General features: G+C 38.3%; 214 protein-coding genes, 3 tRNA genes, 1 other RNA gene, 3 pseudogenes, 1 CRISPR repeat array and 1 riboswitch (2 of these 223 cut by a window edge). Of the genes and pseudogenes, 121 read left to right on the forward strand and 100 right to left on the reverse strand.

Going from position 1 to position 230,686, the window contains the following annotated elements:
• Positions 1-540, reverse strand: partial view of a TonB-dependent siderophore receptor gene (locus tag IAE20_RS06705; protein WP_200481708.1) — the start only. Its footprint begins 1,623 nt before the window's first position; the window shows 540 of its 2,163 coding nt (coding positions 1-540); the start codon lies at positions 538-540; its stop codon lies off the left edge, out of view.
• A gap of 226 nt (positions 541-766) precedes the next feature.
• Here IAE20_RS06705 and lpxB point away from each other — a divergent pair, with 226 nt between their 5' ends.
• On the forward strand, positions 767-1,966 hold the full coding sequence (gene lpxB / locus IAE20_RS06710; RefSeq protein ID WP_200481707.1) for a lipid-A-disaccharide synthase: 1,200 nt from the start codon (positions 767-769) through the stop codon (positions 1,964-1,966).
• 32 nt (positions 1,967-1,998) lie between these two features.
• Here the strand turns inward: lpxB and IAE20_RS06715 are convergent, their stop codons facing one another.
• Complete coding sequence (locus tag IAE20_RS06715) at positions 1,999-2,868, reverse strand: DUF2797 domain-containing protein (RefSeq protein ID WP_200481819.1); 870 nt, start codon at positions 2,866-2,868, stop codon at positions 1,999-2,001.
• Between the two features lie 32 nt (positions 2,869-2,900).
• Here IAE20_RS06715 and IAE20_RS06720 point away from each other — a divergent pair, with 32 nt between their 5' ends.
• Both IAE20_RS06720 and IAE20_RS06725 read left to right on the forward strand, forming a co-directional pair.
• Positions 2,901-3,362, forward strand: coding sequence for a DUF6231 family protein (locus IAE20_RS06720; protein ID WP_200481706.1), 462 nt, complete (start codon positions 2,901-2,903; stop codon positions 3,360-3,362).
• A gap of 109 nt (positions 3,363-3,471) precedes the next feature.
• Positions 3,472-4,098 carry a YidB family protein gene (locus tag IAE20_RS06725; protein ID WP_200481705.1) on the forward strand — a complete coding sequence of 209 codons (627 nt, stop codon included), beginning with the start codon at positions 3,472-3,474 and terminating at the stop codon, positions 4,096-4,098.
• 84 nt (positions 4,099-4,182) lie between these two features.
• Here the strand turns inward: IAE20_RS06725 and IAE20_RS06730 are convergent, their stop codons facing one another.
• Both IAE20_RS06730 and IAE20_RS06735 read right to left on the reverse strand, forming a co-directional pair.
• Positions 4,183-5,910 carry an amidohydrolase gene (locus tag IAE20_RS06730; RefSeq protein ID WP_200481704.1) on the reverse strand — a complete coding sequence of 576 codons (1,728 nt, stop codon included), beginning with the start codon at positions 5,908-5,910 and terminating at the stop codon, positions 4,183-4,185.
• Positions 5,911-6,195: 285 nt separating this feature from the next.
• Positions 6,196-7,074 (reverse strand): ATP-binding protein, encoded by an 879-nt coding sequence (locus IAE20_RS06735; protein WP_200481703.1) that lies wholly within the window; start codon positions 7,072-7,074, stop codon positions 6,196-6,198.
• 160 nt (positions 7,075-7,234) lie between these two features.
• On the opposite strand from IAE20_RS06735, the gene IAE20_RS06740 reads away from it, so the two are divergent.
• The 5 genes from IAE20_RS06740 (at position 7,235) to IAE20_RS06760 (ending at position 11,069) form a co-directional block, all read left to right on the forward strand.
• The gene (locus IAE20_RS06740; RefSeq protein ID WP_200460062.1) at positions 7,235-8,734 is read left to right on the forward strand and encodes a DUF3336 domain-containing protein; all 1,500 of its coding nucleotides are present in this window, start codon (positions 7,235-7,237) and stop codon (positions 8,732-8,734) included.
• Positions 8,735-8,740: 6 nt separating this feature from the next.
• A complete protein-coding gene (locus IAE20_RS06745; protein WP_200481702.1) occupies positions 8,741-9,535 on the forward strand; it encodes a protein kinase domain-containing protein in 795 nt (264 codons plus the stop codon).
• A gap of 103 nt (positions 9,536-9,638) precedes the next feature.
• A tRNA-Leu gene (locus IAE20_RS06750) sits at positions 9,639-9,723 on the forward strand.
• Between the two features lie 63 nt (positions 9,724-9,786).
• Positions 9,787-9,860: transfer RNA gene (locus IAE20_RS06755), tRNA-Trp, on the forward strand.
• A 993-nt stretch (positions 9,861-10,853) separates the two neighbouring features.
• Positions 10,854-11,069: a transposase gene (locus IAE20_RS06760; RefSeq protein WP_200481701.1), complete on the forward strand. Its 216-nt coding sequence runs from the start codon at positions 10,854-10,856 to the stop codon at positions 11,067-11,069.
• Between the two features lie 384 nt (positions 11,070-11,453).
• On the opposite strand, the gene IAE20_RS06765 is transcribed toward IAE20_RS06760, so the two are convergent.
• Entirely contained in the window at positions 11,454-11,729 is a 276-nt protein-coding gene (locus IAE20_RS06765) for a hypothetical protein (protein WP_200460065.1), read from the reverse strand.
• A 500-nt stretch (positions 11,730-12,229) separates the two neighbouring features.
• Here IAE20_RS06765 and IAE20_RS06770 point away from each other — a divergent pair, with 500 nt between their 5' ends.
• The 3 genes from IAE20_RS06770 (at position 12,230) to IAE20_RS06780 (ending at position 14,620) form a co-directional block, all read left to right on the forward strand.
• Positions 12,230-12,439, forward strand: a complete 210-nt coding sequence (locus tag IAE20_RS06770) for a cold-shock protein (protein ID WP_200460066.1) — start codon at positions 12,230-12,232, stop codon at positions 12,437-12,439.
• A 255-nt stretch (positions 12,440-12,694) separates the two neighbouring features.
• Positions 12,695-12,779, forward strand: a tRNA-Leu gene (locus IAE20_RS06775).
• Positions 12,780-13,321: 542 nt separating this feature from the next.
• Positions 13,322-14,620: a dicarboxylate/amino acid:cation symporter gene (locus IAE20_RS06780; protein WP_200481700.1), complete on the forward strand. Its 1,299-nt coding sequence runs from the start codon at positions 13,322-13,324 to the stop codon at positions 14,618-14,620.
• Between the two features lie 435 nt (positions 14,621-15,055).
• On the opposite strand, the gene IAE20_RS06785 is transcribed toward IAE20_RS06780, so the two are convergent.
• On the reverse strand, positions 15,056-15,259 hold the full coding sequence (locus tag IAE20_RS06785; RefSeq protein ID WP_120369011.1) for a hypothetical protein: 204 nt from the start codon (positions 15,257-15,259) through the stop codon (positions 15,056-15,058).
• 390 nt (positions 15,260-15,649) lie between these two features.
• A complete protein-coding gene (gene gloB / locus IAE20_RS06790; protein WP_200481699.1) occupies positions 15,650-16,381 on the reverse strand; it encodes a hydroxyacylglutathione hydrolase in 732 nt (243 codons plus the stop codon).
• Between the two features lie 321 nt (positions 16,382-16,702).
• On the opposite strand from gloB, the gene IAE20_RS06795 reads away from it, so the two are divergent.
• Together IAE20_RS06795 and IAE20_RS06800 are read left to right on the forward strand one after the other, a co-directional pair.
• Positions 16,703-17,671: a hypothetical protein gene (locus IAE20_RS06795; protein WP_200481698.1), complete on the forward strand. Its 969-nt coding sequence runs from the start codon at positions 16,703-16,705 to the stop codon at positions 17,669-17,671.
• 15 nt (positions 17,672-17,686) lie between these two features.
• Complete coding sequence (locus tag IAE20_RS06800) at positions 17,687-18,559, forward strand: histone deacetylase (RefSeq protein ID WP_200481697.1); 873 nt, start codon at positions 17,687-17,689, stop codon at positions 18,557-18,559.
• Positions 18,560-18,623: 64 nt separating this feature from the next.
• On the opposite strand, the gene IAE20_RS06805 is transcribed toward IAE20_RS06800, so the two are convergent.
• The 10 genes from IAE20_RS06805 to IAE20_RS06850 form a co-directional block, all read right to left on the reverse strand.
• Positions 18,624-19,319, reverse strand: a complete 696-nt coding sequence (locus IAE20_RS06805; protein ID WP_200460071.1) for a methionine ABC transporter permease — start codon at positions 19,317-19,319, stop codon at positions 18,624-18,626.
• The gene (locus IAE20_RS06810) at positions 19,316-20,341 is read right to left on the reverse strand and encodes a methionine ABC transporter ATP-binding protein (protein WP_200481696.1); all 1,026 of its coding nucleotides are present in this window, start codon (positions 20,339-20,341) and stop codon (positions 19,316-19,318) included. Before IAE20_RS06810 ends, IAE20_RS06805 begins: the two co-directional genes overlap by 4 nt.
• 68 nt (positions 20,342-20,409) lie before the next feature.
• On the reverse strand, positions 20,410-21,279 hold the full coding sequence (locus tag IAE20_RS06815) for a MetQ/NlpA family ABC transporter substrate-binding protein (protein ID WP_200481695.1): 870 nt from the start codon (positions 21,277-21,279) through the stop codon (positions 20,410-20,412).
• 305 nt (positions 21,280-21,584) lie between these two features.
• Positions 21,585-22,874, reverse strand: a complete 1,290-nt coding sequence (purD, locus tag IAE20_RS06820) for a phosphoribosylamine--glycine ligase (RefSeq protein WP_200481694.1) — start codon at positions 22,872-22,874, stop codon at positions 21,585-21,587.
• Positions 22,875-23,010: 136 nt separating this feature from the next.
• Entirely contained in the window at positions 23,011-24,585 is a 1,575-nt protein-coding gene (gene purH / locus IAE20_RS06825; protein WP_200460075.1) for a bifunctional phosphoribosylaminoimidazolecarboxamide formyltransferase/IMP cyclohydrolase, read from the reverse strand.
• Between the two features lie 79 nt (positions 24,586-24,664).
• Positions 24,665-24,934: a DNA-binding transcriptional regulator Fis gene (fis, locus tag IAE20_RS06830; protein ID WP_001086304.1), complete on the reverse strand. Its 270-nt coding sequence runs from the start codon at positions 24,932-24,934 to the stop codon at positions 24,665-24,667.
• Between the two features lie 372 nt (positions 24,935-25,306).
• Positions 25,307-26,167, reverse strand: coding sequence for a DUF3426 domain-containing protein (locus IAE20_RS06835; protein WP_200481693.1), 861 nt, complete (start codon positions 26,165-26,167; stop codon positions 25,307-25,309).
• A 24-nt stretch (positions 26,168-26,191) separates the two neighbouring features.
• Positions 26,192-27,088, reverse strand: a complete 897-nt coding sequence (prmA, locus tag IAE20_RS06840; RefSeq protein WP_200460077.1) for a 50S ribosomal protein L11 methyltransferase — start codon at positions 27,086-27,088, stop codon at positions 26,192-26,194.
• 102 nt (positions 27,089-27,190) lie between these two features.
• Complete coding sequence (locus IAE20_RS06845) at positions 27,191-28,081, reverse strand: bile acid:sodium symporter family protein (RefSeq protein ID WP_200460078.1); 891 nt, start codon at positions 28,079-28,081, stop codon at positions 27,191-27,193.
• 167 nt (positions 28,082-28,248) lie between these two features.
• Complete coding sequence (locus tag IAE20_RS06850) at positions 28,249-28,485, reverse strand: hypothetical protein (protein ID WP_200460079.1); 237 nt, start codon at positions 28,483-28,485, stop codon at positions 28,249-28,251.
• 234 nt (positions 28,486-28,719) lie between these two features.
• On the opposite strand from IAE20_RS06850, the gene mnmG reads away from it, so the two are divergent.
• Complete coding sequence (gene mnmG, locus IAE20_RS06855; RefSeq protein WP_200481692.1) at positions 28,720-30,600, forward strand: tRNA uridine-5-carboxymethylaminomethyl(34) synthesis enzyme MnmG; 1,881 nt, start codon at positions 28,720-28,722, stop codon at positions 30,598-30,600.
• Between the two features lie 395 nt (positions 30,601-30,995).
• On the opposite strand, the gene IAE20_RS06860 is transcribed toward mnmG, so the two are convergent.
• Positions 30,996-31,997: a helix-turn-helix transcriptional regulator gene (locus IAE20_RS06860; protein ID WP_200460081.1), complete on the reverse strand. Its 1,002-nt coding sequence runs from the start codon at positions 31,995-31,997 to the stop codon at positions 30,996-30,998.
• A 274-nt stretch (positions 31,998-32,271) separates the two neighbouring features.
• On the opposite strand from IAE20_RS06860, the gene IAE20_RS06865 reads away from it, so the two are divergent.
• From IAE20_RS06865 to IAE20_RS06880, 4 genes are read left to right on the forward strand one after another with little or no spacing between them, the layout of a single operon-like run.
• Positions 32,272-33,777: a circularly permuted type 2 ATP-grasp protein gene (locus IAE20_RS06865; RefSeq protein WP_413784487.1), complete on the forward strand. Its 1,506-nt coding sequence runs from the start codon at positions 32,272-32,274 to the stop codon at positions 33,775-33,777.
• 29 nt (positions 33,778-33,806) lie between these two features.
• Complete coding sequence (locus IAE20_RS06870) at positions 33,807-34,412, forward strand: alpha-E domain-containing protein (RefSeq protein WP_200481691.1); 606 nt, start codon at positions 33,807-33,809, stop codon at positions 34,410-34,412.
• A complete protein-coding gene (locus IAE20_RS06875; protein ID WP_200460084.1) occupies positions 34,409-35,188 on the forward strand; it encodes a transglutaminase family protein in 780 nt (259 codons plus the stop codon). The genes IAE20_RS06870 and IAE20_RS06875 overlap by 4 nt, the downstream gene beginning before the upstream one ends.
• Positions 35,189-35,202: 14 nt before the next feature.
• Positions 35,203-35,937 carry a proteasome-type protease gene (locus tag IAE20_RS06880; protein ID WP_200460085.1) on the forward strand — a complete coding sequence of 245 codons (735 nt, stop codon included), beginning with the start codon at positions 35,203-35,205 and terminating at the stop codon, positions 35,935-35,937.
• A gap of 225 nt (positions 35,938-36,162) precedes the next feature.
• Here IAE20_RS06880 and alr read toward each other — a convergent pair whose 3' ends face one another.
• From alr to ppsA, 12 genes are all read right to left on the reverse strand, one after another.
• On the reverse strand, positions 36,163-37,242 hold the full coding sequence (alr, locus tag IAE20_RS06885; protein ID WP_200460086.1) for an alanine racemase: 1,080 nt from the start codon (positions 37,240-37,242) through the stop codon (positions 36,163-36,165).
• Positions 37,243-37,329: 87 nt separating this feature from the next.
• Complete coding sequence (gene dnaB, locus IAE20_RS06890) at positions 37,330-38,775, reverse strand: replicative DNA helicase (protein ID WP_200460087.1); 1,446 nt, start codon at positions 38,773-38,775, stop codon at positions 37,330-37,332.
• 207 nt (positions 38,776-38,982) lie between these two features.
• Positions 38,983-39,429 (reverse strand): 50S ribosomal protein L9, encoded by a 447-nt coding sequence (gene rplI, locus IAE20_RS06895; protein ID WP_200460088.1) that lies wholly within the window; start codon positions 39,427-39,429, stop codon positions 38,983-38,985.
• An 8-nt stretch (positions 39,430-39,437) separates the two neighbouring features.
• Entirely contained in the window at positions 39,438-39,665 is a 228-nt protein-coding gene (gene rpsR, locus IAE20_RS06900) for a 30S ribosomal protein S18 (protein ID WP_004988197.1), read from the reverse strand.
• Positions 39,666-39,676: 11 nt separating this feature from the next.
• A complete protein-coding gene (gene rpsF, locus IAE20_RS06905) occupies positions 39,677-40,066 on the reverse strand; it encodes a 30S ribosomal protein S6 (RefSeq protein ID WP_004988194.1) in 390 nt (129 codons plus the stop codon).
• 176 nt (positions 40,067-40,242) lie between these two features.
• Positions 40,243-41,121: a heme o synthase gene (gene cyoE, locus IAE20_RS06910; protein ID WP_200460089.1), complete on the reverse strand. Its 879-nt coding sequence runs from the start codon at positions 41,119-41,121 to the stop codon at positions 40,243-40,245.
• A 10-nt stretch (positions 41,122-41,131) separates the two neighbouring features.
• Complete coding sequence (cyoD, locus tag IAE20_RS06915; RefSeq protein ID WP_200460090.1) at positions 41,132-41,461, reverse strand: cytochrome o ubiquinol oxidase subunit IV; 330 nt, start codon at positions 41,459-41,461, stop codon at positions 41,132-41,134.
• On the reverse strand, positions 41,461-42,081 hold the full coding sequence (gene cyoC, locus IAE20_RS06920) for a cytochrome o ubiquinol oxidase subunit III (protein ID WP_200460091.1): 621 nt from the start codon (positions 42,079-42,081) through the stop codon (positions 41,461-41,463). Before cyoC ends, cyoD begins: the two co-directional genes overlap by 1 nt.
• 4 nt (positions 42,082-42,085) lie before the next feature.
• Complete coding sequence (cyoB, locus tag IAE20_RS06925) at positions 42,086-44,074, reverse strand: cytochrome o ubiquinol oxidase subunit I (protein ID WP_200460092.1); 1,989 nt, start codon at positions 44,072-44,074, stop codon at positions 42,086-42,088.
• 3 nt (positions 44,075-44,077) lie between these two features.
• A complete protein-coding gene (gene cyoA, locus IAE20_RS06930) occupies positions 44,078-45,139 on the reverse strand; it encodes a ubiquinol oxidase subunit II (protein ID WP_200460093.1) in 1,062 nt (353 codons plus the stop codon).
• A gap of 294 nt (positions 45,140-45,433) precedes the next feature.
• Positions 45,434-46,201, reverse strand: coding sequence for an RDD family protein (locus tag IAE20_RS06935; protein ID WP_200460094.1), 768 nt, complete (start codon positions 46,199-46,201; stop codon positions 45,434-45,436).
• Between the two features lie 67 nt (positions 46,202-46,268).
• Positions 46,269-48,656 carry a phosphoenolpyruvate synthase gene (gene ppsA / locus IAE20_RS06940; protein ID WP_200460095.1) on the reverse strand — a complete coding sequence of 796 codons (2,388 nt, stop codon included), beginning with the start codon at positions 48,654-48,656 and terminating at the stop codon, positions 46,269-46,271.
• Positions 48,657-48,805: 149 nt separating this feature from the next.
• On the opposite strand from ppsA, the gene IAE20_RS06945 reads away from it, so the two are divergent.
• On the forward strand, positions 48,806-49,642 hold the full coding sequence (locus tag IAE20_RS06945) for a pyruvate, water dikinase regulatory protein (RefSeq protein WP_200460096.1): 837 nt from the start codon (positions 48,806-48,808) through the stop codon (positions 49,640-49,642).
• A 111-nt stretch (positions 49,643-49,753) separates the two neighbouring features.
• On the opposite strand, the gene IAE20_RS06950 is transcribed toward IAE20_RS06945, so the two are convergent.
• A complete protein-coding gene (locus IAE20_RS06950; RefSeq protein ID WP_200481690.1) occupies positions 49,754-50,764 on the reverse strand; it encodes an LLM class flavin-dependent oxidoreductase in 1,011 nt (336 codons plus the stop codon).
• 150 nt (positions 50,765-50,914) lie between these two features.
• Entirely contained in the window at positions 50,915-51,358 is a 444-nt protein-coding gene (locus IAE20_RS06955; protein WP_200460098.1) for a glycine zipper domain-containing protein, read from the reverse strand.
• A 365-nt stretch (positions 51,359-51,723) separates the two neighbouring features.
• On the opposite strand from IAE20_RS06955, the gene prfA reads away from it, so the two are divergent.
• The gene (prfA, locus tag IAE20_RS06960; protein WP_200481689.1) at positions 51,724-52,812 is read left to right on the forward strand and encodes a peptide chain release factor 1; all 1,089 of its coding nucleotides are present in this window, start codon (positions 51,724-51,726) and stop codon (positions 52,810-52,812) included.
• On the forward strand, positions 52,812-53,663 hold the full coding sequence (gene prmC / locus IAE20_RS06965; RefSeq protein WP_200481688.1) for a peptide chain release factor N(5)-glutamine methyltransferase: 852 nt from the start codon (positions 52,812-52,814) through the stop codon (positions 53,661-53,663). Before prfA ends, prmC begins: the two co-directional genes overlap by 1 nt.
• Here the strand turns inward: prmC and IAE20_RS06970 are convergent.
• The 3 genes from IAE20_RS06970 to IAE20_RS06980 form a co-directional block, all read right to left on the reverse strand.
• Entirely contained in the window at positions 53,634-54,473 is an 840-nt protein-coding gene (locus IAE20_RS06970) for an ABC transporter permease (RefSeq protein ID WP_200460101.1), read from the reverse strand. The genes prmC and IAE20_RS06970 overlap by 30 nt on opposite strands.
• 3 nt (positions 54,474-54,476) lie before the next feature.
• Positions 54,477-55,448 (reverse strand): aliphatic sulfonate ABC transporter substrate-binding protein, encoded by a 972-nt coding sequence (locus IAE20_RS06975; RefSeq protein WP_200481687.1) that lies wholly within the window; start codon positions 55,446-55,448, stop codon positions 54,477-54,479.
• Positions 55,449-55,680: 232 nt separating this feature from the next.
• A complete protein-coding gene (locus tag IAE20_RS06980; RefSeq protein ID WP_200481686.1) occupies positions 55,681-56,718 on the reverse strand; it encodes an AraC family transcriptional regulator in 1,038 nt (345 codons plus the stop codon).
• Between the two features lie 152 nt (positions 56,719-56,870).
• Between IAE20_RS06980 and IAE20_RS06985 the strand changes: the two genes are divergently transcribed.
• The 3 genes from IAE20_RS06985 (at position 56,871) to IAE20_RS06995 (ending at position 60,666) form a co-directional block, all read left to right on the forward strand.
• On the forward strand, positions 56,871-57,641 hold the full coding sequence (locus IAE20_RS06985) for a 3-hydroxyacyl-CoA dehydrogenase (RefSeq protein ID WP_200481685.1): 771 nt from the start codon (positions 56,871-56,873) through the stop codon (positions 57,639-57,641).
• Between the two features lie 41 nt (positions 57,642-57,682).
• On the forward strand, positions 57,683-58,819 hold the full coding sequence (locus tag IAE20_RS06990) for an acyl-CoA dehydrogenase family protein (protein WP_200481684.1): 1,137 nt from the start codon (positions 57,683-57,685) through the stop codon (positions 58,817-58,819).
• A gap of 206 nt (positions 58,820-59,025) precedes the next feature.
• Positions 59,026-60,666 (forward strand): AMP-binding protein, encoded by a 1,641-nt coding sequence (locus IAE20_RS06995; RefSeq protein WP_200481683.1) that lies wholly within the window; start codon positions 59,026-59,028, stop codon positions 60,664-60,666.
• Positions 60,667-60,752: 86 nt separating this feature from the next.
• On the opposite strand, the gene IAE20_RS07000 is transcribed toward IAE20_RS06995, so the two are convergent.
• Positions 60,753-61,328 (reverse strand): flavin reductase family protein, encoded by a 576-nt coding sequence (locus IAE20_RS07000; protein ID WP_200481682.1) that lies wholly within the window; start codon positions 61,326-61,328, stop codon positions 60,753-60,755.
• Positions 61,329-61,737: 409 nt separating this feature from the next.
• Positions 61,738-62,424: a CRISPR direct-repeat array (repeat unit 28 nt; unit sequence TTTCTAAACTATCTATGCGATAGGAATC).
• A 252-nt stretch (positions 62,425-62,676) separates the two neighbouring features.
• On the opposite strand from IAE20_RS07000, the gene prmB reads away from it, so the two are divergent.
• Complete coding sequence (gene prmB, locus IAE20_RS07005; protein WP_200460107.1) at positions 62,677-63,687, forward strand: 50S ribosomal protein L3 N(5)-glutamine methyltransferase; 1,011 nt, start codon at positions 62,677-62,679, stop codon at positions 63,685-63,687.
• 12 nt (positions 63,688-63,699) lie between these two features.
• A complete protein-coding gene (aroC, locus tag IAE20_RS07010; protein ID WP_200481681.1) occupies positions 63,700-64,791 on the forward strand; it encodes a chorismate synthase in 1,092 nt (363 codons plus the stop codon).
• Positions 64,792-64,860: 69 nt separating this feature from the next.
• Here aroC and IAE20_RS07015 read toward each other — a convergent pair whose 3' ends face one another.
• Both IAE20_RS07015 and IAE20_RS07020 read right to left on the reverse strand, forming a co-directional pair.
• Entirely contained in the window at positions 64,861-65,346 is a 486-nt protein-coding gene (locus IAE20_RS07015; protein ID WP_200481680.1) for a hypothetical protein, read from the reverse strand.
• A gap of 38 nt (positions 65,347-65,384) precedes the next feature.
• A complete protein-coding gene (locus tag IAE20_RS07020; RefSeq protein WP_200481679.1) occupies positions 65,385-66,440 on the reverse strand; it encodes a linear amide C-N hydrolase in 1,056 nt (351 codons plus the stop codon).
• A gap of 527 nt (positions 66,441-66,967) precedes the next feature.
• Here IAE20_RS07020 and IAE20_RS07025 point away from each other — a divergent pair.
• The gene (locus tag IAE20_RS07025) at positions 66,968-67,204 is read left to right on the forward strand and encodes a hypothetical protein (protein ID WP_200460111.1); all 237 of its coding nucleotides are present in this window, start codon (positions 66,968-66,970) and stop codon (positions 67,202-67,204) included.
• Positions 67,205-67,207: 3 nt separating this feature from the next.
• Here IAE20_RS07025 and IAE20_RS07030 read toward each other — a convergent pair whose 3' ends face one another.
• Positions 67,208-67,921, reverse strand: a complete 714-nt coding sequence (locus IAE20_RS07030; RefSeq protein WP_200481678.1) for a Crp/Fnr family transcriptional regulator — start codon at positions 67,919-67,921, stop codon at positions 67,208-67,210.
• 94 nt (positions 67,922-68,015) lie between these two features.
• Here IAE20_RS07030 and IAE20_RS07035 point away from each other — a divergent pair, with 94 nt between their 5' ends.
• The 3 genes from IAE20_RS07035 to IAE20_RS07045 all read left to right on the forward strand — a co-directional run bounded on the left by IAE20_RS07035 (position 68,016) and on the right by IAE20_RS07045 (position 69,324).
• On the forward strand, positions 68,016-68,558 hold the full coding sequence (locus IAE20_RS07035; protein ID WP_200481677.1) for a DUF962 domain-containing protein: 543 nt from the start codon (positions 68,016-68,018) through the stop codon (positions 68,556-68,558).
• Positions 68,559-68,762: 204 nt separating this feature from the next.
• Positions 68,763-69,005, forward strand: a complete 243-nt coding sequence (locus tag IAE20_RS07040; protein WP_413784486.1) for a hypothetical protein — start codon at positions 68,763-68,765, stop codon at positions 69,003-69,005.
• 70 nt (positions 69,006-69,075) lie between these two features.
• Positions 69,076-69,324 carry a DUF333 domain-containing protein gene (locus IAE20_RS07045; protein ID WP_200481676.1) on the forward strand — a complete coding sequence of 83 codons (249 nt, stop codon included), beginning with the start codon at positions 69,076-69,078 and terminating at the stop codon, positions 69,322-69,324.
• 49 nt (positions 69,325-69,373) lie between these two features.
• Here IAE20_RS07045 and IAE20_RS07050 read toward each other — a convergent pair whose 3' ends face one another.
• From IAE20_RS07050 to IAE20_RS07060, 3 genes are all read right to left on the reverse strand, one after another.
• Positions 69,374-70,174: an undecaprenyl-diphosphate phosphatase gene (locus tag IAE20_RS07050; protein WP_200460115.1), complete on the reverse strand. Its 801-nt coding sequence runs from the start codon at positions 70,172-70,174 to the stop codon at positions 69,374-69,376.
• Between the two features lie 1,034 nt (positions 70,175-71,208).
• Complete coding sequence (locus IAE20_RS07055; RefSeq protein WP_200481675.1) at positions 71,209-72,078, reverse strand: VOC family protein; 870 nt, start codon at positions 72,076-72,078, stop codon at positions 71,209-71,211.
• A gap of 163 nt (positions 72,079-72,241) precedes the next feature.
• Entirely contained in the window at positions 72,242-72,460 is a 219-nt protein-coding gene (locus IAE20_RS07060) for a hypothetical protein (protein ID WP_200481674.1), read from the reverse strand.
• A 583-nt stretch (positions 72,461-73,043) separates the two neighbouring features.
• Between IAE20_RS07060 and IAE20_RS16770 the strand changes: the two genes are divergently transcribed.
• A complete protein-coding gene (locus IAE20_RS16770; protein WP_227610903.1) occupies positions 73,044-73,379 on the forward strand; it encodes a hypothetical protein in 336 nt (111 codons plus the stop codon).
• Positions 73,380-73,946: 567 nt separating this feature from the next.
• Complete coding sequence (locus IAE20_RS07070) at positions 73,947-74,255, forward strand: hypothetical protein (protein ID WP_200460118.1); 309 nt, start codon at positions 73,947-73,949, stop codon at positions 74,253-74,255.
• A 2-nt stretch (positions 74,256-74,257) separates the two neighbouring features.
• Here the strand turns inward: IAE20_RS07070 and IAE20_RS07075 are convergent, their stop codons facing one another.
• Positions 74,258-75,193, reverse strand: a complete 936-nt coding sequence (locus IAE20_RS07075; protein ID WP_200481945.1) for an AraC family transcriptional regulator — start codon at positions 75,191-75,193, stop codon at positions 74,258-74,260.
• Positions 75,194-75,379: 186 nt separating this feature from the next.
• On the opposite strand from IAE20_RS07075, the gene IAE20_RS07080 reads away from it, so the two are divergent.
• Complete coding sequence (locus IAE20_RS07080) at positions 75,380-76,603, forward strand: alkane 1-monooxygenase (RefSeq protein ID WP_200481944.1); 1,224 nt, start codon at positions 75,380-75,382, stop codon at positions 76,601-76,603.
• A gap of 82 nt (positions 76,604-76,685) precedes the next feature.
• Here IAE20_RS07080 and IAE20_RS07085 read toward each other — a convergent pair whose 3' ends face one another.
• From IAE20_RS07085 to IAE20_RS07105, 5 genes are all read right to left on the reverse strand, one after another.
• Complete coding sequence (locus tag IAE20_RS07085) at positions 76,686-77,171, reverse strand: GNAT family N-acetyltransferase (RefSeq protein ID WP_200460284.1); 486 nt, start codon at positions 77,169-77,171, stop codon at positions 76,686-76,688.
• A 94-nt stretch (positions 77,172-77,265) separates the two neighbouring features.
• Complete coding sequence (locus tag IAE20_RS07090) at positions 77,266-78,471, reverse strand: acyl-CoA dehydrogenase family protein (protein ID WP_200481943.1); 1,206 nt, start codon at positions 78,469-78,471, stop codon at positions 77,266-77,268.
• 15 nt (positions 78,472-78,486) lie between these two features.
• Positions 78,487-79,770, reverse strand: a complete 1,284-nt coding sequence (locus IAE20_RS07095; RefSeq protein ID WP_200460285.1) for an acyl-CoA dehydrogenase family protein — start codon at positions 79,768-79,770, stop codon at positions 78,487-78,489.
• Positions 79,771-80,014: 244 nt separating this feature from the next.
• The gene (locus IAE20_RS07100; RefSeq protein ID WP_200460122.1) at positions 80,015-81,388 is read right to left on the reverse strand and encodes an ABC1 kinase family protein; all 1,374 of its coding nucleotides are present in this window, start codon (positions 81,386-81,388) and stop codon (positions 80,015-80,017) included.
• 246 nt (positions 81,389-81,634) lie between these two features.
• A complete protein-coding gene (locus IAE20_RS07105; RefSeq protein ID WP_200460123.1) occupies positions 81,635-81,940 on the reverse strand; it encodes a hypothetical protein in 306 nt (101 codons plus the stop codon).
• Positions 81,941-82,114: 174 nt separating this feature from the next.
• Positions 82,115-82,181: riboswitch (Fluoride riboswitch) on the forward strand.
• A 188-nt stretch (positions 82,182-82,369) separates the two neighbouring features.
• Between IAE20_RS07105 and IAE20_RS07110 the strand changes: the two genes are divergently transcribed.
• The 12 genes from IAE20_RS07110 (at position 82,370) to IAE20_RS07165 (ending at position 95,006) form a co-directional block, all read left to right on the forward strand.
• A complete protein-coding gene (locus IAE20_RS07110; RefSeq protein ID WP_200481942.1) occupies positions 82,370-82,690 on the forward strand; it encodes a DUF190 domain-containing protein in 321 nt (106 codons plus the stop codon).
• 1 nt (position 82,691) lies between these two features.
• Complete coding sequence (gene ppa, locus IAE20_RS07115; RefSeq protein ID WP_200481941.1) at positions 82,692-83,231, forward strand: inorganic diphosphatase; 540 nt, start codon at positions 82,692-82,694, stop codon at positions 83,229-83,231.
• 188 nt (positions 83,232-83,419) lie between these two features.
• A complete protein-coding gene (locus IAE20_RS07120; RefSeq protein WP_200460286.1) occupies positions 83,420-84,160 on the forward strand; it encodes a HesA/MoeB/ThiF family protein in 741 nt (246 codons plus the stop codon).
• 47 nt (positions 84,161-84,207) lie between these two features.
• The gene (locus IAE20_RS07125) at positions 84,208-85,506 is read left to right on the forward strand and encodes an ABC1 kinase family protein (RefSeq protein ID WP_200481940.1); all 1,299 of its coding nucleotides are present in this window, start codon (positions 84,208-84,210) and stop codon (positions 85,504-85,506) included.
• Positions 85,507-85,523: 17 nt separating this feature from the next.
• Positions 85,524-85,904, forward strand: coding sequence for a dihydroneopterin aldolase (folB, locus tag IAE20_RS07130; protein ID WP_200460127.1), 381 nt, complete (start codon positions 85,524-85,526; stop codon positions 85,902-85,904).
• Entirely contained in the window at positions 85,861-86,316 is a 456-nt protein-coding gene (locus IAE20_RS07135) for a 2-amino-4-hydroxy-6-hydroxymethyldihydropteridine diphosphokinase (RefSeq protein ID WP_200481939.1), read from the forward strand. Before folB ends, IAE20_RS07135 begins: the two co-directional genes overlap by 44 nt.
• Before the next feature lie 282 nt (positions 86,317-86,598).
• Positions 86,599-88,296, forward strand: a complete 1,698-nt coding sequence (kdpA, locus tag IAE20_RS07140; protein WP_200481938.1) for a potassium-transporting ATPase subunit KdpA — start codon at positions 86,599-86,601, stop codon at positions 88,294-88,296.
• Positions 88,297-88,309: 13 nt separating this feature from the next.
• Complete coding sequence (gene kdpB, locus IAE20_RS07145; protein WP_200481937.1) at positions 88,310-90,331, forward strand: potassium-transporting ATPase subunit KdpB; 2,022 nt, start codon at positions 88,310-88,312, stop codon at positions 90,329-90,331.
• Positions 90,332-90,341: 10 nt separating this feature from the next.
• Positions 90,342-90,938, forward strand: a complete 597-nt coding sequence (gene kdpC, locus IAE20_RS07150) for a potassium-transporting ATPase subunit KdpC (protein ID WP_200481936.1) — start codon at positions 90,342-90,344, stop codon at positions 90,936-90,938.
• Positions 90,939-90,995: 57 nt separating this feature from the next.
• On the forward strand, positions 90,996-93,653 hold the full coding sequence (locus tag IAE20_RS07155; protein WP_200481950.1) for a sensor histidine kinase: 2,658 nt from the start codon (positions 90,996-90,998) through the stop codon (positions 93,651-93,653).
• A gap of 8 nt (positions 93,654-93,661) precedes the next feature.
• The gene (locus IAE20_RS07160) at positions 93,662-94,366 is read left to right on the forward strand and encodes a response regulator (protein ID WP_200481935.1); all 705 of its coding nucleotides are present in this window, start codon (positions 93,662-93,664) and stop codon (positions 94,364-94,366) included.
• A gap of 82 nt (positions 94,367-94,448) precedes the next feature.
• Positions 94,449-95,006 (forward strand): DUF2799 domain-containing protein, encoded by a 558-nt coding sequence (locus tag IAE20_RS07165; RefSeq protein WP_200481934.1) that lies wholly within the window; start codon positions 94,449-94,451, stop codon positions 95,004-95,006.
• Positions 95,007-95,039: 33 nt separating this feature from the next.
• Here the strand turns inward: IAE20_RS07165 and coq7 are convergent, their stop codons facing one another.
• Both coq7 and IAE20_RS07175 read right to left on the reverse strand, forming a co-directional pair.
• On the reverse strand, positions 95,040-95,675 hold the full coding sequence (coq7, locus tag IAE20_RS07170) for a 2-polyprenyl-3-methyl-6-methoxy-1,4-benzoquinone monooxygenase (RefSeq protein WP_200460134.1): 636 nt from the start codon (positions 95,673-95,675) through the stop codon (positions 95,040-95,042).
• A gap of 4 nt (positions 95,676-95,679) precedes the next feature.
• Positions 95,680-96,999, reverse strand: coding sequence for an MFS transporter (locus IAE20_RS07175; protein WP_200460135.1), 1,320 nt, complete (start codon positions 96,997-96,999; stop codon positions 95,680-95,682).
• Between the two features lie 166 nt (positions 97,000-97,165).
• Here IAE20_RS07175 and IAE20_RS07180 point away from each other — a divergent pair, with 166 nt between their 5' ends.
• The 7 genes from IAE20_RS07180 to IAE20_RS07210 all read left to right on the forward strand — a co-directional run bounded on the left by IAE20_RS07180 (position 97,166) and on the right by IAE20_RS07210 (position 110,329).
• Complete coding sequence (locus tag IAE20_RS07180) at positions 97,166-99,913, forward strand: autotransporter assembly complex protein TamA (RefSeq protein ID WP_200460136.1); 2,748 nt, start codon at positions 97,166-97,168, stop codon at positions 99,911-99,913.
• A gap of 23 nt (positions 99,914-99,936) precedes the next feature.
• Positions 99,937-104,442, forward strand: coding sequence for a translocation/assembly module TamB domain-containing protein (locus IAE20_RS07185; protein ID WP_200481933.1), 4,506 nt, complete (start codon positions 99,937-99,939; stop codon positions 104,440-104,442).
• A gap of 605 nt (positions 104,443-105,047) precedes the next feature.
• The gene (locus IAE20_RS07190; RefSeq protein WP_200481932.1) at positions 105,048-105,569 is read left to right on the forward strand and encodes a DUF4124 domain-containing protein; all 522 of its coding nucleotides are present in this window, start codon (positions 105,048-105,050) and stop codon (positions 105,567-105,569) included.
• Positions 105,570-105,664: 95 nt separating this feature from the next.
• Positions 105,665-106,024 carry a hypothetical protein gene (locus tag IAE20_RS07195; RefSeq protein ID WP_200460288.1) on the forward strand — a complete coding sequence of 120 codons (360 nt, stop codon included), beginning with the start codon at positions 105,665-105,667 and terminating at the stop codon, positions 106,022-106,024.
• Between the two features lie 134 nt (positions 106,025-106,158).
• Positions 106,159-106,428, forward strand: coding sequence for a hypothetical protein (locus IAE20_RS07200; RefSeq protein ID WP_200460139.1), 270 nt, complete (start codon positions 106,159-106,161; stop codon positions 106,426-106,428).
• Positions 106,429-106,713: 285 nt separating this feature from the next.
• On the forward strand, positions 106,714-109,353 hold the full coding sequence (locus IAE20_RS07205) for a bifunctional aconitate hydratase 2/2-methylisocitrate dehydratase (RefSeq protein ID WP_200460140.1): 2,640 nt from the start codon (positions 106,714-106,716) through the stop codon (positions 109,351-109,353).
• A gap of 643 nt (positions 109,354-109,996) precedes the next feature.
• Positions 109,997-110,329 (forward strand): helix-turn-helix domain-containing protein, encoded by a 333-nt coding sequence (locus IAE20_RS07210; RefSeq protein ID WP_200460141.1) that lies wholly within the window; start codon positions 109,997-109,999, stop codon positions 110,327-110,329.
• 184 nt (positions 110,330-110,513) lie between these two features.
• Here IAE20_RS07210 and IAE20_RS07215 read toward each other — a convergent pair whose 3' ends face one another.
• On the reverse strand, positions 110,514-110,999 hold the full coding sequence (locus IAE20_RS07215) for an Lrp/AsnC family transcriptional regulator (RefSeq protein ID WP_200460142.1): 486 nt from the start codon (positions 110,997-110,999) through the stop codon (positions 110,514-110,516).
• Between the two features lie 395 nt (positions 111,000-111,394).
• On the opposite strand from IAE20_RS07215, the gene IAE20_RS07220 reads away from it, so the two are divergent.
• Genes IAE20_RS07220 through IAE20_RS07235 form a run of 4 tightly spaced genes read left to right on the forward strand, consistent with a single transcriptional unit; the run spans position 111,395 to position 115,024 of the window.
• Complete coding sequence (locus IAE20_RS07220) at positions 111,395-112,348, forward strand: ABC transporter permease (RefSeq protein WP_200481931.1); 954 nt, start codon at positions 111,395-111,397, stop codon at positions 112,346-112,348.
• Positions 112,341-113,303, forward strand: a complete 963-nt coding sequence (locus IAE20_RS07225; protein ID WP_200481930.1) for an iron chelate uptake ABC transporter family permease subunit — start codon at positions 112,341-112,343, stop codon at positions 113,301-113,303. Before IAE20_RS07220 ends, IAE20_RS07225 begins: the two co-directional genes overlap by 8 nt.
• Positions 113,288-114,052, forward strand: coding sequence for an ABC transporter ATP-binding protein (locus IAE20_RS07230; protein ID WP_200481929.1), 765 nt, complete (start codon positions 113,288-113,290; stop codon positions 114,050-114,052). Before IAE20_RS07225 ends, IAE20_RS07230 begins: the two co-directional genes overlap by 16 nt.
• A 9-nt stretch (positions 114,053-114,061) precedes the next feature.
• A complete protein-coding gene (locus IAE20_RS07235; protein ID WP_200481928.1) occupies positions 114,062-115,024 on the forward strand; it encodes a siderophore ABC transporter substrate-binding protein in 963 nt (320 codons plus the stop codon).
• An 805-nt stretch (positions 115,025-115,829) separates the two neighbouring features.
• On the opposite strand, the gene rbsK is transcribed toward IAE20_RS07235, so the two are convergent.
• A complete protein-coding gene (rbsK, locus tag IAE20_RS07240; protein WP_200481927.1) occupies positions 115,830-116,768 on the reverse strand; it encodes a ribokinase in 939 nt (312 codons plus the stop codon).
• A 261-nt stretch (positions 116,769-117,029) separates the two neighbouring features.
• On the opposite strand from rbsK, the gene IAE20_RS07245 reads away from it, so the two are divergent.
• Positions 117,030-117,377, forward strand: a complete 348-nt coding sequence (locus IAE20_RS07245) for a hypothetical protein (RefSeq protein WP_200460148.1) — start codon at positions 117,030-117,032, stop codon at positions 117,375-117,377.
• Positions 117,378-117,445: 68 nt separating this feature from the next.
• Here the strand turns inward: IAE20_RS07245 and glnG are convergent, their stop codons facing one another.
• Positions 117,446-118,921: a nitrogen regulation protein NR(I) gene (gene glnG, locus IAE20_RS07250; RefSeq protein WP_200481926.1), complete on the reverse strand. Its 1,476-nt coding sequence runs from the start codon at positions 118,919-118,921 to the stop codon at positions 117,446-117,448.
• Positions 118,908-120,017 (reverse strand): nitrogen regulation protein NR(II), encoded by a 1,110-nt coding sequence (gene glnL, locus IAE20_RS07255; RefSeq protein WP_200460150.1) that lies wholly within the window; start codon positions 120,015-120,017, stop codon positions 118,908-118,910. The genes glnG and glnL overlap by 14 nt, the downstream gene beginning before the upstream one ends.
• A gap of 340 nt (positions 120,018-120,357) precedes the next feature.
• On the opposite strand from glnL, the gene rimO reads away from it, so the two are divergent.
• The 12 genes from rimO (at position 120,358) to lpxA (ending at position 132,711) form a co-directional block, all read left to right on the forward strand.
• Positions 120,358-121,701 (forward strand): 30S ribosomal protein S12 methylthiotransferase RimO, encoded by a 1,344-nt coding sequence (gene rimO / locus IAE20_RS07260; protein WP_200460151.1) that lies wholly within the window; start codon positions 120,358-120,360, stop codon positions 121,699-121,701.
• Positions 121,702-121,760: 59 nt separating this feature from the next.
• A complete protein-coding gene (pyrH, locus tag IAE20_RS07265; RefSeq protein ID WP_200460152.1) occupies positions 121,761-122,489 on the forward strand; it encodes a UMP kinase in 729 nt (242 codons plus the stop codon).
• Positions 122,490-122,569: 80 nt separating this feature from the next.
• Positions 122,570-123,124, forward strand: a complete 555-nt coding sequence (frr, locus tag IAE20_RS07270; RefSeq protein WP_200460153.1) for a ribosome recycling factor — start codon at positions 122,570-122,572, stop codon at positions 123,122-123,124.
• A gap of 4 nt (positions 123,125-123,128) precedes the next feature.
• Positions 123,129-123,878, forward strand: coding sequence for a polyprenyl diphosphate synthase (uppS, locus tag IAE20_RS07275; protein WP_200460154.1), 750 nt, complete (start codon positions 123,129-123,131; stop codon positions 123,876-123,878).
• 3 nt (positions 123,879-123,881) lie between these two features.
• Positions 123,882-124,703, forward strand: coding sequence for a phosphatidate cytidylyltransferase (locus tag IAE20_RS07280; protein WP_200460155.1), 822 nt, complete (start codon positions 123,882-123,884; stop codon positions 124,701-124,703).
• Positions 124,704-125,900, forward strand: coding sequence for a 1-deoxy-D-xylulose-5-phosphate reductoisomerase (gene ispC / locus IAE20_RS07285; RefSeq protein WP_200481925.1), 1,197 nt, complete (start codon positions 124,704-124,706; stop codon positions 125,898-125,900).
• A gap of 2 nt (positions 125,901-125,902) precedes the next feature.
• Complete coding sequence (rseP, locus tag IAE20_RS07290) at positions 125,903-127,258, forward strand: RIP metalloprotease RseP (RefSeq protein ID WP_200481924.1); 1,356 nt, start codon at positions 125,903-125,905, stop codon at positions 127,256-127,258.
• Between the two features lie 39 nt (positions 127,259-127,297).
• Positions 127,298-129,802, forward strand: coding sequence for an outer membrane protein assembly factor BamA (gene bamA / locus IAE20_RS07295; protein WP_200460158.1), 2,505 nt, complete (start codon positions 127,298-127,300; stop codon positions 129,800-129,802).
• A gap of 56 nt (positions 129,803-129,858) precedes the next feature.
• A complete protein-coding gene (locus IAE20_RS07300) occupies positions 129,859-130,359 on the forward strand; it encodes an OmpH family outer membrane protein (protein WP_200460159.1) in 501 nt (166 codons plus the stop codon).
• 3 nt (positions 130,360-130,362) lie between these two features.
• Positions 130,363-131,433 carry a UDP-3-O-(3-hydroxymyristoyl)glucosamine N-acyltransferase gene (gene lpxD / locus IAE20_RS07305; protein ID WP_200460160.1) on the forward strand — a complete coding sequence of 357 codons (1,071 nt, stop codon included), beginning with the start codon at positions 130,363-130,365 and terminating at the stop codon, positions 131,431-131,433.
• A 7-nt stretch (positions 131,434-131,440) separates the two neighbouring features.
• Positions 131,441-131,926 carry a 3-hydroxyacyl-ACP dehydratase FabZ gene (fabZ, locus tag IAE20_RS07310; protein ID WP_200460161.1) on the forward strand — a complete coding sequence of 162 codons (486 nt, stop codon included), beginning with the start codon at positions 131,441-131,443 and terminating at the stop codon, positions 131,924-131,926.
• Entirely contained in the window at positions 131,923-132,711 is a 789-nt protein-coding gene (gene lpxA, locus IAE20_RS07315; protein ID WP_200481923.1) for an acyl-ACP--UDP-N-acetylglucosamine O-acyltransferase, read from the forward strand. Before fabZ ends, lpxA begins: the two co-directional genes overlap by 4 nt.
• A gap of 67 nt (positions 132,712-132,778) precedes the next feature.
• On the opposite strand, the gene IAE20_RS07320 is transcribed toward lpxA, so the two are convergent.
• Positions 132,779-133,645: a YbgF trimerization domain-containing protein gene (locus tag IAE20_RS07320; RefSeq protein ID WP_200481922.1), complete on the reverse strand. Its 867-nt coding sequence runs from the start codon at positions 133,643-133,645 to the stop codon at positions 132,779-132,781.
• Between the two features lie 397 nt (positions 133,646-134,042).
• Between IAE20_RS07320 and ffs the strand changes: the two genes are divergently transcribed.
• An RNA gene (ffs, locus tag IAE20_RS07325) (signal recognition particle sRNA small type) lies at positions 134,043-134,139 on the forward strand.
• Between the two features lie 10 nt (positions 134,140-134,149).
• On the opposite strand, the gene IAE20_RS07330 is transcribed toward ffs, so the two are convergent.
• The 4 genes from IAE20_RS07330 to IAE20_RS07345 all read right to left on the reverse strand — a co-directional run bounded on the left by IAE20_RS07330 (position 134,150) and on the right by IAE20_RS07345 (position 137,025).
• Positions 134,150-134,635 (reverse strand): regulatory protein RecX, encoded by a 486-nt coding sequence (locus IAE20_RS07330; RefSeq protein WP_200481921.1) that lies wholly within the window; start codon positions 134,633-134,635, stop codon positions 134,150-134,152.
• A gap of 50 nt (positions 134,636-134,685) precedes the next feature.
• Positions 134,686-135,735, reverse strand: a complete 1,050-nt coding sequence (recA, locus tag IAE20_RS07335; RefSeq protein WP_200460165.1) for a recombinase RecA — start codon at positions 135,733-135,735, stop codon at positions 134,686-134,688.
• A gap of 158 nt (positions 135,736-135,893) precedes the next feature.
• Positions 135,894-136,334 carry an RNA-binding S4 domain-containing protein gene (locus IAE20_RS07340; RefSeq protein ID WP_200460166.1) on the reverse strand — a complete coding sequence of 147 codons (441 nt, stop codon included), beginning with the start codon at positions 136,332-136,334 and terminating at the stop codon, positions 135,894-135,896.
• On the reverse strand, positions 136,318-137,025 hold the full coding sequence (locus tag IAE20_RS07345) for an HAD-IA family hydrolase (RefSeq protein WP_200481920.1): 708 nt from the start codon (positions 137,023-137,025) through the stop codon (positions 136,318-136,320). Before IAE20_RS07345 ends, IAE20_RS07340 begins: the two co-directional genes overlap by 17 nt.
• 13 nt (positions 137,026-137,038) lie before the next feature.
• Here IAE20_RS07345 and IAE20_RS07350 point away from each other — a divergent pair, with 13 nt between their 5' ends.
• Complete coding sequence (locus tag IAE20_RS07350) at positions 137,039-137,896, forward strand: 3'(2'),5'-bisphosphate nucleotidase CysQ (RefSeq protein ID WP_200481919.1); 858 nt, start codon at positions 137,039-137,041, stop codon at positions 137,894-137,896.
• A gap of 59 nt (positions 137,897-137,955) precedes the next feature.
• Complete coding sequence (locus IAE20_RS07355; RefSeq protein WP_200460169.1) at positions 137,956-138,699, forward strand: phosphoglycerate mutase family protein; 744 nt, start codon at positions 137,956-137,958, stop codon at positions 138,697-138,699.
• A 97-nt stretch (positions 138,700-138,796) separates the two neighbouring features.
• Here IAE20_RS07355 and rpsT read toward each other — a convergent pair whose 3' ends face one another.
• Positions 138,797-139,066, reverse strand: a complete 270-nt coding sequence (gene rpsT, locus IAE20_RS07360) for a 30S ribosomal protein S20 (protein WP_004987979.1) — start codon at positions 139,064-139,066, stop codon at positions 138,797-138,799.
• Positions 139,067-139,275: 209 nt separating this feature from the next.
• Between rpsT and IAE20_RS07365 the strand changes: the two genes are divergently transcribed.
• The 4 genes from IAE20_RS07365 to IAE20_RS07380 all read left to right on the forward strand — a co-directional run bounded on the left by IAE20_RS07365 (position 139,276) and on the right by IAE20_RS07380 (position 142,364).
• Positions 139,276-139,941 carry a nucleoside-diphosphate sugar epimerase gene (locus IAE20_RS07365; RefSeq protein WP_200460170.1) on the forward strand — a complete coding sequence of 222 codons (666 nt, stop codon included), beginning with the start codon at positions 139,276-139,278 and terminating at the stop codon, positions 139,939-139,941.
• Positions 139,942-139,952: 11 nt separating this feature from the next.
• A complete protein-coding gene (gene rraA, locus IAE20_RS07370; RefSeq protein ID WP_200460171.1) occupies positions 139,953-140,465 on the forward strand; it encodes a ribonuclease E activity regulator RraA in 513 nt (170 codons plus the stop codon).
• A 15-nt stretch (positions 140,466-140,480) separates the two neighbouring features.
• Entirely contained in the window at positions 140,481-141,263 is a 783-nt protein-coding gene (locus tag IAE20_RS07375) for a glutathione S-transferase N-terminal domain-containing protein (RefSeq protein WP_200481918.1), read from the forward strand.
• A gap of 159 nt (positions 141,264-141,422) precedes the next feature.
• Positions 141,423-142,364, forward strand: a complete 942-nt coding sequence (locus tag IAE20_RS07380; protein ID WP_200481917.1) for a Dyp-type peroxidase — start codon at positions 141,423-141,425, stop codon at positions 142,362-142,364.
• A gap of 93 nt (positions 142,365-142,457) precedes the next feature.
• Here IAE20_RS07380 and IAE20_RS07385 read toward each other — a convergent pair whose 3' ends face one another.
• The 4 genes from IAE20_RS07385 to IAE20_RS07400 form a co-directional block, all read right to left on the reverse strand.
• On the reverse strand, positions 142,458-144,128 hold the full coding sequence (locus IAE20_RS07385) for an FMN-binding glutamate synthase family protein (protein WP_200481916.1): 1,671 nt from the start codon (positions 144,126-144,128) through the stop codon (positions 142,458-142,460).
• A gap of 113 nt (positions 144,129-144,241) precedes the next feature.
• Positions 144,242-145,414, reverse strand: coding sequence for a cupin domain-containing protein (locus IAE20_RS07390; protein ID WP_200481915.1), 1,173 nt, complete (start codon positions 145,412-145,414; stop codon positions 144,242-144,244).
• Between the two features lie 56 nt (positions 145,415-145,470).
• Positions 145,471-146,064, reverse strand: coding sequence for a Maf family protein (locus IAE20_RS07395; RefSeq protein WP_200481914.1), 594 nt, complete (start codon positions 146,062-146,064; stop codon positions 145,471-145,473).
• Positions 146,064-146,447 (reverse strand): DUF2237 family protein, encoded by a 384-nt coding sequence (locus tag IAE20_RS07400; protein WP_200460177.1) that lies wholly within the window; start codon positions 146,445-146,447, stop codon positions 146,064-146,066. The genes IAE20_RS07395 and IAE20_RS07400 overlap by 1 nt, the downstream gene beginning before the upstream one ends.
• A 138-nt stretch (positions 146,448-146,585) precedes the next feature.
• On the opposite strand from IAE20_RS07400, the gene IAE20_RS07405 reads away from it, so the two are divergent.
• The 4 genes from IAE20_RS07405 to IAE20_RS07420 all read left to right on the forward strand — a co-directional run bounded on the left by IAE20_RS07405 (position 146,586) and on the right by IAE20_RS07420 (position 150,299).
• The gene (locus IAE20_RS07405; protein WP_200481913.1) at positions 146,586-147,773 is read left to right on the forward strand and encodes a phosphoglycerate kinase; all 1,188 of its coding nucleotides are present in this window, start codon (positions 146,586-146,588) and stop codon (positions 147,771-147,773) included.
• A 137-nt stretch (positions 147,774-147,910) separates the two neighbouring features.
• Positions 147,911-148,198, forward strand: coding sequence for a hypothetical protein (locus IAE20_RS07410; protein WP_200460289.1), 288 nt, complete (start codon positions 147,911-147,913; stop codon positions 148,196-148,198).
• A 122-nt stretch (positions 148,199-148,320) separates the two neighbouring features.
• Positions 148,321-149,358: a class II fructose-bisphosphate aldolase gene (fba, locus tag IAE20_RS07415; RefSeq protein ID WP_200460179.1), complete on the forward strand. Its 1,038-nt coding sequence runs from the start codon at positions 148,321-148,323 to the stop codon at positions 149,356-149,358.
• An 86-nt stretch (positions 149,359-149,444) separates the two neighbouring features.
• Positions 149,445-150,299 carry a DMT family transporter gene (locus IAE20_RS07420; protein ID WP_200460180.1) on the forward strand — a complete coding sequence of 285 codons (855 nt, stop codon included), beginning with the start codon at positions 149,445-149,447 and terminating at the stop codon, positions 150,297-150,299.
• 165 nt (positions 150,300-150,464) lie between these two features.
• Here the strand turns inward: IAE20_RS07420 and nfsB are convergent, their stop codons facing one another.
• The 3 genes from nfsB to IAE20_RS07435 form a co-directional block, all read right to left on the reverse strand.
• Positions 150,465-151,118, reverse strand: a complete 654-nt coding sequence (gene nfsB, locus IAE20_RS07425) for an oxygen-insensitive NAD(P)H nitroreductase (RefSeq protein ID WP_200460181.1) — start codon at positions 151,116-151,118, stop codon at positions 150,465-150,467.
• A gap of 114 nt (positions 151,119-151,232) precedes the next feature.
• On the reverse strand, positions 151,233-151,952 hold the full coding sequence (locus tag IAE20_RS07430) for a UDP-2,3-diacylglucosamine diphosphatase (protein ID WP_200481912.1): 720 nt from the start codon (positions 151,950-151,952) through the stop codon (positions 151,233-151,235).
• Between the two features lie 18 nt (positions 151,953-151,970).
• Positions 151,971-152,480: a peptidylprolyl isomerase gene (locus tag IAE20_RS07435; protein WP_200460183.1), complete on the reverse strand. Its 510-nt coding sequence runs from the start codon at positions 152,478-152,480 to the stop codon at positions 151,971-151,973.
• 168 nt (positions 152,481-152,648) lie between these two features.
• On the opposite strand from IAE20_RS07435, the gene IAE20_RS07440 reads away from it, so the two are divergent.
• On the forward strand, positions 152,649-154,376 hold the full coding sequence (locus tag IAE20_RS07440) for a glutamine--tRNA ligase/YqeY domain fusion protein (protein WP_200460184.1): 1,728 nt from the start codon (positions 152,649-152,651) through the stop codon (positions 154,374-154,376).
• Between the two features lie 349 nt (positions 154,377-154,725).
• On the opposite strand, the gene IAE20_RS07445 is transcribed toward IAE20_RS07440, so the two are convergent.
• On the reverse strand, positions 154,726-155,256 hold the full coding sequence (locus IAE20_RS07445; protein ID WP_200460185.1) for a lecithin retinol acyltransferase family protein: 531 nt from the start codon (positions 155,254-155,256) through the stop codon (positions 154,726-154,728).
• A gap of 169 nt (positions 155,257-155,425) precedes the next feature.
• Here IAE20_RS07445 and IAE20_RS07450 point away from each other — a divergent pair, with 169 nt between their 5' ends.
• Positions 155,426-156,196 (forward strand): phosphodiester glycosidase family protein, encoded by a 771-nt coding sequence (locus IAE20_RS07450; protein ID WP_200481911.1) that lies wholly within the window; start codon positions 155,426-155,428, stop codon positions 156,194-156,196.
• Between the two features lie 30 nt (positions 156,197-156,226).
• Here IAE20_RS07450 and IAE20_RS07455 read toward each other — a convergent pair whose 3' ends face one another.
• The 4 genes and pseudogenes from IAE20_RS07455 to putA form a co-directional block, all read right to left on the reverse strand.
• Complete coding sequence (locus IAE20_RS07455; protein ID WP_200460187.1) at positions 156,227-156,457, reverse strand: hypothetical protein; 231 nt, start codon at positions 156,455-156,457, stop codon at positions 156,227-156,229.
• A gap of 251 nt (positions 156,458-156,708) precedes the next feature.
• Positions 156,709-157,794, reverse strand: a complete 1,086-nt coding sequence (gene trmA / locus IAE20_RS07460; RefSeq protein ID WP_200481910.1) for a tRNA (uridine(54)-C5)-methyltransferase TrmA — start codon at positions 157,792-157,794, stop codon at positions 156,709-156,711.
• Positions 157,795-157,870: 76 nt separating this feature from the next.
• Positions 157,871-158,348, reverse strand: a pseudogene (locus tag IAE20_RS07465) (GrpB family protein).
• Between the two features lie 91 nt (positions 158,349-158,439).
• Positions 158,440-162,210: a trifunctional transcriptional regulator/proline dehydrogenase/L-glutamate gamma-semialdehyde dehydrogenase gene (gene putA, locus IAE20_RS07470; protein WP_200481909.1), complete on the reverse strand. Its 3,771-nt coding sequence runs from the start codon at positions 162,208-162,210 to the stop codon at positions 158,440-158,442.
• 134 nt (positions 162,211-162,344) lie between these two features.
• On the opposite strand from putA, the gene IAE20_RS07475 reads away from it, so the two are divergent.
• Positions 162,345-162,833 (forward strand): Lrp/AsnC ligand binding domain-containing protein, encoded by a 489-nt coding sequence (locus tag IAE20_RS07475; RefSeq protein WP_200481908.1) that lies wholly within the window; start codon positions 162,345-162,347, stop codon positions 162,831-162,833.
• Positions 162,834-162,866: 33 nt separating this feature from the next.
• Here the strand turns inward: IAE20_RS07475 and putP are convergent, their stop codons facing one another.
• The 5 genes from putP to IAE20_RS07500 all read right to left on the reverse strand — a co-directional run bounded on the left by putP (position 162,867) and on the right by IAE20_RS07500 (position 168,677).
• Complete coding sequence (gene putP / locus IAE20_RS07480; protein ID WP_200460192.1) at positions 162,867-164,360, reverse strand: sodium/proline symporter PutP; 1,494 nt, start codon at positions 164,358-164,360, stop codon at positions 162,867-162,869.
• 339 nt (positions 164,361-164,699) lie between these two features.
• Positions 164,700-165,404: an SIR2 family NAD-dependent protein deacylase gene (locus IAE20_RS07485; RefSeq protein ID WP_200481907.1), complete on the reverse strand. Its 705-nt coding sequence runs from the start codon at positions 165,402-165,404 to the stop codon at positions 164,700-164,702.
• 132 nt (positions 165,405-165,536) lie between these two features.
• Positions 165,537-166,832 (reverse strand): MFS transporter, encoded by a 1,296-nt coding sequence (locus IAE20_RS07490; RefSeq protein ID WP_200460194.1) that lies wholly within the window; start codon positions 166,830-166,832, stop codon positions 165,537-165,539.
• A gap of 355 nt (positions 166,833-167,187) precedes the next feature.
• Positions 167,188-168,105, reverse strand: coding sequence for an alpha/beta fold hydrolase (locus IAE20_RS07495; protein ID WP_200481906.1), 918 nt, complete (start codon positions 168,103-168,105; stop codon positions 167,188-167,190).
• 29 nt (positions 168,106-168,134) lie between these two features.
• Positions 168,135-168,677, reverse strand: coding sequence for a PadR family transcriptional regulator (locus tag IAE20_RS07500; protein WP_200460196.1), 543 nt, complete (start codon positions 168,675-168,677; stop codon positions 168,135-168,137).
• 123 nt (positions 168,678-168,800) lie between these two features.
• Here IAE20_RS07500 and IAE20_RS07505 point away from each other — a divergent pair, with 123 nt between their 5' ends.
• The 3 genes from IAE20_RS07505 (at position 168,801) to IAE20_RS07515 (ending at position 172,603) form a co-directional block, all read left to right on the forward strand.
• Entirely contained in the window at positions 168,801-170,825 is a 2,025-nt protein-coding gene (locus IAE20_RS07505; RefSeq protein ID WP_200481905.1) for an NADPH-dependent 2,4-dienoyl-CoA reductase, read from the forward strand.
• Between the two features lie 68 nt (positions 170,826-170,893).
• Complete coding sequence (locus tag IAE20_RS07510) at positions 170,894-171,301, forward strand: nuclear transport factor 2 family protein (RefSeq protein WP_200460198.1); 408 nt, start codon at positions 170,894-170,896, stop codon at positions 171,299-171,301.
• A 201-nt stretch (positions 171,302-171,502) separates the two neighbouring features.
• Positions 171,503-172,603 carry a YheT family hydrolase gene (locus IAE20_RS07515; RefSeq protein WP_200460199.1) on the forward strand — a complete coding sequence of 367 codons (1,101 nt, stop codon included), beginning with the start codon at positions 171,503-171,505 and terminating at the stop codon, positions 172,601-172,603.
• 55 nt (positions 172,604-172,658) lie between these two features.
• Here the strand turns inward: IAE20_RS07515 and IAE20_RS07520 are convergent.
• Together IAE20_RS07520 and IAE20_RS07525 are read right to left on the reverse strand one after the other, a co-directional pair.
• A pseudogene (locus IAE20_RS07520) lies at positions 172,659-172,928 on the reverse strand (metal-dependent hydrolase); the annotation flags it as partial.
• Positions 172,929-173,187: 259 nt separating this feature from the next.
• Positions 173,188-173,622, reverse strand: a complete 435-nt coding sequence (locus tag IAE20_RS07525; protein WP_200460201.1) for an internalin — start codon at positions 173,620-173,622, stop codon at positions 173,188-173,190.
• A gap of 226 nt (positions 173,623-173,848) precedes the next feature.
• Here IAE20_RS07525 and IAE20_RS07530 point away from each other — a divergent pair, with 226 nt between their 5' ends.
• The 8 genes from IAE20_RS07530 (at position 173,849) to IAE20_RS07565 (ending at position 183,254) form a co-directional block, all read left to right on the forward strand.
• Positions 173,849-175,486 carry a CTP synthase gene (locus IAE20_RS07530; protein ID WP_200460202.1) on the forward strand — a complete coding sequence of 546 codons (1,638 nt, stop codon included), beginning with the start codon at positions 173,849-173,851 and terminating at the stop codon, positions 175,484-175,486.
• A gap of 25 nt (positions 175,487-175,511) precedes the next feature.
• The gene (gene kdsA, locus IAE20_RS07535; RefSeq protein WP_200460203.1) at positions 175,512-176,369 is read left to right on the forward strand and encodes a 3-deoxy-8-phosphooctulonate synthase; all 858 of its coding nucleotides are present in this window, start codon (positions 175,512-175,514) and stop codon (positions 176,367-176,369) included.
• Between the two features lie 99 nt (positions 176,370-176,468).
• Positions 176,469-177,758, forward strand: coding sequence for a phosphopyruvate hydratase (eno, locus tag IAE20_RS07540; protein WP_200460204.1), 1,290 nt, complete (start codon positions 176,469-176,471; stop codon positions 177,756-177,758).
• A gap of 12 nt (positions 177,759-177,770) precedes the next feature.
• Complete coding sequence (ftsB, locus tag IAE20_RS07545) at positions 177,771-178,160, forward strand: cell division protein FtsB (protein ID WP_200460205.1); 390 nt, start codon at positions 177,771-177,773, stop codon at positions 178,158-178,160.
• Positions 178,126-178,845: a 2-C-methyl-D-erythritol 4-phosphate cytidylyltransferase gene (gene ispD / locus IAE20_RS07550; protein WP_200481903.1), complete on the forward strand. Its 720-nt coding sequence runs from the start codon at positions 178,126-178,128 to the stop codon at positions 178,843-178,845. Before ftsB ends, ispD begins: the two co-directional genes overlap by 35 nt.
• A gap of 193 nt (positions 178,846-179,038) precedes the next feature.
• Positions 179,039-180,310 carry a D-amino acid dehydrogenase gene (locus tag IAE20_RS07555; RefSeq protein ID WP_200481902.1) on the forward strand — a complete coding sequence of 424 codons (1,272 nt, stop codon included), beginning with the start codon at positions 179,039-179,041 and terminating at the stop codon, positions 180,308-180,310.
• A gap of 145 nt (positions 180,311-180,455) precedes the next feature.
• Positions 180,456-182,390, forward strand: a complete 1,935-nt coding sequence (locus IAE20_RS07560; protein WP_200481901.1) for an esterase/lipase family protein — start codon at positions 180,456-180,458, stop codon at positions 182,388-182,390.
• A gap of 240 nt (positions 182,391-182,630) precedes the next feature.
• Positions 182,631-183,254, forward strand: a complete 624-nt coding sequence (locus tag IAE20_RS07565; RefSeq protein ID WP_200460209.1) for a hydrolase — start codon at positions 182,631-182,633, stop codon at positions 183,252-183,254.
• 74 nt (positions 183,255-183,328) lie between these two features.
• Here IAE20_RS07565 and IAE20_RS07570 read toward each other — a convergent pair whose 3' ends face one another.
• Both IAE20_RS07570 and IAE20_RS07575 read right to left on the reverse strand, forming a co-directional pair.
• Complete coding sequence (locus IAE20_RS07570) at positions 183,329-184,348, reverse strand: ABC transporter substrate-binding protein (protein WP_200460210.1); 1,020 nt, start codon at positions 184,346-184,348, stop codon at positions 183,329-183,331.
• Entirely contained in the window at positions 184,349-184,939 is a 591-nt protein-coding gene (locus tag IAE20_RS07575) for an ANTAR domain-containing response regulator (RefSeq protein WP_200460211.1), read from the reverse strand.
• A gap of 445 nt (positions 184,940-185,384) precedes the next feature.
• On the opposite strand from IAE20_RS07575, the gene IAE20_RS07580 reads away from it, so the two are divergent.
• From IAE20_RS07580 to IAE20_RS07635, 12 genes are all read left to right on the forward strand, one after another.
• Complete coding sequence (locus IAE20_RS07580; protein WP_200481900.1) at positions 185,385-186,731, forward strand: MFS transporter; 1,347 nt, start codon at positions 185,385-185,387, stop codon at positions 186,729-186,731.
• A gap of 32 nt (positions 186,732-186,763) precedes the next feature.
• The gene (gene nirB / locus IAE20_RS07585; RefSeq protein WP_200481899.1) at positions 186,764-189,310 is read left to right on the forward strand and encodes a nitrite reductase large subunit NirB; all 2,547 of its coding nucleotides are present in this window, start codon (positions 186,764-186,766) and stop codon (positions 189,308-189,310) included.
• A 10-nt stretch (positions 189,311-189,320) separates the two neighbouring features.
• The gene (gene nirD / locus IAE20_RS07590; protein WP_200481898.1) at positions 189,321-190,955 is read left to right on the forward strand and encodes a nitrite reductase small subunit NirD; all 1,635 of its coding nucleotides are present in this window, start codon (positions 189,321-189,323) and stop codon (positions 190,953-190,955) included.
• A 99-nt stretch (positions 190,956-191,054) separates the two neighbouring features.
• A complete protein-coding gene (locus tag IAE20_RS07595; protein ID WP_200481897.1) occupies positions 191,055-193,835 on the forward strand; it encodes a nitrate reductase in 2,781 nt (926 codons plus the stop codon).
• Positions 193,832-194,440 (forward strand): NTP transferase domain-containing protein, encoded by a 609-nt coding sequence (locus IAE20_RS07600; RefSeq protein WP_200481896.1) that lies wholly within the window; start codon positions 193,832-193,834, stop codon positions 194,438-194,440. The genes IAE20_RS07595 and IAE20_RS07600 overlap by 4 nt, the downstream gene beginning before the upstream one ends.
• 43 nt (positions 194,441-194,483) lie before the next feature.
• Positions 194,484-195,509, forward strand: a complete 1,026-nt coding sequence (gene moaA, locus IAE20_RS07605; RefSeq protein WP_200481895.1) for a GTP 3',8-cyclase MoaA — start codon at positions 194,484-194,486, stop codon at positions 195,507-195,509.
• 2 nt (positions 195,510-195,511) lie between these two features.
• Positions 195,512-195,763, forward strand: coding sequence for a MoaD/ThiS family protein (locus IAE20_RS07610; RefSeq protein ID WP_200460218.1), 252 nt, complete (start codon positions 195,512-195,514; stop codon positions 195,761-195,763).
• Position 195,764: 1 nt separating this feature from the next.
• A complete protein-coding gene (locus tag IAE20_RS07615; protein WP_200481894.1) occupies positions 195,765-196,244 on the forward strand; it encodes a molybdenum cofactor biosynthesis protein MoaE in 480 nt (159 codons plus the stop codon).
• Positions 196,245-196,264: 20 nt separating this feature from the next.
• Positions 196,265-197,188, forward strand: a complete 924-nt coding sequence (gene moaCB / locus IAE20_RS07620) for a bifunctional molybdenum cofactor biosynthesis protein MoaC/MoaB (protein WP_200481893.1) — start codon at positions 196,265-196,267, stop codon at positions 197,186-197,188.
• Complete coding sequence (locus IAE20_RS07625; RefSeq protein ID WP_200481892.1) at positions 197,188-198,411, forward strand: molybdopterin molybdotransferase MoeA; 1,224 nt, start codon at positions 197,188-197,190, stop codon at positions 198,409-198,411. Before moaCB ends, IAE20_RS07625 begins: the two co-directional genes overlap by 1 nt.
• Before the next feature lie 16 nt (positions 198,412-198,427).
• Entirely contained in the window at positions 198,428-199,189 is a 762-nt protein-coding gene (modA, locus tag IAE20_RS07630; protein ID WP_200481891.1) for a molybdate ABC transporter substrate-binding protein, read from the forward strand.
• A gap of 94 nt (positions 199,190-199,283) precedes the next feature.
• The gene (locus tag IAE20_RS07635) at positions 199,284-199,769 is read left to right on the forward strand and encodes a winged helix-turn-helix transcriptional regulator (protein WP_200481890.1); all 486 of its coding nucleotides are present in this window, start codon (positions 199,284-199,286) and stop codon (positions 199,767-199,769) included.
• An 8-nt stretch (positions 199,770-199,777) separates the two neighbouring features.
• On the opposite strand, the gene IAE20_RS07640 is transcribed toward IAE20_RS07635, so the two are convergent.
• Positions 199,778-201,160 (reverse strand): PLP-dependent aminotransferase family protein, encoded by a 1,383-nt coding sequence (locus IAE20_RS07640; RefSeq protein WP_200481889.1) that lies wholly within the window; start codon positions 201,158-201,160, stop codon positions 199,778-199,780.
• A gap of 126 nt (positions 201,161-201,286) precedes the next feature.
• Here IAE20_RS07640 and IAE20_RS07645 point away from each other — a divergent pair, with 126 nt between their 5' ends.
• Positions 201,287-202,156, forward strand: coding sequence for a DMT family transporter (locus IAE20_RS07645; RefSeq protein WP_200481888.1), 870 nt, complete (start codon positions 201,287-201,289; stop codon positions 202,154-202,156).
• 2 nt (positions 202,157-202,158) lie between these two features.
• Here IAE20_RS07645 and IAE20_RS07650 read toward each other — a convergent pair whose 3' ends face one another.
• From IAE20_RS07650 to tusD, 4 genes are read right to left on the reverse strand one after another with little or no spacing between them, the layout of a single operon-like run.
• Positions 202,159-202,470 (reverse strand): TusE/DsrC/DsvC family sulfur relay protein, encoded by a 312-nt coding sequence (locus tag IAE20_RS07650; RefSeq protein WP_200481887.1) that lies wholly within the window; start codon positions 202,468-202,470, stop codon positions 202,159-202,161.
• A 26-nt stretch (positions 202,471-202,496) separates the two neighbouring features.
• Complete coding sequence (locus IAE20_RS07655; protein WP_200481886.1) at positions 202,497-202,778, reverse strand: hypothetical protein; 282 nt, start codon at positions 202,776-202,778, stop codon at positions 202,497-202,499.
• A 12-nt stretch (positions 202,779-202,790) separates the two neighbouring features.
• Complete coding sequence (locus IAE20_RS07660; protein ID WP_200481885.1) at positions 202,791-203,141, reverse strand: hypothetical protein; 351 nt, start codon at positions 203,139-203,141, stop codon at positions 202,791-202,793.
• A 45-nt stretch (positions 203,142-203,186) separates the two neighbouring features.
• Entirely contained in the window at positions 203,187-203,555 is a 369-nt protein-coding gene (gene tusD, locus IAE20_RS07665; RefSeq protein ID WP_200460229.1) for a sulfurtransferase complex subunit TusD, read from the reverse strand.
• Positions 203,556-203,627: 72 nt separating this feature from the next.
• Between tusD and galE the strand changes: the two genes are divergently transcribed.
• From galE to IAE20_RS07685, 4 genes are all read left to right on the forward strand, one after another.
• A complete protein-coding gene (galE, locus tag IAE20_RS07670; protein WP_200481884.1) occupies positions 203,628-204,635 on the forward strand; it encodes a UDP-glucose 4-epimerase GalE in 1,008 nt (335 codons plus the stop codon).
• 112 nt (positions 204,636-204,747) lie between these two features.
• Entirely contained in the window at positions 204,748-206,142 is a 1,395-nt protein-coding gene (gene fumC / locus IAE20_RS07675; RefSeq protein ID WP_200481883.1) for a class II fumarate hydratase, read from the forward strand.
• Positions 206,143-206,230: 88 nt separating this feature from the next.
• On the forward strand, positions 206,231-206,722 hold the full coding sequence (locus IAE20_RS07680) for a hypothetical protein (protein ID WP_200481882.1): 492 nt from the start codon (positions 206,231-206,233) through the stop codon (positions 206,720-206,722).
• A 142-nt stretch (positions 206,723-206,864) separates the two neighbouring features.
• Positions 206,865-207,467, forward strand: coding sequence for a nitroreductase family protein (locus IAE20_RS07685; protein WP_200481881.1), 603 nt, complete (start codon positions 206,865-206,867; stop codon positions 207,465-207,467).
• A gap of 60 nt (positions 207,468-207,527) precedes the next feature.
• On the opposite strand, the gene IAE20_RS07690 is transcribed toward IAE20_RS07685, so the two are convergent.
• Both IAE20_RS07690 and IAE20_RS07695 read right to left on the reverse strand, forming a co-directional pair.
• On the reverse strand, positions 207,528-209,192 hold the full coding sequence (locus tag IAE20_RS07690) for a phosphoethanolamine transferase (RefSeq protein ID WP_200481880.1): 1,665 nt from the start codon (positions 209,190-209,192) through the stop codon (positions 207,528-207,530).
• 115 nt (positions 209,193-209,307) lie between these two features.
• Complete coding sequence (locus IAE20_RS07695; protein WP_200460235.1) at positions 209,308-210,237, reverse strand: LysR family transcriptional regulator; 930 nt, start codon at positions 210,235-210,237, stop codon at positions 209,308-209,310.
• 91 nt (positions 210,238-210,328) lie between these two features.
• Here IAE20_RS07695 and IAE20_RS07700 point away from each other — a divergent pair, with 91 nt between their 5' ends.
• Genes IAE20_RS07700 through IAE20_RS07715 form a run of 4 tightly spaced genes read left to right on the forward strand, consistent with a single transcriptional unit; the run spans position 210,329 to position 214,173 of the window.
• On the forward strand, positions 210,329-211,570 hold the full coding sequence (locus tag IAE20_RS07700; RefSeq protein ID WP_200481879.1) for an acyl-CoA dehydrogenase family protein: 1,242 nt from the start codon (positions 210,329-210,331) through the stop codon (positions 211,568-211,570).
• A 30-nt stretch (positions 211,571-211,600) separates the two neighbouring features.
• Positions 211,601-212,722 carry a phosphotransferase family protein gene (locus IAE20_RS07705; protein WP_200481878.1) on the forward strand — a complete coding sequence of 374 codons (1,122 nt, stop codon included), beginning with the start codon at positions 211,601-211,603 and terminating at the stop codon, positions 212,720-212,722.
• Positions 212,719-213,417, forward strand: coding sequence for a histidine phosphatase family protein (locus IAE20_RS07710; RefSeq protein ID WP_200481877.1), 699 nt, complete (start codon positions 212,719-212,721; stop codon positions 213,415-213,417). Before IAE20_RS07705 ends, IAE20_RS07710 begins: the two co-directional genes overlap by 4 nt.
• A 12-nt stretch (positions 213,418-213,429) precedes the next feature.
• Positions 213,430-214,173, forward strand: coding sequence for an SDR family oxidoreductase (locus IAE20_RS07715; protein WP_200481876.1), 744 nt, complete (start codon positions 213,430-213,432; stop codon positions 214,171-214,173).
• A gap of 52 nt (positions 214,174-214,225) precedes the next feature.
• Here the strand turns inward: IAE20_RS07715 and IAE20_RS07720 are convergent.
• A pseudogene (locus tag IAE20_RS07720) lies at positions 214,226-214,531 on the reverse strand (GNAT family N-acetyltransferase); the annotation flags it as partial.
• Between the two features lie 269 nt (positions 214,532-214,800).
• Here IAE20_RS07720 and IAE20_RS16775 point away from each other — a divergent pair.
• Entirely contained in the window at positions 214,801-214,998 is a 198-nt protein-coding gene (locus tag IAE20_RS16775; RefSeq protein ID WP_227610895.1) for a hypothetical protein, read from the forward strand.
• A gap of 141 nt (positions 214,999-215,139) precedes the next feature.
• On the forward strand, positions 215,140-215,736 hold the full coding sequence (locus IAE20_RS07725; protein WP_200481875.1) for a uracil-DNA glycosylase family protein: 597 nt from the start codon (positions 215,140-215,142) through the stop codon (positions 215,734-215,736).
• A 71-nt stretch (positions 215,737-215,807) separates the two neighbouring features.
• Here IAE20_RS07725 and IAE20_RS07730 read toward each other — a convergent pair whose 3' ends face one another.
• Positions 215,808-217,304 carry a phospholipase D family protein gene (locus IAE20_RS07730; RefSeq protein WP_227610893.1) on the reverse strand — a complete coding sequence of 499 codons (1,497 nt, stop codon included), beginning with the start codon at positions 217,302-217,304 and terminating at the stop codon, positions 215,808-215,810.
• A gap of 299 nt (positions 217,305-217,603) precedes the next feature.
• On the opposite strand from IAE20_RS07730, the gene IAE20_RS07735 reads away from it, so the two are divergent.
• The 3 genes from IAE20_RS07735 (at position 217,604) to IAE20_RS07745 (ending at position 220,742) form a co-directional block, all read left to right on the forward strand.
• Positions 217,604-217,879: a metal/formaldehyde-sensitive transcriptional repressor gene (locus tag IAE20_RS07735; RefSeq protein WP_200460242.1), complete on the forward strand. Its 276-nt coding sequence runs from the start codon at positions 217,604-217,606 to the stop codon at positions 217,877-217,879.
• 20 nt (positions 217,880-217,899) lie between these two features.
• Positions 217,900-219,009, forward strand: a complete 1,110-nt coding sequence (locus IAE20_RS07740) for an S-(hydroxymethyl)glutathione dehydrogenase/class III alcohol dehydrogenase (protein WP_200460243.1) — start codon at positions 217,900-217,902, stop codon at positions 219,007-219,009.
• A gap of 674 nt (positions 219,010-219,683) precedes the next feature.
• Positions 219,684-220,742 (forward strand): 3-deoxy-7-phosphoheptulonate synthase, encoded by a 1,059-nt coding sequence (locus tag IAE20_RS07745; protein ID WP_200481873.1) that lies wholly within the window; start codon positions 219,684-219,686, stop codon positions 220,740-220,742.
• Positions 220,743-220,786: 44 nt separating this feature from the next.
• Here IAE20_RS07745 and gcvH read toward each other — a convergent pair whose 3' ends face one another.
• The 10 genes from gcvH to IAE20_RS07795 all read right to left on the reverse strand — a co-directional run bounded on the left by gcvH (position 220,787) and on the right by IAE20_RS07795 (position 230,038).
• Positions 220,787-221,161 (reverse strand): glycine cleavage system protein GcvH, encoded by a 375-nt coding sequence (gene gcvH, locus IAE20_RS07750; protein WP_200460245.1) that lies wholly within the window; start codon positions 221,159-221,161, stop codon positions 220,787-220,789.
• A 72-nt stretch (positions 221,162-221,233) separates the two neighbouring features.
• Positions 221,234-222,259 (reverse strand): helix-turn-helix transcriptional regulator, encoded by a 1,026-nt coding sequence (locus tag IAE20_RS07755; protein ID WP_200460246.1) that lies wholly within the window; start codon positions 222,257-222,259, stop codon positions 221,234-221,236.
• A gap of 105 nt (positions 222,260-222,364) precedes the next feature.
• On the reverse strand, positions 222,365-222,805 hold the full coding sequence (locus IAE20_RS07760) for a MaoC family dehydratase (RefSeq protein ID WP_200481872.1): 441 nt from the start codon (positions 222,803-222,805) through the stop codon (positions 222,365-222,367).
• Positions 222,805-224,652: an ABC transporter ATP-binding protein gene (locus IAE20_RS07765; protein ID WP_200481948.1), complete on the reverse strand. Its 1,848-nt coding sequence runs from the start codon at positions 224,650-224,652 to the stop codon at positions 222,805-222,807. The genes IAE20_RS07760 and IAE20_RS07765 overlap by 1 nt, the downstream gene beginning before the upstream one ends.
• A gap of 12 nt (positions 224,653-224,664) precedes the next feature.
• Positions 224,665-225,930, reverse strand: a complete 1,266-nt coding sequence (locus IAE20_RS07770) for a mechanosensitive ion channel family protein (RefSeq protein WP_200460248.1) — start codon at positions 225,928-225,930, stop codon at positions 224,665-224,667.
• A 140-nt stretch (positions 225,931-226,070) separates the two neighbouring features.
• The gene (locus IAE20_RS07775; RefSeq protein WP_200460249.1) at positions 226,071-226,607 is read right to left on the reverse strand and encodes a DUF2058 domain-containing protein; all 537 of its coding nucleotides are present in this window, start codon (positions 226,605-226,607) and stop codon (positions 226,071-226,073) included.
• 13 nt (positions 226,608-226,620) lie between these two features.
• Positions 226,621-227,295: a YoaK family protein gene (locus tag IAE20_RS07780; RefSeq protein ID WP_200481871.1), complete on the reverse strand. Its 675-nt coding sequence runs from the start codon at positions 227,293-227,295 to the stop codon at positions 226,621-226,623.
• A gap of 22 nt (positions 227,296-227,317) precedes the next feature.
• The gene (gene sstT, locus IAE20_RS07785; RefSeq protein ID WP_200481870.1) at positions 227,318-228,514 is read right to left on the reverse strand and encodes a serine/threonine transporter SstT; all 1,197 of its coding nucleotides are present in this window, start codon (positions 228,512-228,514) and stop codon (positions 227,318-227,320) included.
• A gap of 139 nt (positions 228,515-228,653) precedes the next feature.
• On the reverse strand, positions 228,654-228,968 hold the full coding sequence (locus tag IAE20_RS07790; protein WP_200460252.1) for an ArsR/SmtB family transcription factor: 315 nt from the start codon (positions 228,966-228,968) through the stop codon (positions 228,654-228,656).
• 506 nt (positions 228,969-229,474) lie between these two features.
• Positions 229,475-230,038, reverse strand: a complete 564-nt coding sequence (locus tag IAE20_RS07795) for a TetR/AcrR family transcriptional regulator (RefSeq protein ID WP_200460253.1) — start codon at positions 230,036-230,038, stop codon at positions 229,475-229,477.
• 317 nt (positions 230,039-230,355) lie between these two features.
• Between IAE20_RS07795 and IAE20_RS07800 the strand changes: the two genes are divergently transcribed.
• On the forward strand, positions 230,356-230,686 hold the 5' end (the start) of the coding sequence (locus IAE20_RS07800) for a hypothetical protein (protein WP_200481869.1). The gene runs 521 nt beyond the window's last position; the window shows 331 of its 852 coding nt (coding positions 1-331); it begins with the start codon at positions 230,356-230,358; its stop codon lies beyond the right edge, outside the window.

The following is a 230,686-nucleotide window of genomic DNA, read 5'->3' on the forward strand; positions in this document are numbered from 1 at the left end:
AAATTCTTTAGTTGGACGTTTACGAATATTGTTAATGGTGGCACTAGGATCACCAAAAGCATTGGTTAGAGCATCTGCACCTTTTACGACATCTACTCGATCATAAAAATAAGTATCTGGATTAGTATTATTATAATTGTAGTTTGAAAGTGGGAAACCCACCCCATCAGTTAGAATATTTGATATTTCAAAACCTCGAGACATATATGTAGTACGTTCAGTTTCTTGATTTAAAACAGTTACACCTGGAGTATTCTCAAGAACTTTGCGTGTTGAATTTAAATTAAAGTCATCCATTTGCTGACGAGTGACGACATTCACGGTCTGTGGCGTTTCCTGAGCATCAATATTGAGCTTGGTTGCGCTGCTACTTTTTTTGATAATATAGGATTTGGTTTGTTCTGAGCTTTGATTATCAGAAGCATCCGCCTGAAGTTCAATCACGGGTAAGGTTGTTTCTTCAGCATATGCAAGATGCGCCTGAAAAATTGCCAGCGTGATCAGTGATAACTTAAACAAAGATGGGTTGGATGGTTTCATGAGATAAAGTAATGTGAATAATTCTCATTTATTTTATTATTTAGCAGAACTCGCTACAATCTAATTGTCATCGTTAATTATGATGGTAATGATATTTCTGAATGTAATTTTAGATACGCTTATGTAACAAAAAAAGAAAACTCCAGATAACTTATGGAATTTCTTGATTATAAAACCAGTATGTTAAGATGATATTAGTTAGGAATTTTATGCAGGACGTTTGCAATTGTCTACACGAAAATTAAAAATTGGCATTGTGGTCGGGGAAGTCTCAGGAGATACACTGGGTGTAAAACTTATGCGAAGTTTTCGTGAGCAAGGCATTGATGCTGAATTTGAGGGCATTGGTGGACCGCAAATGATTGCTGAAGGTTTTAAAAGCTATTATCCGATGGAAATATTGTCGGTGATGGGCATTATTGAAGTCTTAAAAGATCTCAAAAAATTATTTGCAGTACGAGATGGTTTGGTTGAAGTCTGGACTGAGCAGCCTGTTGATGTGTTTATTGGAATCGATGCGCCAGATTTTAATTTAAGACTTTCAAAAACCCTAAAAGAAAAAAATTTACCTATTAAAACCATACAATATGTAAGTCCTTCAGTTTGGGCCTGGCGTCAAGGGCGGGTTTATGGCATTAAGAAAACAATTGATCTGGTGCTGTGCCTCTTTCCTTTTGAAAAGAATTTTTATGAACAACATGGTGTAGCCGCGGTTTTTGTCGGACATCCCTTGGCAAAACAACTCCCGTTAAATAATCCTATTCAGGATGCAAAGCGAGATTTAGGACTTGATCCTGTGAAAACCTATGTTGCTCTATTGCCAGGAAGTCGTAGAGGGGAGGTCGAACGCCTTTTGCCTCTGTTATTAGGTTCCGCCAAACTTTTATCCACTAAATATCCAGATATTGAATATTTGATTCCTGCAATTAATGATGCACGTAAGACGCAAATAGAGTTAAGTGTCGAGCAAAGCGATCCAGCGCTTATTCCCAAATTACATATTCTTGAACATACCGATACAGAATCAAAAATTGGTCGAATGGTTATGAACGCCAGTGATATTGTAGCCTTGGCTTCAGGTACGGCAACATTAGAAGCCATGCTGTTGCATCGGCCAATGGTGACATTTTATAAGCTCAATGCTTTGACTTATTTTATTGCCAAGTTGTTGGTCAAAATTCCCTATTATTCTTTACCGAATATTATTGCGGGTAAAAAAGTGATTGAAGAGTTAATTCAGAAACAAGCCACACCTGAACGTTTAGCGCAGGAAATTGAATCGCTAATGGATATAGAAAAGTCTAAGATTCAGTCCATGCAGCATCTTTCGATGCATAAGCGTCTCATTTCTGGTGATACGCAAGATCCTGTTCAAGCGATTTTAACTTTGCTTGAGCAGCCAGTTCAAAATGAGAAAAAGGAGTGATTCACACTCCCTTTTTCCTCAGCTAGATCTTTTTAAGCTCTTAAAATAAGCTCATAACCTGTGTATTTACGAACGTTAATTACACCGATATCAAAAATCAGATATTGTCCCTTAATCCCGTGTAATACACCACGAATCTTGGGCGTTTTATCTAAGTTTAATGATTTAATTTTTTCTGGATACTGTTCTACAGGATATACAAACTCACGAGGTTGTTCATTTTCCAATAGTTCAACTGATTCATTAAATTCAATATGCTGTCCAAATTCTTCACGAATGGTCTGAATTTTGGGTGCAAATTCTTCAATAATTTTATCACGCTGTTCGAGCAAATTTAGTGGTTCAGCTTCACCTTTTAACAGTTTTCGCCAATCAGTTTTATCTGCGATTTGTGTACCAAACAAAATTTCGAGTTGACCTGAGAGACGCCGTGAACCCACTTTTAAAATTGGCAGGGCTTGTGTCGCACCTTGATCTAGCCAGCGCCCAGGCATATGGTTCACACGGGTGATCCCGACTTTAAGCGCACTGGAATTTGCCAAATAAACAATATGTGGCTGAAAACAGACATTGTGAGCAAAATCATCTTCACGGCAAGTGCCCAGATGATAATGGCAAGTTTCTGGTTTCATAATGCACAAATCACAAGACGCTTTGGTTTTAAAGCATTTAAAGCAATGTCCCTGAGAATAAGATTTTGGTGTTTTGGCACCACAAGACGTACAGTAAATATTGCCTGTCCATTCTATTTCAAGGTCTTGACCTGGAACGAATGGTAGATCAATTTCTGAACGGTCTAATATAAATTTGTATTCAACATTTGCCTTGCTTACGTGCTGATCAGTTACACTACAGTCTTTGAGCGCTGCGTGCATTTTATGACAAATGCCTTGTAGTTCCATCAATTTAACTCACATCAAAAAAGGTTGCAGTTATGGCTGAATTAAATGTCATCACTTCTATGCTAGACGATTTATCAAGTGAACAGCCCATACATACTGCACTCTGTATAGGTCAAAATATTGACCAAAATAGCGCAATCCAATGGCACTATTTTAACGTAAATGAGTTTTTAAATCTGCCTTTTAGTCAGCGTTATGACCTCGGTTTTGTAGTTTTTGATACGCCATTAATGATTACAATATCAGAAATCGAAAAGTCCCAACTTTTGGTAAAACTGCGTGACCTGATGGCAAAAAGAATCGTGGTGGTGAGTAAGCGCCAAGATGAAAAATTGCTTCGTGCTTTGGGTTTCACTCAACTCATTGATAAAACCTCTCATGAAGCAGACTTTGCCTTGTGGCAATTTAATATTTTGACTTATAAGCACGTACCTGACTGGTTTAATTCTAAATTTTGGGCAAATCCTGAGAATTGGGATAAGTTTCGCTGGTAATATTTGAGGGGCAGTTTATCTTGCAAAAATAAACAATTTGTCTTTTGGAAAGCTGCTCTGATCTAGTCTATGCTGAAGAAGGAACTCATATCTTCAGGATAAACATAATATGACGGATTTAACCAATATTGTTGAGATGCTGGCAAAACAGGCATTAGGTGGTCAACAATCTTCTCAAGGCGGTTTGGGTGGTATTTTGGGTTCGGTTTTGGGCCAGTTAGGTACGAATCAACAATCCCAAAATCAGACCAATTCTCAAAATCAAAATACTGATAGTGGACTGGGTGGTATTTTAGGCTCGGTGCTGAATCAATTTGGCGTGGGAAACAATACGCAAAGCTCGACGAATACCTCAGGCGGTTCTACACAGGCTTTACTAATTGCAGTGGTCCCCTTGATTTTGGCATGGATTCAAAAACAGGGAGGTTTACAAGGCGCACTAGATAAACTCAGAAACGTAGGTCTAGGATCTCAAGTACAAAGCTGGGTAGATCCTGAGCAAACGAATAATAATGTTCCTGCTGCAAATGTTCAGCAATTATTTGATGATCAGGATGTAGAACAAGTGGCAGAACAGACTCAAGTACCTAAACAGGATATTTATGGTGCGATTTCATCGGTTTTACCGCAAATTATTAATTCATTGACACCACAGGGTGATCAGACCAGTCACCAAGAAGCCAATCAAGACATACAAAATGTACTCAATATGGTTGGAAGTTTTTTAAAGAAATAAAAACTGTCTTTAGTTATCATTTTGAGGTATTGCTGATCAATCCCAGAAATACCTCAATCTCATTGAAAAAATAGATATAAAATACTATTTCGTGTACACCACGTTCCCTTCTTTAATGGTTTCTAAGACCTGAATGTCTTTAATTTCAGTAGGTTTAATCTTGAGTGGGTTTTGGTCAAGGATCACTAGATCAGCAAGCTTTCCTTGTTCTAGCGTTCCTTTTTGATTTTCCTCAAAGTATTGATAGGCGGCCCATGTTGTGATTGAACGTAAAGCATTGTAAGGGCTAATTCTTTCTTCTGGTCCAATGATATCTCCAGAACGGCTCGTACGATTTACCGCGGTAAATACAATCATCATGCTATTAGGCAATGCAACTGGGGCGTCATGATGTTCTGTAAAAATCATACCTTTATTTAAAGCTGTTTGTGCAGGAGATATCTTATATGCACGGTCTTTACCAAGAGTTACATCGCGATGCCAGTCACCCCAATAATAGGTGTGCATAGAAAAAAAAGATGGGATGATATGTAAAGTTTTCATTTGATCAAGTTGGTCGAATCTAGCAGTCTGAGCATGAATTGCAACACTTCTACGGTCTTTTAAACCATATTTTTTAACCGCCTTATCTACAGCAGTGATGTATTCATCCAGTGCTGCGTCACCATTGACATGCGTCAAAATTTGCCAGTTATTTTTATATGCTGTATCTACAAGTTTATCGACTTCACTTTCATTTGGAATAGCTGGATAACCCACATAGTTTTTGTTTTGTCCTTCAGGTGGATGAGTATATGGTTTAGTCAACCACGCAGTACGTCCTTGAGGAGAACCGTCCAGAGATAATTTTACCCCAGCCACTCGAAAGTGATGATCATATATTTTCTGAACCCCTGTTTTTTCCATATATGGAAGTTGTGCTTGAATATCTGGATAACACGCGACATCTACTTTCAGTTCGTTCTTTTGACCTAATTCTCGCCAAGTATTACAGGCTTCAGCTGTGGCACGACCTTCTTGTAATGTAGTAAAACCGAATTTGAGGTAGGAGTTCATGCCTGCTAAAGCAATTTTGTCATTGGCATCTTGATCTAACTTTGCCATAGTGGCAAATAATGGACCAAAAAATGCCATTTCCTCTAAAACACCATTCGGTTGAGTTGAATTTTTTTCTCTACGGATGATGCCGCCTTGAGGATCAGGCGTTTGTGCATTATATCCAACCAGTTCCAAGGCCTTATGATTCATTACGCCCAAGTGTCCGGATTGGTGAACAATAAGAACAGGATAGTCGGTGGAAACTTTATCCAGATCATCAGCCGTCGGGTGTCGTTGCTCTTTTAATTGAGAGTCATCATAACCAAAGCCAATAATCCATTTATATTTACCCACCAAATTTTGATTCTTATCTTTCCATTGATTTAATTGAGAAATAATGGATTCGATATCGGTTACTGAACCATCTGGCGGAGCCAGAAGATTAGCTGAAATAGCTTGAATCCCCGCATTATAGGCATGACCATGCGCATCAATAAAACCAGGTAATAATGTTTTTCCTTTCAAATCGATAGGCGTGATGATGCTTGCTTGTTGTTTTGCCTGATTGAGTGGTCCTACAAATTTAATTTTTCCATCCTGAACCAGAACTGCTTCCGCATACTGGGGTTGATCACCAGTCATTGTAATAATGTCACCATTAAAATACAGTTGGCTTGGATGTAAATGGACTTGATTTTTGGGTGGAGAGCTTGAGCAACCAATGAGCAAAGGTAGAAATAAACACATAGAAAACATGCGTTGATCAATTTTCATATTTTAGCACCCTTGGCATTTTTGTGATGATTTATATTGAATTTATAAGGATTAGTTATACTTATATTCCTCGGAATATACTTATTTTTATAGTGGATTTTATTTAAAATTGATAGATGTGATAAGGATAAGTTGAGCTATTTTTGTTGTATGCTCTAAATATTATTGCTGATTATACGCCTGTCTAGTGATTCGTTATAAGATTTTGTATTTTTGACAAATATCACTTTCAATGACAGGCAATTTATATCTGAACATCCGTTTTTTGTATGTGTGTAAATAAGTCTAAAATAACTTTTGCTGTAACAACTGTGCTCCAATCCAGTGTTTGGAAAATTGATAAGCAGCGCGACCTGAGCGTTGTCCTCTTAACTGACACCATCTCAAGCTTTCTGCACGCACGTCATCATTAAAATCCAAGCCTGATTTTTTAATGTAATGTTCAACAATTTCAAGATATAAAACCTGATTCATAGGATAAAATGAAAGCCATAAACCAAAGCGATCTGATAGGGAAATTTTTTCTTCAATTGCTTCTTGTGGGTGTAGTTCAGTATGTTGAGGAACATCTACCTTGAGAACAGGCGTATTTTCATGCATAAATTCTGGTAAAAGATGACGACGGTTGCTTGTCGCATAAATGATAAAGTTACTGGAACCAGATTGTAGAGAACCATCTAACACACTTTTGAGACTACGATAATTTTCATCTTCTGCATTAAATGCTAAATCATCACAATAAACGATATATTTTTCAGATCGATTTTGAATAATTTTTTGAATAAGGGGTAAGTCAGAAAGATCATCACGCTCAATCTCGATTAGACGCAACCCACGATCTGCGTATTGAGTCAGAAGCGCTCTCACAATGGAGGATTTACCCGTGCCTCTCGAGCCTGTCAGTAAGACATCATTGGCTGGCAAACCTTCAAGAAACTGTAATGTATTTTGGATAATCTTTTGTTTTTGCAGATCAATACCGAGTAAGTCCTCCAAAAAAACCTGTTTTGGTTGATAAATGGGGATGAGCTGTTTGTTTTGCCATTTAAAGGCTGGCGCGTCGAAATCTGGCTCCTGATGAACGTCTGGCAAGGTTTGATGCAACTGCTTTAACACCAGAGAAAGTGTCTGAATCAGATGATCAGGGAGTTCAAAATTTGCCATGTTGATTCCTTTATAGTCATTGCAACATGATCATACAATTTCTTTTATAAGGTTTCAAAATAAACCTGCGTATAGATGAACCGAACATTTTGGCAATTGACCCTGCGTTGATCCGCTTGCATAGTGCATAGAATTATCCAGAATCAGGATTTGACTTGGTATGTTGGGAAAACTTAAACAGGATATGAACTCACATCAGCTACATCGTATAAAAAAGCTGAAATATCAATTAAAAAATGCTGAATCTTATGATGAGTGGAAATCTATCGCTTTAAAGCTCGACGAAGAAACGGGATCGCAAGAGTGGAAATATGATAATAGTTCGCCTTATTTTAACGCTGAAGTTATTTCTTATCGTCTCAATCTATTACGTAAATATCGCAATCAAAAAAGAGTATTAGACGCACTTTATCTTTTGCAAGAAGGTTTGACTCATGATATTGCGAATATTGGTCATCCCATGTTATTCACTGTGAGCTATGTGGGAACCAAACAGTTAATTGAAGACTATGTCGAAGAAGTGAGCCATTGTTTAACTTTTATAGCAATAAGCACCTGTCAGACATTATCAATTCCACAAAAAATTCATTTTTTTGAAACCTGTCAAAAGGCTTATGGACAGCCTGCGCTTATGTTTTCAGGCGGGGCAACATTAGGGCTGTTTCATACGGGTGTATGTAAAGCATTAATGGAACAGGATTTAATGCCCAAAGTACTTTCAGGGTCGAGTGCTGGCGCTATCATGGCGGGTATGCTTGGAACCTCTCGACTCGCAGATATTCCAGATATTCTAAAAGGTGAGCAGTTCTTTTCAGAAGCGTTTCACTTTAGAAGGCTATCTGACATTTTAAAAGGCGATGGGGGGCTTGCGGATGTCAAATATTTAAAAAATTTCTTGATTGAAAATTTAGGGGATTTGACCTTTGCCGAAGCTTATAAAAAATCTGGATTGCATACCAATGTGGCAGTTGCTCCGTATGATGCATCACAAAATCCACGTATTATGAATGCTTATACTGCACCTAATCTCATGGTCTGGAGTGCGGTTTTAGCTTCTTGTGCGGTTCCTGTATTATTTCCTCCCGTTCGATTGACCAGCAAACGTTACGATGGAATATATACGCCGTATATGGCCAATGCAAAATGGGTAGATGGCAGCGTACGCAGTGATTTTCCACAGGAAAAAATGGCACGGTTATACAATTTAAACTACACCATTGCCAGCCAGGTCAATCCGCATGTGGTTCCATTTATGCAAAGTGATCAATCTAGATATCGTAAAGACCTGTTAAGCTGGCCTCAGCGGATTTTACGCCGTCAGGGCAAAGTAGTAGCAATGGGACTTATGGACTTTACTCGTGAAAGACTCGGACGTGTGCCACCTGTACGACGTTTGCTGGATCATGGATATGGTATTGTCGGACAGCGCTATTATGGCGATGTAAACATTATTGGGGGTTTTAACCTGCGGAATTATGGTTATATGCTACAGAATCCACGTCCTCAGCTCTTTAAGCTCCTACAGCAAGAAGGAGAACGCGCCACGTGGCCGAAAATTTCTTCTATTGAGATTCATGCGCGTATTGGTAAAACTATTCAGCATTGTCTGGAAATGTTGCAATATCAGGAACAACAACATTTGACCAAAACAACTGTTTAATTAGCAATGTTTGAACATTTTAAAGATTTAAATTTACAGACTAAATCCAAAAGTTTAGTGCTAGGTCGTAGACTATATACTGTTGAATATCGACAGCAAAACTTTTGGTTAAAGCTACAATTACAAGACTCTCATTCTATGGGCAGTAGAGTTGGTTTTGAACAAGAGCTAAATTTCTACCGCAAAATGAAAGGTTCTGCTGATTTCGTATTACCTGTTCAGTTAATTGAGGTAAAGGATTCTTTTACAGAAAAGCTCTATCCTTGGGGAATATTATTACCTCATGCTGATTTATATTTTAATCATTCGGTCTCTGGTCTGACGCTGAACAAAATTAAGCAATATATAGCAAGCGCGTTACTTACACTTGGCAAACTTCATGCATCAGGCTTGATACATGGAGATTTAAAAACTGAACATTTCGTGCAATATCAAAACAATGTCTATCTTATTGATTTTGAACAATGTCAGGAAGTAAACAGTATGGATTCTACTGAAATGACAGCGACACCTCATTATATGGCACCTGAGTTATTTCATGGCGAACAAAAGACGATCCAAAGTGATTTATATGCGTTGGGGGTTATATTGTTTGAATGGCTCACTCAGCAGCGACTTAGCGCCAGTAATTATACGCAATGGGCTATTCTACATTGTCAGCAATTCCAAATAGAGCTGCCTACAGATTTACAATATTTTTCTCCTTTATTAAAGGGTTTACTAAGCAAGCACAGAAATGCGCGGTTTAATGATGTAAATCAGGCATTAAACGTACTTAACTCCACAAAACTGTCGATATAATAAACATAAGTTTTTGATTTGTTTTTTATTTAATCAACCAATTGGTTTTTTTATAAAAAATACTTGTCACGATCCTACCTTCTCTATAATATACACAGCCATCGGGGGCGTGGCGAAATTGGTAGACGCACTGGATTTAGGTTCCAGCGCCGCAAGGTGTAAGAGTTCGAGTCTCTTCGCCCCCACCATATTAAGTAAGAAAATATCTTGCTTATTTATAATGAGAAGAAGATCTTCAAGTTATAAGTTGTAGAGGATTGGTGTAATGGTAGCATGACGGTCTCCAAAACCGTTCGTCAAGGTTCGAGTCCTTGATCCTCTGCCAGAATTTAGTTGTAAAATTAGGTGCTTATATAAAGCACCTTTTTTATTGCCACATTTTTCATGATCGGCGCTCCTCAAATTACTCGCGTAATAACATTATAAAAATGACATTCAGAAAATAAAAAAATACGCATAAAAGGCGGGGGTTTAAAATTTTTGGTCGCTGACCAGATAAAGTGGTCATATTACTTGAAGAAACAGATGAAAAAATAGTTGAGATTTTTTGAGACTCCACTTAACTACAAGGCGTGTTTAACATGTATATACAGTAAAAACTCAGAACAAATCCTAATGACACCTTTAAACAGCATTAATATCATTAGGGACAAGGCTTATCATATAAATCTGTATCAAATCAAATAAATAACTGGGTTTATGTTTTCTATGGCTTTGGAGAGTGTAAATTGTCCTTAAAAATCGAATTCTTATCGGTAATGTTCAACTTACTGAATAACTTAAAGAAAGCAGCGCAAATTTATATTTATGATAATGATATAAGACATTTTAGTTTTTTAATTTTGTGATTTTAATGGAAAAAGATAAGTAGGGGATTAAGGCAGTGTGATTGATTCAAAGAAACACGGAATAAATATTCACGTGGTTTTTTATCAAATTTTTAAAAAATTTAAAATTAGTAAATATACATGATTGATGTTAAGATATAGCTGACCGAAATTGTTCAGATACAGTAGGTTTGAGTTGTTAATGGGCATGTGTTCCTAGACATAATAAAAGTAACCGATATTTTTTATTCAAATTCAAATCCCTATGCACATCGCATGATTAAACATATTGGTCATAATAACAATCCCATATATTTCAGATTGTTATTTAGCATTAATCTTATGATTAAAATCGACACACATGTGTCTCACTAGCTGATGTAACTGTTTTAGATCTTAGGCGAGCAGCCTTTAACTTATCGCTATCCTTCTGGATAAATGTAATTTAATTCTTTTTCTGATTACAAAAGCTCATATTTATGGGTTTTATAATGAATATTATGAATGGCTGGACTACAGCCAAAGCAGTAAATGGTGATGTTATTCGAGTGAATATCATTCCTTTTGAGATGGTTCAAAATACCTTGAACGGCCAGATCTTAGTTGAAGTCTCTAAACAGGTCGAACTTGAATCTGGAGCCAAGATGAAATTAAATCTAGATGGGAAATCGTTCTATATTGAATTAAATAAACTCTACAAATTGTAAGTTATTTTGGGTCAATAGAATTAATTAGAGCAACCATTCATGTTAATGAAACATATTAATCACACTACTTCAAGGTTTAAGCTTGTCTATTATGCTGACAATGTTTTGCAAACCTTTGAAGTAGACATAGAAAAAGTCATGACTTATGGCCTTTTAGAATAGAGCAAAGGCGTTGTGGATAGCTCTAAATAATCACAGGCCTGGCACGGCTGTAAAATTATCTTTAAATTTTTCTCAATCTCAAGAGTAACTTTATTTATTCACGTTATAGTCATTTAATCTGATCTAATGGGGTGTTTTAAGTTGATTAAAAATTTCCAAAATGTACATTTATATTCAGAATCATTTTCCTAAATAAAAATTAATTGTACCAGTTAGCTTAATTTATGAATATCGTAAGGTGCTCATTTTAAAGACCTCTATAACTTTGTAAATAATATGATTGAAGATCAAGCCGTCATTAACTTTTAATTGGTTCATAAATTCCCATAATTCAAATGGACAAAACTCTTGAGTGTCTTCAAAAATCCATAACCACTCATTAGTTTCAGACAGCGTAAACTTATCAAAGCTTATCTCTTTAATTTTTATAACTTTTCTTATATTTTCTTTGTCGTCTTGAATAATAAGTAAATAGTTTACTATTATGGAGTTAGACATTATTTTATCCTTTTTAAATATAAATTGATAAATTAAGTATTTAAAAAATAGAAAATAAATTTTAATGTCTAATTTTAAAAATTTAATCGGTCAGTAGGCTAGTCATGAAAAAGTATGGAATTAATAGGCGGGTTGTATTTAATAAATTATATCATGAATCCCTTTATTTCTTATAAATTATTAAGTATTATGTAAAATAAAATATATTTTACAATATGTGAAAATATTAATTTTAGATTATATTTTATATGCCGTATTCAACTCCTAATTATTCATTAGGAAAGTCCGATAAATTAAATTGAAAAAATGTATACATCTTAGATGAATTGATGTATCATATGAAGTGACTAGAAAAATGGCATATTAGTTAAATTTTTCTTTAAGTATCGCAGTGTTATTCATAATCCTTCGTTTTTTAGATTCTTCAGCTCAATTTGTTACATTTTCCATGTTAAATCTGTCATTATGACGCTAAATTATTAAAATTTGTAGGTAAGATTATGTCTAATACCGTAACTGGCACAGTAAAATGGTTTAATGAAACTAAAGGCTTTGGCTTTATTCAGCAAGATTCTGGTCCAGATGTTTTTGCTCATTTTAAAGAAATCGCTAGCTCTGGCTTCAAAACATTGCATGAAGGTCAACGTGTTTCATTCAGTATCGTTAATGGTCAAAAAGGCCCAAGCGCTGTGAATATCATTGCTCAATAAGATTTGATTCAAATAAAAGCACCTTCGGGTGCTTTTATTGTTATGAAAGTCCTAAAAATACAATTTTTATAGAACTGATAATTTTTTGAACATTTGTCATTTTTTTTGCTATATAAGCCTAAAATCTAATCAAATACTATAAAATTGGGATTGCATAGCATATGGATTACGACTAGAATTCGTTTCGTAGCGTGATATAGCGCAATTAGCAAAAAATGTTTTTTTGCAAAATTTAGATTGAAAAATCCCAGTTTTGGGGGCGTGGCGAAATTGGTAGACGCACTGGATTTAGGTTCCAGCGCCGCAAGGTGTAAGAGTTCGAGTCTCTTCGCCCCCACCATATTAATTCATTGAGTTTGTAAATAAATTACTTCGGCTTGATGAGTTTTAAAATTAGATTGAATCTAATTAAAAAGAACCTGCTTAATTGCAGGTTTTTTTATATATAGAGAAATGTAAATTAAATTGATCGATCAGGCAAATCTAATGCTTGAAATCATTAGAATAATTTCACATTTCAATTATTGCAATTTAATTTAATCTTAATAAAGAAAATCATTAAAGGTGCCTCATATTAAATCTCTTCATCCTTATTTTGATGCACAATAAAATTACATTGCACCAATTTAAATCATTAAAATATATAGAATTATTGAATATTCATGTTATGCATTTTTTGCATAGTGAATTCATTTTTTGCATTGTTATTTCTTTTAAAAACAGTAGAAACTTTTTCAAATTGATTAAATCTTGAATAGTTTGTGATAAACGAGAATTTTATTTAAAAGCGAAGTTTTTTGTTTATAAATTTAAGTTAATCAATATTAAAAAAGTTATAGGGCTGTACGTTAGTTTTACTAACGGAAATAAGGGAATAATTTTATGAATCAAAAAAAACTACTGAAATATATTTTGATTGCTATGGCATCGGGTGTATTCGTAGGATGGGCTTGTCATAGTAGTATGGATTCTGCACAGGCGGGCCAAGCAGCATCATATTTTAAAATTCTGACCGATGTTTTTCTCAGATTGATTAAAATGATTGTTGCTCCTTTGGTGTTTGCCACTATTGTCTCAGGTTTGATTTCAATGGGAAAATCATCTTCATTGGGTTCAATTACCTTAAAAGCCATGACATGGTTTGTAAGTGCATCATTTATTTCGCTATTACTTGGGATGGGATTGGCCAATCTTTTCCAACCCGGTGCTGGTATGAATCTGACTATACCGGTTGAACACGTGGATGTGAGTGTAACTGCAACCAATTTGAGTCTGCAAAATTTTATTACGCATATCTTTCCGCGCAGCTTTGCTGAAGCAATGGCAAATAATGAAATTCTTCAAATTCTTGTTTTTTCAATATTTTTTGGATCCGCTTTGGCATATGTACATCATCAGAGTAAAGAGGGCACAATCATTGCAAAACTCATTGATGAACTTTGTCGAATCATGTTTCGTATCACAGATTATGTTATGTCATTTGCGCCTGTCGCGGTCTTTGCTGCGATCGCTTCAGCAATTACCTTACAAGGGCCTAAGTTACTGATTGATTATAGTATTTTTATTGGTGAATTTTACATCGGTTTAATGTTGCTTTGGACGTGTTTGATTGGTTTGGGTTATGTTTTCCTTAAAAAAGATGTTTTCCGTTTACTTAGAGACGTACGTGAGCCAACAGTTCTGGCTTTTGCAACGGCAAGCAGTGAATCTGCATATCCAAAGACCATGACTGCATTGGAAAAGTTTGGCGTGCCCAAGCGGGTTGCTAGCTTCGTATTACCGTTAGGTTATTCATTCAATCTGGATGGTTCCATGATGTACATGGCTTTTGCTGTTCTTTTTATCGCGCAAGCTTACAATATTGACCTAAGTTTTTCGCAGCAGGCACTTATTCTTCTAACTTTAATGATTACGAGTAAAGGAATTGCTGGGGTTTCACGTGCCTCCATTGTAGTTATTGCTGCGACTTTAGCCATGTTTAAGCTCCCTGAAGCAGGCATTTTACTTATTTTGGCCATCGACCATTTTCTAGATATGGGACGTACAGCAACAAATGTGATTGGAAACAGCATCGCAACTGCTGTAATCGCAAAATCAGAGGCAATGGAGGAATTGCAGGAAGAGGAACAGACAGATGCTGTTATTGATTCTCTTATGTTGGTTAATAATCCTAAAGATTAAGTGCTGTATAAAAATGAAAAGACCTAAACTTAACGTTTAGGTCTGATTTTTATCATTATAGATGAAAGAGCAACTTATCTATCGATAAGCCAATTGTCCAAATAAATAAACCATGATCATAAGTGTGAAAATGGTTGAGGAAACCAGAACAACTTCTACAGTTTTCATAACCCCACCTTTTTATAATTGTTGAATTTTTGTTATACAGTAAAAATTTAAGCAATGCAATGAGAATTATTCTCAATATTATATATGTATAGCAAAATTTAAGCTTTAAGCGCGATATCAGTACGATTTAAATAGAAAAAAATCGATAAAAATAAAAAATAGCACCAATAAAGATGCTATTTAAACAGTTTTCTTTTATTCAATTTTAAAGTTTTTCACTTAGTTTATTTTTAAATTTTTTATCGCGAAAAATAAATCGTATCCAGCCTAAGCTTTCAAATGATCTTCAAACTCTTCACCTAGTTGTATCGCTAAATTATTACCCGCAAGATCACAGGTGACCAAACCGTATTCTTTTTTAAAACTAAAGGTAAAGCCTTTGCCATCCGCCAAGTTTTTAACAGAATATCCAAGCTTTTCCAACCAAATACGAAATGCAATTAAATTTTTAGCTTTGACCACTTTTTTCATTAGGATGTTCTCCATATCATCTACATCAATAGTTTATTAATAAGGGTGAGTTCAAATTTTTTAAAGGGGCAAACTGTGTAATAATTTTTCAATTTATTTAATCCTAATCAAATTATTCAAATGAATGATCATTTTTTGTGTTCTATAGAATTTTCTAAATCCCATTTACAAGATGTCAAATTTCATCATTTTTTAATTTATTGATTATTAATATAATATTTAGATTATAAAAAAATGATTTAAATTTCTTTTTTGAATGTTTCCAAATATTTCTTTTAGAATAGATGTAAAAATATATTTCGTATGCAATAAAATTAAACTATAAATTGCTTGGACTAAAAAAAATTTACCAAGCAATGCAAGCTATAAATACTTTTTAAAATTATTAACTCAGAAATGGTCTTTTAATGTACGTATTCTAGCGAATTCTTCTGAACTATCTGTACGTAAAAAGGGATTGGTTTCGAGCTCTAACTGAATAGTGCTAGGCAATGTAATTTGATGATTTTCACTGAGCTTCTGAACTTTTTCTGCGCGATCCTGTAAGGCAAGATTATGTGGTTCAACTGTTAATGCAAATTGGGCATTTGCAAGCGTATATTCATGGGTGCAGTAAACCTTTGTGCGAGGCGGTAGCGCCGCTAAACGATTCAAAGAATGATACATTTGTTCAAATGTGCCTTCAAAAACTCGACCACAACCCATTGAAAATAAAGTATCTCCACAAAAAAGACAGTCGATTTCATCTATAAAATAAACAATATGGCCTAAGGTATGGCCCGGTGTGGCAATAATTTCGATATTTAATTGATTAAATTTAAATTGATCTTCATGTTGGAGAGCGTGTGTAATAAAAGGAATTTTACTTAATTCTTCACGAGGGCCATAAACTGGGATAGGCTGCTTGGCAATCAGGGCGGGAACGCCTCCAATATGATCTTTATGCCAATGAGTCAACCAAATTTGAGTCAGTTTTAATTGATGTCGATCACAAAAATCCAGCACCAGCTTTGATTCGGTTGGATCAATTGAGATAACTTCTTGCGTTTCTGTGTCTTCAAGCATCCATATATAATTTTTTAAATCATTCTGGACATCAATAAAGTGAACCTGATAACGCATTTTTTTATCCTAAATTAAATAACAGTTTATGTGTCGAAGATCTATTTTTCAGAATTATCATAGCAGATATTTAGAACAAACTTTGCTTAGCTTTTGATGTTTAAATTTTTAATAGTGATGAATTTATCATTCTCATCTAAAATAATAATCTGGTTAGAATTTTGGTTTTAATTTTATGATTTTATTATAGATTTAAAAATTTTATAACTCTATGATGTGCTATATGGAAATGAGTAATCAATGTATCGAAAGATCTATTTCATCATAAAATACGTCATTCTAATAATAATCTACCCAATACAGTAAGAAATGGAGAGCTGCATGTCAGGGGTGCAAGATCATGAAATTGTCGAAATATTCAAGACTTATCTATATCCTCTTTCTGAGAAACTGACAGAAATGCTCAATGAGCATTATAGCCATCAGACCGAACGGCGAGGTTGTGGTTATACTCAGGCAACACGTGTGATTGCAGAAATTGTCAATCAAGCTCGCGATCATCAAAACTTTCAGGATTTGCGAATTTTTTCGGAATATGAGACTAAGCTGTTAAGAATACTTCTCAATCAAAGTTCTTCCTATCAAATAGCGCTTCACTCTTGGCGTAACTTGGACCAGAATGATGGATTGCAAAACTGTCTAAATATTCAAGGTGTAGGGGAGCAGTTTCATCAGGCCGTATTACAGGAAAGTGGTTTTCAGGCGAAACTTAGAGAGTTGCATCAACACATGCAACTTGAAGAAAGTGTCCTGATTTGTAAGTTGATTGAAGATATTATTTTACCTAAATCGGCTGAACAAAATGGTTGGATTGAACTTAAAACACTAAATGAAAAACCTAAAGTTGGTTCATGTCCTTTAGCTGAAAAGTTCTTTCTAAAAGTGGCCCATCGGCGTTTACTGCGACAGGGTGAGATTAATATTTTTATAGATTCTCATGAACAGCCTATCATGATTGAAAAATTAAACATGGGTGATAATCATTCATGCATTAGTTTGCAACCCCTGATTATGAATGGCGTTCGTTTACCTGCGGGTTGTCTTTTTTCAGTTAGTTATGATGCACAATGCATTCCTAAACGAGCCAATAAAAACTATAAGGGCAATATCATGTCAATTACAGACGTTGAGGGGTTTTGGTTTTTGCGGCTAACTACCTTGGCTATTTCTCCTGAAAATCGGGCAAGAGCATTTAGCCATCATTTTAAACAGCAGGTTCAAAATGGTTTGTTTCGACCAGAAAGTACTGAATTAAGCCAATTAAAGGCGGTTGCTCAGGAACAAATCTAAAAAGGGTTGCCGTTTATGCTTAAAGCTTGCTATTCACCCCGTTATTATGCACGCACACATACGAATAGTATGGAAAAACTGAGTGCAGTTGCCGAAGCTCTAGAACAAAAACAATTAGTGAGTTGCGTTGATCCCGGAATGATTGATGTGGAATTACTTAAATTATTACATTGTCCTGAATATGTAGATGCATTCATCAGTGGCAAACAGCCCGAAGCGTCAATACAGGGTTTTCGTGAATGGAATTCGCAATTACGTGATGCAATATTGTCGATTCAGGCTGGTCAATTAGTGGCTGCAGAAATTGCTTTTAAAGAAGGTATTGCAGCCAATATTGCGCAGGGGTTTCATCATGCAAGTTATGAATCTGGTGCAGCATATTGTACTTTTAATGGATTGGCACTTATTGCTAGACATTACCCGAAGAAGAATATTTTTGTGTTGGACTGCGATCAACATGGGGGAGATGGAACAGCACAATTTACCACAAAGTTAGCAAATCTCATTAATTTTGGAATTTTTGGTATTCGCTTTGGTTGTCGTGCCAATAGTCGAAATTTTACCCGTTACATTCATCCAAGGCATGGAGATTTTGAGCAATACTTAGAAGCTTTAAATGAAAGTTTTGAGTTAATTGAACGTTATCAGACAGATTTAATCGTGTATCAGGCGGGCATGGATTGTCATCAAAAAGACAAATATGGCTCAAAATGGTTAACGACAGAATTGCTCTATCAGCGAGATCAATATGTATTCGAGATGGCAAAAAAGAAGAGAATTCCTCTTTTATTTGTATTGGCGGGCGGCTACCAACCTCTAAAAGATTTAGTGCCCTTACATGTTAATACATTTATTGCTGCAAATAAGGTCTATTTTTCAGATTTCTAAACACGTATTGTTTATAAATAAAAAGGAGCTTATAAAGCTCCTTTGTACTAAATTTTAAGCTTATTTAGCGAATTTTTGAGAGCCAATTGCCGAGCGATTGCACAATTTGTACTAATACCAGTAATACAATGACAGTGAGTAGCATAACACTGCTATCAAAACGTTGATAACCATATGAATATGCCAAGTCCCCAATCCCGCCAGCGCCCACAGCGCCTGCCATGGCAGTTGCTCCGATCAAGCTGATGGTCGCTGTGGTCATATTTAAAATGAGCGAACTACGCGCTTCGGGTAGGATAAACTTAAATACAATTTGCCAAGGTGTAGCGCCCATGGCTTGTGCAGATTCGATAATGCCATCATTGACTTCAAGCAATGAGGTTTCAATCAAACGCCCCATATATGGGCCGATAAAAATTGTTAATGGCACGATTGCTGCCCATGTTCCAATTGATGATCCGACGATCCATTTGGTTAATGGAATCACAGCAATGGCTAAAATAAAAAAGGGTAAAGAGCGTAAAGCATTAATAATAGGATTTAAGCCATGATAAAGAGTTTTATTGGGTAAAATACCTTTGTCACGTGTTACCACCAGAGTGACGCCTTGGATCAACCCCCAGATACCACCAAATATAAATGACAGCAAAACCATTTGAATGGTTTCCTGCATGGCATCAACAAATTGATCCATACCAAGTGGGCTTGTCCAGAAGGGTTGTGTGATCACGGTTAGCCAATGAACAATTAAATCTTTCATAGTTCATTCTCCGCTTGGTTGATCAGGACATCATGCTTTTTCATGTAGTCGACTGCTTTAGCCACCGTTTCCACATTCCCTAATATTTGTACAAACATTTGTCCAATCACGGTGCCATTAATTTCAGTCATATTTGAAAACAGAATATTAAAATCGATATCGAATTCACGGATTACAGTTTGGATGACTGGCTGATGTGCTGATTTTCCCAAAAATTGTAATCGATAAATGGTATCAATACCTTGATTAGGCAAATTATCTAGAATTTTACGTGGTAATTGTTGCTGAAATACGGTTTGTATAAAGGTTTTTGTGGTCGGATGTTGAGGATGACTAAAAATCTGTACCGTCTGACCATGTTCAATAACTTTACCTGCTTCCATGACTGCTACTTGATCACAAATGCGTTCGATGACATCCATTTCATGGGTTACAACAACAATCGTAATTCCCTGTTCTTCATTAATTTTTTTAAGCAAATCTAATACTGATTTTGTGGTCTGTGGATCAAGTGCAGAAGTTGCTTCATCACATAATAGGATTTTTGGATGATTCGCTAAAGCACGTGCAATACCAACTCGTTGCTTCTGACCGCCCGAAAGTTCATCAGGAAAAGCATTTCGTTTATGTTTTAAGTCAATAAAATCCAGTAGTTCTTCCAGACGTGCTTGACGTTTGGTTTTATCTACACCCAAAAGTAGCAGGGGCATTTCAATATTTTCTGCGACTGTCTTGGTTTGTAATAAATTGAAATGCTGAAAAATCATACCAATGTGAGTACGTTCATTACGCAAATCTTTAGCACTCAGTGCTGTCATCTCTTTTTGATTGACGATGACCTGGCCTTCACTTGGACGTTCCAGTAAATTGATTAATCGTACAAGAGTACTTTTACCTGCACCACTATAACCGATGATGCCGAAAATACTGCCAGCGGGAATGGTCAGGTTAATCTGATCTAACGCTGGAATAGTTTGCCCATTTTGTGTGTAGAACTTGGAAATATTCTTAAATTCAATCATATGATCTAGAGTGCTAAAAAAAGAAAAACAGGCAACACAGTGTGCCTGTTTGTGAAGGAGGTATTATATTACTGTTTTTCGCCAGTCAGGTAGCTGATTGGTTCATTCACATCAACTTTTGTACCCTGAAATTTTTCCTGAATGAATTGCTTCACAGGTTCAGAATGATAAAGGTCTTTAAGTTTTAATAGCTCAGGATCATTTTGGCGATCTTCAGCTACAGCAAGTACATTCACATTCATTTTGGTCGATTGATCTACAGGCTCATGGAAAATTGAGTCTTTTAGTACATTTAGACCACCTTCCATTGCGAGGACATTTCCTAACACAATAGCATCCACTTCGCTTTTTACGCGTACAGAAGTCGCCATTGGAATTTCTTTAATCACTAATTTTTTAGGATTCTCGATAATATCAGCGGGAGAGCCTTTAGCCACATCAAAATCAGGTTTTAACTTAATCAAACCAGCAGTTTGAAGTAATAATAATGCACGGGCTTCATTGGCAGGGTCGTTTGGAACGGCAATGGTTGCACCATTAGTAAAATCTTCAAGCTTTTTGATTTTATCAGAATAAATACCCATCGGTTCTAAATAAGTAGTCGCCAACGGTGCAATTTTAGATTTATTACCCGCATTGAATGCTACTAGATATGCATAAGATTGAAACGCATTAACATCGATTTCTTTATTTGCAACGGCTGTGTTCATCGAAACATAGTCGGTAAAATTTTTCACATCAAGTTCGATGCCAGCTTGCTTGGTTTCTGGAAGTTTTGCAATAAAACGCCAGATATCTGTATCTGAACCGCTAGAGGCAAGCGTAATTTTATGCAAAGCACTTGCAGGTGCAGCAGCTTTGTTGTCTTCAGGCTGTTTTGAGCAAGCTGCGAGAACAACGACTGCAATACTTAAAAAAACACTAAATAGTTTTTTCATTGCTTGAGTTCCTGGATTTAGTCAGGCTAAATCAATCTAAGAGTGAAAGCCAAATAGAGAATTGCTATGCTTGAAATTTAAGCACAAAAAATGCTTTTAAATCAAAAAAAGTGAGTATAAAGATATCTTGTTATATGTCAAAAAGAAAAAGGGTGATTGGTTAATAATTTCTGATATGGTTATTAAGTTAGAGTATAAGATTGAAGTGTTTGATTAAAATATTTAATATTTTTCATTAAGTAGCTGTACATTTATAAAATAAAACTTCCTTTCGATCCGTGAATCAAAAGGAAGTCTAAAAATACTTAGTGATCTGCTTTTTCACGTGCAATGGCACGATATCCAATATCACTACGATATTGCATGCCAGCAAAAGTTACTTGACCACAAACTTCCAGTGCATTTACCTGTGCTTCTAATACTGTATCGCCTAATGCTGTAACGCAGAGTACACGACCACCCGCAGTAATAACATGACCATCATCTTTTACAGCGGTGCCAGCATGGAAAATTTTGGTGCCTTCAGGAGATTGACCCAGACCAGAGATGACATCGCCTTTACGTACAGTTTCAGGATAACCTTCAGCAGCAAGTACCACCCCAATCGATTTACGTTCATCCCATTCAGCCTGCGTTGGGAGTTTACCTTCGATACCCGCTTCAACCAGCTCCACCAGAGAAGATTTTAAACGCATCATGATTGGTTGTGTTTCTGGATCACCAAAACGACAGTTAAATTCAATAACACGCGGTTGACCCTGATCATCGATCATTAAACCTGCATATAGGAAACCCGTATAAGTGTGACCGTCACGAGCCATACCTTCAACCGTCGGGCGCATGATCTCAGTCATAACACGATCAAAGACTTCCGAAGTGACTACAGGAGCAGGGGAGTAAGCGCCCATGCCACCCGTATTTGGACCTTGATCACCTTCAAAAATACGCTTGTGATCTTGTGAGGTAGCCATTGGTAAAATATTTTGGCCATCGATCATGCAGATAAAGGAAGCCTCTTCACCTGCAAGAAATTGCTCAATGACTACACGTGAGCCTGCATCGCCAAATTTATTGTCAGCTAGCATGTCATCAATCGCAGCAAATGCTTCGTCTTCAGTCATTGCGACAATTACACCTTTGCCCGCAGCGAGGCCATCTGCTTTGATTACGATAGGCGCACCATGTTTTTTAATGTAATCTTTAGCAGCTTCGACTTCGGTAAATACGTCATAAAAGGCAGTTGGAATGTTGTGTTTTTTAAGAAAGTCTTTAGCAAATGCTTTTGAACCTTCAAGTTGCGCTGCGTACTGAGTCGGCCCCCAGATTTTTAAATCTGCCAAGCGCGCCGCATCGACGATACCGTTGACCAAAGGTGCTTCAGGGCCAACAATAATTAAATCAATATGGTTGTGTTTTGCAAAATTTATAATTTCTGGATTATTTAAAATATCGATTTGAACATTTTCACATTTGTCTTCGGTTGCTGTACCTGCATTACCAGGGGCAACGAAAACTTTGGAGACTTTAGCATCTTGCGCTATTTTCCAAGCAAGAGCATGTTCACGACCACCACTACCTAAAACAAGAATATTCATTGGGTTCATACTCCATGAATCCACAAACTGATCCGGACTTTTACACGATTCTTATGTAGAAGACCCTCTTCAATAGAAGAGGGCGATCAGCTTAAAGTCAAAGAAATTTCTTATACTTTAAGAATAATAAAGCAAATTAATGACGGAAATGACGCATACCCGTAAATACCATGGCAATACCATGTTCATTCGCTGCTGCGATCACTTCTTCATCACGCATTGAGCCGCCAGGTTGAATAATACATTTGATACCTGCTTTGGCTGCATTATCGATACCGTCACGGAATGGGAAGAATGCGTCCGATGCCATGACCGCACCTTCAACTACCAGTCCAGCGTGTTCGGCTTTAATCGCTGCAATACGTGCAGAGTTTACACGACTCATTTGTCCTGCACCTACACCAATGGTTTGACGATTTTTTGCATAAACAATGGCATTTGATTTCACGTATTTTGCAACTTTCCAAGCAAAAATTAGATCATCAATCTCTTGTTCAGTGGGTGCACGTTCCGTTACAACTTTCAGGTCAGTGGCTTTGATCATGCCTAAATCTTGATCTTGCACCAATAAACCGCCATGGACACGTTTATAGTCTAACTGCGGAGTGCGTTCATCAATAGCAGGAAGCTCACCACAAACCATAACGCGAACATTCTTTTTCGCACCAGTCACTTCGAGTACACCATCTGCAATACTTGGTGCAATAATGACTTCGACAAATTGACGATCTACGATTGCCTGAGCAGTTTCTACATCCAACTCTCGGTTAAAGGCAATGATGCCGCCAAAAGCAGATTCTGTATCTGTTGCATATGCTAAATCATATGCTGCTTTAATACCGTCTAATGAAACAGCAACGCCACAAGGGTTAGCATGTTTAACAATTACACAAGCAGGCTTGGCAAATGATTTAACACATTCAAGTGCTGCATCTGTATCGGCGATATTGTTATAAGACAACTCTTTGCCTTGTAATTGTTTTGCAGTTGACACAGATGCTTCTTTAGCAGCAGGATCAACATAAAACGCAGCAGATTGATGTGGATTTTCACCGTAACGTAAATCTTGGGCTTTAACCAGTTGAGTATTAAACGTACGTGGGAATAAATCTGCTTCACCTTCTATTTTGCCCACACGTGCACCTAAATAAGAGGCAATCATGCCATCATACTGTGCAGTGTGTTCAAAGGCTTTTACAGCAAGATCAAAACGAGTGTTATAAGATAATGCACCCGTGTTTTTAAGCTCTGCAATTACAGTAGCATAATCATTCGCATTAACTACGATACCAACTGAAGCATGGTTTTTCGCCGCAGCGCGAACCATAGTTGGACCACCGATATCAATATTTTCAATGGCATCTGCCAAAGAACAATCTGGTTTAGCAACAGTTGCTGCAAATGGGTAAAGATTTACCACCACTAAATCGATTGGATCGATGCTGTGTTCCTGCATGACTGCTTCGTCCAGACCACGACGAGCCAAAATACCGCCATGAATTTTAGGGTGTAACGTTTTTACACGACCATCCATCATTTCAGGGAAGCCCGTGTGTTCAGAAACTTCTACAACAGCGATATTGTTGTCTTTAAGCAACTTATATGTACCGCCAGTAGATAAAATTTCTACCCCTAAAGCTGCAAGATTTTGAGCAAATTCTACAATTCCTGTTTTATCAGAAACAGAAATTAAAGCACGTTTAATAGTCATGATTAAGTCAACGGTTTAAGTTTACAGATTAAAACAAATAGGCATAAAAAATGCCCACAGGACGTGAGCATTTTATCATTTATTCACTCATTAAGCCGTGAGCTTTTAACTTTTTGCGTAAAGTTCCACGGTTTAGCCCTAGAATCTCCGCAGCACGAGTTTGGTTGCCACGGGTATATTCTAAAACGACAGATAAAAGAGGTTTCTCCATTTCTGCTAGCACCATGTCATAAACTTGTGATGGCTGCTCACCTTGCAGTTGTGCAAAATAATGACGAACTGCGCGATCCACGTGGATGCGTAGAGCAACATCAGATTGTGCAGTAAAAATAGGAGATTTGCTATTCATGCGAATTAATCCGAAATCATATACCGCTTGGGTAAAGCAGTATGTAAATGTGGTCTAAAATAATGAACCCTGTTTTAGATCCTAAAACAGGTGTTCTAAAACATTGAAACAACAGCTTGCCACAACTCTGTATATTGTGCGAAAAATAAGCGTAACAATAGTTTAATATTTGTTACAGCCCAGATTCAAAAACAAAAAAGCCACGCAATGCGCTATCACTCGATAAAGCACACATGACGACAGTAATTGTTGTGGATAAATCCGAAGATGTTGTAGGGTCAAGCTTTCGTGGCGCGTATAATACCATTGTCTAGGAAAAAGTGAGCAAATTAACTGCATTTTTTTCACTTTTTTTTATGTTTTTTTTAGTGATTAGGGGTGGACTATTTCCAAAGTATAATCATTGAAGCTTTTTCTGGACTGATTAATCGTAAACTCGAACTTATAAGGCAGGTTTTTAGGAATACGTTGAATACCGCTTAGACTTTCCGATAAGTAATCCTGAGGTTTTAAAATGATACTACTATTCTCATGTTTGTCTTTTAAAGTAAGTTTGAGCAAAGGAAGTGGGAGACTTTTATCATGATAATTGACTAAAACACCTGAAAAGCGAGTTTTGTGATGTTCAACGGCTACGACTTTAACTTTATTAATTGTAAGTAAAGTGTATTTTTCTTCCAGTTTTTTACAACTAAATACACTACATAACTGGTTAAACATAGCGCCCAGAACAGGGCTGTTATGCATGATTCTTGGGTTAAACCATACGATTTGAAAAAGTAAAATACCTAACAAAATGAGATTAATAAAACTCCACATCACATAGTATTGCAAACTACGTTTTTTAGATTGATTGGGGTGAGTATCTAGTGCCAGATCGCCTTCAGCAAGATTGAGTTGTGGAAAGCTACCAATTTCTTCATTTTGAAAATAATTTAGATTGTTCAAATAGGTTAATAAATCAATATTTGAATTTTCAATTCTACGATTAAAAATATCCAGAATATTATAGCTACTATATTGGAAAGAAGAGGCCGAAACAGCACTCTGCTGTAAAGAGGAATGTTGAATCGAACTGGGTGAATGTTCTTCCGTGCTGACAAGATTAGTCAGTGCATTAAAACTCAAATTACATTTAGGGCAACAAACCATACCCTGAGCAACTGTCAATTGTGTCAGTGAGACTTTATATATCGTCAGACATTTCGGGCAGCGGGTTTGTTTTTCACTCATGGAGCTTTCATCTACTATTATTTGTTATTGGCGCGTCCCTGATATACGACACCAGTTCTCTTCACGCTTCTCGATCTCTACTATATCAAAAAATTCAGAATAAACACCAGTAACATCAGCAACTTGCTCTTCAATCACACCTGCAAGTGCGAACTCTCCCTCAGATTTGAGTAAAGTTGCAAACTCTGGCGCAAGTGCCATAAGGGGCGCTGCTAAAATATTGGCAACTAAAATATCGGCTTTTTGTAATTTAAATTCAGCATTGAACTCTTCTGGTAAACCCACAAATAAACGATCAAGTACGTTATTGAGTTCGGCATTCTGTTTGGTTGCTAAAACTGCTTGTGGATCAATATCAGTTGCATAAACTTTTTTTGCACCGAGTAATAGTGCAGCAACACCTAAAATGCCTGAACCACAGCCATAGTCGATCACAATCTTATCTTTTACATCTGTTTTACCTAACCATTGTAAGCATAGAAACGTACTGGCATGGTTACCTGTACCAAATGCAAGACCTGGGTCTAATTTAATGTTAATCGCATCTGCATCTGGCGCTTCAAGCCACTCAGGAACGATCCAGAACTTCTCAGCAATTTGAATCGGTTCATAATAATCCATCCATGCGCGTTCCCAGACTTGATCTTCAAGTTGTTCATGATGTATAGGCGTATTTGGAAGCTGTTCCTTTAAAAAAGCTTCCAGTTTCTCAACATCGATCGGTTCCTGTTCATCTTCCTGATAAATCCCAGTAACAATGACTTTATTCCACAACGGAGTTTCTCCTGGAAGTGGTTCAAGCAATGCCTGATCTTCAGCATCATCCAGAGTTACACTTACTGCACCTAAGGACATAAGCAATGTTTCTGTAAAATCCACTTGCGCTTGATCAACAGTAATGTGTATTTGTAACCACTTCACGAGAATAAGACCTAAATTTTATTTGAAAAAAACTATTGTAACGGATAAATGGATCACTCGAGTAATAATTTCAACAAGTGATTGCCTGGCTAGAGTTGGAAATTAATCATTTTCTGCCAGCAAAGGTGTATCTATGCGCTGAGTATCATAACGATTTAATAAAGTGCCAAAAATAGCAGCAAATATATACATAAATATCGAATAAACGGCCGCAGGCATTGCAATTGTTGTACTTGCGAGAATTGTGAGAGCAATTGTCATTGCCAACGTACTATTATGTATCCCAATTTCAAAAGCACAGGCTCGAGCTTGAGGGCGATTAATACCAAATAAACGAGGTACAAAATATCCAAGCAGCAGACTAGCAATACAAAATAAAGAGGTTGCCAGCCCAATTTGCATAATATATTGCAGTATATTCGTTCGTTCTTTTATTACAGCACCAATAATAATCAGGATCAGAAAAACGACTGCAAATGTACGAACGGGTTTATGTAGTTTGTCCGCTATATGTGGTGAGAAGTACCGAACCAACATCCCCAAACAAACAGGCACAATGATAATAAGAAAAACTTGAATTACTTTTGAGAACTGAAGCCCGATTTGTTGACCATCCTCAATGAAATGTTGGATTGCCAGATTGACAATAAAAGGTAAAGTAAATGCTGCAATTACGGAATTAATTGCGGTTAAAGTAATGTTTAGGGCGATGTCACCTTTATACAGATAACTGAACAAATTTGCAGTTGGTCCACCTGGTGATGCTGCTAAGAGCATGAGTCCAACAGCCAAGAGGGGTGGAAGCACAAATAATTTACAAATCGCAAATGCAATACTGACCAATATCACCAGTTGGCAAAATAAAGCCAGAAACACTGCTTTAGGATGTTTGGCAACTCGACCAAAGTCCTGAAGGCGGAGTTCCAAACCTAGTCCAGCCATAATAATGGCTAGAGCCAAAGGTAAAAATATTGTAATAATGCCTGAATCCATAGCATCTATCCTTCTAATTATTTTATGGAAATGTATTGGTTTAAGTTCAATCAATACAATATAGGTAAAACTTCAAATAGAAAACTTTTCTTAATTTTTAACAGCAAATAAAAAACACAGGTCATATGAACCTGTGTTTTTTAATAAAACAAAAACAGTTTATAAAATTATGGCGCAGGCGCTTTAAACTGAAGCTTACCATCTGCATTTGGCTGACAAACGCCATTAAACGTAACGCCTTTGTAGCCATACGTTGCCCAGTCACCTTGTTTTTTCTTGGCACATGCCTTGATTTGGGCATTGGTTTCAGCTTTGCTCATCGTTGCCTCTTCAGCATTTGCTAGCGTCATACCACCAAGAAATAAAGCAGATACCGCGATTGTTTTTAACATGATGTTTTTCATTTCAATACCTTTTTTAAAGTTGATTTTACGTTTTTAACTATAAAGCACTGACACAGTCTTATTCTAAGAGTCGGTTTTTAAAAAGTTAATTCCTTTTATGCTGAAATACTTATATAAAATGTCACATCTTGTATATTGGTGTAAATTTTGTGTCTTTATTTTTGTAAAAAAACCATATTGCAAGAGGGTTTTTTGCTATAATTTTTCGTCATTTTTTTCTGATGTTCTTTGCTCATGCATTACCCTAAAGTTTATGATGTTATTGTTATTGGTGGCGGTCACGCGGGTACGGAAGCGGCACTTGCTGCTGCGCGTATGGGCCGACAGACCTTACTTTTGACGCATAACATTGAAACGCTCGGGCAAATGAGCTGTAATCCTGCGATCGGGGGGATTGGTAAATCGCATTTGGTACGTGAAATTGACGCTTTAGGTGGCGCAATGGCATTAGCTGCCGATAAAGGCGGTATTCAGTTCCGTATTTTAAATTCACGTAAAGGTGCAGCGGTTCGTGCGACACGTGCGCAGGCTGATCGAGTTCGTTATAAAGCTGCGATACGTTACACGCTTGAGAATCAGTCAAATCTGGATATTTTCCAGCAAGCAGCAGATGATCTTGTGGTTGAAGGCGATACAGTTAAGGGTGTAATTACCCAAATGGGCGTACACTTTCAAACTAAAACCGTTGTTTTAACCACAGGAACTTTCTTGGGCGGTGTAATTCATATTGGATTAGAAAAATCCAGTGGTGGTCGTGCGGGTGATCCACCTTCAATTGCATTGGCACATCGTTTGCGTGAGTTAAATCTTCCAGTGGGCCGTTTAAAGACAGGCACACCACCACGTATTGATGCGCGTTCAGTTGATTTCTCTGTAATGACGCCACAGCCAGGTGATTTTCCGTCGCCAGTGATGTCTTTTATGGGGAATGTTTCAATGCATCCAGATCAAGTCAATTGTTACATTACTCATACCAATCAAAAAACCCATGACATTATCCGTGGGGGACTCGATCGTTCTCCAATGTACACAGGTGTGATTGAAGGTGTTGGGCCGCGCTATTGTCCATCTATTGAAGATAAAATTCATCGTTTTGCAGATAAAGAATCACATCAGGTATTTTTAGAACCTGAAGGCCTAGATACCCATGAGCTTTATCCAAATGGGATCTCCACTTCTTTGCCGTTTGATGTGCAGTTTGAATTGGTTCGTTCGATTCGTGGTATGGAAAATGCCCATATTTTACGTCCAGGTTATGCTATTGAGTATGATTATTTCAATCCACAGGCATTGAAATTTACTCTTGAAACCAAAGCAATTAATAACCTGTATTTTGCTGGTCAAATCAATGGTACTACAGGCTATGAAGAAGCCGGTGCACAAGGTTTGCTTGCAGGTCTGAATGCAGCGCGTCGAGCATGGGATCAAGAGCAGTGGACACCAAAACGTGACCAAGCGTATATGGGAGTTCTAGTTGACGACTTAATCACGTTGGGAACCAAAGAACCCTACCGTATGTTTACCTCACGTGCAGAATATCGCTTGATGTTGCGTGAAGACAATGCAGATCAGCGCTTAACCCCTGTTGGCCGTGAAATGGGCTTGGTCGATGATACACGTTGGGCTGCCTATTGTGAAAAAATGGAAGCCGTTGAAACTGAAACTGCTCGTTTAGCGCATCTTTGGGCTGCACCAAATAACCCAATGGGTAAAAAGTTTGTAGAAATGACAAGAGCAGATTTGAGTAAAGAATCTAGTGCGATTGATTTACTTAAACGTCCAAATGTGAATTTTACTCAGATTGCTGAATTAACGAATTCTCAAGTGTCACAACACGTTGGCGAGCAGATTGAGATTGCGGTAAAGTATGAAGGTTATATTCATCGTCAGCATGAAGATGTTGCACAGATGAAGCGCTTGGAAGAAACTAAAATCCCCGCAGATTTTGATTATGATGTGGTTTCGGGGTTATCTCGTGAAATTACTCAAAAGTTAAAAACTGTTCGCCCTGAAACCTTGGCACAAGCGAATCGTATTCCAGGAGTAACACCTGCGGCGGTGCAATTGGTCATGATCACGATTCGTAAGAACAATCAGACTAAAAAGATTGCTTGATTAATTTCTTGAATAAAATTAATTGAAAAGATCATACGCCCAGTTGAAACTGGGCTTTTTTATGTCGCATAAAATTATATATAAAAAAATCTTAAGAATTTAAACATATTTGACTTGCCGATTTTATTATTTCTCATGGATTAAAATTTTTTCTATAGTTATTTTACATTCAAAACAAAGAGGTGATCATAATGACCATGAAATCGATTCGTTATAATGGTTATGATTTAGCATGCTTATGTTAAATCAACGTTCTCAGTACGAATTGGTATCCATTTTCTTTAGTGTCGGGGCTTGGGAGGATGGATACCAGTGTTTTTTAATCTATAACAATAACAGTATATTGTTTTAAATATAAAGATAAGAATTCTCAGAGAGCAATATGCTCTCTTTTTTTATTCACCATCAATTTCTTTTACTGCATTGTGAACAGCCACAGGTTCAATATGTAGAATTTTTTTACCAAAACTACGAAGCCACCAAACCAATTGGGAAGTAAATGGAATGGTCGCACTAATTTCTACAATATTTTCTTCAATCGGAAGAATTTTCTGGTCTTTACTGAGCTGACTTTCATAAAAACTCTGAGCAGTATTTTCAGTCATGGTGAGCTTTAACTCAACAATTTCAGTGGGTTTATTATAATCAACGCGAAAACCCAAAGCACCTGAGTCGATATATTGATCAATATCGAAATTTACTGGATGCAAAGCGCGTGAATTTAGCACATTTGCTGATTTAAAACGGTGCAGAGCAAAGGTTTGGACATCAGATTTATCATGTCGAGTACAAATCAAGTAAATAATCGCACCTTTTTGTACCAGAGCCAGTGGATTTAAAATATAGCTTTTTTCTTCTGCATTGATGCTACGCGGTCGATAAATACATTCAATTTGTTTGTCTTGAAGTAATCCTTCATAAATGGCTTGTTGAGCATGTTTATCGACTAGAGGTGGAATCAAAGGTTGACTGGCAGGCACAATCCGAACCCGATTAATCCATTGTCGCACATTGTTTTGAGTTGACAGACTGCGCCGTGCTAAATCGAACCATGGATTCATTTCCTCAATCAAACTATGCGGTAATAAGTGTTTTAAATGCTCTTCAACCATCATAAATGTTACTGCTTGGGAGCTGGTCATATGTGGCAAACTTTGAATGGGAGCATCGGAGCGCCAGCGCCAACCTTGAGGCACGGTTTTATTGCTCTCAATAGGAAAACGCTGTGCAATTTGGTTTAAGTCGCGTTGAATAGTGCGTAGGCTAATATCGACACCCTCACGTTCCAACATTTCCTGTAATTCACGTGTACCCATCCATTTGCCTGTCGATAAGCGCGATAAAATTTGCCATTGTCGATGCAAACTATTGGAGGTTTCTTTTTCTTGTAAGGACATAAGGGATCGTTGAATTCGTCAATAATGTTTTGAATAGCAACACAATAAAAAAACTTGGCTGTTTTGGCAAGAATGTAACAGAAATATTGCTTATATCCCGATACAACTTACTACAAGAACCGCATTGAATACATCTCACATTATTTTCATAAATAAAGAAAGCATTTGCATAAATGGCATCGTATTTGCTTGTTAGGATAATGAGTCAACAAGAAAAAGGCAGGTCAATATGTTAGAAGAAGATAAAGAGATGCATGCCGTAGGTGAGCACTATATGAAAGATAAAGCGAGCGGAGTATTCAATAGCCAGTCTTTGTACATTGACCAGTTAAGCGTGAGTAGCAATTTATTTGAGCAGCTAAAATCAAAATTTTTTAATGAAATGTTAGATGATGTAACGTCAAGTGGTGAAGTTTCTCAAAAGATAGAGCAATGGCTATCGGTTCATAGTCTTGAACAACTAAAACAGCTTAACACCGAAGCTAAACAGCATTTTCTATACGAAGGAATTACCTTTACGGTATATGGTGATGCAGAAGGCGAGCAAAGAACGATTCCATATGATCTTATTCCGCGAGTCATCGAAAAAAAGCAATGGGAGAAAATTTCTCAAGGTTGCGCTCAGCGTGTGAAAGCACTCAACTTATTTTTAGATGATATTTATCATGATCAGCATATTTTGAAAGAGCAAATTGTGCCGCATATGCAAGTTATGACGCATGAAGCTTTTCAACCCCATATGTTGAATCATGATTTGAAAGGGAAAATTTATTCACAAATTAGTGGTATTGATATTATTCGTGATGGGAACGGTGATTTTTTTGTTCTGGAAGATAATTTGAGAACTCCTTCAGGTGTTTCTTACATGATTGAAAGTCGAAAAATAAGTAAAAAACTGATGCCAGAATTATGTGCCGCAAACCCGTTACAAGAAATCGAACAATATCCAACATTACTTCGTGCGATTTTGGAGGAAAATGCTTACGTTGATCATCCTTTTATTGTGGTATTAACCCCAGGACGTTTCAATAGTGCCTATTATGAACATGCTTTTTTAGCACGTGAAATGGGTGTGCCGCTGGTCAGTAGTCGTGATCTTTTTGTAGAAAATGATCATGTCTATGTCAAAACCATTCGAGGTCGTCAACGTGTTGATGTAATTTATCGCCGTGTTGACGATGCTTTTCTTGATCCACTTACCTTTAGACCTGATAGTACTTTGGGTGTAGCAGGTTTGATGTCTGCTTATTTACAGCACAATGTTGTGATTGCAAATGCACCAGGTACAGGTGTTGCGGATGATAAATCAATTTATCCTTATGTAGATAATATGATTAATTTTTATCTGAATGAAACACCCATTCTTAAAAATGTACCTACCTATCAATGTCGCCGTGAAGATGAACTGGATTATGTGATGACAAATCTAGAGAAATTGGTGGTTAAAGAGGCGCAGGGTTCTGGTGGATATGGAATGCTGATCGGACCACAAGCAACTACAAGTGAAATTGCGGAATTCAGGAAGAAAATTCTTGAACATCCGCATTTATATATTGCCCAGCCAACGCTCGAATTATCGGTTGCACCCACTCTGACACAGGATGGTATTGCAGAACGTCACATTGATTTACGTCCTTTTGTGTTGTCATCACCGTATCGAACTGAAATTGTACCGGGTGGTTTGACGCGTGTTGCTATGAAAGCTGGTTCACTTGTGGTGAACTCCTCACAAGGTGGTGGTATTAAAGATACATGGGTTGTTGAAGCACTACATTCTTGATCAATGTCCATTTAAACAAGGAAGAAATTATGATTTTACTGAGTTCAAATGCACAACATATTTATTGGTTAGGGCGTTATTTGATGCGCATTAACTTTTTTTGCAGTCGTATCCCATTTACACAAGATCAGGCTGCAATTGAATTTAGTCACGCTTTTTGTTTACCTGCTTACGATGCAGCATCACTCAATGAGTTGGCCCTAGATCCGGAACAACCTTATTCATTGGTGAAACAATTTAGTTGTGCAAGTGACAATATTCATGAATTACGCGCAGTTTTGCCTGCAAAAGCTTATGCAGAGCTTAATGCACTGATACGTAATGCGGGTGAACAATCTGGTTATATCTGTAATGTCGTACAAGAATGTAATGAGATTTTGGAAGCTGAAACAAATACCGATATTTTATTATTTTTCGGTCTTGGTCAGAAAATTGAACAATTAGATGCTATTTTACGTTTTAAACAAAATCCTGAAAACGTGCTGCATGAACTTGATAAAACAGTCGCAGCTCTAAAAAACTACGGTTGGTTAGCCCTCGAAACCGCTTGGTTAGATTTGAAACAGCAGCCTGATTTGATGTCTTTTTATCATTTTCATGATCAACTTCAGTTTATGTTTGAGGCTCCAGTATGAAACTCATGGTGAATCATCAAACACATTATACTTATAGTGAAACTGCCTGTAATAGTATTCAATACATTAAGATGATTCCACAAAGTTCACAGCATCAATATGTTCATTACTGGGATATCAGTGTCCCAGGTGAACGAATGCTTAAGAAAGATGCGTTTAATAATCTATGGATTACATCTTCACAGCGTTTTGAATATCAGCACCTAACCATCATGGCACAGGGGATTGTTGAATTACATCAAGGTGGAAATGGCAGTTATCAAGAAAATTTGCCTATATCACTTTTTTTACAGCCCACACACGCGACTTTGTGGGATGCTAATATGCTTGAATTTGCAAAGCAGCATGTATCGATGTGTTCTCTGAAAGAATTGATTGTTTTAGCAGAACAAATCTTATTAAAAGTTGCTTACTGTCCAGATGCAACAACGGTGCAATCGACCGCAAAAGAGGCATTTTATGCTGGTCTGGGTGTTTGTCAGGATCATGCCCATTTAATGATTGCCATGTGTCGGGCGTTAAACTTACCTGCACGTTACGTTTCCGGCTATTTATATGATAAAAATGCACCTCATCTATCCAGTCATGCTTGGGCTGAAGTATTTCTGGATAAACAATGGTATTGTTTCGATGTGAGTAATCAACTGTTTGAGCCTTCTTCACATATTTATGTTGCCATTGGACGTGATTATTTTGATGTTGCGCCTATACGTGGTATGCGTGAAAAGGGTGGTGTAGAAAAAATGCGATCAACAGTGCAGGTACTGGCTTGTTGAATGGAATGAAAACGATGACTTATTGTTGTGCTTTACGGTTAAAAGATGGTTTGGTATTTATTAGTGATACCCGTACCAATGCGGGTGTGGACCAGATCTCTGTATTTAGAAAACTTTATACTTTTGGAAAATTAAAGGATCGCTTTATTGCGATTCAAACAGCTGGAAATCTTGCGACGACGCAGGCAGTTATTGGGTATCTGCGAAATCAGCTTGAATTGCAGGAACAACCCAACTTATATACCGTAAACACAATGTTTGAAGTGGCTCAATTGGTAGGGCGAACTTTGCGTAAAGTGATAGAAGATGTCACCGAAGACACACTTGAACAAAGTAATTATTATTGTAGCTTAACTGTGGGCGGTCAAATTGGGGAAAGTGAACACCAGCTTTATAATATTTATCCACAAGGCAATTTTATTTGTGCGACCAAAGATACACCCTTTTTCCAAATTGGTGAAAGTAAATACGGTAAACCAATTCTAGATCGCGCTTTAACTTATGATATGCCTTTGGATGAGGCCTTACGTTGTAGTTTACTCTCATTCGATTCAACCTTACGTTCCAATGTATCGGTTGGTTTACCGCTCGATGTGCTGGTTTATCATGTCGACAGTTTGGAAATGCCAAGAGGTAAGCGTGTGACACAGGATGACGAGTATTTTCAGAAAATCAGCCGACAATGGTCAGAAATCCTTCGTGCAGGTCTACATGAAATTCCAAAACCATCCGAGGATTATTTGGAATAATGGAAGAGACGAGGCATCATGAGTTTTTACGATACAAAAGAAAAATGAATATCATGAACTATTAAATCTGGTATGCCAGTCAAACGAAGTTTTTACCTGATTTTAACTTTACTCCAGAATAAAAAAATTTACGCTTTTACTGGATAAGAATTTGTTTGGAAAGTTTTTAAAAACTTTAAAAGATGCAGATGCGAATAACCCATGCCTAAGCATGGGTTATTTGATTTAAACTTCAATTTTTCGGCGAATTGGTCGATTACTTAAGCGACAAAGTAGCTCATATCCGATTGTACCGTTTGCATCAGCCACGTCATCAACTAAACGATGTTGTCCCCAGAGCTCTATTTCGCTATCCAATGACACATCGAAATCAGTCACATCAATGGCAATCATATCCATACTGACCCGTCCGATGACGTTCGTAAGCTTGCCATCGATTGCAACATAATTTTGCTTAATATAAGCACGTGGATAACCATCGCCATAGCCAATAGAAACAATAGCAATCTTCATTGCTTTATCCGCTGTAAATAGTGAGCCATAACCGACAGAATCACCCGCTTGAATATGATTAAGCGCAATAATGCGGGCCGTAAATGTCATTACAGGTTTCAAATCCAGTGCATACACATTTTTGTCTGCAAATGGACTTGCGCCATAGAGCATAATACCCGGACGTACATAATCAAAATGCAATTCTGGCCAGTTAAAAATTGCAGCTGAATTACAACATGAAACTTCAATTGGGGCACAGGTTTGTTTTATGTGTAAAAGCTGTTGAATCTGTTGCTGATTCATTGGATGTTCTGGAACATCAGCATTAGCAAAATGCATGGCTAAAACACAATGGAAACCTTCATTTTTTAAAGATGTGATGACATCGATAATTTCATCAATTTTAAAACCTAAACGATTCATTCCACTATTAAGTTTGATCCAGACTTTTAAGCCTTGTTGAATATACTCATCTTTATATTTTAATAACCATTCGACTTGTTGCTGATGATGTACGACACATTCAAGTTGATGACGCAAAACAGCCAGCATTTCATCCGGATTAAAAATGCCTTCAATCAGAGTAATAGGATGATTTGAACCTTGTGTACGAAGTTCTAGCGCTTCTTCTAGAGTGGCAACACCGAAAGCATCGGTAGCATTTAAGGCTGCTAAACAGTCTTTGACTCCATGTCCATAGGCATTGGCTTTGACCATACTCACGATCTTTGAGTTTGGTGCAAGTTGTTTGACACGGCTTAAATTATATTGCAGCGCAGTACTGTCAATATAAACTGTTGCTTGGCGCACCCTGATTTCTCCTTTGGGTTACATAATAATTAAAAATTTAAGGGGCTACACTGGTAACCCCTCAACTATAATTTTACACGTTCAGGTTTATTCCTCATCATCATATTGACTATAATATTCAGGTGAGAGGTTACTAAAACGGGTATATTGACCTTCAAAGGCCAATCGGACCGTACCAATCGGGCCATTACGTTGTTTACCAATAATAATTTCAGCCGTTCCAGCTTCTTTAGATTCTTTATTGTAGACTTCATCACGGTAGATAAACATGATCAAGTCGGCATCTTGCTCGATAGCACCAGATTCACGCAAATCAGACATAACTGGCCGTTTGTTAGGACGATTTTCTAGACTACGGTTCAACTGTGATAGAGCAATTACAGGACACTGCATTTCTTTAGCAAGTGCCTTTAAACTACGAGAAATTTCACCAATTTCGCCAACACGATTATCACCCATGCCTGGTACTTTCATTAGCTGTAGATAATCGACCATGATACAACCTAGTTTGCCGCCATGTTGTTTGGCAATCCGTCTTGCTCTAGCGCGTAATTCTGTTGGTGGTAAGGCTGATGAATCATCAATATAAAGGTGCTTTTCTTGAAGCTGTAAAATCGTACCTGTGACTTTCGACCATTCATCACCATCTAGCTTTCCCGAGCGTAAATGCCCTTGATGGACTTTTCCATAAGAAGAAATTAAACGCATGGCAATTGAATCTGCTGGCATTTCCATTGAAAAAACCAAAGCAGGTAAATTGCAATTAAATAAAACGCTCTCGACCAAATTCATGGCGAATGTCGTTTTCCCCATAGATGGACGTGCCGCCACAATAATCATATCGCCTGATTGCATACCATAAGTTTTATTATCAAGCTCTAAAAATCCTGTAGTCAGCCCTGTGATATTGCCGTCCAGTTTTGAAAGTTCATCAAGTTTGGTAATGACATCAGCAGTTACAGAACTAATGGATTTAGGTCCTGCATCTTTTTTATTGTTATTGTGCTGTTCTGCGAGTGAAAAAATATTGGTTTCAGCCAAATCTAAAATTTCACTGACTGGACGGCCTTTGGTGTCGTAAGCATTTTGTAAAATATCAGTACTGACTTTAATCATACTGCGAAGCGTAGAAAACTCTTTAATTTTGCCTGCATATGTTTCCAGATTATAAAAGCTAGAAGGTGAATCAGCCATAAGCTGCATCAAATATTCTTCACCACCAATCGCATCCAGCAAATTTTGCTTAACTAGCCAGTCATTGACAAGAACGGCATCGTATGGTGAGTTTTCTTGTGCCAGTTTTTCAATGGCACGGAAAATATATTTATGACGTGTGGCGTAAAAATCACTTTCTTTGAGCAAATCACCGACTTGTTCATAAGATTCTGCAACCGTCATCAAAGCGGCAAGCACAGCTTGTTCAATTGCCAAGTTATGTGGGGGCGTGCGAAATTCCTTCAGTTGGTTGCTTTCATTGGTTTTTTTATCAGCATTAAACGTGTTTGCAGGAATGGTGGCATTAGCCTGAGACATATATGACCTTGATTTTAAATAAATAATGGGTAAATATAAAAACTTGAGTACGTGCGTACTTAGCTAACCAACTATCTTAGTCCAAATGTTGGCAACTATCTAACAGAATTCACAGATAAGTCGTAAAGAAATGATAGCAACACGAAAAGTACAATTTCAAAGATAAAAAAAGAGCATGCAAAAGCATGCTCTTTTCTTTTACAAAAATTACTCAGATACGATTGTAACGAGAACTTCTGCAACAACATCATGATGCAATTGGATTGCGATGTTGAATTCACCAGTGTGACGAAGCGCACCATTCGGTAAACGAACTTCTGCACGGTCTACAGTTAGACCAGCATTAGTCAATGCGTCAGCGATGTCACGAGTACCAATAGAACCGAAAAGTTTACCTTCATCACCAGCTTTTGCAGTGATAACGATATTAACTTCATTCAATTGATCAGCACGTGATTGAGCAGCAGATAATACTTCAGATTCTTGCTTTTCAAGTTCAGCGCGACGAGCTTCGAAAGCAGCAGTGTTAGCTTCAGTAGCAGCAACAGCTTTACCCTGAGGGATCAAGTAGTTACGACCAAAACCAGCTTTAACTGATACTTTGTCACCAAGTTTACCTAGGTTTTTAATGCGTTGTAATAAGATAACGTCCACAGCTCACCTCACTTATGGTTGTCAGTGTACGGAATCAAAGCCAAGTAACGAGCTTGTTTAATAGCAAGCGCTAATTGACGTTGATAACGAGCTTTAGTACCAGTGATACGGCTAGGAACAATCTTGCCGTTTTCAGTGATGTACTGTTTTAAAGTGTCGATATCTTTGTAGTCGATGTACACAACATTCTCAGCTGTAAAGCGGCAGAACTTGCGACGACGGTAAAAACGTGCCATTGAGGTTCTCCTTAAGCTTCTTCAGCAGATTCGTGTGATTGCTGTGCTTCTTCACGTTGAGCTTTACGCGCACGTTTTTCTTCAGCACTTTTAGCAAGTAACGATTCTTCAGTGATTGCGTGTTCACGACGGATAATGATGTTACGAATAATTGCATCGTTATAACGGAACAATTCTTCTAATTCATCAAGAGTCGTTTGACCACATTCAACATTCATAAGAATGTAGTGTGCTTTGTGAATTTTGTTAATTGGGTAAGCCAATTGACGACGGCCCCAATCTTCTAAACGGTGAATTTGACCATCAGCTTCTTTGATCTGAGAGATATAGCGTTCAACCATACCTACTACTTGATCACTTTGGTCTGGATGTACCAAAAGTACGATTTCGTAATGACGCATTGTCAGCTCCTTACGGTTTGGACAGCCCCTAATTCTAAAATTAGAAGCAAGGAGTCATAACTAGAATAAATAATTCAAGTTACGCCGCATAAATTGCGAAGGGTGAATTATAGAGAAAAGTGCAAATAAAAACAAATAGTTTTCATTGCGAGAAACGGATAAATATTCCTCTCTATTTAGAAGAGAGGAAGATGTGGAGCAGGTGAATGGTAAGTGAAGCTAAAACTTAAACTCAGTAGAGTAATTAAAATTACTGAATACAGGAAAAAGCGTTTTGCCCAAACCTGATCATTTTCTGCTTTAAACCCAATAATGGATAAATACAACCAATAAGCTGTCAATGCATTGAAAGTAATGAGAAAAAAGACATTAGTATAACCAAAACAGTAAAGGCCGTTTAGGACTGCTGCAAAAAGTACAATGTAAATGACACATTCGACTTTAGTTCTAAAAATAGAGCGCGCTACTGGTAAAATTGGAATACCTGCATTTTTATAATCATCAAAGCGGTAAATCGCAATGGCCCAAGAGTGGGGCATTTGCCAAAGACCGTATGCCAAGAAGACCAGCAATGCAGCAACATCAAATTGATTGGTAACTGCAACATAACCAATGACTGGAGGACTTGCTCCAGAAATACTACCAATCACAGTTTGATGAATAGTGGTGCGTTTAGACCAGAGGCTATAAAAGCCCACATAGACAACAAAACCAATAACAGCAAATAAGAATGAATAGGCATTCACCCCAAACCATAAAATGCTAAAACCCATTACTCCAAGCACACCGGCATAAACAAGTGCAACGGATGGAGAAATCGTTTTTTTTACTAAAGCACGATTTTGAGTTCGTTGCATTTTTTGGTCAATGTCTTGGTCAATAATATTATTGACGACACAACCTGAGGCTACAACAAGCGTTGTACCTAAGAGGGTGAGGATGAGTAAGAGGAAATCTACATGGCCTTGGGCGGCTAAGAAAAAGCCGCCCAAGGTGGTAATGAAATTACCAAAGAGAATTCCTGGTTTGGTCAGGAATAAATATTTTTTCAACATGACAAACAGTTTAGATCATCATATTGAAGTGTAGATAGTTCATGATCCATACAGAACCGATCAAAAGAACGGCAATACATAGAATGGTATAAACGAATGCGATCAAATTCCAGCGTTGTTCAGACGACGTATTCATGTGTAAGAAAAACACAAGTTGTACTAATACCTGAGCAACAGCCGTAATTCCAATAACTGTCATTAATAGACCACGGGAAAAACCGCCTGCCATCACCATCCCGAAAGGGATGATGGTGAGAAGAACGGATAAGATAAATCCGATGGTGTACTGTTTGAAGTTACCGTGAGCTGCACCAGCTGCATTATGATCGTGACTACTCATTAGAGAACTCCCATTAAGTAAACGACGCTGAATACACAGATCCATACGATGTCAAGGAAGTGCCAAAACAAACTTAGGCAAGCTAGACGACGTGTATTTGGTAATGTAAGACCTTTGGTTTTGATCTGATACATCAATACAATCATCCACACCAAACCAGAAGTCACGTGAATACCGTGTGTACCCACCAGTGTAAAGAACGCAGATAAAAATGCACTTGTGCTAGGACCATGTCCTTCGTGAACTAAATGATGAAATTCATAAAGTTCCATACCAATGAATGAAGCACCAAAGATAAACGTGATAAATAACCACATAATCACTTGGTTGACGTTCTTTTTGTATGAAGCCAAAACTGCAAAACCGAAAGTTACAGATGAGATCAAGAGAGCAAAGGTTTCAGTTAGAACAAAACCTAAAGACTCACCAAAAAGCTCATGTGCACTTGGTGTACCTGGTGGAACATGGCTGCTCAAAACAGCGAACGCGATGAAGAGTGTACCGAATAAAATCAAGTCACTCATCAAGTATGTCCAGAAACCAAAGACCGTTAAGTCGGTATCATCATGTTCATGATGCCCGTCATGGCCATGGTTGTCGTGATGAAGTACTTCAGCCATATCCTTAGTCCTTCTTCAAGTGTTTTTCAAGTAATGCATAGCGCTCATTTTCAATGCGCTCAACTTCAGCAGCTGGTACATAGTAATCCACTTCTTTAGTGAAAGAGCTACGAATAAAGCTGATAATAGCTGCAATGAAAGATGCTGCAACTAGCCACCAAATATGCCAGATTAATGCAAAGCCCATCAATGTAATAAACATTGCAATGATGAAACCAGCTGCACGATCAGTTGGCATATGAATGTCTTCATATTTGGCAGGGCGTGCATACGCAACACCATTTTCTTTGTCAGTCCAGAAACGGTCTACACCATTTGCTTCAGGAACATGTGCAAAGTTATAAAATGGAGCAGGAGATGACGTCGACCATTCTAATGTACGACTATCCCATGGATCGCCTGTATGGTCCATGTTTTGATGACGTTGTAAGAAACCTACAATGATTTGCATCAAGAAACATGCGATACCAATAGCAACTAATACAGCACCAAATAATGCAATTGCTAGGTACGGATCCCATTCTGGGTTGTCATATGTATTCAAACGACGAGTCATACCCATGAAACCAAGGATATAAAGCGGCATGAATGCAAAATAAAAACCAAAGAACCAGAACCAGAATGCAGCTTTGCCCCAAGCTTCATTTAATTTCCAGCCAAACATTTTTGGCCAGTAGAAAATGATACCAGCGAACATACCGAATACTACACCACCAATAATTACGTTATGGAAGTGAGCAATAAGGAATAACGAGTTGTGTACAAGGAAGTCCGCAGGTGGAACAGCCATTAATACACCAGTTAAACCACCGATACCGAAAGTGACAAGGAAACCGAGCGTCCACAACATAGGTGTTGTGAAAGAAATACGTCCTTTGTACATGGTAAACAACCAAGAGAAGATTTTAACCCCTGTCGGGATTGCAATAATCATGGTCATAATACCAAAGAACGCATTGACGTTTGCACCAGCACCCATTGTAAAGAAATGGTGAAGCCATACCACAAACGCTAACACAGTAATTGCAATGGTTGCATATACCATGGATTTGTAACCGAACAATGCTTTGCGTGAGAATGTCGCAACGATCTCTGAATACAAACCAAATGCTGGTAATACCAAAATATATACTTCTGGGTGACCCCAAGTCCAAATCAAGTTCACATACAGCATTGGACTACCGCCAAGCTCGTTAGTGAAGAAATGGAAACCGAAATAACGGTCAAGGGTTAACATTGCCAGTGTTGCTGTAAGTACAGGGAATGATGCAATAATCAAAACGGCTGTACACAGTGAAGTCCACGTAAAAATAGGCATGTCCATAAGTTTCATGCCAGGCGCACGCATTTTGATAATGGTAACAAAGAAGTTAACACCAGACAAAAGAGTACCAAGACCAGAAACCTGAAGTGCCCAGATATAGTAGTCAACACCAACACCCGGAGAATATTGAATGCCTGAAAGTGGAGGATATGCCATCCAGCCAGTCGCAGCAAATTCACCCAGTACAAGCGAAGCCATCATCAGGCCAGCTGCACCAGCAAATAACCAGAAGCTTAAAGAGTTAAGTAATGGGAATGCTACGTCACGCGCACCAATTTGTAGAGGTACTGAAATATTCATCATACCCACAACAAGACCCATTGCCACGAAGAAGATCATGATTACGCCATGGGCGGTAAAGATCTGGTCATAGTGGTCAGGGTGTAGATAACCTTCACCGCCACCTTTAGCAAGGAACAGTTGAAGACGCATCATGATTGCATCAGCAAAACCACGCAATAGCATGACCACAGATACAAGGATATACATGATACCAATTTTTTTATGGTCTACAGATGTAAACCATTCTTTCCAGAGATATCCCCATTTTTTGAAATAGGTGATACCGCCTACAACAGCAATTGCACCAATAGCCATTAAGACCATTGTCACTAGTACAATTGGCTCTTTAGGGATAGAGTCCCATCCGAGTTTACCTAATAACAACATGGCTTATTCCTCTACAGAAGCAGTTGCATGTGCATTAGCATTATGAGCTTCAGAACCATGTTCAGCATTTGCTGAGTGGTCTGCACCGTGGTAGTTGCTCATATATCTGTTAATGACAGTTTCAAACAAGTTTGGTTCAACTGAAGAATAGTAAGTCACAGGATGTGGCTTAGTCGGGAATGGCTTCATTGCTTCAGCTTTTGCTAAGGCTTCTGTATCACCAGCAGCTTCAGCACGATGTACCAATGCTTCGATCTGATGTTTAGAACGATCCCCATCTTTCAGAGTTGCAAGCTCAGCTTGATCAAGCGTACCTTTTTGAATGGCTTGTGCATTAATGCTAGTGCCTTTACCCGCTTTAACAGCTTCTACCCATTGCGCAAATTCAGTTTCAGTCACACTATGAGCCTTAAAGCGCATTTGTGAGAAACCATAGCCTGAGTAGTTAGACGAGAAACCACGATATTCGCCAGTTTCATTCGCTAATAAATGGAGATGGGTTTGCATACCCGCCATTGCATAAATTTGGCCACCTAACGCAGGAATGAAGAAAGAGTTCATTGTAAAGTTAGATGTAATTTTAAAGCTTAATGGTGTTTTCTCTGGGAAACGTACTTCATTTACTGTCGCAATATTTTGTTCAGGATAAATAAAGATCCATTTAAACTGTTCAGCAATAACCTGAATCGTTAAAGGTGCTTTATCTGAATCAAGTGGACGGTAAGGGTCGTACTTGTGGGAACCCCACCAAGTTAACCAAGCTAAAATACCAATAATAATGACAGGAATACCCCAAACTACAATTTCAATTGCAGTTGAGTGTGCCCATGTAGGTTTATAGTCTGCATCTTTATTTGACGCGCGATATTTCCAACCAAACCATAACGCCATAATGATTGAAGGAATTACAACCAATAGCATTAAGTAGATCGCAGTCATCATCAGGTTACTTTGACCTTCTGCAACTGGACCTTTAGAGTTTAGAAGTACTAAATCACCACCACACCCTGTTAAAAGTGCGGAAATCGCGGATAAAGACAATACAGCTAAAATCGTTTGTCTCATTTTACAACCTCGGTGAAGAGTCCCATTCCCTAAGTAAATTGGGGATAGCGATAAAAGTGTCGCATGATGGAGAAGAATGAATCCTTTTACTGGACATATTTCTCTATCATGTGACACAGCTATGTTGTAGGGCATTATGCCTGATATCGTGAAACTAAGCTACTTGAAAGTGACGTTAAATATTTGTTATGAAACCCGATTTATTTGGTTGGTTTTGGCGCTTAAATTGTCTGTTAAAAACTAAAACTTTCAGTTATTTATAATAAAATAAGGAGTGATAATTCACTCCTTATTTTATTTTTTTAAACTAACCACTTTGGTTTTTGCTAGCCTATCATGCAAGCTGTTGTTTCCTTTGGAGAAAAATAAAACAATGTCTGCAATAAAAATGATCACTAAAAGTGGCAATAAACTGATTAATTGAGAAATGATAATGAATAAAAAAGAACGTACAAAAAAACCGCGGAACTGACCCGGGAGTTTGTATGTGGTTGCATCAACAATTTGCAAGTGGAATATTTTTTTTCCAATAGATTGACCTGAACGGGCAATAAAAAAGTTTTGCAGAAATAACAAGCCAAGTGTATAGGCTAGTAAAGCAATAGGTATCCATGTCGGCATATTATCGCGCATAGCTTCGGCAATTTTAATTTGCTGATCGACATCAAAACTAGTCGTTTGCTGTAGGAGATCATGGGGTAAAAAAAGCATTGTTACAATGATTTGCGGCAAAACAAGTAGAGCTAAATCAATGAGTTTGGCTGAAATTCGCTTACTTACTGGAGCCGCAGTCGTTTTAGATGCCTGATTTACTTTAATATCACGAATGACATCATTCTGGCTATTATTTGGCGCGTCAAAGGCTGAACCAGTTATTGGGTAATTTTCAGGCTGATAGGCAAGTTTACCTTGAGTTAATTCACCTAGGGCTCTCCATTCCGTCATGCCTTCATGCCATGCCAGATCAGTTAAAAGCACTTGCTGACTAGCAAGCATCTGGTTGACTTGTTCTAATGTATAGGGACCGGCCTGTTGGTTATTTCTTGCCAAGTAAATTTGCATAAGTTTTAAATCTCAACAGCTTAAAGATGAAAAAGACCCCACGCGAGGGTCTTTTTTTAAAATTAAGTTACGCTTGCTTGTCTTTGTCTTCTGCAAGGAAGAACCATGTTTCTAACACAGAGTCTGGATTCAGTGAAACTGTCTCAATACCTTGTTCCATTAGCCATTTAGCAAGATCCGGATGGTCAGATGGGCCTTGGCCACAAATACCAATGTATTTACCAGCCTTACGACAAGCATGGATGGCCATGGAGAGGAGGGCTTTTACTGCTGGATCGCGTTCATCAAATAAATGAGAAACAATACCAGAGTCACGATCTAGTCCAAGCGTTAATTGGGTTAAGTCATTTGATCCAATCGAGAAACCATCAAAATGTTCAAGGAATTGTTCAGCCAGTAACGCATTGGTTGGCAATTCACACATCATGATGACTTTAAGACCATTTTCGCCACGCTTCAAGCCATTTTGAGCTAGAAGTTCAATGACGCGTTTTGCTTCAGACACGGTACGAACGAATGGGATCATGATTTGAATATTAGTCAATCCCATCTCGTCACGTGCTTTTTTAAGTGCACGGCACTCTAGCTCGAAGCAATCACGGAAGTTATCAGACACATAACGGCTTGCACCACGGAAGCCCAACATTGGGTTTTCTTCTTCAGGTTCATATAACTTACCGCCAATGAGGTTTGCATATTCATTGGATTTAAAGTCTGACATACGAACAATGACTGGCTTTTCAGCAAAGGCAGCTGCAAGTGTTGCAATACCTTCAACCAATTTTTCTACATAGAACTCAACTGGAGAGGAATAGCCAGCAGTACGCGCCATTACAGCCGCACGTGTTTCACGTGGCAAACTTTCAATATTAAGCAATGCTTTTGGATGTACGCCAATCATACGGTTAATAATGAACTCAAGGCGAGCCAGACCAATACCACCATTTGGAATTTGAGCAAAGTCAAATGCACGGTCTGGATTACCCACGTTCATCATAATTTTGAACGGAAGTTTTGGCATCGATTCAATTGAATTACGTTGAATTTCAAAATCCAGCGCACCTTCATAAATAAAGCCAGTATCGCCTTCGGCACAAGAAACAGTTACTTCCTGACCATCAGTTAAAACTTCTGTCGCGTTTCCTGTACCAACAATGGCAGGAACACCTAATTCACGTGCAATAATTGCAGCATGGCAAGTACGACCGCCACGATTAGTCACAATGGCAGCAGCGCGTTTCATTACAGGTTCCCAGTCAGGGTCTGTCATGTCAGAAACTAGAACGTCGCCTTCTTGAACCTTATCCATTTCTTTAATGGAAGTCACAATACGTACTTTACCAGAACCGATACGTTGACCAATTGAACGACCTTCACACAACACTGTTCCACGTTGTTTAAGGAGGTAACGTTCCATTGTGCCAACATTTTGGCGGCTTTTTACGGTTTCAGGACGTGCCTGAACAATATAAATCTGACCATCGTCACCGTCTTTAGCCCATTCGATGTCCATTGGCGCAGCATAATGTTCTTCAATAATCATGGCTTGTTTTGCCAGTTCCTGAAGCTCATGATCATTTAGCGCAAATTGCTGACGATCTTGTTTTTCAACGTCTACGACAACAACTGACTTACCAGCAGAACCTTCTTCACCATAAATCATTTTTTGGTGTTTAGAACCGAGGTTACGGCGTAGTACAGAGTGCTTGCCATTTTTAAGCAATGGTTTTGAAAGATAAAATTCATCAGGGTTGACTGCGCCCTGAACGACCATTTCGCCCAAACCATAAGATGCCGTAATAAAGACCACATCACGGAAACCAGATTCGGTGTCTAGCGTAAACATGACGCCCGCTGCACCAGTTTCTGAACGTACCATACGTTGTATACCTGCTGATAAAGCAACGATGTCATGCGCAAAACCTTGATGTACACGATATGCAATCGCACGGTCATTATATAAAGATGCAAACACTTCTTTGATGGCAATCAAAATATTATCAATGCCACGAATATTTAGAAAAGTTTCTTGTTGACCTGCAAAAGATGCGTCTGGTAAATCTTCAGCGGTCGCAGATGAACGAACGGCAACCGCGATATCAGGGTTGCCGTTTGAAAGTGCAGTAAAAGCGTCACGGACTTCTTTTTCTAATGCTGGAATGAGAGGAGTATCTACAATCCATTGACGGATTTTTGCGCCAGTTTCGGCAAGGGCATTTACATCCTCAACATTTAATTGATCAAGTTCTGCCTGAATTTTTGCGTTTAAACCGCTTTGTTCAAGGAACTCACGATAAGCAGCAGCAGTTGTGGCAAAGCCACCCGGTACAGACACACCAGCATTGGATAAATGGCTGATCATTTCACCTAGAGATGAGTTTTTCCCACCCACGAGTTCCACATCGTGTTTCCCTAATTTTTCCAGACCGATTACGCGCGCTTCCAAAGTTTTCACTCCACTTTTCCAGTATTAATTACTATCTTGGCATGAAGAAAAGATATTAATGTGCTTAGGATTTTGATTTACTCTAAGCGACAGTCATGTAAGATCAGCTTACTATAAAGATTATATAGCACTAAGACAAATGTTTGAGGAGATTTTTCATGTCAGAAGGTAAACAAATTAAGCGGAGTGTGTTTTTTATTTCCGATGGAACCGCGATTACGGCAGAAACCCTTGGACATTCATTATTAGCACAGTTTCCAAACGTAGATTTTGATATTCATATTATTCCATATATTTCCTCAGAAGAGGCTGCGATGAATGTGGTCGCTGAAATCAATAGCTGTCAGTCTAAAGACCAGACCTTGCCTTTGGTGTTTGATACGCTAGTTGATCCAAATGTTCGTGAAATTATTAATACAGCTAAAGCGGTGAATTTGGATGTTTTTGAAGGGTTAATTAGTAAGCTGGAACAGGAGCTTGGAACACCGCCTACAACTTTAGTCGGACAGACTCATGCAGTGACGGATTCTGAATATTATAAAGCTCGTATTGATGCAGTTCATTTCGCTTTGGATAATGATGACGGAGCGCGAACACGTCATTATGATAAAGCCGATATTATTCTGATTGGTGTATCACGTTCGGGTAAAACACCGACCTCTATTTATTTGTCATTACAGTTTGGTATTCGTGTTGCAAATTATCCTCTTACTGAAGAAGATCTAGATGACAACCGGTTACCTAAAGTACTGAAAGAGCATAAAAATAAGTTATTCGGTTTAATGATTGACGCGGAACGTTTAGTTGCAATTCGCAATGAACGAAAAGCCAACAGTCGATATGCTAGCTTTAGTCAATGTCAGATGGAATTACGTGCGATTGAAGGAATTTTTATTTCAGAAGGAATTCCATATTTAAACGTAACTGAAATGTCAATTGAAGAAATTTCGACGCGTATTTTACAAACGACAGGACTAAAACGTCGTATCGGTTAAACAAACTGAAAATATTATAAACAATACGAATTGATTAGCTGTGCAAAAATAGTTTTTCAGATGAAAAGGGAAATAAATGTATTTCCCTTTTTAATTTGTCATTGCAAAAAATTAGCTGGATAAATTGTTTTTAATGTCCATCAATAGGCTAAAGTTTTCTAAACGCTTTTGAGTGTCATAAATATCACAAGTAAAAATAAACTCATCTACCTCAACATGCTCTAATAAATCTTCGAGGCCTGCTTTTACGGTTTCAGGCGAGCCAATTTGAGCCATTGCATAGAAATTATTGACAGACATTCGCTCGGCTGGCGTCCAAATATGTTCCATTGACTCAACAGGTGGTTTAAGTTTTAAACTTTGTCCACGCATTAGACCTAACACCCGTTGATAGGCGCTTGTGGCTAAATGTTGTGCTTCGGTAGTGGTTTCTGCCACCACGGTTGGAACCCCAATAGACACATAAGGCCGTTCAAGATATTCAGAAGGTTGAAAATTTTCCCGATATAATTGTACTGCCTGAGACAACATACGTGGTGCAAAGTGCGATGCGAAAGAATAGGGTAGTCCTAAACGTGCAGCTAATTGGGCGCTAAACAAGCTTGAACCGAGCAGCCAGACAGGAACATAGGTACTGTGTCCAGGCGTTGCCACAATTTTTTGATGGGGTTCTGGATCTTTAAAATATTTTAAAATTTCAAGGACATCCTGAGGAAATTGATCTTCAGTTTCCTGACGCCCTCGACGTAAAGCGCGCATAGTGAGCTGATCGGTTCCAGGTGCGCGCCCTAAACCTAATTCAATCCGGTCAGGATAAAGCGTCGCAAGTGTTCCAAACTGTTCAGCAACCACTAAAGGTGCATGATTAGGCAACATGATACCGCCTGACCCTAACCGTATAGATTGTGTATTTGCAGCGATATAACCCATCAATACTGCGGTAGCAGAACTGGCAATGCCATCCATATTATGATGCTCTGCCAACCAGAAACGTTCATAGCCTAGTTTCTCCGCATGCTGAGCAAGTTCTAATGCATGCTGTAAAGAGAAATGGACATTTTTATCGTTACGGATTGGGGCAAGTTCAAGAATAGAAAATCGTGTTTCTTTTAGGGAAGGCATAAAGGATTCTCAGGAACTATATATCGATATTTTACGATTAGTCGTAAATCTTGTATATCGGTTTTTTTCGATTTATGCAGTTATTTGTAAATTTGAAGCATAAAAAAAGCACCCAGAAGGATGCTTAATACAGTTATGAATAGATTTAAATTAACGATGACGATAATGACGACGATGTTTGTTGTTCCAGTTTCGAGAGTTGTTATAGCGTTTGTCTTCGGCCTTGTCTTTGGCAATTTTATTGCCTAAAGCTGAACCGCCTGCAGCACCTAGAGCAGAACCAATATAACCGCCCGTAGTTCCACCCATGCTTTTACCTACGGTATAGCCACCAACACCACCTAAGCCGCCACCAATAGCAGATTCGGTACGATTACGTTTATTGCTTGCAACTGCTGCACCACCAGCACCACCAAGAGCAGAACCAATCATTGCGCCAGTGTTACCGCCCATTTGATTGCCCAAAGCTGTACCTACAACGCTGCCTAATGCTGAGGTCGCTGCAACACGTGTGGTATTGTCAGCATGAGCGTTAATTGCAAACATGGAAGAAATTGCGAATACACTACTCAGTAATAAGTTGCTTGCTTTCATTTTAAATCTCCGTGTCCTAGTGGCAAGACTTTATCTATTTCGTTGCAGCAAATGTAACAAAACGATTCACTATAATTGTGGAGATTAACCTTCTTATTTTTACAGTGTACCCGTGTTTTGTATACTTTCTATTAAAAGTGTCTAATAAAACGGCAAAAGCGATTGATTTAAAGCCTAATGTGTAGAAATAGTGAAAAGCCTCAAATAAGAATTTGTACGGGATCACTCAAATATGTCGTTGTCTATGTTATTTGATGGTCATAATCGGTAAACTATGCGCAATTTTAGCTTTGATATGATTGAAGGCACTTTTAGATTCAAAAGATGTGCTTATCGATTATTTTTATTTTGAGATACTTCCACTTATGAAAGAATCACTACGTTTACGACTTGATCAACTCTGTGATCGTTATGAAGAGTTGACTGCATTATTGGCAGATGCAGAAGTCATTTCAGATAATAAACGATTCCGTAAATTGTCACGTGAGCATAGTGATCTTTCTGAAATGGTTGAGGTTTGGGGTAAATATCGTCAGGCTGAACAGGACATTATTACCGCCGAAGAGATGTTAAATGATCCTGATTTTAAGGATATGGCTCAAGAAGAGATTAAGGAAAATCGAAGTCTGATTGAGCAACTCGAAGCTGATCTCAATATTTTGATGATTCCTAAAGATCCCAATGATGCCAATTCCGCTTATTTGGAAGTACGGGCAGGTACAGGGGGGGATGAAGCTGCGATATTTTCAGGCGATTTATTTCGTATGTATAGTAAATATGCGGAGTCTCAAGGCTGGCGAATAGAAGTACTTTCTGAAAATGAAGGTGAACACGGGGGTTATAAGGAAGTCATCTGCCGCGTCGATGGTGATGGCGTTTATGGTCGCTTAAAGTTTGAAAGTGGGGCACACCGTGTACAACGTGTTCCTGCAACTGAATCGCAGGGACGAGTACATACTTCGGCCTGTACAGTTGCAATTCTACCTGAAGTGGATGTGGATACAACCGTTGAAATTAATCCTGCCGATTTGCGTATCGATACCTATCGTGCATCAGGTGCAGGGGGGCAGCACATTAACAAAACTGACTCGGCTGTACGTATTACTCACATCCCTACAGGTGTTGTGGTGGAATGTCAGGAAGAGCGTTCCCAGCATAAAAACAAAGCCAAAGCGATGGCGTTATTGGTTTCTCGGCTAGAAAATGCCAAGCGTGCGGCACAAGAAACGGCAACTTCTGAAATGCGTCGCGATTTAGTCGGATCGGGCGACCGCTCAGAACGGATTAGAACATATAACTACCCGCAAGGACGCATGACTGATCATCGTATTAACTTAACTTTATATAAGTTAGATGCGATTATGGAAGGGGATTTGACTGAGCTTTTAGATAGTTTACATCGTGAATATCAGGCAGATCAGTTAGCGATGTTGGCCCAAGAGAACGGCGGCTAATGAAGATTGGGCAAGCGTTAAATCTGCGTGGTGAAACTGATAGTTATGAACGTCAGGAAGCTGTGTGGCTGCTTGAACATGTTTTAAATTTAAATGCAATTGAATTGAAAATGCGTCAAATGCAAGTACTGACGCATGAACAGGAGCAGGTCTTTCTGGATGGCCTGATGCGTTTATCTAAAGGTGAACCATTGGCTTATATTACAGGTTCCCAGCCTTTCTGGAGTTTGGATCTTACTGTCACTTCTGATACTTTAGTGCCGCGTCCAGATACTGAAATTTTAGTTGAAACCGTGCTTTCTTTGGATTTACCTTTTCAAACCTCAATGGTGGATTTGGGTACAGGTACTGGTGCAATTGCTTTGTCTTTAGCAAAAGAACGCCCTGATTGGAAGGTTTTGGCTACGGATATTTATTTCCCAACGCTTGAAGTGGCCCAAGGTAATGCTCATAAACATAGTTTAAATCAGGTTGAATTTATTTGTAGTGCATGGTTTGAAGCGATTCCCGCACAAAAATTTGATTTGATTGTTTCTAATCCACCCTATATCGATGCAGATGATGCGCACATGGACAATCTGGGGACAGAGCCACGTCGTGCATTGGTGGCCGAACAACAGGGTCTTGCTGATCTGCAAATTATTATAGATCAAGCACCGAGCTGGTTGAATTCTAACGGTTGGCTGGTGCTTGAACACGGTTACGATCAGAGTGAAGCAGTTCGTCAATTATTGCAAAAGCGTGGTTTTGTCCAGATTCAAACCCGAAAAGATTACGGTGGAAATGATCGTATTAGTTTAGGGCTTATCTGTCCAGATAGCTTATCTGGGGATACTTTCTCGCCATCTTAATAACCATTGCTCTACAGCTTTCATGATGGCATCCGTTATTTTCCCCAATAATGCCAGTAAAATAATGGCCAAAATAACAATATCGGGTCGTGAAGTTTCTCGTCCATCACTCAGCAGATAACCAATGCCTTGTGTTGCTGCAATCAATTCAGCAGCAATCATAAACATCCATGATAAACTCAAACTATTACGCAACCCTGTTAGAATTCCTGGCGAGGCGGCAGGCAAAATAATTTGGATAATTCGTTTAAAGCGATTTAAACCATATACTTTTCCCAACTCGACCAATTTGGGATCCACATTTTGAATTGCTGCAACTGTATTAGTATAAGTTGGGAAAAATGCACCAATGGCGATCAGTGTAAGTTTTGATCCCTCATCAATACCTAGCCATAATAATAACAGGGGGATCCATGCCAAACTCGGAATAGATTTAATCGCTGAAAAAGTAGGGTCAAGATATTCTTCAATCTGTTTATTAAGGCCTACACCTACCGCAAACAATAAGCCAAGGCCACTGCCGATAGCAAATCCAGCAAAAACACGCCACGTGCTAATGTAAATATGTGTCAATAAATCTGCATGAGCCAAATCGATGAAAGACTGCCATAGACTACTCGGTGCTGGTAATAAATAAGCATCAATAGCACCACTTCGCACCAGAAATTCACAAATAAGTAAAAATATAACAGGCAATAAAAGTGCTTTAAACCAACTTTTAAATTTGCTGGGCTTGTGGCGTTGCTGATCTTGAATGGCAGCCTGAGCCAAACTTCTGTTTAGCTCAGACTTAGAAAGTGAATTTTGCATAGATTACTTAACGACCTTTTGAGCAAAACGAGGATCAAATAGCTGATCAATCACTTGATTAACATTGGTACCTTTGCGTACTAGATCTTCTTCGACCAAAATATTTCCTGCGCGTTTCAGGGCCTGTGTCTGTTTTACAGACGGAATATTTTGTTCAAAATTGGTTCGACTTAATTGCAGTTTTGCAACGGCAAGCGGTAACTTTGATTCGCGAGCTAAAAGTTCGGCAGTTTTGTCTGGATTTGCGATCGCCCATTTTCGTGCCTGTTCGTAAGCTTTGATCACGACTTCAATTGCCTCAGGACTTTGTTTGGCAAAATCTTCTTTAACGCTTAATACCCCGTAGCTATTAAAATTAACATTTCGATAAAGTAATCTTGCACCTGATTGAATTTGTGCAGCAGCCATAAGTGGATCGAGTCCAGCCCAAGCATCCACTTGACCTCTTTCAAGTGCTGTTTTGCCATCTGGATGCTGTAAATGCACAAGTTGTACATCTCGTTTGGTTAAACCAACAGTATCCAGTGCCTGCAAAGTAAATAAAAATGGATCTGTACCTTTGGTTGCTGCGATTTTTTTCCCTTTTAAATCTTTTAATGATTTCAATGGTGAATCTTTAGCGACTACCAGTGCAGTCCATTCAGGCTGACTCTGGATATAAACCGTTTTAATTGGGCTACCATTGGCACGACTGAGAACCGCCGCTAAACCGGCAGTAGAGGCAAAGTCGCTGCTATTGCTATTAAGGTATTCCAAAGAACGATTACTCCCTTGACTAAACACCCATTTAATTTCAGTGTTTGGCAGCGCTTTTTCCAATAGCTTTTGATCTTTTACAATTAAACTAGTAGGCGCATAGTAGGCATAATCCAGTTTCAGTGTTTTGGGAATAGCCGCAAATGCAGTTGCGGTAAATGTTGTTGCAAGAACCCCAGTGATGAACAATTTTAAGGAAGGTTTTTTAAATGATGACATGCCCAAGTCCAATCTGACAAATAAATGAAATTTCTCAGATGTTTGCATGAGAATAGCGTACTTCAAACACAGATATTTTGCTTAGTAATGCATGTTCTGGAATAAACACCATTTTTGGGTTTTAATAAATTGATTATAAAAAACTTTTTATAGAAATTAGTGAATTATTATAAATTCTGCTTAACTGATAATAAATGTGCATATAGCGTTGGATGAAGCCCGTTTATACGTTTTATTCTACTGGGGTATTTTGTCGATAAGCACTGGGATTGACGCCCGTCCATTTTTTAAAGGCACGATAAAAAGCACTAGCATCATGAAAGTTCAAAGCATGACTAATCTCTTGAATACTATCTTCAGTTTTACTTAAACGCTCAATAGCAATATCACACCGGATGTCATTTTTAAGTTGTTGATAGCTAATATTTTCAGCTTTTAAACGCCGTTGAATCGTGGCTTCAGACATATACAATTGCTGAGAAAGCTCTTTGAGTTCAGGCCATACTATAGGAGGATGTTGAATCAGATGCCTACGAATGATAAGGCTTAACGAGTTCTCATTTTTATAACGAACGAGAAGATTCTGCGGGGTTTGTTTAAGAAACTCGGTTAATGCTTTTTTGTCTTTTTTGATTTTGATCTGTAAATAGTCAGCATTAAATTCTATACGATTAAATTCAGCATCAAATTCAATATTTTCACAAAAACGGACATAATAATCTTGAGGATAAGTAGGCTTACTACATTTTAAAGTGATCTTGTTAATAGCAATACGTTGATCTGCCAGCCAACATAATAAACCATGAATGAGCATTAAAAATGTGGCATAGCTAAACATGCGCTTGGGATGATCTTTGTCAGAAATGATGAGATGCGCTATAGATTGTTCAATATGTAGTTCTGCATGTATATCGTCCAAAAGTACCGAAAAATACTTCAAAATATCAATCAACGCTTTTTCAAGTGTTTCTGATTGCATGGCAAGTTTTGCCAGAAGTTGATAACTTCCTCGACGCATGGGATGCGAATCCATTCCAAAAAACTCATCATTCATGTGGTTGGCCAGCTCAATCCAGAGTTGGGCATACGCCGACACAGGGATTCTGGCTTTGGGAAAATGTAGAAGTTCAGAAGAAATACCCGCTTGTTGGGCAATTTTTTCAATATTTAAACCACGTGTATGCGCCACACTTAAAGCTTCATTGACCAGTGCAATGGAAATGGTTCCCTTATTTGATGGTGGAATAGTTGACTGGGCAATGCGTTGCATGTATGACCTTAAAATAAAGAAGTAAAAATTTTAAATGATCTAAATGTCCAAAAACCTCAGAACATTTGAGGCTTTTTGAAATTGTACTGTAAAAGCTGAACTTTTACTCTGAGAGTCATATTGTAATAAATTAATTAACGTGGAAATTTAAAATGAAAATTCAGGGAAAGCATTTCATTATTACTGGTGGTGCATCGGGTTTGGGCGCTGCTACAGCTGAATGTTTAGTTGCTCAGGGCGCGAGTGTAACTTTAGTCGATATGAATGAAGACGCGGGCAAAACACAGGTAGAAAAATTAGGTACAGCAGCGGACTTTATCCAACTGGATGTGACTCAGGAAACGCAGGTTGAACAATTTTTTCAGCAAACTCTACAAAAACATGGAGCAATTCATGGTTTGATTAATTGTGCAGGAGTGGGGCCGTCAGCGAAGGTTGTTGGTAAAGAGAACATTCATAATCTGGCATTGTTTAATAAAGTTTTGAATATTAATGTCACAGGTACATTTAATATGCTGCGCTTTGCAGCAGAAGCGATGACCCATAATGTGCCTTCAGCAGAAGATGAAGATCGTGGTGTCATCATCAATACTGCTTCTGTGGCTGCCTTTGATGGGCAAATTGGACAGGCTGCTTATTCTGCATCCAAAGGTGCTGTCGTTGCGATGACGTTACCTATTGCCCGTGAATTAGGCCGACATGCCATCCGTGTGGTCACGATTGCCCCAGGTATTATGGAAACTCCGATGCTCAAGGCATTACCGCAAAATGTTCAGGATGCACTGGGTCAAATGGTACCTTATCCATCACGTTTGGGTAAACCTGATGAGTTTGCACGTTTAGCTGCACATATTATTGAAAATTCTTATCTAAATGGAGAGGTGATTCGTCTGGATGGTGCAATTCGTATGGCACCAAAATAATGAAAAATTTTTCCAGACTTGAAAATAGAGGAATTTAAAAAATGATATACCGTCCAGAACACATCATGATTCGTGACATGATGCGGGATTATTCGCAAGCCCAGCTTAAATCTACAGCCGCAATGCGTGATAAAACGCATCAGTTTCCAACACAGGAATTGAAAGATCTAGGAAAATTGGGTGCAATGGGCATGACTGTCCCCGAACAATGGGGTGGTGCAGGACTAGATTATGTAGCATGGGTACTGGCTTTAGAAGAAATAGCCGCAGGTGATGGGGCAATTTCAACGATTATCAGTGTACAAAATTCATTAATTTGTGGCATTACACAGCTTTATGGGAATGAGCAACAAAAGCAACAGTTCTTGCCTAAATTTGCATCTGGTGAATGGTTGGGCTGCTTTTGTCTGACGGAACCCCATGTTGGATCAGATGCTAGTGCTATTTTGACTAAAGCTCATCGTGAGGGTAATGAATGGGTTTTGAATGGAGTAAAGCAATTTATTACCAGTGGTAAAAATGCCAATGTCGCATTAGTACTCGCAGTTACAGATAAATCGGCAGGTAAAAAGGGAATATCTTGCTTTCTGGTGCCTACCGATACGGCAGGTTATCAGGTTACTCGTATTGAAGATAAAATGGGACAGCATGCTTCTGATACTGCCACGATCACATTAGAAAACTGTCGCATCCCAGTGGAAAATTTGGTTGGAAAAGAAGGCGAAGGTTATAAAATTGCCTTGTCAAATTTAGCTGCTGGGCGTATTGGAATTGCTGCTCAATCTGTAGGAATGGCGCGAGCGGCTTTTGATGCAGCCGTACAATATGCGAATGAACGTAAAGCTTTTGGAGTGGAACTGGTACAACATCAGGCAGTAAGTTTTAGATTGGCAGACATGGCAACGCAGATCGAAGCCGCACGACAGCTGGTGTTACATGCTGCGAGTTTGAAAGATGCAAATCTTCCCTGTTTAAAAGAAGCGTCTATGGCCAAACTTTTTGCTTCTACAATGGCCGAAAAAGTATGTTCAGATGCGATTCAGATCCATGGTGGTTATGGCTATGTCAGTGACTTCCCTGTAGAGAGGATTTATCGCGATGTAAGAGTTAGCCAGATTTATGAAGGCGCATCTGATATTCAACGCTTAGTCATTGCTAGAGAAGTTACTCAGCTTTAAGTGACTTTGTTTTTTTAGTATATGTCAAATACCTCAGCTTGATTGAGGTATTTGGGAATTGAATAACATAAAAAGACAGTATAAGTTAAATTGGATGGTAAAAATGAACAGCATCAAATGATGTTTGATTACAACAACAATGGATTATGAGATAGACAATCAACTTGGTCTATCTGAATGAAGACGGAATATAAGAGGTTTTCGGGATGAAGACACTGGCACAAGCATATCTTGAATTTGACTTTAATCAACTGGTTCAACAACAACTAACAGGTCATAAACATCGTATAAATGCCTACGAAGAATGTTGCGGCAGATATGTCGGTCAAAATAAAGTGGCTTTGATCTGGGAAGGTAAAAATGGTGAGAGCCAATCTTATACTTTTGAGCAATGTGCTGAATATTCAGGAAAACTAGCTCACTATTTGAAGTCCCTCAATATTCAGGCAGGAGATTGTGTCGCAGGATTATTACCGCGGACACCAGAACTATTAATTACAATTCTAGCGACATGGCGTATAGGCGCAATTTACCAACCGCTTTTTACTGCATTTGAATCTAAAGCGATTGAACACCGTTTGCAAACAGCCAAAACCAAACTTGTTGTCACCAATATTGAACAGCAACCTAAGCTTAAAGACTTAAATGTCCATCAAATCTTGCTTGTAGAAGATGAAAAGCAAAATCAGAACAATGATAGTTTTTGGGGGCTAATGGATTTATTTGATTCTAATTGTCCAGTTGAATATCGCAGTTTTGATGATGATTTTTTGATGATGTTTACCTCAGGCACTACAGGTTTGGCCAAGTCCGTACCTGTGCCTTTAAGAGCAATTTTGGCTTTTAAAGGGTATATGACTCATGCTGTCGATTTACGTGAACAGGATTCGTTTTGGAATCTTGCCGATCCTGGTTGGGCATATGGTCTTTATTACGGAATTACAGGACCTTTAAGTTTAGGCCACTCGATCATTATGGACGAAAATGCATTTAGTGTAGATCGTGCCATTGAGTTAATTAAAAAATATCAGGTTAATAATCTTACAGGTTCGCCGACCGCATTTCGCATGTTTTACGGTTTTAAAGAAAAGTTTGATGAAGGCATCAAACAGCATCTAAGAGTCATCAGTAGTGCAGGAGAACCTTTGACGCCAGAGGTTATTCATTGGTTTAAACATGATCTTGATGTCAATATTTATGACCAGTATGGCCAGACAGAATTAGGCATGGTGATTGGTAATCATCATGCATTGGAACATGTGATCAAAATAGGTTCTGCGGGTTTTGCTATTCCGGGGCATCGTTTTGCTGTACTTGATGAAAGTTTTGAGGAATTGGGTCAGGGTGGAACTGGGATATTGGCAATTGATTGCGATGCATCCCCATTATTATGGTTTAAGGGCTATGGTGATAAGAACCGCAAATCTTTCGTAGGTAAATATTACATTACAGGCGATACCGTCCAAATAAATGAACATGAAGGCATTGATTTCGTCGGGCGTGCTGACGATGTCATTACAACGTCTGGTTATCGTGTAGGCCCTTTTGATGTAGAAAGCACTTTATTGGAGTGTGAAGAAGTTTTGGAATCTGCGGTTATAGGTAAACCTGATCCAGCGAGAACCGAAATCGTAAAAGCTTTTGTGGTTCTGAAAGCACACTATCAAGCGACTGATCATCTCAAGGAAAAACTGCAAATGTATGTACGAGGTCGGCTATCCAAACATGCTTATCCAAAAGAAATTGAGTTTGTGGAAGCATTACCTAAAACCGTAAGTGGTAAAATTCAACGTGGTGTACTCAAACTACAAGAGATCGAAAGGATGCAGCAAGTCTGTGCAAGTTAGCTTCATATTTATTATTCATGGCAGAAACCAATGGAATATTGCGTTATTGTAGCTCATTGGTTTCTCTTGAGAGATTACGAAGTATTTTACAAATGAGCTTTTACTTCATCGCCAATAGTATAAAACGTACCCCCTGCAATATAATGTAAGCTCCTTAAACGCTTATCTGCATCTGCAAAATACCAGTGTCCATCGCGAAATACCCTCGAATCTGCCCAAGCGCCCACGACATTCCCTATAAACAAATCGTGAGTTTGCTGGTTATGCGTTTCAGGAATAACTTTACATATAAGCCAAGCAATGCACCCGTCTACTAAAGGTACATCAAAGCCATTTTGATAAAAAAGTTGTGTCCCACAAATCGCCAATTTATTTGGTTCATTGAACTTAGTGATACTGCCTAATTGGTAAGTCATATCTAGTTGTGCAAAACAGGGTACTTGTAAAGCAAAGTAACCATTTTGCTCAATGATTTGTCGGGTTTTGGTGCTTTTATCTAAAACAACAGTGACTTTGGCAGGACTAAATTCGAGTGCACAAGCCCATGCGGCTGCCATAACATCAACATCTTCACCAATTTGGGCTGAGACCAAAACAGTTGGTCCATGATTGAGTAAGCGATAGGCCTTGGATAATTCGACACTTTGAATATAAGGATTCATAAAATTAAAACTTTAAAGAATTTACTTACTATTTTGACAGAAAACCAATCCAAAATAAGCTGGATTTAAAAGATTCATATAAGATGAATCAGTAAAATATTTTATATATTGAAGATGTTATAAAGCGAATTTTAAAAATAAAATATGAGAATGATATGCTATTACATTGGAGGGCTTTGAGCATTTAAACTTGGATATCTGTTGCTTGTAATGGTGTCTAGCTTCATTATTTACATGACTATAAAATTTTAATATTTCTTAGATTTTTGGAGTCATATTTAATCCAAATATACTGGCGCACATGGTATTTCGTAATTTCATTTTTTAATTAGAATCTTAATTTTATCCGTCAGGACTTTTTTCATTTTTCACACACCACTAAATATATCGCAGCAAATCTGGTCGCGTCTTTCTAAACTATCTATGTGATAGGAATCGTGAGATATTTAGAGTTCTTTTTGATGTAGTATTTCTAAACTATCTATGCGATAGGAATCAATAATCGAGATAAAGCGTTTTAACCGTGTCTTTCTAAACTATCTATGCGATAGGAATCCGCGCTACGTCCTCATTTTTTCTTCAGTAGATTTTCTAAACTATCTATGCGATAGGAATCCTGATTAACATCAGGTTTCTTGTTGTCAGTAGTTTCTAAACTATCTATGCGATAGGAATCAGAACGTGCCATTCAAGAAGTGACGGAACAATTTTCTAAACTATCTATGCGATAGGAATCTGGTAAAGCGCAATAGCGGACGCGAGGAGTGATTTCTAAACTATCTATGCGATAGGAATCCATATTTTCACCCTTAAGCGTATCTAATATTGTTTCTAAACTATCTATGCGATAGGAATCAAGAGTTTTGGGTGCGCTTTACAGAGAAATATTTTCTAAACTATCTATGCGATAGGAATCGCGTAGCTCGGTTCTTATAGTGATATGTCATATTTCTAAACTATCTATGCGATAGGAATCCCAATTCCTTTTGACGGTAAATTTGAATATCATTTCTAAACTATCTATGCGATAGGAATCATCAATGCGCATTATGCGAATCTCGAAGTGTATTTCTAAACTATCTATGCGATAGGAATCCATAAAAATGTAGTCATAAACTAAACAATAACAATGACTTCATGACTAAAAATCTTTTCAACTAAAGAAATGAAAGTAATTCATAAGTTTATGATTTTATTAAATTGTTAAAGAGTTATAAAAATATTGGGTTAAAACGTACTAAAAGTCAAATTCATTTAAAATTGAACCCATTACGTTTAGGCATTAAAAACCACAACAAAACAAGGTATCATAAGTCGTTTTGCATCAACATCTTTTGGAGACCCCTGAGTGGAGCGACCGACTATTAGCCCTGAACATTTGCAGGAAGCAGCAGAGAACTTAACAACGATTCGTGATTTTATTCGTTTTGGTGTCACTGCATTACGTCAATATGATGCTCATTTAGGTCAGGGAACCGAAGACTATTTTGCAGAAAGTTCAGCACTGGTTTTACAAACTCTTTCACTTGAATGGGCTGCAGATGCCGAAATTTTGGAGGCTAAACTGTTACCTAGTGAAAAAGCTGAGTTTCTAAGTTTGCTAGAAAGACGTGTCAATGAACGAATTCCAACATCATATTTGTTAAATCTGGCTTATTTTGCAAATAAACCATTTTATGTCGATGAGCGTGTATTGATTCCACGTTCACCTATTGCGGAGTTAATTGAACAACGCTTTGCTCCTTACTGTTTGGATGAACATGGAAATCTGCAAGAAGCTTTAAATCATTTACCTGAAAATACAAATCCTAAAACTCCGCAGCGTATTTTAGATATGTGTACGGGTTCAGGTTGTATTGCTATAGCTTTGGCTTATGCATTCCCAGAGTCGGAAGTGGATGCAACTGATATTTCCAAAGATGCGCTTGAAGTCGCTGCTATTAATGCGGAACATCACGAAAAGCAATATCAGGTTGCCTTATTAGAGTCTGACTTATTTTCAAAAATTCCTGCCGAAAATCAATATGATTTAATTGTCAGCAATCCGCCTTATGTTGATGCAGAAGATATGGCTGATTTACCAGAAGAATTTTTACATGAACCTGAATTAGCACTGGCAGCAGGTCAAGATGGTCTGGATCTGGTGCGAAAAATGTTGGCTCAAGCTGCTGATTATTTGACAGAAGATGGTTTAATTGTGATTGAAGTCGGTAATTCTGAATGGGCAATGCGTCAAAATTTTCATACGGTTGATTTTCATTGGTTGACTTTCAAAAAAGGTGGTTCAGGTATTTTTGCTTTAACCGCAGAGCAATGCCGCCGTTATCAGCGTTTATTTCAAGAATCGTTAGAAGCATAAGGGGTTGTAAATATGGCAGGGAATAGTATTGGTCAACTCTTTCGTGTAACGACATGTGGCGAGTCGCATGGTGTTGGATTAATGGCGATCGTGGATGGCATTCCACCGGGCTTGGAACTCTGTGCAGACGATTTGCAAAAAGATCTGGATCGTCGTAAACCTGGCACATCAAAATTTGCAACGCAACGTAAAGAACCGGATGAAGTTGAAATTATTTCAGGGATTTTTGAAGGTAAAACTACGGGTACTTCCATTGGTCTGCTCATTCGTAATACAGATCAGAAATCAAAAGATTATGGCAATATTGCACAAACTTTCCGTCCAGGCCATGCGGATTATACTTATACGCAAAAATATGGTTTTCGTGATTATCGCGGTGGTGGACGTTCAAGTGCGCGTGAAACAGCAATGCGTGTTGCTGCTGGCGCAATTGCAAAAAAATATCTATTTGAAAAATTTGGGATTGTGATTCGTGGTCATGTAACTCAAATAGGAAATGAAATTGCACAAAAACTGGATTGGGCTGAAGTCACCAATAATCCTTTTTTCTGCGGTGATGCTGATGCGGTTCCTCGTTTTGAAGCTTTAGTGACCTCTTTGCGTGAACAGGGTACGAGCTGTGGTGCGAAACTTGAAATTCTGGCCGAAAAAGTTCCAGTCGGTTGGGGGGAACCTGTATTTGATCGTCTTGATGCTGATATCGCACATGCCATGATGAGTATCAACGCTGTAAAAGGTGTAGAAATTGGAGATGGGTTTGCAGTAGCTGGCCAGTTTGGACATGAAACTCGTGATGAACTTTCAACAGATGGCTTTCTTGCAAATCATGCAGGCGGGATTTTAGGCGGGATTTCGAGTGGACAAACTATTCGTGTTGCTATTGCTTTAAAACCTACAGCAAGTATTACCACTCCTGGCAAAACTATTAATCTAGATCGTGAAAATACAGATGTGTTGACTAAAGGTCGTCATGATCCTTGTGTGGGCGTGCGGGCAACTCCAATTGCTGAAGCTATGCTTGCCATTGTATTAATGGATCATTTCTTACGCAATCGAGCACAAAATGCGGACGTAATCGCTCCATTTGTACCGATTGAACCATAAGCTCAGTATTTCATAAAAAAACTCACCGTTTGGGGTGAGTTTTTTTATGATCAACCTTGAAATATCTGGTTAAGAAGAATACACGTTGACAAAGTTTTGATAGGCAGAAGAAGCTTGTCCATCAATATACATTGGGCGTTTGATTGCGCCGTGATCTGTATTGATTTGAACGTCAATGCGTTTTGCATTTTTAAAGTCATTTAAAAAGCTGGTAGGAACAACAACATGATTAGAAGAACGTTTTGGTTCTAAACGACTAATGTACTGTAATTCAGTGGGTTGCGCGGGTATATAACTTAAATGTTTACCATCAACAATAAACGTTACTTTTTTAATATCGTAATAGAGATAGCTGCTATTTAGCCTCACATCAATACGAAGCTGATTTTTATTCTCCGAATTCCATGACGCAGCCATAACGGGACACTGTTCATTTGGTTTACACAGCAATAGTCCTGCTGTTGCTAAACGATCAGTATTAGTTTTACTCTCTGGAACAGTTGTACAACCGTGTAAAAAAATGAAAGCCGCCATGAACCCAAGTGTTTTTTTCATTTTAGATTTCCCCTAAATATATATTCTTCATTTTCCTATTATTCATTTATACCAAGAAAATGAAAGGGTTGTGAAGCTTTGAATTGTGCTGTTGCATCACCTGCATAGATGTTCTCTTGATTTTTACCTAAATCTAACTTGCGTGTCACCCCATCTTTGAAATTAATTTTGTTAAGATCGACCCAGAAACTGTTGGGTGAAAGTGCGGACTCAAAAAAGTAAAGTTTACGCTTATGGTCAACCACAGTACGCCAACGTGTTGAGGAAATATTAGGTTCTTCTTCAGTATTTAGCCCATAAGGCACAGATACATTACGAATGACACTAAAAACCGAGGCAAGTGCTTCTTTCGGTTCATCATTTTTGGGAATGGCATTAATATAAAAAGAAGCTCTGGCAAAACGATCAGATGCTCGATTGGTTCCAGGGAGGAAAGTAGTTCCACCAATTTGTTTCCAATATTGATTAAGTGCCAACTGTTCATCAAAAATAGGGGAATTTGTCATAACCTGATAGTTCCGACTATGATGAATGACTTGTCTGCCGTTAATATATTCCACAATGGCACTATCACCTGTTTTATCAGAAATCGATAAATGTAATGTAGTTAAGCGTTTTTCACCAGGCACAGCATCTGAAACCACAATAAAGGGTTCTTTTTGTAAGGCTTGTACGGCTTCATCAACGGTTGCGAAGTTATCCAGAACATACTGCGCCCAAGCGGCAATTGTAAGTTTGGGTTTGCTGGATTTTGTTGCATCTGGATACTCAGATTCAACCAACCAAAGCAGATTGGCATTCAAACCCGCTTCATTAACTCCATCCGTTGTTGAAATATCATAACCTGTTGCAACCACACTTCCGTATTTAGATGTCCAGTGAATAGAGTTTTTACCCGCATTTCCACTTCGTTTTACACCGCTAGGCAGAATCCATAGATTTGTACCGACATCTTGTTTCCAATCCATAGAGCGGGCAGTAATAACAGTTTGGTTGTCACCTTGAAATACCACTCTTGTACAGGCTTGAGCGGTAAATGATATAAAACATAAACTACTGGCTATTAAACTACTCAACAGAGCTTTCTTAATCATTTTCATATCCTAATGTGGAATGTTCTTAGTGTTGTTATTGATTATCTACTTGATTAATTTAGCGTGATTTAATTTGAATTGTTCGTTTTTTAACAAATTTTCGCATAAATGCTTTGAAGAAAATTGACTATTAAACGCTACATAATTACGAGTTTAGTTCATTGATATGCAAAATTGACATATTTATTTCATAAATTCAACATTATTCTAATTTTATGTAGACTAGTCTGTATATTTTTAATATAATAAGGTGGAAATAACGATTATCTTAATATAACTATTTGTTAATAATGAATTTTTTGCAGTAGTAAATAGGTTCGTGTAATTCAGATAATTTAAGAAAAATATATAGTAGTTTATTTAAATCAATAGGTTAAAAGTTTTTTAGTTGTGCGTTTTACAGCCTGCTTCTTCCCCAAGTTGCAGGTTTTTTTTATTTTTTAAAATGAATATTAGAAAAGTAGGATTCATCTTTTTGTAAAAATTAAATGTTAATTTGACTTTAGGATCAAAGGGGCGAAATACGTATGAGAAAAGCAAATGAAACCAATCTAGATTATTTAAATAATATAATAGATGATTTTAAAAACATTAAAGAAAAGCCAAGTAAAATCTTAATTGGATATAAAATTTATGCTGAACTTATGAATGATACTCAGTTCAAAAGTGAAATACTAGAATCCGCCTTAGATCCAAACAAGCGCAAATACCGAAAATTAAAAATCAAAATAACGCAAGATGATTATCAACTCAAAATTGAATAGATACTAATCATTTTTAGAATCAAATGGTATTGAATTAGCAATGTATTTTAATTGTTCATAATCCTTAATAATGATTTTACCAAAATTAACTTCTACAATTTTTTTCTTTTCAAGTTCTTGTAATAACTGATTAATTGTTTGTCGGGAACATGCCAGCATTTGTGCTAATTTTTCTTGTGAGATTTGAATCACAAAATTTTCAATATTTTCAATATTACCGTAGCCTTGTAATATAAAGTTTAAACGCTGGGCCAAATGTTGTAATAAACTTCGACTATGAATGGCATTTAATTCTAAAAATGCAAATCTGAGTTTTTGGCTAATTAATTGAGCCAAAAAGTACCAACCTTCAGGATACGATTTGAGTAACAGATCTAAATTTTTTTGAGATAAATACAAGACTTTACTGGATTTTACTGCAACAGCCTGATGTGAGCGAGGGGATTGATCAACTAACGAGATTTCCCCAAACCAATTAATAGGCTCAAAAATTGCGATTAAAAAGTGATTACCATGTTCATTAGTTGAACAAATTTCGATAGAGCCTTCTAATAATGCATAGATGCCATCAAAAGCATCGCCCGCGTAAAAAGCAGCCTGATTTTTTTCTAAATTTAAAAGTTTGGCATTTTCAAAAATAAAATTCTGAAACAAAATAGGCAATTGCGAAAACCAGAGATTGCGCTGTAGATGTGCGTGAAATTTGGTATCCAGCATTTTATTTCCTTTGGCTTTAAATGTCGGTTAGCCGACAACTTGCTTTTTTTAAGTTGGTTATAGTAACAGTAACTTTAGGCAAGGATGCATAAAAATGAGTAAATTGGAGCAGTTATTAAGTCAATATGCCGCTTATCATTTAGACCAGAAAAATGTGATGACACATTTTATAGGAATTCCTTTGATTGTTTTTGCTCTATTTTGTCTGGCAGCACGGGTAGAGTTTAGCGTGGGTCAGTTTCACCTGCATTTGGTAATTGCATTATTATGGATCATGGTGGTTTATTATCTACGTCTTGATTATATATTTGGTTTAATGATGCTTTTTATTCTTGGAGCATGTACATATTTAGCTCTAGAAATTGCTCAATTGGATATTTGGTTTTGGCTTAGTATTTCCATTGGCAGCTTTATTATTGGCTGGATTTTTCAGTTTATTGGTCATTTTTTTGAAAAGAAAAAGCCTGCATTTGTCGATGATATCGTAGGTTTAGCAATTGGACCGTTGTTTGTTCTGGCCGAATTTGTTTTTTTATTGGGTTTTCGCAAGTCACTTCAAGATAAGGTTCTTGAGCAAGCCCATGTTTTGAGAAAAGAAATGGATAAACATTCTTCTTTGTCAGTAAAACATATTTAGTTTTTTGCTTGTGTCTGAAGCCAAAGCCCTGCGGGGCTTTTTTTTTATAGGGTTGACTTAAGTCGGCATTGAGGGAATAGTGCTTAATAACGTTATACATTTAGAATGATCAATTTTTTTAGAATTGTTTTGTTTATTAATTGTTTATATATCTGGTCAAGCTTTTAAAAGCAGTAAAGAATAGATTTAAAAGGTTTAAGTAGCATGGATAAAATGAGAACAACAGTAAAATATGTCGTACTCAAAGGTGATGATTATCAACTTGGAACTCCTTTACATGAGGAGAATCTGGAAACGGGTAGTACATATTTTGACAACATACCTTCTGTTGTAACGTTTAATGGACGAGATTTTAGGGTCAAATATAAGGAACTGATTCGCAAACAGACTTTTGATGAAAATGATGAATCACAGCATATATTAGTAAAAATGATTGCAATGAACTAACTAAAATTAACAGTTTAAAACTTAAAATCTTGGATAATCGAAATGGTTAAATGAAGTGTGGAATGACACAATGACTAAAAAAATATTGCTGATTCTGTGTGGTAGCACACTTATTTTACCCGCTTGTGCAACGATTCACTCATCTAAACCGCACAAAATTGGAATGGCAAACCCAGCCAGCCAATACTGTGTTGATCAAGGCGGTCGGCTGGAAATAAAAAAAGATGCGAATGGCGGCGAGTATGCCAATTGCATTTTGCCAGATGGGCGTATCATTGAGGAATGGCAACTATTTAGACAGGATCATCCTGTTAAATAATAATAAAGCCCAGAAATAATAGCATATTTCTGGGCTTTTTCTGATTTTTTTATAGCATTACAAACATAATAATTATTCCTAAAACAATCCGATACCACGCAAAAACGCGTAAAGTATGTTTCTCAACAAAACGAACCAATGCTTTAACAACAAATAATGCCGCTATAAATGCAGTTACAAAACCAAGCGCAATATTTGTCATATTATCAGCCGTGAGCACGCTGGCATTACGAACTAAGTCAAACACTGCTGCACCAAGCATGGTGGGCATCGCAAGAAAAAATGAAAATTCCGTTGCAGCTTTACGAGAAAGTCCTGCAAACATTCCCCCAACGATAGTAGCGCCAGAACGAGAAGTCCCTGGGATCATCGCGACACATTGAGCTAGACCCACTAAGAAAGCCTGTTTATAAGTGATCTGAGTTGCTTCTGTGGTTTTATGATCGAACTTAATTGATTCTGCCCAAAAAATAATTAGGCCCCCCACAATCAATGCAATGGCTACAACCAAAGGGCTAAATAAGACAGATTTAATAAAATCAACTGCCATAACGCCAATAATTACTGCAGGAAAAAAAGCAATAAGAACACTAAAACAGAAATGACGTGCCTGTGCATCGCCACTAAAAAAACCTTTAATTAAGTCTATAATTTTTTGCCGATATAACCAGCAAACTGCCAAAATTGCCCCTAATTGAATCACAACCTCGAACACTCGACCACTATCAGAATGGAAATCAATGAGATGGCCAAAAAGAATGAGATGACCCGTGCTTGAAATTGGTAAAAATTCTGTTAGCCCTTCAATCAGACCTAAAAAAAGAGCCTTAAAGGCTTCAAGGTGTTCCATGGATGATTACTCATGAATCAAATTTAATGATATTAATAAAAAAGATAGGCAAATCAGAAAATAAAAAACTAAATATTTTCAAGTCATAATGGCCTTGCTTTAACTATTTATTTAAGAAAAAAGCATTTCTTAAAGCACAAAATTGTATACGTAATCGGGTAAGGATCGAAGAGTAGAGTTCGGTTTCCCTTGTTAATATTTGTGAAAAACTAAGTAGCGTATGAGTGATTTTTTTATAAAGAATAAAAAGTTTTGCTGTTTTAATTAATGAGAATTATTTGCAATTAATTTTATGTTCTTGTATAGTTATGCCACTGGAAAGTTTCATGGGCTTGCCAGAAATAACAAAACTACTTCAGTAGTGTGTACAGCGTGATCCTTGATAGACCCATTGCGTTAAGCAATGGGTTCTTTTTTTATTATAAGTAGCTAACTTATTTGTGACTATGTAGTATTTAGACATAATAAGACTAATTGAAATAATATAACATTCTAATATTTTGTTATCTTTGAATTTAAGAATCAATTTAGTGGTTTGAATTATATCAATTTAAAAATATCTTGATGGGGTGGTTATATATTGATTTTCTAAAGTGCCTAGGAGATATGTTTAAATAATATTAATAAATGATAGGTATTATGTATTTCTATTCAAACTATCATTTTGCTAGTATTTAGGATGCAAATGATCGCTTGATTACATCCAGCTATCATTTGTATTTCAGAATTTAAGCCATATTTGGCTTGTAAGATTCATCTTCATGATGAATCTTTTTTTTACTTTTGGCTAATATAAAACTCAAAAAAATAAGCATACTATTCAACTAAAATAACAAATCGGCTGCTACCTAGCTCACATCGCCCTGTGAGCTTTTTTTATAGATAAATTAAATAAATATAGTGTTTTATACGTCTTTTTTTTGAAGAAATAAGGCATTATTTCTCAAAAAATATGTGAATTTTATTTTTTAAAATATAGGTTGTGGCATAATTAAATTTGCGATCTATAAAGTAATAACTTTAGAAAGGCCAGCTTAGGGCTTTATGGCATCCTCAATTTCTTGAATATTAATTTTTTGCATATGAAACATCGCATTCATTGCCAATTGCGCAATGTTCGGATTTGCATGGTTAATCAATTCAATTAAACGTTTAGGGACGATTTGCCAATGTATGCCAAACTGATCTTTAAGCCAGCTACATTGCATGGGTATGCCACCGTGCTGTAGTAAAGATGTCCATAAATGATCCGTTTCCATTTGACTGGAAGTTTCAACGACTAAGGATATCCCTTGATTAAAACCAAAATGATGCGAATAAGATGAATCCATCGCGTATAAAATAAAGTCATCAATCGTAAATTGCGCATGTTGAATGTAATCTGAGTTTTCTGAACCCTTTTCGCTTTCTTTATAATATAGGAGGCTGGTGATTTCAGAGTTTGGAAAGATATGCGTGTAGAATTGCATTGCATTTAACGCTTTTCCAGCATTATTTTCAGTAAACATCAGGGTCGGTATAAGTCGTTGAGATGTAAAATCTTCACGCGGATCTAAATAAAGTTGCCATGATACGCCAAATTTATCCTGCACCCATCCATAAAACGGACTCCAAGGATAACGATCAAGCGGCATTAAAGCACAACCACCCGTGATAATTTGATCCCAATAGTATTGAACCTGATCAATAGAACCGCACAATAACATGAATGAAATAGAGGGATTGATTTTGAACTCTATATTTGGCCCTCCACTTAACAACATAAGCCTCTGTTTAAAAATATAAAGTTCCGATACATATTCATTATTTTGACTAATTTGGCCATTAAATAGGGAACAATAAAATTCTGCTGCTTCTAGACGATTGGACTTGAGCCATATACAAGGATAGATTGCATTATTCATACGTCTACTTTTTATTTTCTTGTGTTGCTTTTTATTTTAGCAATTAATCTTTTAAAATCGTATTAATATTATAAAAATATACATAAATTTATTTAAAGTAGAATTAGCTTAATCAGGCGGTATTATTTTGGTATGGGAATGAATCCAATACCAAAATTAAAAATTAGTTTGATTTTTTCTGTTGTTCAAGTTGTTGTTTTAAATATAAATCGACATAATATTTTTCGGTATAGTCATCGGCGTATTGATTTGCCTGACTACGGGTTTTAGTCACCTCAACTTTTTCTAAGCAGCCCGATTCTGGAGCCACTCGAATGACCCACCATTGGCGGTTAATGCGTCTTACATTAAAGAGCTCTTTACTATATTTACGTTTTGCCATTGTGAACCTAAAGGCCGAAAAAATGATAAAACCAGTTCTACTTGAGCGCACTGTTTAAGTCAACATAGAGACTTGATGATTGATCAAATTTTAAAACACAAAGAGAAAATCTTTTTTTAGGTAGATAGAAAATAAAAAACAGACACCAAATTTTTTTAATAGATGAAATTTACTGTAAATGGCATGTTGTGTTTTGTTAATCAAAGAAATCTAAAATTTATTGCAAAACGATTTTAACTCTTTGATATATATTTATTTTACATAATAAATGTTTTGTAAAAATTGATTGTTTAATATACAAATGTAAGTTATTTCTCACAATCTTGTAAGCCAAAAGCTTATTTCCTTGAAGTCTTATAAAACTATACTCGATTCAGCACATCAAAAAGGCATCTTAACTATTAAATAGAACGCTGAATGTTAAATAAGAGATCTGGAAAAAATAATAAAGATATCTTTATTAATATAAATCATCTAAATAATAGAAAAGAATCTCAAATAATCAATTGATGTGTCAATATCTCTCCTCTTTGGGGAAAGAGGAGAGATAATTATTTAATCAATAAGCGAGTAGGTGTCATAAATGTTTATTATAAAAAATATCTTTATATTTTTATTATCTATTGTTTTTTTATGCCTGCTTATTATTTTTTTAAATTATCTTGGATTTATCAAAATTCTAAATCTTGTGGTATCAGCGATCATATTTGGCACTTTTATTACCTTATATTTTAAAGAACTAAAATTATGTTTGAGTTTACTTAGTTTATTTTTTGGTGCGATGTTGTGCATCAGCCAGACTATGGAGGTTGTATTAATGTTTCTAGTCACCCTGTTAGTCTATTTTTTAATAACAACGATGATGCCAAAGTTGAAAAATATGCAGATAAAAATCAGTCAGCCTATAAAAATGGAGTGATACGCTAATTTTTTAGTTCCATTTCATAGGCTAGATTTTTCATTTTGGGCACTAATTAGGCTCATTTAAAATAATTTAGGATGTTTGTATTTAGATATCACTAATAAAAATAATACACTTTATAATTCTAAACTGCTTAACCCTGAATTTAGTTACTAGACTATTATTTTTTGCAAAGAATTTGATTAAATTACTTTTTATTTCAATTAATGAGGTCCATATGAAAAGCATCGTTTAGACATTAAATAAGCCATTTATAAAATGGTGGGGGCACTTTCAAAGAAATAAAGGAATACGTTTTTTGTATACAAAGCAGACCATAAATTTGATGCAATGGGCGAAATTCAGGGCATTGCTCCAAATATTTTACAAATCTTCGAGCAAAGTGGAATGAAATGCATTATGCAGCCTCTCACAGTAGAGACAGACAGCGCTAATAAATGATAAAAAAGAGATGTTTTAAAAACAATTAAAATATATTATTTCGCAACTATTTTTGATGACCAAACGTCAACTTTTATTCTAAAACGTTTGGGTAAGAGTAAAGACTTTTGATAAAGGATTGAGATGTTAAGAGCCTTGTTAATTGGTTGTTTAAGCGTACCAAGTTTTGCTTTTGCGTTAACTCCAGATCAGGAGTGTCAGCAGATTGCCGAAGTTGCTGCGGCAGTGATGCAACAACGCCAAGAGGGCATTCCATATTCCACACAGCAACGCATTTCAGAAGAGTTCACATCCGAAGACACCAAAGCTTTTTATATGGATATTGTTGAAGATGCATATTCGGAAAAACAGTTAAATACAGATACTGCTAAAGAACAAGCAACTCAAGCATTTGCTAAGTCATATTTTGATCGCTGTCTAGCTCCAGAATAGTTTTATTCAATAGTCGCCAAATAGTTTTGTCGATATTGTTTGGGAGAAAGATCAAATTGGCGTTTAAAAGCCTGACTGAATGCTGTTTCCGAAGAATAGCCGATATTATTTGCAATCTTTTGAATGGTAAGGTTGCTTTCTCTTAATAATTGACTGGCAAGACGTAAACGATGCTGTTGTAGGTAAGCTAAAGGTGTTTCCTGAATAATACTTTGGAACAGGTTGGCAAATTTTGAACGAGACATACAACATTGTTCTGCTAAGGTTTCAACGGTCCAGGGTTGTTCTGGACTACCATGTATTGCGGCTAATGCATTGGAAAGTTCGGGATGGCTTAGAGCATTCAGCCAAGAGCTTTGGTCATCGAGCTGGGTAATATAATCCCTCACACATTCGATTAATAAAATAGTCATCAAATGGTCAAAAATTTTATCACGTCCAGGTTGAATGCGCTGAGTTTCAAGTGCCACAAAATATAGACCGACTCTTAACCATTCAGGGCCAGTTGAACTCATCGCATGATGGATATGAATATAAGAAGGAAGGGCATTAAGTAACGGACGCGCCATCAATGTATCAATATGACAACGTACGGTAAATACTAATGCAGATTCAGGAGATTGAGTTCCAATTTCAATAGCATCATTACGGTGACCTTTAAAAAAATTGCTTATATCTAAACTATCAATTAATTTATTTTCATTACTATGCGAACCATGGTGTGCGTTTCCTGATGGAATCAGGACAATATCTCCTGCTTGGGCCGTTAAACTTGTATTTGCATCAATCTTAAAATGAGCGGATCCCATTAATATAATATGAGCAATAACAGCATTTTGTTCTCGCATGGAAAATGACCATTCTCCCTGCGCTTTAATATAAATATATTCAGATTTATTTAAATGAATATCGTCAAAAATTTTGCTTAATGCATCCATATTCGTTTTAAATTTCTTATTTCCAGTATTGATAGGCAAAAGGTTTAGACTAAAAATGTGATTTTAGGACAAAAAAATGGTCGAAAATGCCAAAGACTTTTACATAGGTTTTTTGGACGCATGCAACTGTCATTCAAAGTATAAATTCAACAAGATACAGATATCAAGAAAGAAAGGATGCAAAATATGAATGCTCCAGTAAAAGTTCAAGAAGAATTAGTCGCCATGGCTGCAAAGTCAAAGCTACAATTGGATCGTAAACGCTATTTATGGATGTTGGGCCCAGCTTTACCCGTTATTGGCATTGGTATTTTAGCGGGTTATCAGTTTTCTCCACGTCCCCTCAAAAAAATCTTTGCTTTGGGTGGCCCAATTGTATTACATGTGATCATTCCTTCTATTGATACCATGATTGGGAAAGATGCCAATAACCCAACTAATGATGATATTAAACTGCTTGAAAATGATCCATATTATTCCAAATTAGTAAAAAGTTTTATTCCTTTACAATATGCTGCAAACGTTTATGCCTGTTATATTGCCAGCCGTAAACAGACTTCTTTTATCGATAAGATTTTATTGGGCGTCTCCATGGGTGCGATTAACGGTATTGCAATTAATACCGCGCATGAATTAAGCCATAAATCTGATCGAATAGATCATATTTTATCTCACTTGGCGCTTGTGCCAACAGGATATAATCATTTTCGCGTTGAACACCCTTATGGACACCATAAACGCGCTGCGACCCCTGAAGATCCAGCGTCTTCACAAATGGGCGAGACTTTTTATGAGTTTTGGCCTCGTACAGTAATCGGATCTTTTAAATCTGCGATTGAAATAGAAACTGCACGCTTAAAGCGTAAGGGCAAAGAGTTTTGGTCGAAAGACAATGAACTATTACAAGGCTGGGCAATGAGTGCAACGTTTCATGCGTCTATGGTCAAATTATTTGGAAAGGGGGTCATTCCTTATTTAGCCACTCAAGCTTTTTATGGCATTAGTTTATTTGAAATTATTAATTATATTGAACATTATGGGTTGTTACGCCAGAAAAAAGCGGATGGCAGTTACGAACGAACCATGCCAGAGCATAGCTGGAACAACAATAATATTGTGACTAATTTATTCTTGTATCAACTACAACGTCATTCAGATCATCATGCCTATCCAACCCGCCCATTTCAGGCATTGCGTCATTTTGACGAAGCGCCAGAGTTACCAAGTGGTTATGCCAGTATGTTGCTTCCTGCCATGATTCCACCACTTTGGTTTAAGATGATGGATAAACGTGTTCTGAATCACTATAAAGGCGATTTAAATAAAGCCAACATTTATCCAAAACGTCGCGCAAAACTGTTTGCCAAGTTCGGTTTGGTGGATAAATCATTGCAAACTGAAACAAACTAAAACCGTTAATTTTTCTTAATTTTAATTTCCTTTGAACAGCCCTAACTTAGTTAGGGCTTTTTTTATAGGCTTAGATTCGTAGTTAAAGCGTTTTAAGCATCCAGATTTCACAGGCATGACTATGACCTGTTTGACCGCGAGGTTGAGTTAAGTGTTGAAAACCTAATTGTTCATATAATCCGATAGCTTCTTTGAGTGTCGCTGTCGTTTCAAGATAACAGGCAGTAAAATTTTGGGCTTTGGCAAAATCAAAGCATTGCTGTAAAAGCCTCTTCGCAAAGCCTTTTCCACGCAAAACAGGTAAGAAATACATTTTTTGGATTTCGAGTAATGTCGCATCACCCAATAGGGGTGAAATGCCGCCACCGCCCAGTACATTTTGATTTTGGTCTACAATGACCCAATATTGGCTATTGGGTTGGTTATAAACTTTAGAAAGTTGATCCAAAATGGGGTCCGAAACGGCAAAGCCGGCATCTGTTGCCAGCCCATATTCTTTGGAAACTTCACGTATAATGCGGGCAATGTCAGAATTATCCTGAGCTTGAATCTGGCGTATAGAATACATGGATACATTGAAATAAAATAAAAGTGGGATCGAATCTAGCCCAAATTCAGATCCCACTCAAGTTGATTAATTCCCAATAAATCCTAGTTCAATATCATTTCAATTCACTTGATGATTTACCTAATTCACGGCGAGCGATGATGAGCTGTTGGATTTGTTGTGTTCCTTCAAAAATATCTAGAATTTTTGAATCACGTGCCCATTTTTCCAATAATTCATCTTCGCTGTAACCTACGCTTGCTGCTAATTCGACACATTTTAGGGTAATTTCGTTACCAATGCGTCCTGCTTTTGCTTTGGCAATAGATGCTTCCTTAGAGTTCGGCTTTTTATTATCTGCCATCCATGTTGCTTTTAAGGTAAGCAAGCGCGCAGCCTCCCATTCAGCTTCCATACGATAAATTTGAGCTGCAAGGTTTGAGGTTTGTAGATACGGGGTTGCATAGTCCGCTTCGAGTTTATCTTTAAAGATTTCCTTAATGCGTTCCAACGAAGCCTTCGCACAACCAACGGCCATTGCTGCAACTAATGGACGGGTATTGTCAAAGGTTTCCATCACGCCTGCAAAGCCTTTGGCTACGTCGACCTCAGCATTGCCCAGAAGATTAGCCGCAGGAACACGACAGTCAACAAAACTGATCGCAGCTGTATCAGAGGCTTTAATCCCTAACTTATGTTCCAAACGTTCAACTTTCATGCCGGGCGTACCTTTGGGGACTACAAAGGATTTGATTGCTGCACGACCTAATTTGCGATCCAGTGTAGCCCAAACAACCACTGAGTCAGCACGTTCACCTGAAGTTACAAAGATTTTTTCACCATTGAGGATGTAGTCGTCACCCTCTTTGGTCGCGGTAGTTCGAATTGCAGCTGAATCAGAACCACAACCCGGTTCTGTGATTGCCATAGCAGCCCATGTGTTTTTAAAACGATCAAGCTGTTCATCATTGGCAACGGCTGCGATTGCTGAGTTTCCTAACCCCTGACGTGGCATACTTAACAATAAGCCTGTATCGCCATAACACATTTCAATAATGCCAAGTGCTGTAGACATATTGGTGCCGTTTTTTACACCTTCATTTTGCTGTTCACCGCGTTTTCCTGCACCTGTTGCGCCAGCATTGATGCCTTCACCCCCTTCATTCATGCCATCGATCAGTGAAGCAAGCATATCCAGTTCTTTGGGATAAGCATGTTCCGCTTTATCGTATTTACGGGAAATCGGACGTAGAACATTTCTTGCAACTTCGTGTGCCTGATCTACCAACATCTTAAATTTTTTTGGATTTTGTAAATTCATTTTATTTTTCTCCAGTTAAGCATGCAGGCCAGAATGTAATATCGCTGTTGCGCGCAAATCGCGATACCAGCGCTCGACGGGATGTTCTTTGGTAAAACCATGCCCACCTAAGATTTGTACCCCATCTGTCCCGATTTTCATGGACTTTTCCGCACAAAGTAAACGAGCCAGATAGACTTCACGATGGAATGGCTTGCCTGTTTCAGCCAAACTAGCTGCATTTAGAATCAACATTCGCATAGCATCAATTTCAATCGCCATGTCCGCAATCATGAACGCTACACTTTGACGATGAGAAATAGGTTCCCCAAAAGCAGTACGTTCGTTGGCATATGTAATGCAATATGCTTTAACAGCTTCACACGTACCTACAGCCATCGCACACCACATCAGATTTCCCAGATCTATAAATGTACTGTAGTCAAACTCGTGATCGCCTAAGCGTATAGCAGGGGTTTTATTAAAAATTAAAGTGACGGTTTCTGTTGCTTTGAGTCCCATTGCTGAAGCATTTTTTAATTGAATGCTGTCTTCACGTTCAACCACGAAAAGATCAGCTTGACCATTTAAATCTGCGCTCACAAGAAGTAAATCTGCCGTTTCACCTAAAATTACAAGGGTCTTTTCACCTGTAATATAAAACTGATCATTTTCATGAGTGGCTTTGGTTTTGAGTTTAAATGGATTAAAGGCGGGAGTATTTTCCTGTACGGCAAAGGTGGCTTTGATATTACTATCTTCAGCAAAAGCAGTCAGATACTTTGATTGTACCTCCGTGGATCCCCAGCGTGTAAGCGCATTAATAACGCTAAATGTACTCAGCAAGCCTGCGGTTAGGCTAAAATCACCTTTTGCGAGATATTCAGCAATCAGGATATTACTGACAATATTTTGTTCTGCAGCAACACCCCCTAATGCTTCTGGCAGCGCATAGTAGTTTAGTCCCAAATCTTCAATGTATTGCCATAACTCTTCTGGAAATTTATGATCATGATCAGCTTGATGTGCAAGTGGAGCCAAAACCTCTTGTGCAAATTGAGACATTGCCTCGACCGTCATTTGCTGTTCTTCAGTCAGGCTAAGATCGAATAGATTTTTCTGTTGGCTAGGTAAGCGTTGACGATCAATATTTTGAGGTTTAAATGCTTTTTGGGTATGCGTAAGCGCCTTAAATCCAGTTTTTGAACCTTGATACAGTGATTTTTCGACAAATTTGCGTAGCTTTAATTGATCGAGTAGATCGCTGGAAGCCATTTTTGTAAGTAATGAAAGTCCAAAACCCTGGGCTTTATTCACCATATTGGTCATTGTGCTGCATCCTTCGCAGTTTAGTTATTGTTTTTATGCTGACATGCCTCAAATCAAAAAACCATGTCAGTGTTGACAGTGATATTTCAGGCAGATAAATGGAGAATTAAAAGGACATAATAAGGCTAATAGAATGAATTTTATATAAAAATTATAAACAAGCAAAGGGCAGTAAAGTGATAAATTGACTAGGCTGACAAATTCATAGCCTAGTCAGTGAACATTGCGGGCGGTTTTAAGCATATTCACGGATCATATGCCGAACATTGGTTCGTGCATCAATCACAGTCATAAACGTATAGGCACCGATAAATTTGCGACTAATAAACATAAACTCTTTGGGCGGAACTGAAAAAAAACGAGAAGCCATTGATTTACTGGCTTGCTGCATCACGCGACTATGCAGTTGGCTTTTTTTCCAGTTATAACGTTCATGTTCATCCATAAGACCTTCAGGCATTTCTGGATTATTTTCAGGGCAGCTAAACGCTTCTGTCGCCAGTAAAAATACTTTGGCCATATCTGGTTTAATGCTTTGTGGAATCGAATCAAAAAACTCATATCCAGTCATGGCTTTCACCATGGCATCAGCATCATGTTGATAGCCAGCTTTGATTAAATTGCGGGCGACATTCAGTAGATGATCATCAAATTGTCGGATTGCACCAAAGTCAAGTAAGACAATTTTATCTTTGATCTCATTGCCATCACCTAGACGTACCAGATAATTACCAAAGTTTGGATCGGTCTGCATTTCACCCCATTCAAAAATTTCACGAACAGCGATTTCAAGTGAAGCTTCACCGAGCAGATTACGGCGCTCTTGAGGAAGTGAGAGCATAACGGGGCTGTTAATGGGCACACCACGTTCAAAGGTCATGCATAAAATTTTGTCGGTACAATAAGTATCGATAATATGTGGAACTACGTAACGCGGATCACTTTTAAGGCGTTCAGCAAAACGGCGTGTGGTGGCTGCCTCAATATCGTAACTAACTTCACGATGCATCATTTCACGAACTTCTTCAAACCATTGATCAAATTCACGGGTTTGAGGCACCATACGAGTAAGCTTGAGCATATTTTTAAATAAGCTCATATCTGAATCAATCGCTTCAGCAACACCCGGGTATTGAATTTTTAAGACCAGTTCTAAGCCATCTGATTTACGAGTCGCGCGGTGTACTTGAGCAAGTGAAGCTGTACCAATGGGTTCATGGTCAATAGTAAGGTCATGAATTTTATCACCTAGTTGCTCTTGCAAATGTTCTTTTATCGCAGGCCACGCGAGGGCAACAGTTTGATTATTTAGTGTATTTAACGCTTGAGTAATTTCGTCAGGTAAAAAATGTTCGCCATAAAGAGCCATCATTTGCCCAATTTTGACGATAGAACCTTTTAGCTTACCGATTTCTGAAACCAGATAATTTGCCTGTTCAGCCATCGCTTTTTTACGTTTTTTCTCTTTTTCTTCTTCACTTGAGAAAAGAGAAGATGCGTTTGCCGTTGCCCAGCGAGTACCCGCCAGCAATGAGGCTTTAGCGATAGATAAGCGTCGATCCATAGAAGATGTTTTTAGATTCTTGAGCTTATCGTTCTGATCAGACATATAAAATCCTTGCTAAAGTCATGCACAGTCAATGATTATCATAGTAGCGAATATTACATGCTATGACCGTATTAAAACAGTTAGAGAGAAAGAATGTTTATCCGAAACATCAGAAAAGTACAAAAAATGTTCATTTATATAGCGAAGAGAACAATATATTCTCAAAATTAATGCAGACGATGATCTGATTTAGGGTTAAATTCAGCCAAAAAATTGTCGTAAGAGTCCTCAATAAATTTAAGGTTGTTATTGGCGAAATTGAATTTTAAATAGTTGTCGCGTCTTAAGTTGTTCAACATGACTCAAAATATGCTGATCAATCATAGTCTGAACGGTTTTATGCATAAAACCTAGCGCATAACCTTTAACAATAATAATGCTGGGCAGCGTGAAGAAAAAATATTTAGCATCTTCTAATGTGGCATTTTCAAAAATCCCATACTCATTCAGAGTGTTACAAAAAAATTGTTTCTCCGCGATGACATGACTGGAATCAATATCATTCCAGTAGTTTTCACGCATTGCTAAAAGATTATTGTGTTTATAACTCATTGACTCAAACTATATGACAAAGTAAAAAGGAAGGGGGAGAAATCACGTATAAAAGCGACTTTCATTAGAAATTTAGTTTAAAGCAATTTCATGAAAGTACAAATTTAAAGCGATAAAAATTGTTATTGAATAGTGAAAAGTTCTCCACATTTTCTTTTTTTTGCTATATTAATGACCATAAAAGGGGATGGCATTCCCCCTTATACAAACCGTCATAATGACTAATGATGCCTACGAACTTCTGATAGATCAGAGGGCGTAGGTGCTTACTCTGATTTTCAAAATTGGAGTAAATAATGAAAATAATATTTATCTTTATTGCTAAAAAAAGTGTTCCTATACGGGGCTTTAAAATATTTCATCCTTTGCATTTATGACGCTTATTCAAAAAAGAGCAGACTTTTAACTTTAAAAAAAGAGCGAGAAAAAATGCAAGGATATCAAATTACTTTCTATTCCCAATTAAGCGTGACTCAGGAGGGCATCCCGATTCATCGCTGGTTATTGGATGTCGCAAAAAAAATGAATTTGCGTGGTGCTACCGTGGTTAATGGTCGTGAAGGGCTGGATCATCGTGGTAAGTTTCATTCAGCAGGTTTTTTTGAAATGGTGGATCAGCCGGTTTTGATTCAGTTTATATTAACGGCACAAGAGTCTGAGCAATTATTTGCTTATCTAAAAGAAATTGAGCTTGAATTATTTTATGTGAAGCTTAATGTGGAGTTTGGCGTAATCGGGTCGGGAGAATAAAATGAGCTTTAAAAATGTAAGGGCAGGGATTAATCCTCCTGATGATTTTTATACCATCATTGAAATTGCTAAAGATAGCTTGCCGATTAAATATGAAGTCAATAAAGAGTTTGATGCATTATTTGTAGATCGGTTTTTGTTTACCGCCATGAGCTATCCTGAGAATTATGGTTATATTCCGCAAACATTAAGTGATGATGGTGATCCATTGGATGTACTGGTTTTTGCGCCTTATCCAGTAGTAAGTGGTAGTGTTATTCGCAGTCGTCCAGTGGGCATTATGTATATGGAAGATGAACACGGCATTGATGCGAAAATTATTGCTGTGCCGCATAGTAAACTTAGTTCTTTATATGAAGGGGTTCAGAGTCTGGACGATTTACCATCTTCGAGTCTAGCGCGTATTCAGCATTTCTTTGAACATTACAAAGACATTGAACCTGAGAAATGGGTTAAATTTAGAGGCTGGGGTGACTTGGCTGAGGCACAGGAAGAAATCAGAAAATCCGTCGCGGCTTATGAGCCCCATGAAGATATTTAAGACATTCTATATTTGATAAAACAGGAGCTGCTTGGGCAGCCCTTGTTCTTTTTTTTAAAATTCAATTAGATAAAATAAAATATTAAATGACGCGCTATTCTTTTTATAATACACAATAGTTAAATAGTGATGAGCATAAATAAGTGAATGATCAGCTAAATTCTGAGCTGGAACTCAGTGACAGCGAAATGCATTTATATAGTCGTCAGATTCTTCTGGATGGTTGGGATATAGACGCTCAGGAACGGTTGAAGCTGGCAAATGTTTTGATTATCGGTGCAGGTGGAATAGGTTGTACGAGTGCAGAATTATTGGCTCGTGCAGGTGTTGGGAAACTCACTATAATTGATGCAGACATTATTGAAGTGAGTAATCTACAGCGACAAATAGCGTTTACACCTGACGATATTGGACAGTATAAAGCAGAAGTTCTAGCAAAACGGCTGATGCAAATCAATCCCTACATTCATATTGAATATTTAACTGTTCGGCTAGATCCCACGAATGTAGACCAGTTGATTCAACAGCAGGATCTGGTTTTAGACGGATGTGATAATTTCACTACACGTTATTTAGCCAATGCTGCCTGCAAAAAGCATTCTGTTCCATTAATTAGTGCTTCCGCCATTGGCTTTCAGGGGCAGTTATTTATGGTAGATGCAGAGTCGGCTTGCTACGAATGCCTATTTCCTAAAGAACAACATAGCGATGAGGGATTACGTTGTGCTGAATCAGGCGTACTTGCAACGACTCCTGTCATGATAGCGTCATTACAAGCGCATCACACTTTGCTGTTTTTAGGATTAAATTTGACGCCTTTAAAAAACAAGCTCTTGCTTTGGGATGGTTTAACTCTTAAACAACGTATTCTTCATTTTGAAAAAGATACAAATTGTCCAATTTGTCAGGCAAGTTTATCGGTAAACTAAATGAAGTTTGATACACTGCCTCGATAAACTAAATCACATTGAATGATATGAAAAAAAATATTCTGTTTGACGGGCTACGTTCCGTTGCGCGTATTGGTGAAACTGCTGTGGTGGCAGCCAAAGCGGGCATTAAATATGCGACTGAAAAGCCAAGTAATGCCAAGCTTATGCGTGAAACTTTTGAATCTCTGGGCTCGACTTATATTAAATTAGGTCAATTCATTGCTAGCACTCCTTCACTTTTTCCACGTGAATATGTGGAGGAATTTCAGGGCTGTCTAGATCAGACACCTACTTTGCCATTTAGCTATATTCAGGACGTGCTGGCAACTGAGTTTGCAGGTCGTGACCTGAGTGAAATTTTTGCTTCGATTGATGAAACACCATTAGCATCAGCTTCGATTGCACAGGTGCATGCTGCTAAATTGACCACGGGTGAAAATGTGGTGATTAAAGTACAAAAACCTGGTGTCGAAACCATTTTATATACCGACTTGAACGTGGTGCATTGGGCCACGAAAATGCTGGAAAAAGCGATTCCGAAGGTGAAATTTGCTTCACTTTCAGAAATTGTTGATGAAATTAAAACCAGAATGGTACGTGAAGTAGATTTTATTGAAGAAGCGCAAAATTTAGATGATTTTGTGGAATATCTTCAAATCACGAATAATCAGGCGGCGACTGCACCGAAAGTTTATCATCAATTTTCAACACGCCGTGTATTGACGATGGAACGTTTATATGGCGTGTCTTTAACTGATTTTGATGTAGTAAAAAAATATTCCAAAGACCCGTCACAGGTATTAATTACCGCGATGAATACGTGGTTTGGCAGTTTGATGCTTTGCAAGAGTTTTCATGCAGATTTACATGCGGGTAACCTCATGTTGCTTGAAGATGGTCGTATTGGTTTCATTGATTTTGGTATTGTTGGGCAACTTAATCCTCAAGTCTGGACAGCTTGTTTAGCCTTTATGGATGCTTTACAAAAAACCGATTACACTGCAATGGCTGAAAATATGCTGAAAATGGGCATGACTCATACCAAAATTGATACTAATGTTTTGGCACGTGATCTTGAACGTTTATTTAGTGGCGTGTTATTGGCAGACCCACAAGAAATTTTGACCTCTAAGCCGTCTGATTTAAACGATATTATGTTAGATATGGTGGCAGTTGGGGAACGTCATGGAATTAAATTTCCGCGTGATTTTGCCTTATTGTTTAAACAAATGCTGTATTTTGATCGTTTTATGCGCGTCCTAGCACCTTATACCGATATTTATGCAGACCAGCGTTTGAAAATGGTTCAAACTATAGAGCCACAATCGTTGTTTAAACATTAATTTTGAGTTGGATTATCATGGATGCCATTGTTATTGAAGGTTTAAAGGTCAATACTGTAATTGGCTGTTTTAGCTGGGAACGGCAAATTATTCAACCTTTAATGCTTGATTTAAACATCCATGTTGATTTAAACAAAGCAGCACTCTCAGATGAGCTGGAGGATACCTTAAACTATGCCCAGATCTGTGAGCTTGCTGCAAAAACCATTCAAAAAGCACAACCAAAACTGATTGAGCATGCGGCTCAGCTCGTTTTAACGGTGCTTTTTGATACCTTTCCAGCGATTGTATCTATTCGTATTACCATTCGTAAGCCTGCCATTATTGCAGAAGCCAATTCTGTAGGAATTCGCCTTGAACGCCAACGAAACGATTTTCGCCCTAGCACTGGCGAGTAATCTTAATCCAGAACAACATTTTCAAACCGCCTATCAAACTATTCGATCATGGGGCGAAGTGCAGTTTTCGCATGTCTATCAAATTCCTTGCCGCGATGGAGTCGGAGCAGACTACTGGAATTCAGCCTGTTTATTAAAATCTCTCAAAACTAAATCACAGATTGAAGTAGCCTTGAAGCAACTAGAGGCAGAATCGGCACGTATTCGTCCATCGCATCATATTTCTCTGGATATTGATTTGATCGCATTTGGGACAGATTTAAACAAAATGCAATTTAATCCGAAAAAGTTACCACTGGCCTTAGATGTTAAAATTCCACTTTATGAGCTTTGGCCTGATCCCGCGTTTCAGGTTCTAGACTATTATTTTCCTAAATTTAATTTTCATCTGCCAACAAAAGCTAATTTGTAATTAATTGGTATGGCGTTATGGCGAAATCATTTTAACTTTTTGCCTTTTTAAAAAATTTACGCAAAATTTATGCCGCTCAAATTCTCTGCAATGGAGAGTTTACGGACATTATACGCATACTTGACTTCGGGAAATCCGTTTCATTTTTAGGAATGCAATAATGTCTAGCGTTAATTCCGGTAGCATTTTAAGGCCTGCATTCGCAGGGCAAGATCATATAAGTCTTCAAACATTTTTCAAATTTCAGTTGGAAAATTTCCTGCTGCAACAGGAGATTTTATCATGTTAGAACTTATTATATTAATTGGGGTTGTAATTGCTTTGGCTTGGCCGCTAGGAAAATATCTGGCTCAGGTTATGACATATCAACCGATGAAATCTGATGTACTGTTCAGTTGGATCGAAAAACCTATTTATAAGATTTTAGGCATACAGCCTTATCAGCAAATGAATCTACGACATTATGTCAGTGCTTTTCTTATAAGCTGTTCAGTATTGTTTGTTTTATCCATGTCCATTTTTATGACGCAGGCTGGGCTGCCGCTTAATCCAGATCATGCGCCGAATATGAGTTGGGATTTGGCATTGCATACGAGTATTTCATTTTTAACCAATACCAATCAGCAACATTATTCTGGTCAGGCGCAGTTATCTTATTTCTCGCAAATGACGGCGATTGTTGGGCTTCAAGTGATCACCCCTATTATGGGACTGGCTTTGGCGGTAGCCACACTGCGGGCTTTTTTTCTTCAAGAAAAACGTAATGAAAATCTAACTTCAAATTCTATTCAATTGGGCAATTACTGGGCAGATATGGTTCGTCCGACTGTTCGTTTTTTAATGCCATTATGTCTGATTTGGTCATTATTGTTGAACTGGCAAGGTGTACCCGCCACGTTTCAGGGTGGCCCAGAAGTACAAGTACTGGATCATTCTGTAGAAAAACAAATACAAAAAATACCACTCGGTCCTGTGGCGCCTATGGTGGCAATTAAACAGTTAGGTAGCAATGGCGGTGGCTGGTATGGGCCAAATAGTAGTGTGCCGCTGGAAAACCCAACGCCATTTTCAAATTTTTTGGAAATGCTGGCGATTTTGTTGATTCCAGTTTCCCTGATTTTTATGGTGGGATATTTCACAAAACGTCGACGCTTGGCTGTGTTTGTATTTGGAACCATGTTACTGATGTCTGTAATTTCTGCTACGGCAGCCATCTGGTCAGAAAGTTTATCTGCAACTGCTCATCAAATCACCTTAATGGAAGGCAAAGAACAACGCTTTGGTGCAGCGTCATCTGCACTTTGGGCAGCGCTAACCACGCAGGTGAATAATGGTTCTGTCAATATGATGCATGATTCCTCTGCGCCATTAACAGGCTTGATTGCCTTGAGCAATATGTTAATCAATGCCATTTGGGGGGGAATTGGCTGTGGTTTGCAGCAGTTCATGGTGTATCTCTTATTGACGGTTTTTATCGCGGGATTGATGACAGGGCGGACACCTGAGTTATTTGGACGAAAAATTGAAGCTGCGGAAATCAAGTTATTAGCAATACTTATTTTGTTGCAACCAATGGTGATTTTAATATTTACGGCCATCACGCTGACCAATCTTGCGATATCAGGTATCAGTAATGTCGGCGCACACGGCATTAGTCAGGTGTTTTATGAATACGTTTCAGCTTTTGCCAATAATGGTTCTGGCTTTGAGGGCTTAGGGGATAATACGATCTGGTGGAATTTGAGTTGTAGCATAGTTTTATTGCTGGGACGCTTTCCTGCTTTGATCATTCCATTGATGATTGCAGTTCGATTGGCACAAAAACGTCAGGCACCAGAAACTTCAGGCAGTCTAAAAGTTGAAACACCCACATTTTCACTGACCTTAATCGCTATCGTGATCACCTTAACCTTGTTGCAATTTATGCCGATTTTAGTCCTTGGGCCAATTGCTGACTATCTCAGTATGCAGTTAGGCTAAGGAGGAATACATTATGTCAACTCAAGTTCAATCGCAACAACAGCTTAGTCAGCAACGTAGTGAAGCCATTAAAAGTTCATTTATAAAATTGCTTCCTCAACACATGCTGAAAAACCCAGTCATGGGTATTGTCTGGTTAGGTACGCTCATTACTGCGTTTAGTACAGTGGTAGGTTATATCGAATGGTTGTTTGGTAGTTTGGTCACTATTATCTTATTTATCACGGTTCTTTTTGCTAACTATGCTGAGGCTATTGCTGAGGCGAGAGGGCGAGGACAGGCTTCTTCATTACGTCAGGCACGGCAAAATTTGGTGGCACGTAAGCTGGATTCATTACAAAGCTGTACTGTACAAGAAATTGCTGCAACACAACTTCAAATCAATGACCTGATTGAGGTTCAGGCGGGTGAACTCATTCCTGCCGATGGGGAGATTATTGAAGGTTTTGCTACGATTAATGAAGCAGCGGTAACAGGCGAGTCTGCACCAGTATTACGTGAAGCTGGTACGGACCGTTCAGGTGTAATTGGCGGAACCAAAGTCCTGACCGATCGTATTGTTGTGCAAGTGACTGCAGACTCGGGTAATAGTTTTTTGGATCGAATGATCGCCCTAGTCGAAGGTTCAAATCGTCAGAAAACACCGAATGAAATTGCATTGGGCATTTTACTCATGGTGATGACCCTGACTTTTGTCATGGTGGTGCTTAGCTTGCCTTTTATCGCCAGTTATTTGCATATCAGTATCAGTCCCGTGGTATTGGTGGCATTGCTGGTATGTCTGATTCCAACTACGATTGGCGGTTTACTACCTGCTATTGGTATCGCAGGGATGAATCGGGCGCTGAAAGCTAATGTGTTGGCCAAATCGGGTAAGGCGGTTGAGGTCGCAGGTGATATTGATGTTTTACTTTTGGATAAAACAGGCACGATTACATATGGTGACCGTCAGGCGACCGCGTTTTATTCTTTAACTTCGGTTACTGAGGCTGATTTAAGAGCGGCAGCATGGGTTTGCTCTCTCGCGGATCCCACACCTGAAGGAAAATCGATTGTTAAATTGGCGAAAGAGCAAGGTTTGCAAGCGGATGAACCTGAACATGCTGAATTTATCGCGTTTAATGCTTCATCGCGTATTTCTGGGGTCAATCTGGAAAATGGTCAGCAAATCCGTAAAGGGGCGCTGGATGCTATTTTGAAATTTGTACACTATCCTCAGCCCGATGCCGAACTTATAACGCGCGTTGAGCAAGTAGCATCCAAAGGTGCAACTCCTCTGGTCGTTGCCAATCAGCATCATATTTTGGGCGTGATTGAACTATCTGATGTAATTAAACCTGGTATTAAAGAAAAGTTTGCACGTCTGCGTGAAATGGGCATTAAAACCATCATGGTCACGGGAGATAATCCATTGACTGCCGCAGCTATTGCAGCAGAAGCGGGTGTAGATGACTATATTGCTGAGGCTCGTCCTGAAGATAAGCTGGCTTGTATCCGCAAAGAACAACAAAATGGTCATTTGGTTGCAATGGTGGGTGATGGAACCAATGATGCTCCAGCTTTGGCACAAGCCGATATTGGTTTGGCGATGAATTCGGGTACTCAGGCAGCTAAAGAAGCGGGCAATATGGTAGATCTGGATTCTGATCCAACTAAATTATTGGCTGTGGTAGAAATTGGGAAACAACAATTAATTACCCGTGGGGCTTTAACTACTTTTTCACTGGCAAATGACGTTTCCAAATACTTTGCCATATTGCCTGCCTTGTTTGCAGTAACCATTCCACAAATGCAAAAACTGAATGTTATGCAGCTTTCCAGTCCTGATAATGCGATTCTGGCGGCCCTTATTTTCAATGCCATCATTATTCCCTTGCTGATTCCGATTGCCTTGCGTGGGGTGAAATTCAAGCCATCAACAGCAACTCAGTTATTACGCCGTAATATGTTGATTTATGGGGTGGGAGGCGTGATTTTGCCTTTTATTGCGATTAAAGCGATTGATCTTATTTTAGTTCATATTTTAGGTGGGTAAGGAGCAGAACATGAAATCGTCCGTACAACATATAGAGAATACTTCTGCAATGTTACGCCCAGCAATTAGTTTGAGTCTGATTAGCTTGTTGGGATTTGGTTTGCTCTACAGTAGTGTCGCTACAGGATTAGGTCAATTCATATTTCCTGAGCAGTCTCATGGTAGTTTGATTGTGAAAAATCAGGTGATTATGGGCTCTTCGCTGGTGGCACAAAATTTTCAGAATCCCCGTTATTTTATGTCTAGACCTTCAGCAGCGAATTATGATCCGATGGCAATGTCAGGCAGTAATCTTGCTATTACCAATCCCGATTTAAAGATAAAAATAGAACAACGTCTCATCGCTGTGGCCAAAGAAAATCACGTGGCTAAAAATCAGATTCCCAGTGACTTGGTTACAGCCTCAGGCAGTGGTATTGATCCAGATATTAGCCCAGAAGCTGCACAATTGCAGGTATCTCGCATTGCCCAGTTAAGACAACTCTCTGCCATACAGCTGACTGATTTGGTGCGACAACATACTGAATCAAAACAATTTGGCCTATTGGGACAAGCTCGTGTAAATGTACTTGAATTAAATCTGGCTTTGGATCAACTTAGTCGATAAGACCAACGGGATCGCAGTATTTAAATACAGGGATGTATTTTTGAGCAAAATATGAATATGACCACAGCACGTGAAGATCAGGCCTCAGCATTACTTAATCATGTGAACCGTTATCAGGCTGGACGATTGACGGTATTTTTGGGGGCAGCACCGGGTGTAGGTAAAACTTATGCCATGTTGAGCCGCGCGCAGGAACTGATACGACAAGGCATTGATATTAAAGTGGGTATTGTGGAAACACATGGACGTGCTGAAACGCTTGCTTTGACTGAAGGGCTGAATATATTGCCGCGTAAGCATATTCTTTATAAGGAGCAATATTTTGATGAAATGGATCTGGACGCCATATTAACCTTACGTCCAGCAATTATCTTGGTTGATGAACTTGCACATCGTAATATTCCCAATAGTCGTCATGAACGACGCTGGCAAGATGTCAATGAAATTTTAGATGCCGGTATTGATGTCTTTACCACCATGAATATTCAACATTTAGAGAGTTTGAATGATGTGGTATATCAGTTGACGGGTATTCGTGTATCGGAAACTGTGCCAGATCGGGTATTTGATCGGATTCGGGACATTCGCCTAATCGATTTACCAGTCAATGAATTGATTGAACGACTACAGCAAGGTAAAGTTTATTTACCTGATCAGGCCCAATCTGCTTTACAGCGCTTTTTTAGTGTTCAAAATCTGACGGCCTTACGTGAATTGGCCATGCAATTCGTTGCGGAACATGTCGATTTGGATCTGAGGGAAACTTACCTTGCCCAAGGAACAAGATCGATTCCATTAAAAAATGAGATGATGGTCGCGATTGATGGACGTGGCCAGTCTGAATATCTGGTCAGGGCAGCCAGCCGTTTTGCTGAAAAAAAAGCCATTTCATGGACAGTGGTTCATGTCGCCCAAAAACATTTTTATTTAGAACAGGGTAATTCTTCTATAGTACAAAAAGAAGTCGAACAGGCATTTCAATTGGCTCGACAACTGGGGGCGCGAACTGAGATTTTATATGGTATTAAAGTTGCTCAAACTTTGAATGACGCAATTCAAGAAAAAGCCATTTCTTCTATTATGTTGGGTTATACATTATCTACACGCCTGACGCATATTTTTAAAAAAGCGATCCATGCAATTTTATTGGAAAAAAATCAGCGTTTAGAATTAATTTTATTACCTTTAAATAATGCTTCGCAAAACAAACCCTCATTGCATGAGCTCAATCATTCTTTATTAAGTTTAAAAGAAACCTTTTTAATTCTGGCTGTTACGGTCATTAGTATCATACTGGCACGTATTGCGGAAGTTTATATAGGGGTGGATGATTTATCTATTATTTTTATAGTTGCTGTGTTACTTGTTGCCACCAAAACCCGAATGCTGGCTGCCGTGATCACGGCTTTACTTTTTTTCTTTGCTTATAATTTTTTCTTTATTGAACCGCGGTTTACCTTTCAGATTTCTGCACATCAGGGAGTAGTTACGGTCATTGCTTTTTTGGCCGCAGCATTAATTTCCAGTCGTCTCGCTTCTCGTTTACGCCAACAAGTTTTATCTTTACGTGCTGCCAATGCTTATAGTAGCCGAATGCAGGATGTGACAGCTCGATTATCCAGTGCCATGCATCTGGAGGATGTCATTCAAATTGCACAAAAAGCGTTTCAACAGCAGTTTAATTTTCCCGTCTGGATCATGATTGCGCAAGATATGTCAACCCATTCTAATCAGCAACTCACTGAAAAGGAAAAAATTGCAGCAGACTGGAGCCTAAAACATCAACAAGCTTGTGGTAAATATACCGATACCCTTAGTCAAATTGACTGGTGGTTTATTCCGCTTTTGGCACAGAAACAAAATTTGGGTGTGGTGGGGTTAAATTTGTCACACCAGCTTTCAAATTTAAATGTTGAACAAAAACGTTTGATCGAATCAATGGTGGAACAAATTGCTCAGTCCATTTTGCGGACTCAATTGGCAAATGAATTGGAACAGGCAAAAATCAGTAGTGAAACGGAGCGATTACGTTCCGCTTTACTTTCTTCGGTCTCTCACGATTTACGCTCACCTTTGGCCTCGATGATGGGTTCGGCGGATACCTTAAAAAATTATCATCAGGCCTTGTCTCAGGAGGATCAGGATACATTACTAGAGACCATACGTATGGAAGGTGAGCGATTAGATCGTTATATCCAAAATCTGCTAGATATGACCAGACTTGGACATGATGGGCTAAAATTAAATCGGGACTGGATTGGAGTGGATGAACTTATTGGTTCCGCTACGCAGCGACTGAAACGTTATATGCCTGAAATAAAAATTGATCTTCAGCAACCAGCGCAGTCGGTCAATTTATATGTGCATCCTGCCTTGATTGAACAAGCCATTTTCAATGTGCTGGAAAATGCCGCAAAATTTTCTCCGAAGGATCAGGCTATTCAGATTCGTACAAAAAAATGGGACGAACATACTGTTCAAATTGAAATAGAAGATCAGGGTGCTGGAATTCCTGAGGATGAACGAAATCGAATTTTTGACATGTTTTATACGATGGAGCGTGGAGATCGTGGGCGTTTTGGAACAGGTTTAGGACTAACAATTGTGAAGGCTATTATAGGGGCTCATATGGGAACTATTGATGCTACGACAGGTAGCCATCATCAAGGGACATTGATTAGAATGCGCTTACCGATTCATCCAGAACAAGTCTGAATAAGAAAATGAACAATACTGCACCTCATTCCCTTGAAACACGCATTGTCGTGATTGATGATGAACCGCAAATCCGAAAATTTCTGGATATTGCTTTACGAGCCCAAGGCTACAAAACGGTTCTGTGTGAAAATGGAATGAAAGGACTGGAAGTCCTAATGAGTCAAGGTGCTGAACTGGTAATTCTGGATTTGGGCTTACCTGATCTGGATGGTCGTGAGGTTTTGCTTGAATTAAGAACGTGGTCGAATGTCCCAGTGATAGTTCTATCCGTGCGTTCCGATGAGCAGGAAAAGGTTGCGTTATTAGATGCAGGTGCAAATGATTACATGACCAAGCCATTTAGTGTGCCTGAACTCATGGCTCGTATTCGAGTAATCTTACGCTCACAGGCAAAGAGTAGTACAAAGGATTACATTGATTTTGATGATGGAAATTTAAAAGTTGATCTAGCTCAACATCAGGTTTTTATGCAGGGAAATTTGATTAATCTAAGTCGTAAAGAGTTTCAATTATTGGCGTTATTGTTAAAGCATCAAGGTCAACTTATCACCCAGCCACAATTACTCAAAGAACTTTGGGGACCGACTCATCAGCAAGATACACATTATTTAAGGATATTAGTGGCAAAACTTCGTAGCAAACTGAATGATGATGCATTACAACCCAGATATATTGAGACAGTGGCTGGAGTTGGTCTAAGATTTATTTAGTTAATATTCTGGATTTTTGATGCGTTATGCCATAATGATTCTAGTTGTTTAATATATCTAATATTACCTTTAGTTTGGGCTAATGATGAAAATAATAAATTTATGCTGGGCTATTTTGCCAGTATTGCTTTCAAGTTGTGCAGCGATGACGCTAGATGAATGTAAAACTGCGAATTGGGCGGTTGTGGGTGAAAAAGATGGTTCAAATGGGCAAGAACGACGGTTAGATCAATATTATAAGGCCTGTTCAAAAGCTAATATTGTGCCTAATCAATCACAATACGAACAAGGCTATCGAAAGGGGCAAGGTTACTATTGCCAACCTGATTATATTTTTTATGAAGCTTTAAAAGGCAATGGCAACTATCAAGTCTGTCCAGTGGAAGCTCGTAGTAAATTAAGATCTTATTATGAGGTTGCGCATGATTATTATAATGCTGAAAATGAATATGAGCGTTATCAAGATAATTTTAAAGACTATACCCGTAAATCTTATGATGACAAGCTCAAGCCAGAAGATCGTGAGCGTTATCGTAAACTACTCAAAGACCTACAAAATGATTCAGATCGTATAAACCGTGATTATCGTGATGCAATTCGGGATCTGGAAAAATTCAAATATCAACATGGATTGAAATAACCCAAAGCCCTCAATGTTGAGGGCTTTTTTAGATTAAATGTAATAGCTGGTTTTGGTCATTAGTTTTGAAATTGCTGTCATGGTGATTTTCACAGGAAAAGGCAAATCAACGCCCCCTGCATGTAATGCTGTATCACGATGATGCAATTCATCTTCATTCATTTGTTCTAAAATACGCTTTGAACGTTGATCGTAAACTGGCAATTGATTTAAATGATCGATCAAGTGCGCACTGACCTGACGCTCAGTTTCTGCAACAAAACCCAGACTATATTTATCGCCAGCAATGCCAGCAATGGCCCCCATACCAAATGAAAGACTGTACCAGAGAGGATTAAGTAAACTTGGCACACTGTCTAATTCTTTTAAACGGTCTTCACACCAAGCCAAATGATCTTGTTCTTCAATAGCAGCTTGTTCCATTTCATGGCGTACATTGGGCAGTTTTGCAGTTAAAGCTTGTCCATGATAAAGCGCTTGAGCACAGACTTCACCACTATGATTGACTCGCATTAAACCTGCCACATGACGTGCATCACTGACTGTCAGTGGTGCATCAGACTGTTCAGCTGGATTACTGCGATGAGCGGCTGTTGCCCCAGGAACCAGACTTCTTAGTGCTTGATCAAAAGAGTTGATCAATCGGTCGATACCAGTATAGTGACGCATGGAATTAATCCTCCAGAGAATCCTGTGCTGAATTTAACATAGGCGGTAACTTACGAAGCAACCAAAATGAAAAAATAGCACTTAAGACAGCCGTAATGATAAAAAGAATTTTAATGTCAATTTTTAAAATACTTAAAATTAAAATTGAGAATACCGCTGATGACACCATGAATACAGCATTCAAAATATTGTTTGCAGCTACAACACGAGCACGATGGGAACGAGGTGAATAGGCTTGCATCATGGCATAAAGGGGGACAATATAAAATCCGCCACTAATACCTAAAAGTGTGACTGCAAGCATCACATGGTAATACACCCAACCGGAAGTAAACATTTCTGTTAATGAAAGTAGGGCACCTGTTTTTTCAGGAACAAAAGCCAAACTTGCTGCAAGATAGAATGCAAATAATGTCAGACCTACAGCTCCAATGGGAACCATTTTTATATTTAGTTCTGAACCTCCAATTTTACGGCAGAGTAATGAACCGGCACCAATTCCTACCGAGAAGAAAGTCAGAAGTAAACTCACAACATTTTCTGAAGCATGCAAATTTTGCTGGGTCAATTGCGGAATTTGAGTCAAGTAAGTCGCGCCATAAAACCAATACCATGAATTACCCAACAAGATGGTAAAAATTAAAGGGATGCTTTTGGCATATTGAATGGTTTGAAAGCTAGTTCTAAAGAAATTCCAATCAATTTGTAAATCAGGTTCAGCGATTTTTTGGGGAAGAATAAATCGACTACAAAAATAACCAATTACAGCAATACTGACAACAGTAATACTAATCCAAGTTAAATTGCCATCGGATGAAGAAATCACCGCGCCACCGAGAATCATGCCTAACAAAATCGCAATCGATGTCCCAGATTGAAATAAGGCATTGCCCGACATAAGTTCGTTGGGCTTTAAAATTTCAGGCAAAATTGCATATTTAATTGGACCAAAAAATGTGGAATGGATGCCCATAAGGAACAACGCGAACATGAGTAAAATCAGATGTCCTGTGATAAAACCAAGGGAGCCGATAAGCATGATGATAATTTCAAGAATTTTAATCGCACGAACTAAGTTGGCACGTTCATATTTATCTGCAATTTGTCCTGCAGTCGCAGAAAAAATGAAATAAGGCAAGATAAACAACAGAGCTGCCAGATTGTTTAACGTACTGATACTGGCCGATTGTTGGCTAATTAGACCATAGGTAATCACTAACAGAAGTGCTTGCTTATAGACATTGTCATTTAACGCGCCAAAAAATTGCGTTAAGAACATGGGTAAAAATCGACGCGATGTCATGAGATTGCTATCATTTTTCATTTTTTAAAACTTCATTGCGATTTATTAAGAAATGTGATCAATTTGTTAAAGCGCCTTGAAAATCATGTATGATATTTTAAGTGGCTGATCCGATGAAAAATCAATAGATTTCCATGTATTTATATACATTAAAGCTAATCCGATTAAAATAAGCTTAGAGTTTTACATGCTTGCAAATATTAAATTTAGACATACAACTCTTGCCCAATCTGTACGTTTTATCTTGAATGTGCATGATATTAACAAATTTATCTGTTCAAGCATGCTTTTGGGCTTATATATTTCGCCTGTGGTTCATGCTGAAAATACCCATGTAGAACCTATTTCTTCAAGTTTAAGTCAAAGTCTGCAATCAAAAACACAGGCTGCATTACAGCAAAATAATGTGGTCAGTTCAGCGGTTCAGACTGATGCAGTTGCATCTCAAAACCAAAATTCGGTTGATAACTCAGTCGTTAATACATCTCAGGTTAACTCTTCGCAGGATAGTCAGGCTTTATTACAACAACAAGAACAAGCGGGCAATAAAATTGATGCATTCAAACCCATCGAGTTTGAGGATCTTCAAGATTTACCCGATACACAAATTGATGCCAGTATGGCAAATGAAATATTTAAAGTCGCAGAAGACGCTAAACAAGAAGCTGCGGCTGCACGAAATGGTTCTTCAAAAACTGTAAATGCGGTTTCAACACCGACTGCACAGGAACTCGCGCAAATTAATCAGGCACCAGTTGACATTGATCATCTGATGCAACAAATTGAATCGGATAAACAAATTGTAGTGGATGCCAATGCGTCAGGCAGAACGCTGGATGAAGTGACAGCCGCTGAAACAGAGCAAGACGACGCTAAAGTGGGATTTTTTAGACGTATTCTTTATAAAATACGTCCATCACGTAATTTAAACACAGCAAAAGCAGATCCGCGTATCAGTGCAGAAGTTGTGGGCGCACCTGCCGATCTGGCGGCGAATATTAGTGCCAAACTGTCCAGTTACACGCAAGAAGCATTTGGTGATTTTAATGCAGCTTTACCTCAATTGCGTAGTTTAAGTAATCAAGCAGCTCAAGCCGTCGGATATTACAATGCCAAGTTTAATTTTGAAAAAGTAAGTGATAGTAAAGTCAAAGTCACAGTGACACCGAATAATCCAGTCAAGGTTGAAGAACAAAATATTGAATTTTCTGGTGCGGGTGGTGATACGCCACAATTTCAGGTTATTCGACTAGTACCCGATTTAGATGTTGGTGATATTTTAAATCATGGTAAATACGAACAAACTAAAAGTCGTATTGTTGAAGCTGCTTCGGATAATGGATATTTTGACGCATATTGGCGTTTGCACGATGTTAAAGTTAAACAACCGGAAGATACCGCTGCCATCAATTTAAAATATGAAACCGGTGAGCGTTATAAGTTAGGCAATGTCGAATTTAGAATGAGTGATCCTTCTAAAAAACTACCGTTAAAAATGGAAGTGCTTAAAAGCATGACGCCTTGGAAAGATGGTGACGATTATGCCTTCTGGCGTGTAAATACCCTTGCAAATAATTTGACCAATTCACGTTATTTTAACTACACATTGGTAGATACCATAAAACCGGATCCGATTGAAAAACCACTTGAATTACCGCCAGATTTACAAGAACTTGTTGATCAGCAAAAACTTGAAGAAGAACAAGTCGCTTCGATACAAAAAGCAGATACAAAGTCGGGTCAGGAAGTCACTCAGGACGTAGCCGATGAAACTCAGTTTGCAGGCATGAAGTTGACTGACGAACAAAATGAGAAACTCCATGTTGCACGGGAGCAACTGGAACAACGTGCTTCTGAAAATGAACAATTGCAAGCTCAAGCACGGGAAGAAAAGAAAGTTCCTGTGATTGTGACCTTAAATGCAGACCGTTTAAATAGTGTGGAAACGGGTATTGGTTATGGTACAGATACAGAATTCCGTATCCGTACTCAATATCGCCGTGCCATTGTTAATAGTTTAGGCCATTCTTTTGATGCCAACCTTGAGTTATCTAAAATTCGTCAATCATTGGATGGTCGCTATAGCATTCCGTATAAAGACCCTATTAATGATTATATTAATATTGTTGGGGGTTATGAGCGTGAAGACCGTGATGATATTGGCCCAGATGTTAGTCTAGAAACTGAGTCCGCAGTGTTTGGTGCAGAACGCATCATTAAAAATCCTTTAGGTGGCTGGCAACACAGTTTTGGCTTTCGCTATCGTCTGGATCGTCTAACTCAGCATGGTGTTGTTGATAATGATGAAATTCCAGATGCATTTAAAGTTCCTGGTTCAGATGCAGAACAGGAAGCTTTGTTATTTGGCTACGAGCTTTCAAAAACAAACAGTAATAGCAGCGTGAACCCAACACGTGGTTTTAAACAAAGCTACAAAGTTGAATTGGGTAGCGAATCATTATTATCCGATGCCAATATGGCGATTTTAACCGCAGGCTGGCGTTTTATTTATTCATTGGGTGAAAATGATGATCATCAATTAGTTGGGCGATCAGATTTAAGTTATATCTTTACTGATGATTTTGATAAAGTTCCTTATAACCTTAGATTCTTTGCGGGTGGAGATCAAACGATTCGTGGTTTTGATTATAAAAGTTTATCACCTGAGGAATATGGCTATAAAGTCGGTGGGCAGGCATTGGCTGTAGGTTCACTAGAATATAACTATCAATTTAAGGATGGCTGGCGCGCAGCAGTATTTTCAGACTTTGGTAATGCGTATGACGAAAAATTTAAGAATGATACAGCTTATAGTATAGGCGTGGGGATTCGCTGGAAATCACCGATTGGCCCAATTCGACTGGATGTTGCGTCAGGAATTTCTGATGATAATCATCCAATTCGATTACATTTCTTTATCGGTTCACAACTTTAAAATAAATTTGATTCAGGATTATTATGGCTGACGTAGAACAACCGGCTACTCCTACACCTCCTAAAAAACGTCGCATTCTTCGAAATGTATTATTGACGTTATTGATTGTTATTGTCTTTTTAGTGGCTGCTTTAGGGGTTATGTTTACAACAGATCGGGGCAGTAAATTTCTGCTTGATCGAGTGATGGAACGTCAGCATATCCTGAGTTATGAATATGAGGGAGGCAACCTTTTACAAGGAATTATTCTAAAAAATATTTGGGTTAAACTCAAAGACCTAGATGTCAAAATTGATAAAGCGGATGTTTCACTGGGTTGGAGAGCAGTTCTTAGCAAAGAGATTCATTTAAGTCGTGCAGATGTTCGTAATTTACAAATCATTAGTCATGCTCCTCCAAGTAACGAGCCTTTTAAATTTAGTGAAATTAAATTGCCATTTGTATTGCGTTTGAATGAGGCAGAAATTGATCATTTATCAATTCAAACAGTGAAATCCAAAGTTGATTTTCATGATATTTATCTTGAGGATGCAGTTTGGTCGGGGACAGAGTTAAAGTTTGAAAATTCCCGTATGAATATGGGTTATCTCGCCTTAGATAAAGCGACTGGGCAAATGACATTCAGCGGTAAATATCCACTTAATGCTCATGCAGATTTAAAAATACCATCCTTAAAAAGTTTGAACATTGATACTATTAAGATTGCTGCGCGTGGAAGTTTAGATACCATTCAAGCAGGCGTGGCAACCAACACACCAGATTTGTTGACCGGTTGGGCGGTTGTGCATCCAGTCCGTGATGGTGTACCTATGTTTGGTCAGCTCAATTTTAAGAATTATCACTGGCCATTATTGACTGAACAAAAGTTATTTTCTAAAGATGGAATGGCCAAATTTAAAGGAAATGTGGAAAAACTCGACCTTGAACTAGCAACGGATTTAAAGGGAGAAAATATTCCACAAGGCCAATATACGTCTTTAATGTCTACAGACTTGGTAAATGGACTGGATATTCATGACTTTAATGGTCAGCTTATGCAGGGTTTTGTGACACTTGCTGGACACGTAGGTTGGCATGATCATGTCACATGGGATGTCAAAGGTCGTCTCAATCATCTTAATCCTAAAGATAAAGTGATACCGCAGGCAGTTGTAGATTTTCTACCGCCGTCACTAGATGCAAATCTTGCATCCGAAGGTTCTCTTGAAAAAGGGATGGCACTTACTGCAAACCTTGATTTTGACAAATACGAATCATGGTCCGTTAAACTCGCTCAAACTCAAGCAACACCACAACAAAAAACTCAACCCATGTTATTAGATGTTTCATGGAAAAATATTGACCGTGCCATGCCTTATATTGGCTGGCTGGATAGTGATGCAGGTCAGGTCAATTTAGCATTGGTTGAAGGTAAGCAAGATATTCATGTTGCTACTAATATACGAACCCACGAACAGGCAACATTGCCTGCGGGTAAATACGATGCAAGACTGGACTTAAAAGATAATATTTTGAATGTTCCTGCATTCACTTATCAGGCTCTTCAAAAAGGAAGTCTGAGTGGGCAGGCCAAAGTTGAATTGCCATCTGAAAAGCGCCAACTAAAATGGAACGCCATTTTAAATGCTAAAGATTTTAACCCTCAAACCATTGCAACCGCTGCGCCTGTCAATTTGCTTAATGGTCAAATTAAAGCAAACGGCTATGCAAAGCCAAATCAACAGATTATTCAGTTTGATGCGATTTCTCTAAAAGGCAGAATGGCAAATTCGGCTCAAAATGAAATGATTGAGCTGACTGGGAAAAGCACCGCTGCAATAGTCTTTAATGATGAAAAATCAGGCGGTGGTTTTAAAGGTTTTGCTGTTCGCTATGATGGAGGGCTGAATGCTTTCAATCAAGGTAAAGGGTTATTAAAGTTCAATATTTCAGGAACGCCAGATTTTATTAAAATTGCTGAATTACAGCATAATGGCGTTGCAGGTAGAATCTTTGCCTCAGGTTCAGTTAACCTGAAAAATGCGATAGGCTGGAATATCAATACGTCATTGGTGCGTTTTAAACCTCAGTATTTTGTTTCTAGTTTAAAAGGTGAGCTTTCAGGTAATCTTAAAACTCAGGGGCTGTGGGCTGAAAACTCAAAACGTATCAATATTGAAAAACTCAATATAGCGGGCTTTTTGAATAATAAGATTGTTCGTGGGATGGGCAATCTATCGATGGTACTGAACTCAAATCAAAAAGGTTTCTTGCCTCAGCAATTTGAAGCAAATAACCTATTTTTGGCTTATGGTAAAAATCAGGTTCAGGCTTCTGGCAATGCACAAAACTTACGTTTAAAAGTAAATGCACCTGCTATGTATGAACTTTATCCGGGATTACGTGGTCGTACGTATGGGTATTTGAATGTACAGGCTCAACCGCGCTTAAAAGCTACGGCAAATCTCGTAGTTGATAACTTTGGTTTTGGTGATATTAGTGTCAAAAAAATACAGGTATTGGGAGAACTACCAACTTCAGAAACCACACCAACTTCGCTGAAAGCAACACTGGATGATTTACGTAGTGGAGGACGCCAGATCCAATACGCAGGTATTACTTTATCTGGGACACGTAAAGCTCATTTGGTTCAGTTACAGGGTTGGAACTATTATTCCAAGTTTTACGTGCAACTAGCGGGCGGCTTTAACCAAAATAATGATTGGTTAGGACAAATTCAGCAAGGTATTTTTGATTCACGTCGCGCAGTTTTAAAACAACAGCAAAATGCTGCTGTGATTTATACGCGGGCAAGTCAGGAGCTATTTGTTGGGCAGCATTGCTGGTCGAGCCAAAATAGTCAGCTTTGTCTGGATCAACCTTTACGTGTGAGCCAAGCACGCGGCAATGTTTCTGTAGTGACTCGTGATCTCGATTTAAATGACTTCAGTGCCTTTATGCCAGAAGGTTTAGCCATTACTGGTAAACTTAATGGTTATGCGAAAGCATCTTGGGCTAATGGTACGCAACCAAAACTCGATGCACAATTGATCACTCAAAATGGGGAAATTGGATTGGCTGCTGCCGATCCACAGGATCCTGCATCGACCTTAAGTTATGATCAACTTAGTGTAATTGCAAAAAGTGTAAGTCAGGGCTTACTGCTACGTCTGGATGTTAAAACACCTGCAATTGGTACAGGTTATGCCAAAGTCATTATTAACCCCTACCAAACGCCGATGCCAATGAATGGTGAAGTTGCTTTCAACAATGTTCAACTAAAAGTGCTTAAACCATTTATTAGTGATGTACGTTCAATGGATGGAACTTTGGCACTGGCAGGCAAAATTAATGGAACATTAACTCAACCGCAAATTACGGGTGATTTACGCTTGAAGAATGGCTCGATTAGCATGATGTCATTGCCTGTTAATCTGACTAATATCCAGTTGTATTCCTCAATTAGACAGGACAATGCAACCATCAAAGGCGCCTTTAATAGTGGTCGTGGTGTGGGAGAGTTAACAGGAAGTGTGGACTGGAAAAATGATCCTCGTATTCAGCTTAATTTGAAAGGTGATAATTTATTAATTCGTCAGGCGCCACTGATCACTGCCATCGTTAATCCAGATGTGTCGATGGAGGCTTATCCATTCAGTAAGCGGTTAGTGGTGAATGGAAAACTGGACATTCCACGTGCTTTGATTTCGATGCCTGAAGCCAGTGAACCTGTTGTGGCAGTTTCTTCAGATGTACGTGTGGTACGAGATGGACAGGACCAGCTTGCGATTTTAAAAGCAGCAAAACCATGGGATATCCGAGCAGATGTCTCGGTTAATATTGGTAGTGACCGAGTTATCTTTCAGGGATTCAATAGCCGTATTCCGCTCGTAGGACGTCTAAATTTATCACAGCGTGGTCTTGAAACAGCTATGCGTGCCAGTGGCGCAATTGGGGTTAGCCAGAAAGTTAAGATTGAAGCATATGGACAAAGCTTGGATTTAAATCGGGCGATTGCTCGTTTTAATGGACCGATTTCTAATCCAACACTAGATGTCGATGCCAACAAGTCCGTGCAAGGTAGTACGGTAGGTGTGCGGGTAACGGGTACGGCTTCTGTACCTAATATTCAAATTTATAATGATGCCGGTTTATCCGAACAAGAAGCACTAAATGCATTGGTGACAGGCCGTATAAATGAAGGAAGTAGTGGATTGAGTAACACGGCTGGTTTTAAATCAGACGTAAACAATACCATTGCCGCAGCAGGAATCAGTATGGGCTTGGGTGGAACACGTGCATTGACTAATCAAATTGGCCGAACCTTTGGGTTGAGTGGCTTGGCATTGGACGCGCAAGGTACAGGTGATGATACCCAAGTGAGTCTAACGGGATATATTACGCCAGACCTATTTATCCGATACGGAGTGGGCGTATTTACACCTGTAAATAAATTAACCCTACGCTATCAGATGAATAAACGAATGTATCTAGAGGCCAGCCAGTCTTTGGAACGAGCTGTTGACGTATTTTATAATTGGCGTTTTTAAAGATACAGAGCCGCTTTTCGAAGCGGCTTTTCTATCTAGATCATAGTAAAACTGATTGTGCAAAATACAAAAAAAGCCTCATGAAATGATAAGAAAAAAAGAAGAGAAATCACAATAATATTAAATATTGAATACGCGGTTATGACGTATTGATGAATTACTTTGCAGATATAGACGGGGTAAAATGATGACCATATTTTATTGTTTGGTAAAAAAATCAGTTCATCAAGATCAAGTGCATTTTGTTGCAATCGATTTTATATATCAAAATAATGAATTTCCCTTTTTTAAATCTTTTACGACACATTTTGAGGAGGCACATAAATTTAAGTCTATGGAGGATATCCAAAAATTGATGGGTAACCGTCAGGATTTTTATATTTATAGTTTTGATACGGATCTCAACGTATCTCTGATGAACTCCATCACGGATGATGCTGCCCGAACCTCAGATCTGATGATCTTGAATAAAAAGTAAATTTAGGGATACAGCTTTAATTTACTTATTTAGATTGATTGCACAATTTCAATAAAAATATTAATATAAACTATTGAATTTAAATGATTATTTTAAATAAAATTGTGACGATTTAGGGAAGGTAAAGATGAATTCTGTCATTTATGGACGCATTTGGGCAGTAGCAGGTTTGATGCTTTTAGGTTGCTTATCCCAAAGCAACGCCAAGCAATATTACAAATGGGTGGATGCAAATGGTGTGACGACCTATTCAGCGACACCACCGCCGACGCAGCGTTCAAATGAACCACAACTGTCATCTCAGAAAACGGCTCCAATGAATCAAAATAAGCCGACGACTAATTTTAAATCAAACGCATCAATTGCAGATGAATACTACAATCCTTACAAACAGAGCATTAAGCCACCTGCAACACCCGTGAGTACTGAAAAAGAAAACCCACCAAAACTCAATAAAACTGAAACTACTCAAACAGTTCAGACCACGAGTTCATCCAAAAAACTAACCTATATGATCAAAGACTGTAATGGCGTACGTTGTAGTGACCATAAAGGCAACAATTATAATAAAGTTACAGGCAATACCTATTTGTCATCACGTGGTGGAGTGTGTCAAATGACAGGAAGCCGAATGGAATGCAATAAATGAAAATCTAAAATATGAAAAGATTTTAACGTAATAGCTTTTGGAAAATATGACAAGATTCAGTATGATGATGCCACCAGATTAAGTTCAGTGTAATGATGAAAAAAGTTCTGTTTCTTGTTTTAGGTTTAGCGTTGGTGGGATGTAGTGAAAAAAAACCATTAACGGCTGAAGAGCAATGGCATGGTTACTGTACCAGTATGGGTAATGCGGCTCGTTCAATTATGCTTGATCGCCAGAATGCGATTGAGAAAGCACAAGCTGTTGAACATGCAAAAAAAATTGAAGATGAGATAACCCGTTCATTTATTTTAAAAATTATTGATGAAGTTTACTCAATGCCTATTGATCAGCTTCAAAATAATCCTGACGCTGCTCGAGAAAATATTCGCAAGCAAACCACAGATCAGTGTATTGCAACACCACATGATAAAATGCCTAACTACAAACCGTTCTAAGAACGGTTTTTTTAGGTTGAAACAAAAGGCGAGCAGTTACAAACTTATTGAGTATTTTGAATACTTGATATAGATAATTTGATAAAAATAAAGAATAATAAATTGACTAATAATTATACGATAGGAGAGCAAAGATGGAAGTTATTGCTTATCTGCATAATGCTGATTTGTTGCTTGAAGACACTCAAGGTGTGGCAATCATCGGTGGTAGTCGTTACGTATTGAGTGTGGGTGACAAGGTTTATATCAGGGAAGTGATTGATGAAAAGGCCAAACTTTATGAGGTGACCATCTCATTTGCCAGTGCCGATCATGCGATGTTACATGAAGATGAAGTCCAGATTAAGTTTGAGGGGAATCGGGACGCATTAAATCAATATTTACAAACCACCACAGTCCACTAAGGTTTTATAGTTTTTATTAACAAAATCAGGCAACATAGGTTGCCTTTTTTATTGATTTAAACCATGGCAAAGCCAAGTAAAGCAGTTAGAGCCTGTTTTTTATGATTTTTGCATAGCAAACTGTCAAGTACTATTTCGCTATAAAATAATGAGAATCACGAAGAAGCACGGCGCTTGCATTAACTTTTGACTTGATTTTTAGTAAAATTTTGCTGTCCATATTATTTGCAAAGCTTTGCTTGGCAGGAATTTGCAAATAATTTTTTAAAAAAGAGGAATAACACTGTGCTAGAAGCTTACCGCCAACACGTTGCAGAACGTGCCGCACTCGGAGTCCCACCGAAGCCACTTGATGATGCGCAAACGGCTGATCTGGTTGAATTGCTAAAAAATCCACCAGCAGGCGAAGAAGCGTTTCTTGTGGACTTGCTCGAAAACCGCGTTCCAGCGGGTGTTGACCAAGCGGCTTATGTAAAAGCAGCTTTTTTGTCAGCAGTTGCAAAAGGTGAAGCGACATCTCCATTAGTTTCTAAAGAACGTGCAGTTTACTTACTTGGCACAATGCTTGGTGGTTATAACGTCGCTCCTTTAGTTGATTTGCTTGATAGCGCTGAACTCAGTGGTTTGGCTGCTGAAGCATTGAAAAAAACGCTTCTAGTGTTTGATGCATTCCATGACGTTGCTGATAAAGCAAAAGCAGGCAATGCCAATGCAAAAGCTGTTTTACAATCTTGGGCAGATGCTGAATGGTTCACTAGCCGTAAAGATGTTCCTGAAGAAATTAAGCTGACTGTTTTCAAAGTTACAGGTGAAACTAACACAGATGACTTGTCTCCAGCACAAGACGCTTGGAGCCGTCCAGATATCCCATTACACGCCAATGCAATGTTGAAAAACGAGCGTGATGGTATTAACCCTGAAAAACCAGGTGAAGTGGGTCCGCTTAATCAAATTAAAGACCTCATCGCAAAAGGCAACCAAGTTGCTTATGTGGGTGATGTTGTTGGTACGGGCTCTTCTCGTAAGTCTGCAACTAACTCTGTTCTTTGGTTCTTCGGTGATGAAATTGCTCATATTCCGAACAAAAAAGATGGTGGTTACTGCTTAGGTACAAAAATTGCGCCAATCTTCTTCAATACAATGGAAGATGCGGGTGCATTACCAGTTGAGATTGATGTTGCTAACATGAACATGGGCGACGAAATCACACTGAAAATTGACCATGCTGCTGCTAAAGTAACAGCGTTCAAAAACGGTGAACAAATTGCTGAATCTGAACTTAAAACGCCTGTTCTTCTAGATGAAGTGCGTGCAGGTGGTCGTATCAACTTGATCGTTGGTCGTGGTTTGACGACTAAAGCACGTGAAGCTCTAGGTCTTGAGCCTTCTACTTTGTTCCGTACTCCAGTACAACCTGCTGCAACTGGCAAAGGCTTTACTTTAGCTCAGAAAATGGTAGGTCGTGCATGTGGTCTTCCAGAAGGTCAAGGTGTAATTCCAGGAACTTACTGTGAACCGAAAATGACGACTGTTGGTTCTCAAGATACCACTGGTCCTATGACACGTGATGAGTTGAAAGATTTGGCTTGTTTAGGCTTCTCGGCTGATCTTGTAATGCAGTCTTTCTGTCACACTGCTGCATATCCAAAACCAGTAGACGTGCAAATGCAACATTCACTTCCAGACTTCATTATGAACCGTGGTGGTGTATCGTTACGTCCGGGTGATGGTATTATTCACTCTTGGTTAAACCGTATGTTATTGCCAGATACTGTTGGTACTGGTGGTGACTCACATACTCGTTTCCCAATTGGTATTTCATTCCCAGCGGGTTCAGGTCTTGTTGCGTTTGCTGCTGCTACTGGTGTAATGCCACTCGATATGCCTGAATCAGTTCTTGTGAAGTTCAAAGGCAAAATGCAGCCTGGTATCACTTTACGTGACCTTGTACATGCGATTCCTTACTACGCAATCAAGGAAGGTGATCTTACTGTTGAGAAAAAAGGTAAGAAAAACATTTTCTCTGGTCGTATCTTAGAAATCGACTTGACTGAAATGGAAACTGACCTAACTGTTGAACAAGCATTTGAATTATCTGATGCTTCTGCTGAACGTTCAGCTGCGGGTTGTGCAATTACACTTTCAGAAGAGAAAGTTGCAGAATACTTGCGTTCTAATATTACCATGTTGAAATGGATGATTTCACAAGGTTATGGCGATGCACGTACTATGGCTCGTCGTATCGAGAACATGGAAAAATGGTTAGAAAATCCATCGCTTCTTAAAGCTGATGCTGATGCTGAATATACCAAAATCTATGAAATCGATCTTGCTGATATTAAAGAACCAGTTCTTTGCTGCCCGAACGATCCAGACGATGCAAAACTTCTTTCTGAAGTTCAAGGTGACAAGATTGATGAGGTATTTATCGGTTCTTGTATGACCAACATCGGACACTTCCGTGCAGCGGGACAGCTTCTCGATAAAGTACCGAGTGGTTCGCTTTCAACTCGTCTATGGTTGGCTCCTCCAACGCGTATGGACGAACATCAGTTGATGGAAGAAGGTCTATATAACATCTATGGTAAAGCTGGCGCACGTACAGAAATGCCGGGTTGTTCACTCTGCATGGGTAACCAAGCACGTGTAGCACCAAATACCACTTGCGTATCGACTTCTACCCGTAACTTCCCGAACCGTTTAGGTCAAGGTGCAAATGTTTACCTTGCTTCTGCTGAACTTGCTTCTGTTGCAGCGGTTCTGGGTAAGCTTCCAAGTCCAGAAGAGTATCAACAATATGCTGCTCAAATCGACAGCATGTCTGCTGACATCTACAAATATTTGAACTTCGATAAGATGGGCGAATATACAGATGCTGCAAACACTGTAGATACTAAGAAAATTGCTGCGGCTCAATTAACTTAATAATCGAGCAAAGAAGGAAGCACTGCTTCCTTCGAGTTTGAAAGTAAAATTATGCATTACTTGAAAATTATGTCTTAAGTAAGTGAATTATAGGGGCTGAGTAATCAGCCCTTATGATTATGATTGAATGAAAATAAGCTCTATGAAAGTTTTAAAAGAAAATAATAGAACATAATAATTTAGAGCTTCAAAACTTAAATCAGGATGGATCGAATCTACAAATGTCGTCGCTATTATAAAAATAATCCTCTCACGTTCATCTATACGATTAGTTTTTAGATAAAGAGAAATATAGCCAATGTAATACTTTAGTTTCTTTTTTTCATACTCGGAGTTTAAACATAACAATTCTACCTTTTGTTCTATTTCACCTTGTTTAAGATACAAGAGCGAAGCAACGAAAATCTCTAATTCCTTAACATTCACAACCGAGATGCCTAAAGTGTTTAGCATTTTTGCAAGTTCATTCCGTATTCTGCTATTTAGTCGGGTGGTATACACACTTAAATTACTCATTTCAATTCTATTATTTATCATTTAAGTATTGTAATACAAAACTATTGTTTTGCTAAACAATATTTTTTTTGTTTTTAGTATTGTACGAAAATACACGCATTTGCTTATATCCCGATAGTATCAATTAATGGATATAGGTCATGCAATACGGTATTTAAGAAAAAAGCAGGGTTGGACTCAACAACAGCTTGCAGACTTTTCACATACTTCAAAAAGTAATATTTCAAATCTTGAAAATGGAAATCAAGGATACAGTCCTGCAATACTTCAATATTTAGCAGAAGCTTTTGGTTGTTCCGTTGCTCAAATTTTTTTATTAGCGGAATACTTAGATGAGAATGAGGAATTAACCCAAGATTGGCAGCATATGCCTATAGATGCATTATTTATTCAGCTTTCTCCTGATTTGCAAAATCAACTAAAACAATTAATCTATACTTTGATTCAATCCAAGTGTTAAGTGCTGTAGAATGAATAGAAATATTTGATTTTAAAAGTATTTATTATTTTTTAACATAGATATTAAAAAGCCCCGCATTGCGGGGCTAGTCGTATATGAATCAAGCCATATACTGTATGAGGCTCATCTCAAACTGAGCGTATTAAACCATAACTTGGGTTGAGTTGCAGTAAATATCTTAAACTTATTCAATCAACATCAAATCAGCCGAATTTGCTGATTTCAGAGGACGCAAAGCAAACGTAGAGCGTGTATGACGGATTCCTTTGATTGAGTAAAGTTTTTTTCTTAAAAAACGCTCGTAATGTTCAGCATCTTTTACGGCAACTTTGACCAGATAATCATATTCACCTGTCACCAAATGCGCTTCAATGACTTCGGGAATATCCGCAAGCGCCTGACTAAAATTTTCTAGCATTTCGTCGTCATGACGTTCAAGTGTAATTTCAATAAAAAATAAATCCTTAATCCCAATTGCTTTGGGATTGATGTTGGCGGTATATCCATCAATAATTTTTAAGGTTTCTAGACGCTTCAAACGCGTCCAACAAGGCGATGAAGATAAGCCGACTTGTTCTGAGAGTTGAGCAATGGTCAATCTACCATTTTGACGTAAGGCAGATAAAATTTTCCGATCAATACGATCTAGTATGTATTCTGTACTGTTCAAAACTTAAACCAAAGGAAAATATTCTGTAAATAATGAATATATCGGAATATTATACCAAAAGCATGGGTAATTTAAAAAAATTAAGTAAAAAATTCTTATTTATTCAAGATAAAATAATTTTATAAATCAAAGACATTAGGGTGGTGGCTTTGATGATGCCGGGAGCATATATGAAGGAAGGGTGCCTTTAAATATGCTTGCGGCATTTTTATTTACAAAGCTAAACAAAACAAATTTTTGTTGAAATTGTTGTAAGCATATGAAAGAAATAAATTATTTTAAAATTAGCTAACTTTTTAAATAAATGCGGAATGATAAATCTTCTCATTTATGATAATTTATTTTAATGTTTTAAGCTTTTTTTAAGTTTTATATGAATTTTATTTTTATTCGCTATGATTAAGCGGCGCTATCTTTTTCTCCTCCTAATTTTGCTTGCATTCACTTCATTATTTGTTGGAGTGGGTGATGTGAGTTTCTCTGGTCTAATGGCTGGCAATTCGCAGGATTGGCAATTATTTTGGACCAGCCGTTTGCCGCGTTTGATGGCCATTATTGTTGCGGGTACAGGTCTGAGTGTTTGTGGCCTGATTATGCAGTCTTTAAGCCGTAATCGCTTTGTTTCACCGACCACAGCAGGTCTTTATGATTGTGCAAGATTGGGGGTGCTTGTTTCAATTATTCTATTGCCCAGTGCTTCTATTTTTATGAGAACGGGTTTTGCCATTGTTGTGACCTTGATCGGTGCAATGGCATTTATGAGCATTCTGGCGACCTTAAAACATCGTGATACGGTATTTGTGCCTTTGGTTGGTATGATTTTTGGTAGCATTATTTCTGCATTTACCACTTTTATCGCATTGCAAATGGATTTGTTGCAAAGTTTGGCTGGGTGGTTGCAGGGAGATTTTTCCACCATTTTAAATGGTCAATACGAACTCATTTATCTCAGTTTACCTGTTTTACTACTTATCTATGTATTTGCGAATCGGTTTGTGTTGGCAGGTCTGGGTGAAGATTTTGCGACTAATTTAGGACTAAATTACAAGCATACCATGTTTGTTGGTTTGATTTTGGTGTCTGTAATTACAGGAGTGGTGATTGTAACCGTAGGTGCGATCCCTTTTTTAGGCTTGATTGTCCCTAATCTGGTGAGCCTGTATTTGGGGGACAATATTCGTAAAACCTTGTCACATACTGCATTGTTAGGGGCAATTCTGGTGTTGCTGTGTGATGTATTTGGTCGAGTGGTTATTTTTCCTTATGAGGTCTCGGTCAGTCTCATTATGGGAGTCTTGGGTAGTGTAATTTTCTTGTGGCTTTTGCTCAGGAGATATCTCTATGCATAATCGAACCAAGTTATTAATTCTTTCTGCCATTACGCTTGTCTCTATTATTTTTTATTTGGGTTGGGGGCTGGGTGTAGGCTGGCAATTTGCAGTCAACCTGCGTTTAAAAACGGTAGCAGCTATTCTTGTTGCGGGTGTTGCTGTCGGAATCTCAACTTTAGTTTTTCATTGTATTGTTAATAATCGTGTGGTCACTCCACAGGCATTGGGTTTAGATAAGTTATATGAGCTTTCTAAAACACTGATTATTTATTTCTTTGGCGCTAGTACCTTACTTTCCATGAATTTTGTCATGGATTATGTGATTAGTTTGGGATTGATGTTGGGCTTTGCACTGCTTTTATATCGTTTTATTTTTAAAAAAGTGGCAGAGCAGAATATTTATTTTCTGTTATTGGTCGGGCTAATTTGTGCCACTTTATTTGACAGCATGGCGACTTTTCTGCAGGTTTTGCTTGATCCTGATGAATTTCAGATTGCAGCCTATGCAGGTTTTGCAAGCTTTAATATTGTAAAAATCGAAATTGTTATTCTGGCTTTAATAACAGTTGTACCTATTCTTATTTATGCACTTAAAAATCATAACCAACTTGATGTGATGGCTTTAGGTCGTGAACATGCTCTTAATCTTGGGCTGGACTATGATAAGACCAGTCGAACGCTTTTAATTTTAGTGGTATTGGCACTGGCATCGGCTACCGCATTGGCTGGTCCAATGATGTTTTTGGGACTATTGGTTCTTAATATCACGTTGGAATTGTTTAAAACTCATCGCCACCACATTTTATTGGTAGGCATTATTTTAGTCAGTATTTTGTCTCTTATTGTTGGGCAATTTGTGGTGCTACATATTTTGAATAACAAAACAACGCTAAGTGTGATTATCAACTTTGTTGGGGGAGTTTATTTCTTCTGGATTTTGTTAAAGGAAAATAAAAAGTGGCAATTGAGTTAAAACATTTAAGTAAAAGTTATCACAGTCAGAAAGTGGTAGATGACGTTTCTTTAAGCATTGCCAAAGGTCAATTTACTGCATTTATTGGTCCTAATGGTGCGGGCAAAAGTACGATCCTTAGCATGATAAGTCGTTTAGCTCAACCCGATTCAGGGCAGGTTTTTCTTGATGGTCTGGATATGTATGCCATGAAAAGTGCTGAAATTGCTAAAAAAATGGCAATTTTAAAACAATCCAATCATACCGAATTGCGTTTAACGATTGAAGATTTGGTAGCTTTTGGTCGATTTCCATATTCACAAGGACGTTTAACTTCTGAGGATCATCGCATTATTGATCGTTCTATCAATTATATGGATCTGAAAGATTTACGTCATGGGCAGTTAAATGAGTTATCGGGTGGACAACGTCAGCGTGCTTATATTGCAATGGTTTTGGCTCAAGACACCGATTATATCTTGCTTGATGAGCCTCTAAATAATTTAGATATGAAGCATTCCGCACAAATTATGCGTGTTTTGAAAGATCTGTCAGTCAATCATGATAAATCTATTATCGTAGTAATCCATGATATCAACTTTGCGTCTGTGTATGCAGATCAGATTATTGCGATGAAACATGGACGGCTCGCCTATGTGGGTTCACCACAGCAAATTATGAATGAAGCGATTTTAGAGAAAATTTTTGATTTCCATATTCCGATTCAGGAGGTGGATCGCCATAAATTAGGACTTTATTTTATTAGTTAGGAGAGGGCTATGTTGCTTAAGAAAACGTTCATTGCAACACTATTCACATTAATATTTGTGGGTTGCAGTAATTCAAACACATCTACACAATCGGAGCAGGGCAATACTGCAAAGAATGCAACCAATGATATTTTAACATTTAGTAGTAAAGCGGGAGATATTACAATTCCTGCAAATGTTTCCCGAATTGCGGTATTGGATACGAATGCTTTAAATACCATTCATGAACTTGGGGCGGATGATAAAGTAGTCGCTTTGCCTAAAGGAACGCCTTTACCTCACGTTTTAAGAAATTTTAATGATTCAAAATATATAGATGTTGGCACCGTGAAGGATCCAAATTTAGAACGTGTGGCCGCTAGTCAGCCTCAATTGGTTTTGATGAGCGGTCGTATGGAAAATGTGATCAACGAAATTAAAACTATTGCTCCAACGTACTTTGTAGATGTTGATTATAATGATCAATTTAACTCATTTAAGCAGCAAACTTTAAATATCGCTGAAATGGTGGGCAAGAAAGCTGAAGCTGAACAACAATTACAAACGCTTGAGTCTGATATTGCTACTTTAAAAGAAAGAACCCAAGGAAAGACGGCATTGATCATTATGGTTAATAATAGCAAAATTGCTGCTTATGGTGCGGGTTCTCGCTTTGGTAATATTCATGATCTATATGGTTTCACGCCAGTCGATCCCTCTATAAAAGTGGGTTTACATGGTATGGCGATTTCATATGAATTTATCGCCCAAAAAAATCCCGATTATATTTTTGTGATTGATCGTGGTGCTGCTATTAGCGAGAAAAAAGATGGTGCCAAGCAGGTCTTAAGTAATGCTATTATTAATAAGACCAAAGCTGCTCAAAATGGTCATATTGTGTATTTGGATTCTAGTAACTGGTATCTGATGAATAATGGTTTGGGCGGCATGAAAGCAATGGTTAAAGAGGTTTCAAATGCTGTAAATGACTAAATTGATATACTTAAAACGCAGTATAATCTGCGTTTTTGTTTCACCATTTTATGGCTTGTCATTGATTGTTTTTCAGTGGTGGAAACATTTGGATAGAGAGGAGGTCGGATTTAGATACCAGATGCTAGAAGCAAATGATATATTTGATGCTGTAAAAAATATCAATTAATGATTCTTAATAATATATAGAAAGACAACTATAAATATGAGCACTAATAAAATATTGACAGATATAGTCATGAGGGAATCCAATGATGAAAATGAAATAATTTTTCTAATTCACTTATATTAAATAGGTTTTTGAACGATTGGTAAACAAATATCTAGAAAGTTCTGTCTATTATTTTGTGAAATAAACACTACATTATTGGTTTTATTTGCTTTTTTGTATGTAATACAAAATTAAAAGAAGAATTAAGATTGCCGCTAATACAAAAGTAATATCACTTGGCACTGAACGATTCCCGTTTTTTACGCTTCTACGTTAAGTATTCTTAAATGTGTTTAGTAATTCTTAAGCAATATTTTGAGGTAAATATGCATAAATGTGAAGCTATATTTTAAATTAATTCCGATCCTGCCAAATTTAAGCCAATTAATTATCTTGATGGTTATCGGAGTGTAGTCATTGCTGATGGCCAAGCATTGGTCATATGTATAAATTAAATCCAAGAACATTGAAGTAAAAAAACAAGATTGATTGTATTGAAAATGACTTTAACAATGAACTAGACATCAAGGCTGCTAAAGATACCAAGCAGCTTAATTTCTGTTCAACTAGTATTAAAACCAAACTGTGCTATTTCTATATTTTTAGTTTTTCGTTTAATAAGGTTTCAATTTCAGTGCGATATGGAATAGAGGATTGTGCACCATATCGCGTTACAGTAATCGCTGCTGCTGCATTGGCAAATTGGGCTGCGTCCTTGTTTGATTTGCCTTCAAGCAAAGCGGTCGCAAAAGCTCCATTAAAGGTATCTCCAGCTGCAATTGAATCTATTGCATCCACTGCAAAAGCAGGGATGAGTTGCCCTTGATCAATTTCACTTAACCAAACTCCTTGAGCTCCTAGCGTGATCACCACTGTTTTTATGCCATACCCATGAAGAATTTGCGCTGCCTTTTGCACATCACTCAGATTCTGAATTTTAATGCCTGTTAAAATTTCTGCTTCAGTTTCATTCGGAGTGATGAAATCGATAATTTTTAAAAGGTCTGGGGATAATGGCTGCGCTGGCGCAGGGTTTAAAATAATTTTTACTCCAGCGTCATGGGCAATATTTGCAGCAGTCATGATGCTGTCCAAAGGTGTTTCAAGCTGCAATAATAATAACTTGGCATTTTGAATTAGGTTTGAAAATTGTTTAACATATTCAACATTTAAGGCGGCGTTGGCTCCAGCATGAATACCAATGAAATTATCTGCATGCTGATCTACAAAGATTAATGCGACTCCAGTATTTTGGTTGGTTGTGCTTTGAACTGCCTGTGTATTGACATGATCTTTTTCTAGTTGAGTTTTAATATGGTTGCCTGCCTCGTCATCCCCGACACGGGCAATAAAAGCAACATTAGCTCCACTGCGTCCAGCAGCCACTGCCTGATTAGCGCCTTTTCCACCAAAAGCAATTTTATAATTTGCTCCTGTAATCGTCTGTCCAGAGGTGGGAAAATCCTTAACGTTTAAAATATGATCAACATTTGCGCTGCCTAAAATCACCATATCAAAAAAACTATTTTTCATTTTGGACAATCGCTTTTGAGATTTATTGCTTAATTGTAACGAGCCTAATTTATTCCTTACATTACAAATGTGTAAGAGAAAAATTATCTTGCTGTTTTCTAAAGATTTTAATCCAACTAAAATAGTTGGTTTAAATGTATTGGTTTTTCGCATTGTGAGAATTTGTATTTTAAATCATTTTTGTTAAGAAAAAATTAAGCTTAAATTCTTAAAACTAAATGGTGACATAAAAATGAATGATGTTCTCAGGAGTGGAAGAAGATGAATTTAGAATATACTCATAAACCAAATTATTATTTTTTTGCGCATAGACTTGTATCTTTTTTGGAGAATGAGGTAAAAAAACATCCTGCTCTTTTACGTGATACATTCAACTTAAATGAAATTTATGATTTATTCGAGCATGATTTTGCCTCAACCAGTACCAACCTAGAAGGTATTATGAATATTGTGGATGAATATGTGATTGAAACAGCATATGGATCACAGCCACTTATCTCAAAATACCGTATTTCTGCTGAAAATCATATTCTTGAACTTGATTTCAATGGTAATGCAGTTACAGAATTAGTTGCGGGTAAATCGATTCAGTATCCTAAAGTTGCTTGATGAAATATTTTCTCGCACAATCAAGGGCAGCTATTTAGCTGCCCTTGATTGTATTTTAATAAAGCGGTTTATATTTCTGCTTCTTCTTCGGTATCATCTTCAGCGGCAATACCTAGCTCTTTGAGCTTGCGTGTAAGCGTGTTACGTCCCCAACCCAATAGTTCGGCTGCATGGCGTTTACGACCACGGGTTTGTTGTAGGGCTGCATTAATTAAAGTTCGCTCAAACATGGGGGTGGCCATATCCAGAATTTTCATTTCACCATTTTTTAATTTTTGAATTGCCCATTGGCCTAGTAATTCATCCCAATGATGTAATGAAATGCGATCAACGCCCGTTGGTGTTGATGTTTGTTCCCCCGATTTTTGAATAGGAATTTGTTTCAGCTCGGAAGGTAGATCTTCTGGATAAACATCGCGACCCGTGATCATGACAGTTAACCAGCGGCAGGTATTTTCAAGTTGACGAACATTCCCAGGCCACGGTAATTGCTGCATATAATCTGTGGTTTCTGGACGTAGAATTTTGGGGCTGACTCCTAATTCTTTGCCTGCACGGGCTAAAAAGTGTTGTGCCAGCATCGGAATGTCTTCGCTACGGTGTGCAAGTTTTGGAATGTGAATGCGAATAACATTTAAACGATGATATAAGTCTTCCCGGAAGCGCCCTTCATTCACCAATTTTTCTAGGTCTTGATGGGTCGCTGCGACAATACGCACATCAACTCGTACAGGAATATGTCCGCCTACACGATAAAACTCACCATCGGCTAACACACGTAGCAATCGGGTTTGGGTTTCAAAAGGCATATCACCAATTTCATCTAAAAATAGTGTGCCACCATTGGCTTGTTCAAAACGGCCCTGACGTTGAGTATTGGCTCCTGTAAAAGCCCCTTTTTCATGGCCAAAAAGCTCTGTTTCAATCAAGTCTTTTGGAATCGCAGCCATATTTAGTGCAATAAAAGGTTTACTGCTACGTGGTGAATGTTTGTGTAGCGCATGAGCGACCAGCTCTTTACCTGTACCAGATTCACCGTTAATTAATACCGTAATGTGTGATTGTGATAATCGTCCAATGGCACGGAAAACTTCCTGCATGGCAGGGGATTCACCAATAATTTCAGTTGATTGAACTGGAGCCGTTGTTTTTGCAGCTTCTTGTTGCTGTAATTTATTGATATGCAAAATTGCCCGATGAACCAGTGCTAAGGCTTCATCAATATCAAAAGGTTTAGGTAAATATTCAAAAGCACCGGTCTGATAGCTTGATACTGCTGATTCCAGATCTGAATGTGCTGTCATAATAATGACGGGTAAATCAGGATAATTATTTTTTACTTTACCTAAAAAAGTGAGACCATCGATACCCGGCATACGGATGTCGGTCAGAATCACTTCTGGCGCATCGCTGGAAAGTTGATCCAAAGCGGTTTGAGCTTCTTCAAAACTAGTTACATCAAAGCCTTCTTCTTTGAATGTTTTTTCTAATACCCAGCGCATGGCGCGGTCATCATCAATTACCCATATTTTATTTCGCGACACGGTCTGACTCCCAAGGTAAATATAAGCTAAATGTTGTTTTTCCAGCGACGGACTGACATTCGATCATTCCGTTATGTTGATGCATAATATTTTGTGCAATACTTAAACCAAGTCCTGTTCCTTTGGCTCGTCCTGTAACTAAAGGATAAAAAACGGACTCTAAAATCTCTTGTGGTACGCCTGGACCATTATCTTCAATATCAATGCGTACAGCAGATCGATTTAATAAACCATTAATTGTTACAAGGCGTTGAATACGGGTTCTTAAGATTAGCTCAGGCTCATGATCAACAAAAAACTCTTTATTTTCTGTCATTGCCTGAATGGCATTGACGCTAATATTCAGCATAACTTGAATGAGTTGATCACGATCTGCTTTGACATCAGGCAATGACAAATCATAGTCACGAGTAATTTTAATTTTCTTCTTGGTTTGATTCACAATAAGAGAGCGTACTCGTTCTAGTGGTTCATGCACATTGACATCTTCATAACTTGGCAACTGACGCGAACCAAGCATGGTATCTGCAAGATTTCTTAAACGATCAACTTCATTAATAATGACATCGGTAAATTCTGTATATTTAGGATCTTTTAAACTACGTGCCAGTAATTGAGTTGCACCGCGGATACCACCTAACGGATTTTTAACTTCATGGGCAACTCCACGAATTAACTGGCGTGCCACTTGATGTTGTTGAATCAAATTTTCTTCTTTAGAGATTTTGAGCATCCGATCAATTGGATTAAGCTCTATCAATAATAAAGGATGATAATTTTTGCCTGTATTTAAGGCTGAAACAGAATAATCAACGTGTATATCTTTAAAATTAACATTAATGGTGGCTTCACGGCGTGTGTAATGTTGACCTGAGTGAAGTGTATTTAAAAGTGCTTCATGGGTGTTGAAGGTGTCATCGGGCGAGTGCAAAAGATTGAGCACAGGTAAACCTGAGGCACGAAGTAAACTAATATCAAACAACGCTTCGCATGAAGAATTGAGATAAAAAATATTCAGGTCACTATCGACCAATAATATCGCAGTGGTTAAGTTATCGACTAAAAGTCGATAGTCAATGGTCTCTCTTTGATCCATTAGAAAATGTTTCCTGTCTTAAAATAGCGCAATGACATTTTCATTTAATCCAGTTTTTCCCTGTAATGGGACATAAGTTAAGCAAAATACACGCCAACTTTGGGTAGAAAACACCTTGGTTCTAAGTCTGTATTAAAAATGAGCAAAATAGATGAATTGTGATCGATTTAAAAACAAGCTTTATGAGATAACATCTTAAATTGAATCATAATGGTGCAATAGTTGTTTTTAATAAAAATATTGGTTGTATTTTGGTGCATTAAACGAACTGTTCATATTCCACCTGTTTTTATTGCTAGAAACGTCATACAATACGCGGATTCTAGTGGAGTGCAGATTCATGAAGTCCCCCAAAGTCGGTTTTGTATCTTTAGGTTGTCCTAAGGCATTGGTAGATTCTGAACGAATTTTAACTCAGTTACGTACTGAAGGTTATCAGGTCGCATCAGATTATGATGGTGCTGATTTGGTTGTAGTAAATACCTGCGGTTTTATTGAATCTGCGGTACAAGAATCATTAGACGCGATTGGCGAAGCCATGAGTGAAAATGGTCGTGTCATTGTGACTGGATGTTTAGGAAAAGATGAAGACAAAATTCGTCAAATGCATCCTAATGTTTTAAAGGTCACGGGTGCAGCGGCCTATCAAGATGTGATGGAAGCTGTACATGAATATGTCCCTGCGCCACCTCAACATAATCCTTTTGTTGATCTAGTGCCTGAACAAGGTATTCGTTTGACACCTAAGCATTATGCTTACCTAAAAATTTCTGAAGGTTGTAACCATCGCTGTACATTCTGCATCATTCCAAGCATGCGTGGTGATCTCGTTTCCCGTCCAGTCGGTTCAGTGCTTGAAGAAGCGGCTGCGCTTAAACGTGCTGGTGTAAAAGAAGTGTTGGTCATTTCTCAGGATACCTCAGCTTATGGCGTTGATACCAAATACAAGTTGGACTTCTGGAATGGTCAGCCTGTAAAAACTAAATTTTATGATATGTGTGAAGCCCTTGGTCAACTTGGTATCTGGGTGCGTTTGCATTATGTTTACCCTTATCCTCATGTCGATGCCGTAATCGATTTGATGGCACAAGGCAAAATTCTTCCTTATCTTGATATTCCTTTTCAGCATGCCAGTCCGCGCGTCTTAAAATTGATGAAGCGACCAGCTCATAGTGAAAATACGCTTGATCGCCTAAAAACATGGCGGGAAAAATGTCCAGATTTAGTTATTCGTTCTACATTTGTTGTTGGCTTTCCTGGTGAAACAGAAGAAGACTTTCAGATTCTTCTAGACTGGTTGCAAGAAGCGCAGCTTGATCGAGTGGGTTGTTTTACTTATTCGCCAGTTGAGGGTGCAACAGCCAATGACTTGCCGGATCATGTGCCTGAAGAGATCAAGCAGGAGCGTTATGAAAGATTTATGCAGGTTCAGCAGGCAATTTCTGCGGCTAAACTGCAAAAGCGCATTGGTCAAACCATGACTGTTTTAGTGGATAGTCTCGAAGATGAGTATCCAGTTGCAGTAGCGCGTTCTTATGCTGATGCGCCTGAAATTGATGGTAATGTCTTTGTCGAAGATATTGATAAATCAAAAATTCAGGCAGGTGATTTACTTGAAGTCGAAATTACCGATGCAGATGAATACGATTTATTTGCCAAGTTGATTACAATTAAATCAGCTTGATGCTTTTATGTTGCAACGAACAAAATTTATTTTTTACACATTGTTTTTTGGAGCTTACCATGGCGGATTCTAACAGCCCCCGTTACTCACGTATTCTACTCAAACTTTCTGGTGAGGCATTGTCGGGCAATAAAGACATGGGGATCGATGCACAAGTGCTTGATCAAATGTCATTGTCCATTGCTCATCTGGTTGGATTGGGCGTTCAGGTGGGTATCGTTGTTGGTGGTGGAAACCTGTATCGTGGTAGTCAACTGCAAAAAGATGGGTTGGTTGGGCGCGTAACTGGTGACCAAATGGGTATGTTGGCAACTGTTATGAATGGTCTTGCACTGCGTGATGCTCTAGTGCGTCGTAACATCAAAACTCGTCTTATGTCTGCGCTTCCAATTGGTACGGTGGTTGAATCTTACTCAAGCCGTGATGCCATTCGTCACTTGAGTCAGGGTGAGGTTTGTGTATTTGTTGCTGGTACGGGCAATCCATTCTTTACTACAGATACAGCGGCGTGTTTGCGTGGTATCGAAATTGAAGCCAACCTAATTTTAAAAGCGACTAAAGTTGATGGCGTATATAATAAAGATCCAAGTAAATACGACGATGCGGTTAAGTATGATCATTTAACATTCGATCAGGTATTGGATGAAAAGCTGGGTGTGATGGATTTAACCGCAATCTGTTTATGCCGTGATCATAACGTACCGCTTCAAGTCTTTGATATGAATAAAGCTGGCGCACTATTATCTGTCGTGATGGGTGAAAAAGAAGGGACTCACGTTACGAAATAATGTACGTGACGTAGAAAGCTCTTTATACTACTCGACTAATTTAGCAATTACACCTTGAATGAATAAGTAAGGAAGATCATATGATTAACGATCTCAAACAAGACAGCGAACAACGCATGCAAAAAACCCTTGAGTCACTTGAGCAGGGTTTTGCAAAAGTTCGTACCGGACGTGCTCATCCATCCATTCTAAACGGTGTAATGGTTTCTTACTATGGATCTGATGTGCCATTAAATCAGGTAGCCAACGTAGGTATTGAAGACTCGCGGACATTGGTTGTGCAACCATTTGAACGTACGATGGTTTCAGCGATCGATAAAGCAATTCGCGAAAGTGATTTAGGTTTAAACCCAATCACAGCAGATGCAATCCGTGTGCCTTTACCAGCACTTACTGAAGAAACTCGTCGTGATATGCAAAAAGTTGCACGTTCAGAAGCTGAAAATGCCAAAGTTGCAATTCGTAATATTCGTCGTGATGTATTGGGCGATATCAAATCACTTTTAAAAGATAAAGAAATTTCTGAAGATGATGAACGCCGTGCAGGTGATGATATTCAGAAAATTACCGATAAATATGTTGCTGAAGTTGATAAACGCTTGGCAGCAAAAGAAGCTGAATTGATGAAGGTCTGATTTTATGACCGCTTCAGAAGAGCTTCATCTTCCAAAACATGTTGCCATCATTATGGATGGCAACAACCGTTTTGCTAAAAAAAATCAAATGCAAAAAGGAGATGGGCATCGTGAAGGAAAGAACAGTCTAGATCCAATTGTTGAGCACTGTCGAAGTAAAGGTATTCAGGCATTAACCGTATTTGCCTTTTCTAGTGAAAACTGGAATCGTCCGCAATTTGAAGTCGATTTATTGATGAAATTGCTCGAAGAGACAATTCATGAACAGTTACCACGAATGGAAAAATTCAATATTGCCCTGCAATTCATTGGTGACAGATCTCGCTTATCTCCACATTTAAAAGAATTGATGTTGCATGCTGAACAGCAGACTGCTAGTTTTGACAGCATGACTTTAACTATCGCCATTAGTTATGGGGGTATGTGGGATATTGCGCAAACTGCAAAACAAATTGCGCTGGATGTAAAAGCAGGGGTATTGGATGTTGAGCAAATAGATACTCAGCTTTTTAATCGGCGAATTAGTCTAAACAATTTACCTGCTGTTGATTTGCTTATTCGTACAGGTGGTGATTATCGCTTGTCTAATTTCCTGCTTTGGCAGGCTGCTTATGCCGAATTTTATTTTACTGAAACGCTATGGCCGGAGTTTTCTGTAAAAGAATTTGATCGTGCTTTGGATGTGTTTGCAGGACGCGAACGACGTTTTGGTAAGACTTCTGAACAAATCCACCAAGAGAAAATTGAGAATTAATAAATGTTAGAGCGGATAATTACCGCATTGGTATTGGTAGCCGTGGTACTCACTTGTATGTTTGCTACCAGTTCACACTATCCAATGTTTGGGTTAATGATTGTAGCGGCTGGGGTGGCTGGCTACGAATGGTTTAAATTAATGCCAAGAGATGTGGCGTTATTTAAACCGAATGCATGGGCGTATGGGCTTGTTGTTTCACTGCTATCTGCATTAGCACTTTATTATAATGAAATTGCAATTCTGTTATGGTGTGCATCTATTCTGACATGGCTGGTGAGTAGCTTTTGGGTTAAATCTTATCCTGAATATGATGGTTGGTATAACAGTACGCTTTATGTTATTGGCGTGATACTCGTAAGTGCGGCAGTTACAGCGATCTTTGAAGTTTGGCAAAGTTCTCCATGGTGGTTGATGTATTTGTTTCTGCTTGTTTGGGGGGCGGATTCTGGTGCTTATTTTGTTGGACGCAAATTTGGTCAAAATAAACTTGCCCCTACAGTAAGCCCAAATAAATCTGTTGAAGGATTAATTGGTGGCGTAGGGTTAGCCATCATTATTATTGTAGTGGTGCAGGTTAATTATCTAAGTTTGACTTTTGCTCAACATCTGCTATTTCTGATTCTGTCTGTGGTTACAGTTTTTGCCTCAGTTTTAGGTGATTTATTTGAATCTATGGTGAAACGCCGTGCAGGCATAAAAGATTCTGGGCGTATTTTACCGGGTCATGGCGGAGTGCTGGATCGTATTGACTCTTTACTGGCAGCAGCTCCAATTTTTGCAGCAGGCATGTATTTATTAAAGCTCATTGGTGTAGATCTATAAATGACTCAATCTGTTTGTATATTTGGTGTGACGGGTTCAATTGGTCAAAGTACATTAAAAATATTGGATCGTCATTCCGATAAGTATACGCTTTTTGCAGCAACGGCTTATAGTCGCATTAAGGAGTTGGCTCAAATATGCAAACAATATCAGCCTAAAATTGCTGTTGTGCCTGCATCAAAAGTGGATGAACTTCGTGCAGAGTTGGTTGCTCTAGACGTTTCTGATATTGAAATATTGGCTGGAGAGCAAGGCTTAATAGCGATTGCTGAAAGTCCTGAAGTTGATATAGTAATGGCTGCCATCGTTGGTGCAGCGGGGCTTTTGCCTACACTTGCTGCTATCAAGGCAGGTAAAAGGGTGTTGCTTGCTAACAAAGAAGCATTAGTGATGTCTGGTGAAATCATGATGCAGGCAGCACGTGATCACAAAGCATTATTACTACCTGTTGATTCTGAACATAATGCGATTTTTCAGTCATTGCCACATAATTACTTAAATATACAGCGCAATGGGCAACCTCAGTTGGGTGTGTCGCAAATTTTACTCACTGCTTCTGGTGGCCCATTCTTAAATCATTCACTTGAGCAACTGCATCAGGTTACACCACAGCAGGCTTGTAAGCACCCAAATTGGTCAATGGGTCAAAAAATTTCAGTTGATTCTGCCACTTTAATGAATAAAGGTTTGGAGCTTATTGAAGCGTGTCATTTGTTTTCAATATCTGAACATTTTGTTACAGTTGTAATTCATCCACAAAGTATTATTCATTCAATGGTTCAATATATTGATGGTTCAACTTTGGCACAAATGGGAAATCCTGATATGTGTACGCCAATCGCTCATGCATTAGCATGGCCAGAGCGATTAGATACACATGTTGCTGCACTTGATTTATTTACGCATTCACATCTTAACTTTCAGCAGCCGGATGTTGAAAAGTTTCCATCTTTAAATCTCGCACGTCAAGCTATGCGTGATGGAGGTTTAGCTCCTACCATTTTGAATGCTGCAAATGAAATTGCTGTTGAGGCATTTTTGAATTTGAAAATAAAATTTACCATGATCCCAGAAGTGGTTGAGCATACGCTCAATCACGTGCAAAATGGTTCGGCACAGAGTATTGAAATCATTTTGGATACAGACCGATTAGCCCGTGATGTTGCGCATCAATTTGTGGCTAACGCAGGAGGCTGAACATGAATATTCTTTTTATCATCGTTGCAGCAATTCTGTTGCTTGGACCACTTATTGCCATTCATGAATTTGGGCATTATTGGGTTGCGCGTAAGCTTGGTGTCAAGGTCCTGGTTTATTCGATTGGTTTTGGTCCGACTTTATTCAAATGGATCTCTAAAAAATCAGGTATTCAATACCAACTTTCAGCATTGCCACTGGGCGGTTATGTCAAAATGTTGGATGAGCGTGAGGGAAATGTAGCAGAAGCTGATTTGCCTTATGCATTTAACCGTCAACCGCCTTGGAAAAGAATTGCGATTGTAGCCGCAGGGCCTGTCATTAATTTGTTATTCGCGATTGTATTATTCTGGATTTTATTTATCCCATCTCAAGAACAGCTAAATACGCGTATTGGCAAAATCCTGCCGAATACACCAGCGGCTCAAGTGGATTTGCATGCTGGCGATAAAGTGCTATCGATCGATGGGAAACAAACGCCGACATGGGAAAAGTTAAACTTTGCACTGGTTGATCGAGCGGGTGAAACTGGCCAGATTCAAATGACAGTGGATCGTGAGGGTGCTCAAAAAAGTGTTGCTCTGCCTATTCGTGACTTTCTAAAAGATCAGTCCCAATCTGCTCTGGATGTGCTTGGATTTTTGCCTTATCGCCCTGCGATGCCTGCCGTGATTCACCAGTTAAGTGAGGATGGCGCTGCAATTCGTCAAGGTATGAAAGTAGGAGATCAAATCCTTTCAATTGATGGTATCAAGATGAATGATTGGTTTGATGTTGTTGATATAGTACAGAAATCTCCTGAAAAATTGCTCAATATGGATGTACTTCGTGGTGGGCAAGTGGTGCACTTGCACGTCATGCCACAAGGTAAACGTGACAATATGGGAAATACAACGGGAATGCTTGGCGTTCAAAGCAATCCGGGTAAAGTCACTATCCCCGCCGAATACAAGCAGACCATCCAGTATAATCCTGCGCAAGCTTTAGTTATGGCAGTGGATAAAACCACGCAAATTTCTGGCATGATTTTGAATTCGATTGTGAAAATGTTTCGCGGGTTAATTGGACTCGAAAATTTATCTGGTCCTATTACTATTGCTAAAGTTGCAGGACAAAGTGCTGAAATGGGATGGCAAACTTTTATCTCATTTATGGCACTTATGAGTGTAAGTCTTGGAATTTTAAATTTATTACCTATTCCTATGTTGGATGGCGGACATTTGGTTTATTATTTTATCGAAGCAATTCGCGGTAAACCTGTTTCCGAACAAATACAAATGATGGGCTTAAAAATTGGTATGGTACTGCTCGGCAGTATGATGCTCTTGGCTCTCTTTAATGATTTTATGCGTTTATAACGTTTAGATGGAAAAATTAACTTACTGGAAAAATCTGGCATGCGGCACACACATTTATTAATGCCTTTGGCACTTGTTAGTGCTATGGCGGCAGTACAACAAGCATATGCAGCGAATGACTTCATTGCACGAGATATTAAAGTCGAAGGTTTAGTTCGCTTAACTCCTGCAAATGTTTATACCATGTTGCCGATAAACAGTGGCGATCGTGTTGACGATCCAACCATTGCTGATGCCATTCGTACGCTTTATGCGACGGGCTTATTTGATGATATTCAAACTTATAAGCAAAATGATGTTTTGGTTTTCAAGGTTGTAGAACGTCCTGTTATTTCAAAAATTGAATTTAAAGGTAATAAGCTAATCCCTAAAGAAGCCTTACAGGATGGCTTAAAGAAAATGGGTGTTGCTGAAGGGGAAGTTCTTAAAAAATCTTCTTTACAAACTCTTGAAACAGAACTTGAGCAACAATACACGCAGCAAGGCCGTTATGATGCGGATATTAAGGTCACGACGACAGCTCGCCCGAATAACCGTGTAGATTTAACAATCGAGTTTTATGAAGGTAAGCCTGCAAAGGTTTTTGATATTAATATCATTGGTAACACTGTATTTAATGATGATGATATTAAGCAGGTTTTTGCAGTTAAAGAATCGGGCTGGGCTTCTGTCGTCACTCGTAATGACCGTTATGCACGTGAAAAAATGGCTGCAAGCCTTGAAGCATTGCGCGCATTATATTTGAATAAAGGTTATATCAACTTCAATATCAATAACTCACAATTAAATATCAGTGAAGATAAAAAACACATCTTTATTGAGGTTTCTGTGGATGAAGGCCAGCAATTCAAATTTGGTGAAACCAAGTTTCTAGGTGATGCGCTGTATAAGCCTGAAGAATTGCAGGCATTAAAAATTTATAAAGATGGTGACACTTATTCGCAAGAAAAAGTGAATGCGGTGAAGCAATTATTATTGCGTAAATATGGAAATGCAGGTTATTACTTTGCGGATGTGAACATGGTTCCGCAAATTAATAATGAAACTCGTACGGTTGATATGAATTATTATATTAACCCGGGTCAACAAGTTACTGTGCGCCGCATTAACTTCGCTGGAAATAGTAAAACCTCTGACGAAGTTTTACGTCGTGAAATGCGTCAAATGGAAGGTGCACTCGCCAGTAATGAAAAAATTGACCTGTCCAAGGTAAGACTTGAGCGTACAGGCTTCTTTAAAACCGTTGATGTTAAGCCAGTTCGTGTGCCTAATTCGCCCGATCAGGTGGATTTGAATGTCAATGTTGAGGAACAGCATTCTGGAACCACTACTTTGGCAGTGGGGTACTCTCAAAGTGGCGGTGTGACGTTTCAGGCAGGTTTGAGTCAGACTAATTTCTTAGGCACAGGTAATCGTGTTGCAATTGATTTATCTCGTTCAGAAACACAGGATTACTATAACCTGAGTGTAACCGATCCTTACTTTACGATTGATGGAGTAAGTCGTGGTTATAACGTGTACTATCGCAAAACCAAGCTAAATGATGACTATAACGTTAGTAACTATGTAACTGACAGTATTGGTGGTAGTTTAAGCTTTGGTTATCCAATTGATGAAAACCAGAACTTAAGTGCATCTATTGGTGTTGATAATACCAAAGTCACTACAGGTCCATATGTTTCGACGTATGTACGTGATTACTTGCTTAAAAATGGCGGTAAAGCGACAGGTCAAGGTTCATATTGTGATGGTGATTATGAGCTGAATTCAGAGACAAATGAATACGAATGTACTGGCCAGATGCTCCCTTACGATAATGAGTTTGAAGGTGAGTTCTTTACTTATAACTTAAATCTGGGTTGGTCGTACAATACTTTAAACCGTCCAATTTTCCCGACATCCGGGATGTATCATCGTTTAAATCTCGAAGTTGGTTTACCTGGTGGTGATGTAGATTATCAAAAAGTCACTTATGATACTCAGGCTTATTTCCCATTAGGTCACGATTTTGTATTACGTGGTTATGGTAAGTTGGGTTATGGTAATGATTTGCCATTCTATAAGAACTTCTTTGCCGGTGGTTATGGTTCGGTGCGAGGTTATGATGTCAATACCTTGGGTCCTAAATATCCAGGTGTGACTTATAATGAAAGTAAAACACGTGACTGGGATCCAGAGGAAGTTGGGGGTAATGCCTTAGTACAATTTGGTGCTGAACTTGCCTTACCACTACCATTTAAAGGTGATTGGACACGTCAAGTTCGTCCTGTACTGTTTGCTGAAGGCGGTCAAGTTTTTGATACTCAATGTAAAACAGCCACTGGTAATCTTTATTTAAATGGCTCTACAACTCCTGTTGATGCCGAAAAATATTGTAAAGATAATTATAATTTGGATTTAAGCAATCTTCGTTATAGTGTGGGTGTCGGCTTTACGTGGATTACCATGATTGGTCCTCTATCATTAAGTTACGCATTCCCATTAAATGATAAAGATGGTGATGAAACCAAGGAAATTCAGTTTGAAATTGGCCGTACTTTCTAGTACGGTCTCTGTTCGGGTGATTAATTGTTAAAATACTCCTGTATAGGGAAGTGAAAATGAATAAATTAGCAACAGTTGTATTGGGTCTCGGTTTAGCTATATCTGGCTTAACGCAGGCTGCGGGCGTGGGCTTTGTAGATTTGGCAAAAGTTGTAGATAGTAGTACTTATCTTAAGCAACAAAATGCCAGCTTGAATCAATCGGTGAAACCGACCACGACAAAACTTGAACAGTTAGGTAAAGAACTGGATGGCTTACGCCAAAAAGCTGAAACTGAAGGTCGTAATATGAAAGAGGCTGATGTGCAAAAGCTCAATCAGCAATATCAGACCAAATTAAGCGAGTTTAATTCAACACAGCAGGGTTTACAGTCCCGTGTTCAAGGGACTTTGCAGACCATGAATAACACTTTTGAGACACGTGTCAAACAAGCTGCTGAACAATTACGTCAAGAAAACAATTTAGACTTTATTTTGAATAAAAATGCTGCAGTTGCCTATGACGCTAAGAACGATTTAACTGATAAAATGATTCAAAAGGTTAATGCAATTAAATAATCAATGAAAGCACGCAGTTATCGTTTGGAAGATTTGGCTCATCTTGTTCAAGGTGAGCCTTTGGGCAACAAAGACCTCACTTTTACTGGATTGGCAAGTCTTGAACATGCCAATTCTAGTCAGATTTCATTTGTGAATGGCGACAAATATTTAGAAGCCGCACAAAATTCTCAAGCAGGCGCTTTAATTATTCCTGTTGAATTAAAAGATCAATTGGCTCAGCAAAAAAACTTTATCATCGTCAATAACCCTTATCTGGCTTTTGCTCAACTCACTCATGTATTTGAGAAAAAAATTGAGCAGACTGGTATTGAAAGCACAGCACAAATTCATCCATCGGCTCTAATCTCAGAGAGTGCCTATATTGGACATTATGTGGTGATTGGTAAAAATTGTGTGGTGGGTGATAATACTGCTATTCTTGCCCATTCTACACTTGATGATTATGTTGAAATTGGTAAGGGTTGTTTTATCGACTCGCATGTGACTTTAACAGGTGAAACCAAACTCAAAGATCGCGTTCGTATTCATGCTAATACAGTGATCGGTGGTGAAGGTTTTGGCTTTGCCCCTTATCAGGGAAAATGGCATCGAATCGTACAATTAGGTTCAGTTCAGATTGGAAATGATGTTCGGATTGGTTCAAATTGCAGTATTGATCGTGGCGCTTTAGATGACACTATTTTAGAAGATGGGGTTATTATTGATAACCTTGTGCAAATCGCCCATAACGTACACATCGGTGCTAATACTGCTATTGCAGCAAAAACAGGGATTGCTGGAAGTACTACGATTGGCAAAAACTGTATCATTGGTGGAGCGTGTGGTCTTGTAGGACACATTAGTATCGCTGATAATGTGACATTAACAGGAATGTCAATGGTCACAAAAAGTATTTTTGAATCTGGTATATATTCTTCAGGAACAGGACTTTTTGAAAATAGTCATTGGAAACGAACAATTGTTCGCCTTAGACAATTAGCAGATGTGCCATTGACCCAAATACTCAAACGACTCGATCATATGCAGGCTCAAATAGAGTCTCTTGAATCAACCTTTAAATTGCGTAAATAGAAATATGATGACTGAGTCAAAAACTCCCGCGTTTACGATCCCTGAATTGCCAATGCACGTTCAAACCATTCGTGAATATCTGCCACATCGTTATCCATTTTTACTGGTTGACCGTGTGGTTGAAGTAACTGAAAATTCCATCGTTGGTTACAAAAATGTTTCAATCAACGAAGAGTTTTTGCAAGGACATTTTCCTGAATATCCAATTATGCCAGGTGTATTAATTGTAGAAGCATTAGCTCAAGTTTCAGGTGTTCTTGGCTTTATCATGAATAATGAGAAGCCCAAAGCAGGTTCCTTGTTCCTTTTTGCAGGTGCAGAGAGAGTGCGTTTTAAGAAACAAGTTGTTGCAGGTGACCAACTCGTTTTAAAATCTGAATTAGTCATGCAGAAACGCGGTATTTATAAATATAATTGTACGGCGACTGTTGATGGCATCGTAGCAACAACCGCTGAAATTATGATTTCGCACCAGATAACAGAGCAGGCATGAGTAATAACGATCTAATTCATTCTACCGCTATTATTGACTCATCTGCAGTAATTGCTCCAGATGTCGAGATTGGCCCTTTTTGTGTAATTGGGCCCAATGTAAGCATTGGTACAGGTACAAAACTTCATTCACATGTTGTGATTGGGGGATTTACACGTATTGGCGAGCATAATGAAATTTTTCAGTTCGCCAGTGTTGGCGAGATTTGCCAAGATTTAAAATATAATGGTGAAGAAACATGGCTGGAAATTGGTAATAATAACCGCATTCGTGAACACTGTAGTCTGCATCGTGGAACCATTCAGGATAATAGTTTAACTAAAATTGGTCATAACAACCTGTTAATGGTCAATACTCATATTGCTCATGATTGTGTGGTAGGCGATAACAATATTTTTGCCAATAATGTCGGTGTGGCAGGACATGTCCATATTGGTGATTATGTCGTTATTGGGGGGAATTCAGGAATTCATCAATTTTGTAAAATTGATTCCTACAGTATGGTGGGTGGGGCATCTTTAATTTTAAAAGATGTACCGGCTTATGTAATGGTTTCTGGTAATCCTGCACACGCATATGGAATGAATGTTGAAGGGATGCGTCGTAAGGGTTGGTCAAAAAATGTGATCAATGGCTTACGTGAATCTTTTAAAGTTATCTATAAATCAGGTCTTACGACTGAACAGGCACTTGAAAAAATTCGCACTGAAATTTTACCCGAAATTTCGGAAGTTCAGTTATTGGTTGATTCAGTTGAGTCGTCAAAGCGCGGTATTATTCGTTAATTCTGCTAATCTTTAAAAAACAAAAAAGACACATTTGAAATGTGTCTTTTTTGTTTTTTAAAAGGCTTTATTTTTTGATAAAACCAGCTTCTTCAGATTGCGGATAGCGACTAAGAAGTTTGTTCTTATATTGGGTAGCTATAGCAGGTTTGCGATCTACATCTTTTGCGATGCTATAGAGCTGGTATAAAGAGCGCGGCGCTTTACTGGAGGTGGGATATTTATCTGCCACAATTTGATAGTTTTTCTTGGCTTGAGCATAATTGACAGGATCAGTTGCTAAATGAAATTCAGCAAGCCAGAAATAAGCATTGGGTGTGTAAATACTGTCTGGATGATTTTTAATAAAATTTTCCATTGGTGCAATGGCTTTTTTTGCACCACCTTGTTTGTATGCGTCCAAAGCAACAGTATAAGCCGCTTTATCAAGTTCATTTGAATCTTTATTCTCTGTTGCTGTCTGTGCAGTATTTGATGCGGGTTGTTGATCGTTTTGAATTGCTGGTTCGGCGGGAGTTGGTTGGGGATCAGCATTTACTGGTGCTTGTGCATTATTGCTAATAGCAGGTGTCGCACCATTGGCATCTGTTGCCGCATTTTCATCTGTTGCAGCACTATCAGGATCTACTTTTTGGTTTAATAGTTCCAAGCGTTGATCTAGATCGGTATAACGATTTGCCAAGTCTTTTTTGAGTTGATCGATTGCATGTGCTTGTTCTTCAAGCTGGCCACGTAATACACGTATATCATTTTCTAACTGCTGATTCTTTTGCATCAATTGCCAGTTCAGATTTGTCGCTACAGGTTGATCATTTGTCGCTGATATTGATCCAGAGTTGGATTGGCTTAAGCCCCGAGATTCAATCGGAACATTGGCATAAATAGAAGAGCCACAGAGTAGGGTAATCGCGAATAAAGAATGCTTTTTTAGCATAAGCCACAATCCATAATTTTAAATATAACGTCAAGCCATGTGTTTGGGAATCATTCAGCTATAAAAACACATTGAAAGCAAATGCCATTAAAAACACCCTGCCGTAGAATTGCAATAAGTAATTACAATATTTTAGCATTTTCATTTTTGATACGGACTTATCGACAAGTAAAGGGGAGCAAATAAATCAATTCTCATAACGAGATTAAGTCATTAAATTTCTTGTGGCTTAAGTGTGAGAAGCCTTATTTTGCAAGTAGATAAGGAGCTGGAAAATGAACAAATCTTTAAATTTGTTGATGATTTAGTCAATTGAAACGAAAACCGTATGAAAAAATGAGATAGCACTTGCAACGCATTTAAAAATCTCTATACTCTGTTCTTGCAATGGTAGCCCTGCTGGTGGCTTCGCAATTGTACTCTGTGAACCCCGCCAGGACCGGAAGGTAGCAACGGTAGCAGATCTATGATGTGCCGAGGTTTTGCTAGTAGGGTTACCACCAGCTATTCTTCTTCAGTCGTTTGACTAATCGCTTTTAGAATTGTATCCATATCATATCCTCGATATTGCAAAAAACGAATTTGCTTGGCTTTTTGTTTTGGATCTTTTTCCACATGAACTCCAAATTTTTTAACTTTAAGCAAATAAGCCTGCTGTAACCAGTCAATATTTTGAATATCTTCTAAAACTAAATTGCTATCCACTTGCTTGTGCTTGAGTGTTTGTTTAATTCGGTTTGGACCTTTCCCTTTACGAATCTGGCTGGATACTACCATTTCAGCTACACGCTGATCACTTTGATACTGACGTTCTGATAACTCTTCAACTAGCGCAAGAACCTCATTTTTATCCTGAGCATAAAGACTGAGTTTTTCGATCAGTTCAGCTTTGGCATATTCTTTACGTGTAAGTAAGGCAAAAGCATAAGAGCGTAAACGACTGCCTGTGAGCAGGGCCTTTTGTGCTTGGTCATTTGAATTTGAATACATAGGTCATCCCAAATGAAAAACGCCCCGCAGGGCGTTCAATCTCGACTTAATTAGCTTTCTAAAAAGTCTGGTTGTTCTTCATCCTCATGTTCGGCGCTATTTGCCACTGGGGTGCTAGTCAGTAATTGCTCACGAATTTGTTTTTCAATTTCTTGAGCAATTTGAGTATTTTCTTCAAAATAACGAATTACGTTATTTTTACCTTGACCAATTTTATTGCCCTTATAAGAATACCAAGCACCTGCTTTTTGTACGATTTCCTGTTGTACTGCTAAATCGACTACTTCACCCAGTTGGTTGGTGCCTTTACCATACATAATCTGGAACAATGCTTCTTTAAATGGAGGCGCCATTTTGTTTTTTACGACTTTGACTTTTGTTTCAGAACCTACAATTTCATCGCCTTCTTTGACCTGTCCAACACGACGGATATCTAAACGAACAGACGCATAGAACTTCAGTGCATTACCACCTGTGGTTGTTTCTGGGCTACCAAACATCACACCAATCTTCATACGAATCTGGTTGATGAAGATTACCATGCAGTTTGAGCGTTTGGCATTACCTGTAATTTTACGTAATGCTTGACTCATTAAACGAGCTTGCAAGCCCATATGTGAATCACCCATTTCGCCTTCAATCTCAGCACGAGGGGTCAATGCAGCAACAGAGTCGACTACAATTAAGTCAATTGCACCTGAACGAACCAACATATCTGCGATTTCAAGTGCCTGCTCGCCATTGTCAGGCTGTGAAACCAATAAATTGTCGATGTCTACGCCAAGCTTACGAGCATATTGTGGATCGAGTGCGTGTTCAGCATCGATAAATGCGCAAGTGCCGCCAGCTTTTTGGCATTGGGCAATGGCTTGTAAAGTCATGGTTGTTTTACCAGATGACTCAGGGCCATAAATCTCAACAATACGGCCTTTTGGTAGACCACCAATACCCAGTGCGATATCGAGCGTTAAAGAGCCTGTAGAGACTGCTTCAACCGCCTGTACGGTATTGTCACCTAGGCGCATTACTGTATTTTTACCAAACTGTTTTTCAATCTGGCTCAAAGCGGCATTTAATGCCTTGCTTTTATTATCATCCATCTCACAACCTCAAAACTGTGTATATCACTATCATTCAAAGTGGATGTGTCGAATTTTAACCTCGTTCCACCTGTGTATAGTGACAGATTTATTTTTAATATTCCATGTCAAGATTATGCCAGTACGACATAATATGACGTGTATAAGCAGCCATTCAATTAATCATCATGATAAGACCACGATTGGTCAAATTGTTGATCATTTTCTTGTTTAAACTTACTGATTTGTCGACGATCTTTTTTAGATGGACGATGATCAGGTCGCGCTAGATTATGCAATTTTCTTTGTGATGCAATCAACTCCCGGCGCGCTAAACTTACTTCTGTTTCTTCATAAAGTAATTGTGCTACTGGAGCAGGGCCTCGTGTTGCAGAAAGCGCTTTGATCACTACAGTTTTTCGCTCAAAACCTTGCTGAATAGTAAGTTCCATACCAACACGAATTTCTTTCGATACTTTGACTCGTTCGTTGTCATGGTGAACTTTACCACCTTCAATGGCTGCTTTGGCAATGGACCTCGTTTTAAAGAAACGTGCTGCCCAAAGCCATTTATCGACTCGCATCGAGTCATTTGTATTTTGTTCAAGCTGTTTTGACATCAACATCCTTAACTTGAGATTGCGGTAAATAAGAAAAAAGTTCAACTAAACTATGAATAGCTGGATAGTTCAGTGTTGCCAGATCACGGGCCGGTTTTAAGCTTGAAGGTTGAGTAATAGTAATGAGCTTCTCGATTCCAAACTGTTTGGCGCCTTCAAGAACCTGAGCTGTGTCATCTACTAAAATAACTTGTGTAGGATCAAATGGATACAGGTCTTTTAGAGTTTGCCAAAAACCAATATCTTCTTTAGCAAAACCTAACTGTTGGCTACTGACTAAGACTTCAAAATAAGGGCGAAGTGCAATATTTTCAAGTTTAAGTTTTAAGCTTGGCTGATCAGCATTGGTGACTAACCAGCAACGATAGCCCTCATTATTAAGACTTTTTAAGAGCTCAAAACATCCCGGTCTTGGCTGGATTTTATGTTGAAATTCTTGTTGTAATTTTAAAACATCTACACCGACTTTTGCTGTCCAATAATCTGAAGAATACCAGCATAGTGTATGATTGTGTTGTTGATAGAACTGAAATAAGGTATCGCGACTTTGTTGCAGTGAGCATTGATTTATCTGTGCGTGGCGTATAGGCAGGCACTGATTCCAGATGAAATCATCAAAACTTAAGTCAAGTAGCGTACCGTCCATATCAAATAGGACAATAGGCAAAGTCGAAGAATTACAATTTGGCATAACGGGATAATCTATGTTTATTAAAACTCATGCGCCACAGGATGCATTGATCATGCAATTGTTACCTGTATTACAGGAAGCGAGTCAAATTCTTTTTGAAGAATACCAAAGTTATACCGCAGGAAGCGAGTTTAATATTCACCAGAAAAGTGATAATTCACCTGTGACTCAGGCTGATTTAAAGATAAATCGTTTTTTAATGAAAGCATTAGCCAAGATTCAGCCTATATATCCAGTATTATCCGAAGAAAATGATAATTCTGATCGACACGAATGGCCAATTTGCTGGATGCTTGATCCTCTGGATGGAACCAAAGAATTTATTCATGAGCGAGATGAGTTTACGATTAATTTAAGTTTAATTGAAAATACGAAAACTATTTTTTCGATCATTATCGTACCTTGTGAACAGCAGATGTATCTAGGGTTTGTGAATGAACGACCTTATAAATATCAGTTTAATCATGGGCAATGGTGGCGTTATCAAATTGCTGATAAACAAGAGATAACGCAATTACAGGTTGGTTTGAGCCACAGCAGTAAAAATACCAAATATCAGCAGCTGATAACCTTTATTGAACAGGATTATCCCGTGGTTCGGCGTGAAGCAGGAAGTGCCTATAAGTTTTGTATGATGCTTGAGGGGGAGATTGATCTTTATCCTAGATTTCATCCTACTTCAGAGTGGGACACCAGTGCGGGTCAGGGTTTACTGGAAAGTATAGGTGGTGGGCTGATTACGCTAAAAGGGCAACCATTTCAATATAATAAGCGTGATACTATTTTAAATACAGGTTTTTTAGCGTTTACCACGCCAGAAATAAAAGATTTAGCATTAAATGCGCTAAAGCAATTGCAGATTACAGATTGAGAGTTTTTACCTGCATGGTATAGTGGGCAGGTAATGAGAATGACAATATAAGATGATTTATGGCACTTAAGCTATTACCTCCTAGTATGTTACAGGCAATTGATTTATTGCCTGATGGCACTATTCCTGTGACACTTTTTACACGACATTCGATTCGTGAAATTGTGAATGGACAGGGCTTGGCGGGATACGACTTACAGTTAACTGAGCCTGGTCGGGTTTTGGCTCAGGAATGGGGTGCTTGTCTCATCCAAAATACAGGTCGAATCATTCAGCACTGTATTTCTAGTCCTATTCAACGTTGTATTGATACCGCTGCGCTTATGATTGAAGGGGCTGATCAGGTTACACCTACCAGTAACACCCATACGATTGAAATCGTTGAACAGGGTTTATTGGTTGAGCCGGGTAGTTTTGTTCTGGATATAAAAAAAGCCGCGCCTTACTTTCGTGAACAGGGTGCATTGGGATTTATTAATAGTTTTGTTAATAATGCTTTACCCGGTATGAAACATCCTATTACTGGTGTATTTGATGTTCTAGAGCTGATCTATAACACGCATCCCAATACTTCGCAGGGGTTAAGCCTAGCTGTGAGTCATGACACGATTATTGCTGCTATTGTTGCGGTTATTTCTGGTCGAAGTCAGATTGATAAAGAAGATTGGCCTGCCATGATGGAGGGTCTATTCGTCTGGTTTGAAGGAGATGACTTTATCAATAGCCAGCTTAAATGGATTTGGCGAGGTGAAGTTCATCAATTGAATGTAAGTGATTTTATACAGGTTGATCGGCGTTTATAAATGAGCGAACACAGCCAATCATAAAAAGAAGCGTTAAATATTTTTATTATTTCCAGAGCAATAAAAAAAGCCCAGTAGGGCTTTCTTTATTTGCTGCTTAGTTAGAAGCTAATGCTTTAACTTGAGCGTTTAAGCGGCTCTTGTGACGAGCAGCTTTATTTTTGTGGATGATGCCTTTATCAGCCATACGGTCAATTACAGGAACAGCTTTTTTATAAGCTTCTGTAGCAACAGCATAATCACCAGATGCGATTGCGCTTACAGTACGTTTGATGTAAGTACGAACCATAGAACGCAAGCTTGCGTTGTGTTTACGCGCTTTAACGTTTTGACGCGCACGTTTTTTTGCCTGAGCAGAGTTTGCCACTCTTGCACTCCTTGAAATTTGATTGGTCTGGGCGGGCTGAAGTTTCACCGGTTATAGTTAAAACTATCACCAGCCCGTAAACAAGTGCCATATTTTGATGAATCGGTGCGGTTAAGTCAAGTCTTGAGACGTTTTTGCAACGCTTTTGATGGTGATAAATTCTCAAGAACAGGCTAAATTAAGGCAAAAATACTCAGGCTGTTTAAAATATGACAAATATCAAGAATAAAGCCCTCGTTATTGGCGCGACAGGACTGGTGGGAAAAGCGCTTGTAAACCAATTACAAGCAGCACCAGAATTTGAAGATATCACCGTTATTGTACGCAAGGAGCTAGATGAATTTAAAAACTACTCTAAAGTTCAACAATTTTTACTTGAAGATTTTTTGTTACTGAATGATCAGGACGTCAGTGGCTATACACATGCATTTAGTTGTCTGGGTTCAACCATTAAAAAAGCAGGTTCTAAGCAGAAATTTTACGCGATTGATTATGAAATCAATGCTCATTTTGCTGATTTACTTCAGGATAAAGAAACGCATTTACTGGTGGTGAGTGCTTTAGGCGCAAATTCCTCCTCAATTGTGTTTTATAACAGGGTCAAGGGGCAACTCGAAGATTATTTAAAAACATTGACATTAACCAGACTTTCAATCTTTCATCCTTCTTTGTTGATCGGTGAGCGAGAAGAGCAGCGATTATTGGAAAGCGCCGCACAAAAATTATTTTTAAGTTTGCAGAATATTTGGAAGAAACCATTTTTATATAAACCTGTTACCGCAGAACAATTGGCTCATACCATGGTCGTAGCTGCAAATACGCAAATGGAAGCTTTTAAAGTTTATGATAATTTAGCCATACAAATGACCTCATAATGGAGAGCAACATGACAACAGTGCCTTTCGTAACCTGTGATTTACTCGACGACCATCCTGAACATGATATTCAGGTGCTAACACCCTCGTTAGATGGACGTTTTTTTAAAAGTTACGGTGCACGTAAAACATTTGGTGGACAAATTGTGACTGTAAAATGTTTTGAAGATAATTCACGCGTTAAAGAATTATTAGCGACAGATGGAACAGGAAAAGTTCTGGTAGTCGATGGTGGCGCATCCATGCGCTGTGCGTTGATGGGCGATATGATTGCTGAGTCAGCCGTACAAAATCACTGGAATGGCGTGGTGATTTATGGCTGTATTCGTGATGTGGATGCACTTGCTGAACTGGATTTGGGCGTGCATGCATTGGCTGCAATTCCGCAAAAAAGTAACCGTAAAGGCATAGGCGAGGTGGATGTGAATCTGTACTTTGGTGGGGTGACATTTCAATCGGGTGATTTTATCTATGCTGATAACAATGGCATTGTAGTCGCTAAAGAACAACTCACAAATCTATAATAACAGGATAACGTTATGGTGATTCATCAAATTAAGGTCTTGCAATCTCTTACATCAAGTCTTGCCGGAGGGGGGCGTGGAGTCATTGGTACACCGTTTCCCATTCAACCAGAAAAACCAATTAAGCTTTATGAATTTGAAGGATCGCCATTTTGTCGTCGTGTACGAGAGGCTTTGACTTTGCTCAATCTGGATGTTGAAATTTATCCATGTCCTAAAGGTGGTCAAAAGTATCGTCAAATTGTGAAAGAAAAAGGTGGGAAATTACGGTTTCCATTTATGATCGATGAAAATACAGGTGACCAGCTTTTTGAGTCTCAGGAAATTATTCATCATCTTTTCAAAAATTACGGTAGAACTGGAAAAACGCCTAATAAATATAGTCATTATCCTAAAATACCGCTGCCTGAGTTCGCAGGAACACTTTTAAATATGGCACGTGGAGTCTGGGTCGATAAGAAGATCGTAAATCGTGCTGCGCCTGCGCAATTGCTTGAACTTTGGAGTTTTGAGGCCAGCCCCTATTCACGTATTGTTCGCGCAGTGTTGACGGAATTAGAAATTCCTTACATTTTACATAATATACCAAAGGAACGTTGGCAAGATCAGGGGCCAGCAGTGTTACGATTAAAGCCAGGAAAATATGTACCTTTGGTTGGTGGCAAACGTGAAAAAATGCTGCCAGAAATGCAGGGGAAAATGCAAGTTCCTTATTTAGTGGATCCAAATACTGGAGTTAAGCTATTTGAGTCTGCTGAAATTGTGAAATATTTAAAGAAACAATACGGACAAGCCTAAAGTTTCATGGGTAAAAGAATACGGATAAGTTTATGACTTATCCGTGTTTTTGTTTGTATTTTATACGGCTATAAATTTTTCAATCATTCTAAAGTAAGCTTTTATATACAATATGTTAAATTAGTAACAGAATAAAATGCTCAGACAAGGCAGAGGTTTATGACATTAACTCGAGTTCAACCTGTTACCAGTCGTCCAGGTGAAAACGCTTTATTTATTGTATTGGGACTCTCTTTAACCGATGGTGTAAAAGAAAAAGTTATCGATTTTTCAGCAAATTTTTCAGCATTGACGCGTAGCTTAAGAGCACGTTATCCAGATGATAATTTTAATGCTGTTTTGGGCTTCAGTTCAAATGCATGGGATATGTTGTTTGAAGGGCAGCCTAAACCCCACGAGTTAACCACTTTTAAAGAAATTAAAGGGCCAAAATATACTGCTGTTTCGACTGCTGGGGATTTATTTTTCCATATTCGCGCAGACCGTCAAGCTTTATGTTTTGAATTGGCCAGTATTATTCATGAACAATTAAAAGATTTGACTCATCCTGTCGATGAAGTGCATGGTTTCCGTTATTTTGATGGCCGTGCCATTATTGGCTTTGTAGATGGTACAGAAAATCCTGAACCTGAGATTGCCGCAGAATATGCTCTAGTTGGTACGGAAGATCCATTATTTACTGGTGGGAGCTATGCTTTTGTACAAAAGTACATTCATGATATGGATAAATGGCGTGGCTTAAGCGATGAAGAACAGGAAAAAGTGATTGGTCGTAAAAAGTTTAATGATGTTGAGCTAGGTGATGATGTAAAACCGGGAACAGCACATAATAATGTGAGTAAAGCCTATGATGATGAAGGGAATGAACTGAAAATCATGCGCGCCAATATGCCATTTGCTAATCCAAGTAAAGGGGAATATGGAACCTATTTTATCGGCTATGCCAATAAATTTAGTACAACACGTCAAATGTTAGAACATATGTTTCTGGGTAATGCTGAAGGGCATTTAGACCGTTTATTGGACTTTAGCACAGCACAGACAGGAACCTTATTTTTTGTTCCTACCGTTGATTTTCTTGATGATTTAGGCGATGAATGATTTAAGTCGTGGGCAGGCTTAAATAATAAAACCCAAGCGAATGATTTGCTTGGGTTTTTAAGTTGGGATTTTTAAATATTGAATGGGCTAAAATTAAAATCGTTCTGCCATCGCCATATTCCACATTCGATAATAAAAATTTTCATCATCTTTTTCATGGCAATCTAAAAGTTCTCCACCTTTAAAGAAAAAATGTAGTTGTGCATAATTTTTGATTTCACGATCATTAATTCGTTGAGCCAGATGATGTGCCTTAATTTCTGATGGATGTTGTAAGCCAGCTGCCGCGATCATTTCAGACAGAGCATGTAATGTATTTTTCTGAAAATGAAAAACACGATCTGCTTTGGTGGGCACATCGATTGCTTTTTGGCGATCTTTATCCTGTGTGGCGACACCCACTGGACACTGATTGGTATGGCAACTTTGTGCCTGAATACAGCCTACCGCAAACATAAAACCACGTGCGGAATTGACCCAGTCTGCACCAAGAGCAAACGTGCTGGCAATATCAAAAGCACTAATAATCTTTCCACTGGCACCTAGTTTAATCTGATCGCGTATTCCAGCACCAATCAATGTGTTATGTACAAACTGTAAGCCTTCACGTAGAGGCGTTCCGATAAAATCACTAAATTCCACAGGTGCAGCACCTGTACCACCTTCAGAGCCATCTACTACAATAAAATCAGGAATAATTTTAGTGACTAACATGGCTTTCACAATCCCCATAAATTGCCATGGTTGGCCGATACAGAGTTTAAAACCCACGGGTTTTCCACCTGATAGTTCACGTAATTGTTGAATAAAATGCATCATCTCAATTGGCGTGTTAAATGCAGAATGTTTTGGGGGTGAGACACAGTCACGGTCACGTGGCACACCACGGATTTCAGCAATTTCCTCAGTAATTTTATTTTTGGGTAAGATTCCACCGTGTCCCGGTTTTGCGCCTTGAGAAAGTTTAATTTCAATCATTCTGATCTGGGGAAGTGCAGCCTGTTTCTTAAATTTCTCAGGATCAAACTTTCCATCCAGAGTCCGGCACCCAAAATAACCACTAGCAATTTCCCAGACAATATCGCCACCATTTTCCAGATGGTAAGGACTTAAACTTCCTTCACCGGTATCGTGATAAAAGTTGCCCATTTTGGCACCTTTATTCAGCGCACGAATAGCATTGGCACTCAAACTACCAAAACTCATGGCAGAAATATTCATAATCGATGCACTATAAGGCTGTGTGCATTGATGATTACCTATTTCGATACGAAATGTTTTGGGATCTGCGGGGGGGCATGGGGTAATGGAATGCACCATAAAGCGATAGTCGTCTTGATAGACGTTGATGATTGAGCCAAAGGGTTTATCGGCATTTTCATTTTTTGCACGTTGGTAAACCAAACTACGTTGCATTCTTGAAAATGGTAAAGCATCCTGATCGGCTTCAATAAAGTATTGTCTAATTTCAGGTCGAAAATCTTCAAAGAAAAAACGAAAATGTCCCATGATAGGATAATTTCTTAATATGGAATGTTTGCTTTGCAAAATATCATACAGACCAACGAGGCTTAGCAATGCTGTAATGAGCCAGAGTCCATTTAGTACCGTATCTGAAACAAAGTAATAGATGTAATAAGGTGCGTAAGAAATACGAAACCAGCTAATGCTGATTGCAATAATAATGCACAGAAACCAGATGGAATGACGTGAAAAAAAGGTATTTAAAAATTTGTGTCTAATACTTTGGGTCAAATTGGCCATTAAAACAATGTTCCTTTTTTATTGTTATCTAAATTAGCCAACAAGGCTGCTTGAGCTCAAGTAATGAATTGTTAGAGCTGAGAATTATTCTAAACTCGCAGCCCCAAAATAACTTATTCTGCTTCTTCTTCAGGAGGAAGTAACATCAAAACAGATTCGTTGAGTAATTGGGCAATATCCTCAAGAATATCTTGCTGATGAAAAGATTGATCGAAATTTAGACTTTCACCATCTGCAAGCTGTTTTAATGCGTTCTCAAATGCTTCAGAAATACAGCATTCTTCCCCATTTGCCCAAAATAAGACTTGCTTATCTTCAGTGGTATATAAAAGTCGTGAAGCGGGTTCTAGGCGTAACTCATAACCTGTATCAAGGATTTCCAGTAAATCCTCTATTTCAATTTCATCCGGTTCAGGTAGATTATCAGGATATTTCGGTTCAGACATTAATGACATTAATGCATGTTCAAAGTGACTTGAATGTTGTAATTGATCAAGCACTTTGGCTTTAAGGTAAGCCAACTCGTTGGTTGTAATTTCACCAATCGCGGAAGTTTGATCACGAACAATATCTAACAATGGGTTTTTCAATTCCGCACTGTCTGCAAAATGATCACTAACTCGATCCATCATGGTGGCAATATTTGGCATACGAAAACCAAAAGAAAAGGTCAAGCAATCATCTTCAGCAACACCGTAATGTGACAAACCAGGGGGAACATAAAGTAAATCGCCTGGAGCCAAGACTTCATCAAAATGAATATCCATGTCGGGCAATAATTTTAAAGGTTGATTTGGAACAAACTCGGTTGATTCATCACACATTTGTCCAAGCTGCCAGCGACGATGACCATAGCCTTGAACAAGGAAAACATCGTAAAAATCAAAATGTTTGCCGACAGATCCACCTTTAGGTGCATAGGACACCATAATATCATCGCGTCGCCACTGTGGAATAAATGGAAACTTTTTCCAGAGTTCTGCTAGATCAAAAGAGTAATGATCTACCGCCTGAACCAATAAAGTCCAGAGTTTTGGCATTTTCTGAAAATCACCTTTGATGAGCGGAGATGATTTTACGCTCCATTGATTTGGATCTTTATCCTTCTGCTTGAGCAAACGTGCAGAAATAGTTTCTTCTAGAGCCAGTTCCTTGACATCATCAGGTTCAAGAAGGTTGATAATTTCTGGCATGGCATTACGGACCAATAACGGTTTTTTCTGCCAATATTCAGCAAGAAATTGCTCTGCGGTGATTCCACCCAATACATCTAAAGCTTGTGACATAAAACGCCTATTTCAAAAAACGATGCAATAAGACCATGCAAAAAAACGATTAAAAATTAAGGAATAACCAAACCGAGTTGGCGAAGAACATGACAGAGCTGAATCATGGGCAAACCCATCAATGTAGTTTGATCTGGACCCGACATGGACTCAAACAAACTAATACCTAAACCTTCACAGCGAAAACTACCTGCACATTGTAAAGGTTGCTCGATGGACACATAGCGTTGGATTTCGTCAAATTCAAGCGTACGGAATTTAACTTGATAATGTTCAACCAGTGTTTGTTCAAAGCCACTTTGTAAATGTTGAATGCTAAGCCCTGTACTAAAACACACAGTTTGATCTGAATTTGCCATCAGTTGTGCGATGGCATTTTCAGTCGTTAAGGGTTTACCAATGAAGTCCTGTGGTGTATTGCTTCGCCAAGCGACTTGGTCAGAACCAATAACAATAGCATCTGGATACTTTTCTGAAATAACGTGCGACTTTTCATAAGCCAAACGCCGTGCCAAATCATCGGCATTGCTTTCACCTTTTAAAGATTCATCAATATCTGGAGAAATACAGCGATAAGCAATACCAAGCCGATCCATCAAGGCTTTACGAGTTTGGCTGCTAGATGCCAATATAATATCAGGATGATTCATTAAACTGCGTATTCCATCAGCACATCTAGAGGTACATAGCTTAAAACTGACTGGTGACATGCCTGTAGTTTAATAGGTGGCGCAAAACCTGCCTGATAGGCTTCTACCCAGCGAGTGACACAAATACACCAGAAATCACCAGGTTTAACGCCCGGAAAGCCGACTTCTGGAAGTGGTGTAATCAGATCATTTCCGACTTTTTGTGAGTAACTCAGGAACTCGGAGGTCATTTCGGCACACACAGTGTGTTGTCCAAGATCATTGACCGCGGTATGACAAAACCCATTACGAAAATAACCTGTAATGGGATCAAAACAACAGCTTGCTAAGGGTTCGCCCAATACGTTCAAGCGATTAATTTTTGGATCTGGATGAATAGACATAGGCCTTAATCGTAAAACAGCTGAAACTATCATAATCAAAAGTTTATCTTTCTACAGCTTTTCTGCAAAAAAACTAACTTTTTTTTAGTGTAATCATTTAAAATTGGCGCGTTTTTAAATCTATAAAGAGAGCAATACATGAATTTTCAGCGCATGACTGACCTTGATTTAGCAGGCAAACGTGTCCTTATTCGTGAAGATTTAAACGTTCCGGTAAAAAATGGAGAAATTACCAGCGATGCACGTTTACGTGCTGCATTACCAACGATTCAAGCTGCTTTGGAAAAAGGTGCGGCGGTCATGGTGTTCTCTCATTTAGGTCGTCCAGTTGAAGGTGAACCAAAACCAGAACAATCACTTGCACCTGTCGCAACGTATTTAAGTAAAGCATTGGATCAGGATGTGAAACTTTATACAGACTATTTGGATGGAGTTGAAGTAGAAGCTGGTCAGGTTGTTTTGCTTGAAAATGTACGTTTTAACCACGGCGAAAAGAAAAACAGTTCAGATCTGGCACAAAAATATGCTGAGCTTTGCGATGTGTTTGTGATGGATGCATTTGGTACTGCACATCGTGCTGAAGCATCTACTGAAGGCGTTGCGCGTTATGCCAAAGTTGCGGCAGCAGGCCCATTACTTGCGGCTGAGCTGGATGCACTCGGTCGTGCACTTCAAACACCTGAAAAGCCAATGGTTGCGATTGTTGCAGGTTCTAAAGTTTCAACAAAACTTGATGTTTTAACTTCACTTTCTGATATTTGCGGGCAATTAATTGTCGGTGGTGGTATTGCAAATACTTTCTTGGCAGCTGCTGGTTTTAATGTCGGTAAATCACTGTGTGAAAATGATTTAATTGATACAGCAAAAGCAATCGCGGCTAAAGTGTCAGTGCCACTTCCAACAGATGTGGTGGTTGCAGATGCCTCACACATCAATTTTGATGACTTTTTAGGTTCATTGGCAAATACTCAGGCAGTCGTAAAAAAAGTTGAAGACATTGCTGATAATGACATGATTTTAGATGTCGGTCCTGAAACGGCGAAAGTGTTTGCTGAAATATTAAAAACTGCCAAGACCATCCTTTGGAACGGTCCAGTAGGTGTATTTGAAGTTGACCAATTTGGCGAGGGTACAAAAACACTTTCATTGGCGATTGCTGAATCAGAAGGATTCTCTATTGCCGGGGGTGGAGATACTTTGGCTGCAATTGATAAATACAATGTGGCTGATAAAATTGGTTATATTTCGACGGGTGGCGGTGCATTCCTTGAGTTTGTAGAAGGTAAAACGCTTCCTGCGGTTGCTGTATTGTTAGAACGTGCATAATCACTAAAAGATTTTTGTCATAAATTTGAAAACAGGCCAATTAATATTGGCCTGTTTTTCATTTTAGATTCATATAACTGTCACAAAGCTGCAATAAACTAAAATGCATTCAGTAATCAGAGTTGTAGGAAAACATGATGAAATTGAAACTTGCTTTGGCTGCTCTAGTGATTGTCCCTTTAACTTTAACTGCCTGTGCTAAAAAAAATGATGCACCTGCCTCTCAAGAAGGTCAGGCTGCACCAGCTCAGGAAAAAATCACGCCAGAACAACAAGCAGCAATTGATGCATTAGATAAACCTGTAATGGATGAGAAAAATACTGATATTTCTGAATCTGTCGCAAACGCACCTGCTGAACCAGCAACGCCTGCAACCGAAGCAGAAGCGGCCGCTGTTGAGCCAAAACAGGACAAAGTACACTAAGTTATGTAGGCTTTTGTTAAAAGTCCCTGCCAAAGCAGGGATTTTTTTTGAAATCCTGTGATTTGTTGCTGATTTGAAACAAATGACAAGGTAGAATATGTCGCACTACCTGGGAGGATATTATGGCACTTATTTCATTGCGCCAGCTCTTGGATCACGCCGCAGAACACAACTATGGCGTACCAGCGTTTAACGTAAACAACTTAGAACAAATGCGCGCAATCATGTTGGCCGCGGATGCTACTAATTCACCCGTGATTGTGCAGGCTTCGGCTGGCGCTCGTAAATATGCGGGTGCGCCATTCTTGCGCCATCTTATTTTAGCGGCGGTTGAAGAATGGCCACATATTCCAGTGGTAATGCATCAGGATCATGGTACAAGCCCTGATGTCTGTCAGCGTTCAATCCAATTGGGTTTTAGCTCAGTAATGATGGATGGATCATTGGCTGCTGATGGCAAGACACCAACAGATTATGACTATAACGTTGATGTCACTCGCCGTGTAGTACAAATGGCGCATGCATGCGGCGTATCCGTCGAAGGCGAAATTGGCTGTTTGGGTAGTCTTGAAACGGGTTTAGCGGGTGAAGAAGATGGTGTGGGTGCAGAAGGGGTACTTGATCATTCTCAGCTTTTAACTTCAGTTGAAGAAGCTCAACAATTCGTTGCAGATACCAATGTTGATGCTTTGGCGATTGCAGTGGGTACTTCTCACGGTGCATATAAGTTTACTCGTCCCCCTACAGGCGATATTCTGGCGATTGATCGTATTAAAGAAATTCATGCTGCTTTGCCTAATACGCATTTGGTTATGCATGGTTCAAGCTCTGTACCTCAGGAATGGTTAAAAATCATTAACGAGTACGGCGGTAATATTGGTGAAACTTATGGTGTACCAGTTGATCAGCTTGTTGAAGCGATTAAACATGGTGTGCGTAAGATCAATATTGATACCGATTTACGTTTAGCTTCGACAGGTGCGATTCGCCGCTTTATGGCGGAAAATCCAGCTGAATTTGATCCACGTAAATACTTTGCCAAAACTGTTGATGCCATGAAACAAATCTGTATCGACCGTTATGAAGCTTTTGGTACTGCGGGAAATGCCGATAAAATTCGTCCAATTTCTTTAGAAATAATGGTTGATCGTTATAAATAATTAATCTGTTATTTATAAGATTCTGGAAAAGCCCATATAGTGGGCTTTTCTTTTATCAACAAAAAAGATAAAACCGCGAGAACAAAATGCAATTCATTATATTTTCAGCATTATGTAGTGTATCTGTTTCGATTTTACTTAAATGGCTTAAAGAAAAAGGTTTTGAACCCATCCAGATGATCGTCTGGAATTATGTCAGTGCCAGTTTGATGTGTTTCATCTGGTTCAAACCTGACCTTGGTCATCTTTCTATACAGCATACACCGTGGTGGTTAATTATTGTATTGGGCTTGATTTTACCCAGTATATTTTTGTGTTTGGCAAAATCATTACAATTTGCAGGAATTATAAAAACAGAGCTTGCGCAACGTTTATCAGTTGTATTGTCTCTATTGGCTGCATATTTTATTTTTCATGAAAATTTTAATACCTTAAAAATTGTGGGTATTGGTTTAGGTTTAGCCGCAGTTTTAAGTATTATTCTGGCAAAAGGGCAAAGTCAAAATTCTTCCAATCACCATAAAGCCATGATCGCCTTAATCGGTGTATGGGTGGGTTATGCATTCGTCGATATTCTTCTTAAATACACGAGTAGCTTAGGTCTACAGTTTTCAGTTACGCTGAATCTGATTTTTATGGCATCATTTATATTTTCATTTATCTATGTCGGTTTTGTCTTGAAACAAGCATGGCTGACCAAGAACATGCTGGCTGGTTTGATTTTGGGGATGTTAAACTTTACCAATATCGCGTTATACGTTAAAGCCCATATGTTGCTTAAAGATTCTCCAGCTATTGTTTTTGCAGGTATGAATATTTTAGTGGTGGTGTTTGGTATTTTGAGTGGTTTGATTTTATTTAGGGAAAAAACAAACTGGATGACAGTATTAGGTTTAATATTAGGTTTAGCAGGCGTCATTTGCCTAGCTCAAGCGATATAATAGAATCCTTTATTTATAGCCGAAATAAGGTTTGGTTGCTGTAGCTAAACGGATAAAATTTCTTAACATGACCAAATGAATTGAAAATATTTTGAATTTCGACTTTAAAAATAGTAGGTAAACCTCATCAGACTTTTAGGTAGCCCGATGAGGAAAAGATGAAAATTAAAGCTGAGTAAAAATCACATCATCACTTAAACGTGATTTTGGTAATTTGGCATTAAAGTCTGTTTCACTTCGATAACCCAAGGCAACGACTACTGAGGCACGAAAGCCTTTTTCAGTTAAACCGAATTCTTCATTTAAGATATCTTCATCAAAACCACCCATTGGCGTGGCATCAATACCTTCTAGTCCTGCTGCAAGAAGTAATTGACCAAGCGCAATAAAGGTTTGATTTTCCATCCAGCCAAATAGATTTTTTTGTTCGTTACGATAAAAATCAACATAACCTGCACGGGTTTCGCGTTGACCTTGCTTGGCTTTTTCATCCTTAAAACGACCATTCAGATCATCTTGCTCAAGTAATTGTTCAAGATGCTCAGGAGTTGCATCGATACGTGTACAAAATACAATAGTATGTGACGAGTCTAAAACTTTTGGGGCATTATAAGCATATCGTCCTGTCATGGCTTTAGCGATACGTTGTTTAGCTTCATCACTTTCAGCGATTAAAAAATGCCACGGTTGAATATTGACTGAAGATGGAGTTAAACGCAGTACTTCTAATAAACGTTCAAGCTGTTCGCCGTTTATTTTTTTTGTTGGATCATAAGCTTTAGTGGTATAGCGGCTTTTGGCAGTATCTAATAAGTTCATGATCATCAACCTGATTTGTAAGTTATATACATAGCTCATGATCATAAATCGAAATTTAAAGAGATGAAATGTTTTTCAATAAAAATCAACTGAACAATACAAATGCTTTATATTTTAATCAATCTGCCATTTTATGAAGTGCTGTTGGCCTTCTTCATCAACTTCTAGAATCATGGCTTCACCTGTTTTTTCGCGCCAGTCGCCTAAAACGATTCTAAGTTTTTGCTCTACAGGATGAATTGCAGGACGGTGAGTATGTCCATGAATCAGATAATCAATATCAGATAAAGCTTTTAAAACAGCCTGATTATTTACATCCATGATTTCATAAGATTTTTGTTGCTTATTTTCGCGACTTTTTTTGCGAAAGCCATTGGCAAGCTTTTGCCGAAAACTCAACGGGGTTTTTTTCAAAAATGCAATCAGATAAGGATTGCGAATAATCTTTTTAAATCGTTGATAAGCAAGATCATCAGTGCATAAAGCATCCCCATGTTCGAGCCAATATTGATGGCCTGCAATTTTGATAGTGTAAGTATCTGGAAGCAAAACGCCGTTAAATTGCTTTAAGAAAACCTGACCTAAAGCAAAATCTCGGTTACCCACCTGAAAATAAATTTGATTACCTGAAGCATCAAATTGCTTTAAGGCAGTAACAATTTCATCTAGCCAAGGGGCACTATAGTCATCACCAATCCATGCATTAAACCAATCACCCAAAATATAAAGTTGGGTGTGTTTATCTTTATAATGGCAAAGTAAATCTAAAAACCCCCGAATCAATCGAGGGTGTTCAGGTGACAAATGTAAATCTGAAATAAACAGATAAGTCACAAAAGATTCCGTTAAAAATTATTCTGAAATAATTTTAGCAGATTCGATTACAACATTTTCTAAAGGAACATCAGCGTGATAACCGCGGTTACCTGTGCGAACATTTTTAATTTCGCTTACAACATCCATACCTTCAACAACTTTACCAAACACTGCATAACCCCAACCCTGAGCTGTTTTACCAGTATGGTTAAGGAATGAGTTGTTTTTAACATTAATGAAGAACTGAGCAGACGCAGAGTGAGGTGCTTGGGTACGAGCCATAGCAATAGTACCTTCATCATTGCTTAAGCCATTGTCTGCTTCATTTTCGATTGAATCACGAGTAGCTTTTTCTTTGAAGTTTTCGTCCATGCCACCGCCCTGGATCATAAAACCATCAATCACACGATGGAAAATTACACCATCATAGAAACCATCACGAACATATTCCAAGAAGTTAGCAACTGTTTTAGGCGCTTTTTCAGTGTTAAGCTCAAGAACAATACGACCTTTGTTGGTGTTTAATTCGACTTGAGGAAAACTCATTACATAATCTCCTAATCATGGACATGAAAGCCATGGGTTTTTTGGTTGAGAGAAGCATAAGCAAACTGTAAACTACATAGCAAGTAAAAAACGTAAATTTCTTTGATAAAAAACGAAGATTACGTTTCATTCAGTCAAATTTTAACTGTAAAGAAGTGAAATATTTATATGAAGCCAAATGATGTTGTTTCAACTGTGCCCAATTCTCCGACATCGAATACTCATGCATCTGTCGATTCTGCGCAGCAAGAACAACAGGCTGGCTTAGATTTTGTGCGTCAGGTTATTACTGATGATTTAGCCAGTGGCAAAACTAAAACAGTGGTGACTCGTTTTCCACCTGAGCCAAATGGGTATCTGCATATTGGCCATGTCAAAGCAATTTGCTTAAATTTTGGTGTGGCAGAGGAATTTGATGGTTATTGCAATCTACGTTTTGACGATACCAACCCAGATGCAGAAGAACAAGAATATGTTGATGGTATTGAAAATGACGTTAAATGGTTGGGTTTTAAATGGCAAGGTGAACCACGGTACGCATCGGGATATTTTGACCAACTTTATGCATGGGCTATTCAACTGATTGAACAAGGTAATGCATATGTCGATTTGCAAACACCTGAAGAAATCAAGCTGAATCGTGGTAATTTTGTCGAGCCAGGTAAAAACTCACCGTATCGTGATGCAACAATTGCGGAAAATCTAGAACGTTTTGAAAAAATGCGTAACGGTGAATTTAAAGAAGGTGAAGCGGTGTTACGCGCCAAGATTGATATGGCAAGTAATAATGTACACATGCGCGACCCAATTTTGTATCGTGTTTTGCATTCTGAACATCACCAGACGGGTGATAAATGGAAAATGTATCCGATGTATGATTATGCGCATCCATTGTCAGATGCCATAGAAGGGGTTACACATTCATTGTGTACGCTAGAATTCCAGGATCACCGTCCGTTTTACGATTGGGTCGTAGAAAAAGTTCATTCTCAAGCTGTGCCGCGTCAATATGAGTCTTCACGTTTAAATATTGATTACACCATTACGTCTAAGCGTAAATTGCGCCGCCTGGTTGAAGGTGGTTATGTTAATGGTTGGGATGATCCACGTATGCCAACAGTGGTGGGTATGCGCCGCCGCGGTTTTACAGCAGAAGGTTTGCGTGATTTTAGCCGACGCGTAGGAGTATCAAAAACTGATGGTATTGTCGATGTGGCAATGCTGGAATTCTGTATTCGTCAGTCTTTGGAAAATACAGCAGCACGTGGCATGGCAGTTCTTGATCCACTCAAAGTCACTTTGACCAATTTGCCTGAAGAATTGGATTTGAAACATGCCCGTCATCCAAACGTGGAAATGGGAGAGCGTGTCATTCCATTGACTCGTGAAATTTATATCGACCGTAAAGATTTTGAGGAAGTACCACCTAAAGGCTTTAAACGTTTGGTTCCAGACGGTGAGGTGCGTTTACGTCATGCGTATGTGATTAAATGTGATGAGGTGATTAAAGATGCAAATGGTGAAGTGATTGAATTGAAATGTTCAATTGACCCCGCTACTTTAGGTAAAAATCCAGAAGGTCGTAAGGTAAAAGGCGTGATTCACTGGGTGTCTGCAACGAAGGGGATTCCTGCGGAAGTTCGTATATATGAGCGTTTGTTTACAGAAGCAGCGCCAGATGCAGATGATGACTTTTTGGCAAATCTAAATCCTGAATCTTTAAAAGTGGTTCAAGCTTATATTGAGCCTGCATTGGCTCAGGCAAAACCTGAAGATCGTTTCCAATTTGAGCGCGAAGGTTATTTTGTAGCCGATCAATATGATCATAGTGCTGAAAAGCCTGTGTTTAATCGTATTCTTGATTTAAAAGACAGCTTCAAACCTGAGAAAAAATAAGGCATTGCCTTATTTTTTCGCAAGGCCCCGCAGGATAATTTGAGCATTGCCTTATTTTTTCGTAAGGCCCCGCAGGGTAATTTGAGCATTGCCTTATTTTTTCGCAAGGCCTCGTAGTGTAATCTGGTTAAATTTAACTCAAAAGAGATCAAGTCTATTTTTTGAATAATGATACTTTGTTGTACGCAGTTAGAGGCGATCTCTGTTTCACAATTCAATCAAGCCTCTACCTGTAGAGGCTTTTTTATGGTTATTAAATGTTGATTCTTAAATTGTTGATCGTTCTTTTTTTATTCTATAACTCGAAAATCGCTATCCATCATAAAAAGTTAGTTTTGGTATTTGCCTATTATTCTTTATGATCTTGTTTATAAAATAAATAAGTCGGCATTTGCATTTTAGCTTTATCGCGTAGCTTTTTCTTAATATAAAGAACAAGTGCAAAACAGGTAGTTGCAATAGTTAGATAAAAACTGTTCATATAACTCATAATAGAGCTGATATAACCCAAGGTCGTGAGTCGATTCATCATTTTTACCACTTGAGGACTACTTTCAACGCCTGTAATTGCCCAACTACATAAGTGTTCACAATTATTAATAATCAAGTGATAATAATTTTCATGCATACGCGAACGCATACGCCGTACGATCATACGTCCTTTATATTTTGGATTATGGTAACAACGTACATGAATTTTTTTGCCGTGGGAAAATTTTTCAAGCGTAGTAATCTCAATGGGTTTCTTTTTAAAAAGATGCGCCAAACCTGAGTAATGGATTACACGTCCACGACCTGCGTAAATACCGTGATGGCTATAACCCAAATGCTTCACAATAAGATGAGAACCAATGGGAAAACGTTTGATTGAATGCTGCATATTCACCAGATCCAATAAAGTAAACAACTGTATTGTATTACGATGATACAGACCTGATTATAACCATTATTGTGTGAAAGTGTTCTATAAAAGCGCAAAAATACTTACTCTGAGCATATTTTACTTGTTATTGTTCTTCGATGATTTATCCAAAAAAAAGAGTAGCAAAATGTCAAAGTGGAGAAGAATCTTAAAATCCGGAGTTATTTTACCTGTTTTATCCACTTTCTTTACTCAATCAAACTATGCCAATGAACGGGTTGATTATCAACGAGTTCAATTTACTCGGGACGGAGTAGATGTTGATGTAATACAAGTCAAAAATTTATCTAAGCTTCAATTATTTTTAAATGATCAGGCACATCAGCCTTTATTAAGATTTGAAAATATTAAAAAGCAAATCAGTGCATGTCAAACATTGGATTTTGCTATGAATGGAGGCATGTATCATCCAGATTACACTCCAGTGGGACTATACATTGAAAATAATCAACAATACATCGCACTGAATGAACAACAGGGTTTCGGAAATTTCTTTATGCAGCCCAATGGTGTCGTTGCGTGGAATGATCAACATGCTGTTATTGAAACCACTCAAGCCTTTAAATCTAGCCAATTTAAAGCAAAGTATGCAACCCAGTCTGGCCCAATGTTAGTGATTGATGGGAAGATCAATCCGAAGTTTTTAGCAAGTTCTAAGTCGTTAAAAATTCGTAATGGTGTTGGGCTAAAAGATAATCGTCTTTATTTTGTAATTACAAGAAATCGAGTTAATTTTTATCAATTTTCTAAGTTTTTTAAGGATAAATTGAATATAGATAATGCGCTATATTTGGATGGTTCTATATCCAGTTTATATTTTCCTAAAATTTATCGGGAAGATCAGCGTTATCCATTAGGGCCAATGATTGCATTGCTTGATTCTAAACAGTGCCGATAACAAAAAACCGCCAACTGGCGGTTTTTATTTTTACTGTACAGGGTGATGATTAATTTCATTTAACTCTTTGCGGCTGTACCCACGAGATACCAGTACTTTCTTTATACCTTTGATAGTATCTTCATCAGTTGCTTTTGCTAACGCAGAGACTAACTGCTCGTTTGTTTTACATGAACAATCATTTTCAACACAAGCAATCTGATTCTTATGCTCGTTATTGATTTCATCTGCTGCCGAAAACAGCTTTTGCCAAAAACTCATAGAGCCTTCACATTCAACCTAACATAGCTCGAAATATAGCCAAAATAAAATAAAATACAAGTCAACTAAAGTGATAAAAGCAACAAATGAACTCTAAATTTTCCGATGATAATCTTTAGATTTAACGAAATTATGACAGCCCTTAGATCTTGATCTTTGATTTATATCATATTTTCATTACAAAATATTTATAAAGAATAAAGGGTTATCAAAAAACCCTTTATTCTAAAAGTTACATTGCAATAATTTGTTTAAATTAATTCAAGCAAGACACCAGATTCAACATGATGAGTAAATGGAAACTGATCAAATAAAGCAAAGCGAATAATGCGATGAGTTTTACTTAAAGTTTTTAAGTTGTCATAGAGCGTATCTGGATTACAGGAAATATAAAGAATTCGTTTAAAACCCGTCAAAAGTTTTAAGGTTTCATCATCAATTCCTGCACGTGGCGGATCCACAAAAATGGTGTCGAAGTTATAACTTTGGATATTTATATTGGCTTCCTGTAAACGTCTAAACTCACGCTCACCCCGATACGCCTGTGTAAATTCCTCAGCTGACAGTCGGGCAATTTGAATATTTTGAATCTGGTTTTGTTCAATATTCCATTGCGCGGCATACACTGAACTTTTAGCCAATTCAGTTGCAAGTACTCGACGAAAATGTAATGACAGAGGTAAGGTGAAATTTCCATTTCCACAATACAATTCAAGTAAGTCCTGATTCGATTCTTCAATGACATCACATGCCCATGTCAGCATTTTTTGGCAGACGTGTGCATTGGGTTGAGTAAAGCTACTCTCGATTTGTTTGTATTTAAAAGTACGACCATGCACGTTTAATTGTTCAACCACATAGTCATCGCCAATAATGACTTTTTGACCACGACTGCGCCCCATAATTTTAATATTCAATTTTTCAGCAAGCGATTTTGCTGCAGTTTCCCACTCAGTATCCAGTTTTCGATGGTAAATAAGGGTAACTAACATCTCTCCACTTAAGCTTGCCAGAAAATCAGCTTCAAAAATACGTTGTAATAAAACAGGATTGGCTTTTAATTCCTGTAATAATTTCGGCATCAATTCATTAATGCTTATATCTGCAATTGGAAACTCATCCACACGAACAACTTCTTTTTGTTTTCCATCTTCAGCACGTTCAAACATGGCATAGAACAAATCTTCATCGGTATGCCAAATACGAAACTCTGCACGCATACGAAAATATTGTTCAGGAGATTCAAAAACCTCAAGTGTAGGCGCATTAAATTCAGCAAATTGCTGAGTGATTCGTTCGACTTTACTTTGAAGCTGCTGCTGGTAAGTTTGAGACATAAATAAGAAAAATATCAAGATCAATCAAAGCGCAAATAGTAGCAAAAAAACAGATCCACAGGGAGAAAACTTAGGTTTAATACGATTGTAAGACGTGTTCAATAAATGCGGATTTGTATTGTCGATAGATATCTTCCTCTAAACCTGTACAGCGTTCTTTTAAATGATTGTATTGGCGTACCAAAACAGGATTTGCATTGAGTCTATCTCTAAATGTAAGAAAAAATTCAAATACTGAACCAGTAGTGACGACTTGTAAGGCTATATCAAGTTTTTGGTCAGTAGCAATGAGCATGCAAAGTTCATAGGTTCTTAGCGTATTTTGTTTTTCCATAAAACCTAATGGCTTTAATATATCAAGGGCGTGATTAAAACATTCAGGAGAAACTTCAATATAGATTATCTAAATCCCCTTTAGAAACAGCATTTACAATAGACGATGAGCCAATATGCTCAATACGTGCAAAGGGAAGTCTCTCATGTATTAAAGCTTGATAATATTGAAACTGGTTTTGACATTCTGGTTGATAATCTTGAGCTTGATAAAATTTCATGGTTATTTATATGGTGAAAATTATCATCCTAAAACAAATGCCCTGAATTAAACAATCAGGGCATAGTTTGAAACGATTATAGAGATATGAGTTATTCTGACATCGTCATTAAACTGGCATTACCACCTGCCGCTGCGGTATTAATACTAATCGCATGTTCAATGACCAAACGCTCTAAAGGAATCATTTGTTCAGCATTTTCCATATGGGTAATGCCTACAATAGCACCTTTACGATTGGCAATTTGGATCTGTAAAGCTTGTAGCTCTTCAGTTGAACCGTGATGTAAAACTGCATCAAAATCTCCGTGCTCGACATGATCGATTTCAATAATTGCCTGACGAATTGCTTTGGGCAATTGCTGTCCAAATCTTTGTAAGAGCGGACTGTTTTGTAATAAGGCGACTTGACTGTTTACTGCAAAAATAGCCAGTATTTGATGAATCATATCTAATTCATTATTGGCAAGTGCCAAAACACGTTTTCGTGGCAACATCATATAACGGTTTGTTTCACCTGTCGGGCCTTGTAAGTCAAAAGCATGACCAACATTTATTGGAACGACATTTGGGAACTTTTGTTGTGGATACTGTTGTTTAACCCATGCAAAGAATTCACGGAATAGGGTTAATTGCGGGAATGGCTCAGAAATTTTTTCTGCTTTAACTCCAAAAGGAAGCTGTAACATTTTTTCTGAACAATCCGCCATTAAACGATAAAGATAAAGCGGACCACCCGCTTTAGGCCCTGTACCTGATAAACCTTCACCGCCAAAGGGTTGTACGCCTACTACTGCACCAACGATATTACGATTAATGTAAAGATTACCAACTCCAGCATGTTGCACCACAGTATTGATAGTTTCATCGATACGAGTATGTAGGCCCATCGTCAGACCATAACCTTTAGCATTAATGCGTTTAAGTAATTGCTGGACTTCGCCGTGTTTATAAGTAATCACATGCAAAACAGGGCCAAATACTTCACGTTCAAGATCATCGAGGTTTGGAAGTTCAATCAGCGTTGGTCGAACAAATGTCCCTTGATTGAATTCGATTTGTTGCGAGGCATCATCATTAAATATCAATTGATGTACTGGATAGCCTTTACTGCGCATTTTCTGGATATGCTGATCAATCGTTTGTTTTGCTTCAGCATCAATCACAGGTCCAATATCTGTTTTTAGGATAAATGGATTACCCATGATCAGTTGCTGCATCGCGCCTTTAAGCATAGTCACCAGTGTTTTTGCATTGTCTTCCTGTACACATAAAATGCGCAGTGCAGAACAGCGTTGACCTGCACTGTCAAAAGCAGAGTTGACCACATCGATTACGACTTGTTCAGTCAATGCAGATGAATCTACGATCATGGCGTTTTGACCGCCTGTTTCAGCAATCAGCGGAATGGACTGGCCAGAAGGTGATAGGCGTTTGGCAACTGCTTTTTGCAAAATTTTTGCGACTTCGGTTGAACCAGTAAACATAATGCCCTGAATCCGATCATCAGAACTTAGTTTCGCGCCAATAATTTCACCACGACCTGGTAATAATTGTAATACCTCGCCTGGAACACCTGCTTCATGAAGCAGGTGAACTGCTTGTGCTGCAATTAATGGCGTTTGTTCTGCAGGCTTGGCAATCACACAGTTTCCTGCGGCTAAAGCCGCTGCAATTTGGCCCGTAAAAATTGCTAAAGGGAAGTTCCACGGACTAATACACAGTACTGTGCCCAAAGGTTGAATGAGAGTCGTTGAATTTAGGCTTTCAATCTGGGTGGCATAGTAACGTAGAAAATCAACAGCTTCACGAACTTCGGCAATGGCATTGGCATAGGTTTTACCTGCTTCACGACAGAGCAAAACCAACAGTTCTTGCATCCGTGATTCCATCAAATCAGCTGCTTTTTTAAGTGCAGCTGCACGTTGAATTTTTGCAGTATTTGCCCAGAGCTGTTGTGCTTGAGTGGCTGAGTTGAGTGCTACTTCTACATGCTCTAGGGTTGCTTCTTGAACATAGCCGACAATGTCCTGATGCATTGCGGGATTTAGGAGCGCTTGTGGGCTGACATCGACCTGATGAACATTATCAGCAAGTAGCGATTTACTTTCCCAAACTTTATTTTCAAGCTGTTGAGCAGTTTCATTTAATTTTGACAATGTTGCATCATTGGCAAGATCAAAACCTACAGAATTTTGACGCAAGTTGCCGTACAAATCATGAGGCAAAGGAATGGCAGGATGTTTTAAGCCAACCTGACCTTCACGGGCAGCGACACTGTAGATGTCTTTAAATGGTGATTGAATTAGATCTTCAATTTTTAAATTTTGATCTGCAATACGATTAACAAATGAAGTGTTGGCACCATTTTCCAACAGACGACGTACCAAGTAGGCGAGTAAAGTTTCGTGGTTTCCTACAGGCGCATATATACGACATGGAACACCCAGTTTTTTGTTATCGCGTGAGCCGACCACTTGTTCATATAAAGGTTCGCCCATGCCGTGTAAACATTGAAATTCGTATTGCCCTGTATAATATTTTTCCGGATCTGCCAATTGATAAATGGTCGCAAGTGATTGCGCGTTATGAGTGGCAAATTGTGGGTAAATCTGTTCTGGAGCAGTAAGAAGCTTTTTGGCGCATGCAATATAGGATAAATCGGTATGTACTTTACGGGTAAAGACCGGGTAGTCATCCATACCATCGATTTGGGCTTTTTTAATTTCACTATCCCAATATGCGCCTTTCACTAGACGAATCATCAACCGTTTTTGACTGCGTTTAGCCAGATCTACAACATAATCCACCACGTAAAAACAACGTTTCTGATAAGCCTGAATGACAAAACCGATACCTTTCCAGTTTGAAAGTGCAGGCTCAAAACAAAGTCGTTCTAATAATTCAAGTGAAATTTCCAGACGATCCGTTTCTTCGGCATCAATGTTTAAGCCAATGTCATATTTTTTTGCAAGCTGCGCTAGTTCAAACACCTTGCCATACAATTCGTCATGAACACGGGCAATTTGCGAACGTTGATATCGTGGATGTAAAGCGGATAGCTTAATGGAAATACCCGGGCCATCATAAACACCTTTGCCATTGGATGCCTGTCCAATAGCATGAATCGCCTGAGTATAGTCATTGAAATAACGTTCGGCATCATGCTCTGTTAGAGCCGCTTCGCCTAACATATCGTACGAGTAACGGAAGCCTTTGTCTTCGAGAGACTTGGCATGATTTAAGGCTTCTTCAATGGTTTCACCTGTGACAAATTGCTCACCCATCATACGCATGGCGACATCAACCGCTTTGCGGATCACACCACGGCCGCTACGCGCAAGAATTGATGTTAATAAACCAGATAAGCTACCTTGTTTTGGGGTTTCCATAAGTTTGCCAGTCAACATTAAACCCCATGCCGCAGCATTGACAAACATCAAGCTGCTTTGACCGACATGGTCTTTCCAGTTACCTTGATTAATCTTGTCTCGAATAAGAAGGTCACGTGTTGCTGCATCTGGAATACGTAGCAGCGCCTCAGCCAGACACATAAGCGCTATGCCTTCCTGAGAAGAAAGCGAAAACTCTTGTAATAACCCTTGAACAATACCCGCTTTGCCGGAAGATACTTTGCGTTCACGTAAAGCATTGGCAAGATCAAACGCCAGTTCATATATTTTATGGTCAAGTTCGTCTGAAATCGAGGCGGCTTTAAGCAGCGTTTCGACGGTTTCGGGTTCTGGACGACGCCATGCAGTATTTATTCGCTCTTCCAGTTCACTTTTTTCTTTAAACTCAGTGATATATCCGAAATGAGGTTTTGCTGTGTCCATATTTGGGTCGGTATCCATCATGTTCATGTCAAATTCCAGTGACGATCTCACTCCAATATTGTGAGATAGGTTTAGATAATTTATCATTACAAAATAATTACCGAATAACTCACTATAATATCGGTATTTTTTAGTGAAATATTTTGTCTTGAGGGTGGTTTATGTCGCTGGATCGCGTAGATTTAAAAATTCTTGATATTCTTCAAGAAGATGGAAAGATTTCTAATACAAAATTGGCTGAAACCGTTAATCTTTCTGCAACCGCAGTAATGGCGCGAGTGCAAAAACTGACTAAGGAAGAATTTATAATCGGTTATGAGGCAAAGCTAAATCCAGAGAAGCTTAATGCCAGTTTTCTGGTATTTGTAGAGGTTTTGCTGGATAAAACTACCTCTAATGGCTTAAATGAATTTATTGAAGCAGTATTGGAATATCCTGAAATAGTAGAATGTCATATGACCAGCGGCGGTTTTGATTTTCTAATGAAAGTTCGTAGTTCCAACATGGAAGAATATCGTAAGTTTGCAGGAGAAACGCTATGGCAATTACCTGGCGTTAAAGAAACGCGCAGTTATCCTGTGATGCAAGTGGTTAAAGAAACTTCTAAAATTAAACTACCAAAGCGAAACATAAAAAAAGGGACTCCTTAAAGTCCCTAATTTTAAAATAAAAAACTCTAGAAATTATTTTGATTCATGATATATACGATCAGCCTCTTCAAAACGATCGGTCACTTCTCTACCTGGCTGTTTACCTAACAGGCTAACAATGACAATCGTAATAGTTGCTAAAACGAAGCCTGGAATAATTTCGTAAATACCCGTTGATGCAAATAAGTTTTTCCAGCCAATGACTACAACTGCACCCACAATCATTCCAGTTAAAGCGCCGTTTAAAGTCATGCGTTTCCAGAACAAAGATAGAATAATCAGAGGACCAAAAGCCGCACCAAAACCTGCCCATGCATAGGCAACTAAACCTAAAACTTTACTTTCAGGATTACTGGCTAACCAGATCGCAAATACTGAAATTGCCAGTACCATCAAACGACCAACCCAGACTAATTCTTTTTGAGAGGCATTTTTACGCAGGAAAGATTTATAAAAATCTTCAGTCAATGTGCTTGAACAAACTAGAAGTTGGCAGCTTAAAGTACTCATAACCGCAGATAAAATACCTGCCATAATAATTCCCGCTACCCACGGATTAAATAAAATCTGTGCCAGCTCCATAAAGACCAGCTCAGAGTTTCTGCCCACATTTCCTGCAAGTTCAGGATGCAATTGGAAAAATGCGATACCAAAGAAGCCCGCACCAACCGCGCCACCCAGACATAAAATCATCCACGACATGCCGATACGACGCGCAGCAGGAATCGATTTAACTGAATCGGCAGCCATAAAACGCACCAAAATATGCGGCTGACCAAAATAACCTAAACCCCATGCGGTTGCAGAAATAATGGCAATAAAACTTACTCCTGAAAGCATATTAAATGCATGAGGGCGAGCAGTATCAATCAATTGGGTAAATTGTTGTTGACCGTCACCTATTGCTAGATAAGCAAAGATAGGAGTGAGCATCAAGGCAAAAAACATCATGCCTGCCTGAAAAGTATCTGTCCAACTAATAGCAAGGAAACCGCCAATACAGACGTAACTAATGGTAGCAATCGCACTAACCCATAAAGCAGTGTGATATTCCATACCAAAAATCGTTTCAAATAACCGCGCACCTGCAACCATGCCAGAAGCACAATAAATTGAGAAGAAAATCAAAATGATAAGGGCAGAAGAAACACGTAATAACTTCTTGGTGTCATTAAAGCGATTGGTAAAATAATCGGGAAGGGTCAGTGAGTTTGACTGAACTTCGGTATGTACACGCAGGCGACCCGCAACAAATAACCAGTTGAGCCATGCACCAATAATCAAGCCAATAGCGATCCATGCTTCTGAAAGCCCGGATAAATAAATGGCGCCGGGTAAGCCCATGAGTAACCACCCACTCATGTCTGATGCACCAGCTGACAATGCAGTAACGAAACTTCCGAGGCTTCGTCCACCTAAAATATAATCTGAAAAGTCTCTAGTAGCTCTGTAAGCGTAGAGACCAATACAGACCATTGCCACGATGTAGAATAAAAACGTGATAATGGTTGGATTGATAGAATTCATGTGTGGGACCTATCCTTATGTGCATTTACGCGAGTAATCAACCAGTCCAAAAAAATTTGGTTGCCTAAAAATAAGGCGTTGATTCAAACACGGATGCGAAAACATTAACTGTTAATTTTAAGTATATATAATGTAAATTTGTGTAAAAAAATCTTGTGTAAAATAATTATTTAATATCTTTTATATTTCAATTAATTAGAAATATTCACTTGAATTTATTGTTAGAATAGCTGATCAATTAAACAAAAATAGCATAATTGTTCAGCAATATGATTAAAATATAAGCGGTATTGTTATTTTATATTGATGAAAGAATAAACGGTTAGTCATTTAAAAGCATCATAAGTGCTTTATCAACTTTTCAAAAAGCTGTTTCATGCCTTCAGATGCAGTTTTTTTGATTAAGTAATATTGAGAAGGAACTCTAGAGTAATCTGCTTTAGGATCAATATAAAATGCTTCACAATAGGATGGGATCTCATGAATTAATCCAGCCACAGGATATACACTTAAAGTGGAACCAATTACGATAAAAATATCAGCATCGTTTAGAAGATGAATTGCATCGTCATAGGCGGGAACCGCTTCACCAAACCAGACTACATGTGGACGCAATGGGAAACCTTCAGGGCATTTATCATGTTGTAGATGGAGTTCATTTCCTTCAATTTGATAAAATTGCTGGGTAAATTGAGCCGAAGGGCCCGAGCTTTTAGCTAAACGAATGTTGCCATGTAAATGTAATACATTGCTGGAGCCAGCCCGTTCATGTAAATCGTCTATATTTTGTGTAATAACTTGGACATTATAATATTGTTCAAGGTCTGCAATATATTGATGTGCAATATTAGGTTCGGCAGAAATAATATTTTGGCGCCGTTCATTATAAAATCGTTGTACGAGTTCTGGATTGCGTTGCCATGCTTCAGGTGTTGCGACATCCTCGATTTGATAATTTTCCCATAATCCATTGCTGTCACGAAAAGTGCTAATGCCACTTTCTGCACTCATGCCTGCGCCAGAGAAAATCACCAAATTTTTCATGCCCACTTAACCTTTAGTTTTAAGATCATATTTTAGCTATATAAAGGTATAAAGAAATGAATTGATCTACAAGTATGGTTGGGTGTAAAAAATCCGCCAATTGGGCGGACTTTTAAAGATTTGTTTAATCACTTATTTATCGTGATGTAAATATTCTGGCTCTTTCGGCAGTCTAAAACTACAGAAGAAACAGATAATCAACATGACAATGACATATATGAAGAACTCATTTTCAATGCCTGCTTGTTTAAATTGTAATGCAACAGCAGGTGCTGAACCTCCAAAGATCGCATTAGCAACAGCATATGAGAAACCTACACCGAGTGCACGAACATGAGGCGGGAACATTTCAGCCTTAATCAAACCGCTGATTGAAGTGTAGAAACTTAGAAACATCATTAAGAAGATGAGGAGTAAAGTTATAATCACAGGTGAATAACTAAAATGACGCATCGCAATTACCATGATCGGGTAGATCAGGATAGCACTGCCTGCACTAAAGGCTAACATTGATGCACGACGACCAATTCGATCCGAAATCATACCAAATAGAGGCTGAGCAATCATGTAAACAAAGAGCGCACAGGTCATCATATAACCAACAGTCTTTCCATCAATCCCTAAACTAGTGATATAGGTTTTTGAATAAACCGTAAGAACGTAAAAAGTCAGTGAACCCGCTGAAGTATAACCTACAACTAGTAAGAAGGTTCCCCAATGCTTTTTAAATAGCTCACGCAATGAACCAGATTCTTTCTTCTCACTGTCTTCATGTGAAAGAGTTTCTTCTAGTTTGCTTCGAGCTAATAAAGAGACAATCGCTGCGATACCACCAATGACAAACGGAATACGCCAACCGCCATCCATTAATTGTTGTTCACTCATGAACGCCAGCAGAATTACCCCGACCAAGCTGGCTAATAACTGACCACCAGATAGCGTGACATATTGAAAAGATGCATAAAAACCGCGTTGACCTTTGAGTGCAATTTCACTCATGTAGGTTGCGACAGCGCCATATTCACCGCCTACTGATAGACCTTGTAAAAGTCGAACCAGTAATAACAGGAATGGGGCAATCATGCCTACCTGATCATAAGTTGGTAAGAGTGCAAAAAGAAATGAACTGATGGCCATCAAAGCAATCGAAATAACCATTGATTGTTTACGACCATGTTTATCAGCAATTCGACCAAACAACCAGCTACCAATAGGTCGCATAAAGAAACTTGCTGCGAATACACCCCATACATAAACTCCCTGAGCAGTAGAATTCATATCTGGTGCTGTTAATGCATGCTGGAAATACATGGCAAATACAGCATAGATATAAAAATCGAACCATTCAACTAAGTTACCAGAGGATGCACCTACAATGCCCAATACACGTTTTTTCTTCTCTTCTTTGGTATAAACGACTTCGCTCATATAAATATCCTATGTCCATTTATTCCTAATATCATTTGCCTTGTTACCAAAGCCTTTGCCCTAAAAAAACAAAAAAATTATAAGCCGTTATTAAGAATACTCCTGTTACAGAGTCACAATCTATAGTAATTAGTTACAGTTTAGGCGCGAGTTGAAAAAATTATAGAAATAGTTGTAAAAATAATCTTTAAATAACAATGTATTAAATTTTTTCATGCACCTTTAGTTTAATGTAAAATTGTTTGAATAATAAAACATCATTTTGATAGTTGAAATCAAAATTCGCTAAAGGTTTAGTGAAGGAAAAATAAGTTTCAATAAAAAATGCAAACGAAATATTTCGTTTTATCAGTTTTTAGGACGTTTCAAGCCGATGAAGAAATTTTCGTATTTCCTGACTAAATTTCTTGGGTTCGGTTAGTAAAGGGGTATGTCCTGAACGTTTAAAATAAATGGGGCGAGATCTTTTAACACTTTTTGCTACAATGGTTTGACCTGTTTCAGGATAAAGCGTGGAGTTTTGACCAATAAAAAATGTAGTTGGACACTCAAGTTGCGTTAATGCCTGACGATAATCTTCCTGATGATTTAAATAATTTTTTACATACCAGTGTAGATAATCAATACGCTGAATGGGGAGTAGATATTTTTGTAGTGGTGGTTTATTTAAAGCAACTTTAAAGACAATCGAACTATACTTGTTACTACTTTGAAGCTCAATAAACTCTGCCCAGAGTTGGACTAATTGTTGACGGTCTGCAAAAGGTAAATCACTTAGATAAACCGCATTTGGATAGCCATTTAATAAATCATCTAAATCTGTTAGTAGAGTTTTAAAAGCATCATGCTTAGAGCCAAAAAGGCCAAATTGCCAAGATTCGTCAACGGTAATTTTAGGTGTTTGATCAATATGCAAATAAGCTTTTAATTGTTGTGCCAAATGGCCATGTTGCATCCCATGCATTGCTGTTGTTGCGCCCATGGAATAACCCATTAGGATAAAATTTTGAAGATTCAATTGCTCAATTAAGGTTTCGATATCACGCCAGTGACTTGAAATGGCATCTAAATCCTGAGGAATAGCGCAGTTTTTAGAATGACCGAAGCCACGCCAATCAGGAATAATAAATTCGTATTTATTTAAATGGGTAAAGATAAAAGGCAACCATTGCCAGCTCACCATGCCAAGTCCTGATAAAACTAAAACAGGTTCACCACGTCCGATACGACGTACAAATAATTGTTCCTGATCAGGCATGGTATAAAAAGGCATGTCATATTCCTCGTAGTGAAAAACCAGATTTAAGTATTTTCAAATTGTTTAAGTTGTGGAATTACATCTTTTAGCCAGTCAATCCAGCCTTTTTCTAAGTTTATACCAAGTTCAAGAATTTTTTTGTGAATAAATAACACTCGATCTGGTTTGTTAGACGCTTTGAAGTCCTTATCATACATATTTTGGTAAATTTCCAGTTTATTTTTATGCAAGGATAGATGTCTTTCTAATTCCAAGATGATTTGATTTCCTCCCAATTGTGCTTCAGCACGTAGTCGGACCATTAAATCTTCGCGTAATTGAGCAGGTTCGCTTTTTTGGATCAGCCAGTCCGCAAGCTCAATACGTCCGGGTTGTTCAACCTGATACGTTTTTTTACGGCTTTGTTCGTTTTCTTCTTCGATAGTCGAAATCCAGCCTTTCCCTAACATATTATTAAGTTCACGATAAATTTGCTGATGACTTGCATTCCAGAAAAAACCCATGGAACGATCAAAACGGCGTGCCAACTCAAAACCTGTACTTGGTTTTTCCAATAAGCTGGTGAGTAAAACGTGAGACAGTGACATGGCAATCCAAAACATTTTGTGACTGATCAGATTATGCAATATGTTGCATAAAAAATAAAATTTGATTATATATTTATGCAACAAGTTGCATTAAGCAAGCAGATGCGAGCCAAAGGAGAAAATATGTCAGCTTATCCACATTTATTAAAACCACTTGATTTGGGTTTTACGACTTTAAAAAACCGTGTGCTTATGGGATCTATGCATATTGGTTTGGAAGAAGCACCGAAAGGCTATGAACGTATGGCTGCTTTTTATGCTGAACGCGCAAAAGGTGATGTTGGATTAATCGTGACTGGCGGTGTCTCTCCCAATGATGATGGTGTAGTGTTTTCTCATGGTACCAAGCTAGATACGATTGAAGAAGCGGAAAAGCACAAAGTCATTACCCAAGCTGTACACGAAGCTGGTGGTAAAATTGCAATGCAAATTTTGCACACTGGACGTTATTCTTATCAGGCAAATAATGTCGCTCCATCTGCAATTCAAGCCCCGATTAACCCAATTAAGCCTAAAGCACTTAGTTCAAGTGAAGTTCAACAAACGATTGATGACTTTGCCAATTGCGCCAAATTGGCTCAATATGCGGGTTACGATGGTGTTGAAATCATGGGGTCAGAAGGCTATTTGATCAATGAATTCATTGCTGCGCGTACCAATCATCGTGATGATGAATGGGGCGGGAGTTATGAAAATCGTATTCGATTCCCGATTGAGATTGTAAAGCGCACTCGTGCTTTAGTCGGTGAAAATTTTATTATTATTTATCGTTTATCTATGTTGGACTTGGTCGAAGGCGGCTCAACGCTAGACGAAGTGATTCAACTTGCTAAAGCCATTGAAAAAGCGGGTGCAACGATTATTAATACAGGGATTGGCTGGCACGAGGCACGTATTCCAACGATTGCAACCAAAGTACCACGTGCTGCATTTACATGGGTGACTGAAAAATTAAAAGGTGAAGTTTCAGTTCCATTAATTACGTCTAACCGTATCAACACTCCCGAAATGGCAGAACGTGTTTTGGCTCAAGGTCAGGCAGATATGATTTCTATGGCTCGTCCTATGTTGGCGGATGCAGATTTTGTATTAAAAGCCAGCGAAGGTCGTAGTGATGAAATCAATACATGTATTGGTTGTAATCAGGCATGTTTAGATCATATCTTTTCGATGAAAATTGCAACATGTTTGGTTAATCCTCGTGCATGTTATGAAACCGAATTGATTTTTAAAGAAACCACTGCAAGCAAAAATATTGCGGTAATTGGTGCTGGTCCAGCAGGTTTAAGCTTTGCAACTTATGCTGCAAGTCGTGGTCATCAAGTTAAAATATTTGACTCAAGTAATCAAATTGGCGGGCAGTTTAATATTGCTAAAACAATTCCTGGTAAAGAAGAGTTCTATGAAACTTTACGCTATTTCAAACGTAAAATTGAATTGCAACCGAATATTGAGCTGGTTCTAAATCATACCGTAACTTATGACGAGCTAAGCCAAGCCAATTATGATGAAATTGTAGTTGCAACGGGCGTAACACCACGTCAATTGCAATTTGAAGGTATCGATCACCCGAAAGTTTTGAGCTATATCCAAGTATTAAAAGAGCATGTACCTGTCGGTCAGAAGGTTGCAATTATTGGGGCTGGCGGTATTGGATTTGATACGGCTGAATATCTAAGCCATGAGGGTGAAAGTGGTAGCTTAAATCCTGAAAAATTCTATGCAGAATGGGGTATTGATACGACTTATGCGCATGTGGGCGGTTTAAAACAGCCTGAACTTGAAAAGTCAGAGCGTGAAATCTATTTATTGCAGCGCAAAACGGCGGCGGTCGGTGCAGGTTTAGGTAAAACCACTGGCTGGATTCACCGCACAGGCTTGAAGCATCGTGATGTGAAAATGATTGCGGGTGCAAGCTATGACAAAGTGGATGACCAAGGTTTGCATATTACGGTCGATGGTCAGACCCGGATTTTGGAAGTCGATCATATCGTGATCTGTGCAGGTCAGGAGTCTTATACTGCAATGTACGATCAATTAAAAGCTGATGGTAAAAATGTTCACTTGATTGGTGGAGCCAAAGAAGCAGGGGAGTTGGACGCCAAGCGTGCGATTCGTCAAGGTGCTGAATTAGCTGCAACTTTATAAACAAAATGGGGTATTTTTCTCAAAGAAGATACCCTTATTTCATAAATTAAATAAGTAAGGAAAATATAATGGCATTTGCAACTACAAAACAATCGTTAGAAAAATGGCATGACATGGTCAAATCAGGGAATTTGACAGATCTAAATGATTTATTGGCTGAAGATGTAGTTTTTCGCTCACCTGTTGCTTTTAAGCCTTATGAGGGAAAACATGTTGTCTATTTTATATTGACCAATGTGGTACAAATTTTTGAAAATTTTACTTACCATCGTGAGTTCTATACAGAAGATGGAGAAAATGTTGTACTTGAATTTGCTGCGAATGTAGGCGAAAAATCGTTGAAAGGTATTGATATGATCCGTTTTAATGAGCAAGGTAAAATTATCGATTTTGAAGTCATGATCCGTCCAATGAGTGGTTTGGCTGCTTTAGCTGAAAAAATGGGTGCAAGATTTGCAAAGTATCAACCAAACTAATAGATAGAAAATGACGTCAATATTTTTTGATTGATTCAATACGGTATTAAAATTTCTTAGGTGATATTTTTCGAGATGTTTAGTAATAGTTTCTATTCAAACAAAGAATTTTAGCTATTGATCTTTTCTCGTTGGGGAACGAATAGGTCGTCGCATTGAGGCGACAAATATTTAACTCATAGTCAGAGGTCGTTATTGGATATGGGCATACCCAGTTTAAACAGAATAAAGGTTTTGGGCTCTGAATTGTTTGATTCGGTTCTGGGCGCTGAACAGCCCAAAATCTATTATGATCCGAAAGGAAAAATTAAAGAGGTTCTGGAAAAGCTGCCTCAGTTAAAGCAGAAATATCGGCCAACACCTTGGCTTAGCAATACTCATGTTCATCTGCTTTATTTCGATATTATTCGTAAAAAAACTGTCAAACTTGAGTATGATCGTATTGAACAGCTTAAAATGCAGGATGGTGGAGTAACTGCTATCGCATGGTATGGCTATGATCTGCCGCCAGAAACTCCAACCGTGGTTATTATGCATACAATTACAGGAACTCCTGAAAGTATGCGAGAATTGGTGAAAGACTTAAACGAATATACAGGTTGGCGGATTGCACTGTGTCTGCGTCGAGGACATGCAGGTTTGCCAATGCCTGTACCACAGATTTCACTTTTTGGTTCGACTCATGATTTAAAAGAGCAACTTACGCATATCCAGAATTTATTTCCACACTCTGATTTATATGCTGTAGGTTCATCGGCAGGAACAGGACTTTTGGTACGTTATCTGGGAGAACAAGGCACAGATACGCCATTCAAAGCTGCTTTTGCAATGTGTCCCGGTTATAACACAGAAATTGGTTTTAAAAATGTTCATCCTTTTTATAGCAAAATGATGACCAAAAAATTGTTTAAGTACTTTATTTATCCCTATCAAAATACGTGGAGCCAAACAGCTTCACTCGGAAAGGTTTTGGCAACTACTAACCTTGAAGAGTTTGAAAAAGAATATTTTGAAATGGCTGGTTTTCAGGATTATCAAAGTTATTGCCAAGCGATCAATCCGATTTATGTATTTGAGAATGTGAAAATTCCACTGATCATTTTAAATGCTGAGGATGATCCTGTTTGTTCGATCAAAAATCTTGAACCCTATAAAGAGGTGATTCAACAAATGGATAATATTGCAGTGATAACAACAAAAAAGGGCAGCCATTGTGGTTTTTACGAAGGTTGGCGTAGTACGTCATGGGCAGCACGTCTGATGTCTAATTATTTTTTGATTAAAGACAAAAATGGATCATGATTAATTTTCTGATTTATAAATAAAGCCCAGACGATTGGGCTTTATTTATATGCTCTTAAGAAAAGAGTGCTGTATTGTCCGTAATTCCCCGCTTTTGTTTGGTTGCCGCCATCAAATTTCTTTCATCTGACTGGTGGGGATGAAAGTCAAAACGAGAATATTCAAGAAGTTTAGGAATTAGTGACTTATATTCTTTGCCTACAAAATTAAAAAATATTTTCCATAATTTAAACTTAGTAAGTTGCTTGTCGCATTTCATCAGCACAATTTGATAAATGCTTGAAAAACCAGCAATCAAAATTAAACACAATGTAAAAACTGAAATACTACGGTTTTTTGCTGTTTTCATTTCTGTGCTTCACTCATCTTTAGTTTTAGTTCTAAAAAGGAACTTAATTTGAACGCTATAATTAGATAAATGGAGAGTCAATAATTTTTGAATGATTAAAAACAGATTGTCCTGAAATGATAGACTGCGAAACACTGAAAATAAGAAATAAAGAGATAAATGAATTTTATAATAAAAGAAGGTTTAATAAATGCCCAAATAAAACGAGTTTATTGGGGCATTTTTGTGTAGAAATTTAGTTCTTCAAAGCAGGTGTAGCAGCGGCAATTGCAGCGGCAACAGCATCATCTTCACTTTGCTCACTACTATTGCTACTACTTGCTTTAGCTGATGATGTTTGTTCGGTGTTTGATTTAACCGATTCTGTTTTAGTTTCTTCCTTCTTTGGTTCTTCTTTCTTGGTTTCAGCAGGAGTAGAAGAAGGAATTTCACGACGGACTTCAGTTGTAGTATGCGGCGTTTCTTCGCGTTCTACTTCAACTTGAGCTGGAATTTCCTGCTGAGTTTCTGCGCTATCGAGAGATTTAAATTCGGTAGGTTGCTGAGTTTGCTCCTGAGTCGTGGTCTCAACCTTTTCTTGCTCTTCTTCTTTGGGAGGCTCTTTTTTAACACATGCAGTTAAAAGCAGACCCGTAGCAATTACGCCACAAATTAAAAGTTTCTTATTCATACTTGCACAAATCTATGCTTAATCGAGGTGCAACCATTATAACAGCAAATATAAGATTGAAAATCCTGCTGATGAGACCTAATTTTTTATCGAAAATGCTGATAGAATAACCAATTGTTTATTGTTCTATGAATTGCGGCGGATTGACTTTGCTTTATAGGTACAGAGTAAAGTAAAATTGCCCAACATTGTAGGCCGATTTAGGCTCGATTGTACGAGAAACTCAATGACCCATTTTATTTTCGTGACTGGTGGTGTTGTTTCATCACTAGGTAAAGGTATTTCAGCTGCTTCAGTTGCTGCACTTTTAGAAGCCCGTGGTTTAAAAGTGACCATGGTAAAAATGGATCCATACATTAATGTCGATCCGGGAACAATGAGTCCCTTCCAGCATGGTGAGGTTTTTGTCACAGAGGATGGTGCCGAAACTGACCTAGATTTGGGTTATTACGAACGTTTCCTACGTCGTGCGAAAATGACCAAATTGAACAACTTTACTAGTGGCCGAGTCTATCAGGACGTTTTAAATAAAGAGCGTCGCGGAGACTATCTTGGTGGCACAGTACAAGTCATTCCTCATATTACCGACAATATTAAAGAGCGTGTATTAGCTGCTGGTGAAGGCTATGACGTAGCGATCGTTGAAATTGGCGGCACAGTAGGAGATATTGAATCTCTTCCTTTTATGGAATCTGTACGTCAGCTAATGGTAGAGCTGGGTCATAAGCGCACAATGCTCATGCATTTGACGTTGCTTCCTTATATAAAATCTGCTGCTGAACTTAAAACCAAACCGACACAGCATTCTGTAAAAGAGTTGTTGTCGATTGGTATTCAGCCAGACATTTTGATCTGTCGTACTGAACATGATGTTGATGCCGATACTAAACGTAAAATTGCATTGTTCACCAATGTTGAAGCTCGTGCAGTAGTGGTGTGTAAAGATGCAAAAACCATTTACCAGATTCCACGTGATTTCTATGAACAAAATGTTGATGATTTAATTTGTGAGCGTTTTGGCTTCAATGAATTACCTGAAGCAGATTTGTCTGATTGGGATCAGGTGTGTGAAGGCTTGTTTAATCCTGAATATACTGTGCGCGTTGCGATGGTGGGTAAATATGTCGAACTTCCAGATGCTTATAAATCTGTGAATGAAGCTTTATTGCATGCAGGTATCCAAAATCGTGTCAAAGTACAGATTGACTATGTTGATGCTGAAAAATTTGAAGAATTGGATGCTTCTGTATTGAATAATGCGGATGCGATTTTAGTGCCTGGCGGTTTTGGTGAGCGTGGTACTGAAGGTAAAATGAAAGCTATTCAGTATGCGCGTGAAAAACAGGTGCCGTTTTTGGGGATCTGTTTGGGTATGCAGCTTGCAGTGGTGGAATATGCTCGTAATGTTGCAGGCATGGCTGACGCAACTTCAACTGAGTTTAATCGTACCACCAAATTTCCTGTAATTGGTCTGATTACCGAATGGCTCGATGAACGTGGTGAATTGCAACAGCGTAGTCTTGAATCTGATTTGGGTGGAACGATGCGTTTAGGCGCACAAAAGTCTGAACTGGTTGAAGGTACCAAAACCCGTGACGTGTATGGTAAAGCTGAAATTACTGAACGTCATCGCCATCGTTATGAAATGAATAACCGTTTCATTGAACCACTTGAACAAGCAGGCATGAAAATTTCAGGTTATTCAACTGCACAACACTTGGTAGAAACTGTCGAAATTCCTGAACATCCGTGGTTTATTGCTGTACAATTCCATCCAGAATTTACAAGTTCACCTCGTGATGGACATCCATTATTTGCAAGCTTTATTGATGCGGCAAAAAAACAGTATCAAAAGAGCAAGTAATCGACGCATAAATCAGGAAGTTTAAATGTCACAATTAAAACCACAAGAAATTGTACGTTTAGGCGATATACAAATGGCAAATCATTTGCCATTTGTACTATTCGGCGGTATGAACGTATTAGAGTCTAAAGATTTAGCCTTTGAAATTGCAGAAACGTATATTGATATCTGCAAACGTCTTGATATTCCCTATGTCTTTAAAGCCAGCTTTGATAAAGCCAATCGTTCGAGCTTAAATTCGTTTCGTGGACCAGGTTTGGAAAAAGGCGTTGAATGGCTTGGCGAAATTAAAAAGCATTTTAATGTGCCTATTATTACGGATGTACATGAACCGTATCAGGCAGAACTTGTAGCTTCAGTGGCGGATATTATCCAGCTTCCAGCTTTTTTAAGTCGTCAAACTGATTTAGTCGTGGCGATGGCAAAAACTCAAGCGATTATTAATATCAAAAAAGCACAGTTCCTTGCCCCACATGAAATGCGACATATCCTGCATAAGTGTCTTGAAGCAGGCAATGATAAACTGATTTTATGTGAGCGTGGTTCTGCATTTGGTTATAACAATCTGGTCGTAGATATGCTGGGCTTCGATATCATGAAAGATATGAATGTTCCTGTATTCTTCGATGTGACACATGCTTTGCAAACTCCAGGTGGCCGTGCTGATTCGGCTGGTGGTCGCCGTGCACAAATTACAACTTTAGCACGTGCAGGTATGGCAACAGGCTTAGCTGGATTATTTTTGGAAGCTCATCCTGATCCAGATACTGCTAAATGTGATGGACCATCTGCTTTACGTTTATCACAGTTAGAACCATTTTTGGCACAAATTAAAGAATTGGATACCTTAGTAAAAGGATTCAAAGCGTTAGACACCCATTGAGTTTTTGTACATTTTGATCACTAACGACAATAAAGGGTTTTATTGTCGGGCAAAATAGTAAAAGACTTATTTAATATTCATTTAACCGAGGAATTGTTCATGAGCCAAATCGTTGACATTCGTGCACGTGAAATTTTGGACTCTCGTGGTAACCCAACCATCGAGGCTGATGTCATTTTAGAATCTGGCGTTGTTGGCCGTGCATGTGCACCATCTGGTGCTTCAACTGGTTCTCGTGAAGCTTTAGAACTTCGTGACGGTGACAAATCACGTTACTTGGGTAAAGGTGTTCGCACTGCAGTACAAAATGTAAATGGTCAAATCAAGGATCTATTAAAAGGTCAAAATGTATTTGAACAGAAAGCGCTTGATGAAAAAATGATTGCGCTGGATGGTACTGAAAACAAAGAAAAATTAGGTGCAAATGCAACATTGGCAGTATCTTTGGCTGCTGCACGTGCTGCTGCGTCTGAAAAGAAAACTGAATTGTTCCAGTACATCGCAGACTTACGTGGTCAAACCACTTTGTCTATGCCTGTACCAATGATGAATATCCTGAATGGTGGAGCACATGCTGACAACACCGTTGATATTCAGGAGTTTATGATTGAGCCAGTAGGTTTTACCTCATTTGCTGAAAGCCTGCGCGCTGGTGCAGAGATTTTCCATGCACTTAAATCGGTGTTGAAAAAACAAGGTTTAAATACTGCGGTAGGTGATGAAGGGGGCTTTGCGCCAAACTTACGTTCAAATGAAGAAGCGATCACTGTCATTCTTTCAGCTATTGAAACAACGGGCTACAAAGCAGGTTCAGATATTATGCTGGCTTTGGACTGCGCATCTTCTGAATTCTATAAAAATGGTCAGTATATTCTTGCAGGTGAAGGCAACAAAGCATTTACCAGCAATCAATTTGCAGACTATTTGGCTGGTTTAGTTAATCAATATCCAATTATCTCAATTGAAGATGGTTTGGATGAGTCAGATTGGGAAGGTTGGAGCTATTTAACTTCAATTCTGGGCGATAAAATCCAGTTAGTGGGTGATGATTTATTTGTGACCAATCCTAAGATTTTACAACGTGGTATTGATGAACACGTTGCAAACTCAATTTTGATCAAATACAACCAGATTGGTACATTGACTGAAACTCTAGATGCGATTTATCTTGCTAAAGCCAATGGGTATACGACTGTAATTTCACATCGTTCTGGCGAAACAGAAGATTCTACGATTGCAGATTTGGCAGTAGGCACAGCAGCAGGTCAAATTAAGACTGGTTCGCTATGCCGTTCTGATCGTGTAGCAAAATATAACCAATTACTTCGTATTGAAGAATTGACTCATGCTGCATATCGCGGTAAAGCTGAGTTCAAGGGTTTAAACTAATCTTTGGATGCTATGTTAGAAGTATTTAAATCGACTTCGAGCAAATTGATACTGTTACTCGTCATCGTTTTGGTGGCGGGTTTACAGTACAGTTTCTGGTGGGGTGAAGGTGGTTACTTTGCTCACCAGACTTTACGTCAGCAAATTACCCAACAAGCTGAAATAAACGAAGAATTGAAAGAACGTAACCGGATATTAGCGGCAGAAGTGTTTGATCTTAAAAATGGCAGCGAAGCCATTGAAGAACATGCACGTTTAGATCTAGGTCTGATTAAGCCTCGTGAAACTTTTGTACAAATGAGTACCATTAGTACCCATTACAAACCGATTTATATTGATCCAAATGCCAAAGTAGACTTGGAAACCAATGAAACCCCGCCAAACCCAGACGTCCCAGATTAAGTTGTGGGCAATTATTCCTGCTGCGGGGTCTGGAAGTCGTTTTTCTAAAACCCAGCTTAAACAATATCAAATTATTCAAGATAAAACAGTACTCGAATATACGATTGATCGGTTGAATACATTATCTTTAGAAGGGTATGTGTTGGCGGTCAATGAACAGGACAGTGTTGCCAGAACCCTAAATTTTACTGCGCTTGAAAAAATTCACTTTTGCCAAGGTGGAACTGAGCGTGTCCATTCCGTTTTAAATGCATTGTATTATTTAACAGATCTGGCATCGGATAATGATTATGTTCTGGTGCATGATGCTGCACGTCCGTGTGTCAGTGCGCAAAACCTTAAGGAGTTAGTAGATTATTGTATTAAAAAGGATACATCTGCTATTTTGGCGATTCCTGTACGGGATACATTGAAGTTTGCAACAGAACATCACATTCAAAATACGGTGAGTCGTGATTATTTATGGCAAGCGCAAACACCACAAATGGCAAAACTGGGTGTACTTCGTGAGGCGATTGAAAAAGCGCTCAATGATAAAATTAATATCACGGATGAAGCGAGCGCATTGGAACATGCAGGTGTTGTTGTTGATGTAGTACAGGGACGTTCTGATAATATTAAGATCACCTACGCAGATGATCTGGAATTAGCACGTTTAATACTGGCAGCTCAACAGCGCCACTAACTCTTTTTAAGTGAATACAAATTTAATTGTAATTATGAGTGACAAGCATTCACATAACAATGCTTGTCATCACCTCTATTCAGAATTAATTTAAAAATGATCTATATTTTTAATTCTCATAACTGAATTTCTTTTTTATTAAAAAATATAGAACTACATTTTTCATTTACTTCATAAAAACAGCAGGCCTTGTATGCATATTATCGTGTTAGGTGCAGGCGTTATTGGAACAACTTCAGCTTATTATTTAAGACAGGCAGGTCATGAAGTGACTGTGATTGATCGACAGCCAGGGGTGGCATTGGAAACCAGTTTTGCCAATGCGGGGCAGATTTCGCCAGGATATGCTTCGCCATGGGCGGCACCCGGTGTACCGTTAAAAGCATTTAAGTGGATGTTTCAGCATCATGCGCCTTTAACTATTAAAATTACAGGGGATATGTATCAGTATCATTGGATGGTACGGATGTTGGCAGAGTGTAATATTCATCGTTATAAAATTAATAAGGAGCGGATGGTACGGATTTCAGAATATAGCCGTGATTGTCTGGATGAACTGCGTAAAGACACAGGAATTCACTTTGATGAACGTCAGCTCGGAACTTTACAGCTTTTTAGGAAACAGCAGCAACTTGATGCTGCCGAGAAAGATACGGTTGTACTAAAAGAAGAAGGAGTTCCTTACCAGCTTCTGGATAAAGATGGTGTCATTCAGGCTGAACCTGCGTTAGCTAAAGCAACGGTTGATTTTGTTGGGGGGCTGCGTTTGCCTAATGATCAAACTGGAGATTGTCAAAAATTCACAGTTGAACTGGCAGAGCTGGCTGCAAAGCAAGGTGTACATTTTATGTTTAATACCACGATTAGTCATCTTGAAAAAGATGCTGATCAAATCAGTTCTGTCGTCTTGAAAGATGGTAAAAAAATCAAAGCCGATGCTTATGTGATGGCACTGGGTAGTTATAGCCATGAAACACTTAAACAAATCGGGATTTTTGCGCCAGTTTATCCACTCAAGGGGTATTCGATTACGACTCCTATTATTGATACTGCCATGTCGCCAGTGTCAACCATTTTAGATGAAAGTTATAAGATCGCCCTCACTCGTTTTGATAACCGTATTCGTGTAGGCGGAATGGCGGAAATTAATGGTTTTGATCGTTCACTCGATACCAGCCGTGAAGATACTCTGAAAATGGTATTAGACCAGTTATTTCCCTTTGCCAGTGATTTAAATCAAGCCAGTTTTTGGACAGGGCTACGACCTGCAACCCCCGATGGTACACCAATCGTAGGGAAAACAAAGTATTCAAATTTATTTACCAATACAGGGCATGGCACATTGGGTTGGACGATGTCATGTGGTTCTGCCAAATTATTAGCAGATTTGGTGTCCAATCAGACTCCACAGATTGAGGCGGATGATTTAAGTATTGATCGCTATGGAAAGCATACGCATATTTAGATTATTTAAATTTTAATTAGATTATTAATAGTCAAACAATTTGTAGTCTATATTTAAAGATTTAGTTTTATGATGTCCCAGGTGATTGAGGGGAGCGCATTGCGAATCTAAAGTAAAAAATAATGAGTGGGTTTGAGGGGGTGGCATGAATGGCACGATAATTAAAATACTTGGAATGAGTTTTTTAACGTCGATGCTTATGCTTTCAGGATGCCAACTCGTTCAGTTACATGAAAATCAATTGAGTCAGTCTTTAAATAATAAAGTCACGAATATATTAACCAGTCAGCACTTAAGTTCGGCAACTGCGAATATTATTTATTTGACCAATTTTGCTCAAAAATCCTGTTTGGCAAAATTTGATCAATGTTTAAAAGCTTTTGATGATATCCATTCTACTGATAAAGATGCTTATCATTCGGCTTTAAGTGAACTTTATCTAGCAAAAGCACTTGAGTTAGAACAGAAATGCCATGTCGTCTCAGCTTCCAATTGTAGTGACATGGAACTTAAATACTTGGATCTAAGTTTAAGACATAGTTATTATTATTTATTTGAATCTAAAAATACACCTTCACATCGGGCCTTTGATTTTCGTCAAAATCAGGTACGTATATTTTACAATGTCGCGATTTCAAAGCTAATTAGTCGATATTATGAGCTTCATCACCACACACATTTGCCAGATACAATTTTAATTGCAGGACATACATATAAAGTTGATTCTTCACAATTTCCGCATCTAAACGAGCGCATGATTGTAGATATTAAATCAAGTTATAACATGAACTTTTCTGGCTTTCATACGGTGAATCGAACGGATGGTTTGGGCGCTGAATTTGTAGTGGAATTTACTGAAAATTATAAAAATAATGGTTTTATTTTAGATCCTGTACAGTTTTATCAAAATTTACTCTCTCCGAATATTCATGAGCCCAAAGTATTACCATTAACTGCACTTATGGTTCCAGAGGATCCTAGTGTGCCGTTTGATGTTGAGACAAGTAATTTTAAAATTCGTTTAATAGATCCTTATCTTTATCAGCAAGTTGACGTTAATCAGGCGGATTACACTTTAACTGCGAATTATTCAGCACCTTATGGTTACTGGTTATCCCAGAATAAATTGGGTCAGGCAGGTTACTGGACATTATTAAATAAAGAAAATGACTTATTAATGCCACATTTATATATGCTGGAACCTTATAATCCAAATAAGAAAGTGATTGTCTTTATCCATGGTTTGGCCAGCAGTCCAGAGGCGTGGGTATCTTTAACTAATGATATTATGGGGGATCAGCAACTACGTGATCATTATCAGGTTTGGCAGGTTTTTTACTCAACCAATATGCCAATTTTTGAAAGTCGCTATCAGATTTACACTTTATTGACTCAAACCTTTAAGAATATTCAAACAAAAAATCCACCTGTGAAAAATGCGGTTTTGATTGGGCATAGCATGGGAGGCGTGATTAGTCGGTTATTGGTCAGCCATCAGGATATTTCTGAAGCTGCCATTAAAAAAATGACGAAATCACAATATGACATGTTGCTACAACATCCAGTAATTTATGAGCGATTTCAATTCAAACCCATTCCAAATTTTTCTCGTGCCATTTTTATTGCTGCGCCGCATCGTGGAACAACGTATGCAGATCGTTGGTTTACACGCTTGGCAAGGAATATCATTAAGCTTCCAAATGAATTTTATAATAGTGTTCAATCCACTTCTTTATTGGATAAAACCAACCCATCGCGACATCATGGGTTAATTGAAAATGGTGCAAGTAACTTGAGTGAAAGTTCTGATTTTATGCTTTTGACCAAAGATGTAATACCTGTTCAAGCCATCAAATACCACTCGATTATGGGCAATTCAGTGGATTCAGAGCAGCCTACGTTTATGAGTGATGGTATTGTACCGTATCAAAGTTCCCATTTAGAGGGAGCTCAATCAGAAAAAATTATTCGTAGTGATCATTATGTACAGATGACGACATCGGCAATCAATGAGATGCGACGAATTTTATTAGTTCATCTTGAGGAAACTGAGCCTCAAACAACATCCAATCATCCATAAATATCATATTGATTCAATTAAGTATTTTTTGTAATTCACATTTTAAAACCAAAAAAAGCCATTTTGTATAGGAGAAATGACTAGAATGTAAAAGCAATAAAAACGAGTTTTTGTTTTTATTATTTATCATTTTTGTGTCTAAAGTCTCTATATTGTGTGTTTAAAGCTAGATCTACAGACAATTACAAAATGATTAGAAACTAGAAAAACTATTGAAATGAACAAAAAGGTTAATGAATTATGCAGTTACCTCTTATTACTCCAGATGAATGTGTATTGGTACTCGTTGATCATCAGGCGGGTTTAGCCTTCGGTGTAGGCTCTAAAGACCGGCAGGTTTTGCTTAATAATGCGATTGCATTAGCGCGTACGGCTAAAGTTTTTAATATTCCTATCATTGCATCTACTTCGGCCAGTAAGGTCTATAGTGGCCCAATGCTTCCGGCTTTACATCGTGAAATTCCGGAAGTTCAGCCAATTGAACGACGAAATATGAATGCTTGGGAAGATGACACTGTACGTCAGGCCATTTTGGACACAGGCCGTAAACATATTTTGCTTTCAGGCATGCTAACTGAAGCCTGTGTGAGTTTTCTTGCTTTGTCTGCGGCTGCTTCGGGTTTGAATGTCTCTGTGGTTGCGGATACTTGTGGCGGGTTGACGCTGGAAAGTCACGAGTTGGCTCTGCAAAGAATGCAGTCGAAGAATATTCAAATGGTTAGCTGGATTCAAATCTTGCTTGAATTACAACGTGACTGGACACGTAAAGATACCTATGACGGGGCACGTGCCATCGTTGAAGGATTCGCAGGAGGATATGGAATTGGTCTGGCCTATGCGAGAGATATGATCAAACCCACTTAAGCGTACTATCAAAAATGGGCAATAATTTTGTCACTTTGTAAGGAGTAATCAGCACTTTTTGATTACTCCTTTAGTTATCTAACTTTTTCTCGTGCAGCCAGATAAGTAGCTGTATGAATACAAGAATTGCTTAATTGTTCAATATTATTTTGAACAATTTCAATATTTTCCCATTTTTGCATCTGTTCAAATAACCAGACAAAATGTTCAACATCTGGAACCGCTGAATCATCCACAAAATGTCGAATAATCGATTCAATGGCATAATATTTTTTTACGTGAACTTGGGGCGAACATTCAAAACGAATAATATTGAATTCAGATAATATTTGCCAAACGGGTTCAAAGTTTTGCAACGTTTCTAATTCTTTTTGCGCTTTAATTACGGCTGCGGTAAGTGCAATTAATGTATTGGGATGTTGAGAGGCCCATTCACTTGTGACCGCTAAAACTTTATCGGCAATAGCCGGAATAATATCGCGACTGGAAGCGACGATTTGGCTGACACCTTCAATTTCTCCCTGTGTATTCCACGGTTCTCCAACGCAGAAACCATCGATAAGACCTGATGAGAGTGCTTCTACCAAGTATGGAGGGGGCAGCGTTTTCAATACAATGTTCTGTGCTAAGTTTTGATTGGCCAAAGCCAGCCATTCCCGAAGGCAATAATGATGAATAGAATGTTTAAATACATGCGCTAAAGCAACTGGATGGCCTTGATTTATGTGATCTACTAATTTTTGTGCCGCCATTTGCGCAGAGTCTGTTGTCTCAATAGCAAGTGTATAGCTTAAATGTTGATTCAAACTGATATAAGCGCGATTAATACTTAAAACCAAAGGGGTTTTTAGTTGAATACCAATTTGGTCATCAGCCACTGCAGCAGCAGGTAACATGGCAGACAAACAGTGCGCTGCGTCTAGTACACCAAATGCCAATCGGTCTCTTAAACTTGCCCATGAGGCTTCTTTTACCAAAGTAACATCTAAACCAAACTCTTCAAAGAAACCACGTCTCTTAGCCCAAAGTAGTGCAATACAATCTAACAGAGGGATATAACCGAGCTGGATTTTGGTTTTTTCAAGTGAGCTCATTTAATCCTCCTTAATAGGGTGGTTCAGTAATTGTTGTGCATCAATCATTCTCCGGGCCATTTCACCCATCGTGATACGGTGGCTCATCGCATTTTTTCTTAATAGTTGAAAAGCCGTATCTTCAGAGAGGTGATGTAGTTGCATTAATAACACCTTCGCTTTTTCAATGTCTTTACGATCAGCCAATTTAAGTTTTGTTTCTTTAAGATCACTTTCAAGCTGTTTATGTTTCTTATACTGCTCGATTGAGATTTCCAAAATTGTGTCTAAACGAGCGGGATCAATACCATCTACAATATACGCAGTTACACCCGCTGCAATCGCCTGTTTAATGGTTTCTTTGTGGGTATTCTTGGTAAAGAGAACTGTCGGCAAATCAAAATGACTCACGCAACTTTCGATCAAGTCGCGATGTGGATGATCCATATCCAGAAGAATCACGTCTGCTTGTAAGTTCTCGAGTTGAAAGTCACCCAAATGTTCAAGTGTCAAACAGGCAACCACATCGAAATCATGAGCACGTAAATTTTGCTGAACAAATTCAGCACGTTCAAGATCATCATCAATCAGTGCAATTTTTAATTTTGGCATAAATAATAGAACATGAGTATTGATACGCTTGACATAGTCTAAGCGAAATAAATGAAAGGCATACTAGCAAAATTGATGCCACACAGAAAAATATCGATTTCTAACAATTTTATTAGAGTTTTGATTGGGTTTGACCCGTAATAGCGCAGCAGAGGATCATTTTGACGCAACTTTAAAACAGATCCTTATGAGGATGAAATTAAAGTATTCCAGAAATAAATTAAAGAAAAGCACTGTGATTTTGATATTTATTTTTATATTTCAAATATATAAAGTAATTTTAATAATGTCTGAGAAAGCTGGCACAACACTTGCATAATCTTATCTGAGTCAATGACGACTCAAATTGAAAATTTGTAAGACGGCCAACGATGTCCGTTCTGATCGATTGCCAATACAGCTTTGTGCTGTAAAGCCCATATTACGTTCAGTTCAGGAGAAGGCGATGTCTTCAAATTTAGATTTAAACGCTAAGAAAGCGACAAAAATAAATTTATTCAATTTTAGTGTTCCAGCGATGCGAGCCTTCCATATGAGTTGGCTCGCTTTTTTTGTCTGTTTTTTTGCATGGTTTGCATGCGCACCACTTATGCCTGTGATTGCTGGTGAGTTCCATTTAACCAAAGATCAAATTGCCAATATCAATATTGCAGCAGTCGCAATTACGATTTTGGTACGTCTTATTGTTGGGCCATTATGTGATAAATATGGGCCAAGGAAAACGTATACCGCTTTATTACTTATTGGCAGTATTCCTGTATTTGGAGTGGCTGCTGCCAATAGTTATGAATCCTTTCTTTTTTTCAGATTATTAATTGGTGCGATTGGGGCAAGCTTTGTCATCACTCAATATCACACCAGTATTATGTTTGCGCCTAATGTCGTAGGAACCGCCAATGCCGCTTCTGCGGGTTGGGGTAATGCTGGTGGAGGAGCAACTCAGGCAATTATGCCGGTGTTGTTATCCGCATTAGTCATGTTCGGTGTTGAACAGGCAATGGGCTGGAGAGTTGCACTTATTGTACCGGGCTTGATGATGGTGGTGGTTGGTATTCTCTATTGGAAATTCACCCAAGATGCCCCTCAAGGAAATTATAAAGATCTACGTGCGCAAGGTATTCAAGTTGGGAGTGATAAAAAAGGTGGTGTAGCAATTTTGATGCATGCCGCACGTAACTATCGTGTCTGGATTCTATTCGGTGCGTATGCTGCCTGCTTTGGTATTGAAATTTTCATTCATAACATTATTGCAATGTATTACGTCAATAACTTTAACTTTGGATTAAAAGAAGCAGGTTTTGCTGCGGGGATTTTTGGTCTGCTTGCTTTATTTGCACGTGCTTTGGGCGGAATTGTTTCAGATAAAGTGGCTATCAAAAAAGGGCTGGATGGTCGTACTAAAGTGCTATTTGTGATGATTTTGGGGGAAGGGTTATTTCTCATTTTATTTTCTCAAATGAACAGTGCAATGCTGGCGATCATCAGTATGACTGTGTTTGCACTATTTACTCATATGGCGTGTGGTGCAACATATGCTTTGGTGCCGTTTATTGATCGTGATGCTTTAGGTGGTGTTGCTGGCATTATTGGTGCTGGTGGAAATGTCGGTGCAGTCGCAGCAGGTTTCCTGCTTAAAGGAATGATAGACATTCAAACGTGTTTAATGGTGTTAGGTGGTTTGGTGGTGATTGCTGCAGGTTTTGTGATGCTGATTCGTTTCTCAGTTGAACATAAAGTCAAAGAACAGCGCCTATTTGAACAGGCAGTTCTTGAACGTAACAATCTTGTTTAGACAGATCTAACATCATTCAGAGGAGAACACCCATGAAACTCATCATGATTGGCCATGGTATGGTCGGCCACAAATTTATCGAAGCCATCTTAGAAAAAGCAGATGATGAACTGGAAATTACCATCCTTGCTGAAGAGCCGCGTATTGCCTATGACCGCGTACATTTAACCGAATATTTTTCAGGAAAATCAGCAAAAGATTTATCATTGGCGCGTTTTGACTTTGCTGATGCACATGGTATTGATCTACGACTCAATACTAAAGCGATTGCAATCGATGCTGCTGAACAAACGGTTACTACCAATTTTGGTGATGTTATTCACTACGATAAATTGGTTTTAGCAACCGGCTCATATGCTTTTGTTCCTCCTATTTCGGGCAATGATCGTGAAAACTGTTTTGTCTATCGTACTATTGAAGATTTAGATGCGATTCGTGCAGCAAGCTTAAATGCCAAATCAGGTGTGGTAATTGGTGGCGGTTTGCTCGGTTTGGAGGCTGCTAAAGCCCTGCGTGATTTGAATCTGGAAACTCATGTGGTCGAGTTTGCACCGCGTTTAATGGCAGTACAGATTGATGATTTAGGCGGTAAAGTTTTACGCCGTAAAATCGAAAATCTTGGGGTAAACGTTCATACCCAAAAAGCCACGCAATGTATTGAATCAGGTGAAAGTGCCACACATGCTATGAAGTTTGCTGATGGTAGCGTACTTGAAACTGACATTATTCTATTCTCAGCGGGGATCCGTCCGCGTGATGAATTAGCACGTGTGAGTGGTTTAGCACTTGGCGAACGAGGGGGTATTAAAATCAATGATTATTGTCAAACCTCAGATGATAATATTTATGCGATTGGTGAATGCGCACTTTGGGATAATAAAATCTATGGTTTAGTCGCACCAGGCTATGATATGGCACGAATTGCTGCAAAACATATTCTTGCTGAAGAAACCCATTGTTTTGCAGGTGCAGATATGAGCACCAAGTTAAAACTGATGGGTGTTGATGTCGCTTCGGTGGGTGATGCACATGGCATGACCCCAAACTCAGTTAGCTATTTCTATGCTGATGAAGATGCATTGGTTTATAAAAAAATTGTGGTTGATGCCGACAAAACTAAATTGCTTGGTGCAGTACTCGTAGGTGATGCCAAAAAATATAATGATCTTTTGCAAATGATGTTGAATGGACTCCCGCTTCCAGAAACTCCTGAAAGTTTGATCATGCCTGGTTTTGCTGATGTAGGTGCAAAAACGGGTGGTAGTGGTGTCGATTTGTTACCGGATAGTGCCATCATCTGTTCATGTAACAATGTCTCTAAAGCGGATATTTGCCAAGCCATCAGTGAGGGTTCAACTTCTTTAGGCGCTTTGAAAAAATGTACTAAAGCCGCAACGGCGTGTGGTGGTTGTGCGCCCCTTGTGACTCAAGTCTTAAAATCTGAATTGCAACGTCAGGGTGTAACGGTCAATAACCATATTTGTGAGCATTTTCCATACTCACGCCAAGAGTTGTATCACTTGGTTCGTGTCAATGAAATCAAAACCTTTGATGATTTAATTCAACACTATGGTCATGGTTTAGGTTGTGATATTTGCAAACCTACAGCTGCAAATATATTGGCATCATGCTGGAATGATTTTGTTTTAAAACCAAATCATGCAGGTCTACAAGACAGTAACGATTACTACTTGGGCAATATACAAAAAGATGGTTCTTACTCTGTCGTGCCGCGTATGGCAGGAGGTGAAGTTACACCTGATGGTTTGATTGCTGTAGGACAAATTGCTAAAAAATACAACCTTTATACCAAAATCACAGGTGGACAACGTGTCGACTTATTTGGCGCACAAATTCATCAATTGCCTTTCATCTGGGAAGAACTCAACGCAGCAGGTTTTGAGTCTGGGCACGCTTACGGTAAATCACTGCGTACCGTGAAATCATGTGTAGGAAGTACATGGTGTCGTTATGGTGTAGATGATTCTGTCGGTTTAGCGATTGAGCTGGAAAACCGTTATAAAGGTCTGCGTTCACCGCATAAATTGAAAATGGCAGTATCAGGTTGTACCCGTGAATGTGCTGAAGCGCAGAGTAAAGATGTGGGTGTGATCGCGACTGAAAAAGGCTGGAACTTATATGTTTGCGGTAATGGTGGTATGAAACCAAGGCATGCAGAGTTACTGGCTTCCGACCTTGATACCAAAACCCTGATTCGTTATATCGACCGTTTTTTCATGTTTTATATCCAAACAGCAGATCGTTTACAACGCACCAGTGTGTGGCGTGACAATATGGAAGGTGGGTTGGACTATCTGAAATCAGTTATCGTCAATGATTCATTGGGTTTAGCTGAAGAACTTGAGCGCCGTATGAGTCACGTCGTGGGTACATATCAAGATGAATGGCGCACAGCGGTTGAAGATCCAGAAATTCGTAAACGCTTTCAAACCTATATTAATGCAAGTTCAGATCAACAAGCTGATCCGCATATTCAATTTACTAAAGTTCGGGATCAGATTCGTCCTTTGAATCAGGCTGAACGTTCAGAAGACCGTATACCTATGGTTGAAGCATAAGGAAATAGAGATGACCAGTTTAAAGAACATCAATATGCTACCAGAAAGTCACTGGGTGGATGTATGTAACTTAGACGATATTACGCCTAATACAGGTGTGGGCGCGCTCATTGAAGGTCAGTCGGTCGCATTATTTCGTGTAGGTTACGAGAAACGCATTTATGCGCTTAGTAATAAAGACCCATTCAGCCACGCCAATGTAATGTGTCGTGGCATTATTGGAGATTTACAAGGGGAACGTGTCATCGCATCTCCAATTTATAAGCAACATTTTAGTTTGGCAACTGGACGTTGTCTGGAAGATAAAGACCAAAAATTATTGGTTTTCCCGACCAAAATTGAGAATGGCCGGGTTTGGGTGGGTACAGTTCCACAAAAAACGTATATTACTAATAATGGCGCTGTGCAAGAAAAGCTGAAACTGGTGCTGATTGGTAATGGTTTAGCGGGTATGCGTTGTTTAGAAGACCTACTTGACATGGCACCAGATCGTTATGAGGTGACCGTTATTGGGGAAGAACCTTGGGGTAATTACAACCGTATTATGCTATCACCCGTTTTGTCAGGCGAAAAAACTATTGATGACATTATGTTACATCCACATGTGTGGTATAGCGAAAAAGGCATTAAATTGATTGCCGATGATCCTGCTGTAAAGATTGATCGTACCCAGAAAGTCGTACACACAGAGAAAGGTGAACATGTAGATTATGATCGATTGATCATTGCAACAGGCTCGAAGCCTTTCATTCCTCCAGTGCAAGGTTCTGATTTGAATGGAGTGATTAGTTTTCGTGATATTTATGACGTGAATACTATGCTCAAATATTGTGAAACCAAGAAAAATGCAGTGGTAATCGGTGGCGGTTTATTGGGACTGGAAGCAGCTTATGGTCTCAAACAACGAGGCATGAATGTGACAGTGCTGCATTTGATGAACCGAATTATGGATCGTCAACTGGATAAACGTGCCAGCGCGATGTTACGCCATAGCATTGAGCAAAAAGGCATTAATATTATTACTGAAGCGAATACAGAGGCTTTAATTGGTAATGACGGTCATGTCAGCCAAGTTCGGCTTAAGGATGGAACGTTGCTTGAAGCTGATTTAGTCATCTTCGCAGTCGGTATTCGTCCAAATATTAACTTGGCTCATAATGCAGGATTACGATGTAATCGCGGTATTTTAGTCAATGACACGATGCAAACCTTTGACCCAAGTATCTATGCAGTGGGCGAATGTATCGAGCATCGTAATCAAACTTTTGGTTTGGTTGAGCCACTTTGGGGACAAGCATTTATTTGTGCAACGCACTTGGCTGAACATGGAAGTTTGACATTTAAATCACCTACAGTTCCAACTCAGTTAAAAGTCAGTGGTGTGGATGTTTTCTCTGCTGGTCGAATTGATTTAGAAAATAGCGAACCAAAAGAAGATTATGAAGACATCATTTTAAATGACGATAAACGTCAAATTTACAAACGTATTATTATCCAGAAAGACAAAGTGATTGGCGCAGTTTTGTTCGGTGATACTGAAGATGGAATGTGGTATGCCGAGTTGATCGCAGATCAAACACCCGTTTCAACATTTAGAAATAAATTGTTATTTGGTAAGGATTTTGCAATGAAAAAGGCAGGGTAATATTTCTAAGAGGTTAAATTCCTGAAAATAAGATGAAAACTCAGCAAGACTCTTGAGAGTAAGCATCTTTAGAGAGATTAACGAGTTAAAGGGGCAGTCATGAACAGTATTCAATCTTTAGAACACAGTCGCTCCGAGCAAGCAGGAACCATCGTTACAAAAACAACGTGTCCTTACTGTGGTGTTGGATGTGGGGTAGATGTCAGTGTCCAATATAAAGCACAGGGCGCTATAGTAAAAGTTGCGGGTGATATGAATCATCCTTCAAATTTTGGACGGTTGTGTATTAAAGGTAGCAATCTGGCTGATACTTTGGGACTGGAAACCCGTGTATTACATCCGATGTTTGGTCGTAAAAACCATCGTACAGTCACTACATGGAATCAAGCTATTGAAAAAATTGCAGTTAAGTTTCAAGCCTGTATTGACCAATACGGACGCGACAGTATTGCATTTTATGTCTCAGGTCAGTTGTTGACTGAAGACTATTATGTAGTCAATAAATTCGTTAAAGGCTATTTGGGCACTGCTAATATTGATACTAACTCGCGCTTATGTATGTCATCTGCGGTTGCGGCACATAAACGCGCCTTTGGGGAAGATATTGTTCCTGCCAGTTATGAAGACTTTGAACATACGGACATGGTGGTTTTAGTTGGTTCTAACACCGCATGGTGCCATCCAGTTTTGTATCAACGTATCATGCAAGCCAAGACCAAGAATCCAGATTTATTTGTGGTGGTGGTAGATCCTCGTTTTACCAGTACCTGTGAGCAAGCAGATCTACATTTGCCTATTTTACCTGGTCAGGATGTGGCTTTATTCAATGGTTTATTTCAGCACTTATATAACCATAATCATGTCGATCATCATTTTGTTGAAACATACACAGAAGGTTTACAGGCTTTATTAGATGTTAGTAAAAGTGAATCTGATTTCAATAAGCTAGAGAAACGCACAGGAATTTCAGCAGAAAAATTACAACTGTTTTTTGATAAATTTGCGCACACCAAGAAAGTAATGACGTTATTTTCAATGGGGGTGAATCAATCTTCACAGGGGGTGAATAAAGCCAATAGTATTATCAATTGTCATTTATTGACTGGAAAAATTGGGAAATTAGGAGCAGCGCCGTTTTCAATGACAGGGCAACCGAATGCTATGGGCGGTCGTGAGGTGGGTGGACTTGCCAATATGTTGGCAGCTCATTTGGATTTGGATAATCCCTCACACCAAAATCTAGTACAAGATTTCTGGAATAGTCCTTTGATTGCCAAACAAGCAGGTTTAAAAGCTGTTGATCTGTTCCAGGCCATAGAAAGCGGCAAAATTAAAGCAATCTGGATTATGGCCACCAATCCTGTAGTGAGCTTACCAGATGCAGATCAAGTTAAACGCGCATTGGAAAAATGTGAGTTTGTAGTGGTTTCAGATATTTGCGCAGATACGGATACTACGGCCTATGCTGATGTGCTCTTGCCTGCATTAGGTTGGGGTGAAAAAGATGGAACGGTCACCAATTCTGAGCGCCGCATTTCACGGCAACGCGCATTTCTGGCTCCTCCTAAGCAAGCCAAAGCAGATTGGTGGGCAGTGTGTGAAGTTGCAAAAAAACTGGGATTTGCTGGTTTTGATTTTAATCACGCTTGTGACATTTTTAATGAACATGCTGCTTTATCTGCTTATCAAAATGTAAGTGTAGAACAACGTGATCACGTCGAAAATTTTCGCTATTTCAATTTAAAAGGCTTAATGAATTTAAGTGTAGAAGAATATGACCATCTTCGCCCCACGCAATGGCCTGTATGGGAAAAAGATCAAAATATAAGCGTTGAGCAATTGTTCGATCAAGGAAGTTTTAGCAATAAAAATAAAAGAGCCAAGCTAATTGCGACCGTTGCGATTGATCCTGTCCATGCTCTTTCCACAGATTATCCATTAATTTTGAATACAGGTCGTATTCGTGATCAATGGCATACCATGACCCGCACTGGTTTATCGGCAAATCTAACCACCCATAGAGCCGAGCCGTTTTGTGAGATACATCCAAATGATGCATTAAAATTTGGTATTCGAGATAAAGCTTTAGTTGAAGTGCGTTCAGAATGGGGCAGTTGTGTATTACGGGTAACACTCGCTCAAGGCATACGCCGTGGACAAATTTTTGCCCCAATTCACTGGACGGAGCAAGTGGCATCAGATGCCCGGATTGGCAAAGTGGTCAATCCCGTGGTGGATGTAATCTCAGGTGAGCCAGAGTTTAAACACACGCCAGTTGCTATTCAGCCATTTCATACTACGTGGCAAGGGGTTTTATATGTGCGTGATGGCTTTGAACATTACATCAAGTCATCATTGCAAAATTGCGCATGGTGGACCAAGATTAAGACGGCGAAGGCAATACGTTATGAGATAGCGGATCGTCAAAGTTTTCATCAAATTCAGAAAAATCTAAAAAACTTTTTACCTTTTGTCGATGAGACTTATGAATGGTTAAGCCTTGAAGATATTTCATCGCAACTCAGTCATAGTATTATTTTGCAAAATGGCATTTTGATTGCAAGTTTGTATATTGCACCTTCTGATTTATTGCCTGATCGGGATTGGGTCGCAAGTCTATTTAAGCGTGAGCGTTTGAGCGCCTTGCATCGTAAAGCATTGCTTGCAGGGACTCCAATGTCTGCCTCGAATAATGATGGACCATTGGTCTGCAGTTGCTTTAAAGTAGGAAAAAATAAGATTATTGAAACCATTAAAATGCAAAATATCACGCATGAAAAACAAGTCACTGCATGTTTAAAAGCGGGTGGAAACTGTGGTTCATGTTTACCTGAAATTCGTGGTCTTATTAAAGCTTGTCAGCAGGAGGCTGAAGTATGAAGAAATATCCTCATACAGATTTGGTCATTTTAGCCGGTGGCCAGGCGCGACGTATGAATGGCGTAAACAAGTTATTACAAACCTTTGATGATCAAATTCAACTTTTAAAGATTTACAATACATTCAAAGATCAGGTTGGAAAGATCTGGATCAATAGTCACCGCGATAGTGGACTTTATCAGCAAATTATTCCTGATATTCAATGTTATGCAGATGATCAGGCTGGCTTTTTAGGGCCATTGATGGGGATGAAAAGTGCATGGGCACATGTTCAGGCCGATTATGTCTTATTTATTCCCTGTGATGTCACTTATATTCCTAATAAGGTCATCCAAACTTTGCATGAGACTTTACTTCAGGATCAACACGCAATGATGTCTTATGTGAATATAAATGGAGATGCACTCTATCCATTTTGTTTGATGAAGCGAACCAGTTGCACAGTTTTACAACAACATTTGCAGGAAAAGCAATTAAGCTTAAATAAATGCAGAAAAGATTTGCATGCACAGGTTGCATATTTCCGTAAACATCGATTATTTTTTCATAGTATTAATTCACTGGATGAACTTCAGCAGTATAAACAATTGAATTATCTTACATGACCCGATGATAAATATATATGCAGCATGAAACGAGTTTAAATGCATGAATGGAATTGCTTCGATAACCCCATCGATTTTTCAGGATCAATATGGGCGTAATAAACGGAAACTAAGAATTTCCGTAACGGATCGGTGCAATTTCAAATGTGTGTATTGTATGCCAGAACATCCTGAATGGATGAAGAAACAAGACTTACTGAGCTTTGAAGCACTTTATCAGTTTTGTGATTTTATGGTGCAAAATGGAATTGAAAAAATCCGTATTACGGGTGGTGAACCCCTCATGCGTTTAGGGGTTGTTCATTTTATTAGGGATTTGCAAAAATTGCGGCATAAAGGCCTCAAACGTATTTCAATCACGACCAATGCCCATTATCTGGCTAAATATGCACATGATTTGAAACTGGCGGGTCTGGATGATCTGAATATTAGCTTGGACAGCTTAGATCCTGAACAATTTTTATCATTAACTAAAAAAAAATTAAAACCCGTTTTGGATGGAATTGCTGCCGTTCAAGCAGTGGGCTTGCCGTTTAAAATTAATACTGTTTTGATGAAAGGTAAAAATGATGACCAGATTTTACCTATGGTGAACTGGGCAAACCATCATAATATTTCATTACGATTTATTGAATTTATGCCGCTAGATGGAGATCAAAAGTGGACGCAGGCAGATGTAGTTACAGAGCAGGATATTTTAGAGACTTTATCTCACCAATTTCACATCCAAGAACTCAAACAAGAACATGAACCTGCCCGATTGTATCGTTTAAATGGTGAATATGAGGTGGGGATTATCTCGACGATTAGCCATTCATTTTGTGGTGAATGTGATCGTATTCGTTTAACCGCACAAGGCGAACTTTATAACTGCTTATTTGCAACACAAGGGCTTATGCTTAAGCCATTACTTAATCAATTGGTGTCAGAAAAAGATGAGAAGAGTCGTCAGTTTGTCCAGCAAACTCTATATCAGCAAACCTCTGCGTATATCTGGCGCAAAGCGAAAGGTTTTCATAGCCTGAACCAACAATCCCGAAAAATTAGTATGCATATGTTAGGAGGGTAAACATGTCCACTATTCAGGTCAAAATAGAAGCCTATGGTGCCATAGAACGACAGCTTCCTCCTCAATTGGCTTTGGATTATCCCAGTGCAATTTTGGTCGGTGATGTACTGCATCAAATTACTGAACAATTCCCTCAGGCAGAAAAAGCATTAGAACGCTGTGCCTGTGCGATAGGTGAAGATATCGTGTCGCGTCAAGCCACTTTAAAGCATGATTGTACGTTAGTACTTTTGTCACCTGTAGCAGGAGGGTGATATGAAAGAATTTCAACGAATACAAGCACAAGATTTACGTCTGGAAACTTTTGACTGTATCAGTGAATTTCCAGAATGTGGTGGTATTGGTATTTTTCAGGGAACTGTGCGCAATCATCATGAAGGACGTGCAGTAAAAGCTTTAAAGTACACCTCTTATACACCTGTAGCTGAAAAAATGATTCGTCAGATTGAACAGGAGATTACTCAAAAATATGGAGTTTCCTATGTGCGTGTTATTCATCGGATTGGTGCTTTGGATATTGGAGGAATGGCGATTATTGCAGTGGCCTATGCAGCGCATCGCCGTGAAGCTTTTCAGGCGTGTGAAGAAGCGGTTGAGCGCGTCAAACATGAAGTTCCGATCTGGAAAGAAGAATTTTATATGGATGGAACCAGTCAATTTGTAGAAGGTTGTTGTATTCGTAAAGATCATGACTCTATCGAACATCATCACCATTCACATCAACATCAGCACTAATTTTATTTACGGATCAATGAATGAAAAATGTAGGCATGAAACCTGAAAGTTATCGGATTGCCGAAGCTCAAGCTATTTTATATGCGCCGCCCCATTGTATTGAATTATTGCGTCAAGGGAATACTGAAAAAGGCGATGCACTGAAAACTGGTCGTATCGCTGGTATTTTGGCGGCAAAACGTACTGATGAGTTAATCCCACTTTGCCATCCGTTGCCTATTTATCGTGCTGAAGTTGATTATGAACTGCATGAGAACTTTGTAGAAATTTTAACAACTGTTGAAACTATTGGGCCAACAGGAGTAGAAATGGAGGCGCTAACTGCTGCGAGTATTGCCGGATTAACGCTTTATGACATGCTAAAACCGCATTGTGAACCTGAAGACTTGGTGCTGGATCAATGTAAGTTATTGAAGAAAAAGGGGGGTAAATCGCACTTTAAACGTACCCTACGTCAGCCTGTTTCAGCTGCTGTGATTGTACTTTCCGATACTGTAGCCGCGGGGAAAAAGCCAGATACTGCTGGGAAGTCAGTCTTAGAGACTTTAACGGAGGCAGGTTTTACGCCTATCCATTATCAAATCTTGCCAGATGACGCAGAGCAGATTAAAGAACTGGTATTAGAACTGACCAAATCTTATGCCTGTATTATTACTGTAGGGGGTACAGGAATTGGCAACCGAGATGTTACCGTCGACACACTCGAACCACTGCTTGAACGTAAACTGGATGGGCTGATGGAAGCAGCCCGTGCTTTTGGTCAGCGCCGTACCCCTTATGCCGCTATGTCTCGTGGTGTTGCTGGTTTTATCGATCGTTCTTTGGTCATGACTTTACCAGGAAGCCGCGGTGGCGCTTCTGAATCAATGGCTGCACTTTTGCCTGCAATTGTGCATATTTTCGATGTCTGCCGTGATTTACCACATCCTGGAGGGTATGAATAATGTCTGCCTGTGGTTTTGAACATGGACTAATTAGTATTGATGAGGCAATTCAATATATTTTGAGTACACCAAAAGTATTGGCGACAGAGTCTATTCCATTAAAAAATAGCCTAAGCAGATATGTGGCTGAACCTGTGTATTCTCCAGTAAATTTACCCGGCTTTGATCAAAGTGCTGTAGATGGTTATGCTTTATGCTCAAATCAAACCGAGATCAAAGATCAAGAGTTTAAATTAATCGGTGAAATTCGAGCGGGTGAGGAAAGTACGTTACGTTTAACTGCGGGTGAGGCAATTCGTATTTTTACGGGTGGAAAAATCCCTGAAGGAACCACCACCGTTGCAAGACAGGAAATCGTAAAAAAGATTGATAATCAGAATATCCAGATAACTGAACATTTAAATATTTCTGCTGATATTCGAAGGCAAGGTGAGGAAGTAACGCAAGGACAATGTTTAGCAAATGCAGGACAATATATGAATATTGGAAGTCTTGCTGCGCTAAGTATGGCAGGGGTTGAGACACTTAATGTATTTAAATTGCCTAAGGTTGCTGCAGTCGTAACAGGCGATGAAGTTACTCAATCACAAAATAGCCTAAGCAATGCACACGTTTTTGATGCCAATGGTCCTTTATTAGAAAATTGGCTTCAACAATATGGAATTCATGCCAATGTGCTTCATATAGAAGATCAGGAAAAGGCAGTAACAGAGCTATTTGACCGGTTAAAGTCAGAATATGATGTGATCATTACAACCGGTGGAGTTTCTGTTGGAGATTATGATTTTGTACGTCCATGTTCAATGACGGTCGGTTTTGAACAGATGTTCTGGAAAGTGAAACAGAAACCAGGTAAACCGCTTTATTTTGCCAAGTATGAAAAACAACAAAGAAGTTGCTATTTACTGGGTTTGCCGGGAAATCCAGCTGCAGTATATGTCTGCATGCAAATTTATGGCAAATTATTATTAGATGCTTTACAAAATAAACGTGAGCCACAGCCATGGTTTAAAGCGCGCCTCACCCAAGAACTTAAAGCGGATAACCGTGAACGTTTCTTACGGATGGTTGCAACTTTTAATCAAAGCACACTTGAAGTGAGTGCTTTAGCTAGGCAACAATCTCATATGTTAAGCAACCTGATGCAAACCAATTGTTTAGTACGCATACCAGCAGCTAAACAAATGAACATAGGTGAGCTGGTAGAAGGTCTATTTATCTAAAAATAAAAGGTTCATAATGTTAAAACAGTTTGGTTTATTTTCCTGTTTATGCATCACCACATGCTTTGTTTCGGCGGGGGAAGTACGAGTTTACGCAGCACCAAGTTTAGCCAATGCTTTAACTGACATTGTAAAACTTTATCAACAGCAACATAGTGAGAGTAAGGTTATTACTGTATTTGCAGATCCAATGGCTATGCTAAAACAAACGCAACAGGGAACAAATGCTGATATTTATTTATCAACAGACAAAACACAGTTACCGTCTCTTAGCCAAAAGAAATTGATCAGTAAAAATCGCGCCAAATATTTAATCAGTGATCAATTGGTCGCAATTACATCAGTGAATATGGATATTCCATTTGGCCAGTCAAAACAGTTTAATTTTGCTCAAGCTTTTAAGGGAAATCTATGCACTGCTCAACTCGATTCGAGCGCTTTGGGAGTTTATACCAAACAAAGCTTAACTCATCTGGGTTGGTTATCAAATATACAGTCGCGTATCACACAACATGATGATACAACCAGCATTTTAAATTCCGTTCAAAATGGAAAATGTGATGTTGGAATCACGTTCCAAACCGATGCCTTAACAAGCAAGAAAGTCAAAATGATGGGTTTCTTTCCCTCAAATACGCATGATCCTATTGATTACTATATGAGTTTAACTTCGCAAGGCAAAACCAACAAAACTGCGACCCAGTTTGAGCGATTTATTTTAACCAATCCTAAAGTGAGATCTTTGTTATTAAACTATGGCTTTACCCATAAAAAATAGTCTTATTTGAGTGTTTAAATGATGAGTACGGCTAGATATTTTTATGCAATGAAACGTATGATTAAGGCGAAGCTAAATAAAATCGGGAACAGTGATGAAATGGGATGATATTGGTGAACAACCATGCTCAATCGCTCGGACATTATCCATTATGGGTGATCGCTGGACGATGCTTATTTTGCGTAACTGCTTTTTAGGTACTCGACGCTTTGATGATTTTCAGTCACACCTAGGAGTCACCCGCCATGTATTATCAGAACGTTTAAAACGTCTGGTTGAACATGGAATATTGGTGAAAACCCCTTATGTTGATCGACAGGAACGCTTTGAATATCGTTTAACTGAAAAAGGCTTAGAGCTTTATCCTGTTCTTTTGTCTATGGCGAATTGGGCGGATAAATGGATGGATGGTGGAAATGGCGCGCCGATGTTATATCAGCATAAGCTTTGTGGGCATACATTTAAACCCGTTTTAGCCTGTTCAGAGTGTGGTGAGGCAATACATCCTAAACAGGTCTTAGCTAAACCAAGTCCTGCTTACTCGATTTATATGCAACAGATTCAAAAGAAAAAGGCTTAAAATTAAATCTACGAACGCCGTGCGTAATGCATGGCTTTTTGTAGAATTGCATAAACGTCTCGATGCATGCATTGTGCGACATTAAACCTTAAAAATTGCTGGAATTTATCTGATTGACTAAATGAGTTTCCTAGAGCCAAGATCACACCTTTTTCAGCACAATACTGCACCATTTTTTCAATATCAATGTCTGCTGGCAGTTCACACCAAAGGAAAATACCAGCTTTAGGCATAATCCAGAGTTTTATTCCTAATTTTTCAAGCATTTGAGCAGAAAATTGCCTTGCCTCAGCTAATCGACTTTTGAGTTGCTCCATATGTTTACGATAGCCACCTTCAGTCAATGTCTTGTACAAAATCTGAGCCGATAAATTGCTATGACTAAAACTGGTTGCAACTTTTAGATCGACTAAATGATCAATCCATTCAGTTTTTGCCACAATATAGCCACAACGCACTGAAGCTGAAAGGGTTTTAGAAAAGCTACCAATATAAATGCTATGTTTAAGACCATCTAAAGCGCTAAAACGTGGAGAATGTGTCGTTTCAAAATCTGAAAATATATCATCTTCGATTACCACCATATTGGCTTGTTCAATGAGAGAAACCAATTGATGTGCTGTGGGCTGTGAAAGGGTCGCACCAGTGGGATTGTGAATACCCGAATTGGTGATATACATTCGTGGACGATGTTCCTCAATGGCGTGTTTAAATGCATCAATATCTGGGCCTTGTGCAGTATACGGAATCCCAATAATCTTGACTTGATGAACTTTAAGCAAAGCACGAAAATTAAAATAACAAGGGTCATCAACCAATACGACATCATTAGGTTTTAATAAAAAACGACAAATTAAATCAATTGAATAAGAACCCGAATCAGTCAATAAAATTTGCTGAGGTGTCACTTCTATACCCTTAGTATATAAACGTCTTGCCAATAGTTCACGTAAACCTAATAAACCTAAAGGTGGAGAATAATTCACTAATTCAAAGACTGAACCCTTAGATACATCTCGAATCGCTTTACGCAAAGTTTCATGCGGCATCCAGTCATCAGGAAGCCAGCCACAGCCCAATTTGATCAATTGCGGTGGGGCTTCCAGAAGCTGACGTGAAATCCATAGAGGATCGAGATTTTTTTCACGAATTGGATCTATATGAGAAAGAATTAGGGGTTCAAGTGGCGCACAGACAAAGAAACCAGCACCTGCCCGTGATTCAATAATCCCTAGGGAAGCCAAACGTTCATACGCTTCTACAATAGTAGCAACTGAAAAATTGAGTTCTTTGGCTAAAGCTCTGATTGAAGCTAAACGCATGCCTGGAGTGAGTCGACGACTTTTTAACTGTTCATCGATGTGGTGAATCACTTGCTCAATTTTAGTCATGATGATCAAATTTTGCTGTACTGGTTATTGTTACAGTACAGTTTTTTGAAATTGTACTGGATTGTCTCTGTTAAAAAACATAACACAGAATTATAAAAATAGTAATGAAATAAGAGTAATACCGATATGAATCCACAGATTTTGGCATGGTGCAGTGGTTTAATTGGAGTGATCATTTTTTCTGGTTCACTCCCTGCTACACGTATAGCGGTCATGGATATGAGTCCGTGGTTATTGACAGGAAGCCGTGCAGTGATTGGAGGAATGATTGCCCTGATTTTATTAAAATTATTAAAAGTCAAAAGACCCGATGCACAGGATCGAGTTGGACTAATCTACGTGGCTTTAGGCGTAGTGATTGGTTTTCCTCTCTTTACTGCATTGGCCTTGCAGTATATGACTGCTGCTTATTCAATCGTATTTGTTGGGTTATTACCTTTAAGCACAGCCGTTTTCGCGGTTATACGGGGCGGTGAACGCCCTAAACCGATTTTTTGGATATTTGCACTTTTAGGTAGTGCTCTGGTGCTGCTATATATTTTTTTGGAAAGGACGCCTAGTGCTACACATATGTTAGGTATCTTGTATATGTTGGCAGCAATTATTGTCTGTGGCTTAGGTTATGCAGAAGGGGGAAAATTATCACGAAAAATAGGCGGATGGCAGGTAATCTGCTGGGCACTCGTGATCTCTTTACCTGTGATGTTGATGATCACTATTCTTAATTACTCGACTCTAACCATAAGCCATTTATCTTTCTCGGCGTTACTTGCATTGCTGTATGTTTCTTTGTTTAGCATGCTCATTGGTTTTTTCTTTTGGTATCATGGTTTGGCACAAGGCGGAATCGCAACGGTAGGTCAATTACAATTATTACAACCTTTATTTGGATTGGCATTAGCAGCATTGCTATTACATGAATCGATCAGCTGGATCATGTTACTTATACTTTTAGGAATCATTATATGTGTAGCATTTGCCAAAAAATTTGCCTAAATTTATAGACAATTTGCAGGTTTGGGCACGCCAGCTAAACGGCTTAAATGTCGAGCGACCAGACCTGTATTAAATCTTTGCTGAAGTATAGCGTTATCAATTTCTGGACTAACAGTTTTCATTAAATATTTAATTAGAGGGCGGGTTGCAGGTGAATGGCCAAATTGCTGATAAAATTGGCGAACGGCATGTAAAATTTCAAAATGCCAATCTGTTAACTCTAAATCCAAAGATCTTGCGAGCTCTTGAGCAACCTGATTATTCCAGATTGTATAATCCACAAGATGTCCATCATGATCGAGTTCTAACTGCATAAAATAGCCTAAGCACCACATAGAAATTATTTTAACGAAATACAACGTTCAAATTGTAAAACCAAATCTGCAAACTGAGTAGAGTTTAATAGGGTAAAAGATGGGATTAAATTCAAATCCAATAAAACCTGTTCAGATTCAAGACAATAGCATTGAGCAAAATAGTCTAAATCTGCTTGAGTCAGCATAGAAAGAGCCTCACCAAAAAAAATAACCTGATCTTGCTGATCATAGATTTGTTTGAGTTTGGCTAAAACGCTTTGTGTAGCAGAGGAGGAAGATTGAATCAAATAAAGTGAAGAATTCATTGCCTTGTTTCCTTACCAATACAAAACATATTTAAAAGATTGAATGAATTTTGCATCCAATTCAATAAATTCAATTTCTTGTTGGCTATCGCGTACAAAAGCATGATCTTGAAATCTGGATTCAACTAGAATGGGACTAAGATCATAAAATTCAAAGCTTTCGATCATATTTGAGGCGGGTTTAAATGCATGCTTAATCTGCTCAAATGTGACTTCTGATTTGAGCAGACTCAGGGCAGCATCTTGTAATAGTACTTTTATTGGAGTACCAAACGTCGCTAAAACCATGGTGGCTGCAATGCTCTCATTGACTTGCAGGGTACTTAAATTTGCCTGTGTTAAAATCACGAGTACAGTTTTCACACAATTTACCTTTTAAAAGCAACACTCTAACCATATAAAACGTGTTTAAAATTGAACAATACGTGCAGATGATTGCAAGGCATCCGCCAGTTCTCCAAGCCCAACGAGTTCAAAACCATGAGCTAGATTGGAATCTGACAGATGATGCCGCTTAGCATTTTCTTCATCAGTTATGCCGCGATTTAAGGCAGCACTTACACAAACTGGTAAACGGATGGAAAGTTTTCGCCATTCGTTTGTTAAATGGCGTTGATCATCGGGAAACCACTGCAAACCATTTGCAACTTGCACGCCATCTTGGTAAAAGAAAACATGAAGTGTTTCACCTTTTTTGTGAAGTGCTTGAGCTAATTCAAAAGCATGCCATGCATGAACAGATGTAGGAGCAGAAGTAACTAACAGTAATGTACTCATTGAAATTTCACTTTGGTCATGAGTCTGGTCAGTGATGGGTCATACACATCGTATTAAGTAGGTAAGTATACAATGATTTTGGTGACAGGTGGTTTAGGCTTTCTCGGTTCACATATTGCTTTGAGTCTTATGGCTCAAGGTCAAGAAGTTATATTAGTCGATAATCTGGCAAATGCATCATTACAAACACTAGAACGTCTTGAATATATCTCAGGAATGTATGTTCCTTTTGTTAAAGTGGATGTCCGCAATACACCTGCGCTAAATAAAGTGTTTGAGCAATATTCGATAGATGCTGTAATTCATACGGCTGGCTTTAAATCTTTAGAAGAATCCAGATTAAAGCCACTTGAATACTATAACGATAATGTTAGCTGTATCATGAGTTTATTGCGTTCTATGCAGCGTACAGGTGTACGCAGACTTGTCCATCTCTCTAGTTTGGCCATATATGGGAAGAGTGGAATCGCACTGAGTGAAGATGAGTCTTTTGATTTCAGCTATGATAATCCCTACATCAAATCGCAACAGATGGTTGAAGAAATCATTCGGGATACTGTGAAAACGGATAATGAGTGGCAAGTTGCCATACTTCGTCTTTCAAATGTTGTAGGGGCCTTTGAACACGGCGTTTTAGGCGAAAATGTTGCTCAGCTACCAAAGAATATTGTGCCTTTAGCTTTACAAGTGGCTGCGATGCAACGTGATTCTCTAGAACTACAAAAAAATGTGGACACCAGTGACAAAACTGTCGAACGTAGTTTTATCCATGTCCTTGATGTCTGTGAAGCAGTATTTGCGAGTTTATACTGGTTAAACAATCAGCATCATTGTTGTGAAAGTTTTAATATCGCTCAAGATAATTTAACCTCAATCAGCTCTTTGATTAAAGTTATAAGCGAAGTAACAAACGCACCTATTGAAACGCATGATGCCTTATATACTCATAATGAAATTGCACAATTGGGTGCCGATATTTCCAAAGCAGAACAATTATTGAACTGGAAGCCAAAACGTAGTTTAGAAAAAATGATCGAAGACGAATGGCGTTTCTATCAAAATACATTAAAAGGTCAATAAGAAAATGATTCTTATTTACAAAAATGGACAGGTTGATTAGTATCTTGCCACTAGCCAAGCAATTTGATTGCTCCAGCCCGTATTGTCTTAAACAACATGAATAGAGGTTTTTATGCAAACTCGAATTGAACATGACACCATGGGTGAAGTTGAAGTCCCAAATGATGCACTTTGGGGTGCCCAGACGCAACGTAGTTTGCAAAACTTTAAGATAGGTCAGGAACGGTTACCTCGCCCAATGATCCGTGCAATGGGTTTGGTTAAGAAAGCTGCAGCAATCACCAACGCTGAATTAGCTCAGTTACCTTCGGATTTGAGTCAATATATTGTCGGGGCTGCTGAAGAAGTCATTGCAGGGCAATGGGACTCTCAATTTCCATTGGTTGTTTGGCAAACAGGTTCTGGTACTCAAAGTAATATGAACTGTAATGAAGTCATTGCCAATATTGCAAATCAAAAGCTAGGTAATGCTTTAGGTTCACAGTCACCTGTGCATCCGAATGATCATGTCAATCGTGCGCAGTCTACAAACGATTCATTCCCGACAGCTATTCATGTTGCTGCTTCACTACAGATTAATGAGTTATTGATTCCTGCTGTGCAAAGTCTACGCGATACCTTACAAAAAAAATCAGAGGAGTTTGCTGATATTGTAAAAATCGGTCGGACTCATTTACAAGATGCAACTCCTTTGACTTTAGGTCAGGAATTTAGTGGTTATGTTTCACAGCTTGATCATGGCTTAAAACGCTTACAACAAGCGCTTGAGGGGCTTTATGAGTTGCCACTTGGGGGTACGGCTGTTGGTACAGGTCTAAATGCTCATCCTGATTATGCGGTCAAAGCTGCACAGCAACTGGCAAATTTAACAGGATTGCCATTTATAACTGCTCCAAACAAATTTGAAGCGTTAGCAGGGCGTGATGCTGCTGTATTTGCCTCAGGTGCACTGAAAACTTTGGCAGCAAGTTTAAACAAAATTGCCAATGATATTCGTTGGTTAGCGAGTGGCCCACGTTGTGGTTTTGGTGAAATCAGAATTCCTGAAAATGAACCAGGCTCAAGTATCATGCCAGGTAAAGTCAATCCAACTCAAAGCGAAGCAATGACGATGGTGGTGGCTCAAGTGTTAGGGAATGACACCACCATTAATGTTGCGGGTGCATCGGGGAACTTTGAGCTAAACGTATTTATGCCTGTGATCGCATTTAATCTCTTACAATCGATTCAATTATTGGGAGATGCGTGTAATAGTTTCAATGAACATTGTGCAGTGGGTATCGAGCCAAACAAAGATAAAATCGACTATTTCTTACATAACTCATTGATGCTGGTAACTGCGTTAAATCCTGTTATTGGTTATGAAAATTCTGCCAAAGTAGCTAAAACTGCTTATAAGGAAAATAAGACCTTAAAACAGGTTGCTGTAGAGTTAGGATTGGTAACCGCTGAACAGTTTGATGAAGTGGTCAAACCTGAAAAAATGGTCTTTCCTAACGCGAAATAAGCCAAAATAAACACATCAGCAGTTTGTATCTAGTCTGGATGTGCGTACAATATATGCCTCTTAATACTGACTGCTGATGAAATTTACTATGCTTGATGTTTATTTGACAGATGTTCAAAAACATATTCAATTCAATGATTATCCCAGTGAACAACCTGTTAAATTTCTAATTAACCTAAAAAAAATATTTCCAAGTACAGCTGAGTTATTGCTTCCTGTATTGCCTGAAGACAATAATCTGGAAAATGTGACATGGGAATCGACTTCAGCAGATTTTGAAATCTTTAAAAAATTGTTGGAAGCATGGGGCATTATTGAATTACGTCTGAATGCCATGACTGCATTTAAGGATAAAGAGTTTGCCAATCAAATCGTCAAAAAAGCTCAAATTAAACGTAAGCAGCTTTCTATAAAACACTCCCAGCTTTCATTGGTTGATTTGGACTATATCTTTATACATGAAGTACATAGCCTGCTAGATGCAGAACTTATTGAAATTGGCGAAAGTTTTTATTTACCGACATTACGCCAAATCTGGAAAAATGAAGTTTCTGAACAAGTTTTATTTAGTAAGTTTTAATTATCATTAATAATTCAAAGTATTATTGTATTTTTTCTAATGAAACAATACGACAAAATGGCATAAAAAGTGCTATAAAAGAAAATGAAACATCGTTTTCATTTTCTTTAAAATTTTGTTGCAAATCATCAGGAAAAATACAATGTCGAATACTTTTCTTCCGCTCTTGCAAAATCGTCGTACCATTTATGCTATTGGTAAAAAACTCTCTCAAACTCCTGAACAGCTCACTGATTTAATTCAGGAAGCAATCCGTCAAAGCCCATCGTCTTTTAACTCACAGTCTTCACGTGCGGTTATTTTATTAAATGCTGAACACGAAAAATTTTGGAACTTTGTAAAAGAAAAATTACGTGAATATGCAACTGATGATGCAGCCTCTGCTAAAACCAGTGCAAAAATGGATAGCTTTGCTGCTGGAGTGGGTACGGTTTTATTTTTTGAAGATCAGGACGTGATCAAAGGTTTACAAGAACAATTTACGTCATATGCAGATAATTTCCCAATATGGGCAGAGCATTCAACTGCAATGGCACAACTCGCAGTTTGGACAGCATTGGCAGCAGAAAATGTGGGTGCTTCTTTACAGCATTATAATCCAATTGTAGATGATAAAGTGCACGCAGAATGGGACATTCCAAGCAGTTGGAAACTACGTGCCCAACTCGTATTTGGGTCAATTGAAGCGCCAGCAGGTGAAAAAGCCTATATTGATGATGCAGTCCGTTTTAAAGTATTTAAATAAAACTCAGCTTCAAAAAACCGAATTTAGCGTATGTTAAATTCGGTTTTTTTATGAGCTACTTTAATCCAGTACAGTTTGGCATTGGTTCAATATATTCAATTGGGCATTGATTACACTACTTTGAATATCTAAAAGTGAAAGTAAAGTTGGAAATAAATTATCCTGACTCAACACTTGATTTTGTTTCGATTTTAAACATTCGATGTGAGCATCATGTTGCATTTTCCAATCATTTGAAAACCACATCAACATAGGAATATGCGTTTGCTGGGAAGGGGCTAGTGCGTAAACCGTGCCATGTAGATAGATACCATTTTCACCCGTAGATTCGCCATGATCTGATAAATACCAAAGTGCAGATTGATAATGTTTGTTTTTATCAATACTTTGAATAATCTCACTTAAAATATGGTCGGTATAAACGATCGTATTATCGTAACTATTAATCAATTTTTGACGATCACAGGTTTGAATTGCACTGGTTTTACAGGTTGGCTGAAACGGAGAAAAATCAGTGGTTGTTCGATTGTAATAGGCGGGACCATGACTCCCTCGTTGATGAAGTATAATCAGTTGCGGTGTTTTATCTTTATGTGGGATAGAAGCCAAATAGCGCTGTAAACTGACTAATAAGACATCATCTAGACAAAAGCCATCATCACGACAATATTGTTTTTTCAGCGCCTTACTAATTTTAATATTATTAACTCGATCGCAAGCACCTTTACAGCCTGAGTCGTTATCGATCCATGTGACTTTATAACCTGCGCGTTGCGCTATATCGAGTAAGCCCTCGCGATGTGCAGCCAGATTTGCGTCATATTGCTCTCTTGTCATGCCCGAAAACATGCAAGGTACGGATACAGCCGTTGCTGTACCGCAGGAAGTCACTTGACTAAAATTAATCAGATTTTCAATTTGACTAAGCTTTGGATTGGTATTCCGCGAATAACCATTTAATGAAAAACTCTCTGCTCGTGCTGCTTCACCTACCACCAATACCATAAGTTTTGGCTTTGATTGATCTGATTGAGGCAAGAGCATCTTTGCATCTTTGCCAAAAATAACCAGTGGTTCATGCTTCTCATGCAAATGATGGAAATATTTATAGCTTGAAGTTAATACATTGTCAGGTGAAATAAGTTGTCGTATATCTTTATGCTGTCGAAATATATTCGTAAAGTTTAAATAATTACTTAATACGAGGATAAGTAAAATAATAAAAGAAATAATAATATAGACTGCTTTTTGAAGTAGGTTTTTTTTAATAAGGGGATATTCAATTTGAATCAAACAAACAAATATAATAGGTAAAACGACCATTCCCATACACCACAGCGAAAAAGGAATAGTCATCAGTTGCTTGGTCTCTGCCAGATCGGTTTGTACAACGTTCTGAATTTGTTCAGGCGAGATATATGCACCTAATTGATTGGTAAAATAAGCAGTCGTACCACCTAAAAAAATTAACACAATGGAAATAGGTTTTGCTGTCCATTTCCAATTTAAAACTTGTAAATATAGATTGTAGTAAGCGACCAAAGAGATAGCGACAATTGCTAACCAGATCCATTCAAACCAACCTTGAAATCCTGACAAAGACTGAACATGTCTAAAAAAACAAAAATTCAAGGCAAGCGCTAGCCATAACGCAATGATTAAATTAAAACAAGCAAGTGAAACTTTGGGTAGAGATGCTCTGACTTGACGTAGAAAATGCAACATAAATCAGCACCTGATGGGAAGCAAGCAATTTAAGAAATACATCTTAAATCTATCTTAAACTGAACTTCTTATCATGAATATGGCAGCTTGAACCATGAAGCAAAAACAAAATAGCCTAAGCAAATAAAGCAATTATTTCTTTCTTTAAAAATTGATATCTTAAATTTTCATTCAAATCACTATGATAAAACATCCCGATATTAATGGGAGGAAACTGAAAAGGTAATTCATGAATCTTTAAATGTTCAGCATAAAAAAGATGTTCTAAAATAGTTTTAGGCAGCGTTAGCATGGCCAGAGGGTTTTGCTCAATAATTTGTAACGCAGTGGAGTAATGTTGACATCTCAGAAATATATGCCTAGATATATTGTTATGATTTAAATAAATATCTTCAAGTAAAATACCAGTACGTCGTGATGAAACTCCAATATGAGGGGCGGATTGATAAGATTCCTGTGTGATTTCATTTTGTTGGGTACAGATTACATAGCGGTCAGAAACCAAGGGGTTAAAACCAATGTTTCCACCCATGTTATTTTCAAGATCAATGACAAAGTCCAATTGTTGGGTATTCAGGTCATTTTGAATAGTTTTTCGGTTCAGCTTAATGCTACTAAACTGAATGTCTGGATCAATTTGCTGGAAATGTTGAATTACTTTAGGAAAAATTAAGGGTTCAATTTCATCATGAATTGCAATTCTTAAAGTTTTAATCAGACTCGGATCAAAATTTTGCTTTTGTTGACTAATACTTTGAATCGAAAGCAAGGCTGTTCTGACAATAGGATAAATGCGTTCAGCAAACGGCGTGGGTAGCATTTTATTGCCATGACGCACAAATACTTCATCATTGAGTTGCACCCTTAATCTTTGTAAGGCATGACTGGCAGCAGACTGGCTAATCGATTGACTCAATGCTGCACTAGAAATACTTTTTTGTTCAAAAATTGCAACAAACAGTGGATATAAATTGATATCAATGCGATGAAATAAGCCTAATTCCAAAGAATGGTTAAGGTGGACTTGGTCATGAATATTATTCATAGTTTTCTATTCAATAAAATCATTTCATGCATAATAAATTTGAGCGTATGTTCAAGTAAAGTAAAATGACACATCTATTAAAGGAATTATCATGTTTGAGCTTTCCGAACGCGCACAGGATTTTATTTCAAGAACAAAAGCGTTTATAGACAATGAAATTGAGCCGATTGAAGCCGACTTTTGGCATGAAGTTCACTTGCTTAACCCAGATGGAAACTGGAAAAATTGGACTTGGCCCGCGCAGCTTGAAACTTTAAAAGACAAAGCAAAGCAGGCTGGGCTTTGGAATATGTTCTTGCCCGATGCTGAATTAGGGGCGGGTTTATCCGTTCAGGAATATGCTCATATTGCAGAGCTTTCAGGACGTAGTTTACTGGCACCGACCATATTTAATTGTAACGCGCCAGATACTGGCAATATGGAAGTCCTTTGGCGTTATGGTTCTGAGCAACAAAAACAGCAATGGTTAAAACCTTTATTAGAAGGAAAAATTCGGTCAGTATTTTGTATGACAGAACCTGCGGTTGCTTCTAGTGATGCTACAAATATGCAAGCTACAGCTGTAGTGGAAGGAAATGAAATTGTTCTAAATGGACGTAAATGGTGGTCATCAGGTCTAGGTGATCCAAATGCTAAAATCATCATTTTTATGGCACATACTCCTGACGAAACTAAAGATCGTCATCATCAACATTCCATGGTACTTGTACCTATTGATACAAAAGGGGTAACGATTGAACGTATGTTACCTGTATTTGGCGATTATGATGCGCCACATGGTCACGGCGAAATCAGTTTTGATCATGTTCGCGTACCTTTAGAGAATTTTATTGGTGGAGCAGGTCAAGGGTTTGAAATTGCTCAAGGTCGGCTGGGGCCAGGCCGCATCCATCATTGTATGCGTTGTATAGGTGCTGCGGAAAAATCACTCGAACTAATGATTGATCGAGGTATGTCTCGTAAAGCTTTTGGCAAAGAACTGTTAAAACTCGGAGGTAATCTGGAACGTGTAGCCGAGGCAAGAGTTGCGATTGATCAGGCACGGCTTTTAACCTTATATGCGGCCTATAAAATGGATACTTTTGGTAATATGGCTGCTCTCACTGAAATTTCAGCGATTAAAGTGGTTGCACCAAGTGTACTGGAAAAAGTAGTCGATATGGCGATACAGCTACATGGCGGTGCAGGGGTTTCTAAAGATACTCCTTTAACAGGATTTTTTGCACAGGCCCGTAGTTTACGTCTGGCCGATGGTCCTGATGAGGTGCATAAAGGCATGATTGCTAAACTCGAATTGGCAAAACGTGGTTATAGTACAAAAAAGAAATCCTAAGATTAGACTTAAAGCATTAAAGGAAAATATATGTCGATCATCGATATTGGCAGTCAGGTTCGGGAAGGTGAAGAGCTAGATGTCGTGGCAGTAGAAAACTGGCTTAAACAACAAGGCATTGCTTTACATGGCGAAGTAAAGGTGACTCAATATACAGGTGGAGCATCAAATTGGACTTATCGCTTACAATATGACAATGCTGACTTAATTTTACGCCGACCACCTGTAGGAACCAAAGCGAAGTCGGCACATGACATGGCGCGTGAATATTTAGTACAGAAGAATCTTGCACAATCTTATCCCGTTGTGCCAGAAATGGTGGCTTTGTGTCAGGATGAATCTATCATTGGCTGTGACTTCTATGTCATGAAACGTATTGAGGGCATTATTCCTCGAGCTAAACTTCCTCCTGAGCTCAATTTTACAGAGCAGGATGTCCATGAATTATGTGTAAATGTGCTCGATAAATTAATCGAACTGCATCAAGTGCCTTATCAAGACACGCCGCTTGCTCATATTGGTAAGGGTGAAGGCTATTGCCGTCGACAAGTGGAAGGTTGGGATAAACGCTATGAAAAAGCCAAGACCATCAATGTTCCATCTTTTCATTATGTCAGGACGTGGTTGCTTGACAATATTCCGAACGACTCAACCACCTGTATTATTCATAATGACTGGCGTTTTGATAATGTAATTTTAAATCCTGAACAACCGACTCAGGTCATTGGGGTACTGGATTGGGAAATGGCAACACTAGGCGATCCATTGATGGATTTAGGTAGTGCCTTAGCCTATTGGGTAGAAGATACAGATAACATGATTTTTAAATCTACTCGCAGACAACCTACCAATTTAAAAGGCATGTTTAACCGTAAACAAGTAGTAAATTATTATCTGGAAAAAACAGGTCTAAGCACCGAAAATTGGACCTTTTACGAAGTCTTTGGTGTATTTCGTCTGGCTGTCATTGCTCAGCAAATTTATTATCGCTACTTTCATAAACAAACTAAAAATCCAGCGTTTAAAGACTTCTGGATTGTTATTCATGCCTTGCATGTGCGTGCTTTGAAATTGATTGCACAGAAAAAATTACAGGATTCAGAGATTGCTCAAAAATATCTAACCCAAGTGAAGCGAGTGCTAAAACAATGACCACGATCTATTTAGTCCGTCACGGTCAGGCGTCTTTTGGCAAAAGTAATTATGATGAGCTTTCTCCAAACGGTGAAGCTCAGGCCACATTATTAGGGCAATATTTTAAGGATATTTTGAAGGAACAGCCTTATATAGTAGCGGGTACGATGCAACGTCATTTACAAACTGCACAAGGCGCATTAAATGAATGTTTTCCTGAAGCTGTCATTCATACTGATGGGGGTTGGAATGAGTTTAATCATCAACAAGTTTTTGCCCATTATGAACCTCGATTTAAACAACCAGAGCTTCTTAAGGAAGATGTAGCGAAAGAAGAAAACCCTCGTGCTTATTTGGCTAAAATTTTTGAAGGTGCAATCTCACGCTGGACAGATGGTGAATTCCATCATGAATATGAAGAGTCATGGCCACACTTCAAGCAGCGCGTAGAAGCAACTTTACAGGATTTATGCGACGAACTAGCGCAAACTAAACCGCGCTACGCGGTGGTTTTCACTTCGGGTGGCGTAATTTCTGTTGTTGCAGGAAAGATTCTGGAACTGAATTCTAATCGTACTTTTGCATTAAATTGGGCAATTGCCAATACCAGTCTGACGACTTTGCGATTGGTTGGAAATGAACCACAGCTTTTGAGTTTAAATGAACATCATTTTATCAAAGCAGCAAATCCTGACTTGCTTACATGGATATAAAAGGATTTTATTATGAGAAAAACAATTTTAATTACGGGTGCTAGCTCTGGATTGGGAGCGGGCATGGCAAGAGAGTTTGCAAACAAAGGTTACAACCTAGCCATTTGTGCTAGACGTTTGGAACGTTTGGAGGAGCTGCAAACGGAGTTGCAAAACCAATATGGTATAAAAGTGATTGCAAAAGTGCTGGACGTGACTGATTACGATCAAGTATTTGAGGTATTTAAAGCCTTTAAACATGAGTTTGGAAGCCTTGATCGTATTATTGTCAATGCCGGTGTGGGTAACGGTCGTCGTATTGGTAAAGGTAATTTTGAAATTAATCGCGCCACTGCAGAAACCAATTTTATTTCTGCATTAGCTCAATGTGAAGCTGCTGTTGAAATTTTTCGTGAACAAAATGCTGGGCATTTGGTGGTTATTTCATCAATGAGTGCAATGCGTGGATTACCAAAACATCTTTCAACTTATGCTGCAAGTAAAGCTGCTGTTGCCCACTTAGCTGAAGGTATTCGAGCTGAATTGATTGATACACCCATTAAAGTTTCTACCATTTTTCCAGGTTATATTCGTACCGAACTAAATGAAGGGGCTAAACATTTACCGTTTGAAGTGGATGAAAAAACTGGATCGCGTCTTTTGGTTAAAGCGATTGAGAAAGAACCAGTAAAAGCTTATGTACCTCAATGGCCGTGGCTTCCAATGGGAATTGCCATGAAAGTTTTACCGCTTAGACTGGTCAATAAATTAGGCTAGTTTTTATTTTATGAGATAGTATTTAATTTAATGCTATCTCTTTTTTTTTACGTTATTTGAGTAATTTCCGATATTGAATAAAGCCTGACTGATCTGCAACACGATCGTACAGCATACGTGCCTGAGCGTTATTCTCCTGCGTTAGCCAATACACGCGTGAGCAATTATTTTGCTTCGCTTCCACATACACAGCTTCTATAAGCTTGCGTCCGAAACCACAAACTCGTCGCTGTGGACTAACAAATAAATCCTGTAAATAACAATAATTTTCGATCGTCCATGTACTTCGATGAAAGATATAATGCACGAATCCTACAAGTTCATGCGCTTCATCTTCTATTACCAAACAATAAATGGGTTAAAATATTATTGAGTTAATTTACATGTTAAAAATACAGTGTTTGTCCATCAAAATAAAGCAGATAACTTCATTATTTTATTTGAAAAATCAATCAAATAATCGAACTAAAAATCTCGTGATGGTCTTTGAAATTCTACGATATTTTTGAATGTATTTTATACACTGGAAAGAATTAAAAATTTATCAAAGGGTATAATAAAAATAATAGGCTAATGCAAAAATAAGGACTATACTGGGGATAATTATAAACAACATGAGATCATAAAATGCTTTTAAAATTTGCAATTCGATTCATGGCTGTATTGTTAGCCGTATTAATTTTGGCTGCTATCATCATTCATTTCTCCTTCTCAAGTAAGTTAACGACTGATCTTTGGATTATCATCGTACCTATAATTCTTGCGGCACCAATTTTAACCTCCGTAGTTCTTACTAAAGACGATGAGTTAAATGGTTTGCGTTAATCCGTGATAAGACGGTTTAAACAATGAAAAGCTTGCCCAAAAGGTGGGCTTTTTTCATAGCGTTATATATGATCAGTCTAATAGGTGCTGCTTAACAATTTTTTATATTTAAACGCTTTAAATTTCATTAAGATAGATGCAATGAATAACAATGAGCTAATCATAGAATCTCACCCACTTGAACCTTTTTTACCAGCCAATGCACGTTTGCTGATGTTAGGCAGTTTTCCCCCTCCTAAAGAGCGCTGGAAAATGGATTTTTATTATCCAAATTTTCAGAACGATATGTGGCGAATTTTTGGTTATGTTTTCTTTAATGATAAAAACCATTTTCTGAATTTAGCTGATAAAAATTTTAAAGAACAACAAATACGCGAGTTTTTAATCGAAAAAGGAATAGCTATTTTTGATACAGCATTACAAATCCAACGTTTAAAAGGCAACGCCTCAGATAAATTTCTGGAAATCATTACGCCGACCAATCTACAGGATTTGCTTGAACAAATTCCCTACTGTAATACAGTAATGACGACAGGAGATAAAGCCACGGATACACTGATGTTATCCTTACCAGAAAATACTGAAAAACCACAGATTGGACATTCAACTCACGCCTATTTTTTAGAACGAAAACTTTCTTTATATCGTATGCCATCTTCTTCCAGAGCTTATCCTTTATCTCTTGAAAAAAAAGCAGAGGCTTATCGTCCACTATTTGAAAATATTGGTTTAGTTTAAGAAGTGAAGATATAAATGTTGATATTCCACTGGAAATTCTAGGATTATGTTTATTTAAGTGTAAAGTCTAATCACATCATCCATTCAATAGGTAAATAAGCCACGATTTTCATCATAAAACGCTGAAATTTTGTGGTTCCAGGATCCTGATCATACGTCATAGTTTTTCCATCGCTCTTATACTCTATCCAGTTGATATTTCCTTGATCATTGAGTTTCAGTTCATAGGCAACTTGGGGTAAATATTGATCTAATACTTCTGTAATTTCATTTTGTAATGCATCAGATTCAACCACCAAACCCACTTCAGTATTTAAATGTGCCGATCTTGGATCAAAATTGAATGAGCCAATAAAGACCTTTCCATCAATATCAAAAAACTTCGCGTGTAAACTGGAACTACTTTTTCCTTTGGCTGGAATGACTCGCCCAGTCACTTTTTCATACCATGTAGGTTTTGTTCGCTCTAGTAAGGGTTTAAACTCATAAAGTTTGACGCCATTTTGCAATAGTTTTTTTCGGTACTGGCAATAGAAGGCATGAACAATAGCCACATCATTGGCGGCAAATGAGTTGGTTAAAACCCGAACTTTTGTTCCCTGTCGACTTAATTGGGAAAGATATTCTGCCCCTTTTTCAGTAGGAACAAAATAAGCTGAAACCAGTTCAATATGCTGTTGAGGATAGCCCATAATTTTTATCATTTGATTATAAATCAGCTCTTGATCGCGGGCCTGTCCAAGAATCTTATTGGGACGATCTGCGACAAAATACGCTTTGGCCCACTGTACAGAACGTAATTGCAAGGCTTCATTCAGTTCATTTTGTGCATCATTGATTCGATTTTCAGTCGGTGTATAGCTATTATCAATTTTTTCATAAACTTTTCTAAGTTCGACAAGCTGTTTGGCGGTTCCATTTCCGACCAATTGGTTGACGGGAATACTCAGTTCATTATTCCAAAACTCATTAAAGAGATTTTCGGCTTGATCTGCAGCCGTGCCAAAAAATAAAATGTCCAGATCAGTAAACTGAAACTTATAACTGGCATCAAAGTATTCACTACTAATATTACGGCCACCAGTGACCGCGATTGTATCATCTGCAATAATGAGTTTATTGTGCATACGATGATTAATCTGCTTGAACCTAAACAAGTAGTCTATGATTTTAAAATTCCTAAATTGATAAGGATTAAACAGCTTGATTTGAAAATTGGGATGTTGAGATAAAGCGCGCAGTGTTTGATCAAGTTTATTACCATTTTGGTCATCAATCATGAGGCGAATTTTTATCCCACGATCTGCTGCTTTTACTAATTCTTTGAGCATAAGCTGGCCAACATAATCGTTCTGCCAAATATAATATTGTAAATCAATAGTATGTTGGGCTTTCCGAATAAGATGGATACGTGAAGCAATGCTGGCAAAAGCATCATCTAGAGGAATAAATGCAGTTCGTCCTTTTTCAAGGTTTTCTTGGGTAGATGGGTCATTTAACCAATTACTTTTATTCAAAATATTATTTCCTTGAGAGGCGTAACTAGATTGGGGGAACCAAGTCGTCATCACTATAAAAAACATACATGTCAGACATATTCTTATTATTGGTTCAAAGCATTTACTCCAAATTTTTTGCATACACCCATTCCTTAAAACATGAGAAAAGTAAAAATTATTTTCAAGCTAGTTATTTGAATTGTATCAATTATCTCAAATATGAATTGTTGATATTTAGCTAATAAAATTTTAATAGAAAAAGGTGACGACATCATGTAGCAAAATACTTAAATCTATTTTTGATAAAAGTATATTCACATTAGTACTATACTGGGGTATAGTATTAAAAGATATAAATGGAACTGCTTATGCCAAAGCAAATCGAAGATAAAAAGAAAATTATCCTTCGCCTACGTAAAATAAAGGGACAAGTTCAAGCCATCGAACGCGCGCTGGAAGGAGACAGTTCATGTACCGCAATTCTTCAACAAATTTGCGCTACTCGTGGAGCGATGAATGGTTTAATGAATGAAGTGCTAGAGATTCACCTCAAAGACACTTTGGTGGTTGGAGAAACCACGGAACAACAGCGTCATGAAGAATTGGCAGATATTGCCAAAATTTTGAAATCGTACTTAAAGTAAAGATAAGAAGGAGAGAACGCATGAAATCACGTGCTGCTGTTGCATTTGGTCCTGGTCAGCCCTTACAGATTGTAGAGGTTGAAGTAGCTCCGCCAAAGGCGGGTGAAGTTCTTATTAAAGTTACCCATACTGGGGTTTGTCATACTGATGCTTTTACACTTTCGGGTGATGACCCAGAAGGTGTTTTTCCTGCCATTTTAGGCCATGAAGGGGCTGGAGTTGTGGTTGAGGTTGGAGAAGGGGTGACCAGTGTAAAGCCGGGTGATCACGTAATTCCACTTTATACAGCTGAATGTGGAGAATGTTTATTCTGTAAATCTGGGAAAACCAATCTATGCGTCGCTGTTCGGGCTACACAGGGTAAAGGTGTTATGCCAGATGGAACGACGCGTTTTTCTTATAATGGCGAACCAATTTATCACTATATGGGATGTTCAACCTTTAGTGAATATACAGTCGTTGCCGAAGTTTCTTTGGCAAAAATTAATCCAGAAGCCAATCACGAACAAGTCTGCTTACTCGGTTGTGGTGTGACTACAGGAATAGGTGCAGTACATAATACAGCCAAAGTTCAAGAGGGTGACAGTGTTGCTGTATTTGGTCTAGGTGGTATTGGATTAGCGGTTGTACAAGGTGCCCGTCAAGCTAAAGCAGGCCGAATTATCGTGATTGATATGAATCCAGATAAGTTTGAATTGGCTAAACAATTTGGCGCTACAGATTTCTTAAATCCTAAAGACTATGACAAACCTATTCAACAAGTGATTGTAGAAATGACAGGTTGGGGCGTAGATCATTCTTTTGAATGCATCGGAAATGTTAATGTAATGCGTTCAGCACTGGAATGTGCACATCGTGGTTGGGGGCAGTCAGTCATTATTGGTGTTGCAGGGGCTGGCCAAGAAATTTCAACACGACCATTTCAGTTAGTAACCGGTCGGAAATGGTTGGGAACCGCTTTTGGTGGTGTGAAAGGACGTAGTCAATTGCCTGGTATGGTAGAAGACGCCATGAAAGGTGAGATCCAACTTGAACCATTCGTGACCCATACTATGCCATTAGATGATATTAATCATGCCTTTGATTTGATGCACGAAGGGAAATCGATTCGTAGTGTAATTCACTTCTAAACGTCCTATTTTTGTTTTAGCTACATATATGCCTCAGGAATGAATTTTCCTGAGGCAGAGGATTGGCCATTCATAAAAATGTTCTCCATTACCATTTCCTGCCAGATGAAGATAAATACCTCGATGTCTTTTTGATAAAAGTTTACAGATAAAACCTACTAATAAGATGACAGTGAAAACATTTAAAAGTGTATATTGTTCTGCCCAATTATATAAAGTAGATAGGGGTCTAAACAGTATTGATGATTTTTTACACATGCTTCAATCAGATAAAATGAGTAAAAATAGATAACAAACACTTGTCAAATCCCTAAACACAGAGTATGTTGAACACCAAGATATGTTTTATTTAACTGAAATAGAAATGTTAAAACAACCTGTGATCAATAACGCTTATTATTACTTTTGGCAATTTAAATAGTTGCCTGATTGCATTCGGGCAGCAAAAATGGTTGCCCTTCAAGTTAATACCTGATCGGCAACCCCGGTCAGGTTTTTTTATATCTATTTCAAACCATTATTTATTTTGGAGATGTGCCATGTATAACTTTATGACTTCATATTTTAGCAATGTTTATTGGTTTTACTTTAGCCAGAACCCGCAACTAAATAGACCCACATCGCTTAGATAAATGCTCGGACTGAAAATGAAATCAGTCCAAAGGAAAAATTAAATGAACGCACTCAATAAAACTTTAATAGCACAAAATACTTCAAAAGAAATTTCACTGAGCTTACCCTCTGAATTAAAAGCGGCATATCCGCTATCTCCTTTTTTTGCAAAACAAGTTAATGAACATCGTCAAACGATTCAAAATATACTTTCGGGTAAAGATTCACGATTAATGGTGATCACGGGCCCATGTTCCATTCATGATCCAGTTTCTGCACTAGAATACGCAACAAAATTAGTTGAATTACAAGAACAAGTGAAAGATCAAATTTTTCTGGTTATGCGTACTTATATTGAGAAACCACGTACGACTATAGGCTGGAAAGGCTTTTTATATGATCCACATCTGGATGGTTCATCTGATTTGCAATTGGGACTGGAGAAATCACGTGCTTTATATTTACAGATAGTGGAAATGGGTTTGCCGATTTCCAGCGAAATTCTAAGCCCAATGGCAACAGGTTATTTTGATGATCTTTTAGCATGGGGCGCAATTGGTGCGCGTACGAGTGAATCTCAGATTCATCGTGAAATTTCCAGCCACATGCCCTATGCGATCGGTTTTAAAAATGGGACAGATGGCTCAATCCAGATTGCTTTAGATGCTATTCAATCTGCTAAGAATCAACATCAATTTTTAGGTATGAATCAGCACGGCTTGCCTGCAATTTTACATAGTGAGGGTAACCCATTCCCTCATTTGATTCTACGTGGTGCCAATCATGGTCCGAATTACGATTTAGCTTCAATTGATCAGATTAAAACAAAGCACAACGGCGAATTTCCTGCGCTGGTAATTGACTGTAGTCATGGCAACAGTTCTAAAGATCCAATGAAACAACCCGAAGTTCTAAAGCAAATTATCGCTGAGCGACAACAAAGTCATGTACGTGGAGTAATGTTAGAGAGCCACTTGATAGATGGTAATCAGAAAATATCCAATGATATGAACTATGGTCAGTCAGTTACTGATGGATGCTTGGGGTGGGATAAAACTCAACGTTTATTATTGGATATGTCTAGTCAACTTAGTCAAAATCCATTACGCCAATCAGCTTAAGTTTTAAAACCTCTCCTTCATTGTTGTCAGGAGAGGTTTTTTATTTATAGTCCAGCTTCATATGCAGTATTTGAAAGTAACTGATCAACATCCGCAATATTGTCTGGTTTAATTTTGTAGATCCAGCCTTTACCATATGGATCCTCATTAATAAAATCAGGGTCATCTTCAAGTGCTGTATTGACTTCAACTACCGTGCCTGACACTGGAGCATGAATATCCGATGCTGTTTTAACAGATTCCACTACACCCGCTTGAGCACCCGCAGTTACACGGCTACCTACTTCAGGGGTTTCAACATATACTAAATCCCCAAGAGCATCCTGTGCATGGTCGCTAATACCAGTGACGACAAGATCACCTTCAATTTTTGCCCATTCATGGGTACTTGCATATTTCAATTCAGAAGGATGATTCATTGCAGCTCCTCGACATCCAAAGTTCGCTTATTTTAAAAGTGGTTATACATGTTTTTAAATAGAAATAAAAGCTTATAAATACGGGTCTTTACGCCAATTACTTGGGCTACGACCACTCCAGCGCTTAAAGGCACGGCTAAAATTAGCAACGTCAGAATAACCGAGTTCATCCGCAATTTGTTCAAGACTATAATCGGTTCTTGAAAGCAAAGAGGTTGCATGTCGATAACGAACTTCATCGACCAATGTTGAAAAAGAGGTTCCTTCCGCTGCAAGCTGACGTTTTAAAGTACGATCAGACATATGTAAGCGTTCAGCAACGCTTTCGATACTTAGATAATGTTGCTCTGAATGGGTCAAAATATCACGCACACGCATGGCAAGTCGGCGACGCTCACCTAAAGCAGATAATTCGGATTCACATTGATTAATGGCAATTTGACTGGCAATGGGGTCAGCATTCACCATTTTTAATCCCAAATAGTGTTTGTCAAAACTTGAAATTAAATGCGGTTGACCAAAACGCATATCTAAAGACATCTTACTTAAATATTTATCGAAGCCTTCTGGTTTTTCAAAATCCAGATCAACTTCACCTATCAGCTCATCATTACCTGTCAATGCTTTAGCCATACTCATAATGCCAATGGTCAAAGCTAAAATAATCTCAGTTCGCAAGGGTTCCAGATCAAAATCACATTGCAACTGTAATGTCGCTTTAGGGCCAAAGGTCGAAAAGTAAAGCTGTAAGAAGGGCATACGCAATTGAATAAAACGCGTGGCTAAAGCCAAAGCATCCGTAATGTCGTGCGCAGTCATGATGGCATAACCAATAAAACCATGAATGGAAATGCGCATCTGGTTACCTAAATGATACCCCAATGTACTTTCCCCAGTTAAACGTAAAGCATGTTTAACCAGTTCATTGGCAACATGAATGGGAATTCGATATTCAGGATCGGCCAATTGCTCACTAGTTAAATGAAATGGAGCAAATAAGGTTTGATCGTTATACCCCCAACGGGATACAACGTCTAATAGCAATAAGCCATAAACCCCTGGTATTCCTTGTTCTTGACGAGCTGAATTAATTTTCATTCGCTATCCGTGGCTTAACATTTGCTTCGTATAAACTGTTACATCTTGGCATGAAATTTAAAATAAAAATATAGAAATTGTTGGACAAAATTTCATGCATACAATTTATATTTTTTTCCTAAAAACTACAATTTTAGTCGTTGATATCAATAAAACATCCCCATTTTGATTCAATGCTTGTGTGATATAGCTCACAATACCACGATCATTTTTAGTTTTTGAGGGTGTAATCGATGCGATTTCAACTTCCACATGAATTTTATCTCCAGGACGTGTAGGGCGTGGCCAACGTAAACTGGACTCAGATCCAATTAAACCACCTTGAATGGGGAAGCATTCTGTCCATAATCGCATAGTCACAGCAGCCGTATGCCAACCACTGGCAGCTAATCCTTGAAAAATGGTACTTTTTTCTGCGGCTTCCTCATCCAGATGGAAAGGTTGGGGATCATACTGGCCAGCAAATTGTTTAATTTCTTCCACCGTCATTTCATAGTCACGACTAATAAAACGATCCCCAACGTTTAAATCTTCCAGATACAGCATTATTCCTTGTCCTCAACTTCATGTTGTTCTACTAAAAAGCCACCCGTTTGACGTTTCCATAATTGGGCATATAAACCATTTTTTTCAATGAGTTCTTCATGTGTACCTTGTTCCACAATACGACCTTCATCTAAAACAACCAAACGATCCATTTGTGCAATAGTTGAAAGTCGATGGGCAATCGCGATTACAGTTTTATCTTGCATCAATGCATCAAGGCTAGATTGGATAGCTGCTTCAACTTCAGAATCCAGAGCACTCGTGGCTTCATCCAATATTAAAATAGGCGCGTTCTTTAAAAATACCCGAGCAATTGCGATACGCTGGCGTTGACCACCTGAAAGTTTGACGCCACGTTCGCCCACATAGGCTTCATAACCTTTACGACCGCGCATATCAGTCAATTGCGGAATAAATTCTTCTGCCTGTGCCTTTTTGACTGCTTCATAGATTTCGTCCCATGTTGCATCTGGTTTACCATATTTAATATTCTCAGCAACGGTACGATGCAAAAGAGAAGTATCTTGTGTGACTAATGCAATATTGGCTCGTAAAGTGTCCTGAGTAACATCTTCTATGTTTTGACCATCAATCGAAATACGACCTTGGTTAAGGGTATAAAAATGCAAAAGCAATTGAATCAGTGTCGATTTGCCAGCCCCCGAACGACCAACCACTCCTATTTTTTCGCCAGAACGAATATCAAGATTAAAATGGTCAATCACATTTTTTTTATTATAAGCAAAACAGACATCTTCAAATTTGATTTGTCCTTGGGTCACGACTAAGGCCTTGGCATCAGGTTTATCTTGAATAGTGACTGGTCTGCCAAGTGTATGCATACCATCCTGAATAGTTCCGACATTTTCAAAAAGCATTGACATTTGCCACATCATAAATTCTGACATGCTATTTAATTTTAAAATCATGGCGGTTGTTGCCGCAATAACACCTAAACCAGCCTGACCATTGAGCCATAACCAGACTGCTGTACCAATAACACCAATAAATAATACAGCACTTAGTAAGGTGGTACTGACTTCAAATAAAGTCCCTAAACGCATTTGTTTAAATACAGTTTCCATGAATTCCTTCATAGATTCCTTGGCATATTTACTTTCGCGTCCAGCATGTGCAAAGAGTTTAACCGTCTGAATATTGGTATAGGCATCGGTTACCCGTCCTGTCATAACCGCACGTGCATCAGCTTGTTCTTTGGACACTTTACTGAGTCGAGGAATAAAAAACCAAGCACTTAAAATAAACAAGCCCAGCCATACAGCCAGAGGTATTAATAGGATCGGTGAGACCGCACCTAGGACTGCGCTTATAGTAATGAAATAGACAATTACATAAACCAGCATGTCGCCTAGAATCATCCAGAACTCGCGCACAGCCAATGCGGTTTGCATAACTTTAGCTGATAAGCGTCCTGCAAAGTCATTATGGAAAAAATCCAAACCTTGCTGTAATAACAAATTATGAAAACGCCAGCGTAGACGCATTGGAAAACTACTAAATAACACTTGGTGTTTCACAATAGATTGCAAACAAATAAACAGAATATTTCCAAAAAGAATAAATGTTAAAATAATCAAATGCTGAGTATGATTTTCAAGAAAATTACTTGGTTTACTTTGACTTAACCAGTCCACCAAATGGCCAATTTGTGAAAATAATAAAGCTTCAAAACTAGCTGCACCTGCTGTACAAAGCATTAATAAAATCAGAAAAGGGCGCACGCCTTTTGTGGATTGCCATACGAATGCAAAAAAAGAAGTAGGCAATGGTTCATTTAAATTTGTTTCGGGATAGGGGTTAACCAGTTTTTCGAACCATTGCAGCAGCATAATTTTCTCTTAGTCTTTTTGCGTAAAATTCTCAACGATTATACCTGATGATAAAGATTTCACATCTGCTCCCGAAGGTGCTTGATAAATTCTTAACCCAAATTCAGGAATAATTGCAAGTAAATGATCAAAGATATCTGATTGTATCGCTTCATAAGCAGTCCATACAGTGGTATTTGTGAATGCATAGATTTCAAGAGGTAAACCATTACTGGTGGGCTGTAATTGACGTACCATTAGAGACTGATTTTGAGCAATACCAGAATGTTGTTTTAAATAAAACTCAATATAGGCGCGGAATGTGCCCAGATTAGTTAAACGGCGTTGATTATATACCGTCTGATTACTGAGCTGATGATTAAAAGTTTCTAGTTCAGATTGTTTGGTATCAAGATATTGATCGAGTAATAAAAAGTTTTTCAGCTTCTCTTGTTCATGTTCAGCCATAAAGTGAACACTACTCTGATCAATAAATAGTGAACGTTTGATGCGTCTCGCACCCGCTTGGCTCATTCCACGCCAATTTTTAAAGGTGTCAGTAATAAGCTTATTGGTTGGAATGGTGGTAAAAGTCTTATCAAAATTCTGTACAGTCACGGTATGTAATGACATATCAATGACGTCGCCATCCGCATTAAGTGAAGGCATTTCAATCCAGTCACCAATACGAACCATATCGTAAGATGAAATTTGGACACTGGCGACTAAGGAAAGGATGGTATTCTGAAAAACCAGCATTAACACGGTAGCCATTGCACCGAAACCAGCAAGTAAAGTAAAAACATCTTTTTTCAGGAAAGTACCAAGAACCATTAAAGCACAAACGATGAAAATCATCAGTTTGACCAGTTGTAGATACCCTTTGATCGGCTTATTTTTAGAATTTGGATTACGTTGATAAACTAGATTAAAAATGTTCAGCATTTCGCTGATCGCAAGAGCGATTGTCAAAAAGATAAAAGCTTGCGAAGCCATTTGTACAAAAATAATCACTTTCTCGGACAAGTGTGGAACAGTAGTAATCCCGTTCATAATCACAATAGCTGGGACAATGCTAGCGATACGACGAATCACACTATGTTGCGCAAAAATAGACTGATTGGCGAATTTAATTTTGCTAATTATCTTACGAATACCGCGAACAACAATCTGTTTTGCGATGAAATTTGCGATAATTGCTAGAAGGATGAGAACGCTTAATGAGGTCAACATCTCAAGCCATGGATATTGATCAATCCAGTTTTCAACATCATGGAAAAGTTTTAAAAAATCCAAGCCTTTACACCTTTGCACAAATTAATAATGGGCTAAAGTGTAAAGGTTGAGCTTTATAACATTGTATAAAGCTACTTTTCTTATACGATTTGAAAAAGACTTTTTACAATAATAAAATCAATTATTTAAATAAAATTAAATTACCACATTAAATCATCTGGAATCGCGTATGCAGCATATGGATCCTCTTCATCTGTTGTTTGCTCATTTTTCTGAGCATTGTTGACTAATATGAAGCCTTCCATTTTCTGATTAATTTTATCAGCCAATGCTTTAGGCAAATAAGCATAATTTTCCTGATCCTTTGCGATTACCAGACTGCCAGACACCAGAGCATTATAAACGGTCTGAGAGATATAGACTTTTTTGACTTTATTTTCGTCAATAAACTGGTAAGCAATATCACCCTCAACATCTTTAATCTTATGTTGAGAAATCATTTGAATGATTGCTGCTTTTAGTGCTTTTTCTTCAAGCTGACGTTGCTTTTCCTGATTCAGTGCCTGATCTTTTTCAAGCTTTTCTAGTTTGCTCTTTTCAATATTCGCTTTTAATTCAGCTTCATTGTTTTGACCTGTGCGTTGCTCATGTTGGGTCTGTTTATTGAGCTTCTTAGCCTTTTTATTATCAACTAACCCAGCTTTAAGCAGTTGAGCCTGTAATGCATTTTTAACCATAACTAAATCCAAATTATTGATGCAAAGAAGAATGACGAAGGTAAATGATCCAGTATGCAATACTCAGAATCAAACTTAAAATCGCAGGAACTAGGAACGCTTGAATAGAGAGAAAAGGATGGATAACTGCGGCAATAATTCCACCCAGAAAAAAGCCAATTAAAATTAATAAATGTAAAGTAATACGACGTTTATCCAATGGTAAGCCACGTGCTTTATACCCAAGCGCTAGACCGATATCTGTCAGAACACCAGATAAATGGGTAGTACGAATGATTGTACCTTTGTAGTGGCTGACCATTGCATTTTGTATCCCCATTGCGGCACAGGCCCAGAGTAAACCATAACGAGGAAAGTAGGGAAGTAGCAGCCAGGAAATAAAAATAAATAAAGCCACCAAACTCAATGGAACTCCGTAACGGCGACCCAATAGGAACTGGCTATTTCCCAAAATAAACCCACTATAAAATGAACCAATTACAAAGCAAATGACGACTAAAAATAAATAGAGAACATTACTAAATCTAAAGTCAATCAGATCCATTGCTAACATACTGACATTGCCTGTCATATGTGAAATAGATTGATGCAGCACCGTAATGAGTGACAGGACATTAATCATACCCGCGTTCATAGCCAGTAAAAATGCTGCAAATTGCACCCAGTTTGGTAGACTTTGAAAAGGCATAAGACCTCAACTTTAATTATGACTATTTGCGCGATGCAATATCAACTGCCGCTGTAAATATGACATCTGTAGATGAGTTTAGCGCAGTTTCTGTAGAATCTTGTAAAACACTAATGACCATTCCAATTGCAACAACCTGCATTGCGATCTCAGATGGAATACCAAACAAACCGCATGCCACTGGAATTAATAATAAAGAACCACCTGCGACGCCTGAAGCACCACATGCTGAGACTGTAGCAACAATCGATAAAATAATCATGGTTACAAAGTCAACTTCAATGCCTAGAGTATGCACAGCAGCAAGAGTTAATACAGTAATAGTCACTGCCGCACCAGACATATTAATGGTTGCTCCAAGTGGAATCGAAACACTTGCTGTCGCTTCATTTACACCTAAGCGTTTAGCTAAATCCAGATTGACTGGAATATTAGCTGCCGAGCTACGGGTAAAAAATGCAGTGATTCCACTTTCTCTTAAACACTTTAAAACCAGAGGATATGGATTTGAGCGAATAACCAATGCGACTAAAATAGGGTTAATAACTAAGGCCACAAATAACATAGTTCCTAACAGAACCGCGATTAATTGAGCATAATTTTTTAAAGTAGCCAAGCCTGCATCAGCAAATGTCACGGCTACTAACCCAAAAATACCCAACGGAGCAAAATTGATAACAACACGAATGATATGATTTATCGCATGAGATGTATCCGTCAACATTTGTTTAGTTGTATTTGAACTATGACGTAAAGCTATACCTAAACCAGCTGCCCAACCCAAAATTCCAATAAAATTAGCTTCCACAAGTGCCTGAACTGGGTTAGTCACAAAGCTAAGTAAAAGGTTTTTTAAAATTTCGGTAAGGCTACCTGCTGGTTGTAAGTCATTCTGGGAACTGACATTTAAATATAAAAAACTTGGGAAAAAATGACTTGCGACAATAGCACTTAATGCAGCTAAAACCATACCCGTAACATACAGCAAAAGAATAGGTCTAAAGTTAGCGTTGTGACCTACTTTAAAATTGGCAATTGAACTCATCACTAAGATGAACACTAAAATTGGAGCAACAGACTTCAATGCCTTAATAAAAAGCTCACCGAGTAAACTCAAATAAGGAGTAAAGCTAGGGAAAAGCAAAGCAACAAAAAAACCTAAAATAATTGCAATAAATATTTTAGTAACAAGACTTAAGCGAGATAAAATTGAAAACATAAATAAGCCTTAGCGATATACTGCTAAATGAGCAAAAAAAAGTATTTTATACATAATGACTTTGAAACTTAAATTTTTTTTAAAGCAATTCAAGAACAAATTGAAAAATATGGATAAAAAAGATAGATAAAATGAAAAATTAAAGCGACTGCGGACAGTAAAGGCGATAAAGAGTTGCTAAAACATCTATTAGTTTTTGATCTTTTATCGAATAAAAAATTTGTTTGCCTGCACGACGGGTATGAACGACTTCACTTTTGCGCAACATCATAAGTTGCTGGGAAAGGGTAGGCTGACTAATTTGTGTTCTTTCTTCAATTTGAGACACGTTTAGTTCTTCTTGGGCAAGATGACATAAAATAAGTAGGCGGTCTGTATTGGCCAAAGATTTTAGCGTTGTAACCACACTCTCCGCGGAATTTCGCATCTCCTCGATTTTGAACTCTGCTTGCATCTTTTTACCCTCAAATTTACAGCGGGCATAAGTATAGAACGAATGCATTCAAATGACTTGAATTAAATAAATACAAGATCACTTCTAATCAAATTTTATACGAGTTATAAGGATAAAAGAAGAAAACCAAGCCAAATAATTTGATAAACCTAAACAGGTAAAATTGCATAATCTAAAAAAAAAGTTGTGCTTTTCTAGAACTTATTTATAATGATATTTATCCATACAGACTTGTATGTATATTTATAATAATTTTAGAGTATTCCGTTCGTTATAACAAAGAGAGGATAGCGCAGAGCAAAACGATGACAGTATGTTTTCGGAGATTAGTACATAAGCCTCCACGTGCATGTACTAATGTATAAGAAGGCATAATCTTAATTATGCACATTCAGCTTTTTAAATAAATTTATTTTTATTCAAAAAGTTGCTTAGGTTTCAGACGCAAGCGTGAAATAATATAATGATAACGATAAAAAAATAATAATCACTCACGCTTTATTTCTTTATAGCTTTTGTTCAAACTCTATCAAGCGTTCAACTCTTGCCCAGTATTCATCAATTTTGACTGAATTTTTATCAATCTGAGCTTGCATAGTCATGCCATCCAGAATGCTTACTAACAAATTTGTAAGAGAAACTGGATTTTTAATTTGAAGTTGGCTTAGTAACCCAAGGATAATATTGGTTAGCCATTCTTTGTATTCAAGTGCAGGTCGAATAGTCGAAGGATAGATTTTAAAAACTTCTTCCACTGCTTTTTGAAACATACAACCGTTAAAATCAGCCGTATGAAACCAAGCGGAATACCAGAAATAAATAGCTTTAATGCGACCTAAATAGTCGTGTTCATCGCAAGCTGCTAAAGAAGCTGTTAAAGATTCTTGTAAGTTTATATTACGTTGATCCAGACATTCTTCTATCAACTTGGCTTTTGAAGGAAAGTATTTGTAAAAAGTCATTTTCGCTACGCCTGACTCTTGAATAATTCGATCCACGCCAACAGAATTATAACTATTGGCGTTAAAGAGTCGTAAGGCTGTATGAATAATGTCATCTTTTTTCGACATATTTTTAGATTCCTGCTAAATACATCATTTGGCGTACAGCGGCGATAACTAGATAATTTAGTTTAAATAATTTCGACAGTATAACATTTAAGTTTAAGCTTAAATGAAAATGTGATAAAAATTTAATCACTTAGCTTGTTCTGGGGGCTTATCAAAACACAAGTCTAGTGATGATACAAGAATGACTTTCTATATAAACAGGTATTTTTTATAACTAATTTATTCCTAAAAGTTTTTTTACGATTCCTCTCTCTTATCTATAGATTGGTTATTTCTTTTTTTATATACTGAATGCTCTGTATGTGAAAGAAAAATCTATGATTCACAATCTGTCATTTACGCAATCTGAACACTCACGCGCTGAGGCCATGGCTTTTATTAAAAATGCCATTTCTACGGATTTGTGGACATTTAATACAGAACTGGTTAGGCGTCTGAAAGTGGACATAGATGATCATGCTTTATTTGAACATCCGATTTTAAGCGATCTAAAAAGTCAAAAAATAAATTTTGAGCAATTAAAGATTATACATATCAATTACTTGAATTGTATTGTAAAAATTTTTACTGATGCATTAAGTATGCTGATCTTTCAAGCTCAACAGTTAGAAAGCAATACGAATATTCATCTTCATAATCGAATTTTAT

Source organism: Acinetobacter sp. S54, from assembly GCF_016624945.1.
Classification (GTDB): domain Bacteria; phylum Pseudomonadota; class Gammaproteobacteria; order Pseudomonadales; family Moraxellaceae; genus Acinetobacter.

Excerpts from the sequence above, each read along its gene's own strand:
- IAE20_RS06715 (WP_200481819.1), bottom strand. The coding sequence starts at position 2,868 with ATGGAACTACAAGGCATTTGTCATAAAATGCACGCAGCGCTCAAAGAC.
- IAE20_RS06720 (WP_200481706.1), top strand. The coding sequence starts at position 2,901 with ATGGCTGAATTAAATGTCATCACTTCTATGCTAGACGATTTATCAAGT.
- IAE20_RS06725 (WP_200481705.1), top strand. The coding sequence starts at position 3,472 with ATGACGGATTTAACCAATATTGTTGAGATGCTGGCAAAACAGGCATTA.
- IAE20_RS06730 (WP_200481704.1), bottom strand. The coding sequence starts at position 5,910 with ATGAAAATTGATCAACGCATGTTTTCTATGTGTTTATTTCTACCTTTG.
- IAE20_RS06735 (WP_200481703.1), bottom strand. The coding sequence starts at position 7,074 with ATGGCAAATTTTGAACTCCCTGATCATCTGATTCAGACACTTTCTCTG.
- IAE20_RS06740 (WP_200460062.1), top strand. The coding sequence starts at position 7,235 with ATGTTGGGAAAACTTAAACAGGATATGAACTCACATCAGCTACATCGT.
- IAE20_RS06745 (WP_200481702.1), top strand. The coding sequence starts at position 8,741 with ATGTTTGAACATTTTAAAGATTTAAATTTACAGACTAAATCCAAAAGT.
- IAE20_RS06760 (WP_200481701.1), top strand. The coding sequence starts at position 10,854 with ATGAATATTATGAATGGCTGGACTACAGCCAAAGCAGTAAATGGTGAT.
- IAE20_RS06765 (WP_200460065.1), bottom strand. The coding sequence starts at position 11,729 with ATGTCTAACTCCATAATAGTAAACTATTTACTTATTATTCAAGACGAC.
- IAE20_RS06770 (WP_200460066.1), top strand. The coding sequence starts at position 12,230 with ATGTCTAATACCGTAACTGGCACAGTAAAATGGTTTAATGAAACTAAA.
- IAE20_RS06780 (WP_200481700.1), top strand. The coding sequence starts at position 13,322 with ATGAATCAAAAAAAACTACTGAAATATATTTTGATTGCTATGGCATCG.
- IAE20_RS06785 (WP_120369011.1), bottom strand. The coding sequence starts at position 15,259 with ATGAAAAAAGTGGTCAAAGCTAAAAATTTAATTGCATTTCGTATTTGG.
- gloB (WP_200481699.1), bottom strand. The coding sequence starts at position 16,381 with ATGCGTTATCAGGTTCACTTTATTGATGTCCAGAATGATTTAAAAAAT.
- IAE20_RS06795 (WP_200481698.1), top strand. The coding sequence starts at position 16,703 with ATGTCAGGGGTGCAAGATCATGAAATTGTCGAAATATTCAAGACTTAT.
- IAE20_RS06800 (WP_200481697.1), top strand. The coding sequence starts at position 17,687 with ATGCTTAAAGCTTGCTATTCACCCCGTTATTATGCACGCACACATACG.
- IAE20_RS06805 (WP_200460071.1), bottom strand. The coding sequence starts at position 19,319 with ATGAAAGATTTAATTGTTCATTGGCTAACCGTGATCACACAACCCTTC.
- IAE20_RS06810 (WP_200481696.1), bottom strand. The coding sequence starts at position 20,341 with ATGATTGAATTTAAGAATATTTCCAAGTTCTACACACAAAATGGGCAA.
- IAE20_RS06815 (WP_200481695.1), bottom strand. The coding sequence starts at position 21,279 with ATGAAAAAACTATTTAGTGTTTTTTTAAGTATTGCAGTCGTTGTTCTC.
- purD (WP_200481694.1), bottom strand. The coding sequence starts at position 22,874 with ATGAATATTCTTGTTTTAGGTAGTGGTGGTCGTGAACATGCTCTTGCT.
- purH (WP_200460075.1), bottom strand. The coding sequence starts at position 24,585 with ATGACTATTAAACGTGCTTTAATTTCTGTTTCTGATAAAACAGGAATT.
- fis (WP_001086304.1), bottom strand. The coding sequence starts at position 24,934 with ATGAATAGCAAATCTCCTATTTTTACTGCACAATCTGATGTTGCTCTA.
- IAE20_RS06835 (WP_200481693.1), bottom strand. The coding sequence starts at position 26,167 with ATGAGTGAAAAACAAACCCGCTGCCCGAAATGTCTGACGATATATAAA.
- IAE20_RS06845 (WP_200460078.1), bottom strand. The coding sequence starts at position 28,081 with ATGGATTCAGGCATTATTACAATATTTTTACCTTTGGCTCTAGCCATT.
- IAE20_RS06850 (WP_200460079.1), bottom strand. The coding sequence starts at position 28,485 with ATGAAAAACATCATGTTAAAAACAATCGCGGTATCTGCTTTATTTCTT.
- mnmG (WP_200481692.1), top strand. The coding sequence starts at position 28,720 with ATGCATTACCCTAAAGTTTATGATGTTATTGTTATTGGTGGCGGTCAC.
- IAE20_RS06860 (WP_200460081.1), bottom strand. The coding sequence starts at position 31,997 with ATGTCCTTACAAGAAAAAGAAACCTCCAATAGTTTGCATCGACAATGG.
- IAE20_RS06865 (WP_413784487.1), top strand. The coding sequence starts at position 32,272 with ATGAAAGATAAAGCGAGCGGAGTATTCAATAGCCAGTCTTTGTACATT.
- IAE20_RS06870 (WP_200481691.1), top strand. The coding sequence starts at position 33,807 with ATGATTTTACTGAGTTCAAATGCACAACATATTTATTGGTTAGGGCGT.
- IAE20_RS06875 (WP_200460084.1), top strand. The coding sequence starts at position 34,409 with ATGAAACTCATGGTGAATCATCAAACACATTATACTTATAGTGAAACT.
- IAE20_RS06880 (WP_200460085.1), top strand. The coding sequence starts at position 35,203 with ATGACTTATTGTTGTGCTTTACGGTTAAAAGATGGTTTGGTATTTATT.
- dnaB (WP_200460087.1), bottom strand. The coding sequence starts at position 38,775 with ATGTCTCAGGCTAATGCCACCATTCCTGCAAACACGTTTAATGCTGAT.
- rpsR (WP_004988197.1), bottom strand. The coding sequence starts at position 39,665 with ATGGCACGTTTTTACCGTCGTCGCAAGTTCTGCCGCTTTACAGCTGAG.
- rpsF (WP_004988194.1), bottom strand. The coding sequence starts at position 40,066 with ATGCGTCATTACGAAATCGTACTTTTGGTACATCCAGACCAAAGTGAT.
- cyoE (WP_200460089.1), bottom strand. The coding sequence starts at position 41,121 with ATGTTGAAAAAATATTTATTCCTGACCAAACCAGGAATTCTCTTTGGT.
- cyoD (WP_200460090.1), bottom strand. The coding sequence starts at position 41,461 with ATGAGTAGTCACGATCATAATGCAGCTGGTGCAGCTCACGGTAACTTC.
- cyoC (WP_200460091.1), bottom strand. The coding sequence starts at position 42,081 with ATGGCTGAAGTACTTCATCACGACAACCATGGCCATGACGGGCATCAT.
- cyoB (WP_200460092.1), bottom strand. The coding sequence starts at position 44,074 with ATGTTGTTATTAGGTAAACTCGGATGGGACTCTATCCCTAAAGAGCCA.
- cyoA (WP_200460093.1), bottom strand. The coding sequence starts at position 45,139 with ATGAGACAAACGATTTTAGCTGTATTGTCTTTATCCGCGATTTCCGCA.
- IAE20_RS06935 (WP_200460094.1), bottom strand. The coding sequence starts at position 46,201 with ATGCAAATTTACTTGGCAAGAAATAACCAACAGGCCGGTCCCTATACA.
- IAE20_RS06945 (WP_200460096.1), top strand. The coding sequence starts at position 48,806 with ATGTCAGAAGGTAAACAAATTAAGCGGAGTGTGTTTTTTATTTCCGAT.
- IAE20_RS06950 (WP_200481690.1), bottom strand. The coding sequence starts at position 50,764 with ATGCCTTCCCTAAAAGAAACACGATTTTCTATTCTTGAACTTGCCCCA.
- IAE20_RS06955 (WP_200460098.1), bottom strand. The coding sequence starts at position 51,358 with ATGAAAGCAAGCAACTTATTACTGAGTAGTGTATTCGCAATTTCTTCC.
- prfA (WP_200481689.1), top strand. The coding sequence starts at position 51,724 with ATGAAAGAATCACTACGTTTACGACTTGATCAACTCTGTGATCGTTAT.
- prmC (WP_200481688.1), top strand. The coding sequence starts at position 52,812 with ATGAAGATTGGGCAAGCGTTAAATCTGCGTGGTGAAACTGATAGTTAT.
- IAE20_RS06970 (WP_200460101.1), bottom strand. The coding sequence starts at position 54,473 with ATGCAAAATTCACTTTCTAAGTCTGAGCTAAACAGAAGTTTGGCTCAG.
- IAE20_RS06975 (WP_200481687.1), bottom strand. The coding sequence starts at position 55,448 with ATGTCATCATTTAAAAAACCTTCCTTAAAATTGTTCATCACTGGGGTT.
- IAE20_RS06980 (WP_200481686.1), bottom strand. The coding sequence starts at position 56,718 with ATGCAACGCATTGCCCAGTCAACTATTCCACCATCAAATAAGGGAACC.
- IAE20_RS06985 (WP_200481685.1), top strand. The coding sequence starts at position 56,871 with ATGAAAATTCAGGGAAAGCATTTCATTATTACTGGTGGTGCATCGGGT.
- IAE20_RS06990 (WP_200481684.1), top strand. The coding sequence starts at position 57,683 with ATGATATACCGTCCAGAACACATCATGATTCGTGACATGATGCGGGAT.
- IAE20_RS06995 (WP_200481683.1), top strand. The coding sequence starts at position 59,026 with ATGAAGACACTGGCACAAGCATATCTTGAATTTGACTTTAATCAACTG.
- IAE20_RS07000 (WP_200481682.1), bottom strand. The coding sequence starts at position 61,328 with ATGAATCCTTATATTCAAAGTGTCGAATTATCCAAGGCCTATCGCTTA.
- aroC (WP_200481681.1), top strand. The coding sequence starts at position 63,700 with ATGGCAGGGAATAGTATTGGTCAACTCTTTCGTGTAACGACATGTGGC.
- IAE20_RS07015 (WP_200481680.1), bottom strand. The coding sequence starts at position 65,346 with ATGAAAAAAACACTTGGGTTCATGGCGGCTTTCATTTTTTTACACGGT.
- IAE20_RS07020 (WP_200481679.1), bottom strand. The coding sequence starts at position 66,440 with ATGATTAAGAAAGCTCTGTTGAGTAGTTTAATAGCCAGTAGTTTATGT.
- IAE20_RS07025 (WP_200460111.1), top strand. The coding sequence starts at position 66,968 with ATGAGAAAAGCAAATGAAACCAATCTAGATTATTTAAATAATATAATA.
- IAE20_RS07030 (WP_200481678.1), bottom strand. The coding sequence starts at position 67,921 with ATGCTGGATACCAAATTTCACGCACATCTACAGCGCAATCTCTGGTTT.
- IAE20_RS07035 (WP_200481677.1), top strand. The coding sequence starts at position 68,016 with ATGAGTAAATTGGAGCAGTTATTAAGTCAATATGCCGCTTATCATTTA.
- IAE20_RS07040 (WP_413784486.1), top strand. The coding sequence starts at position 68,763 with ATGGATAAAATGAGAACAACAGTAAAATATGTCGTACTCAAAGGTGAT.
- IAE20_RS07045 (WP_200481676.1), top strand. The coding sequence starts at position 69,076 with ATGACTAAAAAAATATTGCTGATTCTGTGTGGTAGCACACTTATTTTA.
- IAE20_RS07050 (WP_200460115.1), bottom strand. The coding sequence starts at position 70,174 with ATGGAACACCTTGAAGCCTTTAAGGCTCTTTTTTTAGGTCTGATTGAA.
- IAE20_RS07055 (WP_200481675.1), bottom strand. The coding sequence starts at position 72,078 with ATGAATAATGCAATCTATCCTTGTATATGGCTCAAGTCCAATCGTCTA.
- IAE20_RS07060 (WP_200481674.1), bottom strand. The coding sequence starts at position 72,460 with ATGGCAAAACGTAAATATAGTAAAGAGCTCTTTAATGTAAGACGCATT.
- IAE20_RS16770 (WP_227610903.1), top strand. The coding sequence starts at position 73,044 with ATGTTTATTATAAAAAATATCTTTATATTTTTATTATCTATTGTTTTT.
- IAE20_RS07070 (WP_200460118.1), top strand. The coding sequence starts at position 73,947 with ATGTTAAGAGCCTTGTTAATTGGTTGTTTAAGCGTACCAAGTTTTGCT.
- IAE20_RS07075 (WP_200481945.1), bottom strand. The coding sequence starts at position 75,193 with ATGGATGCATTAAGCAAAATTTTTGACGATATTCATTTAAATAAATCT.
- IAE20_RS07080 (WP_200481944.1), top strand. The coding sequence starts at position 75,380 with ATGAATGCTCCAGTAAAAGTTCAAGAAGAATTAGTCGCCATGGCTGCA.
- IAE20_RS07085 (WP_200460284.1), bottom strand. The coding sequence starts at position 77,171 with ATGTATTCTATACGCCAGATTCAAGCTCAGGATAATTCTGACATTGCC.
- IAE20_RS07090 (WP_200481943.1), bottom strand. The coding sequence starts at position 78,471 with ATGAATTTACAAAATCCAAAAAAATTTAAGATGTTGGTAGATCAGGCA.
- IAE20_RS07095 (WP_200460285.1), bottom strand. The coding sequence starts at position 79,770 with ATGGTGAATAAAGCCCAGGGTTTTGGACTTTCATTACTTACAAAAATG.
- IAE20_RS07100 (WP_200460122.1), bottom strand. The coding sequence starts at position 81,388 with ATGTCTGATCAGAACGATAAGCTCAAGAATCTAAAAACATCTTCTATG.
- IAE20_RS07105 (WP_200460123.1), bottom strand. The coding sequence starts at position 81,940 with ATGAGTTATAAACACAATAATCTTTTAGCAATGCGTGAAAACTACTGG.
- IAE20_RS07110 (WP_200481942.1), top strand. The coding sequence starts at position 82,370 with ATGCAAGGATATCAAATTACTTTCTATTCCCAATTAAGCGTGACTCAG.
- ppa (WP_200481941.1), top strand. The coding sequence starts at position 82,692 with ATGAGCTTTAAAAATGTAAGGGCAGGGATTAATCCTCCTGATGATTTT.
- IAE20_RS07120 (WP_200460286.1), top strand. The coding sequence starts at position 83,420 with ATGCATTTATATAGTCGTCAGATTCTTCTGGATGGTTGGGATATAGAC.
- IAE20_RS07125 (WP_200481940.1), top strand. The coding sequence starts at position 84,208 with ATGAAAAAAAATATTCTGTTTGACGGGCTACGTTCCGTTGCGCGTATT.
- folB (WP_200460127.1), top strand. The coding sequence starts at position 85,524 with ATGGATGCCATTGTTATTGAAGGTTTAAAGGTCAATACTGTAATTGGC.
- kdpA (WP_200481938.1), top strand. The coding sequence starts at position 86,599 with ATGTTAGAACTTATTATATTAATTGGGGTTGTAATTGCTTTGGCTTGG.
- kdpB (WP_200481937.1), top strand. The coding sequence starts at position 88,310 with ATGTCAACTCAAGTTCAATCGCAACAACAGCTTAGTCAGCAACGTAGT.
- kdpC (WP_200481936.1), top strand. The coding sequence starts at position 90,342 with ATGAAATCGTCCGTACAACATATAGAGAATACTTCTGCAATGTTACGC.
- IAE20_RS07155 (WP_200481950.1), top strand. The coding sequence starts at position 90,996 with ATGACCACAGCACGTGAAGATCAGGCCTCAGCATTACTTAATCATGTG.
- IAE20_RS07160 (WP_200481935.1), top strand. The coding sequence starts at position 93,662 with ATGAACAATACTGCACCTCATTCCCTTGAAACACGCATTGTCGTGATT.
- IAE20_RS07165 (WP_200481934.1), top strand. The coding sequence starts at position 94,449 with ATGATGAAAATAATAAATTTATGCTGGGCTATTTTGCCAGTATTGCTT.
- coq7 (WP_200460134.1), bottom strand. The coding sequence starts at position 95,675 with ATGCGTCACTATACTGGTATCGACCGATTGATCAACTCTTTTGATCAA.
- IAE20_RS07175 (WP_200460135.1), bottom strand. The coding sequence starts at position 96,999 with ATGAAAAATGATAGCAATCTCATGACATCGCGTCGATTTTTACCCATG.
- IAE20_RS07180 (WP_200460136.1), top strand. The coding sequence starts at position 97,166 with ATGCTTGCAAATATTAAATTTAGACATACAACTCTTGCCCAATCTGTA.
- IAE20_RS07185 (WP_200481933.1), top strand. The coding sequence starts at position 99,937 with ATGGCTGACGTAGAACAACCGGCTACTCCTACACCTCCTAAAAAACGT.
- IAE20_RS07190 (WP_200481932.1), top strand. The coding sequence starts at position 105,048 with ATGAATTCTGTCATTTATGGACGCATTTGGGCAGTAGCAGGTTTGATG.
- IAE20_RS07195 (WP_200460288.1), top strand. The coding sequence starts at position 105,665 with ATGAAAAAAGTTCTGTTTCTTGTTTTAGGTTTAGCGTTGGTGGGATGT.
- IAE20_RS07200 (WP_200460139.1), top strand. The coding sequence starts at position 106,159 with ATGGAAGTTATTGCTTATCTGCATAATGCTGATTTGTTGCTTGAAGAC.
- IAE20_RS07210 (WP_200460141.1), top strand. The coding sequence starts at position 109,997 with ATGGATATAGGTCATGCAATACGGTATTTAAGAAAAAAGCAGGGTTGG.
- IAE20_RS07220 (WP_200481931.1), top strand. The coding sequence starts at position 111,395 with ATGATTAAGCGGCGCTATCTTTTTCTCCTCCTAATTTTGCTTGCATTC.
- IAE20_RS07225 (WP_200481930.1), top strand. The coding sequence starts at position 112,341 with ATGCATAATCGAACCAAGTTATTAATTCTTTCTGCCATTACGCTTGTC.
- IAE20_RS07235 (WP_200481928.1), top strand. The coding sequence starts at position 114,062 with ATGTTGCTTAAGAAAACGTTCATTGCAACACTATTCACATTAATATTT.
- rbsK (WP_200481927.1), bottom strand. The coding sequence starts at position 116,768 with ATGAAAAATAGTTTTTTTGATATGGTGATTTTAGGCAGCGCAAATGTT.
- IAE20_RS07245 (WP_200460148.1), top strand. The coding sequence starts at position 117,030 with ATGAATTTAGAATATACTCATAAACCAAATTATTATTTTTTTGCGCAT.
- glnL (WP_200460150.1), bottom strand. The coding sequence starts at position 120,017 with ATGGATCAAAGAGAGACCATTGACTATCGACTTTTAGTCGATAACTTA.
- rimO (WP_200460151.1), top strand. The coding sequence starts at position 120,358 with ATGAAGTCCCCCAAAGTCGGTTTTGTATCTTTAGGTTGTCCTAAGGCA.
- pyrH (WP_200460152.1), top strand. The coding sequence starts at position 121,761 with ATGGCGGATTCTAACAGCCCCCGTTACTCACGTATTCTACTCAAACTT.
- frr (WP_200460153.1), top strand. The coding sequence starts at position 122,570 with ATGATTAACGATCTCAAACAAGACAGCGAACAACGCATGCAAAAAACC.
- uppS (WP_200460154.1), top strand. The coding sequence starts at position 123,129 with ATGACCGCTTCAGAAGAGCTTCATCTTCCAAAACATGTTGCCATCATT.
- IAE20_RS07280 (WP_200460155.1), top strand. The coding sequence starts at position 123,882 with ATGTTAGAGCGGATAATTACCGCATTGGTATTGGTAGCCGTGGTACTC.
- ispC (WP_200481925.1), top strand. The coding sequence starts at position 124,704 with ATGACTCAATCTGTTTGTATATTTGGTGTGACGGGTTCAATTGGTCAA.
- rseP (WP_200481924.1), top strand. The coding sequence starts at position 125,903 with ATGAATATTCTTTTTATCATCGTTGCAGCAATTCTGTTGCTTGGACCA.
- bamA (WP_200460158.1), top strand. The coding sequence starts at position 127,298 with ATGCGGCACACACATTTATTAATGCCTTTGGCACTTGTTAGTGCTATG.
- IAE20_RS07300 (WP_200460159.1), top strand. The coding sequence starts at position 129,859 with ATGAATAAATTAGCAACAGTTGTATTGGGTCTCGGTTTAGCTATATCT.
- lpxD (WP_200460160.1), top strand. The coding sequence starts at position 130,363 with ATGAAAGCACGCAGTTATCGTTTGGAAGATTTGGCTCATCTTGTTCAA.
- fabZ (WP_200460161.1), top strand. The coding sequence starts at position 131,441 with ATGACTGAGTCAAAAACTCCCGCGTTTACGATCCCTGAATTGCCAATG.
- lpxA (WP_200481923.1), top strand. The coding sequence starts at position 131,923 with ATGAGTAATAACGATCTAATTCATTCTACCGCTATTATTGACTCATCT.
- IAE20_RS07320 (WP_200481922.1), bottom strand. The coding sequence starts at position 133,645 with ATGCTAAAAAAGCATTCTTTATTCGCGATTACCCTACTCTGTGGCTCT.
- IAE20_RS07330 (WP_200481921.1), bottom strand. The coding sequence starts at position 134,635 with ATGTATTCAAATTCAAATGACCAAGCACAAAAGGCCCTGCTCACAGGC.
- recA (WP_200460165.1), bottom strand. The coding sequence starts at position 135,735 with ATGGATGATAATAAAAGCAAGGCATTAAATGCCGCTTTGAGCCAGATT.
- IAE20_RS07340 (WP_200460166.1), bottom strand. The coding sequence starts at position 136,334 with ATGTCAAAACAGCTTGAACAAAATACAAATGACTCGATGCGAGTCGAT.
- IAE20_RS07345 (WP_200481920.1), bottom strand. The coding sequence starts at position 137,025 with ATGCCAAATTGTAATTCTTCGACTTTGCCTATTGTCCTATTTGATATG.
- IAE20_RS07350 (WP_200481919.1), top strand. The coding sequence starts at position 137,039 with ATGTTTATTAAAACTCATGCGCCACAGGATGCATTGATCATGCAATTG.
- IAE20_RS07355 (WP_200460169.1), top strand. The coding sequence starts at position 137,956 with ATGGCACTTAAGCTATTACCTCCTAGTATGTTACAGGCAATTGATTTA.
- IAE20_RS07365 (WP_200460170.1), top strand. The coding sequence starts at position 139,276 with ATGACAAATATCAAGAATAAAGCCCTCGTTATTGGCGCGACAGGACTG.
- rraA (WP_200460171.1), top strand. The coding sequence starts at position 139,953 with ATGACAACAGTGCCTTTCGTAACCTGTGATTTACTCGACGACCATCCT.
- IAE20_RS07375 (WP_200481918.1), top strand. The coding sequence starts at position 140,481 with ATGGTGATTCATCAAATTAAGGTCTTGCAATCTCTTACATCAAGTCTT.
- IAE20_RS07380 (WP_200481917.1), top strand. The coding sequence starts at position 141,423 with ATGACATTAACTCGAGTTCAACCTGTTACCAGTCGTCCAGGTGAAAAC.
- IAE20_RS07385 (WP_200481916.1), bottom strand. The coding sequence starts at position 144,128 with ATGGCCAATTTGACCCAAAGTATTAGACACAAATTTTTAAATACCTTT.
- IAE20_RS07390 (WP_200481915.1), bottom strand. The coding sequence starts at position 145,414 with ATGTCACAAGCTTTAGATGTATTGGGTGGAATCACCGCAGAGCAATTT.
- IAE20_RS07395 (WP_200481914.1), bottom strand. The coding sequence starts at position 146,064 with ATGAATCATCCTGATATTATATTGGCATCTAGCAGCCAAACTCGTAAA.
- IAE20_RS07400 (WP_200460177.1), bottom strand. The coding sequence starts at position 146,447 with ATGTCTATTCATCCAGATCCAAAAATTAATCGCTTGAACGTATTGGGC.
- IAE20_RS07405 (WP_200481913.1), top strand. The coding sequence starts at position 146,586 with ATGAATTTTCAGCGCATGACTGACCTTGATTTAGCAGGCAAACGTGTC.
- IAE20_RS07410 (WP_200460289.1), top strand. The coding sequence starts at position 147,911 with ATGAAATTGAAACTTGCTTTGGCTGCTCTAGTGATTGTCCCTTTAACT.
- fba (WP_200460179.1), top strand. The coding sequence starts at position 148,321 with ATGGCACTTATTTCATTGCGCCAGCTCTTGGATCACGCCGCAGAACAC.
- IAE20_RS07420 (WP_200460180.1), top strand. The coding sequence starts at position 149,445 with ATGCAATTCATTATATTTTCAGCATTATGTAGTGTATCTGTTTCGATT.
- nfsB (WP_200460181.1), bottom strand. The coding sequence starts at position 151,118 with ATGAACTTATTAGATACTGCCAAAAGCCGCTATACCACTAAAGCTTAT.
- IAE20_RS07435 (WP_200460183.1), bottom strand. The coding sequence starts at position 152,480 with ATGAGTTTTCCTCAAGTCGAATTAAACACCAACAAAGGTCGTATTGTT.
- IAE20_RS07440 (WP_200460184.1), top strand. The coding sequence starts at position 152,649 with ATGAAGCCAAATGATGTTGTTTCAACTGTGCCCAATTCTCCGACATCG.
- IAE20_RS07445 (WP_200460185.1), bottom strand. The coding sequence starts at position 155,256 with ATGCAGCATTCAATCAAACGTTTTCCCATTGGTTCTCATCTTATTGTG.
- IAE20_RS07450 (WP_200481911.1), top strand. The coding sequence starts at position 155,426 with ATGTCAAAGTGGAGAAGAATCTTAAAATCCGGAGTTATTTTACCTGTT.
- IAE20_RS07455 (WP_200460187.1), bottom strand. The coding sequence starts at position 156,457 with ATGAGTTTTTGGCAAAAGCTGTTTTCGGCAGCAGATGAAATCAATAAC.
- trmA (WP_200481910.1), bottom strand. The coding sequence starts at position 157,794 with ATGTCTCAAACTTACCAGCAGCAGCTTCAAAGTAAAGTCGAACGAATC.
- putA (WP_200481909.1), bottom strand. The coding sequence starts at position 162,210 with ATGAACATGATGGATACCGACCCAAATATGGACACAGCAAAACCTCAT.
- IAE20_RS07475 (WP_200481908.1), top strand. The coding sequence starts at position 162,345 with ATGTCGCTGGATCGCGTAGATTTAAAAATTCTTGATATTCTTCAAGAA.
- putP (WP_200460192.1), bottom strand. The coding sequence starts at position 164,360 with ATGAATTCTATCAATCCAACCATTATCACGTTTTTATTCTACATCGTG.
- IAE20_RS07485 (WP_200481907.1), bottom strand. The coding sequence starts at position 165,404 with ATGAAAAATTTGGTGATTTTCTCTGGCGCAGGCATGAGTGCAGAAAGT.
- IAE20_RS07490 (WP_200460194.1), bottom strand. The coding sequence starts at position 166,832 with ATGAGCGAAGTCGTTTATACCAAAGAAGAGAAGAAAAAACGTGTATTG.
- IAE20_RS07495 (WP_200481906.1), bottom strand. The coding sequence starts at position 168,105 with ATGCCTTTTTATACCATGCCTGATCAGGAACAATTATTTGTACGTCGT.
- IAE20_RS07500 (WP_200460196.1), bottom strand. The coding sequence starts at position 168,677 with ATGTCACTGTCTCACGTTTTACTCACCAGCTTATTGGAAAAACCAAGT.
- IAE20_RS07505 (WP_200481905.1), top strand. The coding sequence starts at position 168,801 with ATGTCAGCTTATCCACATTTATTAAAACCACTTGATTTGGGTTTTACG.
- IAE20_RS07510 (WP_200460198.1), top strand. The coding sequence starts at position 170,894 with ATGGCATTTGCAACTACAAAACAATCGTTAGAAAAATGGCATGACATG.
- IAE20_RS07515 (WP_200460199.1), top strand. The coding sequence starts at position 171,503 with ATGGGCATACCCAGTTTAAACAGAATAAAGGTTTTGGGCTCTGAATTG.
- IAE20_RS07525 (WP_200460201.1), bottom strand. The coding sequence starts at position 173,622 with ATGAATAAGAAACTTTTAATTTGTGGCGTAATTGCTACGGGTCTGCTT.
- IAE20_RS07530 (WP_200460202.1), top strand. The coding sequence starts at position 173,849 with ATGACCCATTTTATTTTCGTGACTGGTGGTGTTGTTTCATCACTAGGT.
- kdsA (WP_200460203.1), top strand. The coding sequence starts at position 175,512 with ATGTCACAATTAAAACCACAAGAAATTGTACGTTTAGGCGATATACAA.
- eno (WP_200460204.1), top strand. The coding sequence starts at position 176,469 with ATGAGCCAAATCGTTGACATTCGTGCACGTGAAATTTTGGACTCTCGT.
- ftsB (WP_200460205.1), top strand. The coding sequence starts at position 177,771 with ATGTTAGAAGTATTTAAATCGACTTCGAGCAAATTGATACTGTTACTC.
- ispD (WP_200481903.1), top strand. The coding sequence starts at position 178,126 with ATGAAACCCCGCCAAACCCAGACGTCCCAGATTAAGTTGTGGGCAATT.
- IAE20_RS07555 (WP_200481902.1), top strand. The coding sequence starts at position 179,039 with ATGCATATTATCGTGTTAGGTGCAGGCGTTATTGGAACAACTTCAGCT.
- IAE20_RS07560 (WP_200481901.1), top strand. The coding sequence starts at position 180,456 with ATGAATGGCACGATAATTAAAATACTTGGAATGAGTTTTTTAACGTCG.
- IAE20_RS07565 (WP_200460209.1), top strand. The coding sequence starts at position 182,631 with ATGCAGTTACCTCTTATTACTCCAGATGAATGTGTATTGGTACTCGTT.
- IAE20_RS07570 (WP_200460210.1), bottom strand. The coding sequence starts at position 184,348 with ATGAGCTCACTTGAAAAAACCAAAATCCAGCTCGGTTATATCCCTCTG.
- IAE20_RS07575 (WP_200460211.1), bottom strand. The coding sequence starts at position 184,939 with ATGCCAAAATTAAAAATTGCACTGATTGATGATGATCTTGAACGTGCT.
- IAE20_RS07580 (WP_200481900.1), top strand. The coding sequence starts at position 185,385 with ATGTCTTCAAATTTAGATTTAAACGCTAAGAAAGCGACAAAAATAAAT.
- nirB (WP_200481899.1), top strand. The coding sequence starts at position 186,764 with ATGAAACTCATCATGATTGGCCATGGTATGGTCGGCCACAAATTTATC.
- nirD (WP_200481898.1), top strand. The coding sequence starts at position 189,321 with ATGACCAGTTTAAAGAACATCAATATGCTACCAGAAAGTCACTGGGTG.
- IAE20_RS07595 (WP_200481897.1), top strand. The coding sequence starts at position 191,055 with ATGAACAGTATTCAATCTTTAGAACACAGTCGCTCCGAGCAAGCAGGA.
- IAE20_RS07600 (WP_200481896.1), top strand. The coding sequence starts at position 193,832 with ATGAAGAAATATCCTCATACAGATTTGGTCATTTTAGCCGGTGGCCAG.
- moaA (WP_200481895.1), top strand. The coding sequence starts at position 194,484 with ATGAATGGAATTGCTTCGATAACCCCATCGATTTTTCAGGATCAATAT.
- IAE20_RS07610 (WP_200460218.1), top strand. The coding sequence starts at position 195,512 with ATGTCCACTATTCAGGTCAAAATAGAAGCCTATGGTGCCATAGAACGA.
- IAE20_RS07615 (WP_200481894.1), top strand. The coding sequence starts at position 195,765 with ATGAAAGAATTTCAACGAATACAAGCACAAGATTTACGTCTGGAAACT.
- moaCB (WP_200481893.1), top strand. The coding sequence starts at position 196,265 with ATGAAAAATGTAGGCATGAAACCTGAAAGTTATCGGATTGCCGAAGCT.
- IAE20_RS07625 (WP_200481892.1), top strand. The coding sequence starts at position 197,188 with ATGTCTGCCTGTGGTTTTGAACATGGACTAATTAGTATTGATGAGGCA.
- modA (WP_200481891.1), top strand. The coding sequence starts at position 198,428 with ATGTTAAAACAGTTTGGTTTATTTTCCTGTTTATGCATCACCACATGC.
- IAE20_RS07635 (WP_200481890.1), top strand. The coding sequence starts at position 199,284 with ATGAAATGGGATGATATTGGTGAACAACCATGCTCAATCGCTCGGACA.
- IAE20_RS07640 (WP_200481889.1), bottom strand. The coding sequence starts at position 201,160 with ATGACTAAAATTGAGCAAGTGATTCACCACATCGATGAACAGTTAAAA.
- IAE20_RS07645 (WP_200481888.1), top strand. The coding sequence starts at position 201,287 with ATGAATCCACAGATTTTGGCATGGTGCAGTGGTTTAATTGGAGTGATC.
- IAE20_RS07650 (WP_200481887.1), bottom strand. The coding sequence starts at position 202,470 with ATGCAGTTAGAACTCGATCATGATGGACATCTTGTGGATTATACAATC.
- IAE20_RS07655 (WP_200481886.1), bottom strand. The coding sequence starts at position 202,778 with ATGAATTCTTCACTTTATTTGATTCAATCTTCCTCCTCTGCTACACAA.
- tusD (WP_200460229.1), bottom strand. The coding sequence starts at position 203,555 with ATGAGTACATTACTGTTAGTTACTTCTGCTCCTACATCTGTTCATGCA.
- galE (WP_200481884.1), top strand. The coding sequence starts at position 203,628 with ATGATTTTGGTGACAGGTGGTTTAGGCTTTCTCGGTTCACATATTGCT.
- fumC (WP_200481883.1), top strand. The coding sequence starts at position 204,748 with ATGCAAACTCGAATTGAACATGACACCATGGGTGAAGTTGAAGTCCCA.
- IAE20_RS07680 (WP_200481882.1), top strand. The coding sequence starts at position 206,231 with ATGCTTGATGTTTATTTGACAGATGTTCAAAAACATATTCAATTCAAT.
- IAE20_RS07685 (WP_200481881.1), top strand. The coding sequence starts at position 206,865 with ATGTCGAATACTTTTCTTCCGCTCTTGCAAAATCGTCGTACCATTTAT.
- IAE20_RS07690 (WP_200481880.1), bottom strand. The coding sequence starts at position 209,192 with ATGTTGCATTTTCTACGTCAAGTCAGAGCATCTCTACCCAAAGTTTCA.
- IAE20_RS07695 (WP_200460235.1), bottom strand. The coding sequence starts at position 210,237 with ATGAATAATATTCATGACCAAGTCCACCTTAACCATTCTTTGGAATTA.
- IAE20_RS07700 (WP_200481879.1), top strand. The coding sequence starts at position 210,329 with ATGTTTGAGCTTTCCGAACGCGCACAGGATTTTATTTCAAGAACAAAA.
- IAE20_RS07705 (WP_200481878.1), top strand. The coding sequence starts at position 211,601 with ATGTCGATCATCGATATTGGCAGTCAGGTTCGGGAAGGTGAAGAGCTA.
- IAE20_RS07710 (WP_200481877.1), top strand. The coding sequence starts at position 212,719 with ATGACCACGATCTATTTAGTCCGTCACGGTCAGGCGTCTTTTGGCAAA.
- IAE20_RS07715 (WP_200481876.1), top strand. The coding sequence starts at position 213,430 with ATGAGAAAAACAATTTTAATTACGGGTGCTAGCTCTGGATTGGGAGCG.
- IAE20_RS16775 (WP_227610895.1), top strand. The coding sequence starts at position 214,801 with ATGCTTTTAAAATTTGCAATTCGATTCATGGCTGTATTGTTAGCCGTA.
- IAE20_RS07725 (WP_200481875.1), top strand. The coding sequence starts at position 215,140 with ATGAATAACAATGAGCTAATCATAGAATCTCACCCACTTGAACCTTTT.
- IAE20_RS07730 (WP_227610893.1), bottom strand. The coding sequence starts at position 217,304 with ATGACGACTTGGTTCCCCCAATCTAGTTACGCCTCTCAAGGAAATAAT.
- IAE20_RS07735 (WP_200460242.1), top strand. The coding sequence starts at position 217,604 with ATGCCAAAGCAAATCGAAGATAAAAAGAAAATTATCCTTCGCCTACGT.
- IAE20_RS07740 (WP_200460243.1), top strand. The coding sequence starts at position 217,900 with ATGAAATCACGTGCTGCTGTTGCATTTGGTCCTGGTCAGCCCTTACAG.
- IAE20_RS07745 (WP_200481873.1), top strand. The coding sequence starts at position 219,684 with ATGAACGCACTCAATAAAACTTTAATAGCACAAAATACTTCAAAAGAA.
- gcvH (WP_200460245.1), bottom strand. The coding sequence starts at position 221,161 with ATGAATCATCCTTCTGAATTGAAATATGCAAGTACCCATGAATGGGCA.
- IAE20_RS07755 (WP_200460246.1), bottom strand. The coding sequence starts at position 222,259 with ATGAAAATTAATTCAGCTCGTCAAGAACAAGGAATACCAGGGGTTTAT.
- IAE20_RS07760 (WP_200481872.1), bottom strand. The coding sequence starts at position 222,805 with ATGCTGTATCTGGAAGATTTAAACGTTGGGGATCGTTTTATTAGTCGT.
- IAE20_RS07775 (WP_200460249.1), bottom strand. The coding sequence starts at position 226,607 with ATGGTTAAAAATGCATTACAGGCTCAACTGCTTAAAGCTGGGTTAGTT.
- IAE20_RS07780 (WP_200481871.1), bottom strand. The coding sequence starts at position 227,295 with ATGCCTTTTCAAAGTCTACCAAACTGGGTGCAATTTGCAGCATTTTTA.
- sstT (WP_200481870.1), bottom strand. The coding sequence starts at position 228,514 with ATGTTTTCAATTTTATCTCGCTTAAGTCTTGTTACTAAAATATTTATT.
- IAE20_RS07790 (WP_200460252.1), bottom strand. The coding sequence starts at position 228,968 with ATGCAAGCAGAGTTCAAAATCGAGGAGATGCGAAATTCCGCGGAGAGT.
- IAE20_RS07795 (WP_200460253.1), bottom strand. The coding sequence starts at position 230,038 with ATGTCGAAAAAAGATGACATTATTCATACAGCCTTACGACTCTTTAAC.